This window comes from Arcicella rigui (assembly GCF_034929435.1).
Taxonomy (GTDB): domain Bacteria; phylum Bacteroidota; class Bacteroidia; order Cytophagales; family Spirosomataceae; genus Arcicella; species Arcicella rigui.
The window spans coordinates 1-220862 of sequence record NZ_JAYFUM010000011.1; the positions used below are offsets into that span (position 1 = coordinate 1).

Sequence of the window (220862 nt, forward strand, 5' to 3'; positions counted from 1 at the left end):
AATTTACCGATTTGGACTTGTGATTATTCAAAAAACATCAACCCAAATCAAACTATTTTACAATTTTGATTACTTTAACTTGTTTAAAAATCAGGGCAACCTATTTTAGGCAAGGACAACTCCCCACTCCAAACTCAAAACTCAGCACTCAAAGCACTCTTTCCATTTGTTCACGGTCAAATTCGCCTTCGTTATTGGCTAACCATATTGTTGCTACGCCATTTCCGATAAAATTAGTGATGGCTCTCGCTTCCGACATAAATCTATCGACCCCCAAAAGTAAGGCTAAACCTTCTACAGGAATCACTTTTACCGCCGAAAGTGTGGAAGCCAACACAATAAAACCACTACCCGTCACACCAGCCGCACCTTTGGAAGTAATCATCAAGATACCGATTATCGTCAAGATTTGTTGCAAATCTAAGTGAACATTGAATACTTGTGCTAAAAAAAGTACCGCCATCGACAAATAAATGGTCGTTCCATCTAAATTAAAGGAATAACCCGCAGGAACAACCAAGCCCACAACCGACTTTGAACAACCCATTCTTTCCAATTTTTCCATCAAAGAAGGCAAAGCCGCTTCTGAAGAAGATGTTCCTAAAACAATCAGTAACTCTTCACGAATGTACTTTAAAAATTTCCAAAGATTGATTTTATACATTCTTAGAATAAAATACAATACCACAAAAACAAAAATTGCCATAGTGCTGTAAACCGTCACCATCAGTTTTCCCAAAGGTAAAAGCGTATGTACGCCGTATTTGGCAATGGTAAATGCCATGCCACCAAAAGCACCGACTGGAGCAAAAAGCATTACTTTGTGCAAAGCCCAAAATATTTTTTTAGAAATAGGTTGTAAAAAAGCCACAATGTCGTTACGTTTTGAGTAATTACTGAAAACCACCCCTAAAATAATAGCGATAATCAGTACTTGTAGCGTAGCGTTATCCATGAGAAACTTCAACCAACTAAAAGCCTCCGCCGATTTGGTATATTTTGAAATATCACCGCCTTTGATTTCAGAAGTCACTACGCCGTCGCCGGGGCGAATGATGTTGGCTGTAATAATACCGATGAAAAGGGCAAGCGTAGTTACTACCTCAAAGTACAACAATGCCTTCGCTCCTACTTTGCCTACTTTTTTTAAATCTCCCATCGAAATTATACCCAACATGATGGTAATAAAAATGATAGGACAAATAAAGATTTTGACAATACTGATAAAAATACTGCTGAGGAACTCGCTAAAAGTAGTCTTTATTTCGAACTCAGATAAATATAAACTGAATTTGATTGGCTTTTCTAAGATAGGTTGTAAGGCAATCGCAGGAGCAAAATGCCCCAACAGTACCCCAACGGTAATAGCGGTAAGTACCCAAAAAGTTAAGTTTTGAAATAGTTTTTTCATGGAAATTATCAATTGTTTAGCAATGATTTCTTTTAGTTAGAAATTGAGCGATTTAATGATTTAGTGATTAAGGTTTTGGAAATCAACAACTTGATTGTTATTGAAATGTCTTTTGCTGACTAATGGGCAATCTTATAAAAGACACTGAGGAACACAGAGAATATAATGAGGTTCACAGAGAAACATTGTAAAAATACTCTGTGAAACTCATTAAAACTCTGCTAAACTCTGTGTATGAAAATCGTCCATTAATCAGATTTTTTTGAATTTGTATCATTGCTTAAAACACTTTTCTAACAAGTAAAAGAATACTTTATGTATTTTAATAATTTGTTATGGAATTTAAAAATAAAGCATTAATCCATACCAAACAGCAACATTCAATAAAGATAATGGAATACTGATACTAACCATCTGTGTTGCTAAAGTTGGATTGAGCTTATAAGTTATGGCTATAATAGTGGCGGTATTCATCGAACCTAAGGTTGCTCCAATGACACAAAGTTTACCCAAAGGCGTGTATTCGCCCAGTATGAGGACATAAATTACAAAAATTAATAAAGGAGCAATGAATAATTTATACAATAAACCATAAAAAAGGGATTTCAAGTCTAATTGGTTTTTCTGAAAATTGATTTGTAAACCAATTGAAAGTAAAGCTAAAAAGCCAAAAGGATTTCCGATTTTATCTAATATTTGCTTACTCCACAAGGGAAAATGCCAGTCGAAAATATTCAGTACAAGTGCCAAACAAAAGGCTATAAATGGAGGAAATTTAAAAATATTTAAGATAACGGCTTTCATCGAAAAAGCAGCCGAAGAGTAATAAGATGCCGTAAAAATTCCTAACGTTCCGCACACTACAAACGAACCTGCTTGGCTCATCAAAATACCCGTTTGTAAACCTTCTTTGCCAAAAAGTACTTCAAAAATCGGAAAGCCAACGAATGAAATACTGCTGATGCCAGCCGTCAGAATCAATGCTCCCTTGGTATTAGAATCAATATTTATGAAAGATGCGACCAAATTAAAAAAAATAAAAGACCCAATATATAGCAAATAAGGCATCAAAATCGGGAGTAGAAGATTTTTACTAAAATGTATTTCGGTGGTATTGAGCAGGGTAACTGCTGGTAAGCACACATAAATAATAATGCTGTTTAAAACGCTTGGAGCATCCTCAGAAAAACTTTTCAGCCTTCTGAGGAGTACGCCAATGCTCAAGCAAACCAGTAGTAATAATAAGTTGGACAAATTGTAAATATTTATAAGTTGTACACAGTAGTAAAATGATAGCTATGAGTAGTGAGCTTTGAGCTAAAATAATTGATAAACGCTTATAACTTAATCGTTAGACTGCTATAATAATATGCTCCATTGAAACCAAACTGATTGGCATTTCTGGTATAAGGTACTTGTCCGTTTGAATAAGAAGCATAATTACTAAATACTTTATCTGGATATACATTGGTAAAATTGTTTCCGCCCAAAGTAAGGCTAAAATGCTTGTTGAAATTATAAACAACCGAGGCATCGAAGAGGTTTTTACCACCAAAAGTTTGACTGCGGTGGTTTTGTCCAGAAGGTTTTTCCCAAGCTGTCACTTCTCCAAAATATGAACTTCTAAAGTTGATGTTCCATTTTCCTACTTGATAGCCCAAAGATACCAATACTTTGCTATGTGGCTGACTGGTTTCAATCAAAGCTCTACTTACCGTGTCAATTAGCACCACCGTTGCTTTGGTATCTTGTTGCAAAGCCGTAGGTGTTGCTTTGATGTTGGTAATTTCTGTTTTATTGACCGTAAGGGCAACACTGGCGGTAAACTTACTTTTAGCACCAATGTTTTGTTTGTAAGAAGCCACTACATCTATCCCTTTCGTTCCTGTGTTGATGGCGTTGGTAAAAAAAGTAATTTCTTGAAAATTAGGAAACAGGTTCTTTAAAGCGGTAATATTGTTTACATTTAGGTTTTCGGTAATGATAATTCTATCAGAAATATCTATTTGATAAGCATCAATTGTCAATAAAAGATTTTTGCCCAAAGTAGCCGTAAGACCTAAATTATAGTTCCAAGAAGTTTCTGGTTTGGGGTCTTCGATACCAATTTGTTTTAAGCGTGGGTCGTCTGAAGGCAATTGTTTGGTACTTCTAATAATTCCATTCTGCACCGTAGAGGTTGTTGCGGCATTGGCAATTTGTTGCAATAGCGGTGCTCTGAAACCTTTATTAATTGAACCTCTGATTGAAAATACTTCTGTAATTTTCAATCTTGAAGCCAATTTTCCAGAAATATTACTGCCAAAATCACTATAATTTTCATAGCGTAAAGCAGCAGCGACCAACAAACGATTGGTAATATCACTTTCCACATCGGCATACACTCCTATATTTGAACGATTTACACTTTTTTCATCGGCTTTATCAATCCCTACCCTTCCTTGAGAACCGGGCGTTTTATTTTTGGTAGCCGCTAATGGGCCAACTAAGTACGATGCTTCATCACCTGCACTAAGTGCAAAATTATCAACTCGGTATTGTGCTCCAAAAGCAAAGTTGACAGATTTGGTATTCCATAAACCTAACACCGTTTTAGAAGCGTTGATTTCAGTCAAACTTTGTCCAAAAGAAATTCTACCGATGTAAAAATCTTTGGGAGAAGCCGCCCCCATCGAAGCATTTGAAGAGTTCTTAGCCGATTGGTCTAAATAGTTTCTTCCATAACCTGTACTAAAATCCCAATTCCAACCTGTAAAAGTTTTGCGTTTGATGCCTACAAAAGAAGAGTAATCGACCGACGTACCGGGCAATTCTGGCACATAACCATCGGGATACAAATCAACATTAGACGTAGCACTTGTGGGCAAAGCTGTACGAAGAAAAGCACGAGCAAATACGTCTTTCTGAGAAAATCCGCCAAAAGAGTAAAGCGTCCAATCAGTTTTTAAAGGAACATCAAGGTTATAAAACAATTGTCCCGATTTCATGGCATTACTTCCATAAGCTGTTGGGCGAAATGAACCATAAGTACCATCGCCCCAATATCCTCTTGATTTTAAAGCTGCTTCATCTGTTGCTTTTACGTTGGTATAAATCCCCGTATAAGCTCCGCCAGCGACGGGTTGAGGATTGTAAGGGTCTGAGCGGTCTGTTCCTGCTACATCCTGATAATTACCCGTAATATTTAATGAGGCTCTTTTTCCTAAAGCAAAACCGTAGTTTAAACCCACAGAATAGCCTCCGCCATCCCCTTCGCCAGTAACGCCATACTGGATTTGTGCTGTACCATTGTTTACAGATTTTTTCAAAACCAAATTGGCAATACCTGCAATGGCATCTGAGCCGTATTGAGCGGCGGCACCATCTCGTAAAATTTCCATTCTTTCCAAAGCCAAAGAAGGTACTGCGTTTAAATCTGTTACGACTGTTCCTTTTCCAACGGTTACGTTGTTGTTGAGTGCCGCAAACTGGTGATGTCTTTTGCCGTCGATGAGTACCAACATTTGGTCGGGAGATAAGCCTTTTAAAGATGCAGGGTCGGCATAATTGGCAACGCCATTGATACCATTTTTGGCTGAATTGAACGAAGGTGACATAAATTGTACTTGTTGCGACAATTCTGTTTGCCCAGTCGATTGCAATTCTTTGGCACTAATCACATCCACGGGAACGGGACGTTCAACATTGGTACGAGCCACCGTAGAGCGTGAACCAATGACTACAACTTCACCCAATTGTGCATTATCTTCTTTCAAAGTCAGGGCGATTACTTGTTTGGCACTGACTTTGATTTCTTCTTTTTTATATCCAATAAATGAAAACACCAGTACTTCGCCTTCTTTGGCAACGATACTAAACTTTCCTTCAGCATCGGTAACAGTACCTCTTGCTGTGCCTTTTACCAAAATACTTACGCCGACTAACGCTTCGCCTTTTTCACTGCTAATTTTGCCTGATACTTTTTCGTCTTCCACCACCACTTCTTTTTCACTGGGAAAAGCGTTGGTTTGTTCTTTACTTTTCTTCAAAATAATTTGCTCTTCTACCACTTCATAACGAATCTGATTAGGGAAAAGAAGTTTAGGTAAAACCGAATGCAAGGCTTCACGATTGACTTCTATGCTTACATCTTTATTAAGCTGAATCGTATTGTTGCTATACACAAAACGTACTCCCGACTGTTTTTCTATTTCTATCAAAACAGTCTTTAAGCTTACATTGCTTAGTTTGATAGACACTTCTCTGGTCAAAATTTGCTGGGCTTTGCTCGGAGAGCCTAAAGCCATCACCGAAAAGATAGCGAATAAAAGACATTGACTAATCGTAATTTTCATAATGGTTAGCATCGTATGCTTTAAAGCTAAAAATTTTTTCATTGGTTAATTAAATTTAGATTGTTTAATTTTTTTGGGACATAGTTTTCCCAGCTCACCCAAATTGATTTGAGTGCAGTAGGAGTTTTTATAGATTTGTTTTTTGCTATGTTATGGACAGCCGTTTCCTTTCAAGGAAATATTTTGTCCATCAATTACGTACTCCGCTTCTATGGAACGGCAAATGACTTCAAGAATCGTAGAGAGATGTACGTTGTCGAAATTTCCGCTCAAGCGGCAGTTTTGGAGTTTGGGTGATAATTCAATCTGTACATTAAAATTATGTTCGATGCTTTTTACAACATCTTCCATATTGGTGTCGTCGAATTGTAGCGATGACAATTCCCAATAAAATGTTTTATCAGGTGGCAAAACATTTACTTGCATTTCATCGGTTTTTGTTGCTAACACAACTTGTTGTTTTGGTAGTAGAATAATCTCTTTTTCTGTTTCATTTTTCACTGAAACTTTTCCTGTAACGACCGACACCTCAAAAGTTTCCATTGTTGGGTAAGCCTTTACGTTGAAGCTTGTACCTAAAACGGTGGTTGTCATTTTGCCTGAGTAAATCAAAAATGGACGAGCTTCATCTCTTTTAACGTCAAAAAAGGCTTCTCCTTTCAGGTTTACTTGTCTGTACAGTCGGTCAGATTGATTATAGCTCAATTGAGTTTTGGGCTGTAATAAAACGATACTTCCATCGGGTAAAACAACTTTGAGAATTTTAGCAGAAGAGTTTTCATACTTTGCCCAATCGGAAATTGGAATATCCGATTTGATTTTACTGATTTTCTCCTTGTCATTTGGCAAGAAATAAAACGATAGCCCAACTACAATCACCAATACCGCCGCCATACTTGCCACTGCCCAAACCCAACGAGGAGGATTGTATTTCTCCTTGTGTTTAATTTGCTCTTGAATTGCCTCCTTGATTTTATTTTTAAGTTCGGCTCGCTCTTCTTCGGTTAAATCACTCAAGCCGTCAGGTTTATTTTCAAACGAAGCGTACCATCTTTCAACAAAGAATCTTTCGCCCTCAGATGCTTCGTCGTTCAAGTAACGTTCTATTATTTCTTGATTTATTCTCATTTTATTCTTGCTTTCAAATACTAAGTGAAACAACACGCCTTTTTCCCCTATGCAGAAATAATATTTTTTTAAGAAAAATTTTTCTTCTATGAATAAAGTGAGAAATATCATCTGGATAAAAACAAAAAACAAGCCTTTTGAGCTTGTTTGGGGAATATTTCTTTCAAAATTGAATAATCTCTATTTTGAAGTATTTTTTATTTTCTTAATAATCTTTTCAACTTCTTGAATGGATAATCCAAAAGATTTTGAAATCAATTCAATTGATACTCCATTTTGAATTAATCCTTTTATACTATTGAAAGTTGTTTCCTCTCTAATTTCATCTGCAATAGTCATAGCAATCTTGTTTAGTTAGAAGAAGTTTTCAATTTTTTGATAATTTCTTCTACCTTTTGAACAGATATGCCAAAAGATTTTGAAATTAATTCAATTGAGGCTCCATTTTGAAGTAATCCCTTAACATAATTAAATGTAGTTTTTTCTCTTTCTTCTTCTCTAATTTCATCTGCAATAGTCATGGCAATATTGTTTAATTAGACGAAGTTTTCAATTTTTTGATAATTTCTTCTACCTTTTGAACCGATATGCCAAAAGATTTTGCGATAATCTCTGGAGTAATACCATTTTGAAGTAATCCTTTTATATGATTGAAAGTAGTTTCTTCTCTAATTTCATCTGCGATAGTCATGGCAATATTGTTTACATTTTGTGAAACCTGTGTAAATATAGGAGATAATTTATTCTGTGTCAAGTTAATACCTTCTTCGATATAACGGAAAGTAGTCTTTATAAAGTCATCTTGACGAGCCGAATCCAAAGCATTTAATTTATTGACTAAGAAGGGTGTTAAATTCAAAAAACTATTCATCTTGTCTCGGCTATGTTTCATCAGCATCGTAGCAAGACCTAACATATCACTCTTGAAATTTTCAATTTGATAATCTTCTATCCCATTTAAGGAAAATAAAAGATAATCAAACTGAGGAATAAATGGATGAAGACTTTCATGTGTATTCCCGAAATAAGTAAGCATCGAAAGTTTTTTCCAAGTACTTTCTCCATGATAAATCACCGTTGAAATAACAACCGACAATGGCTTATTTTGCTTTTGTTCCTCATGCCAAACATTGTTCATATAACGCAAAAGCTGTAAGTGAGGATATTTTTCTGGATATGATTTATGTTCAAAAAGTAAAGAAACCAATGCCTGCTGTCCAGCATATTCGGTCTGATAAACAATATCTGCCAAATGCTCAGATAAATCTGCATCTGTAAAAGAAGCGTTGATTTTCGTTAAAGTAAGAAGGTTTATTTTGTCCCTGATTTCAGAGGGAAAAGTTTCTTCAATAAAACTTTGAGCAATATCTAAACGAGAAAAAGTTTCTTTAAAGAATTTGTCGTGTGGATTATTTAGGTGACTCATTGTAATAGAACATTTCAGTTTTCTCAAAATTAATGCAATACAGGTATTAAAAAAATAGATAGAGCTGTATAATCGCTCAAGGCTTCTCTTAAAATTTTTAAGGCTTTAGTCATCTGATTTTCAACGGTTTTCTCTGAAATATCCAAACGCTCAGAAATTTCTCTTTGCGACAGTCCCGTTCTTTTCATCAAAAATATTTCTCTGCATCTTTCAGGTAAAGCTTGCAAGGCTTGTTGATAGGCTTCATTCAACTCATCAAAAGCAACCATTTGTTCTGTAAAGTTGCTGTCTTCGCTTGGTAATGGATTATTTGAGTATTGTTCAAACAAATTGTTCTTTTTGTATTGTGCAATCACCAAATACTTCACCGAAGAGAACAAATAGGCTTCGATAGTCGTATTGATTTCAAGTTTTTTTCTGCGTTCCCACAAGGAAATAAACAAATCTTGAATTACTTCTTCGGTAAGTTCTCGGTTTTGTAATCGTTTATAAGCCGCAGCGTACAATTTTGAATAAAACTTTTGATACAAAAAATCAAAGGCTCTGGCATCACTTGCGGCAAGCGATGTGAGGATTTCTTGGTCGGTATCAAATATTTTTATCTGCATAATTTAGTACAAAGTAAATATATATTTGTACGAAACATACAAGCCAAAAATATATTTACAAATTTTTTCAGGAATTAACCTTAACATAACAACAATTCTATTTTTGAAATCTTAGTTTTGCTAATCAATCTTTCAACCATGCAATCGACAAAACTTATGACCATTTTTCGTCTTCTTCCTTTACTCTTTTTATCAATGTTTGCTCAAGCTCAAACTACCGAAATAGATACGCATCCCAATGCTTTAAATTTCTTAGTTATGGGCGACTGGGGAAGAAATGGTGCTGACCACCAAAAACCTGTAGCTGCCCAAATGGGAAAAGTAGCAACTAAAATCAAATCGGAGTTTGTGATTGCTACGGGTGATAATTTTTATCCAAGTGGCGTTATCAGCGAATTTGACCCACTTTTTAAATACTCTTTTGAAGATATTTATACAGATTTTTCTTTGCAGTGGGACTGGTATCCAGTTTTGGGGAATCATGATTATAAATCAAATCCTGATGCACAAGTGGCTTATACCAAAATCAGCCGTCGTTGGAAAATGCCTGCTCGTTATTATTCTAAAATATTTTCAATCGACGATAAAAACCAAGTATTAATTGCGTTCATCGACACAAACCCTTTAATTCCTGAATTTTATAAAGGCGAGTACAGCAAAGCTGTAATTAGTCAAGATAGTACAGCTCAGAAAAAATGGTTAGAAAAAACACTTGCCAATAATTCGCCCACAATCAAGTGGAAAATTGTAGTTGGGCATCATCCCCTTTATACCGCTACCGAAAAAAGAAGAGAAAGTTATGATACTCGTGCCATTCGTAATTCTTTGAAATCAGTTTTGGACAAATATCAAGTAGATGCCTATTTGTGCGGACACGACCACGATTTACAACATTTGAAACCAGAAGGAAAAACACATTATTTCGTTTCGGGTGCAGCTTCTGAAAAAACAGCGATTGGTACTTTGCCCATCAGTAAATTGGCACTTTCCGACTACGGATTTATGGTATTTTCGGCTACACCCGACAAGCTTTTTGTACAAGTAATCAACGAAGAAGGCAAAGTAGTTTACAATACTGAATTGAGTAAGTAAACAGATTCTTGAATAAAATTAGGTATTAAAAGGAATAGCGATTCAAAACTTTCGGACAAAAGCTTTGAATCGCTATTTTTATTTTTACATTTTTTAAGAATATGACCCTTTCAGAATTAACGATAATCAACTAAAAAACAAACACTTACACAAAGTCACATGATTGTGCTATGAATAAATTCTTGGCATTCTGAATTTATTCTGCAATTTTTGTACTTTAATTTTTGTTCTAATTCTACAAATAATTGACGAGTGATTATTACAAAAATTAGCAATAAATAGTATTAAATTTAACAATGGCAGAGCATACCAAATGCCTTATTATAGGCTCAGGACCAGCGGGTTACACCGCCGCAATTTACGCTTCACGTGCAGGTTTAGCACCCATCATGTATCAAGGCCCACAACCGGGAGGACAATTAACGATTACAAATGATGTAGAAAACTTCCCTGGTTATCCAGAAGGAATACAAGGTCCAGTAATGATGCAAGACCTTGAAAAACAGGCTCGCAGATTCGGAACTGATGTGCGTTATGGAATGGTTACTTCGGTTGACTTTTCGGTAAGTCCTAAAAAAGTAATCGTTGACGATACACAAGAAATCTTAGCTGATGCCGTTATTATTTCTACGGGAGCTTCGGCAAAATGGTTAGGTTTACCTTCCGAACAAGAATTTAACGGTCGTGGGGTTTCGGCTTGTGCAGTTTGTGATGGTTTCTTTTTCCGTAATCAAGAAGTAGCAATCGTAGGTGGTGGCGATACAGCAGCCGAAGAAGCTACTTATTTGGCTAACTTATGTAAGAAAGTTCACATGATTGTGCGTCGTGATGAATTACGTGCTTCGCAGATTATGCAAAAAAGAGTAACCTCGAATCCGAAAATTGAAATGCACTGGAATTCATCAACAGATGAAATTTTGGGTGATGATAGCGGCGTAACTGGCGTAAGAATTAAAAACAATGTTTCGGGCGAAACAACAGTTTTACCAGTAACAGGTTTCTTTGTAGCGATTGGTCATAAACCTAACACGGATATTTTCAAAGGTTTCTTAGAAATGGACGAAGCAGGTTATATAATTACAGAAAAAGGTTCTTCTCGCACGAATATTGCAGGAGTATTTGCTTCGGGTGATGCCCAAGACAATATTTACCGCCAAGCCATCACGGCAGCAGGTACAGGTTGTATGGCAGCTTTGGACGCAGAAAGATGGTTGGCTGAAAACGAATTACATTAGTATAAAGTAATTATAACGTAATTAATGAACTAATGGAATTCAACTATTAGATTTTCATTAAAAAAATTACAAATGAACAAGATTAAAAACTTATTAGTAGCATTTTTTTGTTTAAGCTCATTCTTAACTTTTGCACAGGAATCTGGAAGTTTCAAGAAAAACCCAAAGATTAATGTGAAAAGTAATGCTGGTTTACAGAAAGATAAAAAGAAGGAAGATGAAGAGTTAGGTGAATTACCTAAATTACAATTTAGGAATGAATATGAAACCGAAACAATTTCTACGCCTTCGGCTATCACGGCATCTTCAAAATATGAGCCTGCTAAAGAACTGAATGCTTCAATAAGTGTTTTTGATACTACTTCTGTGGACGAAAGAGAGCCTTTGATTGTGGAAATCGAAGAGGAAAACCGCACAGAAGGCAGTGACGATTTTGTATCTGTTGCCACTTACTTCTCTATTTGGGATGCTACTAATATCGACCCTTACGGCATTAATCCAAAAGATTTTGACGACGTAGTTGATATTGAGCTTTACAATAAAGAACAAGGTAGATTTTGGTCAGTTCCAAACAATGCCCCAAAACTTACTTCTGTTTTCGGGCCACGTTGGGGAAGAATGCACTCAGGCGTTGATATTGATTTAGAAACTGGCGACCCCGTTTATGCGGCTTTTGACGGAATCGTAAGAGTATCAGGTTATGATGGTGGTGGTTATGGAAAGTTTTTGGTAGTTCGTCATTACAATGGTTTAGAAACCCTTTACGGTCACTTATCTGCTAAAAACTTTGAATCTGGAGCTTATGTAAAAGCTGGAGACCAAATTGGTTTGGGCGGTAACACAGGTAGAAGTACAGGTTCACATTTACACTTTGAAACCCGTTATGAAGGAAACCCTTTCAATCCTGCGATTTATGTTTTCAATTTTGCAGGCGATAGAACAGAACCTGTTTCAGACCATATCTTGATTTCGGCAAGAGTTTTTGATACTTATGGTTTGACTTTGGATAACGAGTACGGTTCGAGTGCAAGAAAAATTCAAACACGTAGAACTGCTTGGACAACCACTCGTCATGGCGATTCGCTTTATTCAATTGCCAACCGTGCAGGAATTTCAGTAGAAAAATTAGCCAGAATGAACGGTCTTAGAATATCGGCCAATCTGAGAGTTGGACGCAGACTAAGAATCCATTAATCTTTTTCTGATAAAAAAGAGCCAATAGAAGTTTTTTCTATTGGCTCTTTTATTTTTTAGCCAATTTCATTCTTAAATTGCAATGGTTTTAATTCCAAAGATTTTACAAGAAATATAAATGAAATTAGATATTTTAGTGATGGCGGCTCATCCAGATGATGCCGAGTTAGGGTGTTCTGGAACAATTTGTTTACAGATTGCAAAAGGTAAAAAGGTAGGAATCGTTGACTTTACTCGTGGAGAATTAGGAACAAGAGGTACACCAGAAATTCGTTTGGCTGAATCAGCCGAAGCTACAAGAATCTTGGGCGTTCATGCTCGTGAAAACTTAGGTTTTAGAGATGGTTTCTTTGTCAATGACGAAGAACATCAAATGAAATTAATCAGAGTAATTCGTCGCTATCAGCCTGAAATTGTGTTAGCCAATGCTATCGACGACCGCCATCCCGACCACCGAAAAGCCTGTGAACTTGCTGTGGATGCTTGCTTTAAATCTGGCTTGAGAATGGTTAATACTTTTGAAGATGACGGTACTTTACAACAAGCTTGGCGACCTAAAAATCTTTATCATTATATTCAAGACCGCTACATCGACCCGCATTTTGTAGTTGATATTTCAGATTTTTGGAAACAAAAAGAGGCTTCAATCAGAGCATTCAGAAGTCAGTTCTATGACCCAAATTCAACCGAACCAGATTCTTATCTGAGTTCTCCAGCATTTTTAGAATTTGTTATTGCCCGCAACCGTGAAATGGGCCATTATGTAGGGGCAGATTACGGTGAAGGCTATACCAGTTACAAAAAAATTGGCGTTAGCGACTTATTCGATTTAAAATAAATCAACCTTTTAATACAAAGATTTTCAAAAGCCGTAAATGAATACAATTGGAAAAGATTGACTCATTTACGGCTTTTTTGTCAATGAACAAAACTTATGAAACCAAACATAGAAGTAAAACAATTACTTGATGACGAAAGCAAACACCTCGAAAAACTTCATGCAATTGTAGAAGAAACCATCAAGTCAGAACAATTAATTGTTCAAAATCTATTGAATCCGCCAATAGAAGAAATCACTGAAGGGCAGGCTATTTCTGATAAAGTTGCCAAGTTTGGCGGAAGTTGGAAGTTTATCATCATTTTTGCAGTCATACTTACAGTTTGGATTATTTTCAATACTGTAATGATTACGAAATATCGTTTTGACCCCTACCCTTTTATTTTGATGAATTTGGTACTTTCGTGTATTGCTGCCTTGCAAGCTCCAATCATTATGATGAGCCAAAACCGTCAGGAAGAAAAAGATAGAAAAAGAAGTGAAAATGACTACTTGATTAACCTAAAAGCTGAAATGCAAATCAGAAGTTTACAGCAAAAAATGGATTTGTTGCTGGAAGAACAAATCAGAACGCTAATCGACTCGCATACCAAGCAAATTTATTTATTGAATGAAATCAATAACAAACTTGAACGTCTAAGTAAAAAATGAGAGAAGAATTTTATGAGCAAGTATTTGAAAAGCTTGATTTTTCAAAACAAGTAATCAAGGGAAATGAGTACGAAAGTTGTACTTTCAAAAATTGTGATTTTTCAAATAGTAACCTTGCCAATAATGATTTTATAGATTGTACTTTCGAAAGCTGTAACCTCAGCAGTGCCAACCTCAACAATACCAGCTTAAAAACAGTGCAATTTATTGATTGTAAAATAATTGGGGTTGATTTCAGCATTTGTAAACCTTTTTTATTTGCTGTTTATTTCAAAAACTGTTCTTTGAATTATACTTATTTTTTCAAGAAAAAGCTTCAAAAAACAAAGTTTGAAAATTGTCAAATTCAAGAGGCAAATTTCTCGGAAGCAGATTTAACGGGAGCGTCTTTTCACGATTGTAATTTATTGAATACGGTTTTCGACAAAACCAATCTGACACAAGTAGATTTCAGAAGAGCCGAACATTTTGCTATTAATCCAGAAAAGAACACGATTAAAAAAGCAAAATTTTCTTATGATGGACTAAGAGGTTTGTTGTATCAATATGAGATTGTGATTGAGTAATGTTCTAATGATGATGTCAAAAAGCCAACTGATAGCATGACTTCAAGTCATGCCATCAGTAATACTTCTGGCTTATCCCCCTCGCTTGGTGTAATGTTCCTTTACTTAGTTTAATTTAAGACTCATCTTGTTTCAATGAATTGATATAAAGTAAAATATAACAGGCATCTTGTTAAATCAAATGAAGATAAAGTAAAATGCAATAGGCATCTTGTTTGAGAGAATTGACATAAAGTACAATTGTATCAAGACATTGTTTAATACAAATACTATAAAGTAAAGTGAAATAGGTATAATTAAAAAGAAGGTTTCTAACCTTATAAGTTATATTTTGGACTTAATGCTGATAATTTTAATTTTAGCTGCTCATAATAAGGTTGCCAGCCATCCCTTATTAGTATTGGATCTGTGTTGAAGTTATCATCGCAAATTGAAAGTTTTCTATCAAAATCTGGGTCATTACATAGTTTAGAAATAATTAATACTCTAAACAAGTAACTACCCATACCATCAATTATCTCATACCATCCCTTACCTTCTTGCTCCAATTTATCCATCTCAATTAACAGATTAGGTAAATAACTATATTTATCAAGAAAAGCCTTGCCGTTGGTTTCAGTATAGTGTTTAATAGCTTTGGCATATTCTTGTACTTGCTTTTTGGTTTCTAAAGGTCGGTCTTCATTGATATTAATTTCTGAATTATTATCAATTATGGTAGATAGAAAGTATTTATCTTTTTTAAGATAATCATCTAATATCCAATTTGGGCCACTTATCTCTAATATAATATCCTCTATTTCTAAATGTGAAATATTAAACCTTGAAAACCCGACTTCACTTCCATTCCTAAAAAAGTTAAAGAAGAAATGGACAACTATACCTTGGTCAACCTTTACAAACCGTGGGTCACCAGAGTTATTGAAAAATTTATATTTCCTGTCATTGAAATAGGGTTTCAGAATATCAAATAATTCTTTTCTTACACTTTGCATCTTTGATTATAGTTTTGAGTTTCAGCCAATTTATGTCAAGGGGGTTAAATTTGCAATGTTTATTGCTCTTAATTGTATCAAAACAGGTCATACCATTTTAGTTCTTAAGCTCTACATCAAGCCACGATTAACTAAAAAGAGCGTATTGTCAAATTTCTACAATTTGTCAATACGCTCTTGGGGGTAGGTTTTGAAACTTTTTAATTGGCTTTCACCCGATTGTTTTCAGATTCCGAACCTGTTTTGCGATTACGGGTAGCTTTGAGTTTCTGGTTGCCAAACGAGTAATTAAACGATAAGCGTACATTGCGTGAGGCTTGGCGTTGGTAATAACTGAGGTTGATGTCCTGAAATTCGATTGTGCCGCTTACTTTTTCTGTATAAAAAACGTCGTTGAAACTGAGCGAAAGTTTGCCTTTTCCTTCAAACATTTTTTGTTGTAAGCCTATCGTCAATGCTCCCATTGGTTTGAGTCGCAAAAATTCCTGTTGTGAATGAGTCATGTACCAGCCGTTGATTTCTGCTCCTAAGTTTTTCAAAATTTTGATGTTTACATTGATATACGCCAACCAATTGACACGTCCTTGGTCGAAGGTTGCTCCTAAATAATTGGCATTGTAGCTGTTGTAAATCAGTTGATTACCCCCAAATCCTGAGATTCTTTTACCGATATTTAAAGGGAAATTGAGTTCGACAAAGTAATTTTTATAAGTAGCCAAATTTTGTGCCGTCGTAAAAGTACGCTTGGTTTCAAGGTCTTGTTGTGGGGCATTTTCTATAATCACATCGTCGGTTTTGTTATAACCCAAAGCAAAGAACGGCTGTCCGTCGAAAGTCACTTGCATTTTGATTTCGTTGGTCAACTGTGGTTTAAGCAAAGGATTCCCTTTGGTATAAGTCAACGAGTCGATTTGGTACTGAAAAGGATTTTGCTGTTGGTAACTTGGTCGGTCTATTCTGCGATTGAAAGAGGTAGTCACTGCCAAGTTTTTGTTGATTTTACGGGTCAAATATACGCTTGGGAACAACTGCAAATAATTACGGTCGAGTACGTTTTGGTTTTCTGCCCGACTAAAACCTGTGGCAATGGTTTGCTCGGCTCGTAGTCCCGTTTGGATTTCCCATTTTTCACTCAATTTTGTATTAAAATTGATATAGGCTGCATTGATGTTTTCTTTATAATTAAACACATTGCTACGGGCTACATCTAATTGTTGGGCTTGGTAAAATTTCAAATCGTTGTCGATGGTGGCAAAGCTAACTTTTGCCCCTGTTTCCCATTTGGTATGAGCGTTTACAGGGTAAGTATAATCCAATTTAGCGGTAAAAAACTTCACTGGATTATCTACCTCTTGCGAAGTTTTGCGGTTAATATCATTGTCTATTACCGTGATAAGGTTCTGGCTTTTAAGACGATAGGTTACATAATCTAAATCCACGTTCAATTCTCTTCCTGTGGTATCAAAGCTATGTTTCCAGTTGAGGTTATAGCCGATGTTTGAGCGACTGACAGGTTGCTCGTTGATAGTCTGGAAAGCATTTTTCAATACTTTACTCGTGGCATCATATACGTTGGTGATGGCTCGGTTTGTACCCGTGCCTTGGCGGTCAAAGCCTGTAAGGAGGATGCCAAAAGTATTTTTACGATTGATGTAAAAGTCGATACCTGCCCGAACATTGTGTACTTTGGCTTCGTTGGGCATCATGGTAGCATTGTTGAAAAGGTCGTTGCCAATGATGCGGTCAATTTTGGTGAGTTCGTAATAAGTACGGTCGGCGTAAGTATAATTCCCGAAAACGTTGATTTTTCCTTTGCGATGGTTGACCGATAGCGTTGGCGACAAGCCTCCAAAAAAGTCGTTGGCACTGCGGTTTACTTCACGGTTGTCGAACCAAGAACCACGAGCCGAAAAACCAATAGAGCCATTTGTGCCTAAATCGGCATTACGTTTCATAATAATATTGATGATAGCTCCGCCCGAAGCGTCATAACGAGCCGATGGATTTTTGATGACCTCAATTTTGTCGATGGCATTGCTGGGCATATCACGTAAAACCTGATTCATGTCGGTATATTGCGAAGGTTTGCCATCAATCATAATCGACACCGAAGCTTTGCCTGCAATAGTGATGCGTTCTTGGGCGATAATCAAGCCAGGTACTTTTTGCAACACTTCTAAAGCGGTGCTTCCTGCCGCCGTTGGGCTACTGGCTACATTGACAATCATTTTATCAATGCGTTGTTCTAAAAAAGGCTTTTGAGCCGTTACGGTTACTTCGTCGAGTTGCTTGCTACTGGCTACTAATTGAAGCGTTGGTACTTGAACAGCCTTGTTTTCTACCACAAAAGTAGGCGACAATAAGCGGTTATAGCCCACCATTGAGGCAGCCATGAGGTACTTGCCATTTTTAACGGCATCGAAGGTATAATTGCCATCGGCATCGGTTAAGTTGGCTTTTACCATCGACGAATCTTTTGCCGATAACAAGGCGATTGTTGCAAAGGGGGCAGCTTGTTTTTTCTCATCTAATACTTTACCAGAAACGACCTGTTGGGCAAAACTGAGATTGCCGATAAACATGAGATTGATGAATAGTAAGAGGCTTTTTTTCATAATGCTTGATTAATCAATTTGAAAATTTGCTTTCGCAATTTGAAAATTTGGTGATTTGAAAATTTGAAAATGGTCTTTATTTAATTTGAAAGTGTGTCAATTTGAAGATTTGAAAATTAAAACTCATCTTCAAATCTTCAAATTGGCACATCTTCAAATTTTCAAATCACCACATCTTCAAATCATCTTTCCAGATGCAAAATTCTTTCTTAGAGTTGCATAAGTAGATAATTTTAGGAGATTTTTCTGGTTAGCATCGAAGAAAAAATGTGTATGAGTACTCGTTGAGAAAGGGAGAAATCGTCATTTTCCTTGTTTTTCATCAGATTCTTACTAAATTCAATCCTGATTCAAAACCATCAAACACATAAAGCCATGTTTATTTTAAGCTCAAATAATTCCATCGCCAATCATTTTATTGCTGAATTACGGGATGTACAAATTCAAAAAGATGCTATGCGTTTCAGAAGAAATATGGAGCGTTTGGGCGAAGTACTGGCTTATGAGATTTCTAAAATTCTGGTTTATGAAAAGACCGAAGTACAAAGTCCTTTGGCAATAGCGGAAACAGAATTATTGAGTAATCAACCCGTTTTGGTGACAATTCTTAGGGCAAGTTTGCCTTTTCATCAAGGCTTTATCAATGTTTTTGACAAAGCCGAAAATGCTTTTATTGGTGCATATCGTGGGAAACATCGTGCCGACGAAGGTTTTGATGTGGAAATGGATTATATCGCCAGTCCAGATTTGACAAATAAAACGGTGATTTTAATTGACCCAATGCTGGCAACAGGCAAATCATTGCTGAAATCGTATCAAGCTTTATTGAATCACGGAAAACCGAATAAATTAATCATTGCTTCGGCAATCACTGCACCAGAAGGCTTAGCATATTTACAAGAAAATATTCCTGACGCTGAGATTTTTGTGGGAACGGTTGATAAATTTTTGAACGAAAAGTATTACATCGTACCGGGTTTGGGCGATGCTGGCGACTTGGCTTTTGGCTTGAAACTATAATTTTTCACGCAATAAACTGATGCCTACTTCACAAGAAAGACATTTTTTCAACTGACAAAACTGATTGAACCACTCGATACCTGCCTGTGAGTCGAAGGCGGTTTTCATCGGTACTTCAAAATACTGCCAATGTTTTGTAATATTATTGACTTCGGCAGGTAGTTCTTCTAAAAAACGAATGGCTTTTTCAAGATAGATTTCATCATCTTTTTGCTTGGCGTAAGTCACCAACAGCGGAACGATGGTATTGATAATTACATTTTCAATCGAAGTACTGCCCAAAGTTGCTACTTTGCCTGTGGCTTTTTTCCCAAAAACATAATGAGCTTGCCAATACTCAGATTGCTTTACTTTCAAGATTTTTGTTACTGATTCAACTTTGTCGAGATGAATCAACACGGAAAACAAATTGATATTTTCTTGAATAATACGAGCAAACTGTGCCAAACGAACGGTAGGAAAATTGGCAGGACGCAAACGTAAAAACTTCCATTCCTGTACACCAAGTACTTTATTTTGTAGCTGATATTTCGCCGAAAGAAACTGAAATTCTTTCGCTAATTTAGCATGATACTCGTCAGCAAAATTGGTCGACGATAAAAAACCTGCTACGCCAAAAAGTAATGCTTCTAACTGAAATAAATTATCACGATGTTTGGCTAATACTTTTAGTGGCAAGGCTTTGGAAAGTCTAAAAAAAGGTTCTGCATTGAGTTTAAATCCAAAGTTTTTTGCCAAAACTTGATAAGCGGTTTCTTCCCAATCTTGCTTGTTTTCAGTTAAATATTGATGCACGAACAAGGATTTATCTTCAAGTCTTTTCATCAAAACCTTGTCTAACATGGCGTACTTTTTCAAATCCGAAACCTTTTGAAATTGGTTTTGGCAAGCCATTTTTTCTTTACTCTCTAATAATAATTGATACTTTTCGAGCAAAGATTTATCGGTTTTATCGGCAAGTACTAAAGTGGGAATTTGCGTTTGGTCGCTACGAAGAATTGGCTGGTCGTCTTCCCAAACCACATGAAGAATAACATTTTGATAGGCTTTATCCGTTTGATGGGTATGCGTATTCCAATCTGAAGATTTTAAGTGAATTTCCACTGTTCCAACCCATTCAACCTCTCCTATTTGAATACGAGCATCTTGAAAATCAGCACCAGCATCAGTATTGTATCTGCCGATTCTTAATACTTGAATCAGTTCATTATCAGTAGTTTGCAGACAAGATTTATCAAAATATTGAAACTGCCAAAGAAAGTGTAGGAAAGTTTCGCTCATGGTGTTTTTGTATATTGTTTGATATACAAAAATAAAAAGTTTAGGGATTTTTTTGACTGTATTTACATTTAAAATCCTGTTTTTTCTATTAGCGAGTGAATTAATTCAACTGCTAATAGAAAAAACATAAAGCCATTATAAGTAAAATCTCCTCCACTATTTACTAACCTCCGCAAGATTTTTTTCTTCCCAACCTGTATCTATTTCCACATTTGGTAGGGCTTTCTTCAAGGCTTCAACGCCTGCTTTTGTTACTTTACTTTGCCAACAATAGAGTTTTTTCAATGACTTTAGTTTAGCTAAAGATTGAATGCCAGCATCGCTGATTTTTGTATCGAACAAATTGAGGTATTCTAAATACTTCAAATCTTGTAATTGCGTAAGACCAGCATCAGTAATAGCGGTATGTTCTAAATGCAAACGTGTGAGGTGTTTGAGTTTGGCAAGTTCTGTCAGCGATTTATCTGTAATTTTTGTACTTCCCAATTTCAACCAAATGATTTGCTCGGATAAATTACTTAGCAAATTGATTTGAGCATCATCAAAACTACGATCATTCACAAAGTTGGCTTCTAAGAAATTTTGTCCGCTGGCTACGGGCATTACAATTACGTTTAAGGCTGTCAGTTTTTGAATATCAACATCGCTTGCAGCGGCTACTTTTTCATTGAAAACAGGTGAAATACTTTCGCCAGTACTTTGCGTTTGTGTAGCTCCGCCTGTTTCTAAAGAAGCCAAAAAGGCTTTTACTTTTTCATCTGGTTTTAGTTGTGCTACTTTTTTATCAAAAGCCGCTCCGTTTTGAATCCACCAATGCAAAAGCGAAATTTCTTGTTCCGTCAATGGCGTTTTGCCTTTGGGTGGCATGTGATGTTCGTCTTCTTCGGGCAACAGTAAACGCTTTATTAACTCACTATTGGTAGCGTCGTTGGCTTTAATGATTGCCCCATTTTCGCCTCCTTTCATTAATAATTCTTGTTTGTCCATCCGCAAACCGCCTTTGATTTTATTAGCATTGTGGCAAGACCAACACTTTTGTTCCATCACAGGAGCTACAATATCTTGATACACCAAAGCTTCATTGATATTTTCAATCTTCTTTTTGGCAATTCCTCCATTAGTACGAGCAGGCAAACCGAAAAGTGAACGAAAAGGCTCAGGCGTATTTGCATACAAATAATCTTCACCGTGCGTCATATTTCCACCTAAATGCCCTGTGGCTGTGAGTAAAAATACCATCAAGTACAAAGATGGCAAATAAGCTTTTTTCATGATTGGGTCTTGTTGCCAATTGACTTTCATGTACCACGACAGGAAAGAAATAAAGGCTACGGCAATGCCCATCCATTGATGCCAGAAGAGCGTATCTTCGTTGTACTCGCCAGAGGAAGAAAGCAAGTAACCAAAAAGGCAAGAAATAATAGCCGTGAGTGTTCCAACAAGTAATATCGGAGCAATGGCAGGTTGTAAAGAATCGAGTTCTTTTTTACGAGCAATCAATTCTAAAATCGCTGCAATCATCAACATCCCGATAGGTAAATGCACTACCACGGGGTGAAAATGCCCAAAAAACATTACCCAGTCAGAAGGAGTATTGGCTTGTAATACAATCATTGTTTTGAATAGCTTTAAGTTTTTAGCTATGAGTTTTGAGCTGTGAGCTTTGAGCTTTTTTTATTTCCAAGGCTATTAAATCTCATTTTTTGATAAATAATCTATCACCTCTTCGCACCATTTTAATTCTTGGTAATAATCTTTACCATTTTTTATTAAGTTTCTATAATATTCTAAATATTCTTCACATCGTGAAGCATAGCGAGGATCATGGCATAGCTTTGAAATAATGATAATTTTAATATACTTTTCTGGCCCATTAAACCAAGCATTTTTCCACTCAAGCGTTGGCAGGCTATCCCAAAGTGCTAAAACATTTTCGAGGTTGCTGTACTTTTGATATGCTGGAAGATATAACTCTACAAAATTCTTCTTAAATACCTCAGCCGCTATTTTAACATCTTCTTGTGATTTGATAATAAAATGAGTCTTTTCTAATGCATCTATTATTTCTTGAGTACATATATAAAGTGTCGAACTATCTTCTGAAAATACTTTTTTGTTGGTTATTTCGAACATTAAATCCTGTACTTTCTTGAAACTTATGATAGGACTACTTAAGCTCAAATAATTATTTGATTTTTGAGTAAAGTAAGATATGTTTACAGTTCCTTCATTCTTTTGTACAAGCCCATAAGCTCCATATATTGGAGCAAATTTGTAATTATGTTCTTTCAAAAAATCTTTGAGTTCTTCTTTTAACCATTTCCGAATAACTCCTTGACTATACATTGTTCTTTTTATTTCGTAATCATCCATGTTTTAAGGGTTTAAAGTTGTTTTATAAGTGGTTGGTCGGGAGGTGCCAACATAAATTACTGATGGCTTTATTTACACAATGTTATGCCTCCAGATGAAATTTTGAAAGAATCGTTAATGTCCCTTCTCTATCAAGAACGTAAAGTTTATTATTTGCAAAATCTATTTTATTTAAACCTTTAAATAAATCACTACTAATTTCTCTACTTGTCCATGTTATTTCTCTTGTCTTTCGGTTAAAAATACCAACAAATGAAGAATCTTTAGCCCACTCTTGTTGACCAAAAAATATTTCATCATCGTACCACACTGGGAGATAACCAGCTAAGGTAGCCTTAATTTGATGTTTTTCACAAGTTGCTAAAATGTCATAATATAAATATGTTTCCTCAGGATTATTCAAATCACATTCCCAATAGATATTATTATCAATTCCGAATATTACACCCTTCTGATAATCTATCGTACTCCTTTGGGCTTGTATAAATATTTCCCAATTACCCCATTCTGCTGGAATATTGATTGGAGTAGTTAAATGATAAACTTTCACTCCTGTTTCAACAGAAATACCTAATAGATGCCCTAAGTTCGTTACTACCCATAAAGTGTTTTCAAATAAACCGATTATTCTTTCTATTGCATTATTGGCTAAAGCTTTATGCTCTCCTTGATTGTATTTTCTTTCTTCATTAAGTGTGAATTGCCAACATGAATTACCATTGGTGGGGTCGTAACAAGAAAGTGATTCTTTATCAATATCAAATAAGAAATCGCCAAAACTAAAGAATGAAATATAAAAATCTTTTTTCCAAAGAAGTTTCTTCTTTGTTAAATCATAACAAATTGTTTCAGGAAAACTTCGATTATGCAGTATAAGAACGCTGTTTGTGTCTCGTATCAACATATATCTATTGTCTATTCCATTTATAAATGAATACGACTTGGTGTCAAAAAGATAATTAACTTCTTTATAAATATCCTCAATATAAATATAATGACTATCCACTTTTTCACAACGGAATTTGTTTTCTAATACTATTAGAGGTTGAATTTCTGTTATTTTAAGAATTCCAAACGAAAAGCCATCTTTTAGATAGCAATCATTTCCTAAAAGAATAAATGTTGCATAGTCATTTTTTAATTTTATTCTTTTCATTTTGTTTACTTGGCTGATTCCTCGCAATGTTACATTGCAAAAATGCAACACATTTTTATAAATATTCTCAAAGTTTTGGACTAAGTGTTGCCTTAAAATTTCCTTGACGAGTCTCCCGACCCTTGCTGTTTGGAAGGAAATATCCATAAATTCCATAATACAAACAAAAGTGAGTTCTAATACAGCCTTTCTGAGCTTCAACTCAGTTTAAGCGAGCTAAGACTCAGATTTATTGACTACTAACTCAGTGTGGACGAGCTGGTACTCAGATTTTCTGAGCTTCAATACAGTTTAAGCGAGCTTTAACTCAGATTTTTTGAGTACTAACTCTGTATTGGGAAGCTGGTACTCAGATTTTCTGTATTCCAGCTCGTTAAATCTGTATTGGAATACAGAAAATCTGAGCTACAATACAGTTTTAGTGAGCTAAAACTCTGATTTACTGAAGGCATGACTACGAGTCATGCCTTCAGTGAACACTCCCAAAAAATTCACTCCTCATTCCGCACTCAAAACTCAGCACTAAAATCACTCCTCATTCCACACTTCAAACTCATCACGCTTAGGCGATTCTTTCTAATTTAATCGGATATGTTTTTTTAGAAAACCATTGAGGAACATAAATATTTTCGTCTGAATCAACCCAAACATCGTGTGGGTGCATAAATACTTGGTTGGGGTCGTCTTTGTACTGGCGTTGTAGTTTTCCGTCTTTGTAAATCGGCTCAGAACCGCCCGGCGTTGATATTACTTTCATGTTTTTATCCATTACTTGAATATAGCCTGAGTTATTCCAAGATTGGTCTGAACTTCTGTATGCTGCCGCAAAAATATAATCGCCATGCAATACTGGGCGACAAACAAAAGTACCGGGCAAATGATATACCGCTAAAAACTTACCATCTAAAGTAAATCTTTTCATACAAGTATGCGAACGGTCGGTGATTAACAAAGTAGGATTCTTTTTATCACGAGTATCTACTAAAATACCATGACAAGTATCAAATTTTTCATCTGAATATTCTTTTGAATATCCACCAAAATGACGAATGTATTTTCCTTTGCTGTCGTACTGCGTAATGTATTGTGAACCGTAACCATCAGCCACATAAATATCTCCATTGGCTGGATTTACCGCTGTTTCTGTTGGAACAAATCGGTAAGGAGATTCATAAACGCCTGTTTCTTTTGGGTACTCCAATTTCATTACTTCACGACCTTTCAAATCTGTTTTAATCACTTGATGACGAGTATTATCACAAATAAACAGAAACTGCTCTCCACCTTCGTTTGAAATCGTCAGACCATGTGCACCGGGATAAGTAGTTCCCCAAGCTTCTAACAATTTCCCTGATTTATCATAAATCAAAATATTGTTTTTGGTTTCGTTGGTACACATAATCAAACGACCTTTGGCATCTTCAACCATTTCGTGGCAGTCGTTTACGGGGTTTTTATCAGCATCCAAAACGCCCCAGCCAGCCACTACTTTGTACTTGTGCGAATTATGTCCGATGATTACTTCGTCCATTTTCTTTGGAATTTTATTCGCTAATGTTGCATTAGCAATCAAACCAGTTCCCATCGCTAAAGTACTGGTTTTCAGAAAATTTCTTCTTGATTGATGCTCGTTCATGGATTATGATTTGTGATATTCGTTGAAAACTAATTTATTTCCAAAAGGGTCAATTAAGTTGATAATTCGGGCATTCCAAAAAGCTTCTTCCAATGAAGGACGGTAGTACTTGTAGGGCTTTGCCTGTAATTCTTGAAAAAAACTTTCTATGTCGCTACAATTGATGAATACTTTTGCAACAGGCGAACAATCTCCAACGTGTTCGGTCAAATGAAAAGTCAATTCCTCTCTTGAAATCTGAATGTAATAGGGCATATTTTCTTCAAATTGATGAGACCAATCTTCTTTGAAACCCAGCCAATCAATGTAAAATTCTTTAGCTTTATCGACATCAAAAATTCTCAATAAAGGAATTGTCTTTTCTATTTTCATCTTATTTCTCTAACTCAATTACATTGTCAATTTCATTTTTATCCAAAGCCGCTACGTCAAAAACAAAGTAATTATTATCTAATTTTTGGAATTTTATGGCTGTTCCATTTTTAAATAATTTTGCCGTTTTAAATGCTTGTGGGATTTTTAACATGAATTTATCATCCTGAAATTTCAGTAAATGAACATATATTTTATTGCCTTTTTCAGTAATAGCTCCCCACTCTTGCGGACGAATAAATCCGCCTTTTGTACCGTAAATGGTTTCGCCATAAACTTTTGTCCATTCGCCGACTTTTGCCAAACGCTCTACAAATTCAGGTTGAATTTCACCATTGGGCATTGGGCCAACGTTCAATAAAAAGTTTGCTCCATAACCAGCAGCACGCACCAAGTAATCAACCAATTGTTTTGGTGATTTATAATTATCATCTTTGATATTATAGCCCCAAGCACCGTTCAGAGTCTCGCAAGTTTCTAATGGTAAAGTAGAAATTTCTTGTCCACTCAAACCGCCTTTGTTTTCGCCCGGCAAATCACGCTCAAACATTTGGAAATCTTCTCCCGGAATCGGACTCAAATGGTGATTGTTTCCGATTAAACATTGTGGTTGCAATTTGTGAATCAAACTATAAATTTCTTCGTAATGCCAATCAATTTTAGATTGTAAGGTTTTGTCGTGGTCGTTGTCTAATTGGTCCCAATGTCCATCAAACCAAATTGCTGAAATTTCGCCGTAATTGGTCAATAATTCTGTCAATTGGTTTTTCATAAAATTTAAGTAACTGGCATAATCGCTTTTTTTCGTGCGTCCCGTTCCTTTACCTGTTTTTCCTGTTTCATAAGGATAATCGTCACGATACCAGTCTAATAATGAGTAATAAAAACAAATTTTGATGCCTTGTTTGTGGCATTCGTCCGCCAATTCTTTTACAATATCTCTTTTGAATGGCGTGTTCATAATGTTCCAGTCCGACTGCTTCGTAGCGAAATTGCTGAAACTATCATGGTGACGAGTAATTAAAGTAATGTACTTCATGCCTGCACCTTTGGCGATGTCCACCCAAGTTTTAGCATTGAAATCAACAGGATTGAAGGTTTTCTGTAATCGCTTATAATCCTTCACAGGAATATTTTTTATCTGCATTACCCATTCGCCATCACCCAGAATACTCGAAACGCCCCAGTGAATAAACATTCCAAAACGGGCTTTTTGAAATTCTTCACGAGCTTTGATATTTTCAGGACTTGGCGTATAACCAGTCTGAGCTAAAGTGGACATACTTGCCAGTAAAACCAAAAAAGCAACTTGTATTTTTCTCATAATAATTTGTATTGTTTGTTTTCAAAAAAAGGTTTTCACCTTCATTTATACTCACTCAGACTGTCCTGTTTAATCAGGATAGCACCGATTGAATTACTTTTCCGCTGGTATCGGTCAGTCTAAAATTCCTTCCTTGAAATGGATAAGTAAATTCTTCGTGGTTGAAACCCAAACAGTGCATAATGGTCGCTTGTAAATCAAACACAGAAGTACGGTCTTTGATACCGACATAGCCCACAGGGTCGGTTTCGCCATGCGAGTAACCGCCTTTGATACCTCCGCCTGCCATCCAAACTGTAAAAGCTTCGGTGTGATGGTCTCTTCCCTTGAAGGCTGCGGCTTTTCCTTCACGGTTTTCTGCCATTGGCGTTCTGCCAAATTCTGCTCCCCAAACAATGAGTGTTTCGTCTAATAAACCTCTTTGTTTTAAATCTTGAATTAATGCCGTAATAGCTTTGTCAACGGTCGAACACTTTTTCGTTAATCCATTCGCTACATCTGTATCTTCTGAACCACCGCCGTGCGAATCCCAACCCCAGTCAAAAAGCTGTACAAAACGTACTCCTTGTTCTACTAATTTTCTGGCTAACAGACAGTTATTGGCAAAGGATTCTTTTCCTAATTGCGTGCCGTACATTTCGTGAATATAAGCTGGTTCTTTGGTAATATCCATTACTTCTGGCACGGTAGTTTGCATTCTGAAAGCCATTTCGTATTGCGAAATACGAGCTAAGGTTTCGGGGTCGTGAAATTCTTCGTAAGATTCTTTATTGATTTCTGTGATAGCATCAATCGTACTTTTGCGTATATCACGATTAATCCCTGTTGGGTCAGAAATGTACAAAACGGGTTCGCCTTGGTTTCTACATTGAACACCTTGATACACCGAAGGCAAAAAACCACTTCCCCACAAGGCTTTTCCGCCATCTGGATTTTTTCCGCCCGAAGTAAGTACCATATATCCCGGCAAATTTTGGTTTTCTGAACCCAAGCCATAAGTTGCCCAAGTACCTGTACTGGGTCGTCCCAAACGAGCTGAACCTGTGTGAAGTAACAACTGAGCAGGAGCATGATTAAACTGGTCGGTGTACATGGCTTTGATAAAAGAAATATCGTCTGCCACGCTTTGTAAATGAGGCATTTTATCCGACATCCAAGCACCGCTTTTTCCTACTTGTTGAAATTGGGCTTGCGGCCCCATCATTTGCGGAACACCACGGATAAAGGCAAATTTTTTCCCTTCCAGAAATGAAGGCGGACAGCTTTGTCCGTCCAATTTCATCAAGTCGGGCTTATAATCAAATAATTCTAATTGCGAAGGAGCACCCGCCATGTGCAAGTAAATGACAGATTTGGCTTTGCCAGCAAAATGAGGCATTTTGGGCGATAATGGATTAGAAACCGAAGTATTTTGCTGCGTACTTCCACAACTTTGTAGCAAAGAACCCATCGCCATCATGCCCAAACCAGTAGTACACTGCTTGAGAAAATGCCGACGAGTTTCGTAGCGAAGCTTTTCAAAAAGAAGTTCCTGTTGTAAATTTTTCATAGTTTATTCAGTGAATAAAAGCTTTTAGGGTTCAAAAATGATTCAAATATTTTTTCATCCGAAACCCGAAATCACAAATCCCAAATCAAAATCATTCTTTCATAATAAATTCATCCAAATTCAATAAAGTACTTGCTACCAATGTTTTAGCCGCCAAATCTGGAATATTTTTTGGTTTGATATTATCGTCTGGACAAATGTTAAGTAGTTTTTCAGCCTCCGCTCTATTTTTCTGATATGTTTGAAAAGTAGTGGAATAAAGCCTTTTCAAAACCGCCAATTTCTTTTCAGAAATCGTTTTACACATCGTAAATTGATAAGTACTGCTAATCTGTTCGTCGAGCGTCCCTCCTACTTTATCCATTTTTTTTGCCAGATGTTTGGCACATTCCAGATACACAGGGTCATTCAACGTAACAAGTGCTTGCAAAGGTGTATTGGTTCGGATTCTTCTTGCCAAACAAATATCACGATTCGCCCCATCGAAAGTAATCATCGAAGGATAAGGCGTTGAGCGTCGCCAATAAGTGTATAAAGCTCTTCGATGTTGGTCTTCATTTTCGCTGGTTTTCCAAGCCATACTGCTGTAAGGCGTGTTCCAAATTCCCTCTGGCTGATAAGGCATTACACTTTTTCCATACATTTTTTTGCTTAATAAACCACTCACCAACAAAGCTTGGTCACGGATTTGTTCTGCCGACAAGCGTACTCTTGGCCCACGAGCCAACAAACGATTCATCGGGTCTTTTGCTAACAAATCTTGATTCGCTTTTGAATCTTGCTGATAAGTAGCCGACATCACGATTTCTTTCAATAATTTTTTAGGTTTCCATTGATACTCATCCATGAATTTTACCGCTAAAAAATCTAATAAAGCTGCGTTGGTTGGTGTAAAACCTTGTGTGCCAAAATCCTCTAAGGTTTCTACCAAACCTGTCCCAAAAACTTGTTCCCAAAAACGATTAACGGCTACTCGGGCTGTTAATGGATTTTCCTTACTTCCCAACCATAATGCCAAACCCAAGCGATTTTTGGGTGCATTTTGGGGTAATTTTCCCAAAGAAGCAGGAATATCTGGTTGAACAACTTTCGTTTTGGCTAACCAATTACCTCGCTCCCAAACGTGTGTCTGTCGAGCATACTCTTTCGGTGAATCAAGCATTACAGGGGTATTTTCGGTATTGGCACTGACCAATGCTAAAAATTCCTTTTTCTTTTCGGCATAATCCGCTCTTCCCCTGCCCGGAAATTCGGGTAACAAAGTAAAACTTCCGATGATACAAGTACTTTGGTCGGGTTTTACTTTAGCATTTTTAAAAGTTAAATACCAATCTTGGCGACCGTCCATTTTTGGCAAATCGTATAATTGATAATCCCAAGAATTCGTCCAACCGCCTTTTCGGGTGGTGTCTAATTTTATGGTTGTGAGTACTTTACCTGTTAAAGAACCCAAACGAATTTCCATCAAAGTTGGACTTCCAGTTTTGTTTCCATAAGCCACCAACAATTGACGTTTACCCGTCAAAGGCAAGGATTTAAAACGGACCGAACCGCCATTTCTAATTCCCAAGTACTTGGTGTCCGCCAATGCACCATTGATAAATTGGTCGCCTGAATGCGGATGAATTTTTGGTTCTAAAAATGTCAAATAATGACTAATTTCTTGCTCTTTGGCTGAACCAACATTATTTTTTATCCAATGTTGTAAATCTGTCAATTTCGCTTTGTCTTCGGGCTTCGTGAATTGTCGGAGATACGGCGAATCGTCAGGAATGTCTTCGTCACGAGTATTATAGAAAAACGCCATTGATTTATAATAATCTTCATGCCGAATGGGGTCGTAAGGATGCGAATGACATTGCACGCAAGCAAAAGTGGTCGATTGAAAAACCTCCCAAGTTGTGTTTACTCTGTCCACCATAGTGGCGTTTCTAAACTCTTCATCATCCGTTCCGCCCTCATCATTATTAACTGTATTCCGATGAAAAGCCGTAGCGATGTACTGTTCTTCCGTAGGGTTTTTCAATAAATCGCCTGCCAATTGTTCTTTAATGAATTGATTATAAGGCAAATCTTTGTTGAAAGCTTTAATCACATAATCACGGTACTGCCAAATATTTCTGCCTTCGTCTTTTTCATAACCTTTGGTATCCGAATACCTTGCCATGTCGAGCCACATTCCTGCCCAACGTTCGCCGTACTGCGGAGAAGCCAGTAAAGAATCGACTACTTTTTCGTAGGCGTTGTCGGCATCATCTTTTAAAAAATCTTGTATTTGTTTTTCGGTAGGTGGCAAACCCGTCAAATCTAAACATACTCTTCTCAACAAAATCGACTTTTCTGCTTGTTTTGAAGGACTCAGCCCTTCTTCATCCAATTTATTTTTTACGAAATAATCAATGTCATTTTTCTCCCATTTACTCGAAAACCAACTCAACAAACCTGCAAAAAAGCCTTTGTTGGGTACTTTTGGCATTTCTGGTTTTACAAAAGCCCAATGTTCGCCCCAATTTGCTCCTTCATTCACCCATTTTGTCAATATTTCGATTTCCTCTTTCTTCAAAGGTTCTTTTTTCAAAGGCATTCTTTCCTCTGGGTCTTTATGCGTCAGGCGAATGATAAATTCAGAATGTTTGGCATCGCCCGGAATAATGGCTGGCTTTCCAGACTCGGTTTTGCCCAAAGCCTCCTCACGAAACAACAAACTAAATCCACCCTGCTTTTTCACGCCACCGTGACAAGCGATGCAATGTTTGTTCAGAATCGGTTTTACTTCTGTGCTGTAATTTACTTTGTTGCCTTCTCCCAAAAATGAATACACAGAATATCCTCCGATAATGATAATACTACTGATGAAGAGTAATTTATTCGTATTCATAAAATCTATTGAGTAATTGATTGAATGAGTGATTTAGTGATTAAAAGTAATACAATTAATACTCCTCTAAATAGTACATAAATCTTTAAAATGCTGTCTGTAAGTGTAATGAAAAAGCGATAGACTAATACTTTAGGCAAGGACATTTCTTTACTCAGCATTCTACACTCACAATTCACAACTCTTGCCTAATGTCCCAAAAACACATCTTCCAATTCCTCTAAAGTCTTTCCTTTGGTTTCTTTTACTTTCAATTTAATAAACCAAAAACCTGCAAAACACACCACAGCGTACATCCAGAATGGGCCAAAAGTACCCAGTTTTTCTGCCAAAATTGGGAAAGTAAATACCAAGACAAAATAGGCTGCCCACAAAGCTAAAATGGCAATGGAAGAAGCTTTTCCTCTGATTTTATTCGGAAAAATTTCAGAAATCAACACCCAAGTAACAGGAGCTAAAGAACAAGCATAAGTACTAATTGCCATCAACACAAAAAGCGAAAGTACTCGTGGGTCGGCATGATTTTTCAAGAGTAAAGCAATGATAATGTACAAAACCGAAAGCCCCAACGAACCCACTAACATCAATGGTTTTCGACCTAATTTATCTACTTTATTCATGGCGAAAATGGTAAAAATTAAATTGATTGCTCCAATCGCCACGGTTTCAAAAAGTTGTCTATCAAGGTTTGCTCCTACGGTTTCAAAAATGGTTGAAGTATAATTAAAAACTACATTGATACCGCATAATTGTTGAAAAACTGCCAAGCCAATACCTACCAAAACAGCAGGGCGATAATCTGCTTTTAACAGTAATTTAAAAGATTCTTGCTGAACATTTTCTAAAGATTTTTCTACGTCATGAATTGTTTTTTGAGCGAAATCATTGCCTCCAATTTTAGTTAGAATGGCTTCTCCTAATACTACTTTTCCATGTTGAATCAACCAACGAGGACTTTCGGGCAACCAAAATACACCGACAAAAAAAGTAAGCGAAGGAATAACCCCCAAGCCAAACATCCATCGCCAAGCTTCTGTACCAATTAAAGAAAGTTTGTAATTGACCAAATTGGTAATCAATATTCCGATAACGATTGTGAGTTGATTGATAGAGACATTTCTTCCTCTAATTTCAGCAGGCGATACTTCTGCAATGTACATCGGACTAAGCATTGAAGCCATGCCAACGCCGATACCTGCGATAAATCGCATAACAATAAAGATGGATAAATTACTGGAAAACGCCATTCCCAAAGAAGATAAAGCAAAAACTAAGGCTGAAATCATTAAGGCTGGTCGTCTGCCATGCTTGTCGGCAATTTTGCCAGCCAACATGCAGCCCAACATACAACCTAATGCTAATGAACCTGTTAAAAATCCTTCCCACCAAGCATTCAGAGCGAATACTTCTCTTAAAAATGGTAAAGCTCCCGAAATTACGGCAAAATCAAAGCCGAAAAGGTAACCGCCTAAAGCAGAAATAAAAGAAATCAAAAATGTATAGCGAGTATTGTTCGTAGCTTTTTCCATAAGTATTATTTGAATATACTAATATTTTATTGCAAAATTACCAGTCGTTATGTTAATTTTACATGACTGTTTTGATGAAAAACATAGATAATATTACTAAACGTATTGAACCATGATAGAGAAACAAGAAGGCTTTGTCGGGCAACGAACTTATATTATGCCTAATGAATTATTAACCCGAATTGCCAAGCATCCATTAGTTGAAGCCTTGCACATTACGGATATTGGTTATTATCCAAAAGCGGGTTTTCATGCACGAGAAAGAAGATATGGTTGTCAGCAACATATATTGATTTACTGTGTGCAGGGCGAAGGTTGGTTTGAAATCAATCAACAAAAACACCTTGTAAAACCTGACCATTTTTTTATTTTACCTGCCAATATTGCCCACCGTTACGGGGCAAACCTAAGTAATCCTTGGTCGATTTACTGGGTGCATTTTACGGGTTCTCGTTCATCACATTATCTTGATTTTTTAATAGATGATTCAGAAAATTATGCCCCGATTATGATGCCCCCCAACAGCGAACGAATAGTAATGTTTGATGACATTATTTCACACATCGAGATGTCTTTCAACGACGATAATATTGTTTATGCAAACACCAGTTTTTCGCACTTTCTCACTACTTTCAAGGCTTCTGTTTTCAATCCCAATCCACAGCAATCATCCGACGCAGACCCCATCAGTATTGTGATTTCTTATATGAAAGCACATCTTACTGAAACACTTACTTTAGAACAATTAGCGGAAGTTGCAGGAATGTCAGCTTCACACTTTTCAGCAGTTTTTCGCCAAAAAGTGCAAAGCTCTCCTATCAACTTTTTCACTTTTCTCAAGATTCAGCAGGCTTGTCGTTTATTAGAATATAGCAAATTGAGAGTAAAAGAAATTGCTTATCAAATTGGTTATAACGACCCTTATCATTTCAGTAGAGTATTCACTACCGTTATGGGAATTTCGCCAAGAGATTTTAGAAAAATGGGGAAACATTAATTTTTATGCTGCTTTAGGCTGTAGGCAATAGTCTGTTGGCTGAAAGCCAAATTCAGGAATAAAGGATACTTTTTTGCTTATAGCTTAGTGCCTAAAGCTTACAGCCCAATGCCTAAAGCGAGAAACTTTTCAAAAAGTCAATCATATTTTTATGTAAAATAGCTCCTTGATGATTGATATTGAGGGCTAAAATACTGTCAAAAAAAGTTTGGGCTTCTTCATAAAATCCTAAACCTAAATGTCCCAAAGCGATTAAATAAAGGCAATGAATTCGATTTCTTTCGTTCAAGTCGGCATCAAAAACCAGTAAGTCGGGCAGAGACACAGCGAAGTAATCAATCTTTACTTCATCACTTTGATGAACTTCTCCAAAGCCAATCAGTTTATGAAAAAGTGCTTCTGCTTTTTCAAGATTTCCTAATTTTTTCCAAGCTAAACCTTGGTAGAAAATCTTATCGGGTTGTTGATCATTATAAAAAATTGCCTGTGCGGGTTCGTCTAAACCTATCATTGCGAACTGAAAATTTTCTTTTGCTTTTTCAGGCATTGCTAAACCTTCGTAAGCCAATCCTTTTAAATAGAAAATATCATTCTCCTGCACGCCAAATAATTTGCCTTCCCCTAAATTGATTGGATACTTTTCTGCGGCATTTAGCAAGCTTAGAGCTTTTTCAAAATTTTGATGTAGAATAGCTTTTTTAGCTAATTCAAGATGACAAATTAAGTACTGTCCTACTACTTTTCCTTCGCCACCTTCCCAAGGGTGAAACTGTCGAGACGCTAATAATTCAACCGCTTTCTCATAATTTCCTAATTGATTATGCAAAGTGATTCTTTCTAAAAACAAATCATCTCGCTGGTTACTTACTTCAAGGTCTTTTTCTAATAAATTCAATCTAACTTGAGGATTCACATTCAGTTTTTTATACAATTGGTCGAGTTCCATCAATACTCTGGCATCTTTTGGGTCTAAAGCAAAGGCCTTTTCCATTGCTTCAAGCGACTTTTGTCCATCGTTGAGTTTATTAAAATAAGCCAAAGATAAATTTCTGAAAACCGTAGGAAAAGTATCATTTAAAGTCGCTGAACGCTCCCAACAGGCAATTGCTTCGGGATATTGGCGATTGGCGTACCAAAAATTTCCCAAGAAATAATGGGCATTGGCATCTAATGGATTTTGTTCTATTGCCCAAGTAAGCACAACTACTTCGTCTAAACGATTAGGAAATACGTAAGCAGGATTGGCTTCTTGTGCTTTTTCCAGAAAGCGGTTTTGCTGTAAAGTATCGCCTAAATTTTTATTGATAAATGCCATAAAATAATACAACATTGGGTAGGCTTCCTTACTTTCGGAAAGATGAACAGACAATAAATCGGCAGCTTCCTGAAAAAGACCTGCGTCTAAATAGTCCGTAGCGTATTCCAAATATGTATGTACATTTTGGCGTAAAAGTGTAGTAAAACTGATGAAAGTTTCTTTGGCTAAATTTTTATCAAAAGACTTTTCAATGAGGTATTTTTCAAACAAACAGCCCATATTGAATTGATCAATCTGTAAACTTTCATCAATTAATTTTAGAGCTTCTTCCTTTCTGTTCAAATGGCGAAGAATGGCTACTTTCAAATGGCGAGCGTTATGACCATGCCAGTTTTTAATCATCGACTTCGATACTTCTTCTAAAGCCTGTGCATATTTTCCTTTTCTGGTAGAAATTCTTGCCAAAGCCAAATAAGCATTATCTTGCCAAGCGGCGTTCCAAGTGGCTTTAAAAAATACTTCGTAGGCTTCGTAGTACAGTCCCAATTTAGTCAAGCATAAACCTAAATTAAAAAATGCTTCGCCATCATAAGGATTTGGATTTCTTTGGGTTAGTGTCTGAATGGCTTTTTCAAAATACGGTTTTGCTTTTAAAAATTGTCCCCGTTTGTAATACCACAAGCCCATGGCATTGTTTGAACGAATATCTTGTGGGTCACGGCGGAGTACTTCTTCATAATAATCTGTCGCCAAATAAGTTGCGTGACGATACTGCTCAATGTGCTGTCCTGTCAGAAACAATTGTTCATTACTCTCAATTTCAGCAGGCATTTTTGCCGCCATTGCAGGTGCAGGAATCTCTTTATCAACTTGTACTTCTGGCTGATAAGCCACTAATTCAGTGCCATCGGAAGCTGATAAACGCAAATGCAATTGTTCCACTTGAATATCCGAGTAAGGCAAGTAATGATGAAATGTTTGTGCTGGCGAAATATCAATGATGTCGGCAAAAATAATTTTATCATTCAAGCTCAATTCAATCTTGGCTTTTGGGTACGAAGCCGTCGTGTAAGCTTTGATATGGATGATATTATTTTCGTACTCCAAATTAATTGCCGCTTCTTTGGTGGCATTTTTTACAATACCGATTTCGCTGTAAGGCATAAAATACTGCACAAAACGACGCTCTTCATTGGGCATTATCCAAGAAAAATCAGGTTGATTATCGGTAAAAACGCCAGTCATCAATTCGATATATGGGCCGTCTTCATCCGTTAAATTTCTGTCCCAAGCATAGCCAAATTCTCCATTTCCCCAAGTCCATTGCTTTTTCCCAGGCGAAACATGATGATTTGCCACATGAAGCAAACCACCTTTGCTGTCGTTTTCATAACCGCCCATAAAATCATACTTCGATTTTATCGCCATATAAGAAGTAGGCACAGGTATATTTTTGTACCAAGAAATATCCGTTCCGGGCGAATAATCTACTTTATAATAAGTGCCTTTGGCGATTGGAAACGAAGAAACATCTCGTTTTCCGTGGTCGAAAACGGCGTAAACATCTGGCGGAAAAACAGATTGATAATAATCATTTACTTTCACGGCTGGATTTGCCCACCAAAGAAAAGTCTGCGGAGTACTCGTTCGGTTGTACAATACTCCTTGAATTTCTAAATAAGCTTTATCAGGATGTAAGGTAAAACCTGCCATGCCTTTGGTACGAAACATTCTTTCTACTTCGCTAACCCAAACTGTTTTTGAGCCATCGGCATTTTCTTCAATCGAAAAATCAATGGCTTCAAAAGTACTCGGACGGTGATGCTGTGGCCAGTTAAATTCAATACCGCCCGAAATCCACGGGCCTGTTAAACCCACCAAAGCAGGTTTTATCACTTGATTGTAATAAATAAAATGGCGTTGTTTTATTTTGTCATAAGCCATTTGGATTCTTCCTCCCAATTCTGGCAAAATCATAATTTTCAAATATTGATTTTCCAGATAAATGGCATGATAACTTTTATCTTCTTTGGTATCTTCTATTTTTTCAATGACAGCGTGCGGATAAACCACACCGCTACTGCCTTGATAGACTCTTTTCTCTAAAAACATTGGATTCTTCTCTGGCTTTCCAATGCCATAAGTAGGAATCACGACCGTTTCTTCCCAAACATTCACAAATTGATTATCCATAATTTCGTGTGTAATTTCTTGGTTAAGGTTTTACAAAACACAGTGGAGATGTAAAAAAAAGACTATTTTTTGTTTTCAAACAAAGCTTGCAAAGCAGATACTTCTAATGCTTGAGTTGGGTTAAAAGCTTTACTGTTGAGGTATTTTAATAAACTATATTTCAACTGACGAGTAGCAGGACGTTGATCGATATTATTGGTTAAATCAATGCTACAAACCATCAATTTGCCTTTGCCAACTTTTGCCTCAAAAGCCAAAGCAAGTCGGCGATTTTCAAACCAAGTATCAATTGGTTGAATACTTGCCTTCAAAGAAATGGGGAATTCGTCCAGAATTATCGCTTGTGAATGACTCATAATATCTTGCCACTGATAGTTACTAAAAGATTCTGTTGGAAATTCATTGAAAATTGGACTTTTCGGATTACAGGTAATTCCCAAAGTGTGTGGACCTTGTCCGCTTGTCCAAGCTGTATTCCAGAAAATACTTGAAAAACCAACTTTTACTTCTGCTCCTTTTCCTTTTTTTACTTGATTATAAGCTAACAATAAAACCGTTTTGCCAGCTTCTAATTGTTGTATAATTTCAGGATTTAATGATTCAGCAATTACTACTTTCCCAGTAGCAGATGCTACCGAAAGTTTGGCAGGATAAACCCAAAAATCCCAGCTATTTTTAATATCAGTACCTTCAATACTTAATTTCAAGACTAATTTCTGAGCTTTCGTAAAGCTTGATAATGATTCTTTTAGCTGACCGATGCTTTGTACATTATCAATATCCACTTGTTCTTTGATAAAAAATCCTTTTCGCTGTACTTTGCCCGATTCATCTACAATCTGCCATAGGATTTTAGCATTTTTTAAAGCTTTTGCTCCGAAATGAGCCATCTCTAAAGTAGCTTCCATATTTTCCTGATTGGTATAAATCAAAGATGGAAAACGAGCTAACAAAACGGTAGTATTACAAAAAGTACGATATTCTTCGGGCGAAGTATAGCCTTTTGATTCCCAAAAAGCATCTAAAGCACCGACCAATGCTGTACCTTGTCCGGGAAAATCATGCAAGCCCAATAACTGAAATCCACCAAAACCGGGAGTACGCAAAGCGGCTTCAATATCGGCTTTGTAGCAAAGTGTTTGTAAACGCCCAGAAGCATAAAGGAAATCTTCTGCTTGGTTTCCCATGCCTTTGGCTTCTAAAGTTTCTTTGAAAATCTCAAAATTAGTTGCCTTCAAAACACCTGTATATTTCGATATTTCCTTTAAGTTGGGGTACGCACACCATTGCCCAATTTCATGGCTAATATAAGGCTGATTGGCTGTGCCGCCAGTTCTTTTTCGCCAGTCGTAAGTTGTATTGGGTTTTTCTTTATTGATAATACTGTTCGTCTCTTCGCCCCAACGCTGAATACGAGCATCCGAGTGAATATTAAATTGATTTTCGGACAAAATTGGCCAACCTGCACCGCTGGTATATAAACGACGAGTATCTTTTTGTTTGAAATGCTCAACCCATTTTCCAAGAAATTCATTTTGGTTGATACCCGCTGGTTCATTACCGTAAGACATCATGCAAAAAGAAGGATGATTACCATAATTTTTCAAAATGCGTTCTGATTCTTTGTAAATAAAATCATCGACCAAACCGCCAGTGCCAACGGCACTTCCTTGGTTTGCCCAAAGGGGACTTTCTACATACAAATAAACGCCCAAACTATCTGCCACTTGAAAGGCAACTTCTGGAGGACACCAAGAGTGAAAACGCAAGTGGTTGAGTCCATAACTTTTGATGGTTGTGAAGATTTTATTCCAAAAAGTACGCTCGGTAGAAGGATATCCCGTCAATGGAAAACCTGCACAATCTACATCGCCACGCAAGAAAATCGGGCGACCATTAATGGCAATTCGAGAGCCAATCGTTGACATTTCACGCATTCCAAAAGTCGATACTTTTTCAGAAATGACTGTTCCTTTTTCATCCACTAATTGCGTTTTTAGTTGGTATAAATTAGGAGAAAATTCATCCCAAAGAGCTGGGTTTGGAATGCGATAAATAGTACTAAGCTTAGTCGTTTCCGTTGAAACATTCACTGCTTCTTCTTGTGCTGGCAAAAGCGTTTTGTTTCCTTGCAGACTTTGTACTTGGTAAATTACTTTTCCTTTAAAAGTCTGATTTCTTGCCTGCTTCAAGCCCAGTTCAATCTGTACTGATGAAGTAGAAAGATGGGGAAAAATCTGAATATCTTCTATATTCGTAGTGGCTTTGGCTTCCAAAGAAATCTCCCCAACTATTCCGTTCCAATTGGTTTGTGTGTGTTCGGTAATACTTGATGAATTGGGGCCAATATAGATTTTAATTCTGTTGTCAACACGAATCACAATCTCATTATTTTTCTCTTTCAAAAGCCCTGTAATATCATATTGATGTGCCGTAACTAAACTATTTTGTGTACCTGCAAACTTGCCATTCACAAAAACACTGGTCTCCCAATGACAACGTTCTAAGTTCAAAACAACTGTTTTTTTAGTCCAATTTTCAGGAATATTAATTTTCTTTTTGTACCAAGCAGGAGCTGCAAAATACTTTGTGGATTTCAACCAAAAAGGGATTTTTATATCATTTTGGCGATATTTAGCGTATTTTTCAGAAAAATAGTAGCTACTATCAATCACATCGCCCGTCCAAGGGCTTTGTAAAGTAATGTCGTCGCCTTTGCCATTTTCAGTTAACGACCCGGGTAATTGTACTTTTTCTGAATAGGAAACTTCCCACCAATGTTCACGAAGTCCCTTGTCTTGTGGGTCAAGTTTTAGTTCCCAAGTTCCTGCTAATGAAATTTTCTGTTGGGCAAAAATATCGAAGGAGAAAACCAAAAAAAATCCTAAGATAGATAAACTAATCAGTAATTGTCTTTTATTCATTTTAAAAATCTTTCTTTTGTTTGATTCAAATATTTCTACAAAACAACTCATTTCAAGAGCCTAAAACCATAGAGTTTATGTGGATTTTAATGGATAATTTTATGATTAATATTTTTATCGTAAATGTTCCTTAACAAAACTCAATACTTTTAAAGCAGCATTATTCCGAGAAACAATCACCGACTTTTTAGTACTTGAATGGTGAATTGAAATGATACTTTTGCAATCTCCATCGGCGAAAAAACCTGTTTTTTCTAAAGCCAGTACTTCAAAATCGCCTTTGCCATTTCCTTTCAAAACCGTTCCGAAAGAGGCATCGTATCGCCCTGCAACGGGTTCTACACCATAATCATTTCCCACTAAAATCATGTCTAAATTTCCGTCTGCATCCAAGTCTTCTATCAAAATATCTTGGCAAACAGACCACTGAACAGCATTAGGCAAAGCCTTGAATTTAAAGGTATTATTTCCCAAATTTTCAAGGTAAATACTCTCTTGAAGAAACACTTTTGTTATCGTCGCAGCTTTGCGTTGTTCTTCAGAAAGTACATCATTCATAGTAGCTTTCGCATACAATGCGTAAGTATTAAACTTGGCTTTGAAAGAAGGAATTTGCCGAACAAGCTCGTCTCTGGAGGGAATCGGGTATTCAAGACCTTTTAAGAAATAAGAAGGGATGGCATCCCAACGCCCATTGTTGTCGTAATCTGCCCCGTAAATGGTCAGCGGTTCTTGCTTTGAAAATTGGTAACGATTATTTGTTCCGAGATTTCCTACCACAAAGTCGATGTCGCCATCTTTGTCAAAATCAGCAGCTTTGATACAATTCCACAAACCGTTTGAGGCTGGGAAAGTATTGGTTTCTACCAATTTCCCTTGCTTATTTTGAAACAAAGTAATGGGCATACACTCGCCAACGACGATTAAATCTTCCCAAGAATCATGGTCAACATCAGCCCAAACTGCCGAAGTAACCATGCCGACTGTTCGCAAATTAGGAGCAGCATTGTCTGTAATATCTTTAAAATAACCGCCTTCGTTGCTCAACAAATAGCTTTCGCCAGCTTTTGGATATTGCAAAGGATTTAGCCTTCCTCCTCTGAAAATATCCAAATCTCCGTCGTGGTCAAAATCATTTGCTATAATACAAGAACCACTATGCCCAATGTTGGGCAAGTGGTTCTTTGTCAGTGTAAAACTTCCTTTCCCATTATTCAAGAATAGGCGATCTTGATAATATTCTGAGCCATCGAAGTACTCGTTTGAACCACTAACGATGTATAAATCCAAATCCTTGTCACTGTCTGCATCAAAAAATAATACGCCCACATCCTCTTCATTTTTCTCTTGATTTTCTTTGGTCAAGGCAGTTTGTTGAAACTTTCCATTGGGCTTCTGAATGAATAATTTTCCTTCATGCAAATACGAACCTCCCACAAAAAAATCTTCTAAGCCGTCGCCATTCACATCGCCAACAGTCATTTTAGGCCCTTGTTGTGAAAGTTTGTGCATCAATAAAGTTTCCTGATTGTAGTCCATGTAGGGTTCTTCTTGATGGACATAATCTTTAAAAATGGCAGATTCATCCCTAAATATTCTCGAAGGATTTGGTTTGCTTACTGTGTTGAAATGTGCATTTTTATAATCAACAATCAAGGTTTGATTGGGCTTAATATTTTTAATCGTCTGCGATTTTCCGTCTGACCAAAGTATTTGTAAAGAATCAATTTTCGGGTTTTTGCCCAAACCAAAATGAATTAAAAAATCACTGGAAGACTGAAAACCTTTGGTAACTGACTGATGAATTTTCTGCAATTTTCCTTGTTGAAATAGCGTAACCTCTGTTCCCAAACCAAAAGTATTTTGTGCTGTACCTTGTAATTTTACTTTTAAAAAGGCTTTTGAAGGCGTGTTATTTTTCAATAAAAAAGCCTCTTGATTGATGTTGTTTACAACTAAATCTAAATCTCCATCATTGTCAAAATCGGCATAAGCCGCACCATTTGAAAGCGAAGGAAAATCGCCAAAGGCATCATTTGAAATATCTTTAAAGGTTAAATCAGCATTATTGTGAAACAAATAATTTACTTTTTTAAGGGTATTCATCTTCAAAGCACCCTTTTTCATCAAGTCGTCCACTTCCTTTTTTGAAGTACTTGCCTGAGCCATTTCTGCATTGTAGCTTACAAAATCCAAATCGGTAATGTCTCGCAAATAGCCATTACTGATGAATAGGTCTTTGTTTCCATCGTTATCAAAATCGGCAAACAAAGGCGACCAACTCCAATCGGTGCTATGAACGCCTGCCAACTGAGCAATTTCAGAAAAATGCACCTTGCCATCAGGCGTTTTTCCGAGGTTCAAATGCAACATATTTCGCATAAATTGCGGATGATACCCCAAAGCTAAACTTTGTTCGTACTGCACATAATTGGCTGGCCCCGCCATTTTTTTTCGTTGCTCGTTATCAGCAGGAAGCATATCAACAGACATGATGTCAAACTTGCCGTCATTATTAATATCTGCTACATCCGTTCCCATCGAGAACTGGCTGTGATGTTCAAAACTTTCTTTGGCTGATTCAGTAAAAGTACCGTCGTGATTGTTGAGGTAGAGTAAATCGTTTGAAAGGAAATCATTGCCTACAAAAATATCTTCCCAACCATCTTCATTTACGTCGGCAATGGATAAACCCAAACTCATGCCATCGTGTAAAATTCCTGCTTTTCGAGAAATATCAGTGAAAGTACCATTGCCATTATTTTGAAAAAGTTTATCGGCAGATAATCCACTTCCATCTGTAATGGGAGCTACCAAAGCGTTGGGATTACGGGTAGAATTTGTACTTGTGATAAGAAATAAATCTAAATCATTGTCTTTATCAAAATCAAAAAAAGCGGCTTGGTTACTGAAAGTTGTGTCGGCCAAACCATACGCTTTTGCCGATTCGATGAAACGAATTTTTCCTCCGCTTGAATGATTAATGTATAATTGATTGGCTCGCTGAAAAGATGGATAATTTCCTGATTTACAAACGTAAATATCCAAGAGTCCGTCGCCATTCACATCCGCCATTGTTACGCCCGTACTCCAACCTCCTTTTTTGATGCCTGCTTTTTCGGAAATATCTTCAAATTTGAAAGCAGATTTTTCTGTACTTCCCAAATTCAAATACAATTTATCGGCTACTTGGTTTCCTGTAAAATACACGTCCGTCAAACCATCATTATTAATATCGCCAACGGCAACACCGCCACCGTTATAGACATAATAGTAATCAATCAGGTTGAAAGAATCATTTTCAATGACAGTATTCTGAAAAGTAATGCCCGTTTCTGAAGAAGGCATTACTGTAAAGAGTTTTTCTTTTTCAGGTTGACAAGCACAAAAAAGCAAGAGGAAAAGTATTGGAAATATTTTCATAGCGTTCGCTCATTTTAAACAGAGGTTGAGTCAATCACTCATTTTCAAAAAAACAAAATATTCCAAATCTTAGTGATTTGGAATATTTAAACTAATTTTTTCAATCAAAAACTATTGCCATTCAGGGTTTTGCTTCACTTTTGGATTTCCTTGAATTTCAATTAACGGAATCGGCAATACATAATCTTTCGCTTTTACAGTTCTTCCAACTTTATAAGTATCTGAATAGCGTTTGATGTACGCTCCGAGATAATCTGGATTTCCGCCAAACTTACTTTTACGACGAAGCTCTGGATAACCCACTTGCTCAAAAGCAAATTCGTGCATCATTTCATCAATAATTGCATCTCTCAAAGCCGATTGCGAAAGCCCTTTCAAAGGCTCTAAACCAGCTCTTTCACGTAATTTATTGATGCTTGCAAAAGCGTCGCCTTGTCCGCTTTCATTACAAGCTTCCGAATGCCCAAGTAATACATCGGCAAAGCGTAAATAAATGGTATTTTTCTCGGTTGTTGACCAGTTTGTATTCAATTCCACTAATTTTCCTGACCATGCTTTACTGAAAATCAACTCAGAAGGATTATTTGGATTAGCATTTGGGTCAACTAAACCACCAAAACGAGAAAGGTTATAATCTGCTTTTTCGCTCCATTTCACCATCGGAAATTCCCCTTTTGAATTTTTAGCAGTACGTCCAGTTGGGTACGATTCTATAAAAGTAGCGTCAATTCTTTTGTCATTACTTTTGTAAGACATTCTGAAATCCTTCGTAGCACTCAGCCAACTCCAACCTGCACCGCCCAAATCACTTGGATAGTCTTCGGGGTTAAAGTGTGCAGAGTTATTGGTGTATTCTGATGAATTTACTTTGGCAGAAGCTTGTCCTTCAAAAATTCTTTCTCCTTGATTTTTATGAGCCAAGTCAAAGTTATTGCCAAAATCTGCATAAAGCGACAATCCACTATTATTGATAATATCTTCAGAAGTAGCTTTGGCTTCTGCCCATTTTTGTCCCCATAATTGAGCCTTCATCAACAAAGTTTTGGCAGCCCATTTGGTTGCTCTACCAGCATCCGCACCCGTGTATGAGGCAGGCAAAGCACTGGCAGCGGCAGTACAATCTGCATAAATTTGCTCAAGTACTTTTTGTTTTCCGCCTTCATTACTTGGCAAATCGTTGTAGCTCTGGGTTGAAGTAATTTTCAAAGGAGGATTATCAAAATATCTTACCAATTCATAATAGTAAAAACCTCTTAAAAACTGAGCTTCTGCTTTAATGCGTTTTACTTTATCCGCATTGGCTGGGTCTTGTATTTTATCAGCCGTTTCGATGATATTATTGGCACGATCTATCGAACGATAACATTGTTCCCAATAAGCATTAATGTAGTCGTCGGAAGGACTGATGTTTCCTAAATTGTATTGAAGTGGCCCTTTTTCCCAACCGACTTGATACCCCACCAAACATTCAAACACATAACGATTATAAAAGTGATTGAACCAATCGCCATTACCCATCGTAAGGTCATCGTAAACAGCATTTACGCCCAATTCAAGTTCTTTGGCAGATTGATAAAAAGTAATTGGATTAATAAAATCTGGATTTTCTTTCAAATCCGAACATCCCGTTGCCGACAGCATAATGGCTGAAACCAATAGAGATTTTGTATTGTTAAAAATGAAATTTTTCATTGCTAAGTATCTAATTTTAAATGAGCTATATTTTAATAAAACTTAGAAACCAAGATTTAAACCGAAAGTAATTGTTCTGGCTCTTGGGTAAGCATCGTAGTCGTCGCCACGGTTCAAATTACTTTGTCCGCTATTGTTTACTTCTGGGTCAAAGCCTTTGTACTTCGTAATCAAGAATAAATTTTGTCCACTTACTGATACTCTTGCCGAACGAATAAACTTATTGTTGACAGGAATTCTATAACCCAACGAAACATTTTGAAGACGAATAAAAGAACCATCTTGAATAAAGAATGAAGACTTACGGAATGAAATAAAATCTCTTCTACCGTCAATCACAGGACGAGTACCATTTTGGTTTTCTGAACTCCAAGAATCCGTCAAGATATTTGCTAACTGATTGATTTTCTGCACACCATCGCCGATTTCAGACTGTTGTAGGTTACGAATTTGGTTGCCTTGTACTCCTCTGAAAAACACGCCTAAATCGAAGTTTTTGTATTTCAATGAAGTATTCAAACCCCACACAAATTTTGGATTTGGATTACCAATAATCTTGTAGTCATCAGAAGTATATTTGCCATCTCCGTTTACATCTGTGTATTTTGGATAACCTGCTTTGGCTGAATAGCTCGCTCCTTCTGCATCCGTTTTGAATAATCCAGCGTACTCATAACCACGCCAAACACCAATCGGATTGCCAGCTTCTACCCAACTTCCATCAATCCCTAAGTGACCACTTGGGCTACTGGCAAAGTAGGGCGTACTTTTTCCTAAATCAGTAATTTCATTTCTTACAAAAGAGATATTTCCACCAATATCCCATTTAAAATTTCCTTTGTCAATTGCTTTATAATTAGCTTCAAAGTCAACTCCTTTGTTGGTTAATGAACCTGAATTCAACAAAACTGTACTGAAACCTGTACTTTGGGCGATAGAAACGTAGAGTAATAAATCAGAAGTTTTGGTATTGTACCAGTCAACGGCTAAGTCTAAACGATTATTCAATAAACGAGTGTTCAAGCCGACGTTCAACATCGCTGTCGATTCCCATTTCAAGTCTGGATTCGCAATATTGTTTGCACCATAACCAGCGGCTAATTGTCCTCCAAAAATATAATTGAAAGGCACTAAACCAGAAACTGACTGATACGGCGGAATATTTGAATTACCCGTAACCCCATAACTGGCACGCAGTTTTAAGTCGTTGATAACTTCCGAAACTTTAGAGTTTTTGAAGAATTCTTCATTGGCGATTTTCCAACCGATTGCAGCCGAAGGGAAAGTTGCCCATTTATTATTTGGACCAAATTTTGAAGAACCATCTCTACGAACCGTTACCGTCAATAAGTATTTATCCAAAGCAGAATAGTTTACTCTTCCGATAAATGACTCCAAATTCCATTCTTGTCTTCCTGAAAAAGGCGTTTGTGGTTTTGCACCATTTTGCAAATTCATTGAATTGACATCATCCGAAGGTAAACCCCAAGAAGAAGCGGCATCATATTGGTTAATTTCGTGCTGATTGGTATAACCTGCCGTCAAGTCAATGTTATGTCCTTTACTCAAGGTTTTAGAGTAAGTCAATAAATTTTCATTCAATAAATTCATCACATTACGATTGAATTTATCTAAAACACGACCATTCTGGCGACCCAAGCGTGTATAACTATTATAGAAAGATTTACGATTGGCACTTACTACATCAACCCCAAGGCTTGTTTTAAATTTTAAGCCTTCGATGATATTAAAAGTAACCCCAGAAGTACCAAAAATACGGTTGGTAACATCTTTGTCGTAGCCTTGTTTTGCTTCTGCTACTGGATTAATGCTAAAACGGCCATCATAACTTGGGTAATTATAATTTCCATTTTGGTCGTAAATAGAAACGGTTGGGTCTAAACCAAGTGCTGTGATAATTAAACCACCCGGGCCTCCTCTATCCGTTGGTACATTGCTTGATTCTAAATGGCTGTACGACCAACTATTACTCAAAGTAGCTTTTCCGCCCAAGAAATCATTGTCTAAATTCATACGAAAACCATAACGTTTGAAATCAGTACTAATAATAACCCCTTGGTTATCAAGAACATTCCCACTAAAAGCATAACGCATTCCTTTTGTACCACCCGAAAAAGTCAATTGATGACTTTGAATATTTCCTTGACGAGTAACGGCATCCAACCAATTTGTGCCTGCACCAGCCGCACTAATTTGTGAAGCACTGTATCGCCCAGCTCCGCCTTGGCTTACTTCCAATTTATTGATGTACTTCATGTAGTCGTCTGCACGCATTACATCTATTTTTCTTGAAATATCTTGCATGGAGTACGAAGCGTCATAAGTTAAACGTCCATCGCCTTCTTTACCACGTTTTGTCGTAATCATCACCACACCATTCGCACCTCTTGACCCATAAATAGACGTTCCAGAAGCATCTTTCAGTACTTCTATTGATTCAATATCGTTCGGGTTTAGCATTGCCAAAGCATTTGAAGGCTGTCTGTTACCGCCAGTTCCGAGAGCATTATTATCTGGATAAATCGGTAATCCATCAATTACGTACAAAGGTTCTGAACCACTCAGAATTGAGTTTGGGCCTCTTACTCTTACCGAAAGCCCGCCACCCGGTGCAGCAGAAGATTGAGATACTTGTACCCCCGCTACTCTACCTTGTAAAGCTTGGTCTAATGAAGAAACTGGAAATTCTTTAATTACATCTCCTTTGATACTCGAAACCGAAGCCGTTAAATCACTCTTTTTCACTTGTCCGTAACCAACTACCACTACTTCCTCTAAGGCTTGTACATCTACGGCGAGTTCTACATTAATATTGGTTTTATTGCCCACGGCAACTTCTTGCGACTTGAAACCCACAAAACTAAAAACCAATACAGCATTGGCAGGAACATCTATTTTGTAAGTACCATCCAGTGCTGTGGTAGTACCTTTTTTAGTTTGTTTTTCAAAAATGCTTACACCCGCAAGCGTTTCATTATTGTTTCCTGTTACTTTCCCAGTAACCGACCTTTGGGCAAAAGTCGAAAATCCTGTGACAGCCAAAAGGATAAAACCATAGGCTATCCTTTTGCTTTTTTGTAATAATTGTTTCATATCCAATCTTATAATAGTTAAATTTTGTTAGATTTTCATTAAAATAGTAAAATAAAATATTGAAAATATTATAAACTTTACAATACAAAATTCACTGTTATGGTCAAGGGAAACAATGGATATTTATTTAAAAAGATGGATGATATTATTTTCTATATGTATTTATTTTCGTCTTCCAAAAAGTACTCAATTTTTAAAAAAATTGATAAAGTACTTAGCATTCCTTCAGTAAAAGGCACAAAAAAAGCGGTCTTGATTGCTCAAAACCGCTTTAATAAACTAAACTAAAACTATCAATTGAAAAATGGTTACTATCTTGGACGACCGCCACCTGCTGCTGGTGCTGCGGCTGGTTGTTGTTGCTGACCGCCTCCACCGTTATCGCCTCCGTCTTTCAAGTCATCGTTATTCACAGATTTCTTTTTCTTCTTAGGCGTATCGAAACTCATTTTACCAATACGGTAACTGAAATTAATTTTAAAGTTCATGTTACGTAAAGTATTGGTACTCGACTGCGAAATCGTTGAAGATTCGATACTGTTGTTGATTTTGAAACCACCTGGCGTAAAGAAGTTTTCTGCACCAAAACCAATACTTCCTTTTTTGTTTGGAAGGTCTTTTTTGATACTCAAACTATAAATACCAAAACCTCCTTGACTTCCTTGCAATTGTACTTGGCGACCACGGTAAAACGAGAACGCTTGTAAGCCCCATCCGTTTGATAAATTATAGCTACCAAAGAATCTGAAACTTGCTACCCATCCTTCGTTTTTAGCATTTAAAAGTGGGTCTGGATTATTGTTTTTCAACAAAGCATAATACACATCTGTACCTCCACCTAATTGTAATTTATTAGAAAGGTTGATGTTTCCGAACAAGTTCATTCCATAGGCATCTTCGTTACCGATGTTTTCATAGGTAGTAAGGATATAAGGCTTTCCTTGGGCATCTGTTTGGGTTGTACGTAAGCTTTGGATAGAACCAGTAGTATTACGCATAAACAAAGCCGTAGTCAAGAAAGTATTTTTGAAAAATGTATTTACCGTAAACTCATAGTTGTTAGTAAATTCTGGCGATAAGTATGGATTACCTTCGGTTACGTTTGAAGGGTTTGAAGCATTACGGTTTGGATTCAAGAACTGTAAAGATGGTCTTTGAATACGGCGGTTATAAGCCAATTTCAAAGTAGTTCCACCTTTCAAGCTTTTAGAAACATTGAAACTTGGTACGAATGTTCCATAACTCGGAATAGTAATATTCGTTTTTGCTCCACCTTCTGCCGTTTGTACTGCACTGATGTCGGTATGTTCATAACGACCACCTGCTTTAATACTATATTTTTTCTTAGTCGTCAGCGTATAAGAGAAGTACGAAGCCGCAATGTTTTGGTCATAGTCTAATGCACCATTGTTACCAATTTGTGTAAACGTACTGTTTACTTGTCTGAAAATTCCTTTTCCACCAAACTCAATCAATTGTGTTTTACCAATTGGTGATTGATAATCAGCTTGTACTGTTGTTTCTTGGTTATAGCTTGGGTTGATATTCGTAACAATATTTCTACCTAATTGCACTAAAGAATCTGGCAAACCATAAATAGTGTTGGTAAAATTATTTTTACGGTCGTTACGGCTATATTGTGCCGACAAGCTAAATTCTTGTTGTGGTTTTTTGAAAGTATGAGTATAATCAACGTTCAAATCCACTGTTCCAGAATTGTCTTTTGTATCAACATCACGGATTGTAGAAGTACTTGTACCGTCAGCTCTTTTAATGATGGTTGACAAAGCATCTTGATAAGTATTCTGGTTTCTTGCACCATAACGAGCAGAAGCAGTGATAGAATTGTTTTTGTTGATGTCCCAATCCCAACCGAACTGATAAGAACCAAACAAGCCGTTGTTACGAGTAGAAGCACTTTGCGTAGTACTTGTTCCGTTCAATACGCCATTGGTTTTTGATAATTGTGTATTCACAAACTCACCCGTTACATTGTAGTTTGAACGACCAAAACCACCCAAAGAGAAGCCCATTGCTCCTTTTCTGTAATTTCCATTCAAGGATAAATTAGCTCCACGAATACCAACGCTACTGTCCAAATTCAAGGTTAGACCTTGTAAAGTATTCTTTTTAGTAATGATGTTGATAATCCCGGATGAACCTTCTGCATCATATTTTGCCGAAGGAGAAGTAATTACTTCAACCGACTTAATCATGTCTGAAGGAATTTGTTTCAAGGCATCAGCAATACTACTTGCTACGATTGTAGAAGGTTTGTTGTTGATTAACACTTTCACGTTTTGACTACCACGAAGCGTAACGTTTCCGTCTAAATCAACCGATAAAGAAGGTACTTTTCTAAGTACATCAGTAGCGTCTCCACCTTTGTTGCTGGCATCTTTTTCTGCGTTATAGACCATTCTATCGACTTTATCTTCGATTAAAGAACGTTGTCCTTCAACAGTTACTTCTTGTAAAACTTGATTGCTCTGAGTCAATTTGATTACACCTAAATCAATATCATCATTTTTGTTAGCAATTTTTACAGGGACTCTTTTTGATTGATAACCCAAGAAAGTAATGGCTAAAATGTAGTCGCCAGTAGCAATTTTATTGAGTACAAATTTACCTTTATCGTCGCAAACAGTTCCATCAACAGGTTTATTAGTTGCTTTCGATAAAAGTGCGACGCTGGCAAATTCAACGGCTTGAGTAGCCGCCGAGTCAATCACATAACCAGTGATTTTAGCAGAACCTTTAGGTGCAGCCTGAGCCGTTCCGGGAATGGCAGCTTGTTCTTTTTGTCGGCCACCGCCCATGCCTCCCATTCCACCCATCGGGAACTGAGCCAAGGTACTTAGGTAGCTGATGCAAATTAAAGTAAGAGATAATAATAATTTTTTCATAAAATGTATTTTAAAATTGTTTAGCGCTCTTTGAAGCTTCAAAATTACTTTGATTAATTAGACGTAAAATTTAAAAAGTACAAATGGCTTGAATTTGAGATAAATGGAAAATCCTCAAAAACAACCATTAGACACAGAAACAACACAAAAATTGCATAGGTCTCTCTTAGAATTTGACAATTTTCGACCAAATACAGAAGTCTGTCGGTGAATGACGATAATTCGTGGACTGTCGATAAATAAATTTTGTAAAGCAGTATTGTAAAGCAAAAAAGAGCGAAAATCTGATGCAAAACAGTCAAATTTTCGCTCTTTCTCTGTACTGAAATATAAGGAGACTAAATCATAGAACAGGTTATGCGTATAGATTTTCTAAAGTTTTACCTGTAATTTTTTGAATGATTTTAGTAGCATGTACTCTTGAATTTTCGATAAACAATGAGTGCGTATTCATCCCTCCACAAATTACCCCTGCTAAATATACATTGGGTAAATTCGTCTCTTGTGACTCTTCGCTGTAAGTCGGTTTCATTACTTCATCGGCGGATAAAGTAACGCCAATTTTTCTTAAAAAATCTAAATTAGGTTGGTAGCCCGTCATCGCTATTACATAATCATTTTCAATCGTCACGATGCCTTCGGGTGTTTTAATATCTATTTCAAAAGGACGAATGGCAGCTACTTCTGATTCAAAATAGGCTTTGATTGAACCTTCTTTGATACGGTTTTCAATATCTGGTTTTGCCCAATATTTTACTCGGCTTCCAATCTCGTTCTGACGAATAATCATGGTTACTTCTGCTCCTTTTCGCCAAGTTTCCAAAGCTGCATCCACGGCAGAATTGTTTGCCCCTACCACGGCTACTTTTTGTAAAGCATAAAAATGAGGCTCTTCGTAGTAATGCGTTACTTTAGGCAAATTTTCGCCTTCAACATTCATCAAATACGGAATATCATAAAAACCTGTGGCAATAATGATGTGATTGGCTTGATAGTTTTTTTTGGAAGTAGCTACTTCATAAAGTATATTTTCTGCCCCTTCTACGGCTTTTATTTCTTCTACGGTTTCAAACAACTGAATGTTTAATTTTCGGTGAATAGCCACACGACGATAATATTCTAAAGCTTCCGAACGAGTAGGTTTTGCATTATTTGAAACAAAAGGAACGTTTCCAATTTCTAATCTTTCAGAAGTACTGAAAAAAGTCATGTTTGATGGATAATTATACAAAGAATTGACCAAACAGCCTTTTTCTATAATTACATAATTCAAACCAGCTTGTTGGGCTTCGAGTCCACAGGCTAAACCAATAGGGCCGCCACCGATAATTATCAAATCGTATTGTTGCATAGGATTTATATTCAAAAATTATACTCACAAAGAGCAAAATGCTTTTGCTGTAAATTTACTATTTATCTAAAACATCAAAAACCCTGCAAGAGTTCTTTCTTACAGGGTTTTCAAAAAATCAGTAATGAAATACTTTGCTTTAAGCTGTTGGCTTTAGGCAATAGGCAAAATGTATATTTTTTACGATAAAAGTATTCTGCTTACTGCTTACAGCCTATTGCTTAAAGCCTAAATTAAAGCAAATTTTTCAAATTATTCCGCACTTCTCACAGAAGAAGCTCCAGAAACATCCGAACGAACAGAAGGCTGTCCACGATAACGCAAAGATGACGCTCCGCTTGCTTCTACGTTCAACGTTTTTACAGCACTAATTCTCACAGAACTTGCTCCAGAAAGTTCCGCATCGACATCACGAGCTGTAAGATTGAAACTATCTACATTACTTGCTCCTGAAACATCAAAATTGAATTTTGACGTTTTACCGTTCAATTTGATTTTTGAAGCACCCGAGCAATCTAAATTTACTTTGTCGGCATTGATATTGATTTCAGCATAAGCCGCACCCGAGAATTTCAAAGTAATATCTTCTAAATCATCAAAACCAGAAATTTTAGATTTTGTAGCTCCCGAAAAATCTACTTGACGAAGCGTAGGCATTACAATCGTAAAAGTAACACGTTTGCGATTATTGTTCCAACGCCAAGCTCTTCCATCACGGTATTTAGCAATCAAAGTTCCACCGCTAATTTTTACTTCCAAGTCGTCAATATCCTCCGAACGCTCGGCATCTACTGATACTTTATAAGAACTTCCATGTTTTACATCAATCACAAAAGCACTCGACATTTCTAATTTATCAAAACCTTTCAAGGCATACTCTTTTGTATTTTGTGCCAAAAGGACTTGAGCAAATCCTAACAAAAAAAACATCAATACTGTGTTACGAAAGTAGGGTTTAGTTTTCATAGTTTTTTAAACATTGTTTAACTGTTGAATTGAATGGCGATTTGTTTTTTATCAAGCTTTTTTGCTTCGCCGATTATTAGATGAAATTTAGAGGTTAAACGTTGCATTTACTTTCTAATTTTTATAGAAGGTTTTTGCAAAGGATAAAAACAGCACTTACTCACGGTCTTTCGTTACCGAGCCACCTGCTTGTACTGAGCGAGTAATAGATGGTTCGCCTCGGTAATGAATCGTTCCCATAGAAGTAGTTTTTGCTTCTAATTTTTCATTTACATTAATTTCTGCTGAAGCCATATTATTTACTTCTACTTTGGCTTTATTTACTTCCAAATCAAAAGATTCTAATTTTGCTTCATTGGCTAATTTGGCGTTTAGTTCGTTGTATCTACCTTTTATTTTAAGGATTGAACCATTTTCAAGACCAAGCTCCAAGGTTTCTCCTTCAAAATATTTGATTTTACTTGTACCAACACTTCCTTTGATAAAATAGCCTTTGAGCCTCGGCATCGTAATATGAATTTCATAAATGTCCGAAGCCGTTGCATTTCCTTTCGATTCAAAAACCAAAGTATTGTTTTTAATTTGGGCTTGAATGCTACTCAAAATATCAGAATTTGTCCCACTGATTTCTACTTTATACTCATCTCCTTGGCGAACTTGTACATCGGTAACGCCACCCAATTTGATGTCGATATATTCAAAATCTTTTAATGGCAATGTTTGGATAGCTACGCCTTGCTGAAAATCGTCTGAATCATTATTATACTCATCTTGATTGTCCTGAGAAGATAACTGTGGAAGACGATTTTGGCAGATTAATTCTCCATCTTTATTAAATTTCCACAACGAACCTTTGAATAAATCGCCATTGCTTTCATCAAAATAACCGCTATCAAAAGTATTTCTTACAAAACCTGCAAAACCACGAGTCATCGAGAATGATTTTTCAAAAGGTATATATACTTTCATTCGGATTCTCTGGTCACGGAATTTAGCATTGTCTTTGAATTCAAATCTATCATCAAATCTCAAAACAGAATCTTTCTGAACAATCGTGTAGTTTACAGATTTAGCATTTTCTTCTGCATCATTTTTGTCGATTCCGTCGGCACTATAAGTTTTTTCGATTTTAATCACATTACCTTCATATCCGATAAGTTCAACCGATGGCTCCCAGTCTTGGTCTAAATAAGTAGCGTTTACATCAAAAATTGGCGTTTTAGTAGCAAAATCAAAAGTGACATTTTCTTCAACAGAAGCAGATTTTGCAAAGTTTTTAGCATATTTTAGCCCTGTGTACATGGTAAGCAATAAACCAATAAAGAATACACCCAAAGTACTTTGCCAAACGATAGATGAAAATAAATTTCTACGGATAATCAATGAAATCCCTGCACAAGCAATGACAAAAGCTGGCACTATCGACGCTAAGAAAACGCCTAAGAATAATAAGGGAGAAGCATCACGTGAGAGCAAACCAACGGGTAAATCAAAGAAATAAACATGGGCAACTTCTGCGGCTGTAAGTCCTATAAAAAGCACGAAGAAAAGAGCAATAATCAATACTACGCCTGTAAAAGCCATCATTCCACCCACAAAAACACGAGCAATCGTTACTAAAAATACCGCAAATGGGCCTAAAGCTTTGAATACTTGTGATACTATTCTGAAAGGCAATAACAAGATTTTGGTGAGCGGTTCTTCTAATTTTTCTTCATTGTGTAAAGTACGTTTGATGTTCGATTCAATATTTTCAAGCGTAATAGGTTCGCCCGACATTTGCATTTTATCGGTCAATGATTTTGCTTCTGGAGCAATCGCCCACAAAATCAAGTACAGAATAATACCTGAACCAAAAAGAAAAATACTAAGTACAAACACAAAACGAAGCATTCCTAAGTCCCAACCTGTATAAGAAGCAACGCCGCTTACAACGCCACCCAATACTTTGCCGTCGGGATTTCTATAAAATTTACGAATGCGGTCATCTTCTTCCAACAAAGCATTGGCAGGAAAAGCCACCCAGCAAGCAATGTATAATACAAGCGTAACTCCCGATAAAGTTCCTGCTGTAATTGGGCCAAGTACGAACAAGAAAAATAAGAAGGCAAAACGAATCCAAAGTGGGTCGAAGCCTAAATTATGGGCAAGTCCAGCACAAACGCCACCTAAAAGTTTTCTTTTTACGTCACGGTAAAGTTTGCGTTCTTTAGGTTCAAATTTGAAGTTTTCTTGCGTAGTATTAGCCTTTTCTTCCTGAGCTTTCTCTTCTTTCTTTTCTGAGGTTTTCTGCTCGTTTACAGCAAAATCTTCTTCCTCTTCGATAGCCGCAAAATCAGACACCGAACCCATTGAGGCAATTAAGCCATCTACATCTTCAAGGGTAATTACTTTTGAATCTTCGCTTTTGTGTTTTGTCCAAAACTTTTCGGCAATTCTTGCTTCAATATCAGCGACAATCTCTTTTGAGCCTTCATAAGCGGCAAAGTATTTCTGAATAGCTTTCAGATAGGCATTTAATCGCTCGAAGCCGTCTTCTTCGATATGAAAAACAATGCCTGCAATATTGATAGATATGGTCTTTTTCATGTTTGAATGAATGTATGAGTGAATGACACAAATACTAAATAATGTTGTTAAAATCCTTTCGCTTACTCTTCAGTTTTGTTGTTGTGATGATGGAAAGAATCGTGGATAATCTGATTGACAGAAGTCTGTAATTCGCTCCAAGTTTCTCCGAATTGCAGTAAAAATGTTTTACCGGTTTCCGTAAGAATATAATACTTCCGTGGCGGGCCAGATACTGATTCTACCCATTTGTAATCCAACAGTCCTGAATTTTTCAAGCGAGTAAGTAAAGGATAGAGTGTACCTTCCACAACCATTATTTTAGCGGAAGTCAGCTCTTCAAGCATATCAGAAGCATAAACTTCGCCTCTTGAAATGATGTGCAGAATACAGAATTCTAATATCCCTTTCCGCATCTGCACTTTGGCATTTTCTAAATCCATATTTGTAATTCTTTTATAAAATCGTTTGTCATTCGTGAGCTTCGAACTAACAGCTAAAGGCTTGTGGCTGATTCTCTGTAACAAAGATATAAAAAGGTACTATGCGATGCAAGGTACTATAAGAATTTTTTTATTTTATTTGTATAAATGGAAATTATAAAGGCTGATTGGAAAAAAACAGATTGAAGAAAATGAGAAATGGGCATAAAAAAAATTTAGCGAACCTCATCGAGATTCGCTAAAAAGTATCACTAACACACCAAAATATGGTTCAGACTTCTAAAGAAGTTATCTTTAGCCATCCTCACCCATTTGTAATTATAAATATCACAGCTGCCGAAATTGACATCTGCTACGTATTTGTCGAGCTAAAAAATTCATATAAAATCTTTTGTAAGTGATAGAAACAATATACAGGTTACAAACATAAAACAATATGTATTCATTTCAAGATTTCCGATGCAAAAAAACTGTATTACAGAACTATTTTTATATTTTATTATCAATTGTTAAGTTATAATTAAAATATAAATAAAATAGTAATTATCGGGTAATTGTTAAAACGGAGAAAGCTATCAAATTGTTATATTAGTTCAATATTTCTACAAAAATCATGCCTTTATTGATGAGTCTTTTTACTTACTCCAGACACTTTTCCTTAACACTGATTTTATTGTCTTGGTTCAAAAAACAACTACCATATACGTCGGTGTACCAGATTTGATAGTGAAAGGTAGTATCGTCAACCACTTGGTACTTCAAATAATTGGCAAGTGTCTCTTCATATTTTAAAGAATACAAGGTCAACTCCTCTCCTTCTTTCAGCACACTACCAGTTTCCAAGCTTTCAAAATAAAATGGAAAATGATTATGCGTACTTCCATTCTTTTTTTGCCATTCTTTCGTGAAAAGTTGTTGAAAGCTATCATATTCTTTGTGTTGAAAACTAATTTTTATCTTTTTAATAAAAGCAGGGCCAACGCCCTTATTTTCAGCTTTAAAGTAAAAATAATTTTTATCTAAGAGTCCATTATTCAACCATAAGTATGGATATACGGAAGCTTTTTGCTGTTCTCTCGAAATTTTTAATTGCTCTAAATAAATAAAAATTGAAATAACACTCGTAAGAATAGCCACAGTACCCACCAGCAGTTCAATATTAAGTTTGTGATTAAAAATTTTCATAAAAAGGTTTTAGCTTGTATTTCGTTTAAAAATTCCCTCCTAAAAATACAGAGTTCATCTGTGATAATCACCAATTCGTCGGAAAACAATTCAAGAAAAGTACTTTTTGAACTTGTTTTGAAGCATCAAATAAACAACACGACGATGAAAACCTTTACTTATCTGTTAATCCTCTATTTCTTATTTATTGCTACTCAAGTATTTTCTCAAACACTCGTAACAGGCAAAGTACTTGACGAAAAAGGCAAAGCTTTGCCCGGAGCAAATATTTCTTTGAAAGGCTCTTACGACGGAGCTACTGCCGACGCTGAGGGCAATTTCAGATTCAATACTTCTGAAAAAGGCGAGCAAATACTTGTCTGTACTTTTGTTGGTTTTGAAACAAGCAACAAAACCCTTGTACTGAATCAGGCAAGTATGGAAGTAATCTTCAAACTGGTTGAAATGGCGAACGAACTCAATACCGTAACCGTAACGGCTGGTACTTTTGAGGCCTCGGACGAGAAGAAAACGACCTTAATCAAACCTTTGGACATTGTGACTACCGCAGGCGGCGGAGCAGACATTACCCAAACAATGGCTTTGCTAACGCCTGGGTCGCAACGTAATGGAGAATCTACGGGAATGTTTGTCAGAGGTGGTTCGGCTCAGGAATCAAAAATCTTAATTGACGGACTTACGGTTCAGAACGCTTATAACACCGCTTCGCCTGATGTGGCTTCTCGCTCTCGCTTTGCTCCTTTTCAATTCAAAGGTTCTGCATTTTCAACGGGTGGTTACTCGGCACAATACGGTCAGGCTTTATCGGCAGTTTTGTTGATGAACACCACCGATTTGCCTACCGAAACCAGCTACACGATAAACGCCAACTTGGCACAAATATCGACAGCTTATACACATTTGGCGGAAAATCATTCTTTGAGTGGAACGCTTGCTTATAATAACCTTACGCCTTTGTTCAAAGTGTATCCGCAAAATATAGATTGGATAAAAATTCCAGAACAAATCAATGCTTCGGCTTCGTATCGCCTAAAACCTTCGGCTGATGCTAATTTCAAAATTGATGCGGTTTATGCGAAAAGTGAATCGGGCATGATGTTTACGAATACAGAACAAAACCTTAGTTTGTCAAAATTTGGTATCAAAAACAATAATCTTTTACTGACAAGTACTTATCAGAAAGCCTTAGACAAAAATGCGGAATGGGTTCTCAAATCTGGGGCTTCCTATTCTTATAACCAAGATTTGTTGCGTGTAAATACTGATGCTTTTGAAAAAACAGAACAGCGTTCACAGTTCAGAGCGGTTTTAGTGAAATCTTTTGACAATAATTCAAATATACTTTTCGGTACAGAAGGACATATCGCTCAGTATGGTTTAACACTTGAACAAAGTAGCAGTGATAAAAAAACGTATCAATTAACAGATAATTTCAAAGCTCTTTTCTCTGAATCTGAATTTTATGTTACTCGCAAATTGGCAGGAAGAATCGGAATCAGAGCCGAACACTCTTCTTTGGCTTCGAGTTTCAACCTCGCTCCAAGGTTTTCTTTAGCTTACAAAACAGGACTTTACTCTCAGGTTTCGGTGGCTGGTGGTAGTTTTTACCAAACACCCGACTATCAATATTTTTATTACAACAAAACATTGGGCTTCGAAAAGGCAAATCATGCGGTGCTGAATTATCAATTAATAAAAGATAACCGTACTTTCAGAGTAGAGGCTTATTACAAAAAATATGAAAATTTAGTGCGTGAATATGCCGAACAAGAAAACTATTTTGATGCCAATCCGCAACGCTTCCCGAACGGCAGAACCGACAACAGCGGAAAAGGTTTTGCACAAGGTATTGATGTATTTTTTAGAGATAATAAATCTTTCAAAAACGGACAATTGTGGGTGAATTACAGCTATTGCGATGCAAAACGTTTGTCGGGCAATTACTTGACGGAAACACAACCCACTTTTGTTTCAAATCATAATTTGAATGTGATTTACAAACAGTATATCGCAAAGCCAATGATGACGGTTTCGGGTACTTATTCTTTCACGAGTGGTCGCCCCTACTACAATCCAAACAATCCAGTTTTCTTAGCCGACCGCACGCCAAATGTACATAATACCAGTATTTGGCTCAATTACCTGACCAATATTAAAGGCAATTTTATGGTGGTTTACTTCTCGATTGATAATGTTTTAGGAACGCACAATGTCTATAATTATCGCTACTCTGCCGATGGCAAAACTCGCACAGAAGTAAGACCAGTGGCTTACAGAACCTTTATGATTGGTACTTTTATCACAATTTCAAAGAAACAAGTATTGCCAGAAGATATGCGTAAAAACTAACAAAAAGCAATTGTTTTTCACGCTAAAAAATCAACAATTCACTCCCAGAAATACTCAGTTCGTCAGATTTAGATTCATCCGAAATGAAGCTTCAACTAATTTTAAAACATCAAAACAGCAATCATTTAACAATTAAATAAACGACAAAAACATGAAAAATCTATTCTTAATTTTCGCAGTAGTTTTAACAATTTTTACTTCAAAAGCTACTGATAACGAACGCTTTAACAAAGCAATGATTGAAACTTTAGTACAATTTGGGCAAGCCAAAGACATTACAACTTACCAAGAAGTAGCCAATAAATTTGAAAGAATTGCCAGTTCGGAATCGGCTGAATGGTTACCTAATTATTATGCTGGTCTTACTTATACTGTGATAGCGATTCAGCAAAAAAGCGGTAGCGAAATCGACAAGTACTTAGATAAAGCTGATTCATTTATCGAAAAATTAGCACAACAAAAAGTAAGTAATCTGGACGAAGTAGAAGTATTAAAAGCCCAAATTGCGATGATGAGAATTTCGGTTGACGGACAAGCTCGCTACATGAAATTTGGTTCAGCATTCGAGGCGGCGATTGCCAAAGCAAAGAGTATTAACCCAGAAAACCCAAGAGCTTACGCCTTGAAAGCACAAATGATTTTTTATACACCTGAGCAATTTGGAGGCGGAGCAAAAAATGCTTGTCCTGAAATTCAGAAAGCTTTGGAAAAATTCGCTAACTTCAAAGCAACAAGCCCAATTTATCCGAATTGGGGACAAGAGCAAATCAAAGAAATGGCAAAAGCCTGTAACTAAAATATATCAAGCATGACGGCGTGAGGGTCGTCATGCCTTTTTTATGGGAAAAGAATTAAAATCAAGTTTTTGGGGAAGATTCTGGTTGCTGAGTTTCTTTACCGTAATGGCATTTAATGGTCATATTTACTTTATCATTGGTATTCTCAGAGGGAAAAATCAATACAAAGATTTCTTCATCAATATCGTTTACAGCAATATTTACGATGCTACTATGATGATTAGTTTGTGCTGGTTTTTTATCCGATTTTTTCCTTCCAGTAAATTTCCAATACTCCGCCACAGCCTTTTGTCTTTGTGTACCATCGCTTCGGCAATGTTGAAATTTTTCAGTTTTTCAATTTTATATAGCTTTTTTCAAGAAAGCGAACCCGTAAGAGTAGCCAATTATGCCAGAGATAATTATGATATTTTATTTGTACTTGGGCCGCTATTGGGTGTAAATATTATTTATTATTGGTTTACCCACGAACGCACAAGACTTATCAAAATGACTGAACAGGAATATCAATTACTACAACTCAACGACCTAAAAATTCGGGCAGAATTGGAGGCATTGGAGGCAAAAATCAATCCGCACTTTTTGTATAATTCCTTAAATTCTATTGCTTCACTGGTGCATGACGACCCCGACAAAGCCGAACACATGGTGCTGAATCTTTCTAAATTCTACCGATATTCCACAGGCAGAAGTCAAGAACATTATGATACTTTAGAGAACGAATTAGAAATTGTAAAGACCTATTTGGAGATTGAAAAAATCCGTTTCGATGAACGTTTGGTTTACTCTGTGGAGTTTGAAGATGAGGCGTTTAGAAAATATAAAATCCCAAGATTTTTGTTACAACCAATTATCGAAAACGCCATCAAACATGGCATTTCTAAAATTGCAGGGATTGGTGTACTAAAAATCAGGATTGATAAAGTAGAAGAAAACTTAAAAATCAAGATTTTTGATAATGGTGTGCCTTTTCCAGACAATATTTTTTCGGGCTATGGTTTGAAGTCAATCCAAGATAAACTTCGCTTACTTTCTGGTGAAACGGCTTCGATGGAACTGAGTAATTCGCCTGAAAAAGTGGTGATTATTACTTTGCCAGTTAGCTCGGTTTAGCTGTGAGCTGTGAGTTATGAGCTGTGAGCCTTGAGCGAACCTTAATTAAAAAAGCTCAAAGCTCGTAGCTCATAGCTCAAGGCTTAATACACATTTTCTGACTTGTAATACACAAAATCTGAGTTAAGAGTCAGAGAAATAGAGTTAAAGCTCGCTAAAACTGTATTGAAGCTCAGAAAATCCGAGTACCTACTCACTTGAACTGAGTCAGTACTCCATAAATCTGAGTCAAAGCTCAGGCAAATTGAGTTGATAGTCGGAAATATTGTATTAGAACCCAGTTTATGTGGGCTTGCTCCAAGCTTTGAGTACATAACCATAAAATGCTCTGCATTTTTGCAATGTAACATTGCAGTACGCAAGACGTAGTTTAGAACACTACGCCAAGCGAGGGATTATTGTATTTCAAAGATGAAATAGTAAATAAAACAAGTAGCTCATTGTATTCTTTTATCAAAATTCAATCAGATTTGTAAGCGATGAAAAAAAATAAAGCAATAATATTAAATGGTAATTTGGGGAAATATAGAAAAGGATTCTTTTATTTTCAGCCTTATAATGGTGGGAAACAATTTGGATGTAAAAGTTCTGAAAATTTAGATATAATTTGGACTAAAGATACGAAAGAGTTTGTCATAGAGGAATCAAAAATCATTGGAGATAAGTTAACAATCGGGAATTGTCTATTTGATTTTAATTCTTTAGAAATTACTGAAGTAAATATTAAAGGTTTTACTCAACACCAAAAATATTCCCTCCTATGGTATGCAACTTTAGATTATGTTGGCTTTTACCTAAAAAATGAGACTAATATTATCGAAGGAATTATCAGTTTGCAAATACAAAATATCTTATGGAAAAGAGAGCTATATTCTTTTTACAAGGACTATAGCTTTGAAGAAAATATCATTATCAAAGTTGTATATTTAGATGGTAAAATTGATAAATACGGAGCAAAAGGTAAAGAAAAAGCATTTTTAGGTCTTCAATTTCTCACAGGAGAAACCCTTTGGCAACGCAGTTTTAAAGAATTAGGAATCACCAGTTTAGATAAATTTATTGGAGATATTGATAATATTCTGGTTTGTGCTTGTGGAAAAACAATCTTGGGGCTTGATAAAAATACTGGAGAGATACACTGGAAACTTAGACATCGCTCTGAAGCTCAATATACATTACTTAATCCATCGACAGGATGCTTGTATCAGCTTTATGGTTGGGCTGATAGTGGTTCAAATAATAGTTTAATCCTCTTAGAAATTGATGCTAAAACTGGTACAATTCTCTATGATAAAAGTATTTTCAAACATCCTAATTACCAACCAATAGATAATTTAGGAACGGAGCAAGATTGGAAATATCCAAGGTTTCACAATGCTGTTCAGTGGAAAGAAAAAGTTTATTTTTTGGTCAACCCTACTGGAACAAGTTGGTTAGCGAATGTTTTTGAATTTGACTGCATCCAAAAACGTGTGACAAAAGTATCAGATGAGCTTTATGCTACCACCAATTCTATTTTTGTAGCAGAAGGAAAATTGTTTATCAATAGCGAAATATGTAAAAAAGTAGCAAGTAGAGACAATCTAGAAAATGACAAATGGAGTAGAGCTATTTCTATTCCAAGAATGGATGGTGAAAAAGAGTATAGTGAATATTATGCCATCAGTAAAGAATCCTATTTAACCATTTTTGATTTAGAAGATAATTGATAGTTGTGAGTTATGAGCTTTGAGCGAACTTTAATTAAAAAAGCTCAAAGCTCGTAGCTCAAGGCTCATAACTTAGTCTTAACTCAGAAAAGCTGTATGCGAATACACTTTTTCTGACTTGTAATACACAAAATCTGAGTTAAGAGTCAGAGAAATGGAGTTAAAGCTCGCTAAAACTGTATTGAAGCTCCGAAAATCCGAGTACCTACTCACTTACATTGAGTCAGTACTCCATAAATCTGAGTCAAAGCTCAGGCAAATTGAGTTGATAGTCGGAAATATTGTATTAGAACCCAGTTTATGTGGACTTGCTCCCAGCTTTGAGTACATAACCATAAAATGCTCTGCATTTTTGCAATGTAACATTGCAGTACGCAAGACGTAGTTTAGAACACTACGCCAAGCGAAGAAAATATCAAAAAGCAATTCCAAAAGCTTTTTTGTGAAAATTGTGATGATGTCAATGCTCCTACTAAAACCCTTACCGTACAAGGCAAAAAAGTATTTGAGACTATTTGGGGGAATGTGGGTACCAATGGCTCAAATGGTTTGAGACAAGGAGTTTTCAGCAATAGAGATAAAACGGATTCAGAAAAATATTTTACAGAAGTACTTGTTCCCAATATTAATAGTTCGTTATTGTATGGCTTTATTAAATCAAGATAATATGAGATATATGTTAAAAGATTTGAAACATGATGTGTTTCAGTACAAGGCTAAAGGTGGTTTTGTAATTATTGGTAATAAAACAGGACTTCTTGCTAATGATGAAATAATTGAAATAGATATTAGAGATGATTTTTATACTGTAAATGATGTTCTATTATTTAATCAAAATACAAATTGTAATATTTTCAATATTAAGAATAAAGATAGATTAATTCTTGAAAATAAAATTGTTATAAATCACAGAGAGAATGATGAGACATTAGCTCTTTTAGTAGATGCTAAATTCAAAAATCAATTATATTACCTTGATTTGTCGGAAAACAAAACCCTTCTAATCATTGAGAATTATGATTGGGAGTTATGTTTTGTCAATTATAAAACATTATTTATATATTACAGAAGTCATATAAAATCCATTAACCTCGATTCAGGTAAGTACTTATGGGAAACAGATTTAAGTGACTATTGCAAAATACTAAGCGTAAGTAATGAACCAGCCCAAGGTATGATACGACAAGTGTTTGGGGTTTGGGGTGATAAACTTTGGGTAGGTTTTGATGGCAATCAATATGCTTCACTTGATTTACTTACAGGAAAAGTATTACAATACTTCAAACTGGAAGATATTGACGAAATCTTTCAGGAAGTCAATGCACTTTCCCCCTACTTTGACGGTAACAATGGATTGCTTTGTTTTTTAGAAAATCGAATTTATGCAGAAATAAATTTAAACACACTTAGGGTTGAACGCAAAAAAAATTTTGTTACGGACAACACTGAAACAGATTGGAATTTTAGTAGCAATACCTTTAGTGAAAGTCATGTTTATTTTGTTGCTACCAGAACCAGTAGCCGTTTTTCACCTAATTATGTAGGCGTGTTTGATAGGGCAACAATGGAAGTAGTTTGGTCTAAAGATTTAGAACTATATAAACTACCGCCAGTTAAAAATATGCCTGCACGTTTTTTAGCTCAAGCTCCCCAGTCAGACGGTGATAAGCTATATGTATTAGATACACACGGAACTTTACATGTTTTTGAAAAAATAGAAGAAAATGAATATTCCCAAGCATGAAGTAAAGAAGATTTAGCCTTAACTCACAAATTCCGAGTCTTAACTCAGAAAAGCTGTATGCTAATACACATTTTCTGACTTGTAATACACAAAATCTGAGTTAAGAGTCAGAGAAATGGAGTTAAAGCTCACCAAAACTGTATTGAAGCTCAAAAAATCCGAGTACCTACTCACTTGAACTGAGTCAGTACTCCATAAATCTGAGTTAAAGCTCAGGCAAATTGAGTTGATAGTCGGAAAGATTGTATTAGAACTCAGTTTATGTGGGCTTGCTCCAAGCTTTGAGTACATAACCATAAAATGCTCTGCATTTTTGCAATGTAACATTGCAGTACGCAAGACGTAGTTTAGAACACTACGCCAAGAAGCGAGGGAGTACGCAAAATATAGTTGAATTTGAAGCAACTATCCAAGAAGAAAATGACCAAGTAGAGGATAAAGATGACCATAGACTTGATATTAGGATAAATAATAGTGGGAACAAAAACATTGAACTGAAAAACTGGGCTACTTTCAAATATATTAGCTTTTACGAAATTAAAAATAGTGTGCCAACTACTAAAGAAAGTGGCTTTAAAACTCAACTTTTCTCCTATTTTAAAAACGCCAGTACAATGAATGATTTTGTATATATCTTCAAATTTCGAAATGGAGGCATTACCTTAAATGGAGCTAAAAGTAAATTCCAAACCCTTTTCCAAACCACTATCAAAGATAAAAATGGGAATGATGTTAATGCTTTGTTTGATTTTTTGAGGAAGAGCAATATTGGGCTTCTTAATTATTTAGGAAAAGAATCCAATATTTTACCTGAAAATTTAGAAGACGATATAGAATTTGTAAATAAAGTTATCAATAACACTTCAACTAAATTATACAATTTTATCAAAATACAGTCTGATATATGAAAATTTTAATAAAACATATTTGCAATAATTGGAATTTAATGTTTATAAGTAGTAACAAATTGTACTTAAATAATTTGGATTATATTTCAATAACAGATTATACCAATTTAAAAATAGAATATAGAATTGATTATGTTCTTTCTTATGGTGTTTTTTTCTCTTTTAATAATTATGTAATCTTTAAAGATTCTAATAAAGGGTGCTTTTTAATACAAGAAGGTAATATACATCAAGTTTTGATTGATAACATTAAAGTATATAGACCAATAATTGTTAATGAAAATGGTATTGCATATGGTACTTATTTGAATTTTCAGACTGGTGGATTTTGGGTTGATTTAAACTCAAAACAAGAATTATGGAAAAACAGAGAAAAATATGGATTAACAATATTTATCAATCAAAAAAACGAAATTTTTCAAACATCGCAAACGAATCAAGTTTGTCATAACAACTTTCTCACAGGAAAAACCCTTTGGGAACGCAGTTTTAATGAATTAGGCATCGTCAATTTGGATAAATTTATTGGTGATATAAACAATATACTGATTTGTGCTTGTGGAAAAACAATCTTGGGGCTTGATAAAAATACTGGAGAAGAATTATGGCGAGTAAATCACTACACAGAAGTAGCCAATGCTGTACTTAACCAAGCAAGTGGCTACATTTACCTGTTTTATGGCTGGAGTGGACCAGAAAACAACTTTAGTGAAAATGATAATATCACATTCATAGAAATAGACGCTCTGACTGGCGAAGTATTGTATGATAATAGCATTTTTAAACATCCAAACTATATAGAACTGAATGGACTAAGACATTACGAAGGCACTGGAGATTATCCTCGATTTCAGAATGCTTTGCAATGGAAACACAAAATCTATTTTATAATCAATTCATGGCATAGTTCAATGGTCAAGATTATGGAGTTTGATACTGTCAATAAACGTATTTCATATTTAACTGAACAATCTTATGAGGCAAATGCTAATAGTAACTGGTTTATAGCCGAAGGAAAGCTATTTATACAATCCAGAATATCGCAACAAATAGAAAGTGAAGAAAATCCAGACCCATTATATTGGAGCAAGATATACAGCAAGTCGCAATTTGATGGAGAACACATGCAGTATCAGCACTTTGCCATTAGTAAAGAATCCTATTTAACAATTTTTGATTTAGAAGATAATTGATAGCTGTGAGTTATGAGCTATGAGCTTTGAGCGAACTTTAAATTAAAAAGCTCAAAGCTCATAGCTCAAGGCTCAAGACTTAGTCTTAACTCAGAAAAGCTGTATGCTAATACACATTTTCTGACTTGTAATACACAAAATCTGAGTTAAGAGTCAGAGAAATGGAGTTAAAGCTCGCTAAAAGTGTATTGAAGCTCCGAAAATCCGAGTACCTACTCTCTTGAACTGAGTCAGTACTCCATAAATCTGAATTAAAGCTCAGTCAAATTGAGTTGATAGTCGGAAATATTGTATTAGAACTCAGTTTAAGTGGACTTGCTCCCAACTTTGAGGACATAACCATAAAATGCTCTGCATTTTTGCAATGTAACATTGCAGTACGCAAGACGTAGTTTAGAACACTACGCCAAAAGAAGAAAATATCAAAAAGCAATTCCAAAAGCTTTTTTGTGAAAATTGTGATGATTCTAATGCTCCTACTAAAACCCTTACCGTACAAGGTAAAAAAGTATTTGAAACTATTTGGGGGAATGTAGGACTTAGGAGTAATTTGTGGAATGATATTCCGAATAATCCAGGCATTGAAGATAAAGCTGAATATCAATCAAGATTTTTAACTCTTACTAAAAATATATCTAATTCCAGTATTTATGGATTTATTAAATCACGATGAAATACAAACTATATAACAAAATAGAAATATTAGATTTTAATGTTTCCTCTCAAGAACTAAATTATGTGAGCAAATCAGAAAAGCTTTTTTTTAGAGATAAAGTAATGATAGAAAACGTTTCCATTGCAGGTTACTTTCTTGATAAATGTTACTTTTTCTATGGAGATAGAACAGGGAAAAAAGTTTTTAATACAGAAACAAAAAAAGATATATATATCGGTCATGTAAGCCCCCATTACCAGACTTATAATGGACGGGAAATCATTGCAAATGAGTATGTAGATTTAATCACTTATGAGAAAAAATTAATAGTACTTGATTTGATAACATTTTCTAAAAAAACAATAAGAAAAGACATTGATTTTGGAGTAAGAGTTAGATACCAAAATCAATTAATCATAAATATTGGTAAAACTACTCTTAAATCTCTTTCCCTCACATCAGGCACTTACTTATGGGAAAGCGATTTAAGTGAATATTGCAAAATACTGAGCGTAAGTAATGAACCTGCCCAAGGTATGATACGCCAAGTGTTTGGGGTTTGGAGAGATAAACTTTGGGTAGGTTTTGATGGCAATCAATATGCTTCACTTGATTTCCTTACAGGAAAAGTATTACAATACTTCAAACTGGAAGATATTGACGAAATCTTTCAGGAAGTCAATGCACTTTCCCCCTACTTTGACGGTAACAATGGATTGCTTTGTTTTTTAGAAAATCGAATTTATGCAGAAATAAATTTAAACACACTTAGGGTTGAACGCAAAAAAAATTTTGTTACGGACAACACTGAAACAGATTGGAATTTTAGTAGCAATACCTTTAGTGAAAGTCATGTTTATTTTGTTGCTACCAGAACCAGTAGCCGTTTTTCACCTAATTATGTAGGCGTGTTTGATAGGGCAACAATGGAAGTAGTTTGGTCTAAAGATTTAGAACTATATAAACTACCGCCAGTTAAAAATATGCCTGCACGTTTTTTAGCTCAAGCTCCCCAGTCAGACGGTGATAAGCTATATGTATTAGATACACACGGAACTTTACATGTTTTTGAAAAAATAGAAGAAAATGAATATTCCCAAGCATGAAGTAAAGAAGATTTAGCCTTAACTCACAAATTCCGAGTCTTAACTCAGAAAAGCTGTATGCTAATACACATTTTCTGACTTGTAATACACAAAATCTGAGTTAAGAGTCAGAGAAATGGAGTTAAAGCTCACCAAAACTGTATTGAAGCTCAAAAAATCCGAGTACCTACTCACTTGAACTGAGTCAGTACTCAATAAATCTGAGTTAAAGCTCAGTCAAATTGAGTTGATAGTCGGAAATGCTGTATTAGAACTCAGTGTAAGTGTATTTGAGCCTTGAGCTATGAGCTTTGAGCAAGCATTAATTTAAAAAAGCTCAAAGCTCATAGCTCAAGGCTAAAATTCTATCTTATTTCCAATTTCCAGTTCTTAACTTGCATTTTTTCGATATGGTGTACTTCGGCAATGCCAAATTCTCGGAAACCTGCTTTTTTAAGTACATTTTGTGAAGGTAAATTAAAAAATGGCGTATCGGCAAGAATGGTTTTTAAAGAAGGTTCAAGGCTCGCCCAGTCTAACAAACATTTCAGGGCCTCGCTCGCATAACCTTTTTCTCGGTGTTTTCCATCAATAAAATAGCCGACCATCGTTACGCCATCTTGGTCTGGAAAACCCGCAAAACCCATGCCGCCAATAGAAATATTTTCGGCAACCAAAACGATTTCCCAATTGGTGTACCAAAAAAAGTTATCAGGGTTTTCGGCAGTCATCGGAAGCCAGAAATTTACTAAAGCATCCAAAGTTTCGGCTTTGAAGAAATCTTCAATTTGCCAATTAGATGGATTCAGTCCTAATTGTCGCTCCATTTTTTCTCTACTTTGGATAAACCAGAGCGTCAGTAAATCATTATCTAAAGGAATTAATTTTAATCGTTCTGAATATATTTCTATCATCCCATTTCCCACGATTCGCCACATCGTGTATATCAAAAATTAACCAGCGATTTGGCAAATCGTGTGAAAAATCTATGTTTAAAACAATACTTATCGACGACGAAAAACTGGCTATCAATCGCCTTGAAAGATTGCTGGGCAAATATACAGATACTTTTGAGATAATCGGACGAGCCAATAATGGTGCAGAAGGGCTTTCGTTGGTAGAAACGCTTCGCCCCGATTTGATTTTTTTAGACATTGAAATGCCTGTGATGACGGGCTTTGAAATGCTTTCTCGCCTTACTTTTATGCCTTTGGTAGTTTTTGCCACGGCTTTTGATGAGTATGCGATTAAAGCTTTTGAGGAAAATTCTATTGACTATTTACTCAAACCCATTGAGTATGAAAGATTAGACAAAACAGTGCAAAAACTTAAACTTTGGCAAGCCAATACAAAAGCCAAATTTGAACAAGCGAACAATCAAGAGCATTTATTTAATGATAATCTTTTGAAAATGATTGAGGCAATGAAGCCTAAAAAATCAATTAGTTCTATTTCTGTAAAAACGGGGAGTAAGATTTTATTAATTGATTTACAAGATATTAGTCATTTTGAGGCTGACGATAAGTATGTATTTCTGATAACACTTGATGGACAAAAGTATTTGACGAGTTACACCATTTCTATTCTTGCAGAGAAATTGCCTTCTAATCAGTTTTTACAAATTAGTAGGGCAAATATTGTTAATACTTTGAAAATCAAGGAAATTGAGAAGCATTTCAATGGAAAATTTCAAATTACGATGAAAGATAAAGCTCAAAGTAAAATGATTTCTGGCGGTACTTTTGGGGAAGCGATTAAGGCTTTGTTTGAGATTTAGATGTTTTTGTTTAGACGAAAGAGACAAGAAGCAAGATACAAGATTTTTTGTTGGAGACTTTAGGGCTGGAAGACAAAAGAGGCAAAAAGCAAGAGATAAAAATTTTATTGCGACTTTGGGACTTAAAGATGAAAGAGACAAAAATTTTGATTTTTTGAGACTGGAAGAAAAATTAATCACTAATTCACAATTCACTCAATCACAACTTACTCAATCACAATTCACTAACTCACTCATTCACAACTAAAAAATTCCTTTGGCTATTAAATAAGGTACAATTAACCAAAGTAATCCTTTGATTAAGAAAAAGAAAAAACCTGCCCAACCTAAGCGTTTGAGCCATGAACGAAAATCTTTTTTGGGTGGGGTTTGATTTGTTTCCAATGTAAATAAATGATTTCTCAATTAACGCCATTCTGTTTCGATTAGTTTTAGCCTCAATGATTTTTTTAATCACTGAGGCTAAAAAAATGTTTATTTCAGTAAATCTTCGATGGCGTTTTGTACTTTATCAAAACCAAATTTAGCTATTACTTCTTGCATCATTTCAGAAATCTGCTCGTTGCACAAATTGCCAATACTTCCTTCGTGACTGTGTTTTAAATCACGGTTAGGCGTATAAGTATTTGAATTGATTTCGTTGCCAATAATTTTATAAGCTTCACGGAAAGGTACGCCTTGTAACACTAATTCGTTTACTCTTTCTACCGAAAATAATAAATCATATTTAGCGTCGTCTAAAATGCCTTCTTTTACTTGAATGTTAGAAAGCATGAAGTAAGTCATGTCTAAACAATTCAAAATTTCATCAAAAGCAGGCATTAAGATTTCTTTTAAAATCTGCATTTCACGATGATAACCCGAAGGTAAATTGCCCATAACCAGCATAATTTCGTTGGGAAGTCCTTTCAAACGATTTGTTTTTCCTCTTAATAATTCCGCCACATCAGGATTTTTCTTGTGTGGCATAATCGAACTTCCCGTCGTCATTTCATCGGGTAATTTAATGAAACCGAAGTTCTGAGAATTATACAAGCAAATGTCCATCGCCAATCTCGATAGCGTTGAAGCAAACTGAGCAATGGCAGTGGTGGCAAATAATTCGGTTTTACCACGAGACATTTGGGCATACACTACGTTGTAATGCAAATTATCAAAACCCAACAATGCGGTAGTCATGGTTCTGTTCAAAGGGAAAGACGAGCCATAGCCAGCCCCAGAACCCAATGGATTTTTATTTGCCAAACGATAAGCCGTTTGCAACATTTCCATATCGTCCACCAAGCTTTCGGCATAAGCCCCAAACCATAAACCAAAACTTGAAGGCATGGCAATTTGCAAATGCGTATAACCCGGCAATAATACATCTTTGAATTTTTCACTCAAAGCAAGTAACAATTCAAACAAACGATTAGAAGATTCTGCTACTTCTTGCAAACGAGCCCGAGTAAAGAGTTTTAAATCCACCAAAACTTGGTCGTTTCTCGAACGTCCAGAGTGAATTTTCTTTCCAGCTTCGCCCAATTTACGAGTCAGCATCAATTCTACTTGTGAATGCACATCTTCGATGCCTTCTTCAATCGTAAAATCACCTGCTTGAATACTTTGGTATATCGCTTTTAATTCTTGCTGAATTTCGGCTAATTCGCCTTTTTCAAGCAAGCCGATACTCTCTAACATTTGCGTATGAGCCAAAGAACCCAACACATCAAATTCAGCTAAGAGTACATCAAATTCGGGGTCACGCCCAACGGTAAATTTTTCAATTTTTTCATTTACCGAAACATTATCTTTTTGCCAGAGTTTGCTCAATTTTTTATCTTTTATATTTCGTTTAAACCTTTATAAATATCTTTTTACGATACATCCACCGCAAAATTAGCCATTCAAAACCTAAAACTAATGTTCCTTGCACCAAGCTTTGATATGGAATACCAAAAATTGTGGTATAATCTTTCCCCAAATGAATCAATAATGACTTCGCAATGTAAGAATCAATCGTGTGGGCAATTACGTAAGCTGCGATGGAATTTGTCCCTATCACCAAAAAGAAAAAAGCAAAATTCCCTTTTTGAAGTACATCTATTGTCCGATAAAAAAATGCCATTAACAGAAAACACCAACCTCCACTAAAAAGTACCCAAGTAGGCGTCCAGATTCTTTTTACATTCGGACAAATTCCAAGGGCGTTTAAGATTGATGCCAACACCAAACCGCTAATACCTAAAATGATAAAAGTCTTTAATTTTTCATTCGACGAAGTATTGGCTTTCAAGATATTTCCTGCCAAAAGCCCTAAAATCATTGTACCTAAAGTAGGAATAAAACTGAGCGTAACGTAGCCTCCGCCATTGAAAACGAAGGGTTCTTCTCTTGGAAAAAGATTCAAAAACCATTGGTCGAAGTCGGAAGCTAAATTGGTGTTTTTATTCCAATGAGCGGCAAATCCTGATAAATGATGCGACCAATCTTTAGCAACGCCAACACTTGTGGTATCAAAATTAGCCTCAGGCAAAGGATACAAAGCAAAAGCCAACCAATAGCCCAGAAGTATGAATACTAAAGTGGCAATTTGTATTTTCTGAGAACGGAAATTCAATAAAAATAAGAAAGAATAGCCCAAACCAATTTGGGTAAGTGTATCTTCAAAAGTAAAGTTTGTCTGTTCTTTCCACTGAGAACGAAGGAAAATACCCAGCAAAATCAGTTTCAAAGAACGCCAAAGCACGTGACTGAATACTTTGGTAAAATTCTCTTGATGTTGCAAGCGATTGGCTACCGAATAAGGCAAAACTACACCCACCAAAAAAGAAAATGAAGGTTGAATTAAATCATGCAGTGAACAACCAATCCATTCTACGTGCGATTGATTGAATGCTAAAAAGTGCCAAAAAGTACTTTGGGGTACAGCTTCCGAAACTTTTTCAAAACTCAAAACCTCAGCCATCATTAAAAACATCACAAAGCCACGATACACATCTGCTGAAGTAAGTCGATTCGGTAATAATGATTGAGCCATCGTTTTTGAGTTTAAAATTTATTTTGAAATGATTACTTCACCTAACATTTTGATATACAAATCTATTCCTTCTTCAATTTCTGATAAATAAATGAATTCATCGGCAGTGTGCGAACGACCTGAATGTCCCGGCCCTAATTTCAATGACTGACAATCCAAAACCGCTTGGTCGGAAGTCGTGGGCGAACCATACGTATTTCTTCCCATTTTAATTCCCGCTTGAACAATCGGATGCTCTAAAGGAATCGAAGAAGGCTTCAAACGAATAGAACGTGCTTGTGCATCCGAGCCAATATTTTGGCGAATCGTCGCCAAAGTTTCTTCTAAAGTATATTGCTCGGTTACTCTACAATCAATCGTAAAAGTACAAGTATCAGGCACTACATTGTGTTGTTTACCTGCATTAATAATTGTTACAGACATCTTCATTTTTCCCAACACAGGCGATACTTTCGGAAATTCATATTGCTTAATCCAAGTAATATCACGAAGAGCCTTGTAAATGGCATTGTCGCCTTCTTCACGGGCGGCGTGTCCTGCTTTTCCGTGGGCAGTACAATCTACAACCATCAAACCTTTTTCAGCAATTGCCAAGTGCATTTCGGTAGGTTCGCCAACGATGGCAAAGGAAATTTCTGGTAAGTCGTTTTCTTTCAAGAGTAATTCCAAACCATTTACACCCGAAATTTCTTCTTCGGCAGAAGCCACAAAAAGTACATTGAAACTTAAATCACTTCTATGATAAAAATAACAAAAAGTAGCTAATAAACTTACCAAACAACCACCTGCATCATTACTCCCCAAGCCAAAGAGTTTTCCGTCTTTGACCAAAGGTTCAAAAGGATTCAATGTCCAAGAAGGATTAGGTTTTACAGTATCGTGGTGGGAATTTAGTAATACAGTTGGCAAGGCTGGATTGAAATGTTGGTTTCTTGCCCAAAGGTTATTGATTTTTCTACGAAAAGGAATGTTTCTTTCTCTAAAAAATTCTTCAAGAATATCTCCTGTTTGTTGTTCTTCACGGCTAAAAGATTGTGTGGCAATAAGTTGTTTTAAAAGAACAATAGCGTCTTGGGTAAGTTGTTGTTGTAAGGTCATGTTTTTGGATGGCTTGCGAATTATCCAAGTTTGGAAAACCGCTCAGTGAGGTCAAATATATCTTCTTTGCGAGCTAAAAGGTGAATCCATTCGGAAGGAATTTGGTCGAAACCATAATACAAACCAGCCATTCCGCCCGTTACAGAACCAATGGTGTCGGTATCGTCGCCCAAATTAATACCTTTCAAAACGGCATCTTTGAAATTATCGGTTGTTAGAAATGCCCAAAGGCTGGCTTCTAAAGTATGAAGAATATAGCCTGATGAAAAAATTTCTTCTTGAGGAATCGCTGAAATATCGTCGAACAAAATTCTATTGTAAAGCTCTATTTCTTGCGTTTTCACCTGAATCAAATGCAAATAATCTCGAACAGTATTTTGGGTTTCGTAATACGCTTCAAATTTGTTTTCTTCTTTTAACAGATTTATGACAAATTCAACGGCAAAGAAACAACCAATAATAGTTCGGATGTGTGCGTGAGTGATACTTGATACTTCTTTTACTATACTAAAACGTTGTTCGATAGCTTTATTTTTGAGATAAAAAGCCAAGGGCAAAATTCGCATCAACGAACCATTTCCGTTTGAGTAATCGTCGGCTTCTCCAGAAAGAAGTGGCGAAATTCCTTTTAGCATTTTGTCGATGGCATTCCGAGTAGAAACGCCAATATCAAACATTGTTCCCGTAGCAGACCAATAATTGTATTGATACCATTTACAAAAACGCTCGGCTAATTGCTCTAAGTCATAGCCAACAATTAGCTGTTCTGCCAAACAAAACGACATAGAAGTATCATCCGACCAAGTACCAGCGGGTTGATGATGCGTACCGTATTCACGCATTCCTACTACGGGTTTAGCCTGTAAATGTTTACGACTCATAAACTCTACGGGTACACCCAGAGCATCGCCAGTAGCAATCCCAAAAAGTAGTCCTTTACTGTGCATTTTTGAGTTTTTAAGAAAAATCTTAGATTCCATACAAATCCAAATTAGGAATAAAGCTGAAATCTTTTAGATTATAAGTAAAAAGAGGTATTCGATGAATTACAGAGGTAGCACCAATGATAGCATCTGGAATCAGTAAACCATGACTTAATTTGAAGTTTTCAATCAAATCAGTAGCTAATTTTGAAGTTTCGGCATCAATATCAATTACATCAAAATACTTCATTTTTTTCTTCATTTGAGCAAGTTCAGTCTTGTTTCGCATTCCTTGATAAAGTTCCATCAAGGTTATTGATGAAATAACAATATCATCAAAACCAATTTTATCAAGTTCACTAATTGTATCTTGCCTGCCATTAAAGGCACTTATAAAGATGTTTGTATCACAAAGTACCATTGCCTACTCCCAGTTTCTTTTCCAAGCTTGACTTCTAATTTCACTTAAACTTCGAGGCTCTGATTCCCATATTCCAAATAAATCTCTGGGATTTAAAGATTTATCTCCTTTTGTAATCAAAGTATTAGTTTTCGTTTCAGATGAAATTACCTTTACGTTTTCAAATTTCAATGATTTGAAAAGTAAAAAAAGTTTATCCAATTCAGCTTGGCTATTTACTTCAAATGTAACGTTCATTATTTCTTAGTTTTATTTGGTAAAAATAATTTTAAATAATGGCTTTACAATATTTTGCTAAAAAAAGGAGAAAAATTAAAATCCTGATTACTAAGCTATTGAATAATTTTTGTCCCTGCAATACCATCCTTCACCGCTAATTTCACTTCTCTGGCATGGCAAATAGTTACTTGTGCTACGCCGTCGGTCAAAGCCTTGAAAGCATTATCTAATTTAGGAATCATTCCTTTATTTATCGCACCAGAAGCTTTATAAGATTCATAATCAGCAGGTTTCAATACTGAAATGACTGAATCGTCATCATCTGGATTTGACAATACGCCTTTTTTCTCGAAACAATATACCAAATTTACTTCATAAGTTTCTGTCATGGCTACGGCAATTGCCTGAGCCTGCGTATCGGCATTGGTATTTAGCATATTGCCTTCTTTATCGTAAGTAAGCGGAGCAAAAACAGGTACAATGCCTTGTTCCAACAAACTGGCAATAAAAGTACTATTTACCTGTTCAATATCACCTACAAAGCCATAGTCAATTGCTTTTACAAGGCGTTTTTTAGACAGAATTACGCCTGCATCTGCACCTGTCAAACCAATGGCATTGTCGCCAAAGTGCTGGATTTGTGCTACCAATGATTTATTCACCAAACCACCATAAACCATCGTTACTACGTCCAACATGGCTTTGTCGGTGATTCTTCTGCCTTCCACCATTACGGTTTCGATACCTAATTTTTCAGCTACTTGTGTGGCTACTTTTCCACCACCATGAACCAAAATTTTAGGAGCAGGTATATCTGAAAAATCTTTTAAAAACTGTTCACAAAAAGCAGGATTGTCAATGACATTCCCACCAATTTTCACAACCGTTAGTTTCATAAGTTAAAAAGATGAGCAAGAGAAAATCGTCTAAAATTCCTCTTGCTCATGTTTTGTGGGTTGAATCTATATTTAGAATAAATAAGGACTTTCTTCTTTGATGATTTTCAACAAGATTTGTTTCAACACTACTTGTGCCGACCAAATTCTATTACCTGCTTGCTGAACTACCACTGAATTTGGCGAATCCAAAACAGCGTCTTCTACCACTACGTTTCTACGTACTGGCAAACAGTGCATAAATTTGGCGTTGTTGGTCAATTTCATTTTGTCCATCGTCACCATCCAAGCAGGGTCTTGATTCAAAATTTGTCCATATTGATTGTACGAAGACCAGTTTTTAGCATAAATAAAATCTGCTCCTTCAAAAGCCTCTTTTTGATTATAAGTTACTTTGGCATTGCCTACAAACTCAGGAGCTAACTCATAACCTTCTGGATGAGTAATTACAAAATCCACATCAGCGGCGTTCATCCATTCTGCAAATGAATTTGGCACAGCCTGTGGCAGAGCTTTTACGTGAGGGGCCCAAGTAAGTACTACTTTGGGGCGTGGTTTGGTTTTTAATTCTTCAATCGTAATTAAATCAGCCAAAGATTGCAAAGGGTGACGAGTAGCAGACTCTAAACTTACAATCGGGCGACCTGTATGTTTTACAAACTGATTCAATACTTTTTCTGAATAATCTTCTTCACGGTCAACTAAACCGGGAAAACTACGAATACCAACAATATCGCAATACTGTCCAACTACTGGTGCAGCCTCTTTGATATGCTCGGCTTTATTGCCATTCATAATAGCTCCATCTTCAAACTCCAAGCCCCAGCCATCTTGTCCAACGTTCATCACAATTAGTTCTAAACCTAAATTTTGTGCGGCACGTTGCGTGCTTAAACGAGTACGAAGACTTGAGTTGAAAAATAAAAGACCCATTGTACGATTCTTACCGATATGTTTATCTGCGTAAGGAGCTTTTTTATATAATAGAGCCTCTTTTACAAGTGCTTGTACATCAATAGCATCTTTGACCGATAGAAAATGTTGCATATTTTATTATGTGATTAATTACTGGGTTTATGACAATTACCAGATTTTTCCTAACAATGAATCTTCTCTTTCCTAATTAAGCTCATAATGAGTAATTAGAAGTTAATGTATCATACAAAGTTAATTCAAATGTTAAAATAATACACGATTTTGTTAAAACTGTTAAAAACGTTTTAAACATTAAAAGCAGGATACCAATAGAAATACTCAGAAGCTTGAGATAAAGAGAAGTACAAAAAAGGAATGCTTATAAAATAAATATGGCGAACCTCAGAGAGAATCGCCATATCGCCACTAACACACCAAAATATAGTAATATCTGCATCTTATTAAGAACAAATAACATATTTCTTATATAGATACGTAAAAAATCTAAAAAGGTTACGTATTTATCTCAATTTTTTAAAGTTTTTTTTCAAAAGTTAATAAAAACGTCTTTTTGAGACTACTCTCCGCTCCTAAATGTGCTTTAAAAAAAGCTAATCCTTCGTTTAATTTTCCTTTTTCTGTGGCTATTCCAAGGTCTAAAACCCGAAATTTATTCTCTTGACAAAATTGATAAATACCTGAAAGCAAGCCAATTGACGGACTAAAACCTAAGTATTTATCACTATCTGCCAAATAAAAAGTATAAAGTGAATGTTCACTAATTTTAATACAAACTGCCACAGATAATAAATTTTCAGATTTTTTTAGGGTGAAGACATAAAATTGTGTTGGAAAAAGTTGGAAGCATCGTTCAAGTACTTCCAAAGTCATGGTCATAGGTCGGTTTTTACGTTCTCTCGAACGAGCAATAAAAGCATGAATTTCTTTTAAATTGGGATTTCGACAGGCTTGAAAGCTGAAACCCAAACGCTCTGATTTTCGTAATAATTGTTTGTATCGTTTTGAAAGTAGTACTTGGTAAAATGGACGTTCACTTACGTTGATATAGTAATTTTGGTCACTGTACTTTTCTTTGAAATCCAGATTTTTCAAACAGTTTTCAAGCATTTGAACTTGTTTTTCCGTCAAATAATTGGTTGGACAAAGTGTAATTTCCAAAGAATCAATCTTTGGAAGAGCCAAAGTCACAGACTTTAAAAATGACATTAAAGATGCTTCAGAAAGTTCTTCGCTAAATTCAACACCGCCAAAGGTTGCTTTTAGTGGAGAAAAGCCATTTTTATTGAATAAGATTACTGAAAAACGAGCTTCAAATAGTTGATTTTCAATGTTTTTCCAATAAAAAGTAAAGACCTCTTCCCCACCCTGTTGCTTTAAATGTTCGGCTTCGTTAAATAAAAAACGAGCGAAAGAAAAGTTCGTTGCTGGAACGAAAGAAAAATTATGAGATGCGATAAATTGATACGCCATTTTTTTGTATTTTAGGGTAGATTTCTACTGATAAAAATATGAGAAAATTCACTACAATCTACAAGACGGTATTGATTTTTTTAATACTGTTTTTCATACTTGGCAAACTGGAAATAACAGCACAAGTATTTGGCAATGAATGGATTAATCCAAGCCAAAAGTATTTTAAAGTTAAAATTACCGAAAAGGGTATTCACCAAATCAGCTTTGAATCACTACAAAAAGCTGGTTTCCCCGAAAACGTAAATCCCCAAAAAATACAAGTATTCAGACATGGAAAAGAAGTAGCAATTTCCACTCACACTGCCATCGAAAATCAATTTCAAGCAAAAGATTATCTTGAATTTTATGCCGAACCCAACGATGGTACTTTAGATTCACTTTTGTATCAACCTCAGTACGCCCAAGCACATCATTACTATAATTTATTTTCGGATACAGCTTCCTATTTTATTACATATACCACTGAAAATCAGAAAAATAAAAGAATAATTACTCAAGAAAAAACGGCATTTCTAAATCTAAAATCAACAGTAATTCACAGAGATGAAGTTCTACAAGTATTTACTTCATCTTTTGCAGAGGGTCAGCCTGAGCCGATTGGCTCGTCACTTTCTTCGGGTATTTTAAACAGTAATTATAGTTTTGGCAAAGGTTTTACAGGCGAAATCCAGAAGCCAAATATTCCACTATTTCTTGAAGTACAACTTAAAAATTTCATAAATGACCCTTTGCAGAAATCAAGTATTGAAATCTTATTTTTTGGTCGTTCAGAAGGCAAACATCAATTACAAATCTCCATCAATGACAGCATAAAAGATAGTCTAACTTTTGAAAATTTCTTTACCAAACACTACCAAAAAACCTTTGATTTTTCTACTGAAAAAGTCAAAATTTCAATACTTTCAAACACAGCAAATGACCAATATTCAGTAGCATTTTTGAAAATTAATTATCCTCAGCGTCTTGATATGAAAGGTTTATCGGAAAAGGTATTTCATTTTTCAGATAATGTCACAAGTAATCGCCAACTTAGTATTCTAAATCCGCCGAAAAATGCTTTCGTTTATGATATTTCCGACAAATTTCATCCTATCAAAATTGACTTTCAAAACGATTCTCTACTTATTTTTCAAAGCATAGGAAGAACAATTTTAGTGAGTAATCAGATAAAAAAGCCTAATACTATTGAACAAGTTTACTTTTCTTCGCTTCCAAAAAACAAAGCAAACTTTTTGATTATTACGCATCAAAAACTATTAAAATCTGCCCGAGAATATGCTACCTATCGAGCTTCTGAAAAGGGAGGAAATTATGACACTTTATGTGTAACGACAGATTATTTATATAACTTTTTTACGTTCGGGGATAAAAGTCCACTGGCAATTCAGCGGTTTTTATCATTTATGAAAAACACGGAAAAATCACAATTTGTATTTTTAATCGGTACAGCTACTTATCCACAAAATGCTCGAAAAAATCCACAAGATTATTCCTTAGATTTAGTGCCAACATGGGGTTTTCCATGCGGAGATATTCCTTTTGGGATGGATTTAAATGACCTAAAAATTGCCTTTTCAATAGGAAGATTATCTACAAACAAACCACAAACAATTTTAGATTATTTAGAGAAAGTAAAAGAACACGAAGCAGAAGGAATGAGCGATTTATGGCGTAAAAAAGCCTTAATGCTATCGGGAGGAAGAAGTATTTTTGAACTCAATACTTTTAAAGATTATAGTCTTGATTTAAAGACAATTGCTGAAAATGGATTACTTGGACACAAAGTAGAACTCCTCAGTAAAAAGACGGATAATCCCACAGAATTTATCAATGTTACCGAAAAAATAAATCAGGGAATTGGTATGATTTCTCTGTTTGGTCATTCGGCTTCACAACAAACCGACATGGACATTGGCTATGTTTCTAATGATTTGTTTGGTTACAAAAATCAAGGAAAATATCCTTTTGTTTTGGTCAACGGTTGCAATGCTGGCGATTTGTTTGCCACACAAAATTCTTTTGGAACAGACTGGATAAACACTCCCAAACGTGGAGCGATTTTATTTTTAGCACATAGTTATTTGAGTTATTCATTTAGTCTAAAGTCCTACTCAGAAACACTCTTTCAAACACTTTTTCAAGACAGCCTTTCGTTCGACAAGCCTTTTGGAACAGTTATGCAGAAAAGTATTCATCGCTATCTAACAAAGTATCCGAACTCAGCTTTTGAACTTGCTAATGCCCAACAGTTCACCTTACAAGGCGACCCAGCAATTGTACTCTTTCCTGCTTCAAAACCAGATTTTTCTGTAGATAATTCATCAATTTTATTGAAGTATAAAACCGAAATTTCTGACACTTTAAAGATTGGTATTATCATTAAAAATGTAGGGAAAATCAGCCATACACCATTCGCAATTCAATTGAAAAGAAGTTATCCTAATGGCAAATTTGAGCTTTTCAGAAATATGGTTCAAAAACCTATTTCGTATCAAGATACACTCTATTTTAATGTTCCTAGTGAACCATCTTTTAGTGAAGGGAACAATGTTTTTGAAGTAACAGTTGATGCAGACAGTACAATTTCTGAGCTACAAGAAAATAATAATACAGCCAAAACAGAATACAATTTCACAACGCAAAATATTCGTTTGCTTTACCCTAAAAATTTTGACATCATTAACCAACAAAATATTGATTTTCAAATAGAAATACCTCAAAACATAAATATCAAAAATGTTATTTTTGAATTAGATACCAATTTCTTATTTCAATCTCAATATAAAAAAAGTATTATTTTCTCACATCAAAACTTCTTAGAAATCAATCAAAAAATATTAGAAAAAGACAGCACTGTTTATTATTGGCGAGTAAAATTTGAAGGGAGCAATTGGATTGAAAATTCATTTTTATACCTTAGAAATAGTCCCACTGGATTTGCTCAATTTAGCTTTCCACAATTAGCAAAATCAAGCACTGATGAGCGAGTTTATCTTAAAAATAACCAATGGCTTTTTCAGAAAAATAACATCACAATTTCAGCCAAAATTTATGGAACAAACAGCGGTGTAGCACGTTCGCACAGAGCAAATTGGGTGACGTTGAACGACAAAGTTTTGATAAGCGACGGAGTTTGTTATCCTTGGTACAACCTCAATGCAGTCGCTTTTAATCGGGCATTGCGTCCGTACTCGGTGATACCAAATTTAGTTTGTGGCTATGCTCCTTATGCCGTCAATTATCTTTCCACTGAAAATTTTTCTACTGATTTACAAGATTATTTTGCTTCAACTGAGTACGGAAATTATGTAATGCTTTGGAATTCTGGACATTTAGAGTACCCAAATTGGTCGGCAGAATTTCGGCAAAAATTCTCAGCCATCGGCGTTGATACTGCTAAACTTAAAAGTCTAAGTAAAGGTTCTCCTTTTTTAGTCATCGGTAGAAAAGGAGCAAAAAAGGCTCTTTTAGAACTCTTTCCAGATACAAAAAAGCGTGGCGATACGCAGATTTTACACGTAGAAAACTTTACAATTGAAGATAATTTCAACGAAGGAGTGATTACTTCACCAGTTATCGGAGCAGCAAATGAATGGCAAGATATTGTTTTGGACATTGACCAGAAGAACAATCAAGCTTTTTCTTTTGATATTTTGGGAATCAATTCTCAAGGAGAAAATTTCCTTCTTTACGAAAATATTCAACAAAAATCCCTTAATATCAGTAATATTGACGCTAAAAAATTCCCCTATTTACAAATAAAAATTCGTCTTAAAACCAATGACTTTTCTGATGAAGTAGCTCAGTTAAAATCATTAATGGTTCATTATCTGAGTTCGCCAGAGGGAATTGTTGGTTCTGAAAACATCACAATCAGTGACAAACAAGAATATGAAAATTTTAAGATTGAAGCTACTTTCAAAAATATTTCAAATCATGACTTTACAGATTCAATCGTAGTCCGTCAGGTATTGAAAAATATGGTTTTGAAAAAAAATGAAGTAAAGATTTTTAAAGTAAGACCTTTAATGAAAAAAGATTCTGTACACATCACTGTACCGATTGAAACAGCAGGTTTCTTAGGCGAGAACACTTTTTCACTTACATTCAATCCAGCAATAATACCAGAACAATCTTACCAAAACAATACTATTTTTAGTGCTTTTAAAGTAATACCTGATAGAACAAATCCAATTTTGTCGGTAACATTCGATGGTCGGCAAATTCAGCAATATGAACTTGTGTCGTCAAAACCTTTGATTCAAATTAGTATAAAAGATGAAAATAGTTTCCGCATTAAAAAAGACACAAATGGCATTGATTTACAGCTAAAGGTCTGTTCAAATTGTAGTTTCAAAAAGATATTTTTTAGTCAAAATGACATTACTTGGCAAAGTGATAGCCTTACAAATACTTTTTTGATAGACTATTTTCCTCAAAATTTATCAGAAAACGATACTTTGACTTTGCGTGTACAAGCTCAGGATGTTGCAGGAAATTATACTGGTACTGTTCCTTACCAAATTTCTTTTAGGAATTTTTCTAAACAAGTATTAGACAATTGGCAGGTTTCACCCAATCCATTTTCTTCACAAACAGCATTTAGTTTTCAAATTAAAGATGAAATCCCTGAGGAATTTGCGATTGAAATTTTTGATTTTCAAGGCAAAAAAGTTTCGGTACTTAGTCAAGCCTTAAAAATTGGCTTCAACCAAATACAATGGAATGCCAAAGATTTTTCCAATAATTACTTACCATCGGGAACATACTTTTATCGTTTAATTTTAAGAAATAAAGCCGTAGATTTGGCGTTAGGTACTTGTGGAAAATTGATTATTTTGCACTAAACTTTATTCATTTGAAAAAATAATAATATGATTTTATCAGTAGATATTTACAGTCGTAACACTTGGTGGAAAGTGATGTTTCTGGTATTCTGTGTCATTGTTGGCCTATTTTCATTGTATTTTACCGATAAAATAGTTTCAAAATTAGAAGAAAGAGAGAAAGAGCAAATTGAACTTTTTGCAGAATCACTCAACTATGCCATGACCAGCGACCTTAGTCAAGATGTAAATTTTTTTCTTGAAAAAATCAAAAAGTCAAATGAGAATAATACGATTCCGATGATTTTAAAAGATGGCAACGGACATCTTTCTTCAAAAAATATCGAAATGCCTCGTAACCTCAGCTACCACGACCAGCAAATACTTTTGCGGCAGAAATTAGCAGAAATTATGCAAGATGAAAACGAGCCTATTGAATTAGATATGGAGTTTCACAAAGAATATATTTATTATGGAAACTCACGTTTATTGAATTTACTACGATATTATCCTCTTTTTCAATTAGTTTTTGTGTTGATTTTTGGTTTGGCAGCTTATTTATTTTTTGATGCGTCACGTCGTTCAGAGCAAAATCAGGTTTGGGTTGGTTTAGCAAAAGAAACAGCACACCAGTTGGGAACGCCTCTTTCGTCGCTTACCGCTTGGGTCGAATACTTTAAAAGTGACCCCAGTTACGACCCCGAAATTGTAAAAGAGTTAGAAAAAGATGTTGCCCGTTTAGATACCATCACAACTCGTTTCTCGAATATTGGCTCGATACCTGTCTTGAAAGAAGAGAATATTATTGAGACGATAGAAACTTTTATGTCGTACCTACAAAAAAGAATTTCAAAGAAAATTGCTTTCTCGTTCGACAATCAACTCACTGTTAATCATACCGTTAAACTCAATCGTTACTTATTTGAATGGGTGATTGAAAACATTTGTAAAAATGCCGTAGATGCTATGAGTGGCGTTGGCTCGCTTAAAATTACCTTGAGTGAAACCAAAAATAATAAGATTGCCATCGACATCAGCGACTCAGGCAAAGGAATTTCTAAACAAAATCTTAGCAAGGTATTTACACCAGGATTCAGTACCAAAAAGCGTGGTTGGGGCTTGGGGCTTACTTTGGCAAAAAGAATTGTAGAAAATTACCACGATGGTAAATTATTCGTAAAACACTCTGAACTGAATAAGGGAACAACTTTCAGAATTCTGTTAGACACTTAGCCAATACTTCTTTTTGCCTTGAAAATTACCTAATTTTACTGAATAATTATTAGTAAATATCTTCATGCAAAAATACTTAGATTCTTTAAATCTCAAGAAAATCATATTCATTGGTCTTTTTTTTAGGCTTTTGGCGATAGTTTTTTCTAAAGGATATGCTTTTACTGACGACCATTATGAAGTAGTGGAGATGGCTCAGAACCTATTAGATAAAATAGATTCGCCATTCACAAAAGACTTTTTGGTAAATGGCGAAGCCTATCTATTCAGCTTGATTTATCCTTACATTCATTATATTATTTTCGGGGTTTGCGAGTGGTTTGGCAGTTATAATCCAGAGACAAAAATGTTTTTTGCTCGGGTTTTTAATGGATTATTTTCCCTGCTAAGTATTTATTATGGTTATAAACTTACAGAACGCCTAAGTAATCGCACGAACGATGCTAAAATTGTAGCCTTATTATTAGCAACTTTTTGGGTATTCCCGTTTATGTCGGTTCGCAATCTTCGTGAATTTGTATGTATTCCGCCCTTATTAATGGGTTGCTATTTTGCAGTTAAGAAACCTTTAGACCAAAAATCGGTTCTTTTAGCTGCTTGGTGGTTTGTAATTTCCTTCGTTTTTCGTTATCAAATCATTTTTGTTCCATTTAGTGTTGGACTTTTTTGGCTTCTCAGTAAAGCAAATTGGCAAAAGGCAATTCTTTTTGGTTTGGCATTTATAGGTTTTTATTTCCTGACTCAAGGACTTTTTGATTACGTTTATTGGGGAAATCCTATTGCTTCAATCAAAGCTTACTTTACTTTTAATGCCAACTCAAAAAATATTGAAATTTACCCCAACGGACCTTGGCATCGTTATATTGGTACAATTGCGGGTTTGTTGTTGGCTTTTCCGTCGTTAATGTTTTTTGTAGGTTACTTCAAAACCTTTACACAGTCGCCAAACAGAAGAATGTTGTTTTTGGCTTCCTTGTTTTTCTTTGTTTTTCACTCTTATTATCCCAACAAACAAGAACGCTTTATTTTACCGTTTGTCCCCTTTATTTTGATACTGGGTGTAATTGGTTTTAGAGATATTTATGAAGCATTTCAAGATAAAAAATGGTTTAGAAAAACTACCAATTTTTTAGTTTCTTGGTTTATCGTACTTAATACTATTTTACTTTGCGTGCTTTCGGTAACATACACCAAGCGTTCGAGAGTAGAAAGTATGAACTATTTTAGAGAAAAAGGAGATTTGAAAAACTTTGTCATTCAAAATTTCCAAGCTTCACAGCCCGTAGCACTCTTTTACTTACACAAACGTTTGGATTATTACGAAATTGATACGCCCGAAAAATTGGCAGATTTGCCTAATGAGCTGAAAACTGGCAAAAAAATATATCCCAATTACTTAATCATGGTCGGAAATTCGGATTTAGAAGCAAGATTGGAGCTAATGAAGAAAGTATTTCCGAAACTAAAACATGAAACAGACATAGAGCCAAGTTTTATTGATAACATTGCTTATGTCTTGAATCCTTCGCACAACCATAATGAAACATGGTTTATTTATCGAATTGAAAAATAAACCTGATGTAAAAAAGAAAGTATAGATATGCTACCTATACTTTCTTTTGATTTATTCAACAACACCCATTATTACTAAATCGCAATTCTGTAATGCAAAATACTCATCAGTCTGTTTACTTTCCTAACCTCAATGGAGTTCGCTTTATTGCAGCTTTTTCTGTACTTATACACCATACCGAACAAGTAAAATACATGATGGAAATAGACAATATCTACACATTTTTCGTCATAAAAAATATGGGAAAATTAGGCGTAGGTTTGTTTTTTGTATTAAGTGGGTTCTTGATTACGTACTTATTATTAAGTGAAAAAAGCCGTAGAGGCGAAATTTCCACTAAGAATTTTTATATTCGACGTATCCTCAGAATTTGGCCATTATACTTTATCATTGTCATTTTGGGCTTTTTTGTCTTTCCAGAAATTCCCCTTTTCAGAGACCCACAACGAGACGACTTTTACTATGATTCCAACTTTTATAAAAGACTTACATTTTTCTTACTTTTTCTACCCAATTTTGGTTTCGTTTTCTTTAGGTCACCTTACTTGTGTGCTCAAACTTGGTCGATAGGCATTGAAGAACAATTTTATGCTATCTGGCCGTGGATTATCAAGCGAAAAAATCCTTTTCAAGCATTTATCAAAGTAGTACTTGTATTTTTACTCGTTGTGGGTTCGGCATCGTACTATCTTCTAAAAGTCAGTGACTTACCAGCTACAACAAAACAAAGTATCTACGATGGTTTAGCACTATTTTTTAGTCAATTCAGGATTTTAACGATGGTGATTGGTGGTGTTGGAGCATATTTGGTATTTTCAAAGCAAGAAAAAATCTTAAATTTTTTATTCAAGAAAAGTACTCAAGTAATTGTGTATTCAGTACTGGCGTTGTTGATAGGAACAAATTTTTATTTACCGGGCTTTAATTTAGAATTTCATGGTTTTTTCTTCTGTTATTTTATCATGAATGTAGCCGTAAACCCACAAACAATTATCAACCTTGAAACGCCAATTATTCATTATTTAGGAAAGATTTCCTACGGTATTTATATTTATCATCCCGCCATTATTGTATTTTGTATTAATGCAATACATTATCTGTGGGGAACATCTTTAAGCCTTCCTGTATTCAATGGACTTTTATATGTTTTAGTAATAGGCTTAACTATTCTTGTTTGTGAGTTGTCATTCCGTTTTATTGAAACCCCACTACTTAGGTTAAAAGAGCGTTTCAACCGATAATAACATTTACTGATTGTGATTGTACTGTAAAAGTCTGTTTTGAAGTTCAATAATTTGCTTTTGCATGGCAATTACATCATCTGCTTTCAAAGCAACGTAGCCTGCTTCTGATTCTTGTACAACCGACATAGACGGAATATCTGTTTCGCCAGTCAAATAAGCAACTCTAACATTTAAAGTATCAGCTATACGTTTAAGCTGTGAATACTTGGCATCATTTCTGTTCAAAATCGCATGCAGAGTAGCCTCAGTAATGTTTGACTGATTTGCAAGCTGAAGAAGAGTAAGCCCTCTTTCAACAATTAATACTCTAATTCTGTCTTCAATTCTTTTCATAATATCTCAGTGTGTGTTTAATAATTAATTTAGTTAAATTTTTTATGCTTGTTGATTTTGAGTTATACTCATATAATTATAGTTTTGTATTGTTAATATTCTATAACTAACCATCAAATTTGAGCCATTGTATAACAAAAAATGTATAACATTTTTTGTTAGGCTACAAATATAAACGCTTTGTAAGTATATGCCACTAAACGACCTAAAAAAAACGTCCGAAATACTTAAAAATCGGATTAAGGCTTGTAAAGACTCTCTACCGAACAACTGGAGACAAAGAATTATCCTGATTGCCCCTGAATACGACAGCCTAAAGGGTGCAAGGTTGATGGATAATGTTTTTAAACTTCGCTCTTCTGATTTACGACTGACCGAATTAATGGAGAAAATCGTAGAAGATGTTGAACGAAAAAATAAATCCCAGCAAAATAATTCAGCTAAATAGAGAATGAATTTCTTCATTCATTTAGTATATTTTACCTAAAAAAGCTTACCCAAAACGCTATCTAACAATGTTTGCTTATGATAGACCTATTTACTTATATATACACTACAAGTAAATAGGTCTATTTTAATGAAAAATTGCTAAAATACCTTTAGGTAAGCTTTTTATAGGCTGATAATGACTTATTTATGATGAACAGTTCATAAAACCGTTGGTGTTATACGCAAATCTATTATGCGGTTGCTTGCTTTTTATCATGAAAGAATACCACAAATAATACCAAAACAACGGCAGCAATTCCAGCAGGAACCATCCACACAGAAGTCCAGTCATGCACTTCGCCATTCGTGTAATTTGATAGAACTTTTCCAGAAAGAAGCGAGCCAATTCCCATACCTATCCCATAAGTTGCCAAAGTAATTAAGCCTTGTGCTGAATTTTTAATTTTCTCTCCTGCTTTGTTATCTGTATAAATTTGCCCAGTTACAAAGAAAAAGTCATAACAAACTCCGTGTAGAACAATAGCCAAATACAACATCCATTCAGAAGAAATACCATCGCCATAACCAAAACATACAAAACGAATTATCCAAGCAATAAGCCCTACAATAAGCATTTTCTTGATGCCAAATTTCTGCAATGCAAAAGGAATTAAAAGCATAAACAATACCTCAGATACTTGCCCCAGTGACATTTTATTTTCAACATTCGTCATGTGTGATTCCGTCAACGACAGATTGGCATGAGCATAATAAAATGCCAGTGGAATACATACCAAAACAGATGAAATAAAGAAAATCAAAAAAGAACTATCTTTAAAAAGTACAAAAGAGTCTGTACCTAAAATTTGTGCAACCGTTGCTTTACCAGTAGCTTTTGGTGGAGTATTAGGCAAAGTAAAAGCATAAATTCCCCAAGCCACAGACGTAAACATAGCTAATTGAAAAATGGTTACTTTATCACCAAATCCGTAAGCACCAATAATATTTGTAATAACAATCCAAGCCACAGTACCAATTACACGAATCGCTGGAAATTCTTTACTTGGGTCTTGCATTTGATTCATGGCAATAGCATTCGACAAAGCCAAATTAGGAGCAAAAGTCAATGTATAAGCTAAAATATACCAGAAAAAAGTATCTGGGTCTTTTGTCTGAATCAAAAAGTATAAAATTACCGCTCCGATTAGATTGAGTACAGCCATTACTTTCTGAGCTGCAAAGTAACGGTCAGCAATTAAGCCTACGAAAAATGGTGCAACAATAGAAGCGATAGAAAAAGTAGCATAAGCACTTCCTATTTGGTCGCCACTGGCATGAAGAGATGTAAAAAGGTACTTGCCCATTTGTCCATACCATGCTCCCCATGTGCTAAACATAAGGAACATCATAAGCATTAATTGAATACGAGTTGTTATACGCATAATAGATTGATTTGTTAAATTGTAATGTTGTGATGATGAAATTTATAATTTGTTAATGGTATTCTAAAGTTGTTTATACGCAAGTTTGAAGGCCTCAAATTCTTCTTGCAAAATCACCACTTCTTGTTCAAAGTATTTAAAATCACAATGTTTTGCTTTTTCTTCGATGATTCTGGTAATTTCATGCAATCGGGCTGCTCCCAGAGTACCCGAATTTCCCTTCAAAGTATGTAATTCACTTTGTACTTGTTTACAATTACTGGCATGGAAACCTTCAATGGCTTTATGAATTTGGTCGGTTGCTTCTTCTTCAAAACCTTCTAAAATCGAACTCACAAAACTCATATCGTCGCCTACACTACTGGCAAGTTGTTTTATAATTTCATCATCAAGTACAGGTAAAACCTTGAGTTGTTGTCTGATAGATTCCGTCAGATTTGCCGCCGTTACTTCTTCTTCTTTTCTGATAATTCCCTGTTGAACTTCCGATTTTATTCTATTCGATTTCTTGATTGGCTTACTTTCTACTTTCTTTTCAATCCACTCACGTACTTTTCTAACCAAAATTTCTGCTCGAATTGGTTTTGGAACATAATCGTTCATGCCATTCGCCAAGAAACGGTCTCTATCTTCCTTCATGGCATAGGCCGTCATGGCGATAATTGGCGGTAGATTGTCTGATAGTTCTCTTAAATTTTGTGTGGTTTCTACGCCGTCCATTTCTGGCATTTGAATATCCATAAAAATTACTTGGAACGGACGACTCGAAAGCGACTCTTCCACCAAACTAATTGCCTTCTTTCCTGAGTCGGCAGTTACTACTTCACAGCCTGCTTTTCGCATAATTTCGCTGGCTACTTTTCGGTTGGTAGCGTTGTCGTCAACTAATAGGATGTATGGCGTAATATCTTTGAAATGTCCAACTACCTGAAATTCTGCATCTTCTTTTTTAGCCATCATTGGGCTAATGTCAGTTTGCTTAATTTCGATGATAAACCAGAAAGTAGAACCTTTGCCCCAGTCGGAGTGAACGCCAATTTCTCCTTTCATCAAGCGACACAATTCTTTGGAAATAGCTAAACCTAAGCCTGTACCTCCAAAAGATTTTTTGGTAGAATTATCTACTTGTTGGAAAGCATTGAAGAGCATTTTTAAGTTTTCTTCGGTAATACCAATGCCAGAATCTTTGATTTCTACTTTAATTCTGTTGAACTTTCCTCTTTTTTCTACCAGATTTACTTTAATATTTACCGTTCCATTTTCGGTAAATTTCAAGGCATTAGAAGTAAGGTTCGATAAAATTTGTAAAAGACGAGTTTCGTCGGCAATGACAAACTGCGGTAGATTTTCGCCAAATTCGCAGATAATTCTGTTGCCTTTATTGGCTGCAATTTGCGAGAAAAGTGCCTGCAAACGGTCGAAAACATCTTTGAAAACCAAAGGAGCTTCGTGCAGAGCCATTTTTCCAGCTTCAATTTTTGCCAAATCCAGAATATCATTCAAAATATGTAATAACGTTTCAGATGATTTCTTGATAGTTTGCACGTAGTCTTTCTGTTCAACATCCAAAGCAGTATCATTCAATAAATCAATCATCCCGATTACTCCATTCATTGGCGTTCTGATTTCGTGGCTCATATTTGCCAAAAATCTTTCTTTTACTTTCAACGAACGTTCGGCTTCTTCTTTGGCTTTTACTATGTCTTGCTGGTATTTTTTTAAATCCGTAATATCTCGTCCAATCCCCGAAACCTCCTCAATCATACCATTATTAAGAAAAATTGGATTCAAATAAATCTCAATCCAGTTGGAATCGCCCGTATCTGAATCCAGTTTTACTTCAAAATGCTGTTGTTGCCCTTGAAAAGCAGCTTTGTATTTTTCTTCTAAAACTCTTCTATCAGCCGCCGAAACCATTCTAAAACCAACTTTTTCAGTACTCAACATCAACTGTGGCTTCATTCCTAACTGGTTTTCAATCAATTGAGCATATTCTTTATTGAATGAAGTCAATAACATTTTACGGTTTACCGACCACATTAAGTGCGAGCTACCTTCGATGATGGCATTCAATCGGGCGGTTTCTCTTGCCAAAATATCTTCGGCTTGTTTTCGGGCAATTGCCAAAGCTACTTGTCCAGAAATAAAATCTAATAATTCTAAATCTCTTTGTTCGTACTTATTTTGACGTTCGTAAGACTTCAAACCGATGATTCCCGTTACTCTGTTTCCAATTCGTAAAGGCACGCAAATCATTACTTTGGGTACAACGCCGTAGAGATAAATTGTTTTTTCTTCTGCCAATTTAAAAATATCTTCATCTCTAAGAATCAAAGGACGATTGGCTGCAATGGCATACTCCGTAAGTCCGTTTCCAAGCTTTCGCTTAGTAAAGTTTACTCTACTGTCAAAGTACTCATCTACATAATACGGGAAATACAAAAAGGATTTATCAGAATCGTATTGGGCAATAAAGAAGTTTTTAACGTCGATTACTTCACCAAGTTCTTTATGAATGTTGACGTATAAATCATCGAGATTGGTAGAACGAATCGTGGCTTGGGCAATACTTGAGTATAATTTTGAAGCACGTTCAGCACGTACTTTGGCAGTTGAGTTATGAAAAATACAACGAAAAGCCGTTGGTACTTCTTTCTCGAAACGACAGTTTACTGAACCCGCCAAGTACAATCTTCGTCCGTCTTTTCTTCTAAAAACTACTTCAAAATCAGGAATTTTTTCTCCATTTTTTACTCGTTCAAATTTTTGCAAAGCATCATTGGCAAAATCTGGATGCAGTACGTCTTTCAAGCGTAGTGCAGGAAGTTCGTCGGAATGATAACCCATGGTTTCTAACCACGATTTATTGACATACAAAAAACGCCCTGAAATACTGATGATTTGAATTAAGTCGGTAGTGTTACTGATTAAGTCTTGTAACTGAGCATTTGATTTCGCCAAAGCGTCTGCAACTCTTCTTCGCTCGGTTACGTCTTCACCAATGATGGTTAAATAGCGAAGTTCTTCGCCAGCATCGTTGAAAATTGTAGAATTTAGTTCAACATAGCGTACTTGTCCAGACTTGGTGAGCATCGTTCTCTCTTTTTGGTCGAACAAACCACCTTTATCCATTGCCTCTTTGAAAGACGAAATTCTTTGTTCTCGTTCTTCTAAAGGTACTAAAATTTCAAAAAAGTTTTTCCCGATTAGTTCGTCGGGCTGGTAACCTAACATTTTGACAGCAAAAGCATTACAGTAAACAATCGTTCCATTGTCTTCCATCACCATTCCCACCAGATTCAAATTTTCAACCGCTTTTTCCAATTCAGAGGCCATCGAAAGAGGCATTTCGCCTGCACGTTCATTAGCTTCTAAAACTCTCAATTCTTTTTTAAGGTGGCGAATTTCAATGATTAATTCTTCTTTTGTTTTATGAGACCAACGCATAGTTATTTGTTCTTGGTTATTTTCCTTTGCTATTTTACCGTAATTTTATCTTAAAAGTACAAAAAACAGCGTAATTTTAAGGAATAAAATCATTTGATTACACTGATTTTATTAATTCAATCTTAATTAACAAAAGAAACCTTGAAAGACGTAAGAGCTAAAAAAAGTTTAGGACAACATTTTCTAAGAGACCTTGAAGCAGCACAAAAGATAGTAGAGTTGATGTCTGGACACGGTGGCTACGACCAAGTACTTGAAATCGGGCCGGGCATGGGCGTACTCACGCAATTTTTATTACAACATAAAGAATACACAACTTCGGTAGTAGAACTCGACCGTGAGTCGGTAGAGTACCTCAATATTCATTACCCAGCTTTGCATGGCAGAATTCATTCAGCCGACTTTTTACATTTAGATTTATCTACTTTTTTTGAAGGGAAAAAATTCGGAATCGTCGGAAATTTTCCTTACAATATTTCATCTCAAATTTTATTTAAAGTACTTGATTATAAAGACTTTATACCCGAAATATCAGGAATGTTTCAGAAAGAAGTAGCCGTAAGAATTGCCTCAAAACCGGGTAATAAAGACTATGGCATTCTAAGTGTTTTACTCCAAGCATTTTATGATATTGAATATTGTTTTTCATTAGGACCAGAAGTATTTTCACCGCCACCAAAAGTAAATTCTGGTGTTATTCGCTTGAAAAGAAATAATGTAACAGACTTAGGAGTATCGGAAAGTAAGTTTAAAGCCATTGTAAAAATGGGTTTTAATCAGCGAAGAAAGACTTTGAGAAATGCACTCAGAGCCTTACAATTACCCGAAAACCCCTACTTAAATAAGCGTGCAGAACAGTTGTCTGTGGGTGATTTCCTTGAATTGACCAGACTTTCGGCAGAACACAGCCCGATTATCGAATAGCATCGAAAGCCTCTTATATTAATAGCCTTTTGCGGGCAATCAACAACGCATGGAAACCAATAATCAACAACCCTTTGAACTGACTCCCTTTGAACTAACAAAGGAATATCTTGAAAAATTACAAATTGCCATCAGCGAACAAAACCAAGCGTTTATCGTGGCTGAAATGGAAGATTTGTACCCAGCAGATATTACCAATATTCTCTATGAATTGAATGGAGAAGAAGCACATTATTTGGTGAGCTTGTTGGATAAAAAATTGGGAGCGGAAATTATTACCAACCTCGACCCCGACGACCGCAAGAAGTTTTTGAAGAATTTTACTTCAAAAGAAATTGCTGAGTACGTAGATTTATTGGATTCTGATGATGCCGTTGATATTCTGAACGAACAACCTAAAGAGATTTCAGAAGATATTATTGGTTTGTTGAAAGACCGTGAGCAAGCTCGTTTTGTGAATGATTTGATGCACTACGAAGAAGATTCTGCGGGCGGTTTGATGCAAAAAGAGTTAATCAAAATCAATATCAAACAGTCGGTTACGGAATGTATTGAGGAAATCAGAAGGCAAGCCGAAGATGTTGAAAATGTGTATGCCGTGTATGTAGTGGACGACGAAAGTATTTTATTGGGAAGAGTATCACTCAAGAAAATCATTTTGGCAAAGCGTGGCTCGAAGGTAGCAGATATTTATGACGAAGATATTGTTTCGGTAAAAACGACAGCAAAAGGCGAAGAAGTAGCCGACGTGATGCAAAAGTACGATTTAGATGCCGTGCCAGTAGTAAATATTCAAGGGCGATTGTTGGGAAGAATCACAATTGACGACGTGGTCGATTTTATTACCGAACAAGCACAAGAAGACGTTCAGGCGATGACGGGTATTTCGGAAGATGTAGAAGAAGACGATAGCGTTTGGCGTTTGGTTCGTTCACGTTTGCCTTGGTTGATTATCGGAATGTTTGGTAGCTTTTTGGCGGCAAAACTGATTGCAAGTTTGGGTAATATCATCGAAATCACCGCCGCAGTTTCCGCTTTTATTCCTTTGATTGGTTCAACGGGTGGAAATGTGGGGATTCAGTCTTCATCGCTGATTGTACAAAGTTTGGCGGATAAATCTGGTATAAACATTCCTTTAAGCGAACGTTTATTGAAAGTTTTAAAAGTAGCTTTACTGAATGCCATTTTAGCAGGGATAGTCGCCTTTTTAGGTTCGTTGGCTGTGGATGGAGCAAATGTAGATTTATCGCTGACAGTATCGTTATCGCTGTTTACGGTAGTACTTTTAGCTTCCTTTATGGGAACAATAACGCCATTGGTTTTGAATAAATTAGACATCAATCCAGCCATAGCGTCTGGGCCATTTATTACTACTACCAACGATTTATTGGGCTATGGCGTTTATCTATTAATTGTTTATTTATTGATGTAAGTAATTAATCGAGTGAAACAATATTTAGTTTAAAATACTGGTAAGCAGTTTTTAAATCGAAATATGAACATAATTCATAATTCATCACTCATAATTTTTAAAATGATTGCAGTCATACAAAGAGTTTCAGAAGCTTCGGTTTCGATTGAAGGAAATATAAAAGGAGCAATCCAAACGGGTTTTTTAATTTTATTAGGAATTACTCATCACGATACGCAAGAAGATGTAGAATGGCTTTCTAAGAAAATTGTTGGAATGCGAATTTTTTCGGATGAAGACGGCAAAATGAATCTTGATTTAAAATCAGTGAATGGCAATATTTTACTGATTAGTCAATTTACCTTACACGCAAGTACCAAAAAAGGGAATCGTCCGAGTTTTATCGAAGCGGCTCGTCCTGAAATTGCGATTCCTTTGTACGAAAGTATGATTCAACAATTACAAAAAGATTTAGGTCAAGCAATTCAAACGGGAGAATTTGGGGCAGATATGAAAGTCTCATTGGTAAACGATGGCCCCGTAACGATACTCATTGATTCAAAAAATAAAATCTAAAATCAGTTCTTATGTTACGCAATAGTATTTTGGCACTTTTGGCTACTGTGCTTATTCTGGCAATCAATCTCAATGCCGATGTTGTGCATTTACCGCTATTTGCTATTTTAATTTCTGCAATAGGTTTGGGATATTTACAACCACAAAAAGGTTGGATTTCGGCTATACAATTGACAATCGGGATTTTCGCAGGATTTTTCATTGCCCAATTGATAGGCTACGAAGCCAAACACCCAAATATCAATCAATTTTCTACTTATATTTCGCCACTTCCTTGTTTGTTTGGTGGCTTTATGGGTAGTTATTTCAAGAAAACCATTCATCAAAAATGACAATAGAAGAAGCTCAACTTACGGTTGATAACTGGATAAAAACCATTGGCGTTCGTTATTTCAATGAACTAACCAATATGGCAATGCTTACGGAAGAGGTAGGCGAAGTAGCCAGAATCATTGCCCGCCGATACGGAGAACAGTCTGAAAAAGAATCAGATAAAGCAAAAGACTTGGGCGACGAAATGGCGGATGTGCTATTTGTATTGATTTGTCTGGCAAACCAAACAGGCGTAAATCTGACAGAGGCTTTACAGAAGAATTTAGATAAAAAAACAAAGAGAGATGCTACTCGGCATTTGGAGAATGAAAAGCTGAAATAGCTTTGAGCTTTGAGCTTTGAGCCTTGAGCTTTGAGCCTTGAGCTTTGAGCCTTGAGCTTTGAGCTTTGAGCCTTGAGCTTTGAGCCTTGAGCTTTGAGCTTTGAGCTTTGAGCTTTGAGCTTTGAGCCTTGAGCTTTGAGCCTTGAGCTTTGAGCCTTGAGCTTTGAGCCTTGAGCTTTGAGCCTTGAGCTTTGAGCCTTGAGCTTTGAGCCTTGAGCTTTGAGCCTTGAGCTTTGAGCTTTTTTATTCAAGTATAAAAAAGCTCAAAGCTCATAGCTCAAAGCTTACAGCCAAAGGCTATTTCTTCACCTGCTTCGCTTCTACTTCTTTTACCATTTTTTGTCCTAAATCTTTTGTGATTTCTGGTTTCTTGAAAACTGAAAGTTTATCGACAATTGGATTTAATTGCTTAATTGATGGATGCACCACATCAAACTCCATCTCGCCAGAAATAGCAGCGAATGCTTCACTACTCAATCCTCCGTTATTGTCCGAATAATCATTAAAACCAACCATAAGGTTTTTACTTGCCAACTTCCCTCCTTCCCAACTCACAACGCTTCCTCCCAAATCCCAGCCAAAGCCCGAAATCGTAAATGTTTTTCCGTTCAATTGTACTACTTCTGATAAAGGCATTCCCAGACGAACACCCGCTTCTTTGGCATTCCACGGCGAATTAAAACTCATTTTTTTATCGGCAGTTTCATGTACTCTTACCAAAGCATCTTGAATTTGCTGATATGCTTTGCCATCTTTCCAGTAAATTTCTACTTCCTTCTCGGTGTCAGGAAATAATTTTGTTACTTTAAATTGTCCTTCACCTGTTTCGATGGTTACTTCTTTTTTCAAATTTTCAGCACCATATTTTTTTACGAGTCCTTCAAAGTTTTCGCAAGCAAGTACGTCCTCTAAATACAATTGTTCAGCCACTGGCGTAGTGTTTGCAACAATAGTTTGTGGAGTATTTACTACAGAATCAGCACTTTTTGTTTCCTGTGTGCTTTTTGAACTACAAGCTACAAAAAGTACTCCGACACAAAGTGAAAGGGATATTTTACAAAATGATAAGTACGACAATGATATTTTTTTCATGATTATTTTTGGTTAATGCTTCAAAGCTAATAAAATTTAAGCGATAATAAATCAATTGATTCGCCACAAAAAGCTCATTATGAGTAGCAAAATACGTTTGTAGATACTCACAAACAATGATTTTTCTCAGTGATAAACTTTTGTCAACCCTTCAAACCTTAGCGATTAAAGTAAATTTATGGCAATAATGTCGCCATTTCGTTTTTATTGATGATTTTGAAATACCTTTGTTCTCTAATTTCGAGAAAAGTATTTTTCTGCCATTAAAAGCTACCACATCAATCAACATTATGAGTTTTAAAGACAAATTTAATTTTGAAGGCTTCTGGGCCATTGAAGAAAATAAAGATTTTAAACGGTTTACCATCGACAACACTATTCTCAGTCTAAGTATTGCGGCAGCTTATTTCGGTTGGTTTTTTGGCGTAGTTCAGTTCAGAGTAGAGCATTGGATATTATTTTACTTGGTGGTTTCTCTGTATTATTTCAACAGAGTTACTCGTAGTTTTTGTAAGTCGATGTTTCCTTTTGCTATCTTTTGGGTTTTCTACGACTCTATGCGTTTAGTGCCAAACTATACCGTCAATCACGTACATATTCAGGAAGTTTATAATCTTGATAAGTATCTTTTTGGTATTTACGACAACGGTGTAAAAATCAGCTTGAACGAATACCTAAGCAAATACCACAAACCAATTTTTGATTTTCTTTCAGGTTTTTTCTATATCAACTGGATTCCCGTACCGTTTTTGTTTGGCGTTTTTGCTTTTATTAAAGATAAACTCTTGGTTTATTCTTTTGCCAACAATTTCTTATTTGTAAACCTTCTGGGCTTTTGTTTTTTTTACATTTATCCAGCCGCTCCACCTTGGTATGTGGCAGAGTATGGTTTTGTCGAAAATTTTGACATGATGGGAAACATGGGAAATCTCAAGTATTTCGATGCCATTGTTGGAAAAGATATTTTCAAAGGTTTGTATCAAATCAATGCCAACGTTTTTGCTTCCATGCCTTCTTTACATTCGGCGTATCCACTTATCGTACTGTATTATGCCATGAAACTAAAGAATAAATGGATTACTTTCGGTTTTAGCTTTTTCTGCGTAGGTATTTGGTGTTCAGCCGTTTACTCAAATCATCATTATGTGATTGACGTTATCGGTGGGATTGCTTGTGCTATGCTAAGTATCTTTTTGTTTAACTTATTTCTAAAAAAGCCCATGATAAAATACATCATGCCTTTATAGGATTAAACATTGAAGAAAATCTTACTACTCTCCATGTAAAATATTGTATTTTTTCAAGAAAAATAACCTCAAATTAGTTATTTATATAACATTTCCGTTATATTTGTCTTGAAATTAAAACATACAATCATGGAAACTTTAGGATATTTTGCAGGAGTATTAACTACCATCGCATTTGTGCCGCAAGTAATTCAGATTTATAAAACAAAATCTGCAAAAGACATTTCATTAGCAATGTTCCTTTTATTTACTTTTGGTGTAACACTTTGGTTAGTCTATGGCATCAGCACAAACGCTGTTCCGGTAATTGCCGCAAATGCCATTACATTGTTGCTTTCATTGGTTATTCTGTTCTTTAAATACAAATACAGAAAATCGGTGTAAAGCACCAATATTTAGAATTTTAGATTTAGTAAGAAAGATACAAGAATCAAGATTAAAGAATCAAGATACAAGAGGTAAGATAAAAGAAGAAAGACAAAAGAGCTAACACACAAGAATTTTATCTTACCGATTAATAATAAAAAACAACAAAGCCCATTCTTTACAGGATGGGCTTTGTTGTTTTTTAATCTAAAGTCTTTCATTTAAAAGCTAAAAACAAAAGTCCTAAAGTCATTTATCTTGCTTCTTGTGTCTTTCATCTAAAAAACCTACAATGCTAAAGCAGTTCTTTGAATAAAGGCTGTTAAATCAGCACCTGTAAGCATATTTTGCGACAATAATGCCAAATCATATACTTGTTTTGCTAATTTTTTCTGCTCTTCTGCATCAGTAGTTTGAAGAATTTTAGCAACAGAAGCGTGGTTGGCATTCACCGAAACAATATAATTGTTTGGCATCGCCCCAAACATTCCCATTCCGCCACCGCCTACACGTGCCATATCGCTCATTCTACGCATAAACTCGTTTTGAGTAATAATGGCAGGAAGTTCGTCCACTGGCATTGCTTCTAAAGCTACCACTTTTGATTTATCGTTAATCACTTCTTCAAATACTTTCTTCACTGTTTCTTTTTCAGTTTCTGAAAGTACCACTTCAAGGGCAAGACCTTTGTCAATTAGTTTTTCAATGGTATCAGCATCTACTCTTTTTAAATTGGTTTTTACCAATTTTGTCTCTAATTGATTGATGAAATGATTGTCTAACACTGAATCTAATTTCAAGACATCATAACCACGTTTCTTTGCCGACTGAATGAAGCTATCTTGGGCTTTTGCATCACTTGCGTACAAGTAAACTACGTCATCATTTTTGTCTTTTTGATTCTCCTGTGCAAATTCTGCGTATTCGTTCAAGGTAAAGTACTTGCCATCTACGTTTTGGAGCAAGCAGTAATCTTTTGCACGGTCATAGAATTTTTCATCTGAAATCATTCCGTACTTCACAAAAAGACCGATATTCTCAAATTTCTCTTCAAAACCTTTACGGTCAGCTTTGAACAATTCGGCTAATTTATCCGCTACTTTTTTCGTAATGTAAGAATTAATTTTCTTCACGTTGCTGTCAGCCTGCAAGAAGCTACGAGAAACGTTCAAAGGAATATCTGGCGAGTCGATTACCCCGTGCAATAACATCAAAAATTCAGGAACAACGTCTTTTACTTCGTCGGTAATAAATACTTGACGGCTGTATAATTGAATTTTTTCACGCTGTAACTGTAATTCATTTTTCACTTTCGGGAAGTACAAAATACCCGTCAAGTTGAAAGGATAATCAACATTCAAGTGAATCCAAAACAAAGGTTTTTCCGAGAATGGATAAAGCTCTTCGTAGAATTTAAGGTAATCTTCGTCTGTTAATTCAGAAGGAGATTTTGCCCAAATTGGCGTTGGATTATTGATGATTTTTTCTTGAAATTCAATCTCAATCGGTAAGAATTTACAGTATTTATCAAGAATTTGTTTGATTTTAAATTCTTCTAAAAACTCTAAAGAATCTTCTGCAATATGAAGAATTACGTCAGTACCACGAGCCTCACGAGTAGCCTCTGAGATTTCAAATTCAGTTGAACCATCGCAAGTCCATTTTACAGCTTCTGCACCTTCTTGGTAAGATTTTGAAATAATATCAACTCTTTCTGCCACCATGAAAGCAGAATAGAAACCTAAACCGAAGTGTCCGATAATGGCTTTTTCATCACCTTTATCTTTGTATTTTTCTACGAATTCGGTAGCACCCGAAAAAGCAATTTGATTAATGTATTTTTTAATTTCATCGGCAGTCATCCCCAAACCTGCATCAGAAATTGTGATAATTTTGGCTTCTTTATCGAAAGAAACTGTCACTTTCAATGCACCCAACTCACCAGCATACTCACCAATTGAAGCTAATCTTTTAATTTTTTGTGAAGCATCAACGGCATTTGACACTAACTCACGAAGGAAAATTTCGTGGTCTGAATAAAGGAATTTTTTAATAATCGGGAAAATGTTCTCGGTATGAATCGAGATATTACCTTTTTCTTGCATAGTCATTTTGTCATTTTTTAGCTTAAAACAAATCTAATTTTTGTGCTGATAGACTTTGCAAATACAGTTCCAAGTAAAAGTAAAATGCCAAATTGACATGAAGCTATGTACAAAAAGCTACTTGAATATGCTAAAATTCAGTTTAAAAAGGGAAAAATAGACTTTCGTACCATTTATTTTGCAGGAGCGTATTTATACATTTACTACGTTGAAGTACGACTTTCTGCAAAACAGGTATAAATACGTATTTGAGTTGTCATGAATATTCATCAACTTTGTATTGTGCAATTATAATAGTACGGTACACTAACACATCAAATGCTAAAACCTCGTAGCTAATACCTACGAGGTTTTTTTGTTGGCTCTACTAAATCATTTTGGATTCTCGATTCAATTCAGATTTTCTACAAAATCATTCCCTATCTTGTAGCCAAAATCAATCATTAAATATGAAAATTTTACTTATTGAAGATGAACCTTCCTTACTGGCTTCGATGCAACGGTTTTTAGAAAACGAAGGCAATATTGTTTCATCGGCAAGTACTTTTCAGCAAGCTCTCGAAAAGGTAAATGACTATGATTACGACTGTGTGGTCGTTGACATTACTCTACCCGATGGCAATGGTTTAGCAATAATCCAAGATTTGAAGAAACGAAATAAGTCGGTGGGAATCATCATTGTTTCTGCCAAAAACTCATTAGATGACCGATTGACTGGACTGGATTTGGGGGCAGATGATTATCTCACAAAGCCATTTCACTTGGCAGAACTCAACGCCAGAATTAAGTCTGTTCTCAGAAGAAGATTGTTTGATGGAAAAACAAAAATCACTTTCGATGTAATAAGTATCTCGCCCGAAAATCAACAAGTAAACATTCATGACGAAATCGTAGAACTTACGGCGAAAGAGTACGAGCTTTTATTGTTTTTTATTTCAAATAAAAATAGAATTTTGTCAAAGTCAATCATTGCTGAACATCTTTGGGGCGATTCTATGGATTTAGCCGATTCGCATGATTTTATTTATACTCATATCAAAAACCTCCGCAAAAAACTCATCGAAAAAGGTTGTCCAGATTACGTAAAAACTCGTTACGGGGCAGGTTATATTTTCACTGAAAAACCATGAGACTTCCCATAAAAACCGCCATTTACCTATCCTTGGCATCACTTTTTATCGCTTTTGCAGGCGTATTTACGCTGAATTGGTTTATTCATAAATCAATGATTCATGAAATTGATGAGATTTTGGTTTCACATTTAGAATTGGTCGAAAGCAAATTAAAAGAATTACCTAAAAACCAAATTTCCTTACTTGATATTGACGATAATCCGCATGTAGAAATGGTATCGCCAAATATCAATATAGAACCCATTTTTACAGATACTACTGAAATTGATTTAGTGCTGCATGAACCTACGCCGATAAGAGTATTAAAAACTACCATTGCTACGCCTTATCATAATTTTTTAGTAACTGTAAAACAGCCTTATGCTGAGTTTGAAGAAATCGCCACTAAACTTTCAGTGGGTGTCGGAGTGTGTTTTTTAGTTCTTATTTTTTTGATGCTTCTGCTCAACTTCTTGGTTTATAGACAACTATGGAAGCCGTTTTATCGCATCATCGACAAGCTTCGGGCTTATCAAATCAGTAAGCAATCTGAAACTATTTTTGAAAAAGAATCGACAGAAGAATTTAATTTACTCAGCCAAACACTTCAACAAATGACCGAACGCATTGGTCAACAATTTCGCTTACAAAAGCAATTTACTGAAAATGCTTCCCACGAAATACAAACACCTATTGCCGTAATTTCCTTGTCATTAGACTCGCTTTTACAGTCTGAAAATCTGCCAGAAAAAGATTTAATGGAATTGCAAAAATCAACCGAAGCACTTCAAAAAATTTCACAGTTGAACAAATCTTTATTGCTTTTGACAAAAATTGAAAACAATCAATTTTCGGAAGCGGTACAAGTAGATATGAGTAAGCTTTTGGAGAACCTTTTGAATACTTATCAAACTTTTGCCGAACATCGGGAAATTACAATATTCACAAACATTCAAGCATATCAAGTACTTTCAATCAATCCTTATTTAGCTGAAATTTTGGTTGGAAATTTATTAAAAAATGCTATTCGTTACAACCAAAAACAGGGAACAATTCATTGTACTTTACAAAATAACAAGCTGACAATTAGCAACAAAGGTGAAGTATTACCTTTTGCCTCAGAACAATTATTCCAGCGTTTTGTAAAACATCCCAATCATCCAGAATCCACAGGTTTGGGCTTGGCAATTGTCAGACAAATTGCTGAATGTTATGCGTTGAAGCTTCACTATGAATTTAACGCAGCAACAAGCGAACATACCTTTGAGGTATCGTGGTAAAAAACATTCCCCTTTTTGAAGTCAAAGGCATTGTCTTCAAATTTCCTCCAAATTCATTTGATAGTTTTGACAAAAATTACTCTTATGAAACAAAAACTTTTATTCCTATCAATCTTTTTGGTGTTATCATCCCAGCTTTTTGGACAGAATCTTGGCATTAGCTTCAAAATAGTAGATTCAACCAAAAACGAAGTACTTATTGGGGCAAGTATCCGTTTGCTGGGTTCTCAAAAAAATATTGGAGCTTCTACAGATGCCAACGGGTTGGCACAAATCAAAAACCTTTCGGCTGGCAAACAGACCTTTGAGGCAAGTTTTATTGGCTACGAAAAAAGGCAATTTGACATCACTTTGCCCATTAATCAAACTCAACAGCCCTTTGTAGTAGCACTTGTTCCTTCGGAAGAAGACCTTGAAGAAGTAACGGTAACGGCGACTCGGACGAACTCTCGAATTGAAGATTTACCCATCAAGGTAGAAGTATTGGGGCAAGAAGACATGGACGAAGAAAGTGCCGTTGTACCCGGAAATGTAGCCAGTATTTTGGGCGATATTTCAATTATTCATATTCAAAAAACCTCACCAATAAACGGAAACCAAGCGATTAGAATGCAAGGTTTGGATGCCAAATACACCCAAATCTTGAGAGATGGGATTCCTCTTTTTGAAGGTTTTTCGGGGAATTTGGGCGTTTTACAAATTCCACCTTTGGATTTACGACAAGTAGAAGTAGTAAAAGGCTCGGTTTCTACGCTCTATGGCGGCGGAGCTATTGGTGGAATGATTAATATTGTTTCAAAAACGCCTACTTCTGCAAGTCCAGAAATTACGGCAGTATTGAACAGAAGTAATTTGAAAGAAAGTAATTTGAATACTTATTATGCCCAAAAATTTGGCAAATTCGGTATGACACTCTTTGCTGGCTTAACCGACCAAAAAGCCGTAGATGTCAATAGTGACGGTTTTTCGGATAGTCCGCTAATCAAGCAATTTTCATTTCATCCACGCTTTTTTTATGGCATTTCCGAAAAAAGTAAAGTAAATCTTGGTTATTCGTTCATTACTGAAAAAAGAGCAGGTGGTGTAGTTGATGCTGTAAATCAAGAAAATAACAATGGCCCACTCTTTGTTTCGGCCAACGATTTTGAAAGACATACGGTTGACTATAACTTCAATCATGCTTTTTCAGACAACAATTCTTTTACGATAAAAGGAGCAATTAGTCAGTTTAATAGAAACTTTACCGAACAAAGTAAATTCTTTAAAGCCAATCAAACTTCGTCTTACACAGAAGTTTCTGATTTTATCAGTACCGAAAAACACAAAATTGTTATTGGTGGAAATTTCACTTTAGAACATTTCAAGAAACCCCAAATCGACAGTACAGCCTTGGTCAGTTATCAGTACTATACGCTTGGTTTTTTTGTGCAAGACGACTGGCAATTACTTTCAAAACTTTCCTTACAAACAGGTTTACGCATCGACAAACATAATGTTTTTGGCACTTTTGTTTTACCAAGAATTTCATTGATGACCAAGCCTTCCGAGCATTTTACTATCCGTTGGAGTGTAGGAACTGGCTATAAAACACCCAATGTTTTTGCCAATCAAACGCCAGCCAATAGTATCACGAGTGTAAATTACTGGAATCTTTTGCCTTTGGGAACTGACATTAAATCAGAACATTCGATAGGAAGTAATATTGACATTGCGTATTCGACGCATATTGGTGAAGATTTTTCTATTCAACTCGACCAAGCGTTTTATTATACCAACATTAGTAATCCGATTGTTGCAACGGCTGTCGATAATCAAAGTTCACGTACACGCCTGACCAATGCAACTTACGACGTAAACAGCATCGGAACAGACACTTATTTACGCATGGAGTACAAAGCGATTGAATTTTATTTAGGATACAATCATACAATTGCCAAACGTTCTGGCTCGGGCGAAACGGCATACTTGCCATTTAGTCCGCAAAACAAATTTTCGTTGACATTAGCGTACAGCGTCGAAAACAAATGGCGATTTGGTATAGAAAGTAGTTTTGTGGGAAGTCAATATTTATACGATAACCAAAAAGTAAAAAACTATTCATTTTGGGCAGCAGCCATTGAACGTAAGTTTGGAAGCCACCTTAGTTTAGTTTTAAATGCTGAAAACGTACTGAACATCAAGCAATCAGATTTTGAAAAAGTAGTAACAGGTACTTTACAAAATCCTTCATTCAAACCCATTTGGGCACCACAAGAAGGAGCAATTGTGAATTTAGCGTTGAAGTACAAATTATAGGGATTGGACAAAATACAAAAAACGCCATAAAAATGTTTTTTATGGCGTTTCCAATTCACTTAAACTCTACATCTATGAAAAAAACCTCTCATATTCTTTCTAAAGCTCGCTCGGTCATCCTTGCGAGGTCATTAATTTTTTTACAGTTGCCCAATTCTCCGTCGGCTAATTGCACATGAAACTCGTTTTCCACAATCATTACCATTTCAAGAAATTCCATTTGACTTAGCTTCAAGTCTTCGTAGATACGTGTGTATGGTTTTACTCTTTGAGGATTTACATAAAAAGTTTTGCTTAGAAAACCTTGAATTGTGTCAAAAACCGAAGTATTCATATACGGAAAAGGGGTTTTATATTATAAAGACAATTGTTTTAGAAAATGTGTTGCTCGAAGGCTGTAAAAATTAATGTTTTTTTACTTGTTCGTTTACAAAAGCCCAATTAGCATCAAAAATGATTCTCTTTTTAGTAGTGCCATCTGAAATGGTTACTTCATAAGAAACTACTCCATTTCTGGTTCTGCTCACGGCACTGCTGATAGAATAACCCGCATAATTGGTAGTGATATAAGTAGTGGCTACGGCAGGAATGGTACTGATGTCGATAGTAGTTCCCCCTTTTTCTGAGCCTTTTGATTTCAACTGTTCGCTAATAAATGTCCAATTAGCATCAAAAACCAGCACAATTAAATCAGTACTATTACTAATAATCAATTCATTTGAAGTCACACCATTTACGGTTCTTGTTCTACCTTTTACTACTGTATAACCAGCATAATTTGTACTGATATAAGTAGTTACAGAAGTGGGAATCGTTGTTGGGTCAATGGCTGTACCAGTACTCAAGCTATCTTTATGATTTTTCGGAGACCCCTTTCCACTACGTTTTCCGCCTCTGTCACCGATAGCTTTGGTGGCATCGCTTACGAAAGTCCAGTTGGCATCAAAATAAACATCTTTGGCATCAGTTGCCGAAACAATATCTACTTCATACACAATCGTAGTGTCTTTTCTCATATTCAGTTTATGAGCCCCTTTGATTGTATAATCGGGATAAGTTGTAGCAATAAAAGACTGAACAGACGCAGGAATCACAATGGAATCGCCAGTGGTAGCAAAATAAACATTGTTGATAAGTAATGCTGTGGTTACTCTTGCGGTTGAAGTAGTTGTGGACGTACTGTTTGGCGACACAGCATTGTTGTCTTTACAACTGTAAAAAATTACAGTACTTACCATCAAGAGAGCAAAAAGTCTAATTTGAGCTTTCATAATTTTTGTTTTTTTGATTATTTAGAATAAAAAATGGTTTTCCTCTACAAAACATTTCATCTGTTTTGAGCTAACACCCAATAGCATCAAACTACCGATTCATATTTAAGTAAAGCGTAAATTTTTTACCATACATTCTCAAGAAACAGTTAGGGCAAAAGCCCTAACCGTTTATATAAAACCAAATTTGTGTTTTTTGTATATTACTTTTTAATTCTTCCAAACTGATACGATAAACCCATAGCAACACTTACCCCTCCATTGGTATTAGATGAGCCATTGAAAGGTAGCTGATAAGAACCTTCTAATGTTCCGATGATTCTACGGGCAATCACATAATTTACGCCAACTCTGGCTAAACCAAAACCATTCACACTTCTTGAACGTCGCAAACTATCATTATCAAAAGTGGGTGAACCTCCTCCGTGAAAACGGTCTTTATCACCTCTGAATCCATTTCTACCAAAACCCATGTTATTTCTGCCTACTCCTACTGCCAAACCTACAAAAGGCTGTAAACGTCTGCTTTTGAATGGCATCCAGTTGACCCCTAACGAAGCTTGTCCATCTGGAAAAGCACCATTCATTCCTCTGAAATTATTCTGAAACTGACCAAGTACTGAAAATCTATTCGTAAGTCCATACTCTGCTCTCAAGCCCAACAAGCCACCTGCTCTTTCTCCTTGATTATTATCTAAAGAAATGGTGCTTCCGCCCATCAAACCAAGTCTAAAATAGGCAGGACGAAGTAGATTAAACGAGCTTTTCTTATGTGTTGAATCAGTATTTATTTTCTTCACGACGACTGTTCCAAAGATGGGTTCTGGATTCGCACTCTGTGCATTTACTTCAACAACAAAACCCATTAATAAGGCAATAAAAGCAATTCTGAATATTTGATTTTTCATTTTTTTAGAATTTGATAATGAAACAATTGTGCTTAACATTTTAGATTTTAGGCAATAGAATAAACCCACAGCTTTTTGTAAGCTGACACCAGATTTATACTTGATAAAGCAATTTTTTAATTAATTACCAAAGCGGTAATGTATTCCAATCCTCCCTCCTAAAGTAGCAGGGGCTTCCATAGGATTAGGGTTTTTAAGGGCTTGTCCTTGCAGGTACAATTCTGCACTTGCCAACAAGCGATTTGAAAAGTAAAAATTAAACCCTGTATTTACACCGTACAAATTAACAACTGAGGATTGTTGCCCAGATGCACTTTGTGTATTTGAGGGGTCGTCATAGTAGTACTTTATATCGTAGTGGTTAGGTAATTGTAAACTCCAACTTGCCCCAAAATAAGGCTTAAACTTATTACTAAAGAGTAAATTATAACGTAGCCCAACACTAACTTGATAAGTTGAAAACTTCGGTATATCTACTTTTTTAGGCGGTTTTCCTGCACCTCCGATAGAACCATTGCCTCCATCAAATTTTTTCCAACCTTCTTCTTTGTTATTTTCAAAAAAAAGGTTGTTTTTCTGAAAGTCTAATACCACTCCCCAACGCTCCAAACCTTTGCTATTATGATAGCCCAACACCGTTCTGAATCCGAATTGTGAGCCTCCTCCATGCTCATACTCCTGACCGATTGGCATTTGAACTCCCCCTAACAGCCCAAGCGAAACAGATTTAGGAATTAATGAAAAATGATTCTCCAATACTACCGAGTCTTCTTCAAAAGTAATCAACTTTGGTACGATGGTAGAGTCGGGCGATTCAAGATTTGAAGCAAAAAGACTGGCTTTCTTTGCCTTCAAAGCATGAATACCCACATATTTTTCTCTTTCTATGAACGATTCACCTTCAGTAATTTTATTATCATATTTAGCGTAATAAATGTTGTTTTGGTTATCAGATAAAACTGTTTTTTTTGGTGTTGATACATCGACCAATGGTTGTGGAATAATCACTTTTTGGTAGATAGTATCGTACACGACTGTTTTCTGAACTATCGTATCAGATTGTACTTTACGAGAGTGGATATTAACTAAACGACTTTCCAACTCTTTTACTTTCTGCTGAGTTTGGTCTAAGCGATGATACAAAACCGCCGACACAGCCAACATCACCCCAGCTACTGAAGGTAAAGCCCAAAGGAGACGAGTAATTTTTCTTTTTAAATCTCTTCGCTCCAGCCTGCCTTCCATTTCACGCCAATCGCTTCCTGCAAAATTCGGAAGCTTTGAACCGAACAATCGGTCAAAATCTTGTTCATCCATGTTTTCAGTTATTTATCAACCAAACAATTATTTCTTTTTTTCATTTTGAAAAGTTTTTAGCGGTTATCTACTTTTAAAAATTATTAAGGATTATCAACTCTTGTAATTTTTTTCTTGCTTTATGTAAATTAGAAAGCGAAGTACCCACAGAAATATTAAGCATCTCGGCAATATCTTTGTGTTCGTAGCCTTCAATTACATGAAGATTGAAAACAGTTCTATAAGCAGGCGGTAATTGCTGAATCAGTTTTGCGATTTCCTCTACCGAAAACTTACCAAACAAATCCATTTCCATGCCCATTTCCGAAGCTTCAACCAGTTCTGCCGTCGGAATTTCTTGATGAGATTTACGAAGATGATTAATACAAGTATTTACCAAAATCCTTTTAAACCAATTTACAAAAGGGTATTCGGGTTTATATTGGTCGATATTTGTAAACACTTTCATAAAACCATCATTTAATAATTCACGTGAAGTATCAACATCTGCTACATAACGAACACAAACCGACAAGCCATAACGATAGAAACTTTCGTATAGCTCTCGCTGTGCATTGCGGTCATTTTTTCGGCATTGCTTCAAAGTATGTAGTAGTTGTTCTGTCCTCATCTGTATCAGAATACATCGTTTGTATTGCGTGTATTGCTTTGCCCACAAAAAAAAATTGAAACCCTGAAAAAAAATTGAGTTTTAAAGCTATTTTTTATTCTACATTTACACTAATTCCATCTTTTTTAGGCATTGCTAATGAAGTTTTCCTACGATTTAGCTTGTAAAAAAGAAGTCAATTTGAAATTTATAAAAAAATAATTGAAAGGGCTGAATATTGACAAATGCTTATTTTTGAGGTTGAATTGAATAATTTTAATGTAAAGTGAAGTATTTTTATTTTTAAAATTTTAGACTTATTTTTATTTTTTTTTGGCACAGTTTTAGCAAGTTTCAGTCTCAACATAAGTGTTTTTTAGTTAATTAACAAATGATAAAAACATTATTTTAAGAAAAAAAGTAATTTTCAATTCGGTAGAAAATCAATAAATTAATAGAATGTTTCTTTCCTAAAATAAGAATACAGCAAAATTTGATTGTAATTTTATCGAATAAGAGATTTGGGATTTTTTCAAACATACTACGAGTATCAACATGATCATTCGTTAGCAAACTTTTCCACAAGAAATATCACAAGACTGAGCATTTTAGTCTAAAACTGTACAAAAAATGAATCCATTTTTTAACCAGAACAACTCAATTAATAAAACATATCAAACCCAAAGCATTTTTTTGGAAAGTACTCACCAAAAAATGACGATGGCTTCACAGATAATGATGTCCTCTTTGTTAAGTAAGATTTTCTTTAACGCTTTTAAAACTACTCAATCCTTGCGTCAATTATTTACTATTTTATTATTTACAATTACTTCAGCTTTTAGTGCTTTTGCTGGTTTGCCCGACTTATCAGTAAAAACAAGTATCGACAACCAAAGCCCATCGCTTGGTTCAGATGTTATTTATACTGTTGTAGTAAAAAATATCAATCCCGACAAAGCCACTGGAGTTGAACTTACCAATACTTTGCCCGCAGGTGTTACATTCAAATCATTCAATACTGGAAATATTGGTTCTGCTACGGTTGCCACCAACGCAGGTGTTTCAACCGTTGTTTGGACAATCGGTGAAATCGCAGGAAGTTCAGAGGTAAGTTTAAAAATTGTTGCTACTGTCAATAAAAGAGGCTTCTGGTATAACATTGCCGAAATCACGAAAGAAACACAACAAGACAGCGACTCAACACCCAACAATAATTTACTTGGAGAAGACGACCAAGATGGCGTTTGTTTTTCAATTGAAGAGTTTTTCTATAATGGCGAAGAATATACAACACAACTTCCTGCTGGATTAAATAATCTGGTTTGGACTAAAAAAGTAGGCTTAAACGGTACGCCAATAGTAGTGAATAGTTCTACGGCAGGCGTAGAATTGTTGGCTAATGGCAATATTAAAGTAACAAGCATTAGTGATTATACAGAATTTGCCTTTACGGCTTCTAATGGTACTTGTCCAATTTCAGGCTGTTGCCCTGTGAAATTTACACCCGGTCAATTTGGTTCAATTGGTAGCGTTGTATGGACAGACCTTGATGGAAACGGCATTAGAAATTCAACCGAATCAGGACTTAATAATATTACAGTAGAATTATACGACGCCACAGATAATACTTTGTTGGCAACCAACGTAACAGCCAATGGAGGAAAATACACTTTTGGCAATTTGGTTTCGGGTTCGTACAGATTGAAGTTTATTTTGCCTACTGGAAGACAATTTGTTACAAAAAACGCTTCTGGAAGTACATCAACCACCGATTCAGATGCAGGAATAGATGGTTTTACAGACATTATCCCGATTGACGTAACAAAAGCATCAACAGATATTGGAAGAAATAACCTTACAATTGGTGCAGGTATTTTATCAAATTGTATTATCTCGGCAGGTACATTAACTGCCAGTACTTCGAGTTTCTGTTTACCAGCAACTGGCACAGCGGTAGTTTTAACGGCAACAACCAGTACCGCCCCTACTGTACCAAGCAATTTTTCAGTAAAATACCTTTTGGCAAAAGGTTCAAACTTTGTCATTGAACAAATTAGTGATAGTAGGTCATTTTCAGTAACAAGTGTAGGTGATTATAAAATCTTCACGATTGTTTACAGTGCTGTTTCGGGTAGCGAAAACTTTTTTGACTTATCAACCATTACTTTCGGAACAACTACTTTAAGCGATTTACAAGCCAAAATTATCAATCAAAACTTATGTGCTGCCATTGATGGCACAGGAGTAAGTTTCGGCGTAAAAGAAACTTTGCCAGCTCCAGTGGTAATCGGGCCAACAGTTTGTTCAGAGGGATTAGTTACTTTGGGTAACTCAACCCTAACAGATGTCACTTTTCAGTGGTTTACATCAAAAGATGCAACCATTCCTTTTTCTACCAGCAATACTATTTCATTAACCCCTACTACTACAACTACTTATTTTGTAAGCGTTGTTAGCAAAACATCAGGAGCTTGTGCAAGTGAAAAAAGCTCTGTGACGGTATCAGTAAATCCAAAACCAGCAACACCAATCGTGAAGCCAACTTTGGCTAACAACTGTACGATTAATGCCAGTACTGTCAATTTAGCCGATGCGATTCAAAGCTCGCCAAGTACAGGTGGTGTTTTTGAATGGCACACTACCAATTCAACTATTTCGCCTTTGGTAACTAACCCAAGTGCGGCTGTGGCAGGTACTTATTTCTTATTTGAAAAATCAATAAATGGCTGTTACAGCGACCCAGCAATTATTACTGTAAACATTAATACTTGCGAATGTACTAATCCTGCTGGTGTGACGGTATCGTCATTATCTCCAATTTGTGCCAATAGTGGTGCGGTTTCTTTAAAAGCAACTTTGAGTGGCGGAGCTACTTCTGGAACATGGACAAGTGAAGGAACAGGTACTTTTGATAATGCAAATAGTTTAACTGCCAAATACACGCCCTCAGCAGCAGATATTACAAAAGGTTCAATTGTACTTACTTTCACCACAAACGACCCAGATGGAACGGTAACTTTATGTAATGCAGCCATTGGCAAAACAACGCTTACGATTAAACCACAGCCATCAGCTCCCTCGGTTTTACAAAGCGATACTTTAGTTTGTTTAGGAAGTTCAAATAAATTATTTGCCATTAGTCTTGGCAATACTGTTAAGTGGTACACAAGTCCAACGGCAACCAATTCAGTTGGTAATAGTCAGGATTTAGGTTTTGTAGTAACACCAACGGTTGAAGGAAAATATACTTATTATGCAGAAGCAACTTCAACAGACGGTTGTGTTAGTAATAGAACACCGATTGCCTTTACAGTAAAAAAATGCTTGACCGACTTAGCTGTTGTAAAAAATGTTATCACAACACCAGATGCTATCTCTGCTCCGAATTTTATTTTAGGACAAGAAATTTCATATACAATTGATGCAAGAAATATTGGTACTTCTACTTCGACTGATATTAAAGTAACAGATTTGCTACCACAAGGAGCAACTTTCGTAAGTGCGTTTCCAATAGGTGAGTATAACAATACAACAGGTGTTTGGAATGTTGGAGATTTGATTCAAGGTTCAAACAAAATTTTGTTAATCAATGTAAAACTTACTAAAACTGGCTCAATCGTAAATACAGCAAGTATTGCTGGTGCAAATGATGACCCTGCTAAAAATACGAATAATACCTCGTCGGTAACTGTAAATGTGGTCGAAAGAGCAGATTTAAGTTTAAGTAAAACAGTATCCAACCTTATTCCAAATGTTGGCGATACGCTTACTTATAATTTAGTAGTCAGAAACAATGGCCCAAATGCTGCAACCAATGTAGAAGTAAAAGATATTTTACCAACGGGACTGACCTTTATTTCGGGTACTGATGTAACGGCAAATGCTGGAACAGTAACCGGAACAGTAGCCAGTATTGCCAATGGAGGAAGTAAAACATTTAGTTTCAAGGCGAAAGTAACAGCAGAAGGAAAAATCAGTAATGCCGCAGAAATCAGCAAAGCTGACCAACCTGACCCTAACTCAACGCCAAACAACGGAACAAATAATACTGAAAACGATAGAAGTAATATAGACATCACTGCAACGGAAGTTTGTAATTTGATTGCCCCTACCCTTGCTACCACCAACAGTACGATTTGTTCGGGAACAAGTACTACCATTACAGCTACTGGATGTACGGGTTCAACAATTGTTTGGAGTAATGGAGCAAGTGGCGTAGGAAGTATAACGGTAAGCCCTACCACGGCACAGACATTTACAGCATTTTGTCAGAAAGGCAACTGTAAAAGTACTTCATCAAATGCCATTACGATTAATGTTACCAATATTGCAGCACCAACTTTGACGGCTTCGCCTTCAACGCTTTGTGCTGGAAGCTCAAGTATCTTAACAGCCACAGGTTGTAATGGAGTAGTAGAATGGCAGACTTCTACCAAACCAACTGGCAGTACTCTAAGCGTAACGCCGACTTCTACTACTACATATACCGCAAAATGTAAAGATTTAGGTTGCGAAAGTAATTTAGGAAGTGTTACTGTAACTGTTACACAAAAACCTGCTGCACCAAGCATCTTAGCTACCAAAACAAGTATTTGTCCGTCTGAGTCTGTTACTTTAACAGCCCTAAACTGTAACGGTTCGGTAAGATGGAATACTGGACAAACGACAACATCAATCACAGTAAGTCCACTTGTAGAAACTACTTACAGCGTAAGTTGTACTGTTAATGGTTGTATCAGCGACTTATCGACGCCAACAAGTATCAAAGTTACTGCAACACCAGCACCAACTATCACGGCAAAAGATTCAACCATTTGTCCGGGAAGTTCAACAGTTTTAACAGCAACTAACTGTACTGGAACTGTTACTTGGTTCTTCAATACACAAACAGCCGTTGGCTCTACGCTTACAGTATCGCCAACAGCTACAACAAGTTATACTGCTACTTGTACTGGTACAGCTTGTGTTTCTGAAAAATCAGCAGCAGTAGTAATAAAAGTAGCAAGTCCAGCTGCACCAGTCATTGCAACACCAGATTCAACTATTTGTACTGGTACAACCATTACACTGACAGCAACTGGTTGCTCAGGTACAGTTACTTGGTCGAATAATCAAAAAGGTGCAAGTATTCAAGTAAGTCCAACCAGTAGTACAACTTATTCTGCTACTTGTACAGTTGGTACTTGTACAAGCCCTGAATCAAATAAATTACCGATTACGGTTTCACCATTTAGTCCGCCACTAATTGCGGCTAACCGTTTGATTGTATGTTTAGGACAAAGTATTAATTTGACCGCCACAGGTTGTTCTGGAACGGTGAAATGGTCTGACGGAGGAACAGGTGCAAGCAGAATCATCACTCCAACAGCTAATATTAAATATACAGCAACTTGTGAATCATTACCTTGTATTTCAGCCAAATCAAATGAATTATCAGTAGTTGTAAATATTACGGCTAACATCAATGCACCAGTTGCAACGAATACAACAATTACTGAGGGACAAAAAGCAGATTTAACCAAATTAGTAAGTAGCAGTACTCCATCGGGGTCAACATTAGTTTTCAAAACTGGTGAATTACCTACTTCTGCATCAGTAACAACTCCAACTTCGGTAGGTGCAGGTACATATTATGCTTTCTATCAAACCTCAGAGGGTTGCCATTCTGCGGGTGTTAAAATTGTAGTTTCAAATGGGACAGTTGCTGACTTGGCGGTACAAATTGACGCAGACAGAACAACAGCAGCCGTTGATGAGAATATTAATTACTTCATTAATATCACCAACAATGGCCCCAATACGGCTAAAAATATTGTTATTACGAATACACTTCCTGCTGATATTCAGTTTGTTTCAAGTTCAAGTGGTTTAGTGGTTTCGGGTGGAAAAATCATCATTAATGTTGATTCTTTAGAAAAAGGTCAATTAAAAACATTTACTTATACGGCAAAATCAAAAGTAAAAACAACGATTATCAATCCAGTATCAGCCACAGCATCAAATGATAATAACCTGACCAACAACAGCGACCAAGCAGTTGTGAATGGTGAATGTAAAATTGGCTTGTTGATGTCGGTAGTTGATACCGTAAAAGTATCAAGCGGTGTTTATAATATTAAGTATCGTTTAATTGCTAAGAACTTCTGTAATGATACCTTGAAAAACGTAACACTCACCAGTAGTTTAGCCAAAACATTCTTATCACCAACAACAGCTTTGATTGTAAGTTCACCAACTGGCGATAAGGACAACCATTTAGTAATGAATACTACATTTGGCGTGTTGGATTCAAACTTGGTGAAAACAGGTAGTTATATGCTTCCTTTAGCTGTTGATACTATTACTTATACAGTACAAGCAACACTTCGTGGAAACCCCGGGCCATTTAGTAGTCAAGCTACAATAACTGGCAAGAAAAACAGCGGAGAAACTTTAACTGCTGTGTCAAGCGATGGAACAAACTTTGATGCAAGCCCAAGCAAAACAATCATCAGCTTTAACTTACCAAGTACAAAAATTGGTTTAGCAAAACAAGTCCTTAGCAGTGGATTAAAAAGAACAGCCACCAATGTTTGGACAGTACCTTACGTTATTCGAGTGGTGAATATGGGCGGTACTTATATTAAAAAATTAAGTGTAAGAGATACGCTTGAGTTAGTCTTTACAAAAGGAGCAACAATTGTAGGAAAACCAACCGTAACTACAACCAAAGCTGGTATTACTGTTAATCCTAACTTTACGGGTTCAAAAGCAAATTCAAACTTGTTAATTGATTCTCTCAGTACTTTAGCAGTAAACGATTCGGCTCTGATTAATGTAACCGTTACGGTGAACGTTTCGGCAGCAACGGATTCTGTATTCAGTAACATTGCCGTAGGAACTGGAACAGGTTTAGATAATAAATCATTCACAGACGTTTCTACTTCGGGCATCAAGCCAGACCCTAACGCAGATAATGACCCAAGCGAAAAAACACCAACGGCAGTAACACTTGGAAAAGGAAATGTAGTAACAAGTAATGCCTCAATTGGTATTGCTTTATCAGCAGTAACCGATGATTTACCACAATCTGACGGTACTTATAATGTTACACTAAAATTAGTCACGAAAAACTATGGCAATGTGGCACTCAAAAATGTAGCAATTTCGACCGATTTAGAGAAAGCCATTGGAACACAAGTAAAAGCGTGGACAATTTTAGGAAGACCGACCTTAGTAAGAGGAGTTTCAGCAGCACTGAACAGTAGTTTCAATGGAAAACGAGATACTTTACTTACTACCAGTGCCAGTACAGCTTTAGCCGTTGGCGATAGTATCGTGATTACCTATATCATAAATGTTTCAGAACCATTAAATGATACATTGTATGTGAATGCCAATGTGAGAGCTTACAGCGATGAAACAAGCTCAGTTTTAGTAACAGATGCTTCTGTAAATGGTACAAATCCAGATACAAACAATGATGGAAAACCAACAGAATCGTCACCAACACCAATTATTTTCAAAGAATATGTTTCAAATATTTCTATTCCTCATGGTTTCTCACCAAATGGAGATGGAGTAAATGAAACCTTTGTAATTGAAGGAGTACTGCCCGACGAAAGAGTACATTTAGAAGTATATAACCGTTGGGGAAGTTTGGTTTATGAATCCAAAGATTATAAAAATGAATGGGATGGCTCAAGTAATGTGGGTGTTAAGTTATTAGAAGCTGGAGCAGGTTTACCATCTGGTACATATTTCTATTCGGTAACACTTTACAAGAGAACAACTGGCGAAAAAGTTAATTTGCCACCAACCGTTGAATCCATTCGTTATATGACTATTTCAAGATAAAATCTCGGTTTTATCTTGAAATAAAATTAATTATTTTAAACTATTAAGACTTTAGCCAAACTTGTTTATAAAACGATGGTTGAAGTAAATTAATCCTAAATTAGAATCACATGAAGCTCAATGGCTTGCTTTCAAGAATTAAAAATATGACATCCCTTGTATTCACAATGGCGATGATTAATCATTATTCTGCACAAGCACAACAAGAGGTTCAATACTCTCAATATATGTTTAATATGTTGGCGGTAAACCCTGCTTATGCTGGAAGCCGAGATATATTAAGTATGACCGCCGTTTACAGACAACAGTGGGTAAATATTACGGGTGCTCCCAGTACGCAATCGTTCTCAATTGATACTCCTCTCAACAGAGAAAAAGTGGGTATCGGCTTTCAAGCTTATAATGACCAAATTGGTGATTATAGAAATGTAGGTTTGTACGGTTCGTATGCTTATCGAGTAAAAGTATCTGAAAGAACCACTTTAGCTATGGGTATTCAGGCGGGGGCAACAAACCTTACTGGAAATTTAACCCAAGTGAAATTAACCCAAAATGGCGACCAAGCTTTTACTTATTCATTCAACAAATGGTTGCCAAATGTGGGTGCTGGTCTGTATCTCAGCGACGACCGTGGTTACATTGGTTTTTCGTGTCCGGGTTTAATTCAGAATAGATTAACCAACGACCAAAGTGCAGATTCATCTTCACGCCAGTATCGTCATTACTTTTTTATGATGGGTTTTGTCGTTCCATTAGGCGAATCTTTAGTGTTAAAACCTTCATTTTTGTCTAAGGCTACTCGTGATGCCGCTTCTTTTGACTTTAACCTAAACTTGTGGCTCAATGATAAAGTTGCTTTGGGCTGTTCGTGGAGAACGAATAATTTAAAGTTTAAATCACCATTTTCTAATCAAAACGGTGATGCTATCGTAGGCTTGCTTGAAGTTCAAGCGACTGACCAAATTCGTTTTGGTTACGCTTATGATTACGCAATTAATGGATTAAAAAGTATCCAAAAAGGTTCACATGAATTCATGCTTCGCTATGAATTTGGTTATCGCAAAGCAAAAATTCTTACTCCTCGATATTTTTAAATAATAGTATTACGAATTGTATCTTTGAAACCCCACATACCAACTTTTTAAAAGTTGGGCAATACAAACTTTCTCAAAAAATATTGATAGTAAATTTTAAAAAAATGATTATTTTGAAAAAAACTGTACTTCTTATCTGGCTGGTATTGCTGGCAAGTCTTTCGTCTTTTGCTCAGACCTTAAAAGATGCAGAATATCAGTTTGACCAAATGAGCTACCTCAATGCTTCTCAATTATTTGAACAAGCGTTAAAAGGGAAAATTACTGATGCTCAACGTCAGTCAATTCTCCTAAAATTAGCTTATTCATACAGGCAAATGCACGACACCCAAAATGCCGAGCGTGTTTATGCTGAACTTTTGAGTAAAAATCCTGTGCTTTCTGGCAATGATACCAAAGCGTACTTATATTATGCACAAGCCTTAGCCTCGAATGGTAAATATCCAGAATCTCAGGCGATTTACGAGAAATATTCAAAACTTGAAATTGCGGATAATAGAAGTGGTGGTTTTCAGAAACTCTATAAAAATATTGCCGTCCTGAATAAAAATGCCGCTTGTTATAAAGTAGATTATCTTTCAATCAATACCGACAAGGCTGATTTTAGCCCAATGTATTACAAAAACGGTTTGGTTTTCAACTCAGCTCGTACCGAAGGCTTTGGGATGAAACGTGTCTTTACTTGGGATAATTCACAATTCCTTGATATGTATTATCTCAGCGACCTCAGTCAACTCACAACTGACCCTTCTGCTGGGCTTGGCGGTAAAAAAGATAGTAAAACAAAAACTACCAAAGCAACACAAGCTATTGGTTTAGACGAATACACTGCTCCTACTGCCAACGATACCAAAACGATTGGCTCGTACAGCGGTTCAAGTTTGTATTTGTATAACGAAACCCCAAGTATCAAAACAGAGAGTTTTAGTAGAACACTTAATACAAAATATCACGAAGGGCCAATGACCTTTACGAGTGATGCAAAAAAAGTGGTATTTACTCGAAACAACTACAACAATGGGCATTACAATACTTCAAAAGACAAAGTAAACAAGCTGAAATTATACCTTGCCGAAGACAAAGGCGAAGGTCAATGGTCGAATATCCAAGAACTTCCTTTTAATAGTAACGAATACTCTACTGGGCATCCGAGTCTGACAAAAGACAATAAATTGCTCTATTTTGTATCAGATATGCCCGGCGGAATCGGAGGAACAGATATTTATGTAGCAGAATTTAACGACGGCAAAGTAGGTACTCCTGTAAATTTAGGCCCAGAAATCAATACACCAGGAAATGAAATGTTTCCATTTGTAGATGAAAGAGGTAATTTATACTTTTCGTCAGATGGACATCCCGGTCTTGGAGATTTAGATGTTTTTTATACCAAACTTATTAATGGCACAAAAGCATTAGGCAAAGTTACCAATATGGGTACGCCTATCAACTCGAACAAAGATGATTTTGGCTTGATTACCGACGGAGAAAGAAAAGCTGGTTTCTTTTCCTCAAATAGAAAAAGAGGAAGTACCGACGACGATATTTATCGCTTTACTCGTGAATGTGACGAAAAACCAGAATGTGAAGAACATCAAGTAATCGTTTACGATGCTGATTCTAAAATGCCTTTGGATAATACCGACGTGCAAATTGTTTCTGTTGAAAAATCTGTCTTGAAAAAAACAGACTCAAATGGTTCGTTTAAAATATGTTTAGAGCCTAATCAAAACTATGCCATTAATGCCAGTAGAGACGGCTATTTACCCAATAGTTTATCTTATAGTGTAAAAAGTGATTCTTCACAAAAAGTAATTGAAATACCTCTCACAAGAGTTAAATTGATTGATAGTACAGGAATAAGAATCAAAACACTCAGTCCTTGCGAAGCAATTAAAATTATCAAAGGTAGAGTAATTGCCAACAAAGATAAACGTCCGTTAAGTGGTGTGAAAGTAGTTTTCACCAACCAGTGCGATGCAAGCGAACAATCTACTGTTACTGGCGAAGATGGTGCGTATGAATTTGAAGTATGTGTTGGTTGCGAATATAAAATTGAGGCGTTCAAAGAAGGTTTCGGTTCGCAAGGTGTTAGTTTGAAAAAAATCACGCCAAGCGATCCAGAAGTAACCATCGTGAACTTGATTATGTTTGAAGAAGGCGACATCATTGCCATTGAAAATATCTATTACGACTACGGAAAGTATAATATCCGCCGTGATGCTGATCTTGAATTGAATAAACTTTATCAATTGATGAAAAAATATCCATCAATGAGAATCGAAATTCGTTCACACACAGATAGCAGAGCCACTACTCAATTCAACCAAACGCTTTCTAAAAACCGTTCGGCAGCAGTAGTACAATATTTAGTAAAAAGAGGCATTGCAGCCAACAGAATGGAAGCATCGGGTTATGGCGAATCTCAACTGTTGAATGAATGTGCCGATGGCGTAGAATGTACAGAAGAGCAACATCAATTAAACAGACGTTCAGAATTTAAGATTTTGAAACTCAAGTAAATTACCATTATATCCCAAAAATAAAGCCTATTTCTTGATGAAGAAATAGGCTTTATTTTTGGGATACTTGTTTTAATTTGCTACGATTCAGAGGGAAAGTTGTTTGACGCATCTTTGATGGCTTCGTACAAACGGTTCTTACTAACGGGCTTCTCGATATAAGAAGCAATTTTTAAATTGATGTTTGCCAATTCGATAAGACTTTGAAAAGTACTTTGACTGGCCGCTGATACAATAATAATTTCAATTTGCTTGTCACTAAACTCGCTGGCATTGGTTTCTAAGTAAGCCATCAATTCATAGCCATCCATAATTGGCATATTCAAATCTAACAGCATAATCAATCGTTTTTCTGTTGATTTCTTTATCCAATCAAGAGCCTCTTGACCATCAGTAGTTTCGCTATAAGTGATATTAAAAGATTGTAAACAACGGGCAAGCAACATCCTATTCAGATGTTCATCATCAACAATAAGCGTTTGGGGAAATTTTGTCATTTTTAAATTTAATGTTTTGAAAATAATTTAAACACCTTATCAAGATGCCAAATTTTCTGAATTAATTATACTTAATGGTTATTAGTCTATATGCTTATATATCTCTTACTTTAGAGTACTATCAATTAATTATTTGTACTCAAAGGGTTCAAGAGGCTTCTACTTATACTTTACAAGATAGAAATTTACAAAATGTACTTGAAACAACAAAGCAGAAAAAATTTAATCTTTATTCAACATTATATAAAATAACTACTTGCCTCGCTAAATTACTTATTAAAAGCTACAATACAAAAATATTTGATTTACTTTTTTTATCGTTTTTAAATTATAAATAACTAAAATAAATGATAAAAGTAGAGCCAATATTTTCTTCACTTTCAAATTTGAGTTTTCCTCCATTTAGTTCTACCAAATTTTTGGCAATTACTAAACCCAAACCCGTACCTTCTATTCGTCCTACATTGTTAGCTCTGTAAAAAGTATTGAAAATTTTGTTTCGCCCCTCTAAAGGAATACCTATGCCAAAATCTTGAATTTTTATCTCGAAATGGTTTTCATTAAAGTTCAGAACTACTACTGGATTTGGGCGACCTTTTGAGTACTTGAGTGCATTTGAAGCAAGATTATCGACAATTAATGTGAGATGAAGTGGGTCAACATTAACAGATTGAGGTAAGCCAAAAACATTAAATTGAATTCTACGACCATCTTTTTGGAGTGCATTCTGCGACTCTACGCTATTCTTCACCAACTCCATAATATTAATTTTCTCTTTGTTGGCTGTGAGTTTCTTCGATTCAATTTTGCCAACAATCAATATTTCATTCATCAAATTTGTAATTCTATCAATTTGACTACTGATAATATTTACGTGCTTGAGAATATTAGGATTTTTGTCTTTGTCAATCATCTGAATGATTTCAGTACTTGAGCGAATCGTCGCTAAAGGAGTTCTGAATTCATGCGAAGCAACATTCACAAAAAGTGATTTCAAATCGTTCAACTCCCTCTCTTTGTTAAGAGAATTCATTAAAATTTCCTCTGTTTTCTTTCTATCACTGATTTCTCTTGTGGAAGTGATGATACGATAAGTAAGGTCGTAATCATCAAAAAACACTTTAGAATTTGTTTCGAGCCAAATGTATTCACCATTTTTTTTCTGAAAACGGTAGGTAGTACTGATGGGCGTTTCGTCTTCGTCTTCAGTAGTTTTTCTTAAATCTTCTGGATGATAAAAGTCCGACATTTTTTTACCAATCAAATCTATCGGCTCGTAGCCAGTAATTTGTTTGATAGAAGGCGAAAGGTAAAGAAGGTAGCCGTTCAAATCGTGAATACAAACTAAATCCTTTACATTATTTGAAAGCAATTCGTAAATATGAGCATTTTCTTTTTGTTTAGTAATATCCTGTAAAGTACCTGTTGCACCTACTACATACCCTTTGTCGTCATAGATAAAACTTACAGTTGCCTTAATCCACTTAATCTCGCCAGATTTGCTGATAAAACGAGCAACATGCTTACTTGAAGTTTTTTTCTGAAGGATAAGTGTTTCAAAAAGTTGGTCTTTTTTATCGGCATCTTCAGGGTGCATAAAATCGTAATAAGGTTTTCCTAAAGACTCTTCTAAAGAATAGCCCAATACCCTTCTCCACGATTCATTGAGGAAAGTCCAATTCCAGTCTTGGTCAGTCTGAAAAACAATATCACTAATATTATTAATTACTTCTTGATACTTCTGTTCGGTATAGAAATGAGTATCAAACATCGTAAATAAAGCATTGGAGTAGTTTTTAAACTGAACTAATACTTCGCAAACCAGATTATTAACAGTGGGAATTGGCGTGAATTTGATATGAAAAGCATTCTCCTTAATCTCATACGGAATACCTTTGAAAGCTTTATCATAGCCAATTTTCAGCCTATCAAAAAGTAGATTTGAGGCATCTTTGATTTTATCTACTTCATGAAGTTTAGGTTCTTCGCCCCAAGCATTCAGGTAGTTTTTGGCAAAAGCATTGTTAAAATACAGAAAACGATACTCTCTATCTAAAATACATACATTTCCTTCTAAGGAATTAAGTAATATTTCTGATAAGTAGTTAATTGTGTTTGTTCTCATCTGGGAATTGGCGGTTAATTGTTCTATGATGATGAAAATTCACTACTTAGTAGATGCTAAAAAAATTCAATAGCCTATTCATATATATCGTACAATTTTTATCAGTACTTTTTAAATAAAAAAAATGTACAAATAAAATGAGCTATTTACCCATCAAAAATTATAATTAATCAATAGCTTACTTTAATAATTTAAAGACTTATGTGTGGTTTTTAAAGTTTTTAAAACATAAAAACGATAGATTTATATCAGCAAAAATCTTGCCTTAAATATATAAACCAACAAGTTTTTTCACTTTTACTTTTTTTTCATCAAAGAAAATCCGTGTTAGAATACGAAAAAAAGCACTGCCGTAAATGATTATGCTATTCTTATCGTATTTGGCAACATCAACAAAAAGATTTAAGCAAGTATAGTTTTTTGCAAATTCTATAAATTTTGGCAGTAATTTTGGAAGAAAAATGAATAAAGAAGCTCGACTTTGAAAGCATTCTTGTAAATTGAATTTTTCATACTTCAATAAACGAGCCAAAAATGATGATAAGAAGATATGCCTTTTTTTCTTCATGAAAAAAATAAAAATCCAAGCTAACTATAAAGATTTGTAGAGGATATTTATACAAATTCAGAGATACAACATTATTGTAAAAACCTTACTTTCGTATATTAATTTACCCATCAAAACATTTTAATCAATGCCTTCATTAGACACAGCTAAAGCGTACTACGAATACTTCAATCAAAAAAACTGGGATGGAATGATTTCATTATTACATCCAGAAGTTCGACATGAACCCAACCAAGGTGAGCCAAGAATTGGCTTAGAGCTTTTCAAAGCTTTTATGCAACACATGGACGAATCTTATGAGGAAACTTTAACCGATATGGTATTTTTTACCGAACCCAACGACGAGCGTGTAGCCGTTGAATTTGTGGTAAATGGTATTTACAAAAAAGCGGAAGAAGGTTTACCTGCGGCACACAACCAAAAGTATGTTTTGCCTGCGGCTGCATTTTTGGGTTTTACAGACGGAAAAATTAGTCGCATTACTACTTATTATAACCTTCCTTTGTGGATTAAACTGGTTTCAGAATAATGTCGATTGAAAAAAACGCTTTTTCGTATATCACGAAAAAAGGAGCTGAAATAGCCTCTGTGTTTGAAGACTTAGCAGAACTTAGAATCCGTGTTTTTCGTGACTTCCCCTACCTTTATGAAGGTTCGGTAGCTTACGAAAAAGAGTATCTGAAAGTATATTCACAGTCGGAACGAGCTTTTTTATTTGCCGTATATGCCAACAATAAAATGGTGGGGGCTACTACTTGCATTCCATTAAGCGACGAAACTTCAGAAGTAAGACTTCCTTTTGAAACAGCAGGATTTGATATTGATACTTTTTTCTACTTCGGAGAAAGTATTTTAATTCCTGAATACAGAGGTTTGGGTTTGGGACATCGCTTTTTTGATGAACGAGAAGCCCATGCTCGTAGCTTTGGAACATTCAAAACTACTTGTTTTTGTGCCGTTGAAAGAGAAGAGAAACATCCGTTAAAACCAGAAAACTATCGTCCAAATGATGTTTTTTGGCAAAAGAGAGGCTATCAAAAAGAGCCTTCCTTACAATGTACTTTTGAATGGCAAGATATAAACGAAAGCGTTTCGACAGCCAAAACAATGATTTATTGGACAAAAGACTTATAATTTATAATCCTTATGAAAGTAACTTTTGCCGCTGCTCAGTACCCTATCAGCCAGCATCAAAGTTTTGATGATTGGGAAATACATACAGAAAAATGGGTACAAGATGCTGTACGGCAACACGCTCAAGTACTACTATTCCCTGAATATGCTTCAATGGAATTGGTGAGTACTTTTTCTAAAGAAATTCAAGCGGATATTCACCAACAAGTACTTGAATTACAAAAAATTAAAGATAATTTCTGTAATACTTTTAAAAAATTAGCCCAAAAATACCAAGTCATTATTGTTGCACCCAGCTTTCCAGTACTTGAAAAAAGAAAAGTATTCAACCGTGCTTTTGTATTTTCACCTAAAGGATTGGTAGGCTTTCAAGACAAGTTTTTTATGACTCGTTTTGAAAAAGAAGAATGGGGAATTGCCTGTGCCAACCCTAAAGTACTTTGCTTATTTGAAGCAGAATGGGGTTCATTTGGTATTCAGATTTGCTATGATGTAGAATTTGCTATCGGCTCTAAATTACTTTGTGCGGCTGGTGCATCCCTTATTTTAGCACCAAGTTGTACTGAAACGATTCGTGGAGCGACTCGAGTTCATATTGGAGCAAGAGCCAGAGCTTTAGAAAACCAAGCTTATACCATTGTTTCTCAAACTGTCGGAAATGCTCAATGGTCGCCTGCGGTAGATATAAATTATGGCTTTTCGGGCTTTTATGCAACGCCTGATAAAGGAATGCCCGAAGAAGGAATTATCTCAACAAAAACACCACAAGAAGAAGGCTGGCATTTAGAAACCTTAGATTTTGCTTTGATTGAAGAAGTAAGAAAAGACGGACAAGTATTTAATCACAGAGACCAACTTCGTTGGCAAGCCTTTTTTTATCAAGAAACGATTCAGATTCTTAGACGAATCGTTTGAAATAATTCATGATAAATTAAGTAAGTAGGCAAAATCAATTTAATTGATTCGCTTTAGGCAAGCACAATGAATATTTTGCCTAATGCTTATGGCTTACAGCCTATTGCAAAAAAATTAAATCATTTATTCTCAGATTTTCAATGAAGAAAATACTTCGTCTTTTAGGCTACTTAGCGTGCATATCTTTATGTACGCTAAGTATGTTCAAGGCTTATGGACAACTTTCTCAGGAAAATTTTGAAATCATTTCTACAAAAACTGGACTTCCTTCTAACCAAATTTATCATTTAGCCAAAGATAAAAAAGGCTTTTTATGGCTGGCAACTGCCAAAGGCTTGTTTCGCTACGATGGCTACCGATTTGTGCGACTTGGGCCAAAAGCGTTTGCAGAAAAAATCAGTATTGAAGATGACAAACACTTGGTTGTGAGTTTTTTTTCAACAGGAATTTTCAGAATAAATACTGAAACACATGATTTTCAAGCCATTGCTACGCCAAAATGGCAAGATGATAATCCTGACAACGACCATTTTAATAATGTTTTTGTAGATGCTCAGAAGCGTATTTGGTCGGCTGACTTTCATCATGCCAAGTATTTTGATGCTCAAAAAAAACGCTGGCATTTATTTCCATTATTCAAAAATACGGCTGAAGACGTTACGTCTATTCGATACTTTATGGACTCGAAGCAAAAGCTTTGGATTTTGGCTTTGAATCGCTTGTATTATTTCGATGAACAAAAAAACGAGCCGATTCTTTTCTGGCAATTTCCTAAAAACATCATCTTACGAACCTTGAGCGAGCATGAACAGCATTTTTGGCTCGGAACGCTACAAGGAAAAATCATAAAATTTTCTCCAGAAACGAAAAGTGTACAAGCCTATTCTGTGGCTTTGAACGAACAAAAAATCAACGAAATATTATGGGTTGGCAATAAAGCTTGGATTGCAAGTGATGGCGGATTATATATTTTTGACGAGCAGAAGAAGGCGTTTGAAAATGTACGTGGTTTTGAAAATATTAAACCCAATTTTACTTCTTTTCTTTTTGACAAACAGGGAAAGAAAATATGGATTAGCTCTGACGCTGGACTTTTGAAGTATGAAAATGGACAAAGTAACTGCGAAACAATTTTGATTCCGCCTGATTTGGTACAATTGCCCGTGACGGTAACGTCTTTTCTACCAATTAATCAAGACGAAAGTTATTTGGGACTTTCACATTCGGGAATGTTGAAATGGAATAGCAAAACTGGTATTTATAAAAAATATACTTTACCCGAAGAGGTGTATGTAAACAAAATGATGATGAGCCAAACTGGAGACGTACTCTTGGCGACTTCAAAAGGCGTTTTTCAACTCTCTAAAAATAGCAATACACTCAAGAAAATTTTACCTGCCATCACAAGAAATATTACCAGTTTTTGCTTCGACCAAGCACAAAGACTGTGGTTAGTTTCGGAGTATCGACCAATACAAGTTTTTGATTATCCAAGTCTTCAAGAAGTACATTTATGGGAAAAAAATCAGACTCAAGAATTTTGGGCAAAAAGTTTAATCAACGACATCGCCCTTGCTCCAGATGGTAAAATCTGGCTTGCTTCGTGGTACTCGCCGGGTTTTGGGATATGTTATTTCAATCAAGAAAAACACAGTTTTATACAAGTAGCCGATTTACAAAAAAATAAAAATAGACATAACCAATTTATCGGTGATTATTTTTTAGGGCTTAATATTCACCAAAATCGACTTTTTGCCTCGGGCTATGGTGGATTTAATGTGCTGGACAAATCAGGTACTATTCTCTCTAAATTTGAAATTAATCGTGAAAAAGAAGATTTTCCGAATGATTATTTCGCCAAAATTGCGGTGGATAAACAAGGTTTTATTTGGGTTGGTACTTCCGACGGACTTTTACGATTTTCAGCCGATGCTAAACAGTTTGCAAAATTTATCGAAGAAGACGGTTTGATGAGCAATAATACCAGTAATGGCTTTTGGTTGAACGACCATAATCAGCTTTGGATTGGTCAAAAAAATGGCTTTAATATTTTAAAAATCAATGATATTTCTTTAAATAAAGTACCCGATTTATCATTAAGTACTTTTGAAATTTTAGGAGGAAAATCAGTTCCTTATCAAGGCGAACAAATTGATTTACAAAGGAATGAAAACAATTTAAGTTTTACTTTTTCCCCCTTGAACTTCTCTCCTATCGCCAAAAATCAATATCGTTATCGGCTTGTGGGCATCAACAAAGACTGGGTTTACAATGGCTCAAACAATACTTTAGTTTTGATAGATTTACCACCAAATACTTATCAATTGGAAGTTGCCATCGGAACGAATCATGGCGTTTGGAGTAGTAAACCTTTCAAAATGAGTTTTAACATTCAACCCAGTTTTGTAGAAACCATTTGGTTTAAAATCCTGATTTTAACTTTAGTAGCTTTAATTATTTATACTTTTTACCGATACAGAATCAACCAATTATTGAAAATTGAGCAACTCAGAACTGAGATTTCAGCAGATTTACATGATGACGTTGGAGCAACTTTGAGCAGTATTTCTATTCTTTCTACGCTGGTTCAACATCAAGTACAAGACTCGCCGACGGCTCAGAAATACTTGAATACGATTTTGGAAGATACTTCTTCGCTACAAAATAAATTAGAAGAAATTATTTGGAGTTTGCGTTCAGACCGTGATACCGTTGGGCAATTAACGGCAAGAATACGAAGAATTGGTTCAGAAATTTTTGAAGCAAAAGGTATCAATTATGAATTTGAAGTAGATGATTCAATCGCTCATTTAAAACTTTCGATGGATTTCAGAAGAAATCTTTTGCTGATTGCCAAAGAAGCAGTGAATAATTTAGTGAAATATTCAGATTGTAAAAATGCGAAAATCTCAATCCAAAAGGTAAAAGGTAATTTGGAATTAGTCATTAAAGATGATGGAAAAGGTTTTGAAGACAGCAACATTGAGGGCAACGGATTAAGAAATATGCGAGCAAGAGCCGATAAAATGAAAGGGAAGTTGACCGTTTACTCAATTTTGGGGCAAGGCACTGAAGTAAAATTGGTAGTAGCACTCACACAAATAGGTGATTGACATTCAGAAGAATGAAGCCGTAAATTGCTATTAATTCAAGAAAAAAATAACCTCAACCATCCAAATTTCACCAATTCACTAACCCATTTTTTAATAAAATCTAAAACTATGCATCGAATACTAATATATGAAGACAACGAAAGACTGAGAAGTTCGCTTGAATTATTGTTGAAGGGAATGCACAATATGCAAGTGGTTGGCGGTTTTGGAAATTGCGATAAAGTAATTGAGCAAGTGAAAGAATTATCACCCAGCGTCATTTTAATGGATATTGATATGCCGGGCGAAGGCGGAATTATTGGCGTAGAAAAAGTAAAAAGGCATTTTCCAGAAGTATTTGTGTTGATGTTTACTGTTTTTGACGACGACGAACGGCTCATGGCTTGTTTGCGTTCGGGAGCGAATGGCTATTTATTAAAGAAAACCTCTCCCCTACAAATCATTGACGCCATTGAAAATGTAGCTTCAGGCGGTGCACCCATGACCCCAGAAATTGCCCGCAGAGTATTAGAAACCTTCAAAGTAGAACGCAAAATCCCCAGTGATTTGGGGCTTACGCCCCGTGAAATGCAAGTACTTGAATTATTAATAAAAGGTCATACTTATAAAATGATTGCTTACGAATATAAGATTTCGGTAGAAACCGTTCGTTCGCACTTAAAGAATATTTATGAAAAAATGCACGTCAATAATGGTAACGAAGCCGTTGCCAAGGCGTTAAGAATGCGACTTTTTGAATAATTCTCAACATTTTTCATCATTTTCACCCACCTTTCTCCCCCAAAAGTGCTATTGATAGCTACCTGCTAATTCTTCAATTTTGATGCGTATTGTAAGGCACAAAGCAATACTTAAACATCAAAATAATGAGGAATCGTTACCTTTTTTTACTTGTGTTTTTTTCATTCAAAAGCTTTACGCAAGACCTCAGTCGCTTGAAAGAACAAAAACCAATCTCAGTTTCTGGTGGCATTAATCTGAACATTGGTACTTACAATAGTTTGTCGGGCAATCAAACTCGCCTCGACCCTTTCTCTTGGACACTCAGTGCTTCGCCAACGCTCAATCTTTATGGCGTTCAATTACCTTTTTTCTTTTTATTGAACAAACAATCTCGCTCGCTTGCAGGGCCATTTCAACAATTTGGTGTAAGTCCAAGCTATAAATGGGTAAAAGCCCATTTGGGTTATCGCAACTTGATGTTTTCACCTTATACTTTGGGCGGAAGACTTTTCAATGGAGCTGGTTTGGAATTGAATCCGGGCAAACTTCGCTTTGCGGTGATTTATGGACAATTTCAAAAAGCTGAAATGGGCTATTTAGATACCAATAATCCAACGAATCCGAACTTACCAAACGGACTAACACCTGCTTATCAACGCAATGGTTTTGCTGCAAAATTGGGTTTGGGCACTACACAAAACCATTTTGATATTACTTTCCTCAAAATTAAAGATGACCTAAATTCTATCACTTTCCCTGTCGATTTTGGGAAAGTAACGCCCGATGAAAATACAGTACTTGGCGTTTCTCAGCAGTTTCTTTTCTTCAAACATTTATTTTGGCGAAGCGATGTTGCCGTAAGTCTTTATACTCGTGATGTTCGCAGAGAAATGTTGGAGGAAAAAGATTTAGCAAAATACTCCTTCGTTACCAAAATTGTGGACATCCGCAAAGGCACTTCACTGGGCTGGGCTGGCGAAACTACGCTTGGTTTACAATTCAATACTTTTAGCATTCAAGGGCAATACAAATTGATTTCTGCTGATTATCAGTCGATGGGAGCGTATTTTTTCAATACTGATATGGAAGAATATTCAGGTGCAGCTTCCATTTCTGCTTTACAAGGAAAAGTACAATTATCGGGTACTTATGGTATTCAGAAAGATAATGTGAGTAAACTCAAAGAATACACCACTACACGCAATATTGGTTCAGCCAATTTGAATATTCAGTTTTCTCGAACGCTCGGTTTATCTGTGAATTATTCAAATTATGGTACTTCACAAAACATTCCTAATCAGATTATTGATACCGTAAAAATTTCGCAATTGAACCAAAGTTTGATGATTGCTCCCCGTTGGTTTAAAACTTCTGGAACGGTTTCTCATGCTGTGAACGGCGTACTTTCATATCAAAATGCCAACGATTTAAACACTATTTCAAAAGTACGCACAGACTTCAATAACCTCTTCGGTTCGCTTACTTATAGTTATGGAATGCCAACTCGGAAAATGACTTTTACGCCCGGCTTATTATTCATCCGCAACCTTTTGCCGATTTATAATACTTCGTCGATGGGGCTTTCATTTTCTGCACAAAGAGGAAGTAAAAAGAATAATTTCAATACTTCGCTTTCGCTGAATTATACTCAAAATGCACAAGAACAAGTAAACACAGGAAGTACTTTCAACGCCCGTTTGAATACTACTTATCGCCTGACCAAAAAGCAGCAATTCAATGTAAGTCTTTCAACGATTGTTAATTCCGACAATAAAAACGAACGCAGGAATTTTTCAGAATTATACATGAATGCTGGCTACGGCATTTCATTCTAACATATTTAAACAAATAATAAGATGAAACGAATACTCTTTTACTTATTACTACTGCTTTTGTCTTTTGAAAAAATACAGGCACAGCAGTTAAAAGTATCGGCACAATTGATTATTTCTCCGCCTTTTAGTCCGAGAGTAGTCGATTTTGTGGATAATCCTAACAAACAGGCGGCAATAGTAATAATTACCAACAATGGTGAAGCAGCCAATACACCTGTGAAAATTGTAGGTCAAATCACGAACCGTACTTCTGGGGGTAGAATTTTTACAAAATCAGGTTATAGACCCGATTTGCCAATTTTACTACCGCCTGTTGGACAATCTTTACAGATAGATTTCGGACAAGAAAATCGTGGTTTTGTGGATGTAAAAAACACAGAAGTCATTGGTTTTGACAAAGCGACAAAAGACCAAATTGTACTTTCGGGGATTTTTCCACAGGGTTATTATGATTTTTGTGTATATGTTGCTCCTTATAATGCCAATGTCGAAAACTTTCAAAATATCACAGGGCAATGCCAAAGTATTCCTTTGTCATACATAGAACCTCCTCGCCTTACTTTGCCTTCTTGTGGCTACAAAATGATAAAACGTGAAAACGTTCCGCAACAACAAGTATTTACTTGGTCGCCACCAGTAGGGAATATTTCTGGAGCTCAAATTAGATATGATTTTTATTTACTGAAAGTACCCGAAGGGCAAAATCCGAATGATGCGATGGACAATGCCATTAAATTTAATGTCGGAAATCCCTTCACCGAAAAAGATATTATCAGTACTTCCCTGAATTATACACAAGCCGAACCAGAATTGATGGTTGGGAAATACGTGTGGCGAGTAATAGCAAAAGACCAAAGTGGCGAGGCTGTTTTTCAAAACGATGGGCAAAGTCAAATCTGTACTTTTGATGTAGAAGTACCCCCAGCGATTCCTGCACCGCCACCACCGCCACGCCAAGCACAAGTAGCTTTGGTAGGAGCAAGTTCTTGTAAAGACACCCAATTGCCTGCCGACAAAACTGCCATTTATCCACAAGAAGAATTGGTTGGTAAAACATTAAAACTGGGCAAATTTGAATTAAAAGTAGATGAAATCAGCAAAAACGGTGATGGCTACGATGGCAACGGACGAGTATTTTGGAATTCAGTTCCGATAAAAGTCGTATTCACGAAAATTAATTTTAACACAGCTTATGAGATTTTTAGTGGCGATGCTCAAGCCGATAATACCAAATATAATTTCCCCGACCCTAAAGAAATTACCAAGATGAGTACTTGGAAACAATTGGCAAAAGGCGGACAAGGCTTTGATATTGGTAGTTATGTGGATGCCATTGAAGAAAATTCTCTCCAGAAAGTAAGTGCTTTATTGGCGGTAAAATTGCCAGTTGGCGTGCCAACAAAGGCAGGTTTTATCGGTATCAATTATATGCGATTTAGTCCGCATGGGGCAGATATGGGGGCATTGTTCAACCTAAAAATGCCAGAAGCGAACCAATTTCTTTCGATGGCGGCGGTGGACGTTTGCATGGTTCCCAACAAAGCTTTTGCAGGCGAAGCCAACTTGATTTTAGTTGATGATTTTAAATTTCCAGCATTGCCTTTCAATTTTATTCAAGGAAAATATCCAAATCCTGACGATTCAGGTACTTATGCACGCATTGCAGGCGATAGTTTACAGCACGTTCATGCCGTGATGGATTTGAATTTTGGCGATTCATTCTTAAAACTCGATGACGGCACAGGCAAGGTAATCGCTGGCGACGTAAAGGCAAGAATGGTCACAGATTTCTTGACTTGGAACGATTGGGTGGCAACCGTAAATATGCCAACTTTTACGGTGGATGGACTAAAAGATTTTACCATTAATGGCGTAAATGCTTTTTATGACCATTCAGATAAAAGAAATCCTGTTGATTTTCATGTGCCAGACGAGTTCAAAGGCGACCGTGGAATGACTTTCCGTGGGCTTTATATGAAAAAAACAGAAGTAAAATTACCTACCAAACTTAAAGGCACAAACGAACAACGTTTGGGTTTTATCACGAGCGATTTTATCATTGACGATAGCAATGAAATCACGGCAGTGATTGAACCAACCAATAAACCTGTGGTAGATTATTCAACAGGAAAGATTGGCGATTGGGGTTTTTCAATTGATGATTTTAAAATCAAAATCGTGCAAAATCGCTTTGAGTTGGGAATGATGAAAGGCAAACTTCAATTCCCGATTAGTAACGATTACTTGTCGTATTCCTGCAACCTCCGCAGTAATTTAGATACGATGCAGTTTGTGATTGATGCCAAAGAAAACTACGATGTACCAATCATGTTGGCAAAAATGAAATTGGATAAAAACTCTAATTTCTTGCTGGAATTCAACGGAGACAACAAAAAAATTGATTTAGATTTAAGCGGTTCTGCCAGCATTGGTTTATCACAAAAAAGCCTAATTACCATTCCTTTAGTGAAATTTGAACATTTTAGAGTATCAAATACCAAAATAAAACCTACCATGCAGGGCGAAAAAGAACTGTATTTGGACGAAGGACAATGGACACTTTTGGGCGGTTTGTGGGATAATAAAAAAGACGAAAAAGATAAAGGCAAACAAAGCGGCGGGCCGTCTTTCAATGATGAATTTCTACCTACTTACACGCCTGTCGAAGATGAAAACAAAGCCAATTTAGTAGGCTTCCCGATTGAATTAACGCCACCAAAATTTGTTTATCGAGGACTCGATGCCATCGGCTTTGGCTTTGGAGTAAAAGTAAACGTCGGCGGAGATGATAATACCATCGTCGGTGCAGAAACCAAAGTAGAGATTTTGGGAAAACTGAGCTACGTAAATGGAAAAATGTCACCTGCTTTTTCTAAAGTCAACCTTGAAAAAATCATGATAAAAGGGGCTGTTGGTCCCGCAACCGTTGAGGGTGAACTTCGCCTTTTTGATGAGGATGCCCTTTATGGAACAGGTTTTATCGGTTCAGCCAAAGTAAAAATCCCGAAAGTAGCCACCGTAAAAGCGACTTTACAATTTGGCAATAAAGGTTTTTATTATGGATATGTGGATGCCAGCGTATTGCTCACGCCAAGTATTGCGGTTGTACCGCCTTTGATGTGTTCAGGTTTTGGCGGCGGCATTTATTTCAATATGAAAATGAATACGCCTTTATCGCAAACGATTAAAGATGTTGCTCCGAACACGCAAACGACTCGTGCAGGCACAAATAACACAGGCATCAATTATACCCCGATGCTTGGAAGTTATGGCATTAAAGCCAATGTGTATATGAGTTTGGCGGATAAAAAAATGATACTTGCCAATTTGGGCATTGAGGCAAGTATCGCCAATGGTGCGTTCAGTAATTTCACAGCTTCGGGCAAAGCAAAAGTGTTGAGTTTAGACGAAGACCCTACCCGCAACGGACAATGTTTGTTGATGGCACAAACTTCTGTGACAATCACGCCAAGTAGTTTTGATATGAATGCCGATGTGGAAGTAGAACCAATTCCCGGTTTTCCAAAAGTTATTGTTCCGTTCAGAATGCACTTTGCTGATACTTGGCACGTAAAAATTGGCGACCCAGCCGAAGGCAAACAAAAAGTGGAGTTTAAATTATTACAAGTGGGCAGTGAAGATGATGCCCTTTACGCCTATTTGGCAGCGAAAGCTTACTTCGCTTTCGGAAACGATATTGGCGGTATTCCAAATTTACCTTCGGAAGTACAAACCTTTTTATTGGCAAAAGAAAATGTAAATGATAACCGAAACGATGTAGTAGATGCTGCCAAAACCAAAGGCGAAATGCAATTTAATGAATATGGCGAACCCATCGGGAATCCGCTAACATTCAGATTACTGGCAGGAGCAAGAGTTGACGGTCGTTTGAAAGTAGCCGTTGGCCCATTATCCGCCGATGCTACTTTGATTGCTGGTTTTGATGCGGCTTTATCTAAAGGTTTAAAATGTAACGGACAAGAAATTGTCGGGCTTTATGGCTGGTATGCCAATGCTCAAATTTATGCTTATGCCAACGGAAAAGTATCAGTAGCAGGCAAAGTTTTCGGCAAACGTTTCAATGTAAAATTGATGGATTTAACGGCAGGAGCTTTGCTTTGGGGTGGTTTACCTGAGCCAACTTGGGGCGAAGGCAGGCTCAGAGTAAAAGGTGAAGTACTGGCTGGCTTGGTAAAAGTAGATACGGATTTTGATTTTGATTTCGGACAAAAATGTAAACCAGTTTTCAATGGCGACCCTTTGGCGGATATTAAAGTAATTTCAGAATTGAGTCCTAAAAAAGGAGAAAAAGAGGTGGATACCAACGGAGATTTGCAGGCTGTTTTCAATATGAGTATGGATACGGATTACAGCATCGCTTTACCCGACGGTCAGCCGAGAACTTATTATTTTACCGTTCAAGAATATTCATTGACGAACCAGAAAACGCATGAAAAATTTGCAGCAATTGGTGCGAAACAGTGGGTGAATAACAACGAACAATTGATTTTGCCTTTGAACGGACACTTGAAATCTGAAACCAATTATGCTTTCAAAGTACAAGTACGCCTTTGGGAACGTGTGAATGGCGGACTTGAAAATCCTTATATCGACGAAACGGGTGTGCGTGAACAGCGTTTTGAAGAAGCCGAAAATATTTTTACTTCTGGCAAACAACCCGATTTTGTTCGTTGGGAAGATGTGGCTTATACTTGGCCAATGGATGGACAAAATTACTTCTTGAAAAATCAAACGACCAAAGCCGTCATATCTGGTGATATTCCTGATGAATTATTAGAAGGCATCAATGCGAATAATTTTCTTCAAAAAGAGTACGATTTCAAAGCTTACTTCATTGCCGAAAATGGAGGTGATACTTTGAAAACTGCCATGCAATACCAAGCTCCATCGGCAGGTGGACAAGGTAAAATTTTAGCGGATATTCCAGCAGGTTTACAAAATTCAAAAGTCTATCGTTTGGAATTACATAAAATTAAAGTGAAGAAATACGAAGTAGCCAATTTCACCAATACTATTCAAAGAACTTATCAAAATGCAGGTACTGGCAACAATGCAGCCGCTTATCAGATTAGATTCAATGCCCTAAAACCGCTTGATAAAAAAGCGGCACAAAACGATAAAGTAATGTTTTCACTGGCTTTCAAAACCAGTCAGTACAATACTTTTCAGGAGAAAATGGCTGCAACAACTTTCCAGAATAGTAAGTACGAAGACGAAATTACGCCACAGTCAAATGCTTATTTGTTCATCAAAGCTGTGCCAAGTGATGGTACTGAAAATTTTGAAGATGAGGAAATGAAAGAGCATAAATTCTCAAGTCGAGGAGCTTTGCAACCAGCTTTATTAACGGTAAATACGCCAGCATTCAGTCAAGGTACTTCCGAATTTGACCGTTTTGCGAACAGTAATATTTATAGTATTCTTACTGAAATTCAATATGGTTATGTCGGACAAGTAAGTCCAAATTACAATGATTTGCGAAATATTGCCTATCAACCCAGCAAAAGCGTTGTAATGGGAAGAGCCTTACCCCTTTTAGGAAACATTGGCGTTCGTGACCCTTATAATGGAAATATTTCTGACATCCTGAACGGTAATAATACCAACACAAAAGATGAAAATGGTTTGGGTGCATCCATCGGAAGTGCCAGTAGCAAAATGATTTCGATGGATGCTTCTATCAGTAAAACGGTGGCTTCGCAAATGGTATTTTTATCAGGAATTTATGGTTTTGCCGTAAATGACGCTCCAACAAAACCGTATCAGTTTACAATAAAAAGTGATTTTATTGCCTACAATGACTTTATGGCGGTGCGAAGTTTTGGCGAAAAAGTACAAAGAGTAAGAAATACTTATCAGCAATATTTTGGGAATAACTGGAAAACCCAAATGGCAAAAACGGAAAATACAGAAATTTCATTCGCCAGTAAAACCCTTGGAATTACAGCCTCTTACGCTGGACTGCTGAATAACCCAGCCACTTTCGACCGCTTTGGCGATTATACTTCCGTAGATTATTATATTTTCAAAAAGCGTAAAAATGGCTCGACAGTAAAAGTAAACTTAACTTATCAGCCATATCCCGGAGCAAATCAAGTAACGGTGACGAAAGATATTCAGTTGGGAGCTTCGCCAATATCATTAGCACCTGTGTATAATCAAGCAATTCCAGCCAATATTCCAAATGCAAGAGTAGCGGGCTATTTCTCAAATCCTGCTTGTTTTAATTGTGATAGGTAAGCTGTATGCGGTAGGCAATAGGCTATATGCTTTTCTCTTAGCAAGCGAATTTATCTACTTGCTAAGAGAAATTTGAAAATCAAAAAATATTAAACTCATCGCTCAAGGCTGATAACTCAAAGCTAAAATACACATGAAAAAAATATCATTATTCCTCCTGTTTTTCAGCTTTATATCTGTGGAAAATGCTTTCTCTCAAAAAGCAAATCCTACACAAAAAGATACTTTAAGCAAGAGTAAAAAGCCAAAAATCATGCTTTTGGCTCGTAATTATCGTGATTCTGTGGTTTTGCGTTGGTCGCCAAATATGCCTGCTTACTGGTTGGCTGGCACTGTGCGTGGTTATATCATCGAACGTACTGAGTATAGCAAAGAAAATCAACAGGGTACTCGACAAATTTTAACGCCCAAACCTTTAAAACCGTGGACTTTAGAGCAAATGAAAAGTCGTTTGGCAGAAGATGAAAAAGGAATAAGTGTAGTCGGAGAAATGCTCTACGGTTACCCGAACGATAAAAATTTTAAGCCTGATTTTTTCAATATCAAAAAAATCAGTCAAGAACAAAATGTTCGATTTGCCACAACTTTAACGGCTGCGGAATTTTCAAAAAAGGCTGCCGAAGCCGCTGGTTTGCGTTTTGTGGATAAAAACATCAAGAAAAAAGATGCACTTTATACTTATAAAATCTATTTGGCAGAAAGTGAAATACCAACAAAAACTAAAATTGTACTTGATACGGCACAAGTGGTTGTAGAGGCTGGACAAAGTTTTTTGACTTTCGCACCCTTTGTTGATAAACCTGAAAATGGCGATAGAAAAACCACTTTGATTTGGGACAGATTAGGGCCAGAAGGTGATTTTTCGGCATTTTACATTGAAAAAAGTGAAGACGGCAAAAACTTCAAAAGAGTAAATCAAACACCTTTTGTGATGGGAAAACACGACCCACAAGAATTAGCAAAAGATACTTTATTGAAAGCACAATTTGCCAAATGGGAAAACAAAGCTTTTTACATCGACAGTCTCGCTAAAAATTACCAAAAATATTACTACCGTATTCGTGGCATTGATAGTTTCGGCGAAGAAAGTAAGCCTTCTGAAACGATTATCGCAATGGGAAAAGATTTAACGCCACCCAAATCACCTGATGATTTCAGAGCAAAAAATATCAATAATACTGCGATTATGCTTACTTGGAAAAAACCAATAAAAGAAGCTGATTTTAAAGGTTATGTGATTGGACGTGGACCAACCGTGAATGGCCCTTTTCAGCCGATTACGAAAAATATCATTCCGCCTAATACTTTAAGTTTTACCGATACTGAGCCACAAGCTTATATTGGCGATTATTACATCATCGCTTCGGTTGATACTGCTGGCAATTTAGCTTATACTTTGCCGATTGCTGGCGGTATTGAAGACCGTCTGCCACCTTCGTTTCCGACAGATTTAGTCGGAAAGGCAGATTCTTTAGGAAGAGTAAAACTTAGTTGGAAAAGTCCGAGAAACCCTGATGTTGCACTTTTTAAAGTATATCGCTCGTACACTGCTGAAAACAAGTATTATACCCAAATAACGCCTGTTGGTATTTCGAGTAATACTTTTACCGATACTTTAGCCAGTAAAATGCTCAACGAAAATGTGTATTATAAAGTAGTTGCCATTGATTTAAGTAACAATCATTCTGCTTTTTCGGAATTTTTAAACGTAAAATTACCCGATAAAAATCCACCAACTACGCCAGTGATTAAAGACGTGTTGGTGACAGAAAAAGGCGTGAGTTTATCCATTGTAGGCAGCGAAAGTGAAGATGTAGTTGCCCATATTATTTACCGAAAAGAAGGAAATAATGACTGGATGACTATTAAAGAAATTGCTAAAAATCCAATTCTAAGTTCATTATTGTATGAAGACGAATCAGTAGTTTCTAATAAATCTTATCAATACGCCGTAGTTGCCAAAGATGACGACGGCTTACTTTCACCAAAATCTTTCCCGATTCCGATAAAGTATTTTAGTAAAACCAACTATCCTACGGTTTCTAATATAAATGTAACCATTGATACTCAGAAAAAACAAGTAAAATTAACTTGGTCGCCAGTTGAGAGTCCAATTTTAAGTCACTATCTAATTTACAGAGCTACAAATGGTGGAGGTTTAGAAATGATTGGCTCAATCAAAGAAAATAATTATACCGACAAAGATTACAGAACTGATACAACTTATCAGTATGCTATCAAGGTGGCTTATCAAAATGGTAAATTTTCAAACATCAGTAAGCCGAACAAATAACAGTATTTAATTGCATGCAGTATAGCGTACACCCTCAATGAGTAATTTAAAATAAATCTTATTTTATTGTTAAGAAGGTTTCATCGGCATACATGCTTAAAACCTTACATTTATTGTACATATACAAGATTTTCTTACAACAAAAACAGTTTAAGCGTTTAATTTAATCAATTGATTAAATTAAACGCTTAAACTGTTTGTTTTTTATTTTTACGTTAATACATTTGTTGCACAAATCACAGAAATTATGAATTGCCTAACCAACTCGGCTGAAAACAAAATTAAAGAAGCAGCTATTAAAGTTTTTTTAGAAAAGGGTTTTGATGGAACTACCACCCGTGATATTGCTAAAGAAGCCGGCGTGAATAGTGCTTTGATGAATTACTATTTCAGAAGTAAAGAGAAGCTGTTTTCTTCTGTCTTTGAAGAGAAACTTCAGCAATACTTCTCTGGGATGATTGAGATTTTCAACAAACCAATTGGTATGAAAGAGAAAATTTCAGACTTGATAGAGAATGATTTTCAGATGTTTAAGAAAAATCCTGATTTATCAAATTTTATTATTCACGAATTACACCGCAATCCAGACCGTTTTTTCAGTGCTATCGCATTCGATAAAATCGTTGACCACTCTTCACTGTCGAAGCAGTTAACAACCTCTATCGAAAATGGTGAAGTCATTCAAATTGACATAAAAAATGTTCTTCTATTAATGAAATCCAACATCCAGTTTATTTTTTTATGCAAATCTATGACTTGCAAAATGTGGAAAATGGAAGACGAAAGTTTTGAAGAATTTGCCGAAAAACACAAAACGATTGTAAAAGAAATGATACTTAATTATCTATTTAATTCTTCAAAAAACTAAATTGATGATACCATTTAAGCAATTGTTTAAAATAGTTTTTAACGATTCGGAACAAGCAATACTTTTATTAAGTTATTATTAAAGCAATATTTCAGACAAATTGACAACACACACACCGCTAAACACTATACCTTATCTAAAAAATTAGATTAATCTCAGTTAAGCTATTCTTGAAAAACATCTATGAATTGTAATTTTTCATAGATTAAATAACTATTTAATAAGATGTAGCATTTAGACTTCATCTCAAAACCATAAGTGTTATACAATACTTACTCATTTAGTAATAATTTGTAAAAAAGGCATTAAAATATTATTTTCTTCAATCTCTTAAAATTTCTTAAAACAGAAAGTATTGATACTAAAGCATTAATAGTTCAGTTATGAACCATAAAGTTTAAAATATAATCAATATCATTTTTATTAAGTACCGTTTTTAACATTTTTACTCACAACAAAACATTAAATTAACCATAACCATAGTTTTGTACTATTTGTATATGACACTTTAAAAGTTTTTTTTAAAAAAAAGTACTTTTTTGATTATAAACTGTGAACCATTTTAAAGTTTCCATAGTTTATAGTTTTTAGAGTGTTTAGATATACTTGATTTTCTAAAAAATATCTTTACTAATTATAATTTGAAGGAATATTACTCCAATATGTTTTAAAATTTCTTCGTTGCATTTAAAATTAAATCACATGAAAGACATCATCGTACAACCCGCTTCAGGAAAATTAGGTATTTTAATGCCCGGTATGGGAGCAGTAGCTACAACTTTTGTTGCTGGAGTTCTGGCAAGCAGAAAGGGAATTGCTCAACCAACTGGTTCACTTACTCAGACAGCTAACATTCGCTTAGGAAAGAGAACAGACAACAGAAACCCAAAAATTAAAGACTTTGTCCCTTTAGCAAATCTTAATGACTTAGTTTTTGGTGGATGGGATGTTTACGCTGATTCTATGTACGATGCTGCGGTAAATGCTGGTGTTTTGGAGAGAGGTCTCATCGAATTAGTAAAAGATGAACTCGAAACTATTAAACCTATGAAAGCTGTTTTCGACAAACGTTATGTGAAAAACCTTGATGGCACAAACGTAAAAACAGCAGCTACTAAACATGAATTAGTTGAGGCGTTATTAGAAGACATTGAAAACTTCAAAATTGCCAACGACTGCGAACGCCTTGTAATGGTTTGGTGTGGTTCTACTGAAATCTACCACGAAGCCAAAGAAGTACACGCTTCTTTAGCCAACTTCGAGGCTGGTCTTTTAAATAACGACCCAGACATCGCTCCTTCAATGATGTATGCTTATGCAGCCTTGAAATCAAATGTTCCTTTTGCGATGGGTGCTCCTAACTTATGTTTGGATATTCCTGCTTTAGAAGAATTGGCAAAATTAACCGAAACGCCAATCGCTGGTAAAGACTTCAAAACTGGACAAACTTTGATGAAAACTATCGTTGCACCGGGTCTTAGAGCAAGAGCTTTAGGTGTAAGAGGTTGGTTCTCTACAAATATTTTAGGAAACAGAGATGGTTTAGTATTGGATGCTCCTGAAAACTTCAAAACGAAAGAAGTATCAAAAGGAAACGTATTAGACGGTATTTTGGATGCTAATATCAACCCTGAGCTTTACGGAGATATTCACCACAAAGTAAGAATTGAATACTACCCACCATTGGGCGACAACAAAGAAGGTTGGGATAATATCGACATCTTTGGCTGGTTGGGTTACCAAATGCAAATCAAAATCAATTTCTTGTGCCGTGACTCTATTTTAGCTGCTCCGATTGTGCTTGACTTAGCTTTATTCCTTGACCTCGCTAAGAGAGCTCAGTTATCAGGTATTCAAGAATGGTTATCTTTCTACTGGAAAGCTCCACAAACTTTACCAGAATTAGAGCCAGTACATGATATTTTCAAACAATTGGAAAAATTGGAAAATACGCTAAGATATTTAATGGGCGAAGAGTTGATTAATAACCTTGGAATGGATTATTATGAAGACGTTGACCAAGAAATAGAAGCATAATCAATACCTAATCAATACAAAAATGGTTCTTGTGGACACAATCTTCAAGAGCCATTTTTCTATCATGCTGTATTTTCATAAAATATTTGCCTCGGCTTTAGGCTTAGGTTTTATCCCAAAGGGTTCGGGAACTTTCGGAGCGTTGTTAGCTTGTGCGATGATTGCGGGGATTTTTCAAATCAGCAATCATATAGGCAACTATCAAGTAATATTGATTGTCACTACAATTGTAGTTACTTTTCTTGGAAGGTGGTCTTCTGGCGTCATGGAAACACACTGGGGAGAAGATGCTTCAAAAATTGTAATAGACGAAGTTGCTGGAATGTGTTTGAGTATTTGCTTAATACCTTTTACTTGGCAAAATCTACTTATCGCTTTTGTACTTTTCAGGTTTTTTGATATTTATAAACCATTCAATATCAGAAATTTTGAAAAATATCCAAACGGTTGGGGCGTGATGCTCGACGACGTAATGGCTGGTATTTGGGCAAATGGATGTTTACAGCTAATCGTCTTTTTCCTACATGAATGAATGAGTCTCTAAAACCTTTTTTTCGATTTGTACCAGTTTCTGGTTTAGCTACTTTTGTAGATTTCGGTACATCTTATTTAGTACTTCACTATCTAAGTATGTCTTATGGACTGTCCACTGTTTTAGGAAACATCACAGGAGGCATCGTCGGTTTTGTATTGTCAAGGCTTTGGGTTTTTCAAGATTCTCAATCTGAAAAAAGTCATACGCAATTAATAAAATATATCCTTGTATCGGCCGGAAATTCGTTGATGAATACCGTCGGGGTAATTGCACTTAGTGAATTTATATCAGCAAATTATCTAATCATAAGAGCATTGGTAGGAACGTTCGTGTTTGTAGTATATAGCTACGGATTGAACAGATGGTTCGTGTTTAATGCAAAAAGTCATGAAAAAATATCTATTTAATAGAATCTCAATAAGTAGCAAAAATATACAAATCCTATTTTTTGTATGTTTGAGCTTCGCTTCAATATCGTCTGCATTTGGGCAACAAACTAAAGTAAAAGGAAAAGTCATTGACAGCAAAACCAATGAAGCCATTCCTTTTGTAAATATCATCGTAGTAGGTACAAAACAAGGGATTCAAACTGATATTAACGGAAATTATACGCTTAGTATTCAAGACCCCCAAGCTACCAAAATTCAATTTTCATCTATTAGCTATAAAACTGAAACAAAGACTTTCAAAAGAGACGTTAGCCAAACGATTAGCGTGAAGTTAGTGCCACAGTCTCAGAACATCGCTGAAGTTACGGTAAAAGCAAAAAAAGACAAATACCGCAATAAAGACAATCCTGCTGTTGTACTCATCAGAAAGGTGATTGCACACCGAGATGAAAACCGTAAAGAAGGGCTTGATTTTTACCAGTACGAAAAATACGAGAAGATTCAGTTAAACCTTAACAATATCGACGAGGAATATAAGAACAAAAAAATGTTCAAAAACTTTCAATTCATCTTCGATAATTTAGATACTTCACGTACTACTGGCAATGTTTCGTTACCGCTTTACTTGAAAGAAACCGTTGGGGACGTTTACTTTAGAAAAAATCCGAAAGAAGAAAAAGTATATATCAAAGGTGAAAAGAAAATTGGCTTAGACCAGTACATTGATAACAATGGGATTGCCTCGTATATCAACCGTCTGTATGAAGACGTAAATATTTACGATAACAATATCAGCTTGCTTACCAATCAGTTTATCAGTCCCATTTCAAATTTATCACCTACTTTTTACCGTTTCGTTATTTTAGATACACTTCAATTTCAAAATATGAAATGCGTCAACTTAGGTTTCTCCCCAAGAAATCCAACAGATTTTGCTTTTGTAGGCAATATGTATATTTCTTTAGACTCGAACTTCTCGGTAAGAAAAGTAAAATTGGGCGTACCAAGAAGTATCAACCTCAACTTCGTAAACGAGCTTTTAGTTGAACAAGAATTTGCTCCAGTCGAAGATAATAAATTGATGCTCACCAAAGATGAGATTTCAATTGATTTTGGTTTCAGTAAAAAAGAAAACAAAAGAGGAATTTTAGGTAAACGTTCGGTTTCGTTTAGGAATTATGTATTGAATAAACCTATCGACAACAGTGTTTTTAAACCCATTCAAAAGAATGTACTGATGGATATGGCACTGAACAAAGGCGAAGACTTTTGGGCAAATGCAAGGCATCAGGGTTTAAATAGTGTTGAAAAGGGCATTTACTTGATGTCTGACAGCATTCAGAAAGTACCCGCTTTCAAAAGGTTTATGACGGTTGCTGGTTTAGTACTTTTTGGATACAAAGACTTTGGAGATTTTGAAATTGGCCCAGCTAATGCTTTTTACAGTTTTAACCCCGTAGAAGGCTTCCGTTTGCGTTTTGGAGGAAGAACGATGGCGAAATTGAATCCTAAACTCTATCTCGAAACTTATGCCGCTTATGGCTTCAAAGATGAACGTTGGAAAGGATATTTGGGGGTTACTTATAATTTAGGTAAAAACTCCATTTATGAATTTCCCAATAATTACCTGAGAGTTTCTTATCAAGATGAAGTAAGAATTCCCGGACAAGAATTACAGTTCATTCAAGAAGATAACGTGCTGTTGTCATTTAAGAGAGGTGTAAACGACAAGATGACTTATAACAAAATTTTCCGTTTAGACTACCGTCACGAGTCGAGAAGTGGAATCAGTTATGAATTGGGTTATAAAAATCTTACACAAGAAGCCGCTGGTTCATTAAAATTCGATCGTTATGCTTCAGGAAGTACCACAACCGACGGACAAATTATTAGCGACAAAGATTTAACAAGCTCAGAAGTATCTATCAACCTAAAATTTGCTCCAAACGAGCAGTTTTATCAAGGTAAAAATTATAGAATTCCTATCATCAACAAATATCCAATTTTCCAATTGCGTTATAGCTTAGGAATTAGTAACTTCTTGAAAGGAGATTACAACTATCATAACCTTACTTTTAGAGCTAACAAACGTTTCTTTGTATCGCCAATTGGTTATACAGATATTACGGCAGAAGCAGGAAAGATTTTTGGAACAGTGCCTTATCCCTTGTTGATGATTCACAGAGCGAACCAATCGTATTCGTATCAGTTAGAGTCATACAACTTGATGAACTTCTTGGAATTTGCCTCTGACAAGTATGCCGCTCTTTTTGTTGACCACTATTTTAATGGATTCATTTTCAATAAATTACCATTAATTAAAAAGTTAAAATTAAGAGAAGTAATTACTTTCAAAGGACTTTGGGGAAGTATTAGTGATAATAATTTACCACAAAATAATTTAAGTTTATACCGATTCCCACAAGCAGCCGATGGCACTATTTTAACCAATTCTTTGGCAAATGGCCCATATATGGAAGCAAGTGTTGGTGTTTCTAATATTTTCAAAATATTTAGAATTGATTTAGTGAAACGTCTCTCCTACTTAGACAACCCAAATGTGTCTGAATACGGTATTCGTGGACGATTTAAGTTTGATTTTTAATGCTAACAATTATCTTATAAAACCATGTACACATTAAAAACAGCGGGACAACAAGTAATTTATCAAATTATTAATCCCTTCATTAAATTATTGATTGCTTTAAAAATTACGCCCAATGTGATTACAACCGTTGGTTTGATACTCAATGTAGTGGCAGCTGGCATTTTTATTTATGCCGCAGAAGCTTCGTTCAGAGGCGATTTTAGCTACATCGGCTGGGGCGGTGGAATGATTTTATTTGCAGGCGTATTTGATATGATTGATGGCAGATTGGCTCGTGTTGGCAATATGTCGAGTAAATTTGGAGCTTTCTATGACTCCGTTTTGGACAGATACAGCGAAATGTTTATGTTTTTGGGGATTTGTTATTACCTCATTGCACATCATTATTTATTCAGTTCATTTTTTGCATTTTTGGCATTGATTGGTTCTTCAATGGTAAGTTATACTCGTTCAAGAGCAGAAGGCTTAGGCGTAAAATGTGATATTGGTTGGATGCAACGCCCCGAAAGAATCGTTATCATTGGTGGTTCGGCATTACTTTGTGGTATTTTAGCTCCCATCATTGGCAATGACTTTAGAATTGAAGGCTTCGCTCCACGTATTCCTTGGTTTGAAACTATTTCAATCTTTACCATTCCTTTGGCAATTGTAGCAATATTATCGAATTATACAGCCCTTCAAAGAATTGAACATACCAAAAAGGCTTTAGCGGAAAATGAAAAATAAACGATTTCAATGGTTTACTCTTGGATTAATCCTTACTTTATCAACAAGCTTTTCACCAAGCAATTATCCAAGAGTACCTGATTCGCCTTTAAGACTATTTTATATCCAACGAAGTGCAAACACAAATACCATTGTGTATGATGCCAATTTATTGCCCAATGGAAATTTCGACAAGGAAAATCCCGTAAACGTATATTGGATACGGTATCAAGAACAAGGACAGAAAAAAGAACTTACTTGGATACAGAATCTTCTTGCCTATGGCATCAGTAGCGAACCTACAAATCGTGAAAATGACTTTGATGTTTGGTTAGTTTCCTACAAAAAAAGAAAACTAAAAGTAGGATTCGACAAGCAACGAAAGCCTTTGGCACTTATAGAAATTAATCACAAACAAGCTAAATTAGACCATGTCTTCGTAAAAACCGAAGGAAGTAATCTTCGACCAAAGGTACTTTATGTAGAAGTTTTTGGGAAAGATGTGGCAACAGGAGATGATATTTACGAGAAAATCAGGCCTTGAACATTTTTGGGCTATTGAAGAAAGTAAAAGCTTTTCAAGATTTACAAAAAGTAACGTTATTTTAATTACTACCCTAAGTATTGTTTATTTCATTTGGTTCGGAGAAGTAGTTCCATTTCGTCCAGAACATTCAACGCTTTATTTTATCGTTCTGGCGATGTTTATCATCAACGGAGTTACTCGCAGCTTTATCAAAGCAATGCTTCCTTTTGCTCTTTTTTGGGTAATTTATGATTCAATGAGGCTTGTTCCCAATTATGAAATAAATCCTGTTCATATCAAAGAGGTTTATATGTTCGATAAATACTTATTCGGTGTTTACGAAAACGGTATTAAACTCACCATGAACGAATACTTAACCAAACATCATACAGCCTTTTTTGATATACTGTCTGGTTTGTTTTATATCAACTGGGTACCTATTCCACTTTTGTTTGGGATTTATGTATTTTTAAAAGACAAAACGGTAATTTACAGTTTTGCTTACTGTTTCTTATTTGTCAATCTAATCGGCTTTTGCTTTTATTATATTTATCCAGCCGCACCACCGTGGTATGTAACAGAATACGGTTTTGTAGAGCATTTCAATATTATGGGAAATGTGGGCAACCTAAAAAACTTTGACAATTTGGTTGGAATGCCCATTTTTAAAGGCATTTATGAAAAAAATGCAAATGTTTTTGCAGCAATGCCTTCATTACATTCTGCCTATCCGTTAATTGTTTTGTACTTTGCCAAACAAGCTAAAATGGGGAAATTCATCATTTTTTATGTGATTTTTTGTTTGGGAATTTGGGGTTCGGCGGTGTATTCAAACCATCATTATGTATTAGAAGTATTGGCAGGTATTTCTTGTGCCATTCTCGGCATTACATTGTTCAATTTGTTTTTACGAAAACCCATGATTAAATACATTTTACCTTTATAAAGGCAAATAAAAAGGGCTGATACAATATTTGTAACAGCCCTTTTTTATTTTCTTAATCCTGACTAAGCATGCAAAGCACGATTTTCTGTGGCAGCTAAACAAGCTTCTTTCATTGCCTCAGTATAAGTTGGGTGCGAGTGCGACATTCTTGCAACATCTTCAGCACTTGCACGGTATTCCATTGCGACTACTGCTTCGGCAATCATATCGGCTGCTCTTGCTCCAATGATATGAACGCCCAAAATTTCGTCTGTTGCTTTGTCTGCCAATACTTTTACTAAACCATCAGTATCGCCAGAAGCCGTAGCACGACCTAAAGCTTTGAACGGGAACGAACCTACTTTATAAGCTTTTCCAGATGCTTTTAATTCTTCTTCAGTTTTACCTACCGAAGCTACTTCTGGCCAAGTATAAACAACTCCCGGAATTAAATTATAATTGATATGCGGTTTTTGTCCTGCAATAGTTTCAGCTACAAAAACGCCTTCTTCTTCAGCTTTATGTGCCAACATTGCACCACGAATTACATCGCCAATGGCATAAATTCCCGGTACTTTTGTTTGCAAAGTATGCTCATCTACTTCAATCTTGCCACGCTCAGTTGTTAAACCTGCTGCTTCAAGATTTAAACCATCTGTATATGGACGACGACCAATACAAACCAAAACATAGTCACCAGTGATTTGAACTTCTTCATCTTTTGAATTTCTTGCCGTCACCGTAACGTCGTCTCCGTTATTAACAACGCCTGTAACTTTGTGCGAGAAGTAATAATCAGCTCCTAATTTCTTAATGGCTTTTTGCAATTCTTTACCCATCGTTTTGTCCATTGTAGGAATCATCGAATCAGCAAATTCAACGAAACTTACTTTAGCACCCAAACGAGCATAAACCGAACCTAATTCCGCACCGATTACTCCTGCCCCAATTACCACAAGGTGTTTTGGTACTTCTTTCAAATTCAAAGCTTCTGTTGAAGTAATGATTCGTTTTTTGTCAACTGGAATAAATGGTAAAACAGTTGGTTTTGACCCCGTAGCAATGATGATATTTTTACCAGTAATTTGTTCTGAAGTTCCGTCTGCTTTCGCAACATTCACGGTACTTTTATCAACGAAAGAACCAAGACCATTGTAAACAGTAATCTTGTTTTTCTTCATCAAGAAATTGATACCGTCGTTCATTTTCTTCACTACACCAGCTTTGCGGTTAATCATTTGCTCGATATTGATTTTCGGAGCAGAGATTTCGATACCGTGGTCAGCAAAAGCATGAGCAGCATTATGGAAATGCTCAGAAGAATCTAAAAGTGCTTTTGAAGGAATACAACCTACATTTAGGCAAGTTCCACCCAAAACCGAATATTTTTCAATAATGGCAGTTTTGTTGCCTAATTGTGCGGCACGGATTGCAGCTACATAGCCACCCGGCCCAGAACCGATTACTATTACATCGTATTGCATATATATGAGTTTTTGGCATTCAGAGATTCACTAATTGCCATCATTTATAAGTTGAATAAATTTTGGATTATAAAAAAATGGTAATATTTTACTTTCATAAAAAGATAGCTAAAGATTCTTTATGGAACAAAGAACCTTTAGCTATCTTTTCTGATTGCTGATGACTAAAAGCCATCAGCTTTATTGACTAAACATCTAATAATAGACGAGTTGGATCTTCAAGTAATTGTTTTACTCTTACCAAGAATGACACTGATTCTCTACCATCGATAATTCTATGGTCATAAGAAAGAGCAATGTACATAATCGGACGAACAACAATTTGTCCACCTACAACTACTGGACGCTCAACGATGTTGTGCATACCCAAAATAGCCGATTGTGGAGCGTTGATGATTGGCGTTGATAACATTGAACCAAATACACCACCATTAGTGATTGTAAATGTACCACCAGTCATTTCTGGTAAAGTCAATTTATTATCTCTTGCTTTTACTGCTAAACGAATTACTTCTGATTCAATGCCTGCCAAAGATAATTGTTCTGCATTTCTGATTACTGGTACAACCAATCCTTTCGGAGCAGAAACAGCAATTGAAATATCACAATAGTCATGGAAGATGATTGAATCACCATCAATAGAAGCATTTACTGCTGGGAATTCTTTTAAAGCCACACAAACAGCTTTTGTAAAGAACGACATAAAGCCTAAGCCAACACCATGTTTCTCTTTGAATTTATCTTTATACTTTCCACGAAGATCCATGATTGGTTTCATATCTACTTCGTTGAAAGTTGTCAACATTGCTGTTTCGTTTTTCACTTGTACCAAACGACGAGCAACGGTTTTACGCAAAGAAGTCATTTTCTCTGCTCTATCTACTCTACCCGGAGCAGAAGAAAGTACTGCTGCTGGTGAAGGTGCTGGAGCTACTGCTCTAGCTGGAGCCGCCGCAGGTGCTGGAGCTGGTTTTTGAGCCGCCTGAGCATCTTCTTTCGTAATTCTACCGCCAACGCCTGAGCCTTGCACTGTTGCAGGGTCAATTCCTTTTTCAGCTAAAGCTTTCGCTGCTGCTGGAGAAGCATGACCTGCCGCATAGCTTGTAGTAGAAGCTGTTGGAGCTCCTGCCGCTGGTGCAGGAGTAGCTGCTACTGGTGCAGGGCTTGCTACTGCCGAACCTGCCCCTACCGTAATAGTTGCTACTAAGCCACCGATTGGTAAAGTTGTTCCTGCTTCTGCTACGATGTGAAGTACACCTGTTGCTTCTGCCGGAAGTTCAAAAGTTGCTTTATCTGATTCTAATTCGCAGAGTACTTCATCCATATTCACAGAATCGCCTTCTTTTTTATTCCAAGAAGAAACAGTTACTTCTGTAATAGATTCGCCTACTGCTGGTACTTTAATTTCAATAGTTTGTGTAGCTGTACTTACAGCAGGAGCTGCTGGGGCTTCTACCACTGGAGCGGGTGCTGCAACGGCTGCACTACCTACTGTTTCGATATAACAAATTACAGCACCAATAGGCAAGGTATCACCTTCTTTAGCAACGATTTTCAAGATGCCTTCTGCTTCGGCAGGGAGTTCAAAAGTGGCTTTGTCTGATTCTAACTCACACAAAACTTCGTCCATTTTAACAACATCTCCGTCTTTCTTATTCCAAGCGGCGATGGTTACTTCGGTTATTGATTCGCCTACTGGCGGTACTTTCATTTCAATTGCCATTGTATTTATTTCGGATTTTCGATTTCAGATTTTGGGTTTTTAACCTTATACCTAAATGTTTTACTATACTCTATTAACTAAATGCTCTTTCTACTAATGCTGCTTGTTCTTCATTATGAATTTTCAAGAAACCTGTCGCTGGTGAAGCTGATTTTTTACGTGCTACCAAACCTTCAAATGGTTTCCAACCAAACTCACGAATCACAAACGACCAGTAACCCATGTTTTCTGGTTCTTCTTGTACCCAGAAAACTTTCGCTTTTGGATATTTGTCGATTTCTGCTTGAACCTTCGCCGCTGGGAATGGATGCAATTGCTCAACACGAATAATAGCTACATCTGTACGGTTATCTTTTGCTTGTTTATCCAACAAATCAAAATACACTTTACCTGTACAAAGTAATACTTTCTTCACTTTTTTAGCCTCTACAAAAGTATCACCATACACCTCTTGGAATTTGCCATCAATAAACTCACTGATTGGCGAAACTACTTTTGGATGACGGAATAAAGATTTTGGAGACATCATCACCAATGGCTTACGGAATGACCAAGCTAATTGACGACGCAAAGCATGGAAAAGGTTAGCAGGTGTTGTAAGGTTAGTTACAATAATGTTTTCCTCTGCCGCTAATTGTAAGTATCTCTCTGGACGAGCGTTTGAGTGCTCTGGTCCTTGACCTTCATAACCGTGTGGTAATTGCATTACCAACCCGTTCATTGTTCCCCATTTAGATTCACAAGAAGCAACGAACTGGTCAATCATTGTTTGAGCTCCATTTGAGAAGTCACCGAACTGAGCTTCCCAAATAACTAAAGCGTCTGGGTTTGCCAAAGCATAACCAAACTCAAATCCTAATACTGCGTACTCTGAAAGTAAAGAGTTAAAGATTTGTAATTGCTCTTGTCCTTCTACAATATAGTTTAATGAAGTATAAGATTCATTCGTTACGGCATCGTGCAATACTGCATGACGGTGTGAGAATGTACCTCTTTGAACATCTTGTCCAGAAACCCTTACAGGTTTTCCGTCTAATAGGATTGAACCATAAGCCAAAGCTTCTGCCGTTGCCCAGTTCAATACACCATTTTCAAAGAAGCTCTTACGGTCTGCTAATACTTTTTCAATTTGCTTCAAGGCACTAAACCCTGCTGGCAATTTTGAAAGTGCTGCACCAATTTTATCAATGGTTTCTTTAGCAATACCTGTTTCTGGAGAATTATCAAAATCCGAAGTTTCAGCGTAAATTAATTCTGCCCAACGATTATCCAATTTTAATGGATGATACTCTGGACGAATCTTTTGTTTTACTAAATCCAAACGTGCTTGTAATTCACTCTTGAATTCTGAATCCATTTCAGAAGCCAATTTTGCATCAATATCACCACGAGCAATCAATTTCTGAGTGTAAAGCTCTCTTGGATTCAAGTGGTTGGTGATATTAGCGTAAAGTGTTGGCTGTGTGAAACGTGGTTCGTCAGATTCGTTGTGACCATTTCTACGGTAACAAACCATATCAATAAATACGTCACGGTTGAATTGCTGACGGAACTCTGCTGCCATTTTCGATACGAAAACTACTGCTTCTGGGTCGTCGCCGTTTACGTGGAATACTGGAGCATCAATGATTTTAGCAACGTCTGTACAGTAAATAGACGAACGTGCATCTTCAAAGTCTGTGGTAAAACCTACTTGGTTATTAATTACAAAGTGGATTGTTCCTCCTACTTCATAACCTTTTAGTTTTGCCATTTGTGTTACTTCATAAACAATACCCTGACCAGCAACGGCGGCATCACCATGAATCAAAATTGGCAAAATTTTATCATAATCTCCTTCGTAATGAGCGTCTGCTCTTGCACGACAGAAACCTTCTACTAAAGGATTTACAGCCTCTAAGTGTGAAGGGTTCGGAGCTAATTTCAAAGATATTTCTACGCCCGAAGGAGTAATATGTTTTGAAGAATATCCTAAGTGATACTTCACGTCGCCGTCACCATGAATTTGGTCTGGAAGATTTCCTTCAAAACCATCAAAAATAGCGTCGTAGGATTTGTGCATGATGTTTGCCAACACATTCAAACGACCACGGTGAGCCATCCCAATCATGGCTTCTTGAACGCCTAATTCAGCCGAACGGTTGATGATAGCATCTAAAGCAGGAATAGTACTTTCGCCACCTTCCAAACCGAAACGTTTCTGACCTAAGTATTTTGTACCTAAGAAGTTTTCAAAAACTACGGCTTCGTTCAACTTCGTTAGAATTTGCTTTTTCTCGTCGATAGATGGATTAAAAGCTAATGCTTCTCTTTCAATTTTAGCACGCAACCATTCTTTCACTTCTGGCTCACGAATATAAGCATATTCAAAACCAACAGAACCTGAATAAATCTTATTTAAAGATTCAAGAATTGTACGCAACGTAACCACACCAATTCCCAAGAAATTACCAGCTTGGAATTTAGTATCCAAATCAGCTTCTGAAAGAGCATAATCTTTCAAATCTAAACGTGCCTGACGATTTTTTCTTGGACGGATGGGATTAGTTTTTGCTAAAAGGTGTCCACGTGAACGAAAAGCCTTAATTAAACTAATTACGGCCATTTCTTTTTGGACGGTTGAAGGGTCTGATGCAGTAGCTGCTCCGTTAATTACCCCGTTGGTTGCTCCTTCCGAGTCATTCCAACTTGCGTGAAAATCAAAACCTTTAAAAAAGTTTTGCCAACTTGTATCTACCGAATTAGGGTCTTTTAGATATGACTCATAAAGGTCAGAAATTGCTGCCGTATCAGCATTGGCAATGTATGAAAATTGATCCATTATAATGTGACGTAACCAGTATTGGGACTATCGTTAATTTGTTTTTTTGTTGTACTAATTATATTCTAATGGCAAAGTTAAGCTATGCTTTCAAATTAAAACATAAATATTATTTGTTTTTTATTGAAAGAATGCCAAATTTATATAGCATCACTTTGAATGACTTCAAAAGCTCTCTTTTCTTTACAAAGTACAATTATAACTACAAAAGTTAATTATTTTACGCAATTCGTTCGCATTTTTAAGGTTTTTGCCAGATTTTGGCTTTTTCTGTACTTAGGCTTTCTCTTTTCCTTTTGTTTTTCAGAAAAATCTAAATACACCTGATTTACCATTTCCTGCATCAAACTCATATTTGAGCATGATTTGATGAAAACCTTCGCTATTGCCCGAACTCGTTCCTGTGGGATTTCCGTTGAAATCATAGGCATAACCAAACTGAAATTTGTTTAACTGTAACTGTAAAGTACCTAAGATAGCTTTGTTTGCCAACTCCGAACCAGTGTTCTGATACCAAAGTCCAATACCAAAACGCTCGGCGAACCAAGCTGTTGCATTAAAATCAATATTTGTGCTGGAAGTATAAGTATTACTGAGTTTTCTGACCAAAACGCCCGTTTTTAGCTTGACATCGTCCGACAAATCCAATACATAACCTGCCGTGATAAACGAAGGTTTTGTATAACGCTCGGCATCAGCATTCAAATTCAGCATCGAAAGCCCCACATAATAATCATCATTATTATAATAAACGCCGAAACCTACACTGGGGTCGAAACCAGTAGTGGCAAATCCTCCGCCCGAACTGTTTAAAGAATTAGGTACTTGTGTTACTCCTGCTTGCACACCCAAGGCCAATTTACCATCATTAGGCAAAGTAAAACGGTAGGCAAAATCTCCGTAAAGCCCCAAGTTTCCAATAACGCCTCCCAAAGTATTGCCAAGTATTTGGTCGGCATTATAAGCCTGAAAACCCAAAGCCATTTTGTCTTGAGCAATGGGCATATCAAAACTAAAATACTGTTGCGTAGTAGAAGCACCGCCCAATAAAGTATTAAATAAAGGACGCTTCCTGTACACCAAAGCCACACTTCCTACTTCTCTACTACCTGCATAGGCAGGGTTTACATTCAAAGGCATAAAAGGATAAGTAATATAAAGCTGGTCTTGCTGTGCCAAAGCTTCAGCCGACATAAAAAGCGAAAAAATAAAAGCAAAACAAAAAGGTAGATAAAAGATAGGCTTTCTCATAGAGTGTTGTTTTTTGTACGAAGTTACACAAAAGCCTTATTGCCCTATACTTTTTTGGGAGATTCTAAGGGAAAATCAAAGATTCTTCCCTCCTCTTGGTTTAGGTGGTAGTACTAAAACTCATGGCATGACTTATCAGCTTATTTCGAGTATAAACAACCTGTTGTCAGTCATGCTATGAGTTAAATTGTAATTTTTGGGAGCTTTTTGGAAAGGTAAGCGTTTCAAAACTTCAAAAGAAATGGCAGATGTGTAAAATGCTAATGCTCTTGAGGAAAAGTAAATAGTTAATAAGTAAAACATAAATGCCTCTGAGGAAAAATAAATAGTTAATAAGTAAAACATAAATGCCTCTGAGGAAAAATAAATAGTTAATAAGTAAAACATAAATGCCTCTGAGGAAAAATAAATGGGCAATAAGTAAAACATAAATGCCTCTGAGGAAAAATAAATAGTCAATAAGTAAGATATAAATGTTTCTGAGGAAAAGTAAATGGGTAATAAGTAAAATATAAATGCCCATGAGGAAAAGACCATTTAGACAAATTTCAAAAGTTATATAAACTATAATAAGGTACAATTTCATCCTCAACACGGCTTTCTGAGTCGTGTTTTTTGTTTTTATAAGCCATCTGTGGAAAATGTATTACTATATATTTTGGCATGGTTTTGGTACTTTAGGGCTAATCAAGACGAATTTGTAGCTGTAAATCTTCTTATTTTCGGCTTTCCTGTCAAAAGCTAATGATTATGCTGAAATAGCTTTGAATATCATTAATTTTGAAGAAGATTCAACCATAGTCATTTAAGTAAAGAAAGTGATTGATAAATAAAATCGGTGATTAGCACTTCTTTGATTTTTTTTTAGAAAAAATCTCTTAATTTACAAATGCTCAAAAATTTAATATCTGAATACTCGATAAATCAACCGTTGAATCGTTTTTGCCAGTATTTTTCATGGCGATGAAAAATAAAGCAATCACGAGAATGTCTTTTCAAAAATCAAGAAGACATCGTTTTCAACTCAATAACATGAAGCAGAATCTTTCCAAAATATATACGACTGGAATACTTATTCTTTTCTTCTTGGTAAGCTTACAATCAAGTTTGTTGGCAACACCATTGCCCAAAACAGGCAATAGGTTTTCTTCAAAAGTAGCTTTGGAATGGGGAAAAATGTCACTTTATATTTTAAGACATACTTCTGAAGGTTCGCCAACTTATGGCTCTCGTTCTTTGGGTTATTTGGGGCTTACGATGTACGAATGTGTAGTGGGAGGAAGTACTGAAAAACAATCGTTGGCAGGACAATTGAAGGGATTGAATACATTACCCCAAGCCCAAAAAGGAAAAGTATATAATTGGGCTTTGTCTTTGAATGCTGGGCAAGCTTATCTTTTAAAACAACTCTACAATCATACTTCTTTAGAAAATGTTGGTAAAATAGATTCTTTAGAAAACGTTATTTATCAACAAGAACTAAAAACTACTGATAAAAAAGTAGCCGAAGCGTCAAAAGATTTAGGCTTGTCGATAGCTCAAGCGATTTTTGAGTGGTCGAAAACAGATGGAGGTTTTGAAGGTTATAAAAGAAATTTTGACCCTACTTATAAAATGCCCACAACCAAAGGTTTGTGGAAAGCACCAGCCAAAGGGCAGTCGGCTTTTGCGATGCCTTTGCATCCACACTGGGGGAAAAATCGTACTTTCGCACCATTGAATGAAACATTGCCTATTCCGAAAATGATTACTTATGACTATCGCCCAAATTCGGAATATTATGCTTTGATGTACGAGGTATATACAAAAAGACTTACCTTGACACAAGAAGAAAAAGAAATTGCTAACTGGTGGGGCGACGACCCTTCGCAAACATTTTCACCGCCCGGGCATTCTTATAATTTAGCCAATATAGCCATAAAAATAGCGAAACCTGATTTATTTAAAGCCGCAGAAACGTATGCAAAAGTGGGAATGGCTGTGGCTGATGCTTTTATTAATTGCTGGAAGGCAAAGTATTTTTACAATGCCCAACGCCCGTTTTCATTTATTTACTATAATATTGATATTGCTTGGAATTTGTATTGGCCAGAACCACCATTTCCAGCGTTTTATTCAGGTCATGCAGTACAAGGTTCGGCAACGGCAACGGTTTTGACAGAACTGTATGGAGCAAAATTTGAGTTTACAGACGATTCGCACGTAGGCAGACCCAAAGATTTAGAACGAAATACAGAATATAAAGCAAGACATTTTAAATCTTTTTGGCAAGCCGCCGAAGAATCAGCCATGTCACGTTTATATGGTGGAATTCATACTCGACAAGACAATGAAGTAGGTTTGGTAGAAGGGAAAAAAATTGGTAATAATATTAATACTTTAGCGTGGGCAAAAGCTAAAAAATAGATTATTCAACTGCTAAGATAATTGTAATGCTCTATGCAATAGGCTGTAAGCAAAAATACTTTTATCGAAAACATACACATTTTGCCTAATGCAAAATTTTAAAACTAATATTACACGATTACTTGGTAAAAATTAATGATAAAAAAACTCATATTTCATCTGAAAAAGCATATAAATAGGATTGTGACAATACAATCTGATGTTTTCGGTGAAAATCTAAAAATTTCAAACAAATATTAAATACCGTGAAAATACCATTACTTTATTTGAAAAGTGAACAAACACTCTTTTCAATAAAAACCTTAGCAAGTCTGTCGGTCTTGTTATATTCAGTGATTTTTTCTTTTGAAGGATTTGCCCAAAATGCTATTCCGGGATGTACAGATAAAACCAGTATCATGGTAGGGATTGTACCTGTATCTGGTGATGCTGCTTTAACTCGTTCAGAAGTTTATGCGTTTGGAGGCTCAAGTAACCCCAATACAGGGACACAAACTTGTACTGTTCAAAAAGGGGGTGCAGAAGGTTTGGTAACTGACCATGATAGAAATATTACTTACATGGCAACTTGTTGTGGACAGTCTGAAATCTTGCGATACGATTATGTAACGGGTACTTTTTTAACGCCAATCAAATTACCCGGCGAAGATTTATTGGATATGACTATTTCCTCAGACAATCAGTTTTTGTATGTAACAAGTTATAATGGGATTTCAAAAGTAAGTACTATTTCAAACTCGGTAGTAGATTATTATCAGTCATCTTCATTCAATAATAAAACTGGTGGACTTTGGGGAATAGCTATTCATCCAACTACTGGCAATGTGTATGCTGGTAAAAACTGGAATCTTTCAGGACAAACCAGTACGATTGAATACGTAAGTTCTTCTCTTACTGGTGCGTCAACCCTTTTGGCAACTGCTCCTGCTGGATTCAATGTCAGAGGTATAAATTTCAGTAGCGATGGTGACCTTTGGGCTTTGTTAGCAAGTAACGACAGTAATATTCCAGATAGATTGGTAAGATACAACAGTACTACTGGAGCAGTTAAAGAAACTTTTAATTTTAGTACCAATAACTCAGGGCCAGCCACAGGCGGTGCCGTAGATTCATTCGACTTAGCTTTTGGGCCAGATGGTAATTTATACATCACTACTTATAAAGGCGACTGTATCACTAAGTTTGACGTAACTACAAAGCAGTTTTCAACCTACGTTCAGTACCATGCGGGTGTTCAAGGTAAATCTATCACTTTCCTTTGTGGTAACTTCAAATGTAATGACTGTGCTGCTCCTGCTGTTACGGCAGCAAATGTTGCTACTACAACGGCTACTTGTACGAATGGCATTGTAAATAATAATGCTACTGCTACGCTTTCGGGCTTAGTATTTAATGCTACTAAGGCTATCGAAGGAGCTATCAAAGAAGGAGCTACTTTTGGTACTACGCCAATTTTTGGAGCTGGTGCAAACCTTACTTTAAATACTGGTGAAACCTCTTTTACTTTTACTGGTTTAAAACCCGGTACTACTTACACCATTCGTGTTTGGGCTGGTTCGGATGCTTGTTATAATGATGTTACTTTTACAACGGCTGCTTTAAGTGCGAAAGTTACAAGTTCGGCAGGTGCTACTTTATGTGGTGCTGGTATTGCTACGCTTACTGCCGCTTGTACTGTGGGCGTACCTCAGTGGTATAGTTCAGCCAGTTCAACTACTACAGTTGGTACAGGCAATAGTTTTATTACGAATGTTAATAGCAATACTTCATTCTTTGTAGGCTGTAAACTCGACAATAATGCTTGTATAGTACCTACCGAAAATAGAACAGAAGTAAAAGTAAACGTTAGTACGCCTCCTGCAGCACCAACACAAGCAAACGTTAGTGGAGGTGTAGTTTGTAATACAGCCGCAAGTATTGATTTAACCGCTACTTGTAGCACTGGTACTACGCCAGTTTGGTACGACTCTCAATCTTCTACTACATTATTACATACAGGAAGTCCATTCAATGTTTTTGTAAATGCTACTAAAACGTATTTTGTAGGTTGTAAAGATTTAACTTCTGGTTGTGAATCCGCTTTAGGAACAAGGGCTACGGCTGTTGCCAATTTTAGTACTATCGCTACGCCAAGCATTAGTACTTCTACTTCTCCTGTTTGTGCTGGTACAAATGTGGTCGTTTCAGCTCCATCTTCATCAACTTATGCTTGGACGGGTCCAAATGGCTTTACAGCTAATACACAAAATCTTACTTTCAATAATATCCAGACAAACCAAGCAGGGATTTATACACTGACTGTAAGTAACGGAATTTGCTCGGCTACTTCTACTTTGAATTTACTCATTTTTGACAGTCCACAAGGAATTACGGCTACTGCTACTAATTCAACTTGTAATGTAAACACGCCTAAAAATGATGGTTCTATCAAACTAAGTGGATTTGGCGTAAATCTTAGATTCGACGTTAGTACAGGAGCTACTTATACTGGAACTAAAACATACACAACAGCTACAAATATTCCGTCGGATGGTTTGTTGAGGTCAGATATTAGTAATCCAACGACTGTTTTCCAACAATATACGGTTCGTGTTTTCAATGCAAACGACTGTTTTGCAGATTATACCGTAACCATCCAGCAAGTAACTTGTGACTGTGGTGAAGCAAGATGTATTCCATATACAGTACAAAAAACTAAAACGGTTACTAAAAAATCACTTATTACGATTTCTAATTAATTGCTTAATACATTCATAAAAAAGCTGTCAGAAGTATTTCTGACAGCTTTTTTATGAATGAGTCTTACCCTTTAACCTAAAAGCAGATAACAAATCCACACCAATATTCCTTGAAAAAGCATTGTTCCATCTAAAATTCCATAATGGTAAAAAGATTTCTTTTGAAGTGTTTTATCATTAAGAAAATACAAAGTACTAATGGCAGAAAGTATAAAAGCTGGCAAAACAAATAAATGTGACGTATGATAATGCCACGCACTCAAACCGAAAAAGAAAATTATCAAAGTATTCGACAATAGCATTGATTGCCTCACTCCTACTACCAAAGGAATGGTTTTCAAACCCGACTGTGCATCTCCATTCATATCTCGAATATCAAAAGGAATCGTAATAGCAAAAACGAATAAAAAGCGTTCTATCAGCATCAAAGCCACATGAAGCAATTCATAGCTTTTTCCCGACTGTACGATTGGTAATAAAATAGTCGTTGCAGACCAAACGATGGCGATAAGAAAGATTTTTAGAAAAGGGATTTCTCTCAACCTAAATAAATATTGCTGATTTTTAAAAATGGGCAAAGAGTAAAAAATGGTAATAAAAGCAAAGGGTGAAAGGGTAATAAGTACTTCTTTTTTCGCCAAACAAACAGCTATCAAAAAGCCAATCACCGAAAAAGCCACCAATACATAAAAAAGGGATAAGTACTCTTTCAACCATTTATGTTTGTCGCCGTTCAAGGCTTGTTTGTTGGTTAAAACCGTAACAAGGCGATGCAAATTATAATCGAATAAGGTAGCAAAAAAGATGATAAACAAATAAGGATGCCACTGTGGCGACATCCCTAATTGCAATTGCGTTTCCACCGTAAGAGCTACCGCCGCCAGTGAAATATACAGATTGGTATTGATTAAAAAATTTAAAATTTTCAATGGTCGTGAATTTTCTGAAGTAAAATTTCATTTTACAAAATTATTTTAAGCTGCAAATTTCAGTAATCATTTTTTTATACTCAAAACTCCACACTCAAAATTCAGCACTCAACCTAAAGCCCACGAAATCTTACAAAGCTAAATACTTCTCCTGCTTTAAAAATTTGTTTTTGGGCAGGTAATTCAACAAAACCATCACAATCTGTCAGATTAGCAAAGTCGGCTGAACCGCTTCCTAAAAAGGGTTTTGCCATCATTTTCCCTGCTTCAAAATAGGTTTTTACAGGTACGAAGTAAGTTAAATCTGGCTTGAAAATAATGTCTTTGTCTAATATTACTTCTTCATGTTTGCTCTCTGATTTTAAAGTTGGCAACACATATTTGCAGAAACATAAAAAAGTAGAAACTGGATTTCCGGGTAATGCAAAGATGATTTTTCCAGTAGGTGTTTTTCCAAACCACATGGGTTTTCCGGGTTTTTGGGCTACTTTATGAAAGAGTTTTTCTAAACCTAAATCAGCTAAAATAGCAGGCACAAAATCTTTTTTTCCTGCTGAAACGCCACCGCTCAACAGCAAAATATCATAAGTAGCAATAATTTCTTTCAACTTTTGGTAGAGTACTTTTTCTTCATCAATCAAATGAAAAGTACTGGCTTCTACGCCAATTTGCTGCAAAGCCGCCGATAACATATAAGCATTTGAAGTACGAATTTGATACGCCAGAGGTGTTTTATCAATCTCAACCAACTCATCGCCTGTTGAAATAATGGCAATTTTAGGCGTACTCTGTACTTGTACTTTACTTTTTCCCACAGAAGCCATTACGGCTATTTCGGCAGGACTAATCTTGATACCTTTTTGCAATAAAACTTCTCCTGCGTGTCGGTCAGAGCCTTGCACATGAACGTTTTGTCCTTTTACAATTTCTTCTTTGGCAATGCTGATGGAAGCAAATTTTACTTCACCGTCTTGCTGAATATTGATGTCTTCATAACGTACCACGGTATCGCAACCCAAAGGTAAAATTGCCCCCGTCATTACTTCAATGCCTTTGCTGGCATCTTGCAAAGTCTTTTGAGCTTCGCCTGCAAATTGAATATTTTCAATGGTAATTTTTTGAAAGTCTATCTTTTCAAAACAAAAAGCCAAGCCGTCCATCGCTACTCTATTGAATGGCGGAAAATCTCGGTCGGCAAGGATATTTTCTGCTAAAATCTTTCCAACAGATGCCATCAAAGGCAATTCTACAACCGCAGTGCTGTGCGGATTGGCTTGTACAATTTTTAGAGCTTCTTCTACTGAAATCATAAGTATTTTTGGAAACTTAGCCGAAAGTCAATTTCGGTTAAACGTAGGGAATCAAGATTAGATATTTACCTTTGTGCAAAATTAAACAGGATTCCTTTGGGAATTGTTGATTCTTTAGATTTTGTTCAAACGGATTTTTTGACCAATACGATATGAAAACTTTTACGCATTTAGATTCCGACAACCAGCCTTCGATGGTGGATGTTTCTGAAAAAGCCATTACCAAACGCACGGCAATTGCCCAAAGTATTGTGGTACTGACGGACGAAATTATGGCGAATTTTCAGGATGGCGACCTTAAAACTAAAAAAGGTTCTGTGATTCAAACGGCTATTATTGCAGGAACGATGGGAGCAAAAAAGACTTCTGAATTGATTCCACTTTGTCATCCTTTGGGTTTGGATTCTTGTAAGTTTTCAACTGAAATTGTCGGGAATGAAGTAATTATTACTTGTACTTGCTCGCTAACGGCAAAAACGGGGGTAGAAATGGAGGCTTTGACAGGTGCAAGTATTGCGGCTTTGACGATTTATGATATGTGTAAAGCTTTCTCGCACGATATTACGATTAAAGAAACAAAATTGATTGCTAAAACTGGAGGGAAAAGCGATTATAAAGCTGTGAGCTATGAGCCTTGAGATTTGGGATTTCGGACTTCGGTCATCGGGTTTCAGATTTCGGTCGTCGTTTTTTTGTTTTTTAATGAAGTATTTGAGTAAAACTATAAATTGATTACTTGAGGAACACAGAGGAACACAGAGAATATAAAGAGTTTCACAGAGAAACATTAAGATAAAAAGCTCTATGAAACTCAGTAAAAACTCTGCTCAACTCTGTGTAATAAAATTAAGCTAAAGAAAACCGATGACCGAAGTCCGACATCCGAAACCTGAAATCCAAAATCCGATGACCGAAATCCAAAATCCAAAATCCGAAAGCTCAAAGCTCATAGCTCATAGCTCAAAACTAAAAGCTTTAATCCTCTCAGGCGGAAAAAGTACTCGAATGGGAACAGAAAAGCGTTTACTGAATTATCATGGCAAAACTCAGGAACAGTACTTGTATGATTTACTAAAACCTTTTTGTGATGAAGTATTTGTATCAATCAATGCTAATCAGCAAACGGAATTACCTTATATCCAAGACCTTGAGCTTTCAGTAAAAAGTCCGATTGTGGGGATTTTTTCTGCATTTCAACAATTTCCTGATGTAGCTTGGTTGGTAATTGCTTGCGATATGCCTTTGGTAAGTGAGGAAACAATTGCATTTTTAATCAATAACAGAAATCCAGAAAAGTACGCAACTGCTTTTGAAAACCCAGAAGAACATTTTCCAGAGCCTTTGCTAACGATTTTTGAAGCTAAATTTTTCGAGCCTTTACAAGTATTTATTCAACAAGAAAAAAAATCAACGATGCGATTGCTACAAAGTTTAGACATCGAGTTACTTCAAATTCCAGATGCTAAAATGTTGAAGAATATTAATACTGCGGAGGAGTTTAGAAGCTTTCAGCTGTGAGCTTTCGGATTTCGGATTTCAGATGTCGGCAATTAGTAAAGCTTTGAGCTTTCGGATTTCAGTTATCGGACTTCGGATTTCAGTAAAATAGTATATTTTTTAATCCTAAAATATTCATTCTTCATTTACAAAACATACCTTAAAACTTAAAACTCAAGGCTCAAAGCTCATAGCTAAAAAATATTATGTCCGAAATCCGAAATCCTAAACCCGAAATCCCAAATAAAACGCTAATCATCATCGTCGGGCCGACGGCTGTTGGAAAAACTGATTTGTGTGTAAAACTTGCCAAATTGCTTGATACAGAAGTAGTGTCGGCAGATTCTCGCCAGTTTTATCGTGAATTAGCGATTGGTACAGCCAAACCGACCGAAGCGGAAATGGATGGTGTAGTGCATCATTTTATTAATTCACATTCTATTCACGATTATTATTCAGTTGGTGATTTTGAACGGGATTGTTTGACGGTTTTGGAAGAAATTTTTAGTAGAAAAGACGTAGCAATTCTAACGGGCGGTTCAGGAATGTTTATCAAAATGATTACTGACGGCATCGACGAAATGCCCGAAGCTGATTTGGAATTGAGACAAAAATTGGCTGAACGTTTTGAAAAAGAAGGTTTAGGACAATTGCAAGAAGAATTAAGAGTACTCGACCCTGTCTATTTTGAACAAGTAGATGAACAAAATACGCAAAGAGTATTGCGTGCTTTGGAAGTTTGTTTATCTACGGGCAAACCTTTTTCAAGTTTTCGGAAAAACCAAAAAGTTCAGCGACCTTTCAAAATGCTAAAAATTGCCTTGGAACGTCCACGAGAAGAACTTTATGCCAGAATTGATACTCGAATGGATATGATGTTAGCCGCAGGTTTGGAGGAAGAAGCCAAAGCTGTAATAGATTACCGAGAGCATTATGCTTTGAAAACCGTAGGCTACCGAGAAATCTACGAACACTTAGACGGCAACTATGACCGTGAAGAAATGATAAGATTATTAAAAAGAAATTCAAGAAGATACGCCAAACGCCAAATGACTTGGTTTAAAAATCAGGATGAATTTCATTGGTTTGATGCCAAAAATGTAGCAGAAATCACTGAATTCATTACAAACGAACTAAAACAAATGTAGCGAAACCTAAAAGGCTTCGCTACAATTTCATCCTTAAACCAAAACTAAATAGATAATGCGTTCTAAAATGGCATCTGCCAATGTAATATATTGCTTATTCTTCTTGTCGTTTGAAAACTAAAAGAAAAATTTTACTTCCTATGTCTAATAAACGGCTCTCGTTCGCCAATATTGCCTTCTTTTTAAGAACTGAGGCAATATTTTTTGTCTTTACATCTTTCTTCTCAACCTTCTTTTTTGACAATAAATTATGTGGAAACCCAATGGCTAATGAAGAATTAGTCACTGCGAAAACGGTAAATAATGTTAGAGCAATTGTAAAAGATTTCATCGTTGTTGTTGCTTTTTAAATTTCCTTATAATAAGTCGCAAGAGTGGTTTTTTAATTACAATGTAAAGTTAAGGGTTTTGTTAGGTACTATGCAATACATAATACCTTAAATTTTCTTAAATTCTGTATAAGTGGTTTTGAAAACGGATGAACGGAGGCTCATTTTGTTCATAAGATGCAGGAAAGTAGTTAAACGTTGCAGAGAGAAATTTTTTTTTATTTTTTTTCAAAAAAAATTATCTCACTAAAATACCATGTCAGCTAATTTTAGCATAGCCTAAAATTTTTCTGACTTAGAATAGTAATATTTTCATAGCACAATTGCGTATATCATAAAGGGTTACCATACTTGCAAATTTAAAAAATAGGGCATAGATTTCGGAAAAATCAATCATCTCCAATATTGATTAAAAATTACCCATTCTTAGAAAAATTAAATTACTCGGCTTGAAATGTCGAGGCACTTCATCATGCAAAGTATTTTAGAAAAATTAGGAATTCAATCCGTCAATTTCGGAACAAGTACTGGTTTACAGGCTTGGGCTTCGGGCTACAAGTACTTGAGTTCGTACTCGCCAGTTGATAGCCAACTCATTGCTAAAGTTTCGGAAAGTACGCATCAAGATTACCAACAGGTAATGGCAACAGCCCAAACTGCCTTTAAAACTTGGCGAAATATTCCTGCTCCCCGCCGTGGCGAGATTGTCAGACAAATAGGAATGGCTTTCCGTGAATACAAGGCAGAACTTGGAAAATTAGTTTCGTATGAAATGGGAAAAAGTTTACAAGAAGGCTTGGGCGAAGTACAGGAAATCATCGACATCTGTGATTTTGCGGTGGGCTTGTCTCGTCAGTTGTATGGTCTAACGATGCACTCCGAACGTCCCGAACACAGAATGTACGAACAGTATCATCCTTTAGGTATTGTTGGTATTATTTCCGCCTTTAATTTTCCCGTTGCTGTTTGGTCATGGAATGCCATGATTGCTTGGGTTTGTGGCGATGTGTGTATTTGGAAACCTTCTGAAAAAACACCCTTGACGGCGATTGCTTGTCAAAATATCATTGCCTCAGTTTTGAAAGAAAATCAGATCCCCGAAGGTGTTTCTAATATTATCACTGGCGATTATCAAGTAGGTGAATGGCTTACGGCAGATACCAGAGTACCACTAATTTCAGCCACCGGTTCAACCCGAATGGGAAAAATTGTTGGTGCAACAGTTGCCGCAAGAATGGGTAAAAGTTTATTAGAGTTGGGCGGAAATAATGCCATTATCATTACCGAAAATGCAGATTTAACCATTGCCATTCCTGCCGTAGTGTTTGGGGCAGTGGGTACGGCTGGACAACGTTGTACTTCTACCAGAAGATTGATTATCCATGAATCAATCTACGAATCACTCAAAGAACGTTTGGTAAAAGCGTATCAACAATTACGCATCGGAAATCCTTTGGATGAGAATAATCACGTTGGGCCATTAATCGACCAAAAAGCCGTGGAAGCAGTGGCGAAAGAAGGCGGAAAAATGTTGGTAGAAGCCGCATTGCTCTCTGGCGATGGCTACGAGTCGGGCTGTTATGTAAAACCCTGCATTGCCGAAGTAGAGCCACATTTCAGCATAGTAAAGCATGAAACTTTTGCTCCGATTTTATACATTATGAAGTATTCGAACATTGAAGAAGCCCTTGAAATTCAGAACGATGTACCGCAAGGCTTGTCGTCTTCAATTTTTACATTGAATATGCGAGAAGCAGAATTGTTTTTATCAGCCAACGGTTCAGACTGTGGTATTGCCAATGTAAATATTGGTACTTCTGGAGCAGAAATCGGCGGAGCTTTCGGTGGAGAAAAAGAAACAGGAGGCGGAAGAGAATCTGGCTCGGACGCTTGGAAAGCTTATATGAGAAGACAAACCAATACCATCAATTACGGAAAACAATTGCCTTTGGCACAAGGAATAACATTTAACATTTAGCGAATGAGTGAGTTAGTGAATTAGTGAATGTTTTATTGATAAACAATTCACTAACTCACTCATTCACAATTCACTAAATCACAACTCACTCATTCACAACTGAAAAATAGCCATGAAAACACAAGAAATGATTACAAAATCTCTGATGGAAAAGCTCTGGGAGGGCTATTGCAAAAGAGTAAAATATGCACAGCAATATGCAGATTTGGTGCTGTCTAAAGGTGGAAATGTCGTCAACGACCACTGTGCTTTCCGTACTTTTAATACTTTTACGGGAAAACAACCAGCAGGAATCCCTGCTATTTCAGAAGTGTTGGAGTCTCTGGGTTATGTGAAAATTCTCCCTTACTCCTTTCCTTCAAAACATCTGAATTCATTTCATTATCAGCATCCAACGAATATCAATTTTCCTAAATTCTTTGTAACACAGTTGGAGGTAGCTGAACTTTCAGAAAGTACCCAAGCTTTGATTAACGAAGCCGTTAAAGATGCTCCTGATTTATTAGCTGGTGAAGCTCGCCAGTTATTGGCAAGTCTAAAACATAATGGAGAATTGATTTCTGCCGAAGCCGACCGCTTAGTAAATGCTTTAGTGAAATTCTTTGCTCGTCCATGGTCGCCAGCAAAAAAGGAAACTATTTTAGCAGTCAATAAAGAATCTCAATTTGCTGCTTGGACTTTATTGCATGGCAATTCTGTGAATCACTTTACGGCTTACATTAATTATCAAAATGTACCAGAATGGGATGGCATCGAAGGCACAATGGCGGCACTCGAAAATATAGGAGTACCTATAAAACCCGCTATTGAAGGAGCAAAAGGAAGTAAACTTCGCCAAAGTTCAACCCAAGCCATTGACGAAGATTGTCCAGTAATTGAAGCTGACGGAAGTTTAGGCACGCTCAATTGGTCTTATGCTTATTATGAATTAGCCGAAAGAGGCTACATCGAAGAAAACGGACAACAAGTTTGGTTTGATGGTTTCTTGGGCGAACAAGCTACCAACCTTTTTGAAATGACCAAGAGAAGTTAAGGTTTTTGGATTTGTGGTTTCGGATTTCAGCTTTTTTGATAAAGTATTCTGATGGTAAGATTAAACCGCCAGAATATTGCACTTCACAACAAACAAATTTCACCCTCAGCAACTGTCAGCTTTTTTCAAAAAAGCTGACAGCTAATCGAATACAATCATGAAAAATATATTAGTAATTGGCATGGGCAAAGTAGGCTCATTGGTGGGAATCCTATTGTCCAAACGTTTTGAAGTAAAGGGTTTAGATAAAAATGTTCCTACTTCGGAATTACCTTTTGAAGTAATGAAAGGGGACGTTACAGACCTTACTTTTCTTGAAAATTTAATTCCCAATTTTGATGCGGTAGTTTCTTGTATGCCTTATAATCTGAACTTGAAAATCGCTCAGACTGCTCATAAAAACGGGAAACATTATTTTGATTTAACAGAAGATGTACCCACTACAAGTGCTATCAGAAAAATGGCAGAAGAAGGAAGTACTGCTGTTTTAGCTCCACAATGTGGTTTAGCTCCCGGTTTTATCGGCATTGTAGGGGCAGATTTAGCCAAAAGATTTACCAAACTCCGTGATATTGAGCTTAGAGTAGGTGCTTTACCCAAATATCCCAACGGTTTATTGGGCTATTCTTTCACTTGGTCGCCTGCGGGAGTTATCAACGAGTACATCAACGATTGTGAAGTAATTCATAACGGAAAACTAAAATTAGTGTCGGCTTTGGATGGCTTAGAAACTATCAATATCGAAGGAAACGAATTTGAGGCTTTCAGTACTTCGGGAGGCTTGGGAACGATGTGCGAGACTTTTGAAGGAAAAGTTGATACGCTGAATTACAAAACAATTCGTTATCCCGGTCATGGGAAATTGATGAAATTTTTATTATATGAATTAATTTTAAAAGACCGTCGTGAGCTTTTAGAGGAAATCTTGACGGAAGCAAAACCGCCCGTTCAGGAAGATGTAGTATATGTTTATGCGGTAGTGGAAGGTTGGAAAAATAAAGTAATTGAAAGAGAAGAATTTTACCGAGCGTATTCTCCGAAATTAATTGATGGCAAACATTGGCGTGCTATTTCATGGACAACAGCGGCTTCTATCGTAAGTGTAATTGAAATGGTGGCTGATAAAAAACTGCCTCAAAATGGATTTATTAAACAAGAAGACATTGATTTTGAAGCCTTCTTGAGTACTTCAACGGGAAGTTTTTTTAAAGCTAATAACGAGCAAAATTAAAATATTTTTCTTGCTATAAGCTTTAGACTGTAAGCATTGAGCAAAGGCTTTAAAGCCATTTTGCCTAATGTTTACAGTCTGATAGTATAATTTTACGCTACTTCTAACACTAATTTTCCGAAGTTTTTTCCAGAAAAAAGCATCATTAAACTTGGGTAAAAGTTTTCGATTCCTTGCTCGATATGAATCTTAGATTTTAGTTTTCCTTCATTAAGCCAGCCAGCCATTTCTTTGGCAGCTTTTCCATAATTTGCAGCATTATCAAAAACCACAATGCCTTCCATTCTGGCACGATTCACCAAAAGTGATAAATAATTGGATGGGCCTTTTACAGGTTCGGTATTGTTGTATTGTGAAATTGCTCCGCAAATAACGATACGGGCTTTAAATCGAATTTGAGTAAGTACAATGTCTAAAATCTCGCCGCCAACGTTGTCAAAATAAATATCAATTCCTTCGGGACAAGCTTCTTTGAGGGCTTTTCTAACATTCTCAGTTTTGTAATTGATACAGGCATCAAAACCTAATTCGTTGACGCAGTAATCACATTTTTCTTGGTCGCCTGCAATGCCAATGACTCTACAACCTTTGATTTTTGCTATCTGTCCTACTACACTTCCAACCGCACCAGATGCTCCAGAAACTACCAAAGTATCGCCTTCTTTGGGCAAACCAGTTTCTAATAAACCGAAATAGGCTGTCATGCCGGGCATTCCTAAAGTGGCTAAGTACATCGGTAAAGGGGCGAAAGAAGTATCTACTTTGATAATATCTTTTCCTTTGGATACTCCAAATTGTTGTACGCCCCAATTGCCTGTTACTTTTTGCCCGACAACAAAATTTTCATTTTTTGATGCTACTACCTCCCCTGCCGTTCCTGCTCTGAAAACGTCGCCGATTTTCACGGGGGCAATGTAGGATTTCCCTTCGTTCATCCAGCCACGCATGGCAGGGTCGAGTGAGATATAAGCAGTTTTGATTAATACTTCTCCGTCTTGGATAGAAGGAAGAGGCGTTTTTTCAATTGAAAAGTCACTTTCTTTTGGATTCCCGAAAGGACGACTCGCTAATTTGACTTGAATATTTTCCATGAGATTGTTGATTTGTCAGCAATTTAGAAATTTGCTATCAATCAATAGCAGGGTTTTACCGAAAATGCCTTGTAATTTTTACCGTTCTCAGAAAAAAAATACCATTCTTCCTAAGTATTTTCTAATTGAATAAATCCAGAATATCTTTGACAAATAAACCAAAATTAACATTTCACGATTTTTGAAATCGTTATTCAAACACAATGACACCTTTACGCAAAAGTTCATTCATTCGTAAAGTCAAAGACATCTCCGTAAGCGGTACTTTAGCTTTGGCTGTTTTAGGAAATGTGGTATTACTCCAAAGCTGTGGAAATTCCCAAGAAGACGAAGGCGATTATGAAGAAGTAGAAGTTTATACCAAAGGTGTAAAAACTTATATTTCTGAAACATCGAAAGGGCAGTTCAAAATTACGGACGAAGTACAAGTGCCAGCCGACAGTTCGGTTGCCATCGTTACCTATTTGGATGGTAAAAAAGATACTCTTTCGCCCAGAGCTGTGAAAGCCTTGATTGATAATGAAATTGCTACCAATCAAGCTCATATTGGTCAAAGTAATAATTTGTCTAATGCCTTGTTGTATGGCGGAATGGGCTATTTGTTAGCTAAAACTTTGAGTCCGAGTTATTCAAATTATCGCCCCGACATCGTGAATAATTTCAATAATTCAAGTACTTACAGCAGTTCATCAAGAAAGGATTCTTCTAAAAGAGGTTATCATTCATCTTATTATAGAGGAAATTTCGGGCGTTTTTATGCTTCAAGAAATGCTTATGAAAAATCAAGTAGTATTCATCAAAGTATCGGTAATTCAAGAACTATTACTTCTCGTCCGATGAGCGGAAGAAGTGGTTTCTTTCGTAGTTCGAGTCACGGAGGTTTTCATGGATAAGGTTTCAAATATGAATGCTGAATTATAAATTATGAATTTCAATCTGTTACAACATTTCAAAACATAAAAAAAATGTACAATTACTTAATTTGAAAAGAAGATTTTAAAATAAAAGCCCGAAAATGAGTAAATCATTTTCGGGCTTTTTTGTCTTGAATCTTGAAGTCTTTAAGTCAAAAGAATACTAAAGTCCAATTAGTTAATCAATTTAATCACATAACTATATGAATATTTTTTGTCTAACATTCTGTACTGTTTGTGTGGTAATTCTCCCCAACTATTATCGCCACCAACGCCACGCTGATTCAAGTCGATGTGTAAAGTATTTTCATCACGAATCTTGATGTCTGTCGGGTGTTGTTGTTTTTTAGTATTGCCTGGGTCTAAATCTTCTGCTTTGAAAGGCAATAAACTAAAGCAAAAAGCCTGCGGAGCTTCTACTTGTAAGCCCTGACCTTGTTCGTTTACAACTTTCAACCAACGAGTATCGGTATGATAACCATGTTCTTGCGGACGAATATAATTACTTACCAATGATTTAGGAGCTACATCTTCATAAACGCCCAAGAAAGTAGCCGTTTTACGGTCGCTGTAATTTTCTAATGGGCCACGTCCATAATAACTGAACTGATTGGTAGCTTTATTCAACTGTAATCTCATCCCAAAACGAGGAAGTTCTGGCAAATTACGTTCGCCCATATCCATCGTAGCGGTTACTTTTACCGAACCATCTCCTTGAATTTGATAAACCGTTGAATAAGGAACATTAATGCCTGAAAGTTCATAATTGACCGTGATTTGTAAACTTCCGTCAGCTTGTTGCTCGCCTACTTCTACGTTTTTCAAGGTTTTGTTTACGTGTGCGTTTCTCCAAATCCCTAAATTTATAGGCATATCATTGCCATAATCATTGTCTGTCCAAGCTCTCCAAAAATACGGTTCTGGGAATTGATTGATAAACTCTTTGCCAGAAGTCAAAGCGTATTTTGTCCAACGTCCTCTTTTTGTATCAAATTCTCCAGTAATATTTCCAGTCGAAAAACGTACTTTGTCTTGTTCACGAGTGATTTGTACGCCAGCTTTTATTGTTGATTTGGCTGCAATATCAAAATACGATTGCTCGCTCAAAACAAATTGTTCACGAGCTACTTCATGTCCAGCAGGTACTAAAGGACTTTCTACTTTGGTAAAAGCAAATACCGAAAGAGTATATTCTGCTTGGTTATCAATAGCAGGAATTGGCAAGTGAATTTCTTTTTCTTGCTTAGGAGCAAGCGAAACGGCAAAATCTCCTTCTTTTTGAGCTACCCCATTTTTAGATAAAATCCACTTGAATTGATAAGTATCTAAATTGGTAAAATCAAACACATTTTGAACAATAATGTCGCCTTTAGCAAGGTCTTTTTTCTTGAATAAAATAGACTGATAAACTTTTTTTACTTCAAATAAACCCGGATGTGGCGAGCGATCGGCAGCTACAACACCATTGGCACAGAAGTTTTCGTCGTTTTGTAAGTACAATCCACCTAAATCTCCCCCGTAAGCAAAAAATGGTCTTCCGTCTGTGGTTGCAGTTTGCATTCCTTGGTCAACCCAATCCCAAATAAAACCGCCTTGCATGTGTTTTGAACTGGCGATAATATCCCAATATTCTTGGAAATTACCATTACTATTTCCCATAGCATGCGAGTACTCGCACATAATGTAAGGTCTGGTTTTAGTAGCATCTTGTGCATAAGCTACCATATTTTTGATTTCTGGATACATCGGACAAACGATGTCTGTATTAGCATTTTCCCCTGCTTGTTCCGACTGCACTGGACGAGTTGAATCTTTTTCTTTCAACCATTTATAAGTTTCATAAAAAACTGGGCCATTGCCACATTCGTTTCCTAAAGACCAAATAATGACTGAAGGGTGGTTTTTATCACGCTCAAACAAACGAACAGTACGGTCTTTATGAGCCTCCGCCCAAAGTGGCAAATAAGCAGGATGTTTAGATTTATCAAAACTTCCTTGCCACTCCGCTCCCATTCCGTGCGTTTCGATATTGGCTTCGTCCACTACATACAAACCGTACTCGTCGCAGAGTTTATACCAATATGGGTCGTTTGGATAATGGCTGTTTCTTACAGAATTGATGTTAAATTGTTTCATCAATTGAATATCTTTCAACATCAATTCACGGTTTGGCACGTGTCCTTCCACAGGGTCGTGTTCGTGACGATTTACGCCATGTACCAAAGTAGGTACACCATTTACCATTAATTGAGCATTTTTAATTTCAATTTTTCTGAAACCAATTTTTGTACTGGTAATGCCCAAAACATTGCCTTTTGTATCTTTTAAAGTAAGAATACAATCGTATAAATTCGGAAATTCAGCACTCCATTTAGCTGGATTAGTAATTTTCCCGTCGATGTTTACTTCTAAAGTATTAGGTTTTACAGCAACTTGTTTTGTAAAAATCGTTTTGCCAGTTTTGTCTTGAATTTCTGCTAAAACTGTTCCTGCTTGAATATTACTTTCTCCAAATTTGCGAAGCGAAACGGAAGCACTAAACAAGCCGTCGATATAATTTTTATCTAAATCAGCTTTCAAGAAAAAGTCCCAAAGACTGGTTTTTGGCAATGCGTACATAAATACATCACGTTCGATACCCGACAAACGCCAAAAATCTTGGTCTTCAAGATAACTTCCATCATGCCAACGATATACTTGTACCGCTAATAAATTATTTCCTTTTTGTAAATAAGGCGTAATATCAAATTCGGCTGGCGATTTTGATACTTTCGTCATCCCTACTTCTTTTCCGTTTACGTACACCACGGCATAACCCGTGATTGAACCGAAATGCAATAAAATCTCACGACCATCCCAAGTACTTGGCACAGTGAAATTTCTGCGATAGCTTCCTACGGGATTGTCGCCACCAATAAATGGCGGATTTTTAGGATATGGATAAATAATATTGGTATAAATCGGCGTTCCGAAACCTTTGCGTTCCCAGTTTGAAGGTACTTTTAAATCATTCCATTGACTGTCGTCTAAATTGGTTGCGAAGAAGTTTTTAGGACTTTTTTCGATAGAAGGAGCAAAATTGAATTTCCAAGTACCGTTTAAAGATTGATAAAAAGGAGATTTACCATAGTTATTTTCAAGAGCAGCTGGCTTGTTGTCGTAAACCATAAAATCAACATGAGCAGGCTCTTTGTGACTATCTACCACTGCCGGATTTTCCCAAGCATTTTGCTGGGCAAAACCAACTTGTGTGATAAACGCACTTAATAGTAATAGTTTCTTCATTGTTTTTTGATAGTTTTTTTGTGTTTTTTTCTAAGATTCATTTTTCAGATAAAAAGGTTGAAAATCCATCCTATATTTATTAGATGCAATTCAAAGTAAATTTATACTCTAAAATCATTAAAAAATATTATTATTCTACGAAATAAAAATTCTTCATAATTCTCAAAAATAAAAAATAGGCTCTTTAAGTCTTTTGTCTTACATCTTTATTCTCTACAATTTTTATCCAAGCAAAAACCAATTTCATCCCCTCTATTTTTCAATTTGTCGGAAAGTACTTCTAAAAAATTGTTTTCAGTACTTGTTTTGAATCAACAAACAAGGAAAAATCAGAAAGCTGATTTTCTAAAAGCTTAAAGCAAAATTTTTCACTAAATTTAAACCTGCATCAATCCACAAGATGCTTGAATCCGAAGCCATGAACTATAAACCAACGCTCACGAAAACTTATGAAGCTGAAGGCATTAAGAATCTTCATCTCAAAAATTTCTCTGGCAATATCGAACTGATTGGACATGAAGAAAACAACATCAAAGTAGAAGTATTTGCTTCTGTTAGAAGTGTGTTTACGCTTTTTATACTCAAAGACCCTTTGTTGGAATTTGATTTCGACACACACGATTTAATGATGAACGTAGTGGACGATACGCTGATGATTTCTTCAAAACCCGATTACTTTAATGTGTATAATTGGTTTAATTTCCAGACTACTTCTTTCAGAATTTACTTGCCCGCTTCTATAAATAGTTATTCAAAAACCTATGGCGGACAGGTTTCCTTGAAAAAATTGGAAGGCAATCATACTTTTTCTACTTGGGGCGGGGATATTTCTGCTGAACAAACCAAAGGAAATGTTGAAGGCAAAACAATGGGCGGAAAAATCAATATATTCCAATGCGAAGGCAGAATCAACGCTTCGACGATGGGTGGAAATATCTTTTTGGCAGCCAATAAAGCTGATATTAATATTGATACTAAAGGCGGCAATATGTATATCCAACACCATGAAGGCAATATTCATTGTTCAAGTTGGGGCGGAAACATCGAAGCCTTTACCGTAAATGGTTTTTTAGAATGTAATACTGCTGGCGGAAACATTTACTTGAAAAATGTAAATGGAAATATCGGAGCAAGTACCAAAGGCGGCAATATCAAAGCAGAAGTAAATGAAATCAATCAATATGCTTGGTTTGATACCGCAGGCGGAAACATTAAAATTGCTCTTCCGCTTGAACATCCTATGGATTTAGAAGCCTCCGCCAGTCGTGTTTATACGCCCATGTTTGCTAATTTTTCGGGTTATCAAACCAAACAAAGTGTCAGAGGAAAATTGAATGGCGGTGGGCCAAACGTAACGATTAAAACCTTGGCAGGCAAAATAGATATTACCAACAGCATTTTTAGTAATACTTATCAACCGAATAAACCCAATACTCCTAAAGAGGAATTTCAGCCAAACGAGGAAAAAAAAAGTCCTAACTTTTCTGAAAGAAAAACCGCTGTAAACACTCAACCATTTGAAAGAAAAGAACATGATTTTGATTTAAAATCTTCCTATAATTTTTTTTTTAAGGTCGTGTTTTGCTTGTTGTTGGGCTATGCTCTTACTTGTGTAACTTTTTTTACCTTACAAATCAGTCACTTACCGATTGATTTCTCCAACATTTATCAAAAAGTATTTTATCTAACTTTTTTAAGTGCTTTGGCATCGGTAGCAGCGATTTATGTCTTTATCCATTACATTGAAAATAAAGTTCCTGTCGATTGGGTGAAGATTTTTCCACTAATGGGTTGTTCGTTGATTTTTGGGAATCTTTTTCATACAACACTTTTTTGGCAAGATGTAAACAATAATTTGTGGGAGCTTAACAAAACGGCGGCATTTTATTTTTACTTTATTCTTCCTGTGCTGATTAGTTGGTCTTATCTTATTTACTGGCTCAAAACAAGAAGTATTACTCGCAAGATTTCAGAACAGGAGTATCAATTATTGAATTTAGAAAAACTAAAATCCAAAGCACAATTAGATGCTTTAGAAGCCCGAATCAATCCACATTTTTTGTATAATTCATTGAATAGCATTGCTGGATTGATTCACGACAAACCTGATAAAGCCGAAGAAATGACAATTCAATTATCAAAATTGTTTCGCTACACAACAGGACGAACCGAAGAGAATTTTCATACGTTGGCAGATGAGTTAGAAATCATTAAAGCTTATTTAACCATTGAAGAAGTACGTTTTGGACATCGTTTAACCTACTCAATTGATTGTGAAGAAAGTATTTTGGAAGAAAAAATTCCTCGATTTTTGTTACAACCTTTGGTAGAAAATGCCATCAAACATGGTATTTCAAAAATTGCCAGTGCAGGCATTATTAGCGTAAAAATCAGCGAAGCAGAAAACAATATTTTAATTAAAATCCACGACAACGGCCCAGATTTTGGCGAATCCTTCGGCGGTGGCTTTGGTTTACGAAGTATTAAAGAAAAACTAAAAATTGTTTATGGCGATAAAGCAAGTATTGATATTAAAAATCAGCCAGAGAAGGTGGTGATGATTTATTTGCCTTTGTGAAACCTCACCCCCTAACCCCCTCTCCTTCAGAGAGGAGGAACAGACTTTAAGGAATTTTAGGTTAATTGAATAAATGATAGACTTTATAATCAACTGTAAGATTGAAAGCTATCAGACTACGATTATAATTTGAAAGAACAATAGCTTTAAGGAATAAATTTTAAAAACCAAAATCTGCTCCCCTCTCAGCAGGAGAGGGGTTGGGGGTGAGGTTAAAACCCAATCCATGCAATACAAAACCATACTCATAGACGACGAACCGATTTCAATTAGTCGAATGCGAAGACTTTTGAAAGATTATGACGATACTTTCGACATCATTGGCGAGGCTTTGAACGGACAAGAGGGCTTGGAAATCATCGAAGATTTAAAGCCTGATTTAATTTTCTTAGACATCGAAATGCCTATTCTTTCGGGTTTTGAGATGCTGGCAAAACTTACTTATATGCCGATTGTGATTTTTGTGACAGCCTTCGACCAATTTGCCATGAAGGCTTTTGAAGAAAATTCTATTGATTATTTATTGAAGCCTATCGAAAAATCAAGGTTGGATAGAACGGTGCAAAAACTACTAAAATTTACGGAAAACCAATCTTTAAAACTTTCTTCCGAGAGTATTCAATCTATTTCGGAATTGCTAAAACCTAAAAAAGAAATTCATTCTATTTCTGTAAAGAATGGCGATAAAATTTTAATTATTGCTTTCCACGAAATCGCCTTTTTTCAGGCAGATGATAAGTATGTATTTTTAAATACCGTCGATGGAAAACAACATATTACCAATTATACCATTGCGAACCTTAGCGAAAAACTACCAGACAGCTTTATCAGAATCAGTCGTTCGTGTATTGTAAATGCTACCAGAATTAAAGAATTAGAAAGACATTTCAACGGCAAATACTTGGTAGTAATGCAAGACCAAAAACGAAGTAAATTAGAAACAGGCGTTTCTTTCCATGATAATTTAAAGCGATTGATGGAGATTTAGGGATTTGGGTTATCGGATTTCGGATTTTCCAGCCAAGCTTTCCGCCTTCTTTCCGCCTTCTTTGGAGTTATCTCCAAAGAAACGAGCGTAAGCAACTCTCCAAATATGAAGTGAGGATGAAACTATCAAGTTGGTGTGTTGCTTACGCACATCTTGTTGGAAATAATTCCAACAAGGGCGAATTCCCATTGACCTATATTTGTCGCATCAAATTATAATAAGAGTATTCATCTTGAGACCATGATAAGGAAGAGTTTTTAGTCTGTGGGTAGTCTATGATACTACCATTCGCTATAATAATTTCGCAACAATTACTATCTTCACTCATTAAAGATTCATATGACACTCTTCCTGAATTATGATATGACCTTTCAATCCATTTCTTTAGGGAGGTTAAACCAACATTTAAGTCGGGTGATAAATTTTGGTTAAAACAGCTTTTGAGGTCATTATAAAATTCCATTAAATCTGATTCTCTAATAAAATATGTAATTCCTCCTCCATTTATTTCATCATCTTTCAATAAAATTAAACTATTTGAACGTTTAAATATATCTGTGATAAGCCCCAATTTAATTAGATTATCAATTAGTATTATGTACCCATTTTCAAATTCAAATCCTGAATATTCTTCGTTTATATTTATTTCCATTTTATGTTTAGTATCTTCTTTACAACTGATTTTTGAATTCTTTAATAAATAATGACTGTAAGTAGGTTTCAACGCCTATTTTATCAAAAATTTGTTCAACTTCACGATAACTACTTATTGAGATTTCACGAGGTAGAATTACCCCTGTCAATTTGGCTATTGCATCTATTTTAGTTTCACCACTATTAACCATTGAAATCCATAACATTGTAAGTTCATCAAAAATTCTATTTAAAAAATATGTATATTCAATGGCTTTGATAGCATCTACATCTCCCAAAGAGGCTGATTTTATATATGGTTGAAAATCTGAAAATTTTATATTTGTTACTTTCTTGTTCTCTTTTAGGTTATTTTCTAATATTGGAACAATTTCACTTTGAGCAACTTCAGCATATTTTTTCATGTTTTTTTCATACGCAAATTCCCAAGTAGAATGTGATTGATTTATTATATCTGCCCAAATTCTTTCAATTGTATATTTTCTATAAAAAATGTTTAAAATTACTTTTTGTGGATATTCCGTCGTAGAGTATCTATTTTTCCAAGAATTGATTAGGCTTCTTGCGTGTTTAAAAGTATGAGTCAAATCTGCATTCATTTTACAATATTTAAGTTTTAGAAAAGTTTATATTATAATATTTATGTTTTTGTTATCAGCTTTAAGTTTTTTATACTGAAAGAACAATTCAAACCTAAATCCCATACAACATACCATTTTCCCACAAAATCTACAACCTTACACCTAATTAATTCCATAAAAAATTATTAAACGGTATTCTGTCCAATCATAATGTCAGTAAAGGTTAATATGGATACTTTAGTAAGAATCATGGATAAATCAATTCAAAAAAGAGTCCTTGATATTGAGTAACAGGTATTAATCTTACTGAATGCCCAGTAGCTACTAAATCATAAATAACACTTTGGTCGGGATGCTTATCTTTATTGGGAATACCATAATTGATAAAATTGTAAGCTCTTGAAGGTATGTTAGAATGTAATAAAAAGTTACTGCTTTTTTTAGAGCCATGATGAGGAATTTGAAAAAGCCAAAAGTCGTTCCAATAATTTTGAAAATGTTTTAAAAATGGGTCAACCTGAACATCTTTTAATAGAAAAGTATCTGAAGTTAAAAGTACATTGGGGAAGTTATTATTCCGACTATAAGTATTTTGATAGAATCTACACCAAGGTATATTAACTCTATTTTGAGGGATAGTAAACTTTTGAATTTGTATTATTCTACCATGCTTGTTTTGATGTAAACTACTCATAAGATTTTTATGTAATAAACAAAGAGAGGTTGTGTTGGAGTCTATTATATCAAGATATTGTGGTTCTTTTTCTTCTAAAGGCTCTTTTTTTATTTTGTCTGTTTGACTACTTGTCTCTTTCTGTGCATCAACAAAAATTTTTTGTAAACCAGAACCTTTAAATGAATTTATTCCTTTAATAATTTCAACAATTTTATCCAATTTGTGTTCTTCTGATAAACCTGATAGTTGTATCACATATTTAGCAAAAAATAACTTTTCAATTTTATCAAAAAATTCTTTATCCTCTTCACCAATATTTCGTTTATAAAATAGAAATTCCATTAATGCCAACCCTGTTGAGGTTTTTAATATACCTTTGTTTCTATGATTGACTTTATATACTTTTGCTTCATCAGATTTGAAGCGTGTTTTTTCTATATCCTTATCTTCAAGCTCAGATTTAACTCCTTCTCCTTCTTCAAAAACAATTGTAAAGCTTTCATTCTCACTGAAATCAAAAGTATCCTGATTACTATTTTCTATTTGAGGAATTGGGCTACCTAAATCTTCACCATCAATTAAATATATTTCAGAATCATCATCTAAATTATTCTTCAAAGTACTAAATGGATCAAGAATAAATTTAATTATAAACTCTTTATTTGAATTATTGCCTTTTGACTGACTAAGAAATCTAAGCACTAAAAATAAACGCTCTTGAAACGTTATAAAAGGCATTATGAGAGTTTTTACTTTGATATTACCATCCAATAATTTTTCAATATGACTCACATGGTCTTTATCAAAATGTGAAATAATTAATAAATCAAGTGTCTTTGTACTACTAATATTAGTCTCAGTTCTATATAAATCAATTTCTGTTTGAATGGCTTTAGCAACAGACTTAGTTCCGCAGTCGAATACCATACTAAATTTAACTTTAGTACCAATTTTAAATATTCCACTATAAAATAATCCTTGCCCAACAGGATGAACCGTGAATTTTTGAGAAAATGTCATCGTTAATGCTATTTAATTGTCTAAAACTATAATTTCATTTACCATTTTAATGATGGTAGAAATATTTACGATTATGAAGTAGCAACCTACCATTTTCCCACAAAATCCCCAAACCAATAGCTAACAATTTCCAAAAAACTTATTATACGGTATTTTGTCTTATGATAAGGTGTAGTGGTAATTCTTGTGGTTACCGTTTAGCAGCGTACCGATACAAAAAACGGTAACCGCAAAGTGTTACCGTCACCTACTATTTTTGAGCTGTAAGGCTGTATTTCTTAATTGTAATTGGCTGTTTCTTCAATGTAAATGGTCGTTTCTTAATTGTAATTATCCGTTTCTTTGATGTAAATAGTCATTTCTCAATTACAAGCATTCATTTCTTTAATGTAAATGGTTGTTTCTCAATTATAAGCATTCATTTCTTAACTGTAAATGGTTGTTTCCTGATTGTAAGCATTCATTTCTTAACTGTAAATGGTCGTTTCTTCACTGTAAGTATCTATTTCTTTTATGTAAATAGCTGTTTCTCAATTGTAAGTAGTCGTTTTCTAACTGTAAGTAGCCTTTTCTTTATTGTAAATGGTCTTTTCTTAATTGTAAGTTTCTATTTCTTCAATGTGAATTATTGTTTCTCAATTGTAAGTTTCTATTTCTTCAATGTAAATCGTCGTTTCTCAATTGTAAGTAGCCATTTCTTTAATGCAAATGGTCATTTATATTGAAGAAGAGTGAGTATTAATTGGGCAATGGTAAAGTTTCAAGGTGGAATTTACTCTAAATCATTTCCAACAAAAGCTAAACATTGTATGGCGGCTAAACCCCATTGTGCTACGGCATTGGTAGAAATGCCTTCTCCTTCCTCCACAGGATTTAATACTTTTGTACCGCTTATTTGGGTAATTTTCATCGAAGGTTTTTTTATTCCGCCATCGCCTGCATAAAACTCTTTCCAAGCACGTTTTCCTAAAGTAGTATCTTTCCCTCTTTTGGCAGCAAAAGCCGTAAGTCGGGCGTGACCTTGCTCTAAATTGAGTTTTTTTAGACTTTCCCCTAAAACAGCTTTTTGTTCTTCGGCAGTAGCATTGTATAATTGACAATACTGTAACCATGCTTTTTCAAAAATGGGCATATCTACTAATTCTATCAACTCTGCACAAATTTCAGCCAAGCCAAATACAGCACTTAAATGCGATACCGAAAGTTTTTGGGCATCTTCCTGTCGAAACTTGCCTGTTGCTAATTCCATCGTTGCCAAACCTGTGAAAAAACCATGAGCTTGTTCGGCAATAGTTTGCATACTGTTGAGCAATTTGGCTTTTACTTGTGGGTTTTCGGTACGTTCCCATTCTGTAAGCCACGCAGCAGACAAAGCACCCCAATCTGTACCGAATGAAACACTGGCTAACTCACCTTTAGGGTCTGATTCTGGAGCTTTTTGTCCAATTTTTCTTCCCGGAATAATCGTTCTGAGCGTTCTATCAGCATTTACTTGTTCTCTCATCAAATCTCCTACCCTTTCATCTGCCGTTAAATAATAATAAAAGCGACGATTGGCGGCTGTACTGATTCTTAACTGTTTGGCACTACAACCCCAATGCAAAACATTATGCCTTGAACCCAAAGGACTAAAACGCCCGATATGATGCACATCTACTTCGCCCGTGTGGCGAGTCATAGCTTCTGCTACTCTGAAAACATCGCTTCTGCCTGTTCTTAAAAAATAATACCAAAGCCATAAATCCGTAGAGAGTTCGGAATTATCCCAAGCGAAACCGCCTACATCATATCGCCAAACGTGTCTGTCATTATCGTAGCTGTGCATTACATCCCCAAAATTCCAGAAACCATACCAGCGACGTTGGTCGATTTGTTTTTTATAGTAATCAAAATAAAAATCTAACTGATTTTCAATCGCCTGTTTTTGATTTGAAGCCGTTTTCTCTGGTATAGAAAAAGCACTTCCAAAAATCCCTACTTGTGCCAAATATTCTGGCGAAGCCACCAGTAAATCTGGTTCTTGAATCTGCTTGGCAATTTCTACCAAGTCATCTCCCGAAGGTGTTTCGGATAAAATCCAAATTTGTACTTCACTGGTGCGAGCCACACCGTAAGGTTTCCCAAATTCAGGCTCGTAATCTTCATAAGTAATATCTAAAGCATTGTATTGTTTTTCGTGCGTGTCTTCGCCCATGCCGTCGTGATAAAAACGTAAATCCATTGCTGGAGATTTAGGTGCCCAAAGCCATAGCGTTAGTTCTCCGAGTTCCGTATGAGCATTTTTTATATCAATCTGTGCAGGAAAACTTTGCCAGAAATTACGAATTCCAAAGGCAATTCCACCTTTTGGCGTTCCCACATAGCCCGTTCCGCTGGCACGTCCACCAAAAGCCGATTGTATCCACGAATACCCCGCTTTTGTTCTTTTTTGAATATCAAAAGCATCGGGCGAACCTTGATATAAAGTATAATCTCCAAAAGCAGGAATGTATTGAATGTTTTTCAAGACATTTTCGGGCAATTGCGTTACCGATTTTCCTACTAATTGAGCATCTAAAGCCGTTCTGCCAGCATCTCTTCTCAAACCAGATAAACCTTGCACGGCTTCAGTAAAAACTCCTGAGTTTTCTCCGACAAAACGGATATGTCTGTCGTACAAAGCTTCTTTCAAAGGCACAGAAAAACGAATGCCCAAGCCTTTGATAAAGTCTTTGTTTTCGTCTCCATCATAAATAATGGTATGAATCATTCGGATAGATTCAGCTTCGGCATAGAAGTACAACCGAAGTACAAAGGGCAATAAATTTTTAGAAACAGTATTTTGATGCGAGCCTTCAATCTTTACAACGGCTCTGATTGCTCCACTTTGTTCAATACTTACTTTATCAATTTTCCCTTCAAAAGAATCTATCTTAAATGCTTCGTCTGCTTCTACATTATCTTGAACTGATAAAACCAATTTCCCATCCTGAGCAATTAATTGCCCTTCTCTTTGTAGCGAAGTAATCAGGGTTTTTCCTTGTTTATTGATTTCACATTGAATTTTTCCTGTGTCGATTTTAATAGTAGTACTTCCCTCCTGAACTTTCAAAACAGTATTAGCTTTGTTCGTTTTTCCTGCTTTGAGTTGTAGGTTTTTATCTAAATGTATATGTTTTGCCACAGCGTGAGCCGTCCATTTTAAACTTCCATCTGGCCAAAAAGCCAAAGGCCAAGTTTGGATTGGTATTTCATTTTCATTACTGCTCAATGTAAATGCTGTTCCTTTTTTATGTAAACCTTTTGCCCACGGAGTTCCCCAAGTTGTACCTCTGAAAAATGGCGAAACTTGTTTATCTAACCAATCTAAAGACACTGGCGTATTGGCAGTACTAACATTCGTTTGATGAAGTGTTGGAAAATCGACAGAAGAAGTAAGTGGCAAAGAGGCAGCCATCATTGAATTTTTAACAAATGCTCGACGAGTCAATGAAAAAGATGATTTCATATTTAATTCAGCTTTATTGAATTTAACTTTCAGCACAGAGCCTAAAGTTGTACAGTGCGAGCCACCATTTTCTTGAAATAGCTCAGGCTAAAAAGCCCTGCTATCTGTTTTTTTACCCAATAATTATTAAAACTATTGATGGAAAAAGGATTCTGATTGAGTACTAAGTAATGATTTTTAAAGTATAATTCGCTTTATATCTTTAACAAATACTTACAAAAAACAAGAAATGTCGTTCAAATTGTATTCATTCATTAAAAGCAATTTTGTCAATAAAACATCAATCAACGCAATTACGAAACGCCTAATTTTGTCTTTTCTGAGTTTTAATAAAGGTGATTATTTAAAAAAAATACAATCCTATAAAACCAAAAAATCCCCTTCACATCGCTGTAAAGGAGATTTTTATGATTTGGAATTACTTCGCATTATTGCTCGTGGAGACACGAGCAATGGCAATCGAAAACTCAAAGCTCATAGCTCATAGCTAACAACTAAACATTAATATCGCCAACCATATCTTCTGGTTTTACCCAAGCATCAAATTCTTCTGCTGTTAAGTAACCTAAAGCGATAGCTGTTTCTTTTAATGTTGAACCATTTTTATGAGCAGTCTGAGCAATCTCAGCCGATTTATAGTAACCAATCTTTGTATTCAATGCCGTTACCAACATCAATGAATTGTTTACGTGTTTCTTGATATTTTCGTGTAATGGTTGAATACCTTCTGCACATTTATCATTAAACGCCACACAAACATCACCAATCAAACGAGCTGAGTGTAAAAAGTTGTAAATCATTACTGGTTTAAACACGTTTAGTTCAAAGTGTCCCATCGAACCACCGATACCAACGGCTACATCGTTACCCATTACTTGTGCCGCCACCATTGTCATGGCTTCGCATTGTGTAGGGTTTACTTTTCCCGGCATAATTGACGAACCCGGCTCGTTATCAGGAATATAGATTTCACCAATACCCGAACGTGGTCCAGAAGAAAGCATACGAACATCGTTACCGATTTTCATTAAGCTAACTGCTACTGTTTTCAACGCTCCGTGTGCTTCTACGATCGCATCGTGTGCCGCTAAAGCTTCAAATTTATTTTCTGCCGTAACGAAAGGTAAGCCTGTTAAATCTGCAATGTGTTTTGCTACATTTTCAGAATAACCTTTTGGTGTGTTGATACCTGTTCCTACTGCTGTACCACCCAAAGCTAATTCTGAAAGGTGAGCTAAAGTATTATTGATAGCACGCAAACCGTGGTCAAGTTGAGAAACATAACCAGAGAATTCTTGTCCTAAAGTTAAAGGCGTAGCATCCATAAAGTGAGTACGACCAATCTTTACAACATTTTTGAATTCTTTCGCTTTTGCATCTAAAGTATTACGTAGTTTTGTAATGCCCGGAATCGTTACTTCTACCAAGATTTTGTATGCCGCAATGTGCATCGCTGTTGGGAAAGTATCGTTAGACGACTGCGATTTGTTTACATCATCGTTCGGGTGAATGTATTTTGTTTCATCTAACAAACTTCCACCATTAATTACATGAGCTCTGTAAGCCACAACTTCGTTACAGTTCATGTTTGATTGCGTTCCCGAACCAGTTTGCCAAACTACCAATGGGAATTGGTCGTCTAACTTTCCTTCCAAGATTTCATCACATACTTGTCCGATAAGGTTTTTCTTATCTTCTGCCAAAACGCCCGCCTCAAAATTTGTGATGGCTGCTGCTTTTTTCAAATAGGCAAACGCACGGATAATTTCTTTTGGCATCTTGTTGATGTCTTGAGCAATCGGAAAGTTCATAATTGAACGTTGCGTTTGAGCTCCCCAGTAAACATTGGCAGGCACTTGTACCTTGCCCATCGTGTCTTTTTCTATTCTGTATTCCATTTCTACCTTTTGAAAATATGAAAATGAGTAAATAAACTTGCTTAGACTTCACAAGTTTATTCGCCGTTTAAACTTGACTGCAAAGGTAGAAATGAAAAGGAAACGTAGGATGTTTTTTTGATTTTTTTGTGGTAAAATGATGAAGGTCAGTTTTTGGGATTTGGGATTGGGGATTTGGGATGTTGGTCGTCGGATTTCGGTTGTCAGTCTTCAGGTTTTAGATTTTAAGCTTTTATTTTTATTGATGACCGTAATCCGATAGCCAAAAGCCAAAAAAACTTCGCTGATAGCATGACTTCGATTCATGCCATCAGTTGTACTTCATCATTTATAAAAAAACAATCATCAAAATCTGATGACCGAAAGCTGAAATCCGAAAGCCGATTGCCGACATCCGAAGACCAAAAAACATTTATTGCAAGAACTTATCTCTTAGCAATTGTATTCCTCCTCAAGTCTTGATAGTTTTGTGAAATTGTAAAATTTACAGGAGAAAGATAAACCTCACCCCCAACCCCCTCTCCTGCTGAGAGGGGGCTTTTCAAAATTAAAGTTCCCCTCTCAACAGGAGAGGGGTTAGGGGTGAGGTTGCTCATAAAACAACAAAACATGGCAACTTGGTATTTAGGTAAAATACGTTATCAACGTGAAGACGAAGCAGGTTCTTTAAAAACAATTAATGAAGCATACTTGGTGGATGCAGTTTCTTATACAGAAGCAGAAGCAAGAATGTATGAAGTAGTGGCAAGTAATACACCTGATTTTCAATTAATTAGTTTAACAAAAATGAAACTGAGCGAAGTTTTCTTTGAAGAAAACGGCTCGGAGATTTGGTACAAAGCCAAAGTTCAATACATTACTTTCGACGAAAAAACGCAGAAAGAAAAGAAAGTACCCCATATTATGCTCATCAATGCCGAAACGCCAAAAGACGTTTACGAAGCATTGGTGAAAAACTTAGGTAGCTTGGGCGATTACTTGATTACAGACATTAATATCACTACGATTTTAGAAGTATGTCCTTACGTTCCTGAAAATGAATTGTTGAAAAAAGGAAATTTCAGACCAGTAGCCGAAGTTTTGGCTGAACAAGAAAACCAATTAGCAGAGCCAGCGAATCAATAAATTGAATCAGCAATGAATAACGAAGAAATTGTCGCCTTACTTGAACTCACGGTAAAGCTGCTTGAATTACACGACGAAAACGAATTCAAAATCAAAAATCTTGGTTTTGCCGTTCGTGCTTTGGATAAAACTACCGAAGATTTATTGAATATGTCGGTAGCTCAGTTGGCTACTTTGCCAAGTGTGGGAAAAAGTATTGCTGGAAAAATTGACGAAATCCGACAAACGGGAACGACGCAAGAATTAACAGAATTACTTGCTCGCACCCCCGAAGGCGTTTTTGATATGCTCAATATCAAAGGCATTGGCCCCAAAAAAGTACGCACAATTTGGCAGGAACTCAATATTACTGATACTCGTGAATTGCTTTTGGCTTGTGAAAATGGCGAAGTAGCGAAATTGAAAGGTTTTGGATATAAAATTCAGAACACCATCAAAGAGTCTATTTTGTACGCACAATCAAACGCTGGGAAACTTCGCATGGAAAAGGGCGAAGAATTGGCAGAAATTTTATTTGATGAGTTAGAAAAATCTTTTGAACAAGTATCTATCGTTGGCGATGTCAGACGTAAAAATGAAATTGTTGAAAAGATTCAATTGGTAGTTGGACATGATAAACCTTGGGAAGTACAGAAGTTAATCAATTCATTACCGACTTTACAACAAGATGAAAAAGCCTCCTCTCCTTTTGCTTGGCGTGGACATTTTGAAGGAAAAGCCATCGAAATTGAAGTATTGATTTGTTCACCTGCTCAGTTTGTCAACCAAGTATTTATTTACTCTGCTTCGCCCAAGCATTTGGCAAGTCAAAACATTTTAAAGACTGTCCAGAAACAAGAGTTTGATTCAGAAGAAGCCATTTATGCAAGTGTCAATATTCCTTATATCATTCCAGAAATGCGAGAAGGTAATTTTGAATTTGATTGGGTACAAAATCATCAAAATGAGGAATTAATTACTTGGGATGGACTCAAAGGTATTTTGCATAATCACTCTACTTATTCAGATGGTAAACATTCTTTAAAAGAAATGGCTGATTATTGTAGAGAATTAGGCTTTGAATATTTGGGCATTGCCGACCATTCAAAAACTGCTTCTTATGCCAAAGGACTTTCGGAAGAAAGAGTGTTTGAACAGCACGCTGAAATTGATAAATTGAATCAAGCTTATTCGTTGATGACAGACAGACCTTTTAAAATACTAAAAGGCATAGAATCTGATATTTTGGGCGACGGTTCTTTAGATTATCCAGATGATGTATTGAAAAGCTTTGATTATATCGTGGCTTCAATTCATCAAAATCTGAAAATGACTGAAGAAAAAGCGATGTCAAGAATCATTGGAGCAATTGAAAATCCTTATACAACCATACTCGGACATCCAACTGGGCGATTATTATTATCAAGAGCAGGTTATCCTGTCGATTATAAAAAAATGATTGACGCTTGTGCGGCTAATAATGTAGTGATTGAAATTAATGCCAGCCCATATCGTTTAGATTTAGATTGGCGATGGATACAATACGCTTTAGAAAAAGGCGTAAAGTTGTCTATTAATCCAGATGCACACGAAAAAGATGGATATTTCGATATGCACTATGGCGTAGCAGTAGCTCGTAAAGGAGGTTTAACCAAAGAAATGACATTTAATGCTTTGAGTCTGCAAGAAATTACTGATTACTTAAAGAAATAATCAAAAAAGCCTCATAGAAACCTTTTCAAAACTAAACAAGTGTTTTGAAAAGGTTTTTTTTGTAAAATTACACCTAATTATTTCCTCATAATCTTAATATCATTTATTCTCCCTTTTACTACCATGAGAACAATACTTCTAAAAACCCGTTTGTTATTATTCATTTTCTTCGCTTCATTCTTTTTTAGTGCTTGCCAAAAAGATGATGTACTTTCTGATGGCGAAAAAGTAGCCAACGAACTAAAAAGTAAATATGTTGGATACAATTTTAACGTAGTGGCTTACAGTAATAGAAATACTTCTGCTACTTCCGATACGCAACTCAATATCAATGGTATTTTTATTACCGTAGGCAATACTACTTATAATTTAGATAAGCTGATTTCCTATCGCTATGACAACACAAACAGCATTGCCAGTTTAATATTATACTTTGAATAATATTTTACCCTGAAATTCCTGTTCAAAGTTTTTAGTCCATTGTGGATTTTAAACCCTTGTGACAAATATTAAAATCAATATCCTTCTTGAAGCCAAAATGTGTTTCGGGAAGGATTTTTTATTTTTCCCATCAATAAATCGGCAAAATAATACCGCTTACTTTAATAAAATCAAATTTTCTCTAAAAAATAGCTAATCATCAAGTTATATTTTCTCAATTCACTCTTTTATAGGTAATCACAGTTTTTAGATACATCAGGATACCCAAAGTGAGTATTTTGCTTAATTTACTTCGTCTAAAAGCTTAAAAGAATTGATTTAAACCCTAAATGATTAGCAAAGAATCATAAATCTATATTATTTTTAATCATTCGGAAACTTATTACCGAAAAACAATTTTAAAATAAATATTTATTTATAACTTTGCAAAAATACCAGTAAAATATTTCTGAATTATGAATCTTGAACAATTAGGCAGTGTTATTCGTGAAAGAAGAAATACTCTTTCTCTTAGCCAAGAAAACTTGAGTGAAAAAAGTGATGTTGCCATAAAGACGATTCATTCCATTGAATTAGGCAAAGCGAATCCATCCATCAAAACACTTAACAAAATCTTAGACAACTTAGGATTAGAGGTGATTGTAGTAAGTAAAAAAGAATAAAATTCAACAATCATTCAAAACACAAATATTTTTACCAACGCTCAACATTATTTAATATGGAACAAGCCATTAGTTACGAACGTATTCCAACCCTTATTTATGCCGATTCTGATGCTGCCTCACGTGCTGTTGCACATGAAATTGCAGGAATTATCCGTCAAAGAAGTAATGAAGGTAAACTTGCCGTTTTAGGTTTAGCAACAGGCTCATCACCAAAAAAAGTATATGCTGAACTTATCAGAATGCACAGAGAAGAAGGTTTGAGTTTTCAGAATGTGGTAACTTTCAACCTTGATGAGTATTATCCGATGCAACCAGACTCGGTTCAGAGTTATGTACGTTTCATGCGTGAACAACTCTTTGACCATATTGATATTCCTTCGGGCAACTGGCATTTACCAGACGGAACTTTACCGCTTGAAAAATTAGCAGAGTTTTGTAAAGATTATGAGGCTCAAATCGAACGTTACGGAGGTTTAGATTTTCAACTATTGGGTATTGGTAGAAATGGTCACATTGGTTTTAACGAACCCGGTTCTTTGGTCAATTCAAGAACTCGTCTGATGACTCTCGACCTTACTACTCAAATTGATGCAGCTGGCGACTTTGGAGGCTTGGCGAAGGTTTCTAAAAAAGCTATCACGATGGGCGTTCAGAAAATCATGGAAGCCAAACGTGTTGTATTATTAGCTTGGGGCGAACACAAAGCTACCAACGTAGCTCGTGCCGTTGAAGGTTCGGTAAGTTCTGATGTACCTGCTTCGTACTTGCAATTACACGAAAACGCATCTTTCGTAATTGATACCGCTGCCGCTTCGCAACTGACTCGTATGAGAACGCCATGGATGGTGGATTCTGTAAATTGGGACAGAGCGATGATTAAAAAAGCCGTGATTCATTTGGCTTTGACAGTAAACAAACCTGTACTGAAATTGACAAATGCCGATTACAACGAAAACGGTCTTTCTGACTTGTTGGCTTTGTATGGTCAGGCTTATGATATAAATATTGAAGTATTCAATTATTTACAACATAGTATTACGGGATGGCCGGGTGGAAAACCCAATGCAGACGATTCAAATCGCCCAGAACGTGCCTACCCTGCTAAGAAAAAAGTAATTATTTTTAGTCCACACCCCGACGATGACATTATTTCGATGGGTGGTACTTTCCAGCGTTTGCACGACCAAGGACATGATGTTCATGTAGCTTATCAAACTTCTGGAAACATTGCCGTAGCTGATGATGAAGCACTTCGTTTCGCTGAATTTGTTGTTGACTTCAACGAAAGATTTGAAGCCAACAATGCCAAAGCTAATCGTATTTATCGTGAAGCGGCTAAATTCTTGAAAGCGAAAAAAGATTCTGAAATTGATACGCCAGAAGTACGCTATATCAAAGGCTTGATTCGTAGAGGTGAGGCAAAAAATACTTGTCGCTACGTGGGTATCAAAAAAGAAAATATTCACTTCTTGGATATGCCTTTTTATGAAACTGGAACAATCCAGAAAAACCCAATCGGTGAAAAAGATGTAGAAATTGTCATGAATCTGATTGACGAAGTACAGCCACATCAAATTTATGCCGCTGGCGATTTGGCCGACCCACACGGAACGCACAAAGTATGTTTAGACGCTATCATTCAAGCTGTTCAGAAATTGAAACATCGTGAATACATGAATAGCTGCTGGATTTGGTTGTACAAAGGAGCTTGGCAAGAATGGGACATCGACCAAATTGAAATGGCAGTTCCGATGTCGCCTGACCAAGTATTGAAAAAACGTTATGGTATTTTCAAACACCAATCACAAAAAGATGGCGTACCGTTCCAAGGTTCTGATGCCCGTGAATTCTGGCAAAGAGCGGAAGATAGAAATAGTAATACTGCAAAATTGTATAATAAATTAGGTTTGGCTGAGTACGAAGCAATGGAAGCTTTTGTAAGATGGAAAATCTAATGAATTGATAATGAGCAATAAAAATCCCGAAAGATTAAACATCTTTCGGGATTTTTTTATTGCTTACTTTTAGTTGCCAAGGGTGGTGTTTTTCTCATCGGCATTGGTGGTGGCGGCGGCGGTGGAGGACCAAGTGGTGCTACAAAATGTTCGCCTGTGGTTTTATCGGCAAAAAGTACAATCATCGCATCCAAGTCTTTTGGATTTTTATTAATCATTTTATTCAGATTAAAACTAAAATGCGTTGGCAAATCCGATACCTTTACTTTCTTTTTATCTCTTGCTTTTTTACTTACTTCATTTTCTTCCATGCTAATTTCAATTCTGTTCAATTTTTTGGCATCGTTGTATTCAGTATTTTTTACTTTCACCAAAAAACCAAAGCTTTTAAATTGTTCAGCAACAATTCTATTCACTAAATCTGGAGTAATTTTTCTCGGACTCATAGTTACCCAAATTTGACCTTTTTTTTCATTTATCTTGACAGTGTAAAGCTCCTTGTTATCAGAAACTTTTACTTCCGGATAGGTCGTTAAAGCACTATTTAGTGGTCTTTCAACATTCTTATTTGGTTTTTCTTGTATTTTCTTGACGACGCTTTCAAAAGAAAACGCCATCGTTATTAGCCCTAAAATGGGCAAAACGGATAAATAAGCGAACTTTTTCATAGGTACTGATTTTTGTTTAGTAAATAAAAAATGAATACGGTCGGAAAGTGGTTTTCGGCTAAAAGTATGAATCATCCTTGGCTGACTTTGAAAACCTGCTAATTTTAACAATAGATGAGCATAAGTACGTGGGTGATATTGTTCAACCATTCGGCTATCTACTTCGTATTCATGTACTTCTGCCAACGAAAGTTGATACAAGTAAACAATCGGATTGAACCAGAAAACAATTTTCACCAACTCGACAAAGAGTAAATCAAAAGAGTGAAGCAGACGCACGTGCCAGCGTTCATGTGCCAAAATCTGTTCGATTTCGGGCTTTTCTAAGTGCGTATCATCAATAAAAATCAGATTGAAAAACGAAGAATTGGCAAATTTCCCTTGCGTTGAGATATAAGGTTTAGAGGGTATTTTTTTAAAACTGAATAGTTTAAACGTCAGTATCATCAAGCGAATCAACATTAGTGCTGAACCCAAAAAGTAACAAAAATATAGGAGTGAAAAACCATTCAAAAATTCAGTTTTGGGGTTTTCGATTGCTTCGCCTCCCCTATTTCCAAAAGCTTCAAGCTGTTTTATGGAATAAAACTGTGTAAAATCAACCAATTTTTGCGGAGTTGAAGTCAGTTCTGTTACTTCCCAAGAAAAATTGGGTATCAGCAAACTGAAAACTAAACTCAACAACAAGTAAATGCGATTGAGCCGAACAAAAGTGAAATTTCTGTAAACAAAAAAATAAAGGGCGTACAAAAGCATCATCGAGACGCTCGATTCAAACAGATACTTCATAGTTAATAGGATTAAAAATTAATACAAGAAATCAGTTTTTGCCATCAATAATATTTTTCAGTGCATCCCATTCTGCCGAAGATATTTTTTCTTCTTTTACTAAAAATGATAATAAACTACTTGCAGAATTATCGAAGTAATTGCTCAGTACTTTTTTGAAAGTCTTCATGGCATAATCTTCCTTAGAAATTATCGGGAAGTACTCATAAGTTTTGCCATAAGCTTTGTAGCCAACAAAACCTTTTTTTTCCAAAATCCTCACTACCGACGAAATCGTATTGTAAGGCGGTTTGGGTTCTTCATCCATTTTTTCGATAATATCTTTTACAAAAGCACTTTTCAACTGCCAAAGTGCCTGCATAATTTTCTCTTCTGTTTTTGTTAATTCTTCCATGAATCAAAGCTATAACTTATTTTTCAGTTTTACAACTAAAATTTAAGTTATTTAACGTATTTTTCAGTTAATATTTAAAAATACTTAATTCAGCTACCTTTGCAATCAAATAAAAAGCTAAGGCTTTCATAAATTGTATGCAAACTAATTATTACTTCCTTCGTCAACTATCACAAAAACTTTCAAACGAACTTACGGGCTTGGTCTTGGCAGAATGTTTTTCGCAAGAAAAAGACGAAATTTTACTGGGTTTTTGTAGCGAAGGCAAACAATGGCGTGACCAAAAAGAATTTTATATTAAAGCAGTACTTCATCCAGATTTTGCTTGTTTGGTTTTTCCAAAAGATTTCAAAAGAGCAGGCAGAAATTCAGTTAATCTTTTCAAAGAAATTATAGATTTAAAAGTACTCAGTGTTCGTCAGTTTGAAAACGAGCGTGCATTCGCTCTGTATTTTGAAAACGATTTTGTCTTACTTTTCAAAATGTACGGCAATCGTTCGAATATTATTCTTTTCCAAGGCGATGAAGTAATAGATTTATTTCAAAACAAATTGGTCATTGATAATAATGTTGTTTTAGACAAACTTGACAGACCAATCGACCAAAGTTTTGAGGCATTCCAAGAAAAAGGTTGGAAAGCTCTTTTTCCTACTTTTGGGAAAGAAATCACAAAATTTCTGACAAAAAACAACACTGAGAACGTCAGTTGGGAACAAATTCAGTCCATATTACAAGCACTTGAAAAGCCCACTTTTTATATAAAAACACTTGATTTCCAGCCAATTTTATCATTAATTCAAGAAGAAGGAGAAATCCTACAAACTTTTACCGACCCACTTGAAGCCAGTAATGCCTTTTATTATGCTCACAACAAAATCAATGTGATTGATAAAGAAAAAGGGCAAATCATTAAAATACTTCAAAAGAAAAAAACACGAACACAAACCTATATAGACAAGTGTTATCAGCAATTGGCAGGTTTGGACACGGGCGTAAAACATGATGAAATTGCGAATATTATCATGGCGAATCTTCATGCCATTCCTGAAAGAACTGAAGTAATTGAATTATATGATTTTTATCGAGACCAGCCGATAAAAATTCGTTTAAAGCCAGACCTAAGTCCACAGAAAAGTGCGGAGAATTATTATCGAAAATCCAAAAATGAAAAGATTGAAATCGAGAAATTGATGGAAAATGTAGAAGCCAAAGAAATGGATTTAGCCGAAATTGAACAGCAAATTAAAGACATTGAAGGCTTTGAAACTTTAAAAGAATTCAGAAAGTACTTAAAAGCCAACCAATTAGAACCTACACAAAAAGTAGTAGAAACGGTACAGACGCTTTTTAAGTATTATCAATTTGAAGGTTATGAAATTTTGGTTGGTCGCAATGCCAAAAATAACGATTTACTAACCCAACGCTTTGCTCGCAAAGAAGACTTGTGGCTTCATGCCAGAGATGTAGCGGGTTCGCACGTGGTGATTCGTAAGCAAGCTGGCAGAAATTTTCCGATAAATGTGATTGAAAAAGCAGCAGGTTTGGCGGCTTTTTATTCCAAAAGAAAAAACGATACTTTATGTCCAGTAATCGTTACGCCCAAAAAATATGTAAGAAAAACCAGAGACTTGGGCGAAGGACAAGTAATCATTGATAAAGAAGAAGTTATTATGATTGAACCAAAACTTTAGCCTCAAGTATTTTTTTATTTACAAAAAATATTAATTTTGAGGGAAATAAACTTATTTAATCATTTTCACCGCTTTTCAGCAAGTAATTTTTTACAATTCTCCCAAAAATCAATTAGATTATTCCAATATAGATTTGTAAAAAATCACAATAAAATGTGTCAATTTGACATGATTAACTTATCAGTTAATTCATTGAATTACAGTAGATTACACAGCTAATGGTAAATTTTGAATAGCTTTTGCTACATAATTTATTGTATTTAATCTATTTAATTTTGAATTAATGCAGTATCTTTCGGAATGAAAAATAACATATAACCAAAAAAATACATAAACCCAATGCAAAAAGGACTGCAATCCGTTGACTATTTAGTATTCTTCTTCTATTTTATTGTTGTAGCAGGCTACGGCTACTGGATTTACCAACAAAAAAAATCAAAACAAGCCTCTTCCACAGATTTCTTCTTGGCCGAAGGTTCGCTAACATGGTGGGCTATTGGAGCATCAATGATTGCTTCAAACATTTCAGCCGAGCAATTTATTGGTATGGCTGGTAATGGTTTTAAAATGGGTTTGGCAATTTCTGCCTACGAATGGATGGCTGCCGCAACCTTGATTATTGTGGCTGTGTTTTTCATGCCTATTTATTTGAAGAATAAGATTTTTACAATGCCTCAGTTTTTGAAGCAACGCTATAATTCAACTGTAAGTACAGTAATGGCTATTTTCTGGTTGATTTTATATGTGGTTGTAAACCTTACTTCAATTCTTTACTTAGGAGCTTTAGCAATTACAACTATTTCAGGTATCGACTTTACGCTTTGTATGTGGGGTTTAGCTTTCTTTGCCGTAGTAATTACCTTGGGCGGTATGAAAGTAATCGGTTTTACAGACGTTATTCAAGTATTTTTCTTAATCTTGGGCGGACTTTGTACTACTTATTTAGCTTTGACTTTGGTTTCTCAACAATTTGGTGAAGTAGGTGCATTAGAAGGTTTAAAACAAATGTTTACTCGTGCCGATGACCACTTCCACATGATTTTGAAAAAAGACAACCCGAACTTTACTTCATTGCCAGGTTTAGCAGTATTAATTGGCGGTATGTGGATTGTAAACTTAAACTACTGGGGTTGTAACCAATATATCACACAACGTGCTTTGGGTGCATCGCTTCCAGTAGCTCGTGAAGGTCTTTTATTTGCTGGTTTCTTAAAAATCTTAATGCCAGTTATCGTAGTTATTCCGGGTATTGCAGCTTACGTTTTATACCAAAACGGAATGTTCCAAAAAGAAATGTTGGGCGGCGACGGTACAGTAAACCCAGACCACGCTTATCCAGTATTGTTAAATTTATTACCTCCCGGCTTGAAAGGTCTTTCATTTGCGGCACTTACAGCAGCTATCGTAGCTTCTTTGGCAGGTAAAGCAAACTCTATTTCGACAATCTTTACGCTTGATATTTATCAGAAATTCTTCAAAAAAGATGCTACTGAACAAGAATTAGTAACTACTGGTAGAATTGTAATCGTAATTGCGATGATTCTTGCCATTGTGATTTCTCCTTTCTTGGGCATTGATAAAAAAGGTGGTTTCGACTTTATTCAAGAAATGACTGGTTATGTTTCTCCAGGTATTTTTGCGGTATTCTTATTAGGTTTCTTCTGGAAACGTGCCAACTCGGCAGGTGCAATGGTTGCAACAATTGGTTCAGTTGTGATTTCATTGATTCTAAAAGACTTCCCAGATTGGACAGGAATTTACGATGCTCCAATTTACTCTTCATTCTTGGATAGCGAAGGCAAACACATCATTCCATTCCTTGACCGTATGGCGATTACTTTCGTAATATGTGTATTAATGATGGCAATTTTAGGTTTGGCAGATTCTTCTACAAAAGAAAATCCAAAAGCTTTGGTGGTAGATGCTTCTATGTTCAAAACTACTCAAGGTTTTGCCATTGGTGCAGGGGCAATCATTACGCTTTTAGTAATTCTTTACGCTACATTCTGGTAGGAAATCATTTCAAAATCATTAACAAAAAAGGCATTAAGTATTCTTAGTGCCTTTTTTGTTAAATTTGTATTGTATAATTCATCGAAAATCACTTCGTATCATCATTCAAATCTCATAAAAAACGCTTATTTATGTCATCTCACCACATCATCCGTGACCAACAAGAGCCTGCTCTCATTATTGCCAATGGCGAAGCCTGCAACAATGAGTTGTTGGGACAACTTTTGGAGTGGTCGCCTTTAGTCATTGTACTGGATTCTGCTATTAATCGAGTATTGGAATTGGGTATAAAAGTGGACGTACTTTTGGGTGATTTTGATGTACAAAGAACTGATTCAGAAGTACAACTGCTGAATGAACAAAACACCAAAAGAGCGGTAAATCTTGAGAAAATAAAAGAAGAACAATATCCTATTGAAATTGTACATACGCCAGACCAAAACAAAACGGATTTAGAAAAAGCTTTTGATTATTTGATTGGAAGAGGTTTTCCTGCCGTAAATGTAGTGTGGGCAACGGGTAGAAGAGCCGACCACACGATTACAAATATTACCAATATTGTGCGTTTTAGAGATTTGTTGAAAATCGTTTTGATTGATGATTACTCTAAAATCTTCTTATTGCCCAATACTTATGAAAAATGGTATCCAGCCCAAACGCCTATTTCGCTGATTCCTGTGGGAGAAGTAACAGGCATTACCACACAAAATTTAAAGTATGAACTTCATCACGAAAGCCTGACTATTGGTTACAGAACAGGCAGTAGCAATGAAGTTTTACAGGATGGCTTAGTAAAAATTACTTATCAAAATGGAGATTTATTGATGATGGAATGCAATGATTAGTCTTGAATGAATTTTACAATGTCTAAACTTTGTCCATCATAAATGGCATAATGATTACTATCTTCATTATCGTAACACCATTGTCCCAAATTAACATAACGACTACTCTCTCCGACTTTTAAGTCTAAACGGAGATGACGATGCCCAAAAATATAACAATCATGATGTTTTTGCTGCTCAATTTCTTTGGAATACGCCCAAAGCCATTCGCCATCACCTCTGAATTGTAATTCTCGTTTTAATCTTTCTTCATCTTTTTTGGAGTCAGACCAAGCCATTGCCAGCGTCATGCCTACTTGTGGATGAATCCAACCAAAAGCCCACTGACAAAATTTACTTTCAAAAATTCTTTTCAAAAATTTATAAGAATAATCACCCGGGCCCAAACCATCACCATGAGCTAAGTAGAAGGTTTTACTACTTTCAGTATTTGGAGTATTGATTAAATAGGCGGTTGGTTCTCTTAATACTTTTATGCCCATTTCGTATTGAAAATAATCAAAAATCCAGAGGTCGTGATTTCCCCTAAACATGATAATTTCAATACCAGCATCAGAAAGTTCAGCCAATTTCCCTTGTAGTCTTACAAAACCTTTTGGAATCACATTTTTGTATTCAAACCAAAAATCAAAAACGTCACCCATTAAAAAAATCATCTGAGCATCCGCTTGAATTTTATTTAGCCATGCAATAATTCTTCTTTCACGCATCAAGCTTGTTTCGTGGTCGGGATAACCCAAATGAAAATCAGAAGCAAAGTATATTTTTTTACCTTCTTGTAAATGAATAGTTGTCATTGAATCAATTTTAGGAAACAAAGATACAAAATGTAGCTATTTATTAACCGAATGGTCTATCAAACAAAAATCCTACCCAGTTATACTGAGCAGGATTTTATTTGCAAAATGGTAATATTTTCTATTTTTCAGCAGGAACTTCTTCAGCTGCGGCTTTTTCAGCTTCTGCTTCTTTTGCTTCCAATTCTGCGGCTTTTCTATCTTCGTTTCTTGTAAATTCCTGATAAGTAGTCAATTGTTCAAAAGGTCTTGGACCAACCAAACGCTCTAAATCATTTTGGAAAAGTACTTCTTTTACTAATAATTCCTGAGCCAAAATTTCTAACTTATCTTTCTTTTCAGTCAACAACTTTTTAGTTTGGTCGTAGGCTGTTTGGATGATTTTACGAGCTTCCTCATCAATTTCACGAGCAGTTTGTTCAGAATAAGGTTTGTTGAAGTTATATTCTGAACCTTTAGAATCGTAGAATGAAACATTACCTAATTTCTCATTCATCCCATAAATTGTCACCATACTGTATGCCAATTTAGTGATTCTCTCTAAATCGTTCTGTGCTCCCGTTGAGATTTTACCAAAAACAATATCTTCAGCAACACGTCCACCCAAAGTAACACACATTTCGTCCATTAATTGCTCTGTACGGTACAAGAACTGTTCTTTAGGCAAGTACTGTGCATAACCCAAAGCTGCTACGCCACGAGGCACAATTGTTACTTTTACTAAAGGGTTTGCGTGTTCTAAGAACCAACCTGCAATGGCGTGACCAGCTTCGTGATAGGCAACAATTTTCTTTTCTTCTGGAGAAATCAATTTGTTCTTTTTCTCTAAACCGCCAATTACTCTGTCCATTGCTTCTTGGAAGTCTTTCATATCAACCGCAGTTTTGCTACGACGAGCCGCAATCAAAGCAGCTTCGTTACAAACGTTGGCAATCTCAGCACCTGCAAAACCTGGTGTTTGAGCCGACAATTCTTTAGGGTCAATATCAGCCGCTAATTTCAAAGGTTTTAAGTGTACTTTGAAAATCGCTTCTCTTCCGATAATATCTGGTTTATCAATTGAAATCTGACGGTCAAAACGTCCCGGACGCAATAAAGCTGAATCCAGTACATCTGGGCGGTTAGTTGCTGCCATGATAATAATACCAGAGTCAGTAGCAAAACCATCCATTTCAACCAAAAGTGAGTTCAAAGTATTTTCACGCTCATCGTTTGAACCCGGCATAGCACCACGACCACGAGAACGTCCAACCGCATCAATCTCATCAATAAAGATGATACATGGTGCTTTTTCTTTGGCTTGTTTGAACAAATCTCTAACACGAGCCGCACCTACACCCACAAACATTTCTACAAAGTCTGAACCAGAAAGTGAGAAGAAAGGAACACCTGCTTCGCCAGCTACCGCTTTTGCCAACAAAGTTTTACCCGTTCCCGGAGGGCCTACTAATAATGCACCTTTCGGAATTTTACCTCCTAAATCTGTAAATTTCTTAGGGAATTTCAAGAATTCTACAATTTCTTGAATTTCTTCTTTGGCTTCGTCCAAACCAGCAACATCGTTAAAAGTAATTTTCACTTTAGCTTCGCCGTCAAACAAAGTAGCTCTCGAACGACCGATATTGAAGATTTGTCCACCCGGGCCACCCGTTCCACCCATACGGAAGAACATAAAGTAAATAGCCACAAAGGTTAAAATGATAAAACCAGGCCCCATGAAGAAATCAAGAATACCATAATGTTCTTCGGTAGTAGCGTGTACTCTTTTTTCACGAGGAATATCTTTTTGTAATTCGTTGAGTTCAGTTTCAAAAGAATTAATAGAAGTAATTTCCTTTTCAAATTGTGGTCCAGCACTTGGGTTGATTGCAGCATTTGGCTGGTCGCTCAATTCATTTTTATACTTTGACAAAGCTTCAGGCTTCAAAGTAATTTCTACTAAATCCTTTCCTTTGATAATAGATAATTTAGCGATTTCTTGATTTAGAACCATTTGCTCGTATTCGGCCTGCTGAATAGGTTTCAAAACACGAGTTTTACTTAAAAAGTAAATACTGATTAAAGCAACAATTAGTCCTATAACCAACCATCCTTGAAAACCATTTCCTGAAGTATTAGGACGACGCTTCTGAAATCCTTGTGGTTTATTATTCTCACTATTATTTTCTGCCATTTTTTCTATAATTAACTTTTAAACAGTATCCAATTTACCCCAATCAGCAACACAAATGCGGAAATGATGCGGAGAAGATGAAGATAGATTGTAAACTTTGATTATCTGTACTGAAAACACAACGAACAATGACTTTGTTTCTTACTTGAATTTTACATGATAAAGTGGTACGATATTCTTATAAAAGGATTTATTTCCTTTTAAACGGCATCGTCGTCGATATAAGTAAATTCTGCATCTCCCCAAAGTTCTTCTAATTTGTAAAACTCACGGCGGTCTTTTTTGAATACGTGCACCACCACGTCGTAATAATCTACCAATATCCATTCACGGTTGGCTTTTCCTTCCATACTGCGTGGATTAGTACGAGTTACTTCCCATACTTCTTTATCAACTGATTCCGAAATAGCATCAATCTGAGTATCTGAATTTCCAGAACAAACCACAAAAAAGTCTGTAAAAGCGTTTTTTACCTTACGTAAATCCATCACTACTATATTGGTTGCCTTTCTTTCCTGCATCCCTTTCACCACCAATTGGCTAAGTTCTTGTGAACTAATTTCTTTTTTTAATTTAACTTCTGTCATGCTTTGTTGTTTGTAAATTCACAAGTGTTTATCAAAATGTTTAGAGAAATTCTCATAACTTCATCACTTAATAACACAATAAATAATTTGAACTTTAAAATTACAAAATAACCTTGTACAAAATTCAACCCAATACATTATTTACTGGCAAAACAATTAAATACCTGCCAGTGTGTCATTCTACTAACGACATAGCGGCTGAAATAATTCAGTCTGAGAAAAAGCTTTTTGAAGGAATGGTCATTATTACAGACCACCAAACGGCTGGTCGTGGACAAAGAGGTAACGTTTGGAAAACTTCTATCGGTGAAAATCTGACTTTCTCGCTCATTCTTAAACCACAGTTCCTAAAGGCTAACGAACAGTTTCAGCTCAATGTTGCAGTTTCTCTTGGCGTATTGGATTGTCTTAGCGAATTTATAGACGAAGACCTTCGTGTAAAATGGTCGAATGATATATATTTTCAAAACCAAAAAATGGGTGGCATTCTCATCGAAAACACTTTACAAGGTTATCATATCGCTTACTCTGTTATTGGTATTGGACTAAATATCAACCAATCTGAATTCCCGATTCCGAATGCTACTTCGCTAAAAAATATCACTAAAAATCCTTTACAATATGACCTTTCTGTAATGCTTACAAAAGTATTAGAAAACATAGAGAAAAACTATTTAGCTATCAAAGAAGGGCATTATGATTTGCTAAAAAATAGATACTTATCGAATCTTTTTAGAATCGACGAGGAACATTACTTTAGAAAAAATGGAGATATATTTCTCGGGAAAATTATAGGTATCGACGACCACGGGCAACTGGGTATCGAATCCGCTGGCTTAGTGGAGTATTATGGCTTTAAAGAAATAGAATTTATCATCTAAGGCTTTCTGATGATATTGTGTGCGAAAGAATCAAAGCTTTTAAAAAATACGTAACCTAAAAGAACAACCAATGTACAAATGAACAAATAACGAAGCACAGATTGAAGTTTCATGGAATATAAAGTTTTGTGGTTAGTGGGTTTTTACTATCAATTTGTAAAGCTTTTTACAAATTGGTCTATCAAATATAATTAAAATCTTAAAATAACCATATATTTGTAAAAATATTTTTTTACAAATAAGCACTTTGCTAAGTACTCTACAAACTCCTGAACCTCAATTAGATTATTCAACAAGTAACAAACGCTTTAAGATGCTTATTCGAGTAAATTACTTGTTGAATAATTGGGGTTTAACTAAGGATTTTCATACTTAATACTTTGCCAAGTTGAGTTCATCGGTATTGAGTATTTCTACTTTCCTTTTCATCTTTTTTTGGATGATATGAAAATGATGTTGGTCTTCTGGACAAATCAATGAAATGGCATCGCCTGAGTTTGTAGCACGTCCTGTTCTTCCTATTCTATGAACATAATCTTTGGGCGAACGTGGTAATTCATAATTTATCACCACTGGTAAAAACTGAATATCAATACCACGAGAAGCCAAATCCGTAGCTACTAAAACATTTACTTTCCCAGCTTTGAAACTTCTTAAAGCTTCTGTTCTTGCTCCTTGTGTTTTTTTGCTATGAATGGCGGCGGCATTGATGCCATTTTTTTTCAATTTATCCACCAAATTATCGGCAGTTCTTACGGCAGATACAAAAATCAATACTTGTTGCATTGCCTGCGTTTTGATTAAATATCGTAAAAATGGGCCTTTTCTTTCAGGACTTACCGCATAAGCGATTTGATTAATTTGGTCGAGATTTTGAACTTCTGGCTCAATTTCAATTTTCACAGGTTCGCTCAATAATGCTTCTTTGATTGTTTCTAAATCAGTATCCAATGTTGCCGAAAACAAAATATTCTGACGCTTCTTTGGCAATAATTTAAAAATACTGTTGGCTTCTTCTTTAAAACCCAAATCCAACATTTTGTCGGCTTCGTCTAATACCAAAGTTTCAATTCTGGCTAAATTGATGGATTGCGTCGAAACCAAATCTAATAAACGCCCAGGCGTAGCTACTAATATTTCGGTATTCTTGAGCGTCACCATTTGCTGATTCAGCGGTACTCCACCAAAAACGGCAATTGTTTTCACAGGATTTTTTAAGTGAATCGCAAAAGATTCTATTACTTCTTTAATCTGAATCGCTAATTCACGGGTTGGCACTAAAATCAGTACTTTCAAGTGTAAATTTCTTGTCGGACTTTTACGCTGAAACATTTCTAAAATCGGCAACACAAAACTTGCTGTTTTCCCAGAACCCGTTTGAGCAATTCCTTGAATATCTTTTCCAGCCAAAATTGCAGGAATAGCTTGTTGCTGAATCGGGAAAGGTTCTGAATAATTTTGTGCTGTAATGCCTCTTAAAAGAGATTCTGATAAACCAAGTGATGCGAAAGTCATGTAATTATTTTTGAATGAAAATATCTTACAAAGATAAGATTTCTTTTCCACAAAGCTTTGCATTGCAGAAGCGTCCTGAAATGAATGTATATTTGCTTTTGAATAAACGATACAATTATGCAACCATTAGCCGAACGAATGCGTCCACAAACGCTTGATGAGTACGTCGGGCAACAACATTTAGTAGGAGAAAAAGCCGTTTTGCGTCGTGCCGTAGAATCTGGCAGAATTCCTTCTTTTATTTTGTGGGGGCCTCCGGGCGTTGGGAAAACTACTTTGGCAAGTATTGTGGCTCAGACATTGAAACGTCCGTTTCATGTACTTTCTGCCATAAGTGCGGGAGTAAAAGACATTCGTGAGACAATTGAAATGGCGAAAAAACAAAAGTTTTTTGATACGCCCTCTCCTATTTTGTTCATTGATGAAATTCATCGTTTTTCAAAATCTCAGCAAGATTCACTCCTCGGTGCAGTTGAAAAAGGAATTATTACTTTGATTGGAGCTACAACCGAAAACCCTTCTTTTGAAGTAATTTCTGCTTTACTTTCCCGCTGTCAGGTTTATGTGTTGAAGCCTTTGGTAAAAGAAGAATTGATTTACTTAATCAATCAGGCTTTAGAGAAAGATATTTTCTTGAAAAATCGTGGAATCGTCGTAAAAGAGTACGAAGCTATTTTGCAGTTTTCGGGTGGCGATGGACGAAAATTATACAATATTTTGGAACTCGTCAGCAATTTTATTCCTGCTGGCGAAGGTTTGGAAATTACCAACGAAATGGTGGTAGAAAAACTTCAACAAAATATTGCACTTTACGACAAAGACGGCGAACAGCATTACGATATTATCTCGGCTTTTATTAAATCCATTCGTGGTTCCGACCCAAACGCTGCCGTTTATTGGCTCGCCCGAATGTTAGAAGGTGGCGAAGACATTGAGTTTATTGGAAGAAGATTAATGATTTTAGCGTCAGAAGATATTGGCTTGGCAAACCCAAATGCTCTATTAATGGCAAATACTTGTTTCCAAACGATTCGTGCCGTAGGAATGCCCGAAGCTCGCATTGTACTTTCGCAAACGGTGATTTATTTGGCTACTTCTGCTAAAAGTAATTCTGCTTATTTGGCAATTGACCAAGCTTTGGCGATGGTGCGTGAAACGGGAAATTTACCCGTTCCTTTACATCTTAGAAACGCTCCAACCAAACTGATGAAGCAATTAGATTATGGCAAAAACTACAAGTACGCCCACAACTACGAAGGCAATTTTGTAAAACAGCAATTTTTACCAGAAGAAGTAAAAAATACTAAGTTTTTTGAGCCACAACAGAATCCTGCTGAAGAAAAAATCAAACAAAAACTTCGTCAAGATTGGGGCGAAGAGTATGACTATTAAGTGTTGAATGCTGAATTGTCATCTTAAACATCTGAATATCAAATCATTGCTCAATAGACAAATACTGTAATAGGTTAAATTCAGTATTTTGAATTCACAACTCAGCACTCACAATTCTGCACTCATACTTAGGGCAATAATAAAGAAGAATCACCATAACTCAAGAAACGATAATCGTTTGCCATCGCTTCGGCATACACTTTTCGCCAATCTTCGCCAATGAGTGCTGCGATGAGTAAAATCAAAGTACTTTCTGGCTGGTGATAATTGGTAATGATGCCCTTGCAGATTTTAAATTGATAACCTGGAAAAATAAAAATTTCAGTTTCACCCGTAATTTCAGTTTCACCAGAGGCTTCCATTTTTGCTAAAATCGTTTTCAAGGCAAGTTCCGTACTTGGTAAAGATTCGGCTGGACTTTGATAAGGGTCTAATTTTCCGATAAAAAAAGTACTTGAAAAATCCTTCGTCAGTTTTACGCCATACCAATACAAACTCTCCAAAGCTCGCATCGAAGTTGTACCAACAGGAATGACATTTCCGATATTTTCGAGTAAAACTTCAATATTCTTTTTTGTGAACACAATTTGCTCGTTGTGCATTCTGTGTTCTATAATATTTTCAACTTTGATGGGCTGAAATGTGCCAGCTCCCACATGAAGTGTAATAAATTCTTCTTTAATTCCTTGATTTGAAAGGTTTTGCAGTACTTCATCCGTAAAATGCAAGCCTGCCGTTGGGGCTGCAACTGCTCCTTTTTTCTCGCTGTAAACGGTTTGGTAGGTTTCATAATCAGCCTCTTCGGCTTCACGATTCAAGTAAGGAGGCAAAGGAATTTCACCCAAAGCTTGAATAATATCCACAAATTTGGGTGTGAAATTTCCAGCATTTTCAGAAATTACTTGCCAAGAAAGTTGTACTTGATTACTCTCAAAATCAAAAATACTGGCTTTTATTGCTACTTTTTCACCTGAAATCGTTAGAGTTTTCGATAAAATATCCTCTTTTTTCCAACGCTTTCGGTTACCAATCATACATTCCCAAACACAAGTATCGTTTACTTCCATCGCCAAATTAATGACCGAAGTAGGGGCAACAGGATGCAAAAGGAAAATTTGAATGACTGACCCAGTAGATTTTTGAAAATGTATTCTGGCAGGAATTACTTTGGTATTATTAAAAACCAACAAAGTATTTTTAGGCAAATACTCATTGATTTTATGAAAAACCGTATGACTTATTTTCCCTTGCTGATATACTTGTAGTTTAGATTCGTCACGCTTTTCTAAAGGGAATTTGGCAATTCGCTCGTCTGGCAAATGATATGTATAGTCAGTAAGTTTTAACTCTTGAATATTCATCAAACTTTATAAGTTGTTTAGTCTTCTTCAACTGTTGGATGAGTGTATAATAATTTTATTGGCAAGTAAAAAAGCCAAATCATTATCACTACAATTCCTACTACTAATAAATAAGTATAATCTGTTTGGAAACTACGTTCGTCGTTTAAAGTCAACAAAGCTCTTAGACAAAGTACCAAAAAGGAGTTTACGATAGCAGGTAAAAAATTAATCCAATTGACTATTGCTACGTTTAATTGATTGCCAGCCTGTAACCATTTTTTATTCGGAATCCACTGAAAAGCATTCACAGGAAGACGTTTTACGCTATTAGCAAGTAACATCGAGAGGATGTTGAACGTAAACATTACCGCCGCAAAAAGGTAAAAAACTTCGTTTTTGGGTAAAAAACCATCGCCTCTACCATTCGGTCCGAAATGTACTGCTGTTGGGTCGGGTAAACCACGATAAGTGAATAATAGGATAATTACGAAGGCTAATATTGACAAGTAACGCCAAGTTCTTGAAATAAAAAATTCTATACTCATTGCTTTTGTTGTTTCAGGGTGCAAAATTACGCTACAAAAAGCAGGATTTCTAATGAAACATTCGATTAATCAAGAATAAAATAGCTTCAAGTTGAAAGCCAAGGGCTTTGTGCTTCATAAGTTTGACATATCTATAATCAAATGTGTGTCGTTTTGTTTGTAGTTTTTCAAAAAAATACTTGTTATGACAATTATTTTTTTCATGTTTATTGAGTAAAACTTCTCAAAAAAAATTAGCTTTGTAAACTGAACGATTTCAGGGCATTAATGACCTAAATATCAATGAAATTATGAAAATATACACTAAAACTGGCGACAAAGGTACAACTTCGCTTGTTGGTGGTACGAGAGTTTCAAAAACTGAACTTCGTATTGAGGCTTACGGGACTGTGGATGAATTAAATTCATATATAGGTTTGGTTCGTGACCAGAAAGTAAATGAACATAGAAAAGATATTTTAAAAGAAATTCAAGATAGATTATTTACCATTGGTTCAATTTTAGCCTCTGAACCCGAACAGACTAAAAAACGGATTCCAGATTTGCACGAAAGTGATATTGAATTGCTTGAAAAAGAAATGGACAGTATGGACGCACTTTTAGAGCCAATGCGTTTTTTTATATTACCGGGTGGTCATCAATCAGTGTCTTTTGCTCATCTTGCCAGAACGGTTTGTCGAAGAGCCGAAAGGATTGTCATTCGCCTTTCTGAAGAATCTGAAGTAAATGAGTTAATTATTCGATACTTGAATCGCCTTTCTGACTACATTTTTGTTTTGTGTAGAATGATGGCAAAAGAATTGGAAATTGAAGAAATTGCTTGGAAACCGAGGGTTTGAGTTTTGGGGATTTTGAGACTTTAGGACTTTAGGACTCGAAGATATAAGAGACAAGATTCAAGACGAAAGACTTTAGGAATTTGAGATTCAAGAAACAAGATTCAAGATGAAAAACTTTAGGAATTTGAGATTCAAGAAACAAGATTCAAGATGAAAAACTTTAGGAATTTGAGATTCAAAAGACAAGATTCAAGATGAAAAACTTTAGGAATTTGAGATTCAAAAGACAAGATTCAAGATGAAAGACTTTAAGAATTTGAGATTCAAGAGACAAGATTTTAGAATGAAGACTTGACAACTAAAGTATTAAAAAATCTTAACCGATTGCTGAAAGCTCATAGCTCAATACTCACAGCTAAAGCCCGATTTCCGAAAGCTGAAAGCTCGTAGCTCACGGCTCAAAGCTCACAGCTACAAACTAAAAATTAGAGAATAACAGAATAATAGTATATAATTATGACAGATACTTTGCAGATTGATATCCACCAGATTGAGAAATCGAGGATTGATACGGTTGACTTTGACAACCTTGTTTTTGGACGTTCTTTTGCCGACCACATGTTGATGGTTGATTATAAAGATGGAGAGTGGCAAACACCTCAAATTTTACCTTATGGGCCAATTTCATATTCGCCAGCAATGATGTCTCTCCACTATGGACAAGCCATTTTTGAAGGAATGAAAGCTTATAAAAATGCAGAAGGTGAAATTTTAGTCTTCCGCCCAGAAGAAAACTGGAAACGTCTGAATAAGTCGGCTGTTCGTATGTGTATTCCTGAAATTCCAGAAGATATTTTCATGGAAGGGCTTTCTCAACTTTTACGTTTAGATGCTGAATGGATTCCTGCAAAAGAAGGCTGTTCAATGTATATTCGTCCGTTTATGTTTTCTACGGATGAATATGTAGGTGTTAGTCCATCTAAGACTTATAAATTTATGATTTTCAACTGTCCAGTGGGTGCTTATTATTCTAAGCCACTTCGTGTACGTGTTGAAACACAATATATTCGTGCGGCACATGGTGGTGTTGGTTTCTCTAAAAACGCTGGAAATTATGGTGGTTCTTTGTATCCAACTAAATTAGCTACGGATGCTGGCTACGACCAAATTATTTGGACAGATGCTGCTACGCATACTTTCGTAGAAGAAGCAGGAACAATGAATCTTTTGTTCGTTATCGACGGAGCTTTGGTAACAGCACCTACTGGCGATACTATCCTTGACGGTATCACTCGTAAATCTGTTTTACAAGTAGCTAAAGAGTGGGGAATGGAAATTCAAGAAAGACAACTTTCTGTAAAAGAATTAGTAGAAGGTATTCAATCAGGAAAAGTAACCGAAGCATTTGGTGCAGGTACAGCCGCTGTGATTGCTCCTATCTCTACTATCGGCTACGAAGGCGTTGATTATCAACTTCCTGAACGTACAGAAGAGGCATTCTCAAAAAGAGTATTCACAGAAATCAACGACATCCGTCTTGGTAAAAAAGCTGACACTCGTGGATGGGTAATGAAGATATAGTTTTGTTTTTCTTAATTCAAATAAAAAGCCTTTGGAGTAAACCAAAGGCTTTTTATTTGAATTATAAAGCTAATTTATCTCCTTTTTTTGAAAAAACAATTTTCAAACCCGGGTCTTTCTCCTTACTTACATTTTGAAGTAATAATTGATTTCCTCCGTCTGTCAAGTTCCAAGTAATTTCTTTGTTCTGAGCTTTACCTTGTCCATATTTCTTTTTAAAATATAGATTAAATTCATTAAAGAGACTATCCACAGAACTTTCATTTTCAAGATAAACATCTAAAACAATAGAAGTTATTTTTCTCTCATCATTAGCTACATATTCTATATCTACAAAGTTAGCTCCCATATCATCGAAGTTACTTGTATAACTTTTCCCATTCTCAACTTGTGACTCTGCAATATCAGCCGTTTCATTAATTGTATCAATATTATCACCAATTTTCAGTCCACGAGCCATTCCTTTATCTGTTTTCATAATGGCAATGAAAATCTGACTGTATTCATCAACTGGAAGCTTTTCCACTTCTTCTTTAGGGGCTTCAACTGCACTTGGTTTCTCCTCTGAGGACTCTTGTTTTTTATCCTGACAAGCAACAAAAAACAAGCATATTATTAAAAAGTAAAGATTAGATATTTTCACGGAATCAATTTTTTGTATGGATTTGATACAAAAATACAAAAAACTTTTCGAGAAGTCAGCATTTTTAGCTTTTAGCCCACAAGGGTATCACTATATCATGTGATACCGTATATTCATATTTTTTTGTAATATTATCCCCAAATCCCAAACTTTATTACTTGTCGCTTCCAGTTCATTCCATGAGTATAGCCGTTAGTCTTAGTAACGAATTTAGAAATTCCCTTGAGCCCATGACTCAGTCGCCCATTAAAATAGTGATTTATGAAGATAATCCTGATTTACGGGAGAGTCTCAGTGTACTGCTAAGAGGCTCAATTGGTTTTGAGCTAATCGGTGCTTTTGTAAACTGCGAACAAGTAGCTAAACAAATTATCGAACTCAAGCCAGACGTCGTATTAATGGATATTGATATGCCCGTTGCCAACGGCTTGAAAGGGCTAAAAATCATCAAACAGATTGCTCCTAAGGTAAATGTGGTGATGTTTACGGTCTTTGAAGATAACGAAAATATCTTTGAAGCTATCTGTTCGGGGGCAGTTGGGTACTTACTAAAAAGAACGCCGCCATTTCGTCTTTTAGAAGCCATTCAAGATGCACACAATGGCGGAGCTCCCATGACTTCAAGCATTGCTCGTAAGGTTTTACAAATGCTTCCAGCTCAGCAAAGGATAACCGAAAGTAATGACTACAAACTCACGGAAAGAGAAACAGAAATCTTAAATCTCTTAGTAAAAGGGAATAGTTATAAAATGATTGCTGATAAATGTGGGATAAGTATTGATACTGTTCGGTCGCATATCAAGAAAATTTATGATAAACTACACGTTCATTCACAAACAGAAGCCGTAGCAAAGGCTATTCACGAAAGAATTGTGTGAGTAATATCATACAATCATGTGATTGACAAAGCAAATTTCTGTCCCCATCTTTACATCAGAAACTAACCATGTTATAGATTTCATTGAAGCTTAAACTCAAAACAAATACTATCATGGCAAGGCCATATTCAAACATAAATTCTTTTTTACTTGCTAATCCGAACAGAGATTACAGCTTTAGAAGAGACTTCTCCACCTCAACTGAGCATAATGTATTGCTTACTCTCTCATGTAAAAAAAACATAGAGGTTGACTGGAAAGACATTAGTCATCTGGAAGCAATTAGTAATTATACTATGTTTTACCTTAATAATGGAAAAAAATTGTTAGTTTCACGTACAATGAAAGTTTTTTTGCCTAAATTAGATGCGGAAATGTTTGTACGTGTACACAAGTCATTCGTGATAAACTTAACTTACTTGTCACAGTTTGATGTACGAGAAGAAATGTTCGTTCAACTAAGAGATGGAAGTAAAATTTCAATATCTCGAAGAAAGAAGAAGGAATTTGTTGAAAAAACTAAAAAATATTTTAGTAAATTTGGCATAAATTAAAAAAGAAATTAGTGGTTAGGTATTTATGAAACGGGGGTGATTTTTTGCCCCACGTTTTTAATCCAAAACCATAGCGATATTTAAGATAATAGGTGTAGAACTATTAATTTGCACAGGGAGATGTTTTTAACGTCTCCTTTTGTCTTTTATGACTATCTCAAAATTCTCTTGCCATATTAAAAACAAAGTGTTTTTCTTTTAGACTATTGATGGCATAGTTGAAACGAACTACCAAATTATAGTACGTTACCACATCCAAACCCACACCCAAGCCATACAGCCTACGATTTGCCAGATTACTTTTATTTTCAGAAGCAAAACGATTTTCAACATAGGCCCAATCAGCAAAAATATTAGGGTATAAACCAATCGGGATTTGATTGAATTGTTTCAGTTTTAAAAACTTCACACTAATTTTTTCTTTCAACAATTCATATCGAAGCGTATTTTTTGCATAAAAGTACTTTGTACCATCTACCACATACAATTCAAAGCCTCTTACTAAATCGCCACCATAGCCCAAACCTCTGACATTATAATAAGGCTGACGGTCTGGAAAAGAAATTTTCCCTTCCAAATTCATACTATAAAATAGTTTTTTAGCCAAAGGTTTATACAGTGAATATCCCCCGATTACTTCTAATTGATGAACATCATCACTTGGCAAAAGTCCCAATTTATTGATGAGTACTTCGTAGCGTTTGCCTTTCAAAGGATAAGTAATATTATCTCGAAAATCATAATTGAAATAATAACTCAATTGCCCATATACTTGGCGAGTACTTCCATTTGCTAAATAATTAGGGTTAAGTACTTGAATCGTATCGGCAATCGAAATATTGTTGTACTTCAGTTCAAGCGTATGAAAATTATAAAAACCATATCTTTTTTTTAGGTAAATACTTCCTACAAAACGCTCTCGCAAATTGATACTTTTACTTCTGAGGTAATAAAGAGTATCATTTAAACTCATAAAAGCAACGTTCTTATTGGTTGTATAAGAAACACTCATGCCAATCCCTGTCTTCTGAGCTTTATCAATATAAGGAATTCGATAACTAAAGTCTAACCGCTGAGTAAAACCTCCTTCTAAATGCAAAGAGAGGCGTTCGCCCCTTCCATTAAAATTGCTATGGATTAAATCTATTCCATAAATCGTTCTTCTAAAATCATGTCCACGACTCCACCACTCCGAAAAATTTCTATCCGCCAGCACAAATAAAGGATAGCCCAAAATAAACCATTGTTCTTGTAAGTGAATTTCTATACTTAATTGATTTTTTTCGTTAAAAATGGGCTTCAATTCTACATGGACAAATAAATTGGTATTCATTATTTTCCTGCGGTTAAGCTCCAAACGCTCATTTAATAAGCTTTTACTTAGCGAATCGCCAACAAGAAAATCTAATTCTCTTAGAATAATCTTATCTTTTGTTTTTTCGTTACCAACAATTTTGATTTCTTGAACAACAAAAAACGTATCAGCCTGCGAAAACTGCGAGGAAATATTGAGAAAGGATAGAAGAAAGGAAATCAATAGCATACGTCAAAGTTAAGCAATAATTCTAAAAGAAAACGCAGACTTTATTTGAGTGTTATGCTGGTAGAAGTACATATTTTTGCACTGATAGAATTCAATCAATAAAAATTTAAAATCGTGCAAAATCTTAGCTTCAAAAAGTATAAAATATTCTGAATAAATTAGTATTATTGTAAATTAAAGTAACCATTTTTTAAACAATATATATGAATATCACCAAACCCCGTTTATCTTTCTCTCAAATCATAAACATGAATGTCGGATTTTTTGGCATTCAGTATAGTTTTGGTTTGCAACAAAGTGCGATAAATCCAATTTATGATTTCTTGGGAGCAAGTCCTGATGAAATACCTCTATTAAATTTAGCAGGTCCAATGACAGGATTATTAGTTCAACCTATTATTGGTACACTAAGTGACAGAACTTGGCATCCACGCTGGGGACGTCGTAAACCTTACTTCTTTATAGGAGCGTTACTTTGCAGTTTAGCACTTTTTATTTATCCATTTAGTAGTTCTTTATGGATGGCTGCCGGCTTACTTTGGATTTTAGATGCTGGTAACAATACTGCAATGGAGCCGTATCGAGCATTCATTGCCGATAAGCTCCCTGCCGACCAACAAGCAACAGGCTTTTTATCACAAAGCTTTTTTACTGGTTTAGGTATTACTTTGGCTAATATTTCGCTCTTTATATTTCAAAAATTTATTACTGGCGAACATGGACATATTCCTTATTGGGTATTTGGTTCTTTCTTTTTAGGCTCAGTTTGTTCGATAAGTTCAGTACTCTGGTCGATGTCTAAAACGCCAGAAATTCCTCCAACAGCCGAAGAATTAGAGCAGATTCGTCAACACAAAGGCGGAATATTTTCTCCATTTTTAGAAATCATGGAAGCCATCAAAGATATGCCTAAAGTAATGTGGCAATTAGCTTTAGTGTATGTGTTTCAGTGGTACGCCCTTTTTTGTTATTGGCAAAATGCTTCAAAAAGTATTGCTCAATCTGTTTGGCATACTACTCCAAACGCCGACAAACAGCTTTACGAAGAAGCTGTCGGTTGGACAGGTTTGGTAAATGGTTGGTACAACATTGCTACTTTCCTTTCAGCATTTGCTTTAGTGGGTTTGGCCAAAAAGTATTCACCAAAATTGGTGCATGTACTTTGTTTAATCATTGCAGGAGTTGGTTTGTTGATTTTCCCACATATTGAAAATAAATATTTACTCTTCGCTCCTATGACAGGTTTCGGTATTGCATGGGCAAGTATGATGGGCGTACCTTACTTGATGGTAATTTCGGAAATTCCCAAAGAGAGATATGGCGTTTATATGGGAATTATCAATATGATGATTGTGATTCCGATGATTATTCAAAACTTAACTTTTGGATATGTACTCGAACACTTTTTAGACAATGACCCAGGAAAAGCTATCACATTTGCAGGAGTATTTTTACTAATTGCCTCTGGTGCAACAATGCTTATGAAATCTGGAAAAGTACAAGATGGCATGGAAATTCCAACAGGAGTTGGCGGACACTAATCCATTTTATTAAAACTTTTAAAAAGTCCTATTCTTCTATTTAGAATAGGACTTTTTTTGTATAAAACTTTACGATTATCAGTCCAGTTTTGCTCTTGAGCTAAAAAATAAGCTTTTACATGATAATACCTGTTACTTTATAGATAATTTAGTCTATCGAATAAGATTATAAAAACTAAATATTTCAATTAAACAATCCATTCTAAATTCAATTATTATGCAAAAAGTAACTTTATTATTTGCCTTTTTATTGGTTTCAGTAGCTTCATTTGGTCAGTGGGCTATCGACAAAGGACATTCCAAATTCACCTTCATTGCCGAACATCACGGTATATCAGAAGTTGACGGTTATTTTAAAAAGTTTGATGGTAAGATTACAGCAACAAAAGATGATTTATCTGATGCTGTTTTTGAAATCACTATCGAATCACCAAGTATCAATACAGATCTTGAAATGAGAGATAATCATTTGAAAAGTGAAGATATGTTTAATGTAGAAAAATTTCCAACTATTACCTTTAAAAGTACTTCACTTACTAAAATCAGCGGGAATAAGTACAAAATGAATGGAGATATAACAATTAAGGGCATTACAAAGCCAATTGCATTAGATGTTACGATGAATGGCCCAGCAGCTCATCCTAATCCAAATAACAAAAAACTGCAATTGGGTATAAAAGCAACTACAACCATTAAAAGAAGTGATTTTGGAATCGGAGGAAAATTAGCAACAATTATGGTTGGAGATGAAATCTCTATTCGTGCAACTGGAGAATTTCAGAAAAATTAATGACTTGAAAACATAATAAAAAAAGGAGTACATTCTATAAGATGTACTCCTTTTTTTTGGTTTGGTTTGATATTTTCTTTTGACACAGATTGCGAGTTGTGTTAAAAACAAACAGCCGTTGATAGTTTATCTAACAACGGCTGTTTAAATATTTTTGGGGTTTATCTACTTTCCCGCATGTGATTGCAGTATCATCAACGGCACTGGGCTTAACTTCTCTGTTCGAGATGGGAAGAGGTGAACACCAGTCCTATCAACCCCATAA

At 35.9% G+C, this 220862-nt stretch carries 158 protein-coding genes and 1 rRNA gene; 79 read left to right on the forward strand and 80 right to left on the reverse strand.

The window, feature by feature from the left end; translation table 11 throughout:
- Positions 1 to 148: 148 nt before the first annotated feature.
- The 8 genes from VB248_RS10735 to VB248_RS10770 all read right to left on the reverse strand — a co-directional run bounded on the left by VB248_RS10735 (position 149) and on the right by VB248_RS10770 (position 8907).
- Positions 149 to 1411: a cation:dicarboxylate symporter family transporter gene (locus VB248_RS10735; RefSeq protein ID WP_323296776.1), complete on the reverse strand. Its 1263-nt coding sequence runs from the start codon at positions 1409 to 1411 to the stop codon at positions 149 to 151.
- A gap of 342 nt (positions 1412 to 1753) precedes the next feature.
- Complete coding sequence (locus VB248_RS10740) at positions 1754 to 2665, reverse strand: AEC family transporter (protein ID WP_323296777.1); 912 nt, start codon at positions 2663 to 2665, stop codon at positions 1754 to 1756.
- An 83-nt stretch (positions 2666 to 2748) separates the two neighbouring features.
- Positions 2749 to 5787: a TonB-dependent receptor gene (locus VB248_RS10745; RefSeq protein WP_323296778.1), complete on the reverse strand. Its 3039-nt coding sequence runs from the start codon at positions 5785 to 5787 to the stop codon at positions 2749 to 2751.
- Positions 5788 to 5895: 108 nt separating this feature from the next.
- Positions 5896 to 6873, reverse strand: coding sequence for a FecR family protein (locus VB248_RS10750; protein WP_323296779.1), 978 nt, complete (start codon positions 6871 to 6873; stop codon positions 5896 to 5898).
- A 180-nt stretch (positions 6874 to 7053) separates the two neighbouring features.
- Positions 7054 to 7212 carry a hypothetical protein gene (locus tag VB248_RS10755; RefSeq protein WP_323296780.1) on the reverse strand — a complete coding sequence of 53 codons (159 nt, stop codon included), beginning with the start codon at positions 7210 to 7212 and terminating at the stop codon, positions 7054 to 7056.
- A gap of 11 nt (positions 7213 to 7223) precedes the next feature.
- Positions 7224 to 7394, reverse strand: coding sequence for a hypothetical protein (locus VB248_RS10760; RefSeq protein ID WP_323296781.1), 171 nt, complete (start codon positions 7392 to 7394; stop codon positions 7224 to 7226).
- An 11-nt stretch (positions 7395 to 7405) separates the two neighbouring features.
- Positions 7406 to 8299 (reverse strand): Rpn family recombination-promoting nuclease/putative transposase, encoded by an 894-nt coding sequence (locus VB248_RS10765; RefSeq protein ID WP_323296782.1) that lies wholly within the window; start codon positions 8297 to 8299, stop codon positions 7406 to 7408.
- A gap of 29 nt (positions 8300 to 8328) precedes the next feature.
- A complete protein-coding gene (locus tag VB248_RS10770; RefSeq protein WP_323296783.1) occupies positions 8329 to 8907 on the reverse strand; it encodes an RNA polymerase sigma-70 factor in 579 nt (192 codons plus the stop codon).
- A gap of 138 nt (positions 8908 to 9045) precedes the next feature.
- Here VB248_RS10770 and VB248_RS10775 point away from each other — a divergent pair, with 138 nt between their 5' ends.
- The 6 genes from VB248_RS10775 to VB248_RS10800 all read left to right on the forward strand — a co-directional run bounded on the left by VB248_RS10775 (position 9046) and on the right by VB248_RS10800 (position 14483).
- Complete coding sequence (locus VB248_RS10775) at positions 9046 to 9999, forward strand: purple acid phosphatase family protein (RefSeq protein ID WP_323296784.1); 954 nt, start codon at positions 9046 to 9048, stop codon at positions 9997 to 9999.
- A gap of 296 nt (positions 10000 to 10295) precedes the next feature.
- On the forward strand, positions 10296 to 11234 hold the full coding sequence (trxB, locus tag VB248_RS10780) for a thioredoxin-disulfide reductase (protein ID WP_323296785.1): 939 nt from the start codon (positions 10296 to 10298) through the stop codon (positions 11232 to 11234).
- 72 nt (positions 11235 to 11306) lie between these two features.
- The gene (locus VB248_RS10785) at positions 11307 to 12428 is read left to right on the forward strand and encodes a peptidoglycan DD-metalloendopeptidase family protein (protein ID WP_323296786.1); all 1122 of its coding nucleotides are present in this window, start codon (positions 11307 to 11309) and stop codon (positions 12426 to 12428) included.
- A gap of 118 nt (positions 12429 to 12546) precedes the next feature.
- A complete protein-coding gene (gene bshB1, locus VB248_RS10790; protein ID WP_323296787.1) occupies positions 12547 to 13266 on the forward strand; it encodes a bacillithiol biosynthesis deacetylase BshB1 in 720 nt (239 codons plus the stop codon).
- Positions 13267 to 13362: 96 nt separating this feature from the next.
- Positions 13363 to 13917, forward strand: coding sequence for a DUF1003 domain-containing protein (locus VB248_RS10795; RefSeq protein ID WP_323296788.1), 555 nt, complete (start codon positions 13363 to 13365; stop codon positions 13915 to 13917).
- On the forward strand, positions 13914 to 14483 hold the full coding sequence (locus VB248_RS10800; RefSeq protein WP_323296789.1) for a pentapeptide repeat-containing protein: 570 nt from the start codon (positions 13914 to 13916) through the stop codon (positions 14481 to 14483). Before VB248_RS10795 ends, VB248_RS10800 begins: the two co-directional genes overlap by 4 nt.
- A 317-nt stretch (positions 14484 to 14800) precedes the next feature.
- Here the strand turns inward: VB248_RS10800 and VB248_RS10805 are convergent, their stop codons facing one another.
- Complete coding sequence (locus VB248_RS10805; protein ID WP_323296790.1) at positions 14801 to 15478, reverse strand: hypothetical protein; 678 nt, start codon at positions 15476 to 15478, stop codon at positions 14801 to 14803.
- 200 nt (positions 15479 to 15678) lie between these two features.
- The gene (locus VB248_RS10810) at positions 15679 to 18093 is read right to left on the reverse strand and encodes a TonB-dependent receptor domain-containing protein (RefSeq protein WP_323296791.1); all 2415 of its coding nucleotides are present in this window, start codon (positions 18091 to 18093) and stop codon (positions 15679 to 15681) included.
- 375 nt (positions 18094 to 18468) lie between these two features.
- Here VB248_RS10810 and upp point away from each other — a divergent pair, with 375 nt between their 5' ends.
- The gene (gene upp / locus VB248_RS10815) at positions 18469 to 19113 is read left to right on the forward strand and encodes a uracil phosphoribosyltransferase (protein ID WP_323296792.1); all 645 of its coding nucleotides are present in this window, start codon (positions 18469 to 18471) and stop codon (positions 19111 to 19113) included.
- Here upp and VB248_RS10820 read toward each other — a convergent pair.
- The 10 genes from VB248_RS10820 to VB248_RS10865 all read right to left on the reverse strand — a co-directional run bounded on the left by VB248_RS10820 (position 19108) and on the right by VB248_RS10865 (position 33211).
- Positions 19108 to 20394, reverse strand: coding sequence for a DUF2851 family protein (locus tag VB248_RS10820; protein WP_323296793.1), 1287 nt, complete (start codon positions 20392 to 20394; stop codon positions 19108 to 19110). The genes upp and VB248_RS10820 overlap by 6 nt on opposite strands.
- Positions 20395 to 20550: 156 nt before the next feature.
- The gene (locus VB248_RS10825; protein ID WP_323296794.1) at positions 20551 to 22008 is read right to left on the reverse strand and encodes a DUF2231 domain-containing protein; all 1458 of its coding nucleotides are present in this window, start codon (positions 22006 to 22008) and stop codon (positions 20551 to 20553) included.
- Between the two features lie 75 nt (positions 22009 to 22083).
- The gene (locus VB248_RS10830) at positions 22084 to 22767 is read right to left on the reverse strand and encodes a hypothetical protein (RefSeq protein ID WP_323296795.1); all 684 of its coding nucleotides are present in this window, start codon (positions 22765 to 22767) and stop codon (positions 22084 to 22086) included.
- Positions 22768 to 22849: 82 nt separating this feature from the next.
- Positions 22850 to 23923: a hypothetical protein gene (locus tag VB248_RS10835; protein WP_323296796.1), complete on the reverse strand. Its 1074-nt coding sequence runs from the start codon at positions 23921 to 23923 to the stop codon at positions 22850 to 22852.
- 562 nt (positions 23924 to 24485) lie between these two features.
- Complete coding sequence (locus VB248_RS10840; RefSeq protein WP_323296797.1) at positions 24486 to 25559, reverse strand: twin-arginine translocation signal domain-containing protein; 1074 nt, start codon at positions 25557 to 25559, stop codon at positions 24486 to 24488.
- A gap of 3 nt (positions 25560 to 25562) precedes the next feature.
- Positions 25563 to 25931, reverse strand: coding sequence for a glyoxalase superfamily protein (locus tag VB248_RS10845; RefSeq protein WP_323296798.1), 369 nt, complete (start codon positions 25929 to 25931; stop codon positions 25563 to 25565).
- Position 25932: 1 nt separating this feature from the next.
- The gene (locus VB248_RS10850) at positions 25933 to 27255 is read right to left on the reverse strand and encodes an alpha-L-fucosidase (protein ID WP_323296799.1); all 1323 of its coding nucleotides are present in this window, start codon (positions 27253 to 27255) and stop codon (positions 25933 to 25935) included.
- 73 nt (positions 27256 to 27328) lie between these two features.
- The gene (locus VB248_RS10855; protein WP_323296800.1) at positions 27329 to 28804 is read right to left on the reverse strand and encodes a DUF1501 domain-containing protein; all 1476 of its coding nucleotides are present in this window, start codon (positions 28802 to 28804) and stop codon (positions 27329 to 27331) included.
- Between the two features lie 91 nt (positions 28805 to 28895).
- Positions 28896 to 31682 (reverse strand): DUF1553 domain-containing protein, encoded by a 2787-nt coding sequence (locus VB248_RS10860; protein ID WP_323296801.1) that lies wholly within the window; start codon positions 31680 to 31682, stop codon positions 28896 to 28898.
- Between the two features lie 188 nt (positions 31683 to 31870).
- Entirely contained in the window at positions 31871 to 33211 is a 1341-nt protein-coding gene (locus VB248_RS10865; RefSeq protein WP_323296802.1) for a sugar porter family MFS transporter, read from the reverse strand.
- Between the two features lie 112 nt (positions 33212 to 33323).
- Here VB248_RS10865 and VB248_RS10870 point away from each other — a divergent pair, with 112 nt between their 5' ends.
- Positions 33324 to 34208 (forward strand): AraC family transcriptional regulator, encoded by an 885-nt coding sequence (locus VB248_RS10870; RefSeq protein ID WP_323296803.1) that lies wholly within the window; start codon positions 33324 to 33326, stop codon positions 34206 to 34208.
- A 112-nt stretch (positions 34209 to 34320) separates the two neighbouring features.
- Here VB248_RS10870 and VB248_RS10875 read toward each other — a convergent pair whose 3' ends face one another.
- The 11 genes from VB248_RS10875 to VB248_RS10925 all read right to left on the reverse strand — a co-directional run bounded on the left by VB248_RS10875 (position 34321) and on the right by VB248_RS10925 (position 58231).
- The gene (locus VB248_RS10875) at positions 34321 to 37659 is read right to left on the reverse strand and encodes a DUF5107 domain-containing protein (RefSeq protein WP_323296804.1); all 3339 of its coding nucleotides are present in this window, start codon (positions 37657 to 37659) and stop codon (positions 34321 to 34323) included.
- Positions 37660 to 37721: 62 nt separating this feature from the next.
- Positions 37722 to 40583: a sugar-binding domain-containing protein gene (locus tag VB248_RS10880; protein WP_323296805.1), complete on the reverse strand. Its 2862-nt coding sequence runs from the start codon at positions 40581 to 40583 to the stop codon at positions 37722 to 37724.
- Positions 40584 to 40697: 114 nt separating this feature from the next.
- Positions 40698 to 44006, reverse strand: a complete 3309-nt coding sequence (locus VB248_RS10885) for a VCBS repeat-containing protein (protein ID WP_323296806.1) — start codon at positions 44004 to 44006, stop codon at positions 40698 to 40700.
- A 111-nt stretch (positions 44007 to 44117) separates the two neighbouring features.
- Positions 44118 to 45698, reverse strand: coding sequence for a RagB/SusD family nutrient uptake outer membrane protein (locus tag VB248_RS10890; protein ID WP_323296807.1), 1581 nt, complete (start codon positions 45696 to 45698; stop codon positions 44118 to 44120).
- A 42-nt stretch (positions 45699 to 45740) separates the two neighbouring features.
- Positions 45741 to 48812 carry a SusC/RagA family TonB-linked outer membrane protein gene (locus VB248_RS10895; protein WP_323296808.1) on the reverse strand — a complete coding sequence of 1024 codons (3072 nt, stop codon included), beginning with the start codon at positions 48810 to 48812 and terminating at the stop codon, positions 45741 to 45743.
- A 311-nt stretch (positions 48813 to 49123) separates the two neighbouring features.
- A complete protein-coding gene (locus tag VB248_RS10900; RefSeq protein ID WP_323296809.1) occupies positions 49124 to 51718 on the reverse strand; it encodes a TonB-dependent receptor domain-containing protein in 2595 nt (864 codons plus the stop codon).
- 355 nt (positions 51719 to 52073) lie between these two features.
- Positions 52074 to 53069: a YpdA family putative bacillithiol disulfide reductase gene (locus VB248_RS10905; RefSeq protein WP_323296810.1), complete on the reverse strand. Its 996-nt coding sequence runs from the start codon at positions 53067 to 53069 to the stop codon at positions 52074 to 52076.
- A 252-nt stretch (positions 53070 to 53321) separates the two neighbouring features.
- The gene (locus VB248_RS10910; protein WP_323296811.1) at positions 53322 to 54035 is read right to left on the reverse strand and encodes a head GIN domain-containing protein; all 714 of its coding nucleotides are present in this window, start codon (positions 54033 to 54035) and stop codon (positions 53322 to 53324) included.
- Positions 54036 to 54191: 156 nt separating this feature from the next.
- Positions 54192 to 56624: a PspC domain-containing protein gene (locus tag VB248_RS10915; RefSeq protein ID WP_323296812.1), complete on the reverse strand. Its 2433-nt coding sequence runs from the start codon at positions 56622 to 56624 to the stop codon at positions 54192 to 54194.
- 62 nt (positions 56625 to 56686) lie between these two features.
- Complete coding sequence (locus tag VB248_RS10920) at positions 56687 to 57046, reverse strand: PadR family transcriptional regulator (protein WP_323296930.1); 360 nt, start codon at positions 57044 to 57046, stop codon at positions 56687 to 56689.
- A gap of 639 nt (positions 57047 to 57685) precedes the next feature.
- On the reverse strand, positions 57686 to 58231 hold the full coding sequence (locus VB248_RS10925) for a hypothetical protein (protein WP_323296813.1): 546 nt from the start codon (positions 58229 to 58231) through the stop codon (positions 57686 to 57688).
- Positions 58232 to 58375: 144 nt separating this feature from the next.
- Here VB248_RS10925 and VB248_RS10930 point away from each other — a divergent pair, with 144 nt between their 5' ends.
- The 8 genes from VB248_RS10930 to VB248_RS10965 all read left to right on the forward strand — a co-directional run bounded on the left by VB248_RS10930 (position 58376) and on the right by VB248_RS10965 (position 69805).
- On the forward strand, positions 58376 to 60580 hold the full coding sequence (locus tag VB248_RS10930; RefSeq protein ID WP_323296814.1) for a TonB-dependent receptor: 2205 nt from the start codon (positions 58376 to 58378) through the stop codon (positions 60578 to 60580).
- A gap of 151 nt (positions 60581 to 60731) precedes the next feature.
- On the forward strand, positions 60732 to 61376 hold the full coding sequence (locus VB248_RS10935) for a hypothetical protein (protein ID WP_323296815.1): 645 nt from the start codon (positions 60732 to 60734) through the stop codon (positions 61374 to 61376).
- 43 nt (positions 61377 to 61419) lie between these two features.
- Complete coding sequence (locus VB248_RS10940; RefSeq protein ID WP_323296816.1) at positions 61420 to 62490, forward strand: sensor histidine kinase; 1071 nt, start codon at positions 61420 to 61422, stop codon at positions 62488 to 62490.
- A gap of 479 nt (positions 62491 to 62969) precedes the next feature.
- Positions 62970 to 64199, forward strand: a complete 1230-nt coding sequence (locus VB248_RS10945; protein ID WP_323296817.1) for a hypothetical protein — start codon at positions 62970 to 62972, stop codon at positions 64197 to 64199.
- Positions 64200 to 64842: 643 nt separating this feature from the next.
- A complete protein-coding gene (locus VB248_RS10950; protein ID WP_323296818.1) occupies positions 64843 to 65943 on the forward strand; it encodes a hypothetical protein in 1101 nt (366 codons plus the stop codon).
- Positions 65944 to 66269: 326 nt separating this feature from the next.
- Positions 66270 to 66851 carry a hypothetical protein gene (locus tag VB248_RS10955; protein WP_323296819.1) on the forward strand — a complete coding sequence of 194 codons (582 nt, stop codon included), beginning with the start codon at positions 66270 to 66272 and terminating at the stop codon, positions 66849 to 66851.
- A complete protein-coding gene (locus VB248_RS10960; RefSeq protein ID WP_323296820.1) occupies positions 66848 to 68044 on the forward strand; it encodes a PQQ-binding-like beta-propeller repeat protein in 1197 nt (398 codons plus the stop codon). The genes VB248_RS10955 and VB248_RS10960 overlap by 4 nt, the downstream gene beginning before the upstream one ends.
- Before the next feature lie 669 nt (positions 68045 to 68713).
- Positions 68714 to 69805 carry a hypothetical protein gene (locus VB248_RS10965; RefSeq protein ID WP_323296821.1) on the forward strand — a complete coding sequence of 364 codons (1092 nt, stop codon included), beginning with the start codon at positions 68714 to 68716 and terminating at the stop codon, positions 69803 to 69805.
- A gap of 344 nt (positions 69806 to 70149) precedes the next feature.
- On the opposite strand, the gene VB248_RS10970 is transcribed toward VB248_RS10965, so the two are convergent.
- Positions 70150 to 70698 (reverse strand): GNAT family N-acetyltransferase, encoded by a 549-nt coding sequence (locus tag VB248_RS10970; RefSeq protein WP_323296822.1) that lies wholly within the window; start codon positions 70696 to 70698, stop codon positions 70150 to 70152.
- 74 nt (positions 70699 to 70772) lie between these two features.
- Between VB248_RS10970 and VB248_RS10975 the strand changes: the two genes are divergently transcribed.
- On the forward strand, positions 70773 to 71561 hold the full coding sequence (locus VB248_RS10975) for a LytR/AlgR family response regulator transcription factor (RefSeq protein ID WP_323296823.1): 789 nt from the start codon (positions 70773 to 70775) through the stop codon (positions 71559 to 71561).
- 243 nt (positions 71562 to 71804) lie between these two features.
- Here the strand turns inward: VB248_RS10975 and VB248_RS10980 are convergent, their stop codons facing one another.
- The 10 genes from VB248_RS10980 to VB248_RS11025 form a co-directional block, all read right to left on the reverse strand.
- Positions 71805 to 71945, reverse strand: a complete 141-nt coding sequence (locus tag VB248_RS10980; RefSeq protein ID WP_323296824.1) for a hypothetical protein — start codon at positions 71943 to 71945, stop codon at positions 71805 to 71807.
- A 90-nt stretch (positions 71946 to 72035) separates the two neighbouring features.
- The gene (argH, locus tag VB248_RS10985; RefSeq protein WP_323296825.1) at positions 72036 to 73373 is read right to left on the reverse strand and encodes an argininosuccinate lyase; all 1338 of its coding nucleotides are present in this window, start codon (positions 73371 to 73373) and stop codon (positions 72036 to 72038) included.
- A gap of 22 nt (positions 73374 to 73395) precedes the next feature.
- On the reverse strand, positions 73396 to 74580 hold the full coding sequence (locus VB248_RS10990) for an acyltransferase family protein (protein ID WP_323296826.1): 1185 nt from the start codon (positions 74578 to 74580) through the stop codon (positions 73396 to 73398).
- Between the two features lie 18 nt (positions 74581 to 74598).
- Positions 74599 to 75678, reverse strand: a complete 1080-nt coding sequence (locus VB248_RS10995) for a M20 family metallo-hydrolase (RefSeq protein WP_323296827.1) — start codon at positions 75676 to 75678, stop codon at positions 74599 to 74601.
- A 20-nt stretch (positions 75679 to 75698) separates the two neighbouring features.
- Positions 75699 to 76658 (reverse strand): ADP-ribosylglycohydrolase family protein, encoded by a 960-nt coding sequence (locus tag VB248_RS11000; RefSeq protein WP_323296828.1) that lies wholly within the window; start codon positions 76656 to 76658, stop codon positions 75699 to 75701.
- The gene (locus VB248_RS11005; RefSeq protein ID WP_323296829.1) at positions 76648 to 77022 is read right to left on the reverse strand and encodes a type II toxin-antitoxin system VapC family toxin; all 375 of its coding nucleotides are present in this window, start codon (positions 77020 to 77022) and stop codon (positions 76648 to 76650) included. The genes VB248_RS11000 and VB248_RS11005 overlap by 11 nt, the downstream gene beginning before the upstream one ends.
- 3 nt (positions 77023 to 77025) lie before the next feature.
- The gene (locus VB248_RS11010; RefSeq protein ID WP_323296830.1) at positions 77026 to 77259 is read right to left on the reverse strand and encodes a hypothetical protein; all 234 of its coding nucleotides are present in this window, start codon (positions 77257 to 77259) and stop codon (positions 77026 to 77028) included.
- Between the two features lie 95 nt (positions 77260 to 77354).
- Entirely contained in the window at positions 77355 to 78137 is a 783-nt protein-coding gene (gene argB, locus VB248_RS11015; protein ID WP_323296831.1) for an acetylglutamate kinase, read from the reverse strand.
- A gap of 72 nt (positions 78138 to 78209) precedes the next feature.
- The gene (locus tag VB248_RS11020) at positions 78210 to 79184 is read right to left on the reverse strand and encodes an N-acetylornithine carbamoyltransferase (protein WP_323296832.1); all 975 of its coding nucleotides are present in this window, start codon (positions 79182 to 79184) and stop codon (positions 78210 to 78212) included.
- Between the two features lie 402 nt (positions 79185 to 79586).
- Positions 79587 to 80543, reverse strand: coding sequence for a hypothetical protein (locus VB248_RS11025; protein ID WP_323296833.1), 957 nt, complete (start codon positions 80541 to 80543; stop codon positions 79587 to 79589).
- Between the two features lie 38 nt (positions 80544 to 80581).
- Between VB248_RS11025 and porU2 the strand changes: the two genes are divergently transcribed.
- From porU2 to VB248_RS11045, 4 genes are all read left to right on the forward strand, one after another.
- Positions 80582 to 85393 (forward strand): putative type IX secretion system sortase PorU2, encoded by a 4812-nt coding sequence (gene porU2, locus VB248_RS11030; protein ID WP_323296834.1) that lies wholly within the window; start codon positions 80582 to 80584, stop codon positions 85391 to 85393.
- A 27-nt stretch (positions 85394 to 85420) separates the two neighbouring features.
- Positions 85421 to 86605, forward strand: a complete 1185-nt coding sequence (locus VB248_RS11035; RefSeq protein ID WP_323296835.1) for a sensor histidine kinase — start codon at positions 85421 to 85423, stop codon at positions 86603 to 86605.
- Between the two features lie 64 nt (positions 86606 to 86669).
- Entirely contained in the window at positions 86670 to 88178 is a 1509-nt protein-coding gene (locus tag VB248_RS11040) for a glycosyltransferase family protein (protein WP_323296836.1), read from the forward strand.
- 92 nt (positions 88179 to 88270) lie between these two features.
- Positions 88271 to 89419 carry an acyltransferase family protein gene (locus VB248_RS11045; protein WP_323296837.1) on the forward strand — a complete coding sequence of 383 codons (1149 nt, stop codon included), beginning with the start codon at positions 88271 to 88273 and terminating at the stop codon, positions 89417 to 89419.
- A 6-nt stretch (positions 89420 to 89425) separates the two neighbouring features.
- Here VB248_RS11045 and VB248_RS11050 read toward each other — a convergent pair whose 3' ends face one another.
- On the reverse strand, positions 89426 to 89755 hold the full coding sequence (locus VB248_RS11050) for a helix-turn-helix domain-containing protein (protein WP_323296838.1): 330 nt from the start codon (positions 89753 to 89755) through the stop codon (positions 89426 to 89428).
- Between the two features lie 190 nt (positions 89756 to 89945).
- Here VB248_RS11050 and VB248_RS11055 point away from each other — a divergent pair, with 190 nt between their 5' ends.
- The gene (locus tag VB248_RS11055) at positions 89946 to 90203 is read left to right on the forward strand and encodes a hypothetical protein (protein ID WP_323296839.1); all 258 of its coding nucleotides are present in this window, start codon (positions 89946 to 89948) and stop codon (positions 90201 to 90203) included.
- Between the two features lie 232 nt (positions 90204 to 90435).
- Here VB248_RS11055 and VB248_RS11060 read toward each other — a convergent pair whose 3' ends face one another.
- Both VB248_RS11060 and VB248_RS11065 read right to left on the reverse strand, forming a co-directional pair.
- Entirely contained in the window at positions 90436 to 91626 is a 1191-nt protein-coding gene (locus VB248_RS11060) for a nucleoside permease (RefSeq protein WP_323296840.1), read from the reverse strand.
- Positions 91627 to 91689: 63 nt separating this feature from the next.
- Positions 91690 to 95073: a PAS domain S-box protein gene (locus VB248_RS11065; protein ID WP_323296841.1), complete on the reverse strand. Its 3384-nt coding sequence runs from the start codon at positions 95071 to 95073 to the stop codon at positions 91690 to 91692.
- Between the two features lie 141 nt (positions 95074 to 95214).
- On the opposite strand from VB248_RS11065, the gene rsmA reads away from it, so the two are divergent.
- The 5 genes from rsmA to VB248_RS11090 all read left to right on the forward strand — a co-directional run bounded on the left by rsmA (position 95215) and on the right by VB248_RS11090 (position 98639).
- Positions 95215 to 95997 carry a 16S rRNA (adenine(1518)-N(6)/adenine(1519)-N(6))-dimethyltransferase RsmA gene (gene rsmA / locus VB248_RS11070; RefSeq protein WP_323296842.1) on the forward strand — a complete coding sequence of 261 codons (783 nt, stop codon included), beginning with the start codon at positions 95215 to 95217 and terminating at the stop codon, positions 95995 to 95997.
- A gap of 49 nt (positions 95998 to 96046) precedes the next feature.
- Positions 96047 to 97429 (forward strand): magnesium transporter, encoded by a 1383-nt coding sequence (gene mgtE / locus VB248_RS11075; RefSeq protein WP_323296843.1) that lies wholly within the window; start codon positions 96047 to 96049, stop codon positions 97427 to 97429.
- A 102-nt stretch (positions 97430 to 97531) separates the two neighbouring features.
- Positions 97532 to 97984, forward strand: a complete 453-nt coding sequence (dtd, locus tag VB248_RS11080; RefSeq protein WP_323296844.1) for a D-aminoacyl-tRNA deacylase — start codon at positions 97532 to 97534, stop codon at positions 97982 to 97984.
- Between the two features lie 11 nt (positions 97985 to 97995).
- Positions 97996 to 98316 carry a hypothetical protein gene (locus VB248_RS11085; RefSeq protein WP_323296845.1) on the forward strand — a complete coding sequence of 107 codons (321 nt, stop codon included), beginning with the start codon at positions 97996 to 97998 and terminating at the stop codon, positions 98314 to 98316.
- Entirely contained in the window at positions 98313 to 98639 is a 327-nt protein-coding gene (locus VB248_RS11090) for a nucleotide pyrophosphohydrolase (RefSeq protein ID WP_323296846.1), read from the forward strand. The genes VB248_RS11085 and VB248_RS11090 overlap by 4 nt, the downstream gene beginning before the upstream one ends.
- 297 nt (positions 98640 to 98936) lie before the next feature.
- Here VB248_RS11090 and VB248_RS11095 read toward each other — a convergent pair whose 3' ends face one another.
- On the reverse strand, positions 98937 to 99731 hold the full coding sequence (locus VB248_RS11095) for a hypothetical protein (protein WP_323296847.1): 795 nt from the start codon (positions 99729 to 99731) through the stop codon (positions 98937 to 98939).
- A gap of 290 nt (positions 99732 to 100021) precedes the next feature.
- Here VB248_RS11095 and VB248_RS11100 point away from each other — a divergent pair, with 290 nt between their 5' ends.
- Together VB248_RS11100 and VB248_RS11105 are read left to right on the forward strand one after the other, a co-directional pair.
- Positions 100022 to 100978 (forward strand): phosphatase PAP2 family protein, encoded by a 957-nt coding sequence (locus tag VB248_RS11100; RefSeq protein ID WP_323296848.1) that lies wholly within the window; start codon positions 100022 to 100024, stop codon positions 100976 to 100978.
- 129 nt (positions 100979 to 101107) lie between these two features.
- Entirely contained in the window at positions 101108 to 101362 is a 255-nt protein-coding gene (locus VB248_RS11105) for a SemiSWEET transporter (protein WP_323296849.1), read from the forward strand.
- A gap of 269 nt (positions 101363 to 101631) precedes the next feature.
- Here VB248_RS11105 and htpG read toward each other — a convergent pair whose 3' ends face one another.
- Positions 101632 to 103449, reverse strand: a complete 1818-nt coding sequence (gene htpG, locus VB248_RS11110) for a molecular chaperone HtpG (protein WP_323296931.1) — start codon at positions 103447 to 103449, stop codon at positions 101632 to 101634.
- A 105-nt stretch (positions 103450 to 103554) separates the two neighbouring features.
- Here htpG and VB248_RS11115 point away from each other — a divergent pair, with 105 nt between their 5' ends.
- The 4 genes from VB248_RS11115 (at position 103555) to VB248_RS11130 (ending at position 108136) form a co-directional block, all read left to right on the forward strand.
- Positions 103555 to 103689, forward strand: coding sequence for a hypothetical protein (locus tag VB248_RS11115; protein WP_323296850.1), 135 nt, complete (start codon positions 103555 to 103557; stop codon positions 103687 to 103689).
- A gap of 209 nt (positions 103690 to 103898) precedes the next feature.
- A complete protein-coding gene (locus VB248_RS11120; RefSeq protein ID WP_323296851.1) occupies positions 103899 to 104579 on the forward strand; it encodes a response regulator transcription factor in 681 nt (226 codons plus the stop codon).
- Entirely contained in the window at positions 104576 to 105841 is a 1266-nt protein-coding gene (locus tag VB248_RS11125; RefSeq protein ID WP_323296852.1) for a sensor histidine kinase, read from the forward strand. Before VB248_RS11120 ends, VB248_RS11125 begins: the two co-directional genes overlap by 4 nt.
- A gap of 84 nt (positions 105842 to 105925) precedes the next feature.
- Positions 105926 to 108136 (forward strand): TonB-dependent receptor, encoded by a 2211-nt coding sequence (locus VB248_RS11130; RefSeq protein ID WP_323296853.1) that lies wholly within the window; start codon positions 105926 to 105928, stop codon positions 108134 to 108136.
- Between the two features lie 88 nt (positions 108137 to 108224).
- Here the strand turns inward: VB248_RS11130 and VB248_RS11135 are convergent, their stop codons facing one another.
- From VB248_RS11135 to VB248_RS11155, 5 genes are all read right to left on the reverse strand, one after another.
- Positions 108225 to 108470, reverse strand: coding sequence for an acyl carrier protein (locus VB248_RS11135; RefSeq protein WP_323296854.1), 246 nt, complete (start codon positions 108468 to 108470; stop codon positions 108225 to 108227).
- 70 nt (positions 108471 to 108540) lie between these two features.
- Positions 108541 to 109407, reverse strand: coding sequence for a PepSY-like domain-containing protein (locus VB248_RS11140; protein WP_323296855.1), 867 nt, complete (start codon positions 109405 to 109407; stop codon positions 108541 to 108543).
- Positions 109408 to 109610: 203 nt separating this feature from the next.
- On the reverse strand, positions 109611 to 110315 hold the full coding sequence (locus tag VB248_RS11145; protein ID WP_323296856.1) for a hypothetical protein: 705 nt from the start codon (positions 110313 to 110315) through the stop codon (positions 109611 to 109613).
- A 120-nt stretch (positions 110316 to 110435) separates the two neighbouring features.
- The gene (locus tag VB248_RS11150; RefSeq protein ID WP_323296857.1) at positions 110436 to 111632 is read right to left on the reverse strand and encodes a hypothetical protein; all 1197 of its coding nucleotides are present in this window, start codon (positions 111630 to 111632) and stop codon (positions 110436 to 110438) included.
- A 73-nt stretch (positions 111633 to 111705) separates the two neighbouring features.
- Positions 111706 to 112242, reverse strand: a complete 537-nt coding sequence (locus VB248_RS11155; RefSeq protein WP_323296858.1) for an RNA polymerase sigma factor — start codon at positions 112240 to 112242, stop codon at positions 111706 to 111708.
- A gap of 609 nt (positions 112243 to 112851) precedes the next feature.
- On the opposite strand from VB248_RS11155, the gene VB248_RS11160 reads away from it, so the two are divergent.
- The 3 genes from VB248_RS11160 (at position 112852) to VB248_RS11170 (ending at position 123670) form a co-directional block, all read left to right on the forward strand.
- On the forward strand, positions 112852 to 120057 hold the full coding sequence (locus tag VB248_RS11160; protein ID WP_323296859.1) for an Ig-like domain-containing protein: 7206 nt from the start codon (positions 112852 to 112854) through the stop codon (positions 120055 to 120057).
- A 146-nt stretch (positions 120058 to 120203) separates the two neighbouring features.
- The gene (locus VB248_RS11165) at positions 120204 to 121151 is read left to right on the forward strand and encodes a PorP/SprF family type IX secretion system membrane protein (RefSeq protein WP_323296860.1); all 948 of its coding nucleotides are present in this window, start codon (positions 120204 to 120206) and stop codon (positions 121149 to 121151) included.
- A gap of 104 nt (positions 121152 to 121255) precedes the next feature.
- On the forward strand, positions 121256 to 123670 hold the full coding sequence (locus VB248_RS11170) for a carboxypeptidase regulatory-like domain-containing protein (RefSeq protein WP_323296861.1): 2415 nt from the start codon (positions 121256 to 121258) through the stop codon (positions 123668 to 123670).
- A gap of 80 nt (positions 123671 to 123750) precedes the next feature.
- On the opposite strand, the gene VB248_RS11175 is transcribed toward VB248_RS11170, so the two are convergent.
- Entirely contained in the window at positions 123751 to 124167 is a 417-nt protein-coding gene (locus VB248_RS11175) for a response regulator (RefSeq protein ID WP_323296862.1), read from the reverse strand.
- Positions 124168 to 124495: 328 nt separating this feature from the next.
- On the reverse strand, positions 124496 to 126292 hold the full coding sequence (locus VB248_RS11180) for a PAS domain-containing sensor histidine kinase (RefSeq protein ID WP_323296863.1): 1797 nt from the start codon (positions 126290 to 126292) through the stop codon (positions 124496 to 124498).
- A gap of 695 nt (positions 126293 to 126987) precedes the next feature.
- Here VB248_RS11180 and VB248_RS11185 point away from each other — a divergent pair.
- The 16 genes from VB248_RS11185 (at position 126988) to VB248_RS11260 (ending at position 151748) form a co-directional block, all read left to right on the forward strand.
- On the forward strand, positions 126988 to 127389 hold the full coding sequence (locus VB248_RS11185) for a nuclear transport factor 2 family protein (RefSeq protein WP_323296864.1): 402 nt from the start codon (positions 126988 to 126990) through the stop codon (positions 127387 to 127389).
- The gene (locus tag VB248_RS11190) at positions 127389 to 127994 is read left to right on the forward strand and encodes a GNAT family N-acetyltransferase (protein WP_323296865.1); all 606 of its coding nucleotides are present in this window, start codon (positions 127389 to 127391) and stop codon (positions 127992 to 127994) included. Before VB248_RS11185 ends, VB248_RS11190 begins: the two co-directional genes overlap by 1 nt.
- Before the next feature lie 12 nt (positions 127995 to 128006).
- Positions 128007 to 128909: a carbon-nitrogen hydrolase family protein gene (locus VB248_RS11195; RefSeq protein WP_323296866.1), complete on the forward strand. Its 903-nt coding sequence runs from the start codon at positions 128007 to 128009 to the stop codon at positions 128907 to 128909.
- 140 nt (positions 128910 to 129049) lie between these two features.
- Positions 129050 to 132022 (forward strand): sensor histidine kinase, encoded by a 2973-nt coding sequence (locus VB248_RS11200; protein ID WP_323296867.1) that lies wholly within the window; start codon positions 129050 to 129052, stop codon positions 132020 to 132022.
- 108 nt (positions 132023 to 132130) lie between these two features.
- A complete protein-coding gene (locus VB248_RS11205) occupies positions 132131 to 132763 on the forward strand; it encodes a response regulator transcription factor (RefSeq protein WP_323296868.1) in 633 nt (210 codons plus the stop codon).
- Positions 132764 to 132888: 125 nt separating this feature from the next.
- The gene (locus VB248_RS11210) at positions 132889 to 134580 is read left to right on the forward strand and encodes a hypothetical protein (protein WP_323296869.1); all 1692 of its coding nucleotides are present in this window, start codon (positions 132889 to 132891) and stop codon (positions 134578 to 134580) included.
- A 21-nt stretch (positions 134581 to 134601) separates the two neighbouring features.
- Positions 134602 to 140841, forward strand: coding sequence for a hypothetical protein (locus tag VB248_RS11215; RefSeq protein ID WP_323296870.1), 6240 nt, complete (start codon positions 134602 to 134604; stop codon positions 140839 to 140841).
- A gap of 133 nt (positions 140842 to 140974) precedes the next feature.
- A complete protein-coding gene (locus VB248_RS11220; RefSeq protein ID WP_323296871.1) occupies positions 140975 to 143134 on the forward strand; it encodes a fibronectin type III domain-containing protein in 2160 nt (719 codons plus the stop codon).
- 247 nt (positions 143135 to 143381) lie between these two features.
- Positions 143382 to 144002, forward strand: coding sequence for a TetR/AcrR family transcriptional regulator (locus VB248_RS11225; RefSeq protein ID WP_323296872.1), 621 nt, complete (start codon positions 143382 to 143384; stop codon positions 144000 to 144002).
- Between the two features lie 702 nt (positions 144003 to 144704).
- Positions 144705 to 146039 (forward strand): inositol-3-phosphate synthase, encoded by a 1335-nt coding sequence (locus tag VB248_RS11230; protein WP_323296873.1) that lies wholly within the window; start codon positions 144705 to 144707, stop codon positions 146037 to 146039.
- A 31-nt stretch (positions 146040 to 146070) separates the two neighbouring features.
- Complete coding sequence (locus VB248_RS11235) at positions 146071 to 146571, forward strand: phosphatidylglycerophosphatase A family protein (RefSeq protein WP_323296874.1); 501 nt, start codon at positions 146071 to 146073, stop codon at positions 146569 to 146571.
- The gene (locus VB248_RS11240; RefSeq protein WP_323296875.1) at positions 146568 to 146981 is read left to right on the forward strand and encodes a GtrA family protein; all 414 of its coding nucleotides are present in this window, start codon (positions 146568 to 146570) and stop codon (positions 146979 to 146981) included. The genes VB248_RS11235 and VB248_RS11240 overlap by 4 nt, the downstream gene beginning before the upstream one ends.
- On the forward strand, positions 146962 to 149568 hold the full coding sequence (locus tag VB248_RS11245; RefSeq protein ID WP_323296876.1) for a DUF5686 and carboxypeptidase-like regulatory domain-containing protein: 2607 nt from the start codon (positions 146962 to 146964) through the stop codon (positions 149566 to 149568). The genes VB248_RS11240 and VB248_RS11245 overlap by 20 nt, the downstream gene beginning before the upstream one ends.
- Before the next feature lie 24 nt (positions 149569 to 149592).
- Entirely contained in the window at positions 149593 to 150297 is a 705-nt protein-coding gene (locus VB248_RS11250; RefSeq protein ID WP_323296877.1) for a CDP-alcohol phosphatidyltransferase family protein, read from the forward strand.
- Positions 150287 to 150820, forward strand: coding sequence for a DUF4833 domain-containing protein (locus tag VB248_RS11255; RefSeq protein WP_323296878.1), 534 nt, complete (start codon positions 150287 to 150289; stop codon positions 150818 to 150820). The genes VB248_RS11250 and VB248_RS11255 overlap by 11 nt, the downstream gene beginning before the upstream one ends.
- Positions 150792 to 151748, forward strand: a complete 957-nt coding sequence (locus VB248_RS11260; RefSeq protein ID WP_323296879.1) for a phosphatase PAP2 family protein — start codon at positions 150792 to 150794, stop codon at positions 151746 to 151748. Before VB248_RS11255 ends, VB248_RS11260 begins: the two co-directional genes overlap by 29 nt.
- A gap of 62 nt (positions 151749 to 151810) precedes the next feature.
- Here the strand turns inward: VB248_RS11260 and lpdA are convergent, their stop codons facing one another.
- From lpdA to VB248_RS11280, 4 genes are all read right to left on the reverse strand, one after another.
- Entirely contained in the window at positions 151811 to 153211 is a 1401-nt protein-coding gene (gene lpdA, locus VB248_RS11265) for a dihydrolipoyl dehydrogenase (protein ID WP_323296880.1), read from the reverse strand.
- A 187-nt stretch (positions 153212 to 153398) separates the two neighbouring features.
- Entirely contained in the window at positions 153399 to 154934 is a 1536-nt protein-coding gene (gene odhB / locus VB248_RS11270; protein WP_323296881.1) for a 2-oxoglutarate dehydrogenase complex dihydrolipoyllysine-residue succinyltransferase, read from the reverse strand.
- A gap of 73 nt (positions 154935 to 155007) precedes the next feature.
- The gene (locus tag VB248_RS11275; protein WP_323296882.1) at positions 155008 to 157755 is read right to left on the reverse strand and encodes a 2-oxoglutarate dehydrogenase E1 component; all 2748 of its coding nucleotides are present in this window, start codon (positions 157753 to 157755) and stop codon (positions 155008 to 155010) included.
- Positions 157756 to 158058: 303 nt separating this feature from the next.
- Positions 158059 to 159006 (reverse strand): PorP/SprF family type IX secretion system membrane protein, encoded by a 948-nt coding sequence (locus VB248_RS11280; protein WP_323296883.1) that lies wholly within the window; start codon positions 159004 to 159006, stop codon positions 158059 to 158061.
- A gap of 1032 nt (positions 159007 to 160038) precedes the next feature.
- On the opposite strand from VB248_RS11280, the gene VB248_RS11285 reads away from it, so the two are divergent.
- Positions 160039 to 161412: a vanadium-dependent haloperoxidase gene (locus VB248_RS11285; RefSeq protein WP_323296884.1), complete on the forward strand. Its 1374-nt coding sequence runs from the start codon at positions 160039 to 160041 to the stop codon at positions 161410 to 161412.
- A gap of 245 nt (positions 161413 to 161657) precedes the next feature.
- Positions 161658 to 164150 carry an Ig-like domain-containing protein gene (locus VB248_RS11290; protein WP_323296885.1) on the forward strand — a complete coding sequence of 831 codons (2493 nt, stop codon included), beginning with the start codon at positions 161658 to 161660 and terminating at the stop codon, positions 164148 to 164150.
- A 71-nt stretch (positions 164151 to 164221) separates the two neighbouring features.
- Here VB248_RS11290 and VB248_RS11295 read toward each other — a convergent pair whose 3' ends face one another.
- Entirely contained in the window at positions 164222 to 165079 is an 858-nt protein-coding gene (locus VB248_RS11295) for a UbiA family prenyltransferase (protein ID WP_323296886.1), read from the reverse strand.
- A 113-nt stretch (positions 165080 to 165192) separates the two neighbouring features.
- Positions 165193 to 166389, reverse strand: a complete 1197-nt coding sequence (locus tag VB248_RS11300; RefSeq protein WP_323296887.1) for a molybdopterin molybdotransferase MoeA — start codon at positions 166387 to 166389, stop codon at positions 165193 to 165195.
- A gap of 152 nt (positions 166390 to 166541) precedes the next feature.
- Here VB248_RS11300 and moaC point away from each other — a divergent pair, with 152 nt between their 5' ends.
- The 3 genes from moaC to miaA all read left to right on the forward strand — a co-directional run bounded on the left by moaC (position 166542) and on the right by miaA (position 169034).
- Entirely contained in the window at positions 166542 to 167027 is a 486-nt protein-coding gene (moaC, locus tag VB248_RS11305) for a cyclic pyranopterin monophosphate synthase MoaC (RefSeq protein ID WP_323296888.1), read from the forward strand.
- A gap of 226 nt (positions 167028 to 167253) precedes the next feature.
- Complete coding sequence (locus VB248_RS11310) at positions 167254 to 167907, forward strand: NTP transferase domain-containing protein (protein ID WP_323296889.1); 654 nt, start codon at positions 167254 to 167256, stop codon at positions 167905 to 167907.
- Between the two features lie 185 nt (positions 167908 to 168092).
- Positions 168093 to 169034 carry a tRNA (adenosine(37)-N6)-dimethylallyltransferase MiaA gene (gene miaA, locus VB248_RS11315; protein WP_323296890.1) on the forward strand — a complete coding sequence of 314 codons (942 nt, stop codon included), beginning with the start codon at positions 168093 to 168095 and terminating at the stop codon, positions 169032 to 169034.
- Positions 169035 to 169128: 94 nt separating this feature from the next.
- On the opposite strand, the gene VB248_RS11320 is transcribed toward miaA, so the two are convergent.
- Positions 169129 to 169365, reverse strand: coding sequence for a hypothetical protein (locus VB248_RS11320; RefSeq protein ID WP_323296891.1), 237 nt, complete (start codon positions 169363 to 169365; stop codon positions 169129 to 169131).
- Positions 169366 to 169835: 470 nt separating this feature from the next.
- On the opposite strand from VB248_RS11320, the gene amaB reads away from it, so the two are divergent.
- The 3 genes from amaB (at position 169836) to VB248_RS11335 (ending at position 173605) form a co-directional block, all read left to right on the forward strand.
- A complete protein-coding gene (amaB, locus tag VB248_RS11325) occupies positions 169836 to 171341 on the forward strand; it encodes an L-piperidine-6-carboxylate dehydrogenase (protein WP_407652906.1) in 1506 nt (501 codons plus the stop codon).
- A gap of 112 nt (positions 171342 to 171453) precedes the next feature.
- Positions 171454 to 172374, forward strand: a complete 921-nt coding sequence (locus VB248_RS11330) for a DUF1338 domain-containing protein (protein WP_323296893.1) — start codon at positions 171454 to 171456, stop codon at positions 172372 to 172374.
- 157 nt (positions 172375 to 172531) lie between these two features.
- Complete coding sequence (locus tag VB248_RS11335) at positions 172532 to 173605, forward strand: saccharopine dehydrogenase C-terminal domain-containing protein (RefSeq protein ID WP_323296894.1); 1074 nt, start codon at positions 172532 to 172534, stop codon at positions 173603 to 173605.
- Between the two features lie 92 nt (positions 173606 to 173697).
- On the opposite strand, the gene VB248_RS11340 is transcribed toward VB248_RS11335, so the two are convergent.
- Entirely contained in the window at positions 173698 to 174696 is a 999-nt protein-coding gene (locus tag VB248_RS11340) for an NADP-dependent oxidoreductase (RefSeq protein ID WP_323296895.1), read from the reverse strand.
- Between the two features lie 203 nt (positions 174697 to 174899).
- On the opposite strand from VB248_RS11340, the gene VB248_RS11345 reads away from it, so the two are divergent.
- On the forward strand, positions 174900 to 175589 hold the full coding sequence (locus tag VB248_RS11345) for a hypothetical protein (RefSeq protein ID WP_323296896.1): 690 nt from the start codon (positions 174900 to 174902) through the stop codon (positions 175587 to 175589).
- A gap of 195 nt (positions 175590 to 175784) precedes the next feature.
- Here the strand turns inward: VB248_RS11345 and VB248_RS11350 are convergent, their stop codons facing one another.
- On the reverse strand, positions 175785 to 178895 hold the full coding sequence (locus VB248_RS11350) for a glycoside hydrolase family 2 TIM barrel-domain containing protein (RefSeq protein ID WP_323296897.1): 3111 nt from the start codon (positions 178893 to 178895) through the stop codon (positions 175785 to 175787).
- Between the two features lie 400 nt (positions 178896 to 179295).
- Here VB248_RS11350 and VB248_RS11355 point away from each other — a divergent pair, with 400 nt between their 5' ends.
- Positions 179296 to 181473 carry a histidine kinase gene (locus VB248_RS11355; protein WP_323296898.1) on the forward strand — a complete coding sequence of 726 codons (2178 nt, stop codon included), beginning with the start codon at positions 179296 to 179298 and terminating at the stop codon, positions 181471 to 181473.
- A 226-nt stretch (positions 181474 to 181699) separates the two neighbouring features.
- Positions 181700 to 182461, forward strand: a complete 762-nt coding sequence (locus VB248_RS11360) for a LytR/AlgR family response regulator transcription factor (RefSeq protein ID WP_323296899.1) — start codon at positions 181700 to 181702, stop codon at positions 182459 to 182461.
- A gap of 9 nt (positions 182462 to 182470) precedes the next feature.
- Here the strand turns inward: VB248_RS11360 and VB248_RS11365 are convergent, their stop codons facing one another.
- The 6 genes from VB248_RS11365 to fumC all read right to left on the reverse strand — a co-directional run bounded on the left by VB248_RS11365 (position 182471) and on the right by fumC (position 190777).
- A complete protein-coding gene (locus tag VB248_RS11365) occupies positions 182471 to 182650 on the reverse strand; it encodes a hypothetical protein (protein ID WP_323296900.1) in 180 nt (59 codons plus the stop codon).
- Between the two features lie 4 nt (positions 182651 to 182654).
- Positions 182655 to 183113: a hypothetical protein gene (locus tag VB248_RS11370; protein ID WP_323296901.1), complete on the reverse strand. Its 459-nt coding sequence runs from the start codon at positions 183111 to 183113 to the stop codon at positions 182655 to 182657.
- 19 nt (positions 183114 to 183132) lie between these two features.
- Entirely contained in the window at positions 183133 to 183714 is a 582-nt protein-coding gene (locus VB248_RS11375; RefSeq protein WP_323296902.1) for a hypothetical protein, read from the reverse strand.
- A gap of 229 nt (positions 183715 to 183943) precedes the next feature.
- A complete protein-coding gene (locus VB248_RS11380) occupies positions 183944 to 185392 on the reverse strand; it encodes a ComEC/Rec2 family competence protein (protein ID WP_323296903.1) in 1449 nt (482 codons plus the stop codon).
- Positions 185393 to 186164: 772 nt separating this feature from the next.
- Positions 186165 to 188879 carry an exo-rhamnogalacturonan lyase family protein gene (locus tag VB248_RS11385; protein ID WP_323296904.1) on the reverse strand — a complete coding sequence of 905 codons (2715 nt, stop codon included), beginning with the start codon at positions 188877 to 188879 and terminating at the stop codon, positions 186165 to 186167.
- Positions 188880 to 189373: 494 nt separating this feature from the next.
- Positions 189374 to 190777 (reverse strand): class II fumarate hydratase, encoded by a 1404-nt coding sequence (gene fumC, locus VB248_RS11390; protein WP_323296905.1) that lies wholly within the window; start codon positions 190775 to 190777, stop codon positions 189374 to 189376.
- A 609-nt stretch (positions 190778 to 191386) separates the two neighbouring features.
- Between fumC and VB248_RS11395 the strand changes: the two genes are divergently transcribed.
- From VB248_RS11395 to nagB, 5 genes are all read left to right on the forward strand, one after another.
- Complete coding sequence (locus VB248_RS11395) at positions 191387 to 191902, forward strand: DUF4494 domain-containing protein (RefSeq protein WP_323296906.1); 516 nt, start codon at positions 191387 to 191389, stop codon at positions 191900 to 191902.
- Between the two features lie 12 nt (positions 191903 to 191914).
- Complete coding sequence (locus VB248_RS11400) at positions 191915 to 193594, forward strand: PHP domain-containing protein (protein ID WP_323296907.1); 1680 nt, start codon at positions 191915 to 191917, stop codon at positions 193592 to 193594.
- A 123-nt stretch (positions 193595 to 193717) separates the two neighbouring features.
- Positions 193718 to 194035: a hypothetical protein gene (locus VB248_RS11405; protein WP_323296908.1), complete on the forward strand. Its 318-nt coding sequence runs from the start codon at positions 193718 to 193720 to the stop codon at positions 194033 to 194035.
- Positions 194036 to 194490: 455 nt separating this feature from the next.
- Positions 194491 to 194697, forward strand: coding sequence for a helix-turn-helix transcriptional regulator (locus tag VB248_RS11410; RefSeq protein ID WP_323296909.1), 207 nt, complete (start codon positions 194491 to 194493; stop codon positions 194695 to 194697).
- Positions 194694 to 196655 carry a glucosamine-6-phosphate deaminase gene (nagB, locus tag VB248_RS11415; RefSeq protein ID WP_323296932.1) on the forward strand — a complete coding sequence of 654 codons (1962 nt, stop codon included), beginning with the start codon at positions 194694 to 194696 and terminating at the stop codon, positions 196653 to 196655. The genes VB248_RS11410 and nagB overlap by 4 nt, the downstream gene beginning before the upstream one ends.
- Positions 196656 to 196711: 56 nt before the next feature.
- Here the strand turns inward: nagB and VB248_RS11420 are convergent, their stop codons facing one another.
- Both VB248_RS11420 and VB248_RS11425 read right to left on the reverse strand, forming a co-directional pair.
- Positions 196712 to 198112 carry a M56 family metallopeptidase gene (locus tag VB248_RS11420; protein WP_323296910.1) on the reverse strand — a complete coding sequence of 467 codons (1401 nt, stop codon included), beginning with the start codon at positions 198110 to 198112 and terminating at the stop codon, positions 196712 to 196714.
- 31 nt (positions 198113 to 198143) lie between these two features.
- A complete protein-coding gene (locus tag VB248_RS11425; RefSeq protein WP_323296911.1) occupies positions 198144 to 198506 on the reverse strand; it encodes a BlaI/MecI/CopY family transcriptional regulator in 363 nt (120 codons plus the stop codon).
- A gap of 137 nt (positions 198507 to 198643) precedes the next feature.
- Between VB248_RS11425 and VB248_RS11430 the strand changes: the two genes are divergently transcribed.
- The 3 genes from VB248_RS11430 to VB248_RS11440 all read left to right on the forward strand — a co-directional run bounded on the left by VB248_RS11430 (position 198644) and on the right by VB248_RS11440 (position 203055).
- Entirely contained in the window at positions 198644 to 200197 is a 1554-nt protein-coding gene (locus VB248_RS11430) for an NFACT RNA binding domain-containing protein (RefSeq protein WP_323296912.1), read from the forward strand.
- 339 nt (positions 200198 to 200536) lie between these two features.
- Positions 200537 to 202210, forward strand: a complete 1674-nt coding sequence (locus VB248_RS11435) for a sodium/sugar symporter (RefSeq protein WP_323296913.1) — start codon at positions 200537 to 200539, stop codon at positions 202208 to 202210.
- A gap of 131 nt (positions 202211 to 202341) precedes the next feature.
- Positions 202342 to 203055 carry a thiamine diphosphokinase gene (locus VB248_RS11440; protein WP_323296914.1) on the forward strand — a complete coding sequence of 238 codons (714 nt, stop codon included), beginning with the start codon at positions 202342 to 202344 and terminating at the stop codon, positions 203053 to 203055.
- On the opposite strand, the gene VB248_RS11445 is transcribed toward VB248_RS11440, so the two are convergent.
- The 3 genes from VB248_RS11445 to rsfS all read right to left on the reverse strand — a co-directional run bounded on the left by VB248_RS11445 (position 203052) and on the right by rsfS (position 206612).
- Positions 203052 to 203852, reverse strand: coding sequence for a UDP-2,3-diacylglucosamine diphosphatase (locus tag VB248_RS11445; protein WP_323296915.1), 801 nt, complete (start codon positions 203850 to 203852; stop codon positions 203052 to 203054). The two genes, VB248_RS11440 and VB248_RS11445, sit on opposite strands and share 4 nt — an antisense overlap.
- A 121-nt stretch (positions 203853 to 203973) precedes the next feature.
- On the reverse strand, positions 203974 to 206025 hold the full coding sequence (ftsH, locus tag VB248_RS11450) for an ATP-dependent zinc metalloprotease FtsH (protein WP_323296916.1): 2052 nt from the start codon (positions 206023 to 206025) through the stop codon (positions 203974 to 203976).
- 200 nt (positions 206026 to 206225) lie between these two features.
- Complete coding sequence (gene rsfS / locus VB248_RS11455) at positions 206226 to 206612, reverse strand: ribosome silencing factor (RefSeq protein WP_184137520.1); 387 nt, start codon at positions 206610 to 206612, stop codon at positions 206226 to 206228.
- A 113-nt stretch (positions 206613 to 206725) separates the two neighbouring features.
- Between rsfS and VB248_RS11460 the strand changes: the two genes are divergently transcribed.
- Positions 206726 to 207493, forward strand: a complete 768-nt coding sequence (locus VB248_RS11460; RefSeq protein ID WP_323296917.1) for a biotin--[acetyl-CoA-carboxylase] ligase — start codon at positions 206726 to 206728, stop codon at positions 207491 to 207493.
- 372 nt (positions 207494 to 207865) lie between these two features.
- Here the strand turns inward: VB248_RS11460 and VB248_RS11465 are convergent, their stop codons facing one another.
- Entirely contained in the window at positions 207866 to 209008 is a 1143-nt protein-coding gene (locus VB248_RS11465) for a DEAD/DEAH box helicase (protein WP_323296918.1), read from the reverse strand.
- A 117-nt stretch (positions 209009 to 209125) separates the two neighbouring features.
- Here VB248_RS11465 and VB248_RS11470 point away from each other — a divergent pair, with 117 nt between their 5' ends.
- Positions 209126 to 210400, forward strand: coding sequence for a replication-associated recombination protein A (locus VB248_RS11470; protein WP_323296919.1), 1275 nt, complete (start codon positions 209126 to 209128; stop codon positions 210398 to 210400).
- Positions 210401 to 210528: 128 nt separating this feature from the next.
- Here the strand turns inward: VB248_RS11470 and VB248_RS11475 are convergent, their stop codons facing one another.
- Entirely contained in the window at positions 210529 to 211761 is a 1233-nt protein-coding gene (locus tag VB248_RS11475) for an S-adenosylmethionine:tRNA ribosyltransferase-isomerase (RefSeq protein ID WP_323296920.1), read from the reverse strand.
- 17 nt (positions 211762 to 211778) lie between these two features.
- On the reverse strand, positions 211779 to 212288 hold the full coding sequence (locus VB248_RS11480) for a DUF1648 domain-containing protein (protein WP_323296921.1): 510 nt from the start codon (positions 212286 to 212288) through the stop codon (positions 211779 to 211781).
- Between the two features lie 290 nt (positions 212289 to 212578).
- Between VB248_RS11480 and VB248_RS11485 the strand changes: the two genes are divergently transcribed.
- Together VB248_RS11485 and VB248_RS11490 are read left to right on the forward strand one after the other, a co-directional pair.
- Positions 212579 to 213127, forward strand: a complete 549-nt coding sequence (locus VB248_RS11485) for a cob(I)yrinic acid a,c-diamide adenosyltransferase (RefSeq protein WP_323296922.1) — start codon at positions 212579 to 212581, stop codon at positions 213125 to 213127.
- A 456-nt stretch (positions 213128 to 213583) separates the two neighbouring features.
- Positions 213584 to 214648 carry a branched-chain amino acid aminotransferase gene (locus VB248_RS11490; RefSeq protein ID WP_323296923.1) on the forward strand — a complete coding sequence of 355 codons (1065 nt, stop codon included), beginning with the start codon at positions 213584 to 213586 and terminating at the stop codon, positions 214646 to 214648.
- Positions 214649 to 214709: 61 nt separating this feature from the next.
- Here the strand turns inward: VB248_RS11490 and VB248_RS11495 are convergent, their stop codons facing one another.
- Entirely contained in the window at positions 214710 to 215291 is a 582-nt protein-coding gene (locus VB248_RS11495; RefSeq protein ID WP_323296924.1) for a hypothetical protein, read from the reverse strand.
- A gap of 179 nt (positions 215292 to 215470) precedes the next feature.
- Here VB248_RS11495 and VB248_RS11500 point away from each other — a divergent pair, with 179 nt between their 5' ends.
- Both VB248_RS11500 and VB248_RS11505 read left to right on the forward strand, forming a co-directional pair.
- Positions 215471 to 216169, forward strand: coding sequence for a response regulator transcription factor (locus tag VB248_RS11500; protein ID WP_323296925.1), 699 nt, complete (start codon positions 215471 to 215473; stop codon positions 216167 to 216169).
- A 113-nt stretch (positions 216170 to 216282) separates the two neighbouring features.
- Positions 216283 to 216723, forward strand: coding sequence for a LytR/AlgR family response regulator transcription factor (locus tag VB248_RS11505; protein ID WP_323296926.1), 441 nt, complete (start codon positions 216283 to 216285; stop codon positions 216721 to 216723).
- Between the two features lie 157 nt (positions 216724 to 216880).
- Here the strand turns inward: VB248_RS11505 and VB248_RS11510 are convergent, their stop codons facing one another.
- Positions 216881 to 218266 (reverse strand): BamA/TamA family outer membrane protein, encoded by a 1386-nt coding sequence (locus VB248_RS11510; RefSeq protein ID WP_323296927.1) that lies wholly within the window; start codon positions 218264 to 218266, stop codon positions 216881 to 216883.
- A 248-nt stretch (positions 218267 to 218514) separates the two neighbouring features.
- On the opposite strand from VB248_RS11510, the gene VB248_RS11515 reads away from it, so the two are divergent.
- On the forward strand, positions 218515 to 219807 hold the full coding sequence (locus tag VB248_RS11515) for an MFS transporter (RefSeq protein ID WP_323296928.1): 1293 nt from the start codon (positions 218515 to 218517) through the stop codon (positions 219805 to 219807).
- A gap of 217 nt (positions 219808 to 220024) precedes the next feature.
- Entirely contained in the window at positions 220025 to 220597 is a 573-nt protein-coding gene (locus VB248_RS11520; RefSeq protein WP_323296929.1) for a YceI family protein, read from the forward strand.
- A gap of 152 nt (positions 220598 to 220749) precedes the next feature.
- On the opposite strand, the gene rrf is transcribed toward VB248_RS11520, so the two are convergent.
- Positions 220750 to 220861, reverse strand: a 5S ribosomal RNA gene (rrf, locus tag VB248_RS11525).
- Position 220862 lies beyond the last annotated feature (1 nt).

What these genes read in the sequence shown, in the direction of transcription:
- VB248_RS11320 (WP_323296891.1), bottom strand. Translation starts at nt 169,365, where the DNA reads ATGAAATCTTTTACAATTGCTCTAACATTATTTACCGTTTTCGCAGTG.
- VB248_RS11490 (WP_323296923.1), top strand. Translation starts at nt 213,584, where the DNA reads ATGACAGATACTTTGCAGATTGATATCCACCAGATTGAGAAATCGAGG.
- VB248_RS11010 (WP_323296830.1), bottom strand. Translation starts at nt 77,259, where the DNA reads ATGAACGTTACATTTGAAGTAAATAGCCAAGCTGAATTGGATAAACTT.
- VB248_RS11380 (WP_323296903.1), bottom strand. Translation starts at nt 185,392, where the DNA reads ATGACATTTTCTCAAAAATTCACGGTTCATCCTGTTGGGCAAGGATTA.
- odhB (WP_323296881.1), bottom strand. Translation starts at nt 154,934, where the DNA reads ATGGCAATTGAAATGAAAGTACCGCCAGTAGGCGAATCAATAACCGAA.
- VB248_RS11260 (WP_323296879.1), top strand. Translation starts at nt 150,792, where the DNA reads ATGATATTTACGAGAAAATCAGGCCTTGAACATTTTTGGGCTATTGAA.
- VB248_RS10785 (WP_323296786.1), top strand. Translation starts at nt 11,307, where the DNA reads ATGAACAAGATTAAAAACTTATTAGTAGCATTTTTTTGTTTAAGCTCA.
- upp (WP_323296792.1), top strand. Translation starts at nt 18,469, where the DNA reads ATGTTTATTTTAAGCTCAAATAATTCCATCGCCAATCATTTTATTGCT.
- VB248_RS11370 (WP_323296901.1), bottom strand. Translation starts at nt 183,113, where the DNA reads ATGGAAATAAATATAAACGAAGAATATTCAGGATTTGAATTTGAAAAT.
- VB248_RS10775 (WP_323296784.1), top strand. Translation starts at nt 9,046, where the DNA reads ATGCAATCGACAAAACTTATGACCATTTTTCGTCTTCTTCCTTTACTC.
- VB248_RS11130 (WP_323296853.1), top strand. Translation starts at nt 105,926, where the DNA reads ATGAAACAAAAACTTTTATTCCTATCAATCTTTTTGGTGTTATCATCC.
- VB248_RS11155 (WP_323296858.1), bottom strand. Translation starts at nt 112,242, where the DNA reads ATGAGGACAGAACAACTACTACATACTTTGAAGCAATGCCGAAAAAAT.
- VB248_RS11410 (WP_323296909.1), top strand. Translation starts at nt 194,491, where the DNA reads ATGAATCTTGAACAATTAGGCAGTGTTATTCGTGAAAGAAGAAATACT.
- VB248_RS11445 (WP_323296915.1), bottom strand. Translation starts at nt 203,852, where the DNA reads ATGACAACTATTCATTTACAAGAAGGTAAAAAAATATACTTTGCTTCT.
- VB248_RS10835 (WP_323296796.1), bottom strand. Translation starts at nt 23,923, where the DNA reads ATGAAAAGAATAAAATTAAAAAATGACTATGCAACATTTATTCTTTTA.
- VB248_RS10890 (WP_323296807.1), bottom strand. Translation starts at nt 45,698, where the DNA reads ATGAAAAATTTCATTTTTAACAATACAAAATCTCTATTGGTTTCAGCC.
- VB248_RS10810 (WP_323296791.1), bottom strand. Translation starts at nt 18,093, where the DNA reads ATGAAAAAAAGCCTCTTACTATTCATCAATCTCATGTTTATCGGCAAT.
- VB248_RS10930 (WP_323296814.1), top strand. Translation starts at nt 58,376, where the DNA reads ATGAAAACCTTTACTTATCTGTTAATCCTCTATTTCTTATTTATTGCT.
- VB248_RS10950 (WP_323296818.1), top strand. Translation starts at nt 64,843, where the DNA reads ATGGCTTTATTAAATCAAGATAATATGAGATATATGTTAAAAGATTTG.
- VB248_RS11255 (WP_323296878.1), top strand. Translation starts at nt 150,287, where the DNA reads ATGAAAAATAAACGATTTCAATGGTTTACTCTTGGATTAATCCTTACT.
- VB248_RS11505 (WP_323296926.1), top strand. Translation starts at nt 216,283, where the DNA reads ATGGCAAGGCCATATTCAAACATAAATTCTTTTTTACTTGCTAATCCG.
- VB248_RS10840 (WP_323296797.1), bottom strand. Translation starts at nt 25,559, where the DNA reads ATGAACGAGCATCAATCAAGAAGAAATTTTCTGAAAACCAGTACTTTA.
- VB248_RS11090 (WP_323296846.1), top strand. Translation starts at nt 98,313, where the DNA reads ATGACAATAGAAGAAGCTCAACTTACGGTTGATAACTGGATAAAAACC.
- VB248_RS11200 (WP_323296867.1), top strand. Translation starts at nt 129,050, where the DNA reads ATGAAGAAAATACTTCGTCTTTTAGGCTACTTAGCGTGCATATCTTTA.
- VB248_RS10760 (WP_323296781.1), bottom strand. Translation starts at nt 7,394, where the DNA reads ATGACTATTGCAGATGAAATTAGAGAAGAAGAAAGAGAAAAAACTACA.
- VB248_RS10770 (WP_323296783.1), bottom strand. Translation starts at nt 8,907, where the DNA reads ATGCAGATAAAAATATTTGATACCGACCAAGAAATCCTCACATCGCTT.
- VB248_RS11345 (WP_323296896.1), top strand. Translation starts at nt 174,900, where the DNA reads ATGACACCTTTACGCAAAAGTTCATTCATTCGTAAAGTCAAAGACATC.
- VB248_RS10895 (WP_323296808.1), bottom strand. Translation starts at nt 48,812, where the DNA reads ATGAAACAATTATTACAAAAAAGCAAAAGGATAGCCTATGGTTTTATC.
- VB248_RS11040 (WP_323296836.1), top strand. Translation starts at nt 86,670, where the DNA reads ATGCAAAAATACTTAGATTCTTTAAATCTCAAGAAAATCATATTCATT.
- VB248_RS11220 (WP_323296871.1), top strand. Translation starts at nt 140,975, where the DNA reads ATGAAAAAAATATCATTATTCCTCCTGTTTTTCAGCTTTATATCTGTG.
- VB248_RS11440 (WP_323296914.1), top strand. Translation starts at nt 202,342, where the DNA reads ATGTCATCTCACCACATCATCCGTGACCAACAAGAGCCTGCTCTCATT.
- VB248_RS11055 (WP_323296839.1), top strand. Translation starts at nt 89,946, where the DNA reads ATGCCACTAAACGACCTAAAAAAAACGTCCGAAATACTTAAAAATCGG.
- fumC (WP_323296905.1), bottom strand. Translation starts at nt 190,777, where the DNA reads ATGGAATACAGAATAGAAAAAGACACGATGGGCAAGGTACAAGTGCCT.
- VB248_RS10805 (WP_323296790.1), bottom strand. Translation starts at nt 15,478, where the DNA reads ATGCAAAGTGTAAGAAAAGAATTATTTGATATTCTGAAACCCTATTTC.
- VB248_RS11300 (WP_323296887.1), bottom strand. Translation starts at nt 166,389, where the DNA reads ATGATTTCAGTAGAAGAAGCTCTAAAAATTGTACAAGCCAATCCGCAC.
- VB248_RS10940 (WP_323296816.1), top strand. Translation starts at nt 61,420, where the DNA reads ATGGGAAAAGAATTAAAATCAAGTTTTTGGGGAAGATTCTGGTTGCTG.
- VB248_RS11360 (WP_323296899.1), top strand. Translation starts at nt 181,700, where the DNA reads ATGCAATACAAAACCATACTCATAGACGACGAACCGATTTCAATTAGT.
- VB248_RS10765 (WP_323296782.1), bottom strand. Translation starts at nt 8,299, where the DNA reads ATGAGTCACCTAAATAATCCACACGACAAATTCTTTAAAGAAACTTTT.
- VB248_RS11135 (WP_323296854.1), bottom strand. Translation starts at nt 108,470, where the DNA reads ATGAATACTTCGGTTTTTGACACAATTCAAGGTTTTCTAAGCAAAACT.
- porU2 (WP_323296834.1), top strand. Translation starts at nt 80,582, where the DNA reads ATGAGAAAATTCACTACAATCTACAAGACGGTATTGATTTTTTTAATA.
- VB248_RS11475 (WP_323296920.1), bottom strand. Translation starts at nt 211,761, where the DNA reads ATGAATATTCAAGAGTTAAAACTTACTGACTATACATATCATTTGCCA.
- VB248_RS10915 (WP_323296812.1), bottom strand. Translation starts at nt 56,624, where the DNA reads ATGAAAAAGACCATATCTATCAATATTGCAGGCATTGTTTTTCATATC.
- VB248_RS11275 (WP_323296882.1), bottom strand. Translation starts at nt 157,755, where the DNA reads ATGGATCAATTTTCATACATTGCCAATGCTGATACGGCAGCAATTTCT.
- VB248_RS11060 (WP_323296840.1), bottom strand. Translation starts at nt 91,626, where the DNA reads ATGCGTATAACAACTCGTATTCAATTAATGCTTATGATGTTCCTTATG.
- VB248_RS11340 (WP_323296895.1), bottom strand. Translation starts at nt 174,696, where the DNA reads ATGGAAAATATTCAAGTCAAATTAGCGAGTCGTCCTTTCGGGAATCCA.
- dtd (WP_323296844.1), top strand. Translation starts at nt 97,532, where the DNA reads ATGATTGCAGTCATACAAAGAGTTTCAGAAGCTTCGGTTTCGATTGAA.
- VB248_RS10925 (WP_323296813.1), bottom strand. Translation starts at nt 58,231, where the DNA reads ATGAAAATTTTTAATCACAAACTTAATATTGAACTGCTGGTGGGTACT.
- VB248_RS10880 (WP_323296805.1), bottom strand. Translation starts at nt 40,583, where the DNA reads ATGAATAAAAGACAATTACTGATTAGTTTATCTATCTTAGGATTTTTT.
- VB248_RS11385 (WP_323296904.1), bottom strand. Translation starts at nt 188,879, where the DNA reads ATGAAATCATCTTTTTCATTGACTCGTCGAGCATTTGTTAAAAATTCA.
- VB248_RS11400 (WP_323296907.1), top strand. Translation starts at nt 191,915, where the DNA reads ATGAATAACGAAGAAATTGTCGCCTTACTTGAACTCACGGTAAAGCTG.
- VB248_RS11150 (WP_323296857.1), bottom strand. Translation starts at nt 111,632, where the DNA reads ATGGATGAACAAGATTTTGACCGATTGTTCGGTTCAAAGCTTCCGAAT.
- VB248_RS10855 (WP_323296800.1), bottom strand. Translation starts at nt 28,804, where the DNA reads ATGAAAAATTTACAACAGGAACTTCTTTTTGAAAAGCTTCGCTACGAA.
- VB248_RS11375 (WP_323296902.1), bottom strand. Translation starts at nt 183,714, where the DNA reads ATGAATGCAGATTTGACTCATACTTTTAAACACGCAAGAAGCCTAATC.
- VB248_RS11335 (WP_323296894.1), top strand. Translation starts at nt 172,532, where the DNA reads ATGAAAAATATATTAGTAATTGGCATGGGCAAAGTAGGCTCATTGGTG.
- VB248_RS11365 (WP_323296900.1), bottom strand. Translation starts at nt 182,650, where the DNA reads ATGGGAATTCGCCCTTGTTGGAATTATTTCCAACAAGATGTGCGTAAG.
- VB248_RS10825 (WP_323296794.1), bottom strand. Translation starts at nt 22,008, where the DNA reads ATGATTGTATTACAAGCCAATACTCCTTCTGACTGGGTAATGTTTTTT.
- amaB (WP_407652906.1), top strand. Translation starts at nt 169,836, where the DNA reads ATGCAAAGTATTTTAGAAAAATTAGGAATTCAATCCGTCAATTTCGGA.
- VB248_RS11125 (WP_323296852.1), top strand. Translation starts at nt 104,576, where the DNA reads ATGAGACTTCCCATAAAAACCGCCATTTACCTATCCTTGGCATCACTT.
- VB248_RS11180 (WP_323296863.1), bottom strand. Translation starts at nt 126,292, where the DNA reads ATGAGAACAAACACAATTAACTACTTATCAGAAATATTACTTAATTCC.
- VB248_RS10845 (WP_323296798.1), bottom strand. Translation starts at nt 25,931, where the DNA reads ATGAAAATAGAAAAGACAATTCCTTTATTGAGAATTTTTGATGTCGAT.
- VB248_RS11435 (WP_323296913.1), top strand. Translation starts at nt 200,537, where the DNA reads ATGCAAAAAGGACTGCAATCCGTTGACTATTTAGTATTCTTCTTCTAT.
- VB248_RS11285 (WP_323296884.1), top strand. Translation starts at nt 160,039, where the DNA reads ATGAAGCAGAATCTTTCCAAAATATATACGACTGGAATACTTATTCTT.
- trxB (WP_323296785.1), top strand. Translation starts at nt 10,296, where the DNA reads ATGGCAGAGCATACCAAATGCCTTATTATAGGCTCAGGACCAGCGGGT.
- VB248_RS11140 (WP_323296855.1), bottom strand. Translation starts at nt 109,407, where the DNA reads ATGAAAGCTCAAATTAGACTTTTTGCTCTCTTGATGGTAAGTACTGTA.
- VB248_RS10965 (WP_323296821.1), top strand. Translation starts at nt 68,714, where the DNA reads ATGAAATACAAACTATATAACAAAATAGAAATATTAGATTTTAATGTT.
- VB248_RS11115 (WP_323296850.1), top strand. Translation starts at nt 103,555, where the DNA reads ATGTACAAAAAGCTACTTGAATATGCTAAAATTCAGTTTAAAAAGGGA.
- VB248_RS11465 (WP_323296918.1), bottom strand. Translation starts at nt 209,008, where the DNA reads ATGACTTTCGCATCACTTGGTTTATCAGAATCTCTTTTAAGAGGCATT.
- VB248_RS11225 (WP_323296872.1), top strand. Translation starts at nt 143,382, where the DNA reads ATGAATTGCCTAACCAACTCGGCTGAAAACAAAATTAAAGAAGCAGCT.
- VB248_RS11005 (WP_323296829.1), bottom strand. Translation starts at nt 77,022, where the DNA reads ATGGTACTTTGTGATACAAACATCTTTATAAGTGCCTTTAATGGCAGG.
- VB248_RS11510 (WP_323296927.1), bottom strand. Translation starts at nt 218,266, where the DNA reads ATGCTATTGATTTCCTTTCTTCTATCCTTTCTCAATATTTCCTCGCAG.
- rsfS (WP_184137520.1), bottom strand. Translation starts at nt 206,612, where the DNA reads ATGACAGAAGTTAAATTAAAAAAAGAAATTAGTTCACAAGAACTTAGC.
- VB248_RS11245 (WP_323296876.1), top strand. Translation starts at nt 146,962, where the DNA reads ATGAAAAAATATCTATTTAATAGAATCTCAATAAGTAGCAAAAATATA.
- VB248_RS11485 (WP_323296922.1), top strand. Translation starts at nt 212,579, where the DNA reads ATGAAAATATACACTAAAACTGGCGACAAAGGTACAACTTCGCTTGTT.
- VB248_RS11480 (WP_323296921.1), bottom strand. Translation starts at nt 212,288, where the DNA reads ATGAGTATAGAATTTTTTATTTCAAGAACTTGGCGTTACTTGTCAATA.
- VB248_RS10870 (WP_323296803.1), top strand. Translation starts at nt 33,324, where the DNA reads ATGATAGAGAAACAAGAAGGCTTTGTCGGGCAACGAACTTATATTATG.
- VB248_RS10745 (WP_323296778.1), bottom strand. Translation starts at nt 5,787, where the DNA reads ATGAAAAAATTTTTAGCTTTAAAGCATACGATGCTAACCATTATGAAA.
- VB248_RS11025 (WP_323296833.1), bottom strand. Translation starts at nt 80,543, where the DNA reads ATGGCGTATCAATTTATCGCATCTCATAATTTTTCTTTCGTTCCAGCA.
- VB248_RS10995 (WP_323296827.1), bottom strand. Translation starts at nt 75,678, where the DNA reads ATGACCTTACAACAACAACTTACCCAAGACGCTATTGTTCTTTTAAAA.
- VB248_RS10820 (WP_323296793.1), bottom strand. Translation starts at nt 20,394, where the DNA reads ATGAGCGAAACTTTCCTACACTTTCTTTGGCAGTTTCAATATTTTGAT.
- VB248_RS11240 (WP_323296875.1), top strand. Translation starts at nt 146,568, where the DNA reads ATGAATGAGTCTCTAAAACCTTTTTTTCGATTTGTACCAGTTTCTGGT.
- VB248_RS10830 (WP_323296795.1), bottom strand. Translation starts at nt 22,767, where the DNA reads ATGGATGATTACGAAATAAAAAGAACAATGTATAGTCAAGGAGTTATT.
- VB248_RS11195 (WP_323296866.1), top strand. Translation starts at nt 128,007, where the DNA reads ATGAAAGTAACTTTTGCCGCTGCTCAGTACCCTATCAGCCAGCATCAA.
- VB248_RS11500 (WP_323296925.1), top strand. Translation starts at nt 215,471, where the DNA reads ATGAGTATAGCCGTTAGTCTTAGTAACGAATTTAGAAATTCCCTTGAG.
- VB248_RS11405 (WP_323296908.1), top strand. Translation starts at nt 193,718, where the DNA reads ATGAGAACAATACTTCTAAAAACCCGTTTGTTATTATTCATTTTCTTC.
- VB248_RS11160 (WP_323296859.1), top strand. Translation starts at nt 112,852, where the DNA reads ATGAATCCATTTTTTAACCAGAACAACTCAATTAATAAAACATATCAA.
- miaA (WP_323296890.1), top strand. Translation starts at nt 168,093, where the DNA reads ATGTCCGAAATCCGAAATCCTAAACCCGAAATCCCAAATAAAACGCTA.
- VB248_RS11175 (WP_323296862.1), bottom strand. Translation starts at nt 124,167, where the DNA reads ATGACAAAATTTCCCCAAACGCTTATTGTTGATGATGAACATCTGAAT.
- VB248_RS10975 (WP_323296823.1), top strand. Translation starts at nt 70,773, where the DNA reads ATGTTTAAAACAATACTTATCGACGACGAAAAACTGGCTATCAATCGC.
- VB248_RS11100 (WP_323296848.1), top strand. Translation starts at nt 100,022, where the DNA reads ATGAGTTTTAAAGACAAATTTAATTTTGAAGGCTTCTGGGCCATTGAA.
- VB248_RS11145 (WP_323296856.1), bottom strand. Translation starts at nt 110,315, where the DNA reads ATGAAAAATCAAATATTCAGAATTGCTTTTATTGCCTTATTAATGGGT.
- VB248_RS10900 (WP_323296809.1), bottom strand. Translation starts at nt 51,718, where the DNA reads ATGAAAAAATTATTATTATCTCTTACTTTAATTTGCATCAGCTACCTA.
- VB248_RS11350 (WP_323296897.1), bottom strand. Translation starts at nt 178,895, where the DNA reads ATGAAGAAACTATTACTATTAAGTGCGTTTATCACACAAGTTGGTTTT.
- VB248_RS11000 (WP_323296828.1), bottom strand. Translation starts at nt 76,658, where the DNA reads ATGGAATCTAAGATTTTTCTTAAAAACTCAAAAATGCACAGTAAAGGA.
- VB248_RS11065 (WP_323296841.1), bottom strand. Translation starts at nt 95,073, where the DNA reads ATGCGTTGGTCTCATAAAACAAAAGAAGAATTAATCATTGAAATTCGC.
- VB248_RS11095 (WP_323296847.1), bottom strand. Translation starts at nt 99,731, where the DNA reads ATGAAAAAAATATCATTGTCGTACTTATCATTTTGTAAAATATCCCTT.
- VB248_RS11470 (WP_323296919.1), top strand. Translation starts at nt 209,126, where the DNA reads ATGCAACCATTAGCCGAACGAATGCGTCCACAAACGCTTGATGAGTAC.
- VB248_RS10905 (WP_323296810.1), bottom strand. Translation starts at nt 53,069, where the DNA reads ATGCAACAATACGATTTGATAATTATCGGTGGCGGCCCTATTGGTTTA.
- VB248_RS11515 (WP_323296928.1), top strand. Translation starts at nt 218,515, where the DNA reads ATGAATGTCGGATTTTTTGGCATTCAGTATAGTTTTGGTTTGCAACAA.
- VB248_RS11170 (WP_323296861.1), top strand. Translation starts at nt 121,256, where the DNA reads ATGATTATTTTGAAAAAAACTGTACTTCTTATCTGGCTGGTATTGCTG.
- VB248_RS10850 (WP_323296799.1), bottom strand. Translation starts at nt 27,255, where the DNA reads ATGAGAAAAATACAAGTTGCTTTTTTGGTTTTACTGGCAAGTATGTCC.
- VB248_RS10800 (WP_323296789.1), top strand. Translation starts at nt 13,914, where the DNA reads ATGAGAGAAGAATTTTATGAGCAAGTATTTGAAAAGCTTGATTTTTCA.
- VB248_RS10910 (WP_323296811.1), bottom strand. Translation starts at nt 54,035, where the DNA reads ATGAAAACTAAACCCTACTTTCGTAACACAGTATTGATGTTTTTTTTG.
- VB248_RS11105 (WP_323296849.1), top strand. Translation starts at nt 101,108, where the DNA reads ATGGAAACTTTAGGATATTTTGCAGGAGTATTAACTACCATCGCATTT.
- VB248_RS10990 (WP_323296826.1), bottom strand. Translation starts at nt 74,580, where the DNA reads ATGGCTCAATCATTATTACCGAATCGACTTACTTCAGCAGATGTGTAT.
- VB248_RS10865 (WP_323296802.1), bottom strand. Translation starts at nt 33,211, where the DNA reads ATGGAAAAAGCTACGAACAATACTCGCTATACATTTTTGATTTCTTTT.
- VB248_RS11250 (WP_323296877.1), top strand. Translation starts at nt 149,593, where the DNA reads ATGTACACATTAAAAACAGCGGGACAACAAGTAATTTATCAAATTATT.
- VB248_RS10875 (WP_323296804.1), bottom strand. Translation starts at nt 37,659, where the DNA reads ATGGATAATCAATTTGTGAATGTTTGGGAAGAAACGGTCGTGATTCCT.
- VB248_RS10945 (WP_323296817.1), top strand. Translation starts at nt 62,970, where the DNA reads ATGAAAAAAAATAAAGCAATAATATTAAATGGTAATTTGGGGAAATAT.
- VB248_RS10860 (WP_323296801.1), bottom strand. Translation starts at nt 31,682, where the DNA reads ATGAATACGAATAAATTACTCTTCATCAGTAGTATTATCATTATCGGA.
- VB248_RS10960 (WP_323296820.1), top strand. Translation starts at nt 66,848, where the DNA reads ATGAAAATTTTAATAAAACATATTTGCAATAATTGGAATTTAATGTTT.
- moaC (WP_323296888.1), top strand. Translation starts at nt 166,542, where the DNA reads ATGAAAACTTTTACGCATTTAGATTCCGACAACCAGCCTTCGATGGTG.
- VB248_RS10920 (WP_323296930.1), bottom strand. Translation starts at nt 57,046, where the DNA reads ATGGATTTAGAAAATGCCAAAGTGCAGATGCGGAAAGGGATATTAGAA.
- VB248_RS11280 (WP_323296883.1), bottom strand. Translation starts at nt 159,006, where the DNA reads ATGAGAAAGCCTATCTTTTATCTACCTTTTTGTTTTGCTTTTATTTTT.
- ftsH (WP_323296916.1), bottom strand. Translation starts at nt 206,025, where the DNA reads ATGGCAGAAAATAATAGTGAGAATAATAAACCACAAGGATTTCAGAAG.
- VB248_RS11395 (WP_323296906.1), top strand. Translation starts at nt 191,387, where the DNA reads ATGGCAACTTGGTATTTAGGTAAAATACGTTATCAACGTGAAGACGAA.
- VB248_RS11230 (WP_323296873.1), top strand. Translation starts at nt 144,705, where the DNA reads ATGAAAGACATCATCGTACAACCCGCTTCAGGAAAATTAGGTATTTTA.
- VB248_RS11310 (WP_323296889.1), top strand. Translation starts at nt 167,254, where the DNA reads ATGACCGAAGTCCGACATCCGAAACCTGAAATCCAAAATCCGATGACC.
- VB248_RS10795 (WP_323296788.1), top strand. Translation starts at nt 13,363, where the DNA reads ATGAAACCAAACATAGAAGTAAAACAATTACTTGATGACGAAAGCAAA.
- VB248_RS11020 (WP_323296832.1), bottom strand. Translation starts at nt 79,184, where the DNA reads ATGCAACATTTTCTATCGGTCAAAGATGCTATTGATGTACAAGCACTT.
- VB248_RS11050 (WP_323296838.1), bottom strand. Translation starts at nt 89,755, where the DNA reads ATGAAAAGAATTGAAGACAGAATTAGAGTATTAATTGTTGAAAGAGGG.
- VB248_RS11165 (WP_323296860.1), top strand. Translation starts at nt 120,204, where the DNA reads ATGACATCCCTTGTATTCACAATGGCGATGATTAATCATTATTCTGCA.
- VB248_RS11035 (WP_323296835.1), top strand. Translation starts at nt 85,421, where the DNA reads ATGATTTTATCAGTAGATATTTACAGTCGTAACACTTGGTGGAAAGTG.
- VB248_RS11045 (WP_323296837.1), top strand. Translation starts at nt 88,271, where the DNA reads ATGCAAAATACTCATCAGTCTGTTTACTTTCCTAACCTCAATGGAGTT.
- VB248_RS11215 (WP_323296870.1), top strand. Translation starts at nt 134,602, where the DNA reads ATGAAACGAATACTCTTTTACTTATTACTACTGCTTTTGTCTTTTGAA.
- VB248_RS11120 (WP_323296851.1), top strand. Translation starts at nt 103,899, where the DNA reads ATGAAAATTTTACTTATTGAAGATGAACCTTCCTTACTGGCTTCGATG.
- VB248_RS10885 (WP_323296806.1), bottom strand. Translation starts at nt 44,006, where the DNA reads ATGAAAATATTTCCAATACTTTTCCTCTTGCTTTTTTGTGCTTGTCAA.
- VB248_RS11420 (WP_323296910.1), bottom strand. Translation starts at nt 198,112, where the DNA reads ATGAAGTATCTGTTTGAATCGAGCGTCTCGATGATGCTTTTGTACGCC.
- VB248_RS10755 (WP_323296780.1), bottom strand. Translation starts at nt 7,212, where the DNA reads ATGACTATTGCAGATGAAATTAGAGAGGAAACAACTTTCAATAGTATA.
- VB248_RS11205 (WP_323296868.1), top strand. Translation starts at nt 132,131, where the DNA reads ATGCATCGAATACTAATATATGAAGACAACGAAAGACTGAGAAGTTCG.
- VB248_RS11425 (WP_323296911.1), bottom strand. Translation starts at nt 198,506, where the DNA reads ATGGAAGAATTAACAAAAACAGAAGAGAAAATTATGCAGGCACTTTGG.
- VB248_RS11355 (WP_323296898.1), top strand. Translation starts at nt 179,296, where the DNA reads ATGCTTGAATCCGAAGCCATGAACTATAAACCAACGCTCACGAAAACT.
- htpG (WP_323296931.1), bottom strand. Translation starts at nt 103,449, where the DNA reads ATGCAAGAAAAAGGTAATATCTCGATTCATACCGAGAACATTTTCCCG.
- VB248_RS11185 (WP_323296864.1), top strand. Translation starts at nt 126,988, where the DNA reads ATGCCTTCATTAGACACAGCTAAAGCGTACTACGAATACTTCAATCAA.
- VB248_RS11520 (WP_323296929.1), top strand. Translation starts at nt 220,025, where the DNA reads ATGCAAAAAGTAACTTTATTATTTGCCTTTTTATTGGTTTCAGTAGCT.
- VB248_RS10750 (WP_323296779.1), bottom strand. Translation starts at nt 6,873, where the DNA reads ATGAGAATAAATCAAGAAATAATAGAACGTTACTTGAACGACGAAGCA.
- VB248_RS11330 (WP_323296893.1), top strand. Translation starts at nt 171,454, where the DNA reads ATGAAAACACAAGAAATGATTACAAAATCTCTGATGGAAAAGCTCTGG.
- lpdA (WP_323296880.1), bottom strand. Translation starts at nt 153,211, where the DNA reads ATGCAATACGATGTAATAGTAATCGGTTCTGGGCCGGGTGGCTATGTA.
- VB248_RS10970 (WP_323296822.1), bottom strand. Translation starts at nt 70,698, where the DNA reads ATGATAGAAATATATTCAGAACGATTAAAATTAATTCCTTTAGATAAT.
- VB248_RS11085 (WP_323296845.1), top strand. Translation starts at nt 97,996, where the DNA reads ATGTTACGCAATAGTATTTTGGCACTTTTGGCTACTGTGCTTATTCTG.
- VB248_RS11210 (WP_323296869.1), top strand. Translation starts at nt 132,889, where the DNA reads ATGAGGAATCGTTACCTTTTTTTACTTGTGTTTTTTTCATTCAAAAGC.
- VB248_RS11430 (WP_323296912.1), top strand. Translation starts at nt 198,644, where the DNA reads ATGCAAACTAATTATTACTTCCTTCGTCAACTATCACAAAAACTTTCA.
- VB248_RS11190 (WP_323296865.1), top strand. Translation starts at nt 127,389, where the DNA reads ATGTCGATTGAAAAAAACGCTTTTTCGTATATCACGAAAAAAGGAGCT.
- VB248_RS10735 (WP_323296776.1), bottom strand. Translation starts at nt 1,411, where the DNA reads ATGAAAAAACTATTTCAAAACTTAACTTTTTGGGTACTTACCGCTATT.
- mgtE (WP_323296843.1), top strand. Translation starts at nt 96,047, where the DNA reads ATGGAAACCAATAATCAACAACCCTTTGAACTGACTCCCTTTGAACTA.
- bshB1 (WP_323296787.1), top strand. Translation starts at nt 12,547, where the DNA reads ATGAAATTAGATATTTTAGTGATGGCGGCTCATCCAGATGATGCCGAG.
- argB (WP_323296831.1), bottom strand. Translation starts at nt 78,137, where the DNA reads ATGAAACTAACGGTTGTGAAAATTGGTGGGAATGTCATTGACAATCCT.
- VB248_RS10935 (WP_323296815.1), top strand. Translation starts at nt 60,732, where the DNA reads ATGAAAAATCTATTCTTAATTTTCGCAGTAGTTTTAACAATTTTTACT.